The organism is Mangrovihabitans endophyticus (genome assembly GCF_014646155.1).
GTDB lineage: Bacteria > Actinomycetota > Actinomycetes > Mycobacteriales > Micromonosporaceae > Actinoplanes > Actinoplanes endophyticus.
The window spans coordinates 810,706-1,041,391 of sequence record NZ_BMMX01000001.1 but is presented as its reverse complement, the minus strand read 5'-3'; the positions used below and the strand labels follow the sequence as shown (position 1 = coordinate 1,041,391).

Annotated in this window: 189 protein-coding genes (2 of these 189 running past the window's edge); 72 read left to right on the top strand and 117 right to left on the bottom strand. The window is 71.8% G+C overall.

Annotated elements, in window-relative coordinates:
- Positions 1–1,601, top strand: the 3' portion of a protein-coding gene (locus tag IEY73_RS04130) for an AfsR/SARP family transcriptional regulator (RefSeq protein ID WP_189077610.1). It extends 244 nt beyond the left edge of the window; only the last 1,601 of its 1,845 coding nucleotides appear in the window; its start codon lies beyond the left edge, outside the window; the stop codon is at positions 1,599–1,601.
- Positions 1,602–1,620: 19 nt separating this feature from the next.
- On the opposite strand, the gene IEY73_RS04125 is transcribed toward IEY73_RS04130, so the two are convergent.
- The 6 genes from IEY73_RS04125 to IEY73_RS04100 are packed head-to-tail and all read right to left on the bottom strand — an operon-like array spanning position 1,621 to position 12,123.
- Positions 1,621–2,256 (bottom strand): NADPH-dependent F420 reductase, encoded by a 636-nt coding sequence (locus tag IEY73_RS04125; RefSeq protein WP_189077609.1) that lies wholly within the window; start codon positions 2,254–2,256, stop codon positions 1,621–1,623.
- Positions 2,253–2,702 carry an acyl-CoA thioesterase gene (locus IEY73_RS04120; RefSeq protein WP_189077608.1) on the bottom strand — a complete coding sequence of 150 codons (450 nt, stop codon included), beginning with the start codon at positions 2,700–2,702 and terminating at the stop codon, positions 2,253–2,255. Before IEY73_RS04120 ends, IEY73_RS04125 begins: the two co-directional genes overlap by 4 nt.
- Positions 2,703–2,708: 6 nt before the next feature.
- Complete coding sequence (locus IEY73_RS04115) at positions 2,709–8,249, bottom strand: type I polyketide synthase (RefSeq protein WP_189077607.1); 5,541 nt, start codon at positions 8,247–8,249, stop codon at positions 2,709–2,711.
- Between the two features lie 27 nt (positions 8,250–8,276).
- Complete coding sequence (locus IEY73_RS04110; RefSeq protein WP_189077606.1) at positions 8,277–9,230, bottom strand: enediyne biosynthesis protein UnbU; 954 nt, start codon at positions 9,228–9,230, stop codon at positions 8,277–8,279.
- A gap of 27 nt (positions 9,231–9,257) precedes the next feature.
- Complete coding sequence (locus IEY73_RS04105) at positions 9,258–11,153, bottom strand: CRTAC1 family protein (RefSeq protein WP_229715470.1); 1,896 nt, start codon at positions 11,151–11,153, stop codon at positions 9,258–9,260.
- Position 11,154: 1 nt separating this feature from the next.
- Positions 11,155–12,123: a DUF1702 family protein gene (locus tag IEY73_RS04100; RefSeq protein ID WP_189077605.1), complete on the bottom strand. Its 969-nt coding sequence runs from the start codon at positions 12,121–12,123 to the stop codon at positions 11,155–11,157.
- A 197-nt stretch (positions 12,124–12,320) separates the two neighbouring features.
- Between IEY73_RS04100 and IEY73_RS04095 the strand changes: the two genes are divergently transcribed.
- Complete coding sequence (locus tag IEY73_RS04095) at positions 12,321–12,992, top strand: MerR family transcriptional regulator (protein ID WP_189077604.1); 672 nt, start codon at positions 12,321–12,323, stop codon at positions 12,990–12,992.
- Between the two features lie 26 nt (positions 12,993–13,018).
- On the opposite strand, the gene IEY73_RS04090 is transcribed toward IEY73_RS04095, so the two are convergent.
- From IEY73_RS04090 to IEY73_RS04040, 11 genes are all read right to left on the bottom strand, one after another.
- Positions 13,019–13,495, bottom strand: a complete 477-nt coding sequence (locus IEY73_RS04090) for an SRPBCC family protein (protein ID WP_189077603.1) — start codon at positions 13,493–13,495, stop codon at positions 13,019–13,021.
- Positions 13,496–13,624: 129 nt separating this feature from the next.
- A complete protein-coding gene (locus IEY73_RS04085) occupies positions 13,625–15,307 on the bottom strand; it encodes a beta-1,3-glucanase family protein (protein ID WP_189077602.1) in 1,683 nt (560 codons plus the stop codon).
- Positions 15,308–15,511: 204 nt separating this feature from the next.
- Positions 15,512–15,835, bottom strand: a complete 324-nt coding sequence (locus IEY73_RS04080; RefSeq protein WP_189077601.1) for a barstar family protein — start codon at positions 15,833–15,835, stop codon at positions 15,512–15,514.
- Positions 15,836–15,902: 67 nt separating this feature from the next.
- Positions 15,903–16,160 (bottom strand): ABC transporter permease, encoded by a 258-nt coding sequence (locus IEY73_RS04075; protein WP_229715468.1) that lies wholly within the window; start codon positions 16,158–16,160, stop codon positions 15,903–15,905.
- Positions 16,161–16,194: 34 nt separating this feature from the next.
- A complete protein-coding gene (locus IEY73_RS04070) occupies positions 16,195–17,613 on the bottom strand; it encodes a hypothetical protein (RefSeq protein WP_189077600.1) in 1,419 nt (472 codons plus the stop codon).
- Positions 17,613–18,359, bottom strand: a complete 747-nt coding sequence (locus tag IEY73_RS04065) for a hypothetical protein (protein WP_189077599.1) — start codon at positions 18,357–18,359, stop codon at positions 17,613–17,615. The genes IEY73_RS04070 and IEY73_RS04065 overlap by 1 nt, the downstream gene beginning before the upstream one ends.
- Before the next feature lie 21 nt (positions 18,360–18,380).
- Positions 18,381–18,641, bottom strand: coding sequence for a hypothetical protein (locus tag IEY73_RS04060; protein WP_189077598.1), 261 nt, complete (start codon positions 18,639–18,641; stop codon positions 18,381–18,383).
- A gap of 16 nt (positions 18,642–18,657) precedes the next feature.
- Positions 18,658–19,098 carry an SCP2 sterol-binding domain-containing protein gene (locus IEY73_RS04055; protein WP_189077597.1) on the bottom strand — a complete coding sequence of 147 codons (441 nt, stop codon included), beginning with the start codon at positions 19,096–19,098 and terminating at the stop codon, positions 18,658–18,660.
- Positions 19,099–19,475: 377 nt separating this feature from the next.
- Entirely contained in the window at positions 19,476–20,651 is a 1,176-nt protein-coding gene (locus tag IEY73_RS04050; RefSeq protein ID WP_189077596.1) for a chymotrypsin family serine protease, read from the bottom strand.
- Positions 20,652–20,776: 125 nt separating this feature from the next.
- Positions 20,777–21,001, bottom strand: coding sequence for a hypothetical protein (locus tag IEY73_RS04045; RefSeq protein ID WP_189077595.1), 225 nt, complete (start codon positions 20,999–21,001; stop codon positions 20,777–20,779).
- Between the two features lie 180 nt (positions 21,002–21,181).
- On the bottom strand, positions 21,182–21,373 hold the full coding sequence (locus IEY73_RS04040) for a hypothetical protein (protein ID WP_189077594.1): 192 nt from the start codon (positions 21,371–21,373) through the stop codon (positions 21,182–21,184).
- A gap of 602 nt (positions 21,374–21,975) precedes the next feature.
- Here IEY73_RS04040 and IEY73_RS04035 point away from each other — a divergent pair.
- Positions 21,976–22,653, top strand: a complete 678-nt coding sequence (locus IEY73_RS04035; RefSeq protein ID WP_189077593.1) for a class I SAM-dependent methyltransferase — start codon at positions 21,976–21,978, stop codon at positions 22,651–22,653.
- A 212-nt stretch (positions 22,654–22,865) separates the two neighbouring features.
- Complete coding sequence (locus IEY73_RS04030; protein ID WP_189077592.1) at positions 22,866–24,587, top strand: carbohydrate-binding protein; 1,722 nt, start codon at positions 22,866–22,868, stop codon at positions 24,585–24,587.
- A gap of 49 nt (positions 24,588–24,636) precedes the next feature.
- Here the strand turns inward: IEY73_RS04030 and IEY73_RS04025 are convergent, their stop codons facing one another.
- The 4 genes from IEY73_RS04025 to IEY73_RS04010 all read right to left on the bottom strand — a co-directional run bounded on the left by IEY73_RS04025 (position 24,637) and on the right by IEY73_RS04010 (position 29,426).
- Positions 24,637–25,326 carry a M48 family metalloprotease gene (locus IEY73_RS04025; RefSeq protein WP_189077591.1) on the bottom strand — a complete coding sequence of 230 codons (690 nt, stop codon included), beginning with the start codon at positions 25,324–25,326 and terminating at the stop codon, positions 24,637–24,639.
- 337 nt (positions 25,327–25,663) lie between these two features.
- Positions 25,664–27,007, bottom strand: a complete 1,344-nt coding sequence (locus IEY73_RS04020; RefSeq protein WP_189077590.1) for a ferredoxin reductase family protein — start codon at positions 27,005–27,007, stop codon at positions 25,664–25,666.
- A gap of 95 nt (positions 27,008–27,102) precedes the next feature.
- The gene (locus tag IEY73_RS04015) at positions 27,103–28,380 is read right to left on the bottom strand and encodes a LysM peptidoglycan-binding domain-containing protein (RefSeq protein WP_189077589.1); all 1,278 of its coding nucleotides are present in this window, start codon (positions 28,378–28,380) and stop codon (positions 27,103–27,105) included.
- Complete coding sequence (locus IEY73_RS04010; RefSeq protein ID WP_189077588.1) at positions 28,377–29,426, bottom strand: hypothetical protein; 1,050 nt, start codon at positions 29,424–29,426, stop codon at positions 28,377–28,379. The genes IEY73_RS04015 and IEY73_RS04010 overlap by 4 nt, the downstream gene beginning before the upstream one ends.
- A 79-nt stretch (positions 29,427–29,505) precedes the next feature.
- On the opposite strand from IEY73_RS04010, the gene IEY73_RS04005 reads away from it, so the two are divergent.
- The gene (locus tag IEY73_RS04005; protein WP_189077587.1) at positions 29,506–29,844 is read left to right on the top strand and encodes a hypothetical protein; all 339 of its coding nucleotides are present in this window, start codon (positions 29,506–29,508) and stop codon (positions 29,842–29,844) included.
- 8 nt (positions 29,845–29,852) lie between these two features.
- Positions 29,853–30,440, top strand: a complete 588-nt coding sequence (locus tag IEY73_RS04000) for a hypothetical protein (RefSeq protein ID WP_194505928.1) — start codon at positions 29,853–29,855, stop codon at positions 30,438–30,440.
- A gap of 88 nt (positions 30,441–30,528) precedes the next feature.
- Here the strand turns inward: IEY73_RS04000 and IEY73_RS03995 are convergent, their stop codons facing one another.
- The 5 genes from IEY73_RS03995 to IEY73_RS33320 all read right to left on the bottom strand — a co-directional run bounded on the left by IEY73_RS03995 (position 30,529) and on the right by IEY73_RS33320 (position 38,530).
- Positions 30,529–34,881, bottom strand: coding sequence for an FtsK/SpoIIIE domain-containing protein (locus IEY73_RS03995; RefSeq protein ID WP_229715467.1), 4,353 nt, complete (start codon positions 34,879–34,881; stop codon positions 30,529–30,531).
- Between the two features lie 84 nt (positions 34,882–34,965).
- Positions 34,966–35,259 carry a WXG100 family type VII secretion target gene (locus IEY73_RS03990; protein WP_189077585.1) on the bottom strand — a complete coding sequence of 98 codons (294 nt, stop codon included), beginning with the start codon at positions 35,257–35,259 and terminating at the stop codon, positions 34,966–34,968.
- Between the two features lie 55 nt (positions 35,260–35,314).
- On the bottom strand, positions 35,315–37,264 hold the full coding sequence (locus IEY73_RS03985; protein ID WP_189077584.1) for a hypothetical protein: 1,950 nt from the start codon (positions 37,262–37,264) through the stop codon (positions 35,315–35,317).
- Positions 37,265–37,301: 37 nt separating this feature from the next.
- Positions 37,302–37,976: a sigma-70 family RNA polymerase sigma factor gene (locus IEY73_RS03980; protein ID WP_229715465.1), complete on the bottom strand. Its 675-nt coding sequence runs from the start codon at positions 37,974–37,976 to the stop codon at positions 37,302–37,304.
- A gap of 287 nt (positions 37,977–38,263) precedes the next feature.
- Positions 38,264–38,530 carry a hypothetical protein gene (locus IEY73_RS33320; RefSeq protein ID WP_229715536.1) on the bottom strand — a complete coding sequence of 89 codons (267 nt, stop codon included), beginning with the start codon at positions 38,528–38,530 and terminating at the stop codon, positions 38,264–38,266.
- Between IEY73_RS33320 and IEY73_RS03975 the strand changes: the two genes are divergently transcribed.
- Positions 38,513–39,643 (top strand): alpha/beta hydrolase, encoded by a 1,131-nt coding sequence (locus IEY73_RS03975; RefSeq protein ID WP_229715532.1) that lies wholly within the window; start codon positions 38,513–38,515, stop codon positions 39,641–39,643. The genes IEY73_RS33320 and IEY73_RS03975 overlap by 18 nt on opposite strands.
- Before the next feature lie 160 nt (positions 39,644–39,803).
- The gene (locus tag IEY73_RS03970) at positions 39,804–41,204 is read left to right on the top strand and encodes an FAD-dependent oxidoreductase (RefSeq protein WP_189077581.1); all 1,401 of its coding nucleotides are present in this window, start codon (positions 39,804–39,806) and stop codon (positions 41,202–41,204) included.
- A 2-nt stretch (positions 41,205–41,206) separates the two neighbouring features.
- Here IEY73_RS03970 and IEY73_RS03965 read toward each other — a convergent pair whose 3' ends face one another.
- A complete protein-coding gene (locus IEY73_RS03965) occupies positions 41,207–42,424 on the bottom strand; it encodes an alpha/beta hydrolase (RefSeq protein WP_229715464.1) in 1,218 nt (405 codons plus the stop codon).
- Between the two features lie 234 nt (positions 42,425–42,658).
- Between IEY73_RS03965 and IEY73_RS03960 the strand changes: the two genes are divergently transcribed.
- Positions 42,659–44,239: an AMP-binding protein gene (locus IEY73_RS03960; protein ID WP_189077579.1), complete on the top strand. Its 1,581-nt coding sequence runs from the start codon at positions 42,659–42,661 to the stop codon at positions 44,237–44,239.
- 21 nt (positions 44,240–44,260) lie between these two features.
- On the opposite strand, the gene IEY73_RS03955 is transcribed toward IEY73_RS03960, so the two are convergent.
- The 6 genes from IEY73_RS03955 to IEY73_RS03930 all read right to left on the bottom strand — a co-directional run bounded on the left by IEY73_RS03955 (position 44,261) and on the right by IEY73_RS03930 (position 53,794).
- Positions 44,261–45,631, bottom strand: coding sequence for a S28 family serine protease (locus IEY73_RS03955; protein ID WP_229715462.1), 1,371 nt, complete (start codon positions 45,629–45,631; stop codon positions 44,261–44,263).
- 46 nt (positions 45,632–45,677) lie between these two features.
- Positions 45,678–46,382 (bottom strand): AzlD domain-containing protein, encoded by a 705-nt coding sequence (locus IEY73_RS03950; RefSeq protein ID WP_189077577.1) that lies wholly within the window; start codon positions 46,380–46,382, stop codon positions 45,678–45,680.
- Entirely contained in the window at positions 46,379–48,115 is a 1,737-nt protein-coding gene (locus tag IEY73_RS03945) for a putative bifunctional diguanylate cyclase/phosphodiesterase (protein WP_189077576.1), read from the bottom strand. Before IEY73_RS03945 ends, IEY73_RS03950 begins: the two co-directional genes overlap by 4 nt.
- A 133-nt stretch (positions 48,116–48,248) precedes the next feature.
- The gene (locus IEY73_RS03940) at positions 48,249–49,064 is read right to left on the bottom strand and encodes an SAM-dependent methyltransferase (RefSeq protein ID WP_189077575.1); all 816 of its coding nucleotides are present in this window, start codon (positions 49,062–49,064) and stop codon (positions 48,249–48,251) included.
- A gap of 128 nt (positions 49,065–49,192) precedes the next feature.
- On the bottom strand, positions 49,193–52,246 hold the full coding sequence (locus tag IEY73_RS03935; protein ID WP_189077574.1) for a S8 family peptidase: 3,054 nt from the start codon (positions 52,244–52,246) through the stop codon (positions 49,193–49,195).
- A gap of 357 nt (positions 52,247–52,603) precedes the next feature.
- Positions 52,604–53,794: a YibE/F family protein gene (locus tag IEY73_RS03930; protein ID WP_229715461.1), complete on the bottom strand. Its 1,191-nt coding sequence runs from the start codon at positions 53,792–53,794 to the stop codon at positions 52,604–52,606.
- Positions 53,795–54,243: 449 nt separating this feature from the next.
- On the opposite strand from IEY73_RS03930, the gene IEY73_RS03925 reads away from it, so the two are divergent.
- Genes IEY73_RS03925 through IEY73_RS03915 form a run of 3 tightly spaced genes read left to right on the top strand, consistent with a single transcriptional unit; the run spans position 54,244 to position 57,256 of the window.
- On the top strand, positions 54,244–55,299 hold the full coding sequence (locus IEY73_RS03925) for a permease (RefSeq protein WP_373292725.1): 1,056 nt from the start codon (positions 54,244–54,246) through the stop codon (positions 55,297–55,299).
- The gene (locus tag IEY73_RS03920; RefSeq protein ID WP_189077573.1) at positions 55,296–56,048 is read left to right on the top strand and encodes a TIGR03943 family putative permease subunit; all 753 of its coding nucleotides are present in this window, start codon (positions 55,296–55,298) and stop codon (positions 56,046–56,048) included. The genes IEY73_RS03925 and IEY73_RS03920 overlap by 4 nt, the downstream gene beginning before the upstream one ends.
- A complete protein-coding gene (locus tag IEY73_RS03915) occupies positions 56,045–57,256 on the top strand; it encodes a hypothetical protein (protein ID WP_229715459.1) in 1,212 nt (403 codons plus the stop codon). The genes IEY73_RS03920 and IEY73_RS03915 overlap by 4 nt, the downstream gene beginning before the upstream one ends.
- Positions 57,257–57,290: 34 nt before the next feature.
- On the opposite strand, the gene IEY73_RS03910 is transcribed toward IEY73_RS03915, so the two are convergent.
- From IEY73_RS03910 to IEY73_RS03875, 8 genes are all read right to left on the bottom strand, one after another.
- Positions 57,291–57,602, bottom strand: coding sequence for an ArsR/SmtB family transcription factor (locus IEY73_RS03910; RefSeq protein ID WP_229715458.1), 312 nt, complete (start codon positions 57,600–57,602; stop codon positions 57,291–57,293).
- Positions 57,586–58,404 carry a metal ABC transporter permease gene (locus IEY73_RS03905; RefSeq protein ID WP_189077572.1) on the bottom strand — a complete coding sequence of 273 codons (819 nt, stop codon included), beginning with the start codon at positions 58,402–58,404 and terminating at the stop codon, positions 57,586–57,588. Before IEY73_RS03905 ends, IEY73_RS03910 begins: the two co-directional genes overlap by 17 nt.
- Positions 58,388–59,278 (bottom strand): metal ABC transporter permease, encoded by an 891-nt coding sequence (locus tag IEY73_RS03900; RefSeq protein ID WP_189077571.1) that lies wholly within the window; start codon positions 59,276–59,278, stop codon positions 58,388–58,390. The genes IEY73_RS03905 and IEY73_RS03900 overlap by 17 nt, the downstream gene beginning before the upstream one ends.
- Entirely contained in the window at positions 59,275–60,045 is a 771-nt protein-coding gene (locus tag IEY73_RS03895; RefSeq protein ID WP_189077570.1) for a metal ABC transporter ATP-binding protein, read from the bottom strand. The genes IEY73_RS03900 and IEY73_RS03895 overlap by 4 nt, the downstream gene beginning before the upstream one ends.
- A gap of 1 nt (position 60,046) precedes the next feature.
- Positions 60,047–60,997, bottom strand: coding sequence for a metal ABC transporter substrate-binding protein (locus IEY73_RS03890; RefSeq protein WP_229715456.1), 951 nt, complete (start codon positions 60,995–60,997; stop codon positions 60,047–60,049).
- 89 nt (positions 60,998–61,086) lie between these two features.
- Entirely contained in the window at positions 61,087–62,277 is a 1,191-nt protein-coding gene (locus IEY73_RS03885) for an aminotransferase class V-fold PLP-dependent enzyme (RefSeq protein ID WP_189077568.1), read from the bottom strand.
- 1 nt (position 62,278) lies between these two features.
- On the bottom strand, positions 62,279–63,598 hold the full coding sequence (locus IEY73_RS03880; protein WP_189077567.1) for a pyridoxal-phosphate dependent enzyme: 1,320 nt from the start codon (positions 63,596–63,598) through the stop codon (positions 62,279–62,281).
- On the bottom strand, positions 63,595–65,007 hold the full coding sequence (locus tag IEY73_RS03875; RefSeq protein WP_189077566.1) for an alanine racemase: 1,413 nt from the start codon (positions 65,005–65,007) through the stop codon (positions 63,595–63,597). Before IEY73_RS03875 ends, IEY73_RS03880 begins: the two co-directional genes overlap by 4 nt.
- Positions 65,008–66,116: 1,109 nt before the next feature.
- Here IEY73_RS03875 and IEY73_RS03870 point away from each other — a divergent pair.
- The 5 genes from IEY73_RS03870 to IEY73_RS03850 all read left to right on the top strand — a co-directional run bounded on the left by IEY73_RS03870 (position 66,117) and on the right by IEY73_RS03850 (position 72,731).
- Positions 66,117–67,781 carry an RICIN domain-containing protein gene (locus tag IEY73_RS03870; RefSeq protein WP_189077565.1) on the top strand — a complete coding sequence of 555 codons (1,665 nt, stop codon included), beginning with the start codon at positions 66,117–66,119 and terminating at the stop codon, positions 67,779–67,781.
- 253 nt (positions 67,782–68,034) lie between these two features.
- Positions 68,035–69,006 carry an aldo/keto reductase gene (locus IEY73_RS03865; RefSeq protein ID WP_189077564.1) on the top strand — a complete coding sequence of 324 codons (972 nt, stop codon included), beginning with the start codon at positions 68,035–68,037 and terminating at the stop codon, positions 69,004–69,006.
- Positions 69,003–69,590, top strand: a complete 588-nt coding sequence (locus IEY73_RS03860) for a TetR/AcrR family transcriptional regulator (RefSeq protein WP_229715454.1) — start codon at positions 69,003–69,005, stop codon at positions 69,588–69,590. Before IEY73_RS03865 ends, IEY73_RS03860 begins: the two co-directional genes overlap by 4 nt.
- Positions 69,591–69,852: 262 nt before the next feature.
- Positions 69,853–72,318: a helix-turn-helix transcriptional regulator gene (locus tag IEY73_RS03855; protein WP_189077563.1), complete on the top strand. Its 2,466-nt coding sequence runs from the start codon at positions 69,853–69,855 to the stop codon at positions 72,316–72,318.
- Positions 72,315–72,731 (top strand): acyl-CoA thioesterase, encoded by a 417-nt coding sequence (locus IEY73_RS03850; RefSeq protein WP_189077562.1) that lies wholly within the window; start codon positions 72,315–72,317, stop codon positions 72,729–72,731. The genes IEY73_RS03855 and IEY73_RS03850 overlap by 4 nt, the downstream gene beginning before the upstream one ends.
- Before the next feature lie 11 nt (positions 72,732–72,742).
- Here IEY73_RS03850 and IEY73_RS03845 read toward each other — a convergent pair whose 3' ends face one another.
- The 12 genes from IEY73_RS03845 to IEY73_RS03790 are packed head-to-tail and all read right to left on the bottom strand — an operon-like array spanning position 72,743 to position 84,780.
- Complete coding sequence (locus IEY73_RS03845; RefSeq protein WP_189077561.1) at positions 72,743–73,918, bottom strand: NAD(P)/FAD-dependent oxidoreductase; 1,176 nt, start codon at positions 73,916–73,918, stop codon at positions 72,743–72,745.
- Positions 73,918–74,955 carry an LLM class flavin-dependent oxidoreductase gene (locus tag IEY73_RS03840; RefSeq protein WP_189077560.1) on the bottom strand — a complete coding sequence of 346 codons (1,038 nt, stop codon included), beginning with the start codon at positions 74,953–74,955 and terminating at the stop codon, positions 73,918–73,920. Before IEY73_RS03840 ends, IEY73_RS03845 begins: the two co-directional genes overlap by 1 nt.
- The gene (locus IEY73_RS03835) at positions 74,952–75,836 is read right to left on the bottom strand and encodes an alpha/beta hydrolase (protein WP_189077559.1); all 885 of its coding nucleotides are present in this window, start codon (positions 75,834–75,836) and stop codon (positions 74,952–74,954) included. Before IEY73_RS03835 ends, IEY73_RS03840 begins: the two co-directional genes overlap by 4 nt.
- Positions 75,837–76,583 carry a 3-oxoacyl-ACP reductase FabG gene (gene fabG / locus IEY73_RS03830; RefSeq protein WP_189077558.1) on the bottom strand — a complete coding sequence of 249 codons (747 nt, stop codon included), beginning with the start codon at positions 76,581–76,583 and terminating at the stop codon, positions 75,837–75,839.
- Between the two features lie 52 nt (positions 76,584–76,635).
- Complete coding sequence (locus IEY73_RS03825) at positions 76,636–76,896, bottom strand: acyl carrier protein (RefSeq protein WP_189077557.1); 261 nt, start codon at positions 76,894–76,896, stop codon at positions 76,636–76,638.
- A 40-nt stretch (positions 76,897–76,936) separates the two neighbouring features.
- Positions 76,937–77,725: an SDR family oxidoreductase gene (locus IEY73_RS03820; protein WP_189077556.1), complete on the bottom strand. Its 789-nt coding sequence runs from the start codon at positions 77,723–77,725 to the stop codon at positions 76,937–76,939.
- Positions 77,719–78,594, bottom strand: a complete 876-nt coding sequence (locus IEY73_RS03815; protein WP_189077555.1) for a beta-ketoacyl synthase N-terminal-like domain-containing protein — start codon at positions 78,592–78,594, stop codon at positions 77,719–77,721. Before IEY73_RS03815 ends, IEY73_RS03820 begins: the two co-directional genes overlap by 7 nt.
- Positions 78,591–79,790, bottom strand: coding sequence for a beta-ketoacyl-[acyl-carrier-protein] synthase family protein (locus tag IEY73_RS03810; protein WP_189077554.1), 1,200 nt, complete (start codon positions 79,788–79,790; stop codon positions 78,591–78,593). Before IEY73_RS03810 ends, IEY73_RS03815 begins: the two co-directional genes overlap by 4 nt.
- Complete coding sequence (locus tag IEY73_RS03805) at positions 79,787–80,662, bottom strand: beta-ketoacyl synthase N-terminal-like domain-containing protein (RefSeq protein ID WP_229715453.1); 876 nt, start codon at positions 80,660–80,662, stop codon at positions 79,787–79,789. Before IEY73_RS03805 ends, IEY73_RS03810 begins: the two co-directional genes overlap by 4 nt.
- Positions 80,659–81,786: a beta-ketoacyl synthase N-terminal-like domain-containing protein gene (locus IEY73_RS03800; RefSeq protein ID WP_189077553.1), complete on the bottom strand. Its 1,128-nt coding sequence runs from the start codon at positions 81,784–81,786 to the stop codon at positions 80,659–80,661. Before IEY73_RS03800 ends, IEY73_RS03805 begins: the two co-directional genes overlap by 4 nt.
- The gene (locus tag IEY73_RS03795; protein ID WP_229715451.1) at positions 81,783–83,564 is read right to left on the bottom strand and encodes an AMP-binding protein; all 1,782 of its coding nucleotides are present in this window, start codon (positions 83,562–83,564) and stop codon (positions 81,783–81,785) included. The genes IEY73_RS03800 and IEY73_RS03795 overlap by 4 nt, the downstream gene beginning before the upstream one ends.
- A 28-nt stretch (positions 83,565–83,592) precedes the next feature.
- On the bottom strand, positions 83,593–84,780 hold the full coding sequence (locus IEY73_RS03790; protein ID WP_189077552.1) for a 3-deoxy-7-phosphoheptulonate synthase: 1,188 nt from the start codon (positions 84,778–84,780) through the stop codon (positions 83,593–83,595).
- A 130-nt stretch (positions 84,781–84,910) separates the two neighbouring features.
- On the opposite strand from IEY73_RS03790, the gene IEY73_RS03785 reads away from it, so the two are divergent.
- Positions 84,911–86,833: an anthranilate synthase family protein gene (locus IEY73_RS03785; protein WP_189077551.1), complete on the top strand. Its 1,923-nt coding sequence runs from the start codon at positions 84,911–84,913 to the stop codon at positions 86,831–86,833.
- Positions 86,834–86,848: 15 nt separating this feature from the next.
- Here the strand turns inward: IEY73_RS03785 and IEY73_RS03780 are convergent, their stop codons facing one another.
- From IEY73_RS03780 to IEY73_RS03735, 10 genes are all read right to left on the bottom strand, one after another.
- Positions 86,849–87,217 (bottom strand): DUF2255 family protein, encoded by a 369-nt coding sequence (locus tag IEY73_RS03780; protein ID WP_189077550.1) that lies wholly within the window; start codon positions 87,215–87,217, stop codon positions 86,849–86,851.
- A gap of 26 nt (positions 87,218–87,243) precedes the next feature.
- Positions 87,244–88,419, bottom strand: a complete 1,176-nt coding sequence (locus IEY73_RS03775) for a DUF3500 domain-containing protein (RefSeq protein ID WP_189077549.1) — start codon at positions 88,417–88,419, stop codon at positions 87,244–87,246.
- A 13-nt stretch (positions 88,420–88,432) separates the two neighbouring features.
- Positions 88,433–89,092: a GntR family transcriptional regulator gene (locus tag IEY73_RS03770; RefSeq protein ID WP_189077548.1), complete on the bottom strand. Its 660-nt coding sequence runs from the start codon at positions 89,090–89,092 to the stop codon at positions 88,433–88,435.
- Between the two features lie 68 nt (positions 89,093–89,160).
- On the bottom strand, positions 89,161–89,856 hold the full coding sequence (locus IEY73_RS03765) for an RraA family protein (RefSeq protein ID WP_189077547.1): 696 nt from the start codon (positions 89,854–89,856) through the stop codon (positions 89,161–89,163).
- Positions 89,853–90,665 (bottom strand): HpcH/HpaI aldolase family protein, encoded by an 813-nt coding sequence (locus tag IEY73_RS03760; RefSeq protein WP_229715449.1) that lies wholly within the window; start codon positions 90,663–90,665, stop codon positions 89,853–89,855. Before IEY73_RS03760 ends, IEY73_RS03765 begins: the two co-directional genes overlap by 4 nt.
- Positions 90,650–91,435 carry a fumarylacetoacetate hydrolase family protein gene (locus tag IEY73_RS03755; RefSeq protein ID WP_229715447.1) on the bottom strand — a complete coding sequence of 262 codons (786 nt, stop codon included), beginning with the start codon at positions 91,433–91,435 and terminating at the stop codon, positions 90,650–90,652. The genes IEY73_RS03760 and IEY73_RS03755 overlap by 16 nt, the downstream gene beginning before the upstream one ends.
- A gap of 32 nt (positions 91,436–91,467) precedes the next feature.
- Entirely contained in the window at positions 91,468–92,544 is a 1,077-nt protein-coding gene (locus IEY73_RS03750) for an amidohydrolase family protein (protein WP_189077546.1), read from the bottom strand.
- On the bottom strand, positions 92,541–94,118 hold the full coding sequence (locus IEY73_RS03745; RefSeq protein ID WP_189077545.1) for an ATP-binding cassette domain-containing protein: 1,578 nt from the start codon (positions 94,116–94,118) through the stop codon (positions 92,541–92,543). The genes IEY73_RS03750 and IEY73_RS03745 overlap by 4 nt, the downstream gene beginning before the upstream one ends.
- Positions 94,115–95,278: a sugar ABC transporter substrate-binding protein gene (locus IEY73_RS03740; protein WP_189077544.1), complete on the bottom strand. Its 1,164-nt coding sequence runs from the start codon at positions 95,276–95,278 to the stop codon at positions 94,115–94,117. Before IEY73_RS03740 ends, IEY73_RS03745 begins: the two co-directional genes overlap by 4 nt.
- A 48-nt stretch (positions 95,279–95,326) precedes the next feature.
- Complete coding sequence (locus tag IEY73_RS03735; protein WP_189077543.1) at positions 95,327–96,373, bottom strand: ABC transporter permease; 1,047 nt, start codon at positions 96,371–96,373, stop codon at positions 95,327–95,329.
- Positions 96,374–96,599: 226 nt separating this feature from the next.
- Here IEY73_RS03735 and IEY73_RS03730 point away from each other — a divergent pair, with 226 nt between their 5' ends.
- The 6 genes from IEY73_RS03730 to IEY73_RS03705 all read left to right on the top strand — a co-directional run bounded on the left by IEY73_RS03730 (position 96,600) and on the right by IEY73_RS03705 (position 102,353).
- Positions 96,600–97,871 carry an FAD-dependent monooxygenase gene (locus IEY73_RS03730; RefSeq protein WP_189077542.1) on the top strand — a complete coding sequence of 424 codons (1,272 nt, stop codon included), beginning with the start codon at positions 96,600–96,602 and terminating at the stop codon, positions 97,869–97,871.
- A 10-nt stretch (positions 97,872–97,881) separates the two neighbouring features.
- Positions 97,882–99,123, top strand: coding sequence for a DUF3500 domain-containing protein (locus tag IEY73_RS03725; protein WP_189077541.1), 1,242 nt, complete (start codon positions 97,882–97,884; stop codon positions 99,121–99,123).
- 16 nt (positions 99,124–99,139) lie between these two features.
- Positions 99,140–99,589: a YybH family protein gene (locus IEY73_RS03720; protein ID WP_189077540.1), complete on the top strand. Its 450-nt coding sequence runs from the start codon at positions 99,140–99,142 to the stop codon at positions 99,587–99,589.
- Entirely contained in the window at positions 99,586–100,443 is an 858-nt protein-coding gene (locus IEY73_RS03715) for a fumarylacetoacetate hydrolase family protein (RefSeq protein ID WP_189077539.1), read from the top strand. Before IEY73_RS03720 ends, IEY73_RS03715 begins: the two co-directional genes overlap by 4 nt.
- Entirely contained in the window at positions 100,440–100,832 is a 393-nt protein-coding gene (locus IEY73_RS03710; RefSeq protein WP_189077538.1) for a RidA family protein, read from the top strand. Before IEY73_RS03715 ends, IEY73_RS03710 begins: the two co-directional genes overlap by 4 nt.
- A gap of 66 nt (positions 100,833–100,898) precedes the next feature.
- A complete protein-coding gene (locus IEY73_RS03705) occupies positions 100,899–102,353 on the top strand; it encodes an NAD-dependent succinate-semialdehyde dehydrogenase (protein WP_189077537.1) in 1,455 nt (484 codons plus the stop codon).
- 74 nt (positions 102,354–102,427) lie between these two features.
- Here IEY73_RS03705 and IEY73_RS03700 read toward each other — a convergent pair whose 3' ends face one another.
- A complete protein-coding gene (locus IEY73_RS03700; RefSeq protein ID WP_229715446.1) occupies positions 102,428–102,982 on the bottom strand; it encodes a C40 family peptidase in 555 nt (184 codons plus the stop codon).
- A gap of 294 nt (positions 102,983–103,276) precedes the next feature.
- Here IEY73_RS03700 and IEY73_RS03695 point away from each other — a divergent pair, with 294 nt between their 5' ends.
- From IEY73_RS03695 to IEY73_RS03685, 3 genes are all read left to right on the top strand, one after another.
- Entirely contained in the window at positions 103,277–107,188 is a 3,912-nt protein-coding gene (locus tag IEY73_RS03695; protein ID WP_189077536.1) for a glycoside hydrolase family 2 TIM barrel-domain containing protein, read from the top strand.
- A 112-nt stretch (positions 107,189–107,300) separates the two neighbouring features.
- Positions 107,301–107,891 (top strand): rhodanese-like domain-containing protein, encoded by a 591-nt coding sequence (locus IEY73_RS03690; protein ID WP_189077535.1) that lies wholly within the window; start codon positions 107,301–107,303, stop codon positions 107,889–107,891.
- Between the two features lie 5 nt (positions 107,892–107,896).
- A complete protein-coding gene (locus IEY73_RS03685) occupies positions 107,897–108,571 on the top strand; it encodes a PIG-L deacetylase family protein (protein ID WP_229715444.1) in 675 nt (224 codons plus the stop codon).
- A 40-nt stretch (positions 108,572–108,611) separates the two neighbouring features.
- On the opposite strand, the gene IEY73_RS03680 is transcribed toward IEY73_RS03685, so the two are convergent.
- Positions 108,612–108,995, bottom strand: coding sequence for a thioredoxin family protein (locus IEY73_RS03680; protein WP_189077534.1), 384 nt, complete (start codon positions 108,993–108,995; stop codon positions 108,612–108,614).
- A 194-nt stretch (positions 108,996–109,189) separates the two neighbouring features.
- On the opposite strand from IEY73_RS03680, the gene IEY73_RS03675 reads away from it, so the two are divergent.
- The 3 genes from IEY73_RS03675 to IEY73_RS03665 all read left to right on the top strand — a co-directional run bounded on the left by IEY73_RS03675 (position 109,190) and on the right by IEY73_RS03665 (position 113,970).
- Positions 109,190–110,572: an MBL fold metallo-hydrolase gene (locus IEY73_RS03675; protein ID WP_373292738.1), complete on the top strand. Its 1,383-nt coding sequence runs from the start codon at positions 109,190–109,192 to the stop codon at positions 110,570–110,572.
- 49 nt (positions 110,573–110,621) lie between these two features.
- A complete protein-coding gene (locus IEY73_RS03670; RefSeq protein WP_189077532.1) occupies positions 110,622–111,035 on the top strand; it encodes a YkvA family protein in 414 nt (137 codons plus the stop codon).
- A gap of 322 nt (positions 111,036–111,357) precedes the next feature.
- Positions 111,358–113,970: a tetratricopeptide repeat protein gene (locus tag IEY73_RS03665; RefSeq protein WP_189077531.1), complete on the top strand. Its 2,613-nt coding sequence runs from the start codon at positions 111,358–111,360 to the stop codon at positions 113,968–113,970.
- Between the two features lie 2 nt (positions 113,971–113,972).
- On the opposite strand, the gene IEY73_RS03660 is transcribed toward IEY73_RS03665, so the two are convergent.
- Entirely contained in the window at positions 113,973–114,821 is an 849-nt protein-coding gene (locus tag IEY73_RS03660; RefSeq protein ID WP_189077530.1) for a LysR family transcriptional regulator, read from the bottom strand.
- Between the two features lie 100 nt (positions 114,822–114,921).
- Here IEY73_RS03660 and IEY73_RS03655 point away from each other — a divergent pair, with 100 nt between their 5' ends.
- On the top strand, positions 114,922–115,647 hold the full coding sequence (locus IEY73_RS03655; protein WP_189077529.1) for an SDR family oxidoreductase: 726 nt from the start codon (positions 114,922–114,924) through the stop codon (positions 115,645–115,647).
- Positions 115,648–115,660: 13 nt separating this feature from the next.
- Here the strand turns inward: IEY73_RS03655 and IEY73_RS03650 are convergent, their stop codons facing one another.
- Both IEY73_RS03650 and IEY73_RS03645 read right to left on the bottom strand, forming a co-directional pair.
- Positions 115,661–116,422 (bottom strand): class I SAM-dependent methyltransferase, encoded by a 762-nt coding sequence (locus IEY73_RS03650; RefSeq protein ID WP_189077528.1) that lies wholly within the window; start codon positions 116,420–116,422, stop codon positions 115,661–115,663.
- Between the two features lie 24 nt (positions 116,423–116,446).
- Entirely contained in the window at positions 116,447–117,550 is a 1,104-nt protein-coding gene (locus IEY73_RS03645; protein WP_189077527.1) for an XdhC family protein, read from the bottom strand.
- 113 nt (positions 117,551–117,663) lie between these two features.
- On the opposite strand from IEY73_RS03645, the gene IEY73_RS03640 reads away from it, so the two are divergent.
- Positions 117,664–118,257 (top strand): nucleotidyltransferase family protein, encoded by a 594-nt coding sequence (locus IEY73_RS03640; protein WP_229715443.1) that lies wholly within the window; start codon positions 117,664–117,666, stop codon positions 118,255–118,257.
- 39 nt (positions 118,258–118,296) lie between these two features.
- The gene (locus tag IEY73_RS03635; protein WP_189077526.1) at positions 118,297–119,112 is read left to right on the top strand and encodes a nucleotidyltransferase domain-containing protein; all 816 of its coding nucleotides are present in this window, start codon (positions 118,297–118,299) and stop codon (positions 119,110–119,112) included.
- Between the two features lie 5 nt (positions 119,113–119,117).
- Here the strand turns inward: IEY73_RS03635 and IEY73_RS03630 are convergent, their stop codons facing one another.
- Together IEY73_RS03630 and IEY73_RS03625 are read right to left on the bottom strand one after the other, a co-directional pair.
- Positions 119,118–119,507 carry a DUF5615 family PIN-like protein gene (locus IEY73_RS03630; protein WP_189077525.1) on the bottom strand — a complete coding sequence of 130 codons (390 nt, stop codon included), beginning with the start codon at positions 119,505–119,507 and terminating at the stop codon, positions 119,118–119,120.
- Complete coding sequence (locus tag IEY73_RS03625) at positions 119,465–119,914, bottom strand: hypothetical protein (protein ID WP_189077524.1); 450 nt, start codon at positions 119,912–119,914, stop codon at positions 119,465–119,467. The genes IEY73_RS03630 and IEY73_RS03625 overlap by 43 nt, the downstream gene beginning before the upstream one ends.
- On the opposite strand from IEY73_RS03625, the gene IEY73_RS03620 reads away from it, so the two are divergent.
- Entirely contained in the window at positions 119,913–120,056 is a 144-nt protein-coding gene (locus IEY73_RS03620) for a hypothetical protein (RefSeq protein ID WP_189077523.1), read from the top strand. The genes IEY73_RS03625 and IEY73_RS03620 overlap by 2 nt on opposite strands.
- On the top strand, positions 120,053–121,060 hold the full coding sequence (locus tag IEY73_RS03615) for an isocitrate lyase/PEP mutase family protein (RefSeq protein ID WP_189077522.1): 1,008 nt from the start codon (positions 120,053–120,055) through the stop codon (positions 121,058–121,060). Before IEY73_RS03620 ends, IEY73_RS03615 begins: the two co-directional genes overlap by 4 nt.
- Positions 121,061–121,097: 37 nt before the next feature.
- On the opposite strand, the gene IEY73_RS03610 is transcribed toward IEY73_RS03615, so the two are convergent.
- The gene (locus IEY73_RS03610) at positions 121,098–123,887 is read right to left on the bottom strand and encodes an AfsR/SARP family transcriptional regulator (RefSeq protein ID WP_189077521.1); all 2,790 of its coding nucleotides are present in this window, start codon (positions 123,885–123,887) and stop codon (positions 121,098–121,100) included.
- Positions 123,888–124,031: 144 nt separating this feature from the next.
- Here IEY73_RS03610 and IEY73_RS03605 point away from each other — a divergent pair, with 144 nt between their 5' ends.
- Positions 124,032–133,280, top strand: coding sequence for a SpvB/TcaC N-terminal domain-containing protein (locus IEY73_RS03605; protein WP_189077520.1), 9,249 nt, complete (start codon positions 124,032–124,034; stop codon positions 133,278–133,280).
- 25 nt (positions 133,281–133,305) lie between these two features.
- Positions 133,306–134,028 carry a HEAT repeat domain-containing protein gene (locus IEY73_RS03600; RefSeq protein WP_189077519.1) on the top strand — a complete coding sequence of 241 codons (723 nt, stop codon included), beginning with the start codon at positions 133,306–133,308 and terminating at the stop codon, positions 134,026–134,028.
- Between the two features lie 28 nt (positions 134,029–134,056).
- On the opposite strand, the gene IEY73_RS03595 is transcribed toward IEY73_RS03600, so the two are convergent.
- Together IEY73_RS03595 and IEY73_RS03590 are read right to left on the bottom strand one after the other, a co-directional pair.
- Positions 134,057–134,719: a response regulator gene (locus IEY73_RS03595; RefSeq protein ID WP_189077518.1), complete on the bottom strand. Its 663-nt coding sequence runs from the start codon at positions 134,717–134,719 to the stop codon at positions 134,057–134,059.
- Positions 134,716–136,305, bottom strand: coding sequence for a sensor histidine kinase (locus IEY73_RS03590; protein ID WP_189077517.1), 1,590 nt, complete (start codon positions 136,303–136,305; stop codon positions 134,716–134,718). Before IEY73_RS03590 ends, IEY73_RS03595 begins: the two co-directional genes overlap by 4 nt.
- A gap of 168 nt (positions 136,306–136,473) precedes the next feature.
- Here IEY73_RS03590 and IEY73_RS03585 point away from each other — a divergent pair, with 168 nt between their 5' ends.
- The 3 genes from IEY73_RS03585 to IEY73_RS03575 are packed head-to-tail and all read left to right on the top strand — an operon-like array spanning position 136,474 to position 139,147.
- Entirely contained in the window at positions 136,474–137,271 is a 798-nt protein-coding gene (locus IEY73_RS03585) for an ABC transporter ATP-binding protein (protein WP_189077516.1), read from the top strand.
- The gene (locus IEY73_RS03580) at positions 137,261–138,106 is read left to right on the top strand and encodes an ABC transporter permease (RefSeq protein WP_189077515.1); all 846 of its coding nucleotides are present in this window, start codon (positions 137,261–137,263) and stop codon (positions 138,104–138,106) included. Before IEY73_RS03585 ends, IEY73_RS03580 begins: the two co-directional genes overlap by 11 nt.
- Positions 138,107–138,115: 9 nt before the next feature.
- Entirely contained in the window at positions 138,116–139,147 is a 1,032-nt protein-coding gene (locus tag IEY73_RS03575; protein ID WP_189077514.1) for an ABC transporter substrate-binding protein, read from the top strand.
- Between the two features lie 66 nt (positions 139,148–139,213).
- Here the strand turns inward: IEY73_RS03575 and IEY73_RS03570 are convergent, their stop codons facing one another.
- From IEY73_RS03570 to IEY73_RS03555, 4 genes are all read right to left on the bottom strand, one after another.
- Positions 139,214–139,897 (bottom strand): DUF4386 domain-containing protein, encoded by a 684-nt coding sequence (locus IEY73_RS03570; RefSeq protein ID WP_189077513.1) that lies wholly within the window; start codon positions 139,895–139,897, stop codon positions 139,214–139,216.
- 48 nt (positions 139,898–139,945) lie between these two features.
- Positions 139,946–140,167 (bottom strand): helix-turn-helix transcriptional regulator, encoded by a 222-nt coding sequence (locus tag IEY73_RS03565; protein WP_189077512.1) that lies wholly within the window; start codon positions 140,165–140,167, stop codon positions 139,946–139,948.
- Positions 140,167–140,676: a hypothetical protein gene (locus IEY73_RS03560; RefSeq protein WP_189077511.1), complete on the bottom strand. Its 510-nt coding sequence runs from the start codon at positions 140,674–140,676 to the stop codon at positions 140,167–140,169. The genes IEY73_RS03565 and IEY73_RS03560 overlap by 1 nt, the downstream gene beginning before the upstream one ends.
- Before the next feature lie 95 nt (positions 140,677–140,771).
- Positions 140,772–141,779, bottom strand: coding sequence for a serine hydrolase domain-containing protein (locus IEY73_RS03555; protein ID WP_189077510.1), 1,008 nt, complete (start codon positions 141,777–141,779; stop codon positions 140,772–140,774).
- 99 nt (positions 141,780–141,878) lie between these two features.
- On the opposite strand from IEY73_RS03555, the gene IEY73_RS03550 reads away from it, so the two are divergent.
- Both IEY73_RS03550 and IEY73_RS03545 read left to right on the top strand, forming a co-directional pair.
- Positions 141,879–142,064: a tautomerase family protein gene (locus IEY73_RS03550; RefSeq protein WP_189077509.1), complete on the top strand. Its 186-nt coding sequence runs from the start codon at positions 141,879–141,881 to the stop codon at positions 142,062–142,064.
- 31 nt (positions 142,065–142,095) lie between these two features.
- Positions 142,096–142,521 carry a cupin domain-containing protein gene (locus IEY73_RS03545; RefSeq protein ID WP_189077508.1) on the top strand — a complete coding sequence of 142 codons (426 nt, stop codon included), beginning with the start codon at positions 142,096–142,098 and terminating at the stop codon, positions 142,519–142,521.
- A 66-nt stretch (positions 142,522–142,587) separates the two neighbouring features.
- On the opposite strand, the gene IEY73_RS03540 is transcribed toward IEY73_RS03545, so the two are convergent.
- Positions 142,588–143,418 carry an aldo/keto reductase gene (locus IEY73_RS03540; RefSeq protein ID WP_189077507.1) on the bottom strand — a complete coding sequence of 277 codons (831 nt, stop codon included), beginning with the start codon at positions 143,416–143,418 and terminating at the stop codon, positions 142,588–142,590.
- A 209-nt stretch (positions 143,419–143,627) separates the two neighbouring features.
- Between IEY73_RS03540 and IEY73_RS03535 the strand changes: the two genes are divergently transcribed.
- Positions 143,628–143,870, top strand: a complete 243-nt coding sequence (locus tag IEY73_RS03535) for a DUF5988 family protein (RefSeq protein WP_229715441.1) — start codon at positions 143,628–143,630, stop codon at positions 143,868–143,870.
- 6 nt (positions 143,871–143,876) lie between these two features.
- On the opposite strand, the gene IEY73_RS03530 is transcribed toward IEY73_RS03535, so the two are convergent.
- Together IEY73_RS03530 and IEY73_RS03525 are read right to left on the bottom strand one after the other, a co-directional pair.
- Positions 143,877–144,653, bottom strand: a complete 777-nt coding sequence (locus IEY73_RS03530; RefSeq protein WP_189077506.1) for an AfsR/SARP family transcriptional regulator — start codon at positions 144,651–144,653, stop codon at positions 143,877–143,879.
- Between the two features lie 248 nt (positions 144,654–144,901).
- Complete coding sequence (locus IEY73_RS03525) at positions 144,902–146,470, bottom strand: MFS transporter (RefSeq protein WP_189077505.1); 1,569 nt, start codon at positions 146,468–146,470, stop codon at positions 144,902–144,904.
- A gap of 123 nt (positions 146,471–146,593) precedes the next feature.
- Between IEY73_RS03525 and IEY73_RS03520 the strand changes: the two genes are divergently transcribed.
- Positions 146,594–147,193 carry a TetR/AcrR family transcriptional regulator gene (locus IEY73_RS03520; protein ID WP_189077504.1) on the top strand — a complete coding sequence of 200 codons (600 nt, stop codon included), beginning with the start codon at positions 146,594–146,596 and terminating at the stop codon, positions 147,191–147,193.
- Here the strand turns inward: IEY73_RS03520 and IEY73_RS03515 are convergent.
- The 9 genes from IEY73_RS03515 to IEY73_RS03475 are packed head-to-tail and all read right to left on the bottom strand — an operon-like array spanning position 147,178 to position 162,277.
- Positions 147,178–148,143 carry a hydroxymethylglutaryl-CoA lyase-like TIM-barrel protein gene (locus tag IEY73_RS03515; RefSeq protein WP_189077503.1) on the bottom strand — a complete coding sequence of 322 codons (966 nt, stop codon included), beginning with the start codon at positions 148,141–148,143 and terminating at the stop codon, positions 147,178–147,180. The genes IEY73_RS03520 and IEY73_RS03515 overlap by 16 nt on opposite strands.
- 1 nt (position 148,144) lies before the next feature.
- On the bottom strand, positions 148,145–149,440 hold the full coding sequence (locus tag IEY73_RS03510; protein ID WP_229715526.1) for a UDP-glucose dehydrogenase family protein: 1,296 nt from the start codon (positions 149,438–149,440) through the stop codon (positions 148,145–148,147).
- A gap of 8 nt (positions 149,441–149,448) precedes the next feature.
- A complete protein-coding gene (locus IEY73_RS03505) occupies positions 149,449–150,750 on the bottom strand; it encodes a glycosyltransferase (RefSeq protein WP_189077501.1) in 1,302 nt (433 codons plus the stop codon).
- Positions 150,751–150,789: 39 nt separating this feature from the next.
- The gene (locus IEY73_RS03500; RefSeq protein ID WP_189077500.1) at positions 150,790–151,470 is read right to left on the bottom strand and encodes a hypothetical protein; all 681 of its coding nucleotides are present in this window, start codon (positions 151,468–151,470) and stop codon (positions 150,790–150,792) included.
- Positions 151,467–153,167: a DegT/DnrJ/EryC1/StrS family aminotransferase gene (locus tag IEY73_RS03495; RefSeq protein WP_189077499.1), complete on the bottom strand. Its 1,701-nt coding sequence runs from the start codon at positions 153,165–153,167 to the stop codon at positions 151,467–151,469. The genes IEY73_RS03500 and IEY73_RS03495 overlap by 4 nt, the downstream gene beginning before the upstream one ends.
- A gap of 5 nt (positions 153,168–153,172) precedes the next feature.
- The gene (locus tag IEY73_RS03490; protein WP_189077498.1) at positions 153,173–154,162 is read right to left on the bottom strand and encodes an NAD-dependent epimerase/dehydratase family protein; all 990 of its coding nucleotides are present in this window, start codon (positions 154,160–154,162) and stop codon (positions 153,173–153,175) included.
- The gene (locus tag IEY73_RS03485) at positions 154,159–160,713 is read right to left on the bottom strand and encodes a type I polyketide synthase (protein WP_189077497.1); all 6,555 of its coding nucleotides are present in this window, start codon (positions 160,711–160,713) and stop codon (positions 154,159–154,161) included. The genes IEY73_RS03490 and IEY73_RS03485 overlap by 4 nt, the downstream gene beginning before the upstream one ends.
- Positions 160,710–161,549 carry an SDR family oxidoreductase gene (locus IEY73_RS03480; RefSeq protein WP_189077496.1) on the bottom strand — a complete coding sequence of 280 codons (840 nt, stop codon included), beginning with the start codon at positions 161,547–161,549 and terminating at the stop codon, positions 160,710–160,712. Before IEY73_RS03480 ends, IEY73_RS03485 begins: the two co-directional genes overlap by 4 nt.
- Positions 161,546–162,277, bottom strand: coding sequence for an acyl carrier protein (locus IEY73_RS03475; protein ID WP_189077495.1), 732 nt, complete (start codon positions 162,275–162,277; stop codon positions 161,546–161,548). The genes IEY73_RS03480 and IEY73_RS03475 overlap by 4 nt, the downstream gene beginning before the upstream one ends.
- Before the next feature lie 240 nt (positions 162,278–162,517).
- Between IEY73_RS03475 and IEY73_RS03470 the strand changes: the two genes are divergently transcribed.
- From IEY73_RS03470 to IEY73_RS03460, 3 genes are read left to right on the top strand one after another with little or no spacing between them, the layout of a single operon-like run.
- A complete protein-coding gene (locus tag IEY73_RS03470) occupies positions 162,518–163,351 on the top strand; it encodes a CPBP family intramembrane glutamic endopeptidase (RefSeq protein WP_189077494.1) in 834 nt (277 codons plus the stop codon).
- A complete protein-coding gene (locus IEY73_RS03465) occupies positions 163,348–164,484 on the top strand; it encodes a sensor histidine kinase (RefSeq protein ID WP_189077493.1) in 1,137 nt (378 codons plus the stop codon). The genes IEY73_RS03470 and IEY73_RS03465 overlap by 4 nt, the downstream gene beginning before the upstream one ends.
- On the top strand, positions 164,481–165,140 hold the full coding sequence (locus IEY73_RS03460) for a response regulator (protein WP_189077492.1): 660 nt from the start codon (positions 164,481–164,483) through the stop codon (positions 165,138–165,140). Before IEY73_RS03465 ends, IEY73_RS03460 begins: the two co-directional genes overlap by 4 nt.
- On the opposite strand, the gene IEY73_RS03455 is transcribed toward IEY73_RS03460, so the two are convergent.
- Both IEY73_RS03455 and IEY73_RS03450 read right to left on the bottom strand, forming a co-directional pair.
- Positions 165,116–166,156 carry a zinc-dependent alcohol dehydrogenase gene (locus IEY73_RS03455; RefSeq protein WP_229715439.1) on the bottom strand — a complete coding sequence of 347 codons (1,041 nt, stop codon included), beginning with the start codon at positions 166,154–166,156 and terminating at the stop codon, positions 165,116–165,118. The two genes, IEY73_RS03460 and IEY73_RS03455, sit on opposite strands and share 25 nt — an antisense overlap.
- A 129-nt stretch (positions 166,157–166,285) precedes the next feature.
- Positions 166,286–166,747, bottom strand: coding sequence for a nitroreductase/quinone reductase family protein (locus tag IEY73_RS03450; protein WP_189077491.1), 462 nt, complete (start codon positions 166,745–166,747; stop codon positions 166,286–166,288).
- 85 nt (positions 166,748–166,832) lie between these two features.
- Here IEY73_RS03450 and IEY73_RS03445 point away from each other — a divergent pair, with 85 nt between their 5' ends.
- Positions 166,833–167,528 carry a TetR/AcrR family transcriptional regulator gene (locus IEY73_RS03445; RefSeq protein WP_189077490.1) on the top strand — a complete coding sequence of 232 codons (696 nt, stop codon included), beginning with the start codon at positions 166,833–166,835 and terminating at the stop codon, positions 167,526–167,528.
- Positions 167,529–167,898: 370 nt separating this feature from the next.
- A complete protein-coding gene (locus IEY73_RS03440; RefSeq protein ID WP_189077489.1) occupies positions 167,899–168,555 on the top strand; it encodes a response regulator in 657 nt (218 codons plus the stop codon).
- A gap of 97 nt (positions 168,556–168,652) precedes the next feature.
- Here the strand turns inward: IEY73_RS03440 and IEY73_RS03435 are convergent, their stop codons facing one another.
- Positions 168,653–168,964 carry an antibiotic biosynthesis monooxygenase family protein gene (locus tag IEY73_RS03435; RefSeq protein ID WP_189077488.1) on the bottom strand — a complete coding sequence of 104 codons (312 nt, stop codon included), beginning with the start codon at positions 168,962–168,964 and terminating at the stop codon, positions 168,653–168,655.
- Between the two features lie 90 nt (positions 168,965–169,054).
- Between IEY73_RS03435 and IEY73_RS03430 the strand changes: the two genes are divergently transcribed.
- Positions 169,055–169,477: a GNAT family N-acetyltransferase gene (locus tag IEY73_RS03430; protein WP_189077487.1), complete on the top strand. Its 423-nt coding sequence runs from the start codon at positions 169,055–169,057 to the stop codon at positions 169,475–169,477.
- On the opposite strand, the gene IEY73_RS03425 is transcribed toward IEY73_RS03430, so the two are convergent.
- Positions 169,478–170,419, bottom strand: a complete 942-nt coding sequence (locus IEY73_RS03425) for a DUF1731 domain-containing protein (RefSeq protein WP_189077486.1) — start codon at positions 170,417–170,419, stop codon at positions 169,478–169,480.
- Between the two features lie 172 nt (positions 170,420–170,591).
- Here IEY73_RS03425 and IEY73_RS03420 point away from each other — a divergent pair, with 172 nt between their 5' ends.
- Both IEY73_RS03420 and IEY73_RS03415 read left to right on the top strand, forming a co-directional pair.
- Positions 170,592–171,008 carry a hypothetical protein gene (locus IEY73_RS03420; RefSeq protein ID WP_189077485.1) on the top strand — a complete coding sequence of 139 codons (417 nt, stop codon included), beginning with the start codon at positions 170,592–170,594 and terminating at the stop codon, positions 171,006–171,008.
- Between the two features lie 183 nt (positions 171,009–171,191).
- Positions 171,192–171,920 (top strand): dienelactone hydrolase family protein, encoded by a 729-nt coding sequence (locus IEY73_RS03415; RefSeq protein WP_189077484.1) that lies wholly within the window; start codon positions 171,192–171,194, stop codon positions 171,918–171,920.
- A 37-nt stretch (positions 171,921–171,957) separates the two neighbouring features.
- Here the strand turns inward: IEY73_RS03415 and IEY73_RS03410 are convergent, their stop codons facing one another.
- A complete protein-coding gene (locus IEY73_RS03410) occupies positions 171,958–172,392 on the bottom strand; it encodes a VOC family protein (RefSeq protein WP_189077483.1) in 435 nt (144 codons plus the stop codon).
- 172 nt (positions 172,393–172,564) lie between these two features.
- Here IEY73_RS03410 and IEY73_RS03405 point away from each other — a divergent pair, with 172 nt between their 5' ends.
- From IEY73_RS03405 to IEY73_RS03355, 11 genes are all read left to right on the top strand, one after another.
- On the top strand, positions 172,565–173,020 hold the full coding sequence (locus IEY73_RS03405; RefSeq protein WP_229715438.1) for a DUF6917 domain-containing protein: 456 nt from the start codon (positions 172,565–172,567) through the stop codon (positions 173,018–173,020).
- 34 nt (positions 173,021–173,054) lie between these two features.
- A complete protein-coding gene (locus tag IEY73_RS03400) occupies positions 173,055–174,302 on the top strand; it encodes a threonine synthase (RefSeq protein WP_189077482.1) in 1,248 nt (415 codons plus the stop codon).
- Complete coding sequence (locus IEY73_RS03395) at positions 174,299–175,939, top strand: thiamine pyrophosphate-binding protein (protein WP_189077481.1); 1,641 nt, start codon at positions 174,299–174,301, stop codon at positions 175,937–175,939. The genes IEY73_RS03400 and IEY73_RS03395 overlap by 4 nt, the downstream gene beginning before the upstream one ends.
- Entirely contained in the window at positions 175,936–177,195 is a 1,260-nt protein-coding gene (locus tag IEY73_RS03390; RefSeq protein WP_189077480.1) for an ATP-grasp domain-containing protein, read from the top strand. Before IEY73_RS03395 ends, IEY73_RS03390 begins: the two co-directional genes overlap by 4 nt.
- A complete protein-coding gene (locus tag IEY73_RS03385) occupies positions 177,185–177,973 on the top strand; it encodes a fumarylacetoacetate hydrolase family protein (protein WP_189077479.1) in 789 nt (262 codons plus the stop codon). Before IEY73_RS03390 ends, IEY73_RS03385 begins: the two co-directional genes overlap by 11 nt.
- Before the next feature lie 24 nt (positions 177,974–177,997).
- A complete protein-coding gene (locus IEY73_RS03380; RefSeq protein WP_189077478.1) occupies positions 177,998–179,167 on the top strand; it encodes an ATP-grasp domain-containing protein in 1,170 nt (389 codons plus the stop codon).
- A gap of 2 nt (positions 179,168–179,169) precedes the next feature.
- Positions 179,170–180,432 (top strand): ATP-grasp domain-containing protein, encoded by a 1,263-nt coding sequence (locus IEY73_RS03375; protein ID WP_189077477.1) that lies wholly within the window; start codon positions 179,170–179,172, stop codon positions 180,430–180,432.
- On the top strand, positions 180,429–181,700 hold the full coding sequence (locus IEY73_RS03370) for an MFS transporter (protein ID WP_189077476.1): 1,272 nt from the start codon (positions 180,429–180,431) through the stop codon (positions 181,698–181,700). The genes IEY73_RS03375 and IEY73_RS03370 overlap by 4 nt, the downstream gene beginning before the upstream one ends.
- 81 nt (positions 181,701–181,781) lie before the next feature.
- A complete protein-coding gene (locus tag IEY73_RS03365; RefSeq protein WP_189077475.1) occupies positions 181,782–182,081 on the top strand; it encodes a hypothetical protein in 300 nt (99 codons plus the stop codon).
- Positions 182,078–183,955, top strand: a complete 1,878-nt coding sequence (locus tag IEY73_RS03360) for a RiPP maturation radical SAM C-methyltransferase (RefSeq protein ID WP_189077474.1) — start codon at positions 182,078–182,080, stop codon at positions 183,953–183,955. The genes IEY73_RS03365 and IEY73_RS03360 overlap by 4 nt, the downstream gene beginning before the upstream one ends.
- Positions 183,956–183,960: 5 nt before the next feature.
- Positions 183,961–185,028: an aKG-HExxH-type peptide beta-hydroxylase gene (locus IEY73_RS03355; RefSeq protein WP_229715525.1), complete on the top strand. Its 1,068-nt coding sequence runs from the start codon at positions 183,961–183,963 to the stop codon at positions 185,026–185,028.
- A gap of 17 nt (positions 185,029–185,045) precedes the next feature.
- Here the strand turns inward: IEY73_RS03355 and IEY73_RS03350 are convergent, their stop codons facing one another.
- The 3 genes from IEY73_RS03350 to IEY73_RS03340 all read right to left on the bottom strand — a co-directional run bounded on the left by IEY73_RS03350 (position 185,046) and on the right by IEY73_RS03340 (position 190,140).
- Entirely contained in the window at positions 185,046–187,901 is a 2,856-nt protein-coding gene (locus IEY73_RS03350; protein ID WP_189077472.1) for an AfsR/SARP family transcriptional regulator, read from the bottom strand.
- 188 nt (positions 187,902–188,089) lie between these two features.
- Positions 188,090–188,605 (bottom strand): hypothetical protein, encoded by a 516-nt coding sequence (locus IEY73_RS03345; protein ID WP_189077471.1) that lies wholly within the window; start codon positions 188,603–188,605, stop codon positions 188,090–188,092.
- Between the two features lie 2 nt (positions 188,606–188,607).
- Positions 188,608–190,140: a serine/threonine protein kinase gene (locus tag IEY73_RS03340; protein WP_229715436.1), complete on the bottom strand. Its 1,533-nt coding sequence runs from the start codon at positions 190,138–190,140 to the stop codon at positions 188,608–188,610.
- Positions 190,141–190,408: 268 nt separating this feature from the next.
- Here IEY73_RS03340 and IEY73_RS03335 point away from each other — a divergent pair, with 268 nt between their 5' ends.
- Genes IEY73_RS03335 through IEY73_RS03325 form a run of 3 tightly spaced genes read left to right on the top strand, consistent with a single transcriptional unit; the run spans position 190,409 to position 193,169 of the window.
- Positions 190,409–191,491, top strand: coding sequence for an NAD(P) transhydrogenase subunit alpha (locus IEY73_RS03335; RefSeq protein WP_189077469.1), 1,083 nt, complete (start codon positions 190,409–190,411; stop codon positions 191,489–191,491).
- Complete coding sequence (locus tag IEY73_RS03330; RefSeq protein WP_189077468.1) at positions 191,488–191,772, top strand: NAD(P) transhydrogenase subunit alpha part 2; 285 nt, start codon at positions 191,488–191,490, stop codon at positions 191,770–191,772. The genes IEY73_RS03335 and IEY73_RS03330 overlap by 4 nt, the downstream gene beginning before the upstream one ends.
- The gene (locus IEY73_RS03325; RefSeq protein ID WP_189077467.1) at positions 191,769–193,169 is read left to right on the top strand and encodes an NAD(P)(+) transhydrogenase (Re/Si-specific) subunit beta; all 1,401 of its coding nucleotides are present in this window, start codon (positions 191,769–191,771) and stop codon (positions 193,167–193,169) included. The genes IEY73_RS03330 and IEY73_RS03325 overlap by 4 nt, the downstream gene beginning before the upstream one ends.
- A gap of 13 nt (positions 193,170–193,182) precedes the next feature.
- Here IEY73_RS03325 and IEY73_RS03320 read toward each other — a convergent pair whose 3' ends face one another.
- Complete coding sequence (locus IEY73_RS03320) at positions 193,183–194,055, bottom strand: universal stress protein (protein WP_189077466.1); 873 nt, start codon at positions 194,053–194,055, stop codon at positions 193,183–193,185.
- 92 nt (positions 194,056–194,147) lie between these two features.
- A complete protein-coding gene (locus IEY73_RS03315; protein WP_189077465.1) occupies positions 194,148–194,825 on the bottom strand; it encodes a CBS domain-containing protein in 678 nt (225 codons plus the stop codon).
- 149 nt (positions 194,826–194,974) lie between these two features.
- Here IEY73_RS03315 and IEY73_RS03310 point away from each other — a divergent pair, with 149 nt between their 5' ends.
- Positions 194,975–195,937: an Acg family FMN-binding oxidoreductase gene (locus IEY73_RS03310; RefSeq protein WP_229715435.1), complete on the top strand. Its 963-nt coding sequence runs from the start codon at positions 194,975–194,977 to the stop codon at positions 195,935–195,937.
- A 9-nt stretch (positions 195,938–195,946) separates the two neighbouring features.
- Here IEY73_RS03310 and IEY73_RS03305 read toward each other — a convergent pair whose 3' ends face one another.
- Entirely contained in the window at positions 195,947–196,921 is a 975-nt protein-coding gene (locus IEY73_RS03305) for an Acg family FMN-binding oxidoreductase (RefSeq protein ID WP_189077464.1), read from the bottom strand.
- A 206-nt stretch (positions 196,922–197,127) separates the two neighbouring features.
- On the opposite strand from IEY73_RS03305, the gene IEY73_RS03300 reads away from it, so the two are divergent.
- The 3 genes from IEY73_RS03300 to nifJ all read left to right on the top strand — a co-directional run bounded on the left by IEY73_RS03300 (position 197,128) and on the right by nifJ (position 203,313).
- The gene (locus tag IEY73_RS03300; protein ID WP_189077463.1) at positions 197,128–198,000 is read left to right on the top strand and encodes a universal stress protein; all 873 of its coding nucleotides are present in this window, start codon (positions 197,128–197,130) and stop codon (positions 197,998–198,000) included.
- A 64-nt stretch (positions 198,001–198,064) separates the two neighbouring features.
- Entirely contained in the window at positions 198,065–199,702 is a 1,638-nt protein-coding gene (locus IEY73_RS03295) for an NAD(P)-binding protein (protein ID WP_189077462.1), read from the top strand.
- Complete coding sequence (gene nifJ / locus IEY73_RS03290; protein ID WP_189077461.1) at positions 199,699–203,313, top strand: pyruvate:ferredoxin (flavodoxin) oxidoreductase; 3,615 nt, start codon at positions 199,699–199,701, stop codon at positions 203,311–203,313. The genes IEY73_RS03295 and nifJ overlap by 4 nt, the downstream gene beginning before the upstream one ends.
- 86 nt (positions 203,314–203,399) lie before the next feature.
- Here nifJ and IEY73_RS03285 read toward each other — a convergent pair whose 3' ends face one another.
- The 9 genes from IEY73_RS03285 to IEY73_RS03245 all read right to left on the bottom strand — a co-directional run bounded on the left by IEY73_RS03285 (position 203,400) and on the right by IEY73_RS03245 (position 211,840).
- Positions 203,400–203,705, bottom strand: a complete 306-nt coding sequence (locus IEY73_RS03285) for a hypothetical protein (protein ID WP_189077460.1) — start codon at positions 203,703–203,705, stop codon at positions 203,400–203,402.
- A gap of 23 nt (positions 203,706–203,728) precedes the next feature.
- A complete protein-coding gene (locus tag IEY73_RS03280; RefSeq protein ID WP_189077459.1) occupies positions 203,729–204,292 on the bottom strand; it encodes a hydrogenase maturation protease in 564 nt (187 codons plus the stop codon).
- 1 nt (position 204,293) lies between these two features.
- The gene (locus IEY73_RS03275) at positions 204,294–205,592 is read right to left on the bottom strand and encodes a Ni/Fe hydrogenase subunit alpha (RefSeq protein ID WP_189077458.1); all 1,299 of its coding nucleotides are present in this window, start codon (positions 205,590–205,592) and stop codon (positions 204,294–204,296) included.
- Entirely contained in the window at positions 205,592–206,344 is a 753-nt protein-coding gene (locus IEY73_RS03270) for an NADH-quinone oxidoreductase subunit B family protein (RefSeq protein ID WP_189077457.1), read from the bottom strand. The genes IEY73_RS03275 and IEY73_RS03270 overlap by 1 nt, the downstream gene beginning before the upstream one ends.
- A complete protein-coding gene (locus IEY73_RS03265; protein ID WP_189077456.1) occupies positions 206,344–207,186 on the bottom strand; it encodes an FAD/NAD(P)-binding protein in 843 nt (280 codons plus the stop codon). The genes IEY73_RS03270 and IEY73_RS03265 overlap by 1 nt, the downstream gene beginning before the upstream one ends.
- Positions 207,183–208,373 carry a 4Fe-4S dicluster domain-containing protein gene (locus IEY73_RS03260; RefSeq protein WP_229715433.1) on the bottom strand — a complete coding sequence of 397 codons (1,191 nt, stop codon included), beginning with the start codon at positions 208,371–208,373 and terminating at the stop codon, positions 207,183–207,185. The genes IEY73_RS03265 and IEY73_RS03260 overlap by 4 nt, the downstream gene beginning before the upstream one ends.
- An 82-nt stretch (positions 208,374–208,455) precedes the next feature.
- Positions 208,456–209,373, bottom strand: coding sequence for a carbohydrate ABC transporter permease (locus IEY73_RS03255; RefSeq protein ID WP_189077455.1), 918 nt, complete (start codon positions 209,371–209,373; stop codon positions 208,456–208,458).
- Positions 209,373–210,341 carry a carbohydrate ABC transporter permease gene (locus IEY73_RS03250; RefSeq protein ID WP_189077454.1) on the bottom strand — a complete coding sequence of 323 codons (969 nt, stop codon included), beginning with the start codon at positions 210,339–210,341 and terminating at the stop codon, positions 209,373–209,375. The genes IEY73_RS03255 and IEY73_RS03250 overlap by 1 nt, the downstream gene beginning before the upstream one ends.
- Before the next feature lie 125 nt (positions 210,342–210,466).
- Positions 210,467–211,840 carry an ABC transporter substrate-binding protein gene (locus tag IEY73_RS03245; RefSeq protein WP_189077453.1) on the bottom strand — a complete coding sequence of 458 codons (1,374 nt, stop codon included), beginning with the start codon at positions 211,838–211,840 and terminating at the stop codon, positions 210,467–210,469.
- A gap of 380 nt (positions 211,841–212,220) precedes the next feature.
- Here IEY73_RS03245 and IEY73_RS03240 point away from each other — a divergent pair, with 380 nt between their 5' ends.
- The gene (locus tag IEY73_RS03240) at positions 212,221–214,188 is read left to right on the top strand and encodes a YyaL domain-containing protein (protein WP_189077452.1); all 1,968 of its coding nucleotides are present in this window, start codon (positions 212,221–212,223) and stop codon (positions 214,186–214,188) included.
- A gap of 6 nt (positions 214,189–214,194) precedes the next feature.
- On the opposite strand, the gene IEY73_RS03235 is transcribed toward IEY73_RS03240, so the two are convergent.
- The 4 genes from IEY73_RS03235 to IEY73_RS03215 form a co-directional block, all read right to left on the bottom strand.
- Positions 214,195–216,939 carry an alpha-mannosidase gene (locus tag IEY73_RS03235; protein WP_189077451.1) on the bottom strand — a complete coding sequence of 915 codons (2,745 nt, stop codon included), beginning with the start codon at positions 216,937–216,939 and terminating at the stop codon, positions 214,195–214,197.
- On the bottom strand, positions 216,936–218,594 hold the full coding sequence (locus IEY73_RS33315; RefSeq protein WP_229715431.1) for an ROK family protein: 1,659 nt from the start codon (positions 218,592–218,594) through the stop codon (positions 216,936–216,938). Before IEY73_RS33315 ends, IEY73_RS03235 begins: the two co-directional genes overlap by 4 nt.
- A gap of 237 nt (positions 218,595–218,831) precedes the next feature.
- Positions 218,832–219,884 (bottom strand): LacI family DNA-binding transcriptional regulator, encoded by a 1,053-nt coding sequence (locus IEY73_RS03220; protein WP_189077450.1) that lies wholly within the window; start codon positions 219,882–219,884, stop codon positions 218,832–218,834.
- Complete coding sequence (locus IEY73_RS03215; RefSeq protein WP_189077449.1) at positions 219,881–221,788, bottom strand: MBL fold metallo-hydrolase; 1,908 nt, start codon at positions 221,786–221,788, stop codon at positions 219,881–219,883. Before IEY73_RS03215 ends, IEY73_RS03220 begins: the two co-directional genes overlap by 4 nt.
- Before the next feature lie 114 nt (positions 221,789–221,902).
- Between IEY73_RS03215 and IEY73_RS03210 the strand changes: the two genes are divergently transcribed.
- Positions 221,903–223,891, top strand: coding sequence for a protein O-GlcNAcase (locus tag IEY73_RS03210; RefSeq protein WP_189077448.1), 1,989 nt, complete (start codon positions 221,903–221,905; stop codon positions 223,889–223,891).
- 14 nt (positions 223,892–223,905) lie between these two features.
- Here IEY73_RS03210 and IEY73_RS03205 read toward each other — a convergent pair whose 3' ends face one another.
- The 4 genes from IEY73_RS03205 to IEY73_RS03195 form a co-directional block, all read right to left on the bottom strand.
- A complete protein-coding gene (locus IEY73_RS03205; protein WP_229715429.1) occupies positions 223,906–225,441 on the bottom strand; it encodes an FAD-dependent oxidoreductase in 1,536 nt (511 codons plus the stop codon).
- Positions 225,438–227,258 carry an alpha-galactosidase gene (locus IEY73_RS33310; protein ID WP_229715427.1) on the bottom strand — a complete coding sequence of 607 codons (1,821 nt, stop codon included), beginning with the start codon at positions 227,256–227,258 and terminating at the stop codon, positions 225,438–225,440. Before IEY73_RS33310 ends, IEY73_RS03205 begins: the two co-directional genes overlap by 4 nt.
- A gap of 35 nt (positions 227,259–227,293) precedes the next feature.
- Positions 227,294–228,685 (bottom strand): GH1 family beta-glucosidase, encoded by a 1,392-nt coding sequence (locus IEY73_RS03200; RefSeq protein ID WP_229715425.1) that lies wholly within the window; start codon positions 228,683–228,685, stop codon positions 227,294–227,296.
- Positions 228,686–228,910: 225 nt separating this feature from the next.
- Positions 228,911–230,686, bottom strand: the 3' portion of a protein-coding gene (locus IEY73_RS03195) for a tetratricopeptide repeat protein (RefSeq protein WP_189077445.1). It continues 837 nt past the right edge of the window; 1,776 of the gene's 2,613 nt are visible here — the last part of the coding sequence; its start codon lies beyond the right edge, outside the window — the gene reads right to left on this strand; the stop codon is at positions 228,911–228,913.

The following is a 230,686-nucleotide window of genomic DNA, read 5'->3' as shown; positions in this document are numbered from 1 at the left end:
CGCAGATGCCCCCGCGGGAACGGGTGCGCATCATCGGATCGGCATCCGGCGGCTATCGGCTGTCGCTGGCGCCCGACTCGGTGGACGCCACCCGGTTCGGGTTGTTGTGCCGCCACGCCCGGCGCTACCTCACCGCCGACGAGCCGGCGCGCGCTTTCGGCATCTTGGGCGAAGCGATGCGGCTGTGGCGAGATCCGGGGTTGACCGACCTGACGGCGCTGCTGCACGAGGCTGACGTGGTGGAGGCATTGCGGCGGTCCTGGTCCGCGGCGGCGCTCGACTTCGTGGGGACCGGGCTGGAGCTGGGAGAGGCGTCCGCGGTGCTCCCGATCGCCTATCAGCTCGCGACCGCGGAGCCGATGCACGAGCTGGCCCAGGCACGATATCTGTCCGCGCTGGAACAGACCGGCCAGCGCGCCGCCGCGATCGAACACTTCAACGATGTCCGGGTGCTGCTCAGCGACGAGCTGGGCGTGCCGCCCGGACGGCAGCTCGCCGACGTGTACCGCAGCGTCCTGCTCGGCCTGCCGCATCCGCACAGTGCGGCGACCGGTGGTCAGACACCGACCGCGCCCAGCCGGGCGCCCTGGCGAGGCCCCGGACCGGCCGCCGGTCAGCTCATCGGTCGCGAACCGGATCTGGATGCGGTGGTGCGCACCCTGGCCGAGCACCGGTTGCTGACCATCACCGGGCCACCGGGTTGCGGCAAGTCCGCGCTCGCGTTACAGGCCGCGGCTCACCTGCACGACGGAGCACCGGGCGGCGTGGCGGTGCTGGAGTGTTCCGGCATGGCCGACGGGCCGGCGCTGATCGACGGCCTGGTCCGGCTGCTGGACGGCACGCCACGATGCGACACCCCGGCGAGACTGCTCGGCGATCAGGAGGCCCTGCTCGTACTGGACAATGTGGAGCATCTGATCGACGCGTGCGCGCTGATGGTCGACGAGATCGTGCGCGCATGCTGGAACGTGTCCGTGGTCGCCACGTCGCGCGAACCGCTCGGCCTGCCCTACGAGACGCTCTGGCGCCTGCACACCCTCGCCCCGGACGAGACCGCTCGCGCCGTCCCGGTGACCGAGCGCCCCGCCGTACGCCTGTTCGCCGGCCGGGCTCTGCAGGTGTGCCCGGCGTTCCGGCTGGACACCCACGGCGCGGAGGCGGTCGCCGCGCTGTGCGAACGGCTCGACGACCTGCCGCTGGCCATCGAGCTGGCCGCCGCGTGCCTGGCGACCGACACCCTCGACGAACTCGTCGTGCAGCTCGACGACCCGCTGCGGCAGTTGCGCCGGCCGCGACGCGGATCGCCGGCTCATCACCGTTCGCTCTGGTCCACGCTGCGGCGCAGCATGGACTGTCTCAACCAGAGCGAACGCTGGTGCTTCCTGCGTCTGGGCGAGTTGCCGCGCTCGATCCGCGCGGCGGACGCCCAGCAGGCATGGTGCGGTTCCCCCTGGGGACCGGTTGATGTGCACGCCATGCTGACCCGGCTCGCCGACAAGTCGCTGGTGTGCGTGCGGCATGACAGCGACGGCACCTGCTACGGCATGCTGCGCCTGGTGCACGGCTTCGCCGCGACGATGGACGCGGTCGAGTTCGCCTGAGCCGCCGCCGCGCACCCGGTCAGCGCACCGCATCCGGCACGGCCCGATGCGTGCTGAGTCCGATGCCGCCGTGCAGTCCGCTGGTGGCGCTGATCCGCGCCAGCAGCACGGCGAACGATTCGAGTTCCCGACTGGCCTGGATATCACCGGCGTCTACCGGCTCGAACCCGAGCCGCCGGGCCAGCGCGAACGCGTCCAGCTTGGCGTGCGGCGCGCCGGCGACCGGCAGCGAGACCGGTACGCCGAGCGGGCCGTCGGCGGGCACGCCGTCCGCGGCCACGGTGTTGAACGCCTTGGCGACGTGCCACGCGCTCGCCGCCTCGGCGATCAACTCGCCGCCGGATATCCCCGGCGGGAGCGGCCGGTCCCGGCAGAGTCCCGGGTTGGTCGCGTCGATCAGCGTGCGCCCGTCCCCGCACCGGCCCGCCGGTCCGGTCACGAGGGCCATGGCGACCGGGAACGGCACCGCGAGCAGCACCGTGTGGCAGCCCCGCCAGATCTCGTCGAGGGTGGCCGCCACACAGGCCGCGGGCAGTCCCCGCGCCGGGCCGGAGCCCGGCCGCGCGCTGCACACCGCGACCGTCTCGCCGGTCTCCCCCACCGCGCGCGCCACGGCCGACCCCATCCGCCCCGCGCCCAGCACCCCCAGATTCATGGCGTCCCCCCGAACACCGCCGCCGGGGCGAACCGGTGCAGCGCGCGACGCAGTTCCTCGGGGACCGGCTCCGGGGCCAGACCGGCCGCTCCGCGGCGCATGCAGGCGACTGTCTGCCGTCCGCGTGCCAGCAGTTCGGCACCGGCCCCGGTGCGGCGCAGATAGTCGAAGCCCATGCCGATCCGATTGCCGCTCGACTGTTCCAGCGTCATCCGGACCTCCACCTCGTCCAGGCCCGCGCCCTCGGCATAGAACTCGGCGGAACAGCTCACCGTGACCAGGGCGAGCCCGTCGCGCAGCGCGGCCAGCACGCCGGGGGCGTGGTCGGCCAGGAAATGCTCCCGGCAGTGCCCCTGCCAGCGCAGATAGTGGGCGAAATAGACGTTTCCCACCAGATTCGTCTCGTCGAAGGTGACCCGGTGCCGGTAGACGTATTGCTCGGACATGCCCGCTCACCGCCATCCCACGGTCGCCGCCACGGGCCCGGCGTCGCTGGGTACCACGACGCTGATGATCGTGCATCCGTCCGCGGCGACCTCGGTCCAGCCGCCGGGCTCCGGAACGCGCACCGTCGGGGTTGCCTGCGGCGACGCGCCGAGCCCGCGCAGCGTCGCATGCAGGCCGGCGGCGCGGGCGGCGGCCCGCTCCGGTGGGTCACCCGCCGAGGCGAAGGCCGCGGCGGCGGGCGGCGGGGACGGCGCGGCCCGTGCCACGATCCGCCAGTCGGCGGCGGACGTCCGCGGACCCACCGCCGACAGCCGGTGCCCGCCGATCGACGGCGACCCGTCGCCGCCGGTCACCACGAGGTCCACCGGGCAGCCGGGCCGGCGTCGGCGCACCAGCCGGGTCAGGTAGGCGCCCAGCACGGGCAGCGGCCATCGCGGCACGGTCACCGGGCCCACCGCCCGCAGGGTCAGCGCGTCCCACCGTTCGACCGGCGCACCTGCCTCATCGGTCACGACGAGGTCGAAGACGAAATCGTCGCCGTCCTCGGTGCGCTGCCACGCGTCGACACGGAGCCGGCCGGCGAGCCGGCCCCGGGTCCGGATGCGTTCCACCGCCACCGGAAGAACCCGCCGGTCCGGCACGCAACCCTGCAACAGGTGCAGGAACGCGTCCCGGGCGCCCGGATCACCGAGCAGCAGCCGGGACCCGGACAACGGGCCGAACCAGCGGGCCTGCGGATCGGCGTGCACCTGCGCCGCGCATCGGTAGGCGCCCAGCGCGTGATAGCCGGTCACGCGGCGAAACCGCGGTCCGTGGAAGAACAGCGGGCCGTACAGCCGGCCGGCCGGGACCGGGATCGCGTCCGCCGGCGGCGGCGCGGGATCGTCGTCCGGGCCGGCGTCGCCCGACCGGAAGACGGCACGGAAATGATCCGCCCGCATGCCTGTCGCGTCGCTGCGCACGGCGGTCTCCACCGCACCGTCCTCGGCGGCCAGCGCGGTGACGCGCAGGGTGCGGCTCGCCCGCTCGGGCACGGTGACGGCGCGGGCGAACGACACGCCGGTCACCGTCACCGGGCCGGGGCCCGCGCCGAGCGTGCCGGCCGCCTGAGCCATGGCTTCCAGCCCGAACACGGCCGGCAGCACGGCGGACCCGTCGATGCGGTGATCGGCGAGATAGGGGTCGGCGCCGAGCGACAGCGCGGCCTGCGCCCGCGTCTCCACGCCCGGCGTGCGGGACAGCACCGACTCCAGGAACCGGTCGCCGCCCGGCTCGCGGTCGTCGTGCCAGCGCAGCGTCGCCATGGCGGGCAACCGCCCGGCGACCAGCACGCTGGGCGGCAGTCCGGGCGTGGCGAGCAGCCGCAGCAACATGTCCACCCCGGCGGGCGCCGGGATCGGCGTCAGCCCGCGGCGGACCAGGCCGTCGAGCACCCCCAGGCGCTCGCCCATGCCGGTGCCCGACCACGCGGACCATTCCACGTTGAGCCAGCGCACGCCGGGCAGCCGTGCCGCCAGCTCGGCGCAGCGCCGGGCCAGCCACTCGTTCGCGATCGCGTAGTGCGCCTCGCCGGGCAGGCCGGTGCGACCGATCACCGAGCCGAAGGTCACCAGGAACCGCAGCTCCGCCGGGTCCACCGCGGCCAACACGTTCTCCAGCCCGTCGGCCTTGGGCGCCAGCGCGGCCCGTACCGCGTCCACGCTCAGCCGTGTCAGCGGTGCGGGCTCGTTGTGGCCGGCCGCGTGCAGCACCGCCCGCACGGGTCCGTGCCGGTCACGCACGCCGCGCAGCACCGCCGCCAGGCCCGCGGCGTCGGTGACGTCGGTGCGGTGGTATTCCGCCGGCGCGCCGGTGGAGGTCACCCGGTCCAGCGTCGCGCACACCTCCTCGTGGCCGGGATCGGCCCGGCCGAGCAGGATCATGCGCGCGCCGGTGGCGGCGGCCAGGCCGGCCGCGCATTCGGCGCCGATGCCCCGGGCTCCGCCGGTCACCACGCACGGATCACCGTGCCGCAGCCCGATACGCGCGTCGTCGCGTGCCGCAGGCGTCGCCGGGTGCAGCGCCGCGGCGGTGCGTGTCCCGCCCACGAGACTGATCTCCGCGTACGGGCCCAGCGGCCGATGGGCCTCGATCGCCGCCGCCGCGACACCGTCGTCGTCCGGCGCCGCCTCCACGACCAGCACCGGCACGTCGGACGCTTCGGCGGCGAGACTGCGCCCGACCGCCGCGCCGAAACCGGCGTGGTGCAGCACCACCAGGGGAATCCGGTCGGCATGGCAGTCGCGCAGGGCGCGCACCGCGTCGGGCAGGCCGGCGGCGTCCAGGCCGGGCGGCAACGCGAGCAGCCGGGCCGCGGGGCCGTCGCCGCCGGTGGGAAAGGCCGCCCGCAGCGCGCCGCGCAGCGGGTGCGCGGCGAGGTCGCCGACCAGGTGCCAGCGGCGGGTGACGCGGTGCGGCGGCGGGTCGGACTCGGGCACCGTCCGGGTGGTGAAGGCCCGGACCCAGCCGGTCGCGCCGTCGGAGTCGTCCGGTCGGGCGGGTGGCAGGGCGGCGATGGCTTCCGCGAACTCACGCACGGTGGCCGAGGCGACCGGCGTGGCGGCGTCCGGCAGGGCGCGCCCCAGGTCGGTGGCCACCCGCACCGCGAGCTGGGCCACGCGTAACGAGCTCAAATGCAGGTCTGCCAGCAGGTGCGCCCGCGCGCCGATGGTGGCCGGGTCGAGCTCGACGGCCTCCGCGACGCGGGCCACGGCGACCGCCACCGGGTCGGCGGCGACGGCGTCGTCGAACGGGGCGGCATCCCCGGACGGCACCGGCGGGGCCGGGCGGGACACGCGCCGCGGCGGCGCATCGCGCGGCGACGCGGGCGCGGCGGCCTCGCACGGGTTCGTCAGCAGGACGCGAGACCGGTCCGGGTCGAACCGGCGGCTGAACCGGTGCGCGGTGTAGGCCGCCACGCTCGGGCAGGCGCCCGCCGCGAACAGGGCGGCGGTGGCCGTGGCCACGCCGTCGGCCGACGGCGAGCCGGCGTCCAGCGCCACCGCGCCCGGCCCGGCCATGCCGGTCAGCACCCGGCCCGGACCGACCTCCACCAGCAGGTCCGCGTCCAGCGCGGACAGCGCCTCCCGGAACCGCACCGGACCGGTGAGCTGGCGCACCAGCAACTCCACCGGATCTTCGTCGTGCAGCCACGTCCCGGTGATCGTCGAGGCCACCGGCCGGTCGAGGGGACGCCACGGCACCTCGGCGGCGGCCGACTTCACGCGGCTGGCCGCGGGTGTCATCAGCGGCGAGTGGAAGGCGTGCGACACCGGCAGCCGGGTGGCCGGCACCCCGCGCCGCGCCGCCTCGGCCAGCACCGATTCCAGGTCGCCGCGGGGACCGGAGACGACCGTACCGGCCGGGCCGTTGTCCGCCGCGACCACCACCGCGCGCCCGCGGATCAGCTCGGCGGCGACCGCCGGGGTGGTGGACAGCGACGCCATGCCTCCGGCGGTGTCGATCGCGCTCATCGCCGCGCCGCGGGCCCGGGCCAGGTCGTAGGCCTGCGCCTCGTCGATCGCCCCGGCCCAGGCGAGGGCCACGATCTCACCCAGGCTGTGCCCGAGGGCGCCGTGCGGGCGTACGCCCAGCCGGGCCAGCCAGCGCAGCCCGGCCAGCGCGGCGCGGACGATGGCCGGCTGCGCCACGGCGGTGTCGACCGTCGTCACGGGCGACGGCAAGGGCAGCGGATCGTGGTATCCGGGCGGCAGCTCGTCCAGCAGCCCGGCCAGCGCGCCGGCGTCCGGATAACACGGCGCGGCTTGTCCGGAGCACAGCAGCCCGACGCGCAGCGGGCCGCGGGTGGCGAGGAACACCCGCCGGGTGCGGTCCAGCAGGTGCGGCGTCCCGGCGGCGAGCGCCGTCCGCGCGTGCTCGACGGCGGCGACCAGTTCACCGGCGTCCGCGACCGCGGCGGCGAACCGTGCCGGCCCCTCCCCGCGCTCCGTGGCGAGGGTGGCCGCGAGGTCGGTCAGTTCGGCCCGCGACATGAATCGCGCCGCGTCGCGCAGCACGGCCAGCCGGGCGTCGAGGTGCTCCGCGCCGGGCGCCGCACAGGCGATCACCTCGCGTCCGGGATGCCGGGCGGCCAGGTGCCGTTCATGGACGTTCAGCCGCTGGCGGCGGGTCGGTGCGACGCCGCCGAGCACGGCGTGCACGTTGATGCCGCCGAAGCCCATCGCGCTCACCCCGGCGTACCGCTCCCCCGGCGGCCAGCAGCGCGCCTCGTCGAGGGCCTGCAGGGTGGCCCGGCGGTCGGCGAGCAGCGGATGCGGGTCCGCGCAACCGGTGGCCGGCGGCAGCACCTCGTGGTCCACCGCGAGGGTCGCCTTGATCAGGCCGGCCACCCCGGCGGCGGCCTTGGTGTGCCCGATGTTCGCCTTGACGCTGCCCAGCGCGGCGACCGGCGCGGTGGCCGTGCGCAGCTCCAGCAGCGCGCTCAGCTCGGTGCGGTCGCCCACCTCCGTGCCGGTGCCATGCCCCTCGATCAGCGCGACCCGGTCGGGCGCAATCCGCGCGCGTTCGTACGCGCGGCGCAACGCCAGCCGCTGGCCGCGCAGCTCGGGCCGGGTCAGTCCGCCGCTGCCGTCGGACGAGGCCCCCCAGCCGAGCAGACGCGCGTACGGGCGCAGGCCGCGGCGCCGCGCGTAGGACTCCCGGCAGAGCACCACCACGCCGCATCCCTCACCGGGCAGGAAACCGGTCGGGTTCCGGTCATACACCCGCATGTCGCCGCCGGTGGCCAACGCCCCGACCCGGGCGAAACCGATCAGCTCGAACGGGTCGACGCTCAGGTCCACGCCGCCGGCCAGGGCGACTTCCAGGTGCCCGTCGGCCACCGCGCTCGCCGCGTTCGCCACCGCGAGCAGCGACGACGCGCAGGCACCGTCCACCGTGTAGCCGACACCCTGCAGGTCGAAGTGGTTGCAGACGCGCCCGGCGATGGTGTTGGCCAGGGCACCGGCCAGCGTCTCGTCGGAGGGTTCCGGGAAGGGTTCCTTGAACCGCTGTTCCAGCTCGTCCAGCAGGCCGTCCCACGCCTGCGGCGGCACCGCCGACGAGGCGAGCGCGGCAAGCGTCGCCCGGCGGACGTACGGCCAGCGGGTGCGCAACGTGGTGGCGCGGGAGAACTCCCCGGTCAGCGAGTTGCCGAGGATCACGCCGGCCCGTTGCCGGTCCAGTCCGGCGCCGTCGCGCAGGCCCGCGTCGGCCAGCGCCGCCGAGCTCACCTCCAGAGCCAGCCAGTGCGCCATGTCCACGGCGCGGAAGGTGCTGCCCGGCACCCGGAACCGGGTCCGGTCGAACTGCCAGCCGTCGAGCAGCGCGGCGTGCGTGACGTACGTCTGGTCGGGGCCGGTGCCGCCGTACTCGGCCAGCGGCAACCGGCCGGGCGGAATGCGGCGGAAACCCACCCGGCGGCTCAGCACGGTCTCCCAGAGCTGTCCGGTGTCCGCCGCGCCGGCGTAGCGGCACGCCATGCCGACGATGACGACCGACTCGGCCATGCCGTCCTCCTGCTCGTGAGACATGGCCTATCGGGCCGCCCGGACCGGGACCGCTGCCACCGGCGCGGGGCTGCGTGGGGACGCGGCGTCCACCGCCGCCGCGCGGGCCGGACGACGGCCGCGGTACACCAGGAACAGGGCGCGCACCGCGCAGACCGCGGTCAGCGCGTAGAACAGCCCGAACGTGACGTGCGCCGCCACCAGGACCCCGTACGCCATCGCGGTGCCCACGCCGAACGCCACCTGGTCGCGAGGGCGCGCCGGCGTGGTGCCCGGGTCGGTGATCATGTAGTTGGTGAACAACACGAACGCCACCCCGGTCATGGCCAGCAGCGCGGGCCCGAGCAGATCCGGCAGCACCGCGGCACGGATCAGCGCCTGCAGCACGAACCCGCCCACCCACCCGGCGATCAGTGGCATCCGCCCGGTGAGCTTCGCATTGATCATGGTGCCGGCGACCAGGATGGCGGCCGGCACGACGAGGTCGCTGACCCGTCCGCCGTACTCGGTGAACTGGTAGGGCGGGGCGATCGCGACCCAGCCGAAACACAGCAGGGTGGCGCTGATGCCGAGGTTGCTCGGGTTGAACACGTGACGTGCGGCGCCGTTGATCCGCACCCGGACCAGGTATTTGCCGCACACCGCGACGGTGACCGCGAAGACGGTGGGCAGCAGCCGCGCGTTGCCGTACAGCAGCATCGCGCAGGCCAGCGCCGCGATGTGGGTAGGCAGCAGGAAGTCGACCAGGTTCCGGGCGGAGCCGCGATAGCGTGCGGGACGACGCCGCGCCCAGGCGTCCAGCGTCTCCAGGATCAGGCTGAGCGTGTATCCGACGGCGAGCGCGGCCAACGGGGTCAGGTAGGCCTGCTCGAACCCGAGATACAGGTGGCCGATCACGGTGAAGGCGGTGATCGACAGGGCGAAGCGGCGCAGCGCGACCAGCCCGGGTGCGGGACGGCCGGAGTCGGTTGCCGGGGGCATGGATCCCTCCTGCTTGAACAGGGCCGGTCAGCGGCCGTCGTCGAGCACGATGTCGTGCCAGCCGGGGCGCAACGTGGCGGTGGTGGTGTGCCGGCCGGCGGCGTCGCGCCAGGTGACGCGCACCGACGCCGGGGAGGGGGACGGCGCACCGAGACCGAACAGCAGTTCGGGGGCGTTCACCCCGGTGTGCCCGTTCGCCGGGTAGAGCTGGGCGCTGCGCACCATGCCGCCGGCCGAGGTGACGGTCACCGTGGCGCCCACCGCCGGGCGGGGCGCGTCGCCCGGCGCTTGCGGCGGCAGCAGCGGACGCAGGCCGAGGTACGACCGGGCCGGGCCGGTGTTGTGCCACATCTGGGAACGCGCCCACTGGTTGGCCACCAGCGCGTCGAGGCGTCCATCGTGGTCGACGTCGCCGATCGCGATGCCCCGGCTCGGCCCGTGGTTACGCAGCCCGAGATCGCTCGCCAGGTCGAGATAGCGGCCGTCGGCGCCGCGGACGTAGAACGGGTCCTGCTGGTGTCCGGACAGGTCGGCGTCCGGCCCGAAATCCGGCCACGCCCAGGGGTATTGCAGCGCGGCGTCGTTCGACATCGCCAATTCCTGCAGTTGCGCCCAGCGGTTGGTGCGCCCGGCGAGGAATCCCACCGCCTGGGTGATCTCGTCGGTGCCGTCGCCGTCGAAGTCGGCGGCCTTGATGTCCCAGCCCCATCCGCTGCGGGACAGGCCCAGCGGTTCGCTCTCGTCGCGGTACGGCGCGGCGCCGCCGGTCAACGGTCCGGTGCCGGTGCTGACGAACGCGAAATTGCTCTCCTGCAGCCCGTACGGGCTGGTGATGTTGCTGACCACGATGTCCGGCCGGCCGTCGCGGTTGAGGTCGGTGTAGGTGACACCCATACCCTTGAACGAGTCGTCGCCCACCACCTTCGACTTCGGCATGCCGAGATCGCGCCGGCCGTGCAACTCGGTGAACCGGATGCGCCCGGGCGCGGACCTGTTCTGCAGCAGCCGGTCCGGGCCGAAGTCGTTGGCCAGGTAGATCTCCGGCCGGGCGTCGCCGTCCAGGTCCTGCGCGCCCACGGCCAGCGTCCAGCCACGGGCCTGATCGGTGGTGAACGCCGCGGAAGCATCGGCGTACCGCGGCACCGCGACCGCACCGCCGCGGACGATCCGGTCCAGGCGCAGGATCCGGTTCCGGCCCGCGTTGAGCGCGTCGGACATCGAGTCCTGCATCCGCATCAGGGGGTCGTGCGCGGCCCGGGAGTCCAGCACCCGGGCGCCGTCCGGGAAGTAGTTGGCCACGATCACATCCAGGTGGCCGTCGCCGTCCACGTCCAGCACGTTCGCGGTGGTGCTGTTCCAGATCCCCGGCCGCGGGGCGATGTCGGTCGCGACGAAGGCCGCCGGGGTGAGCGGCGCGGCGGGACGGCGCAGGTAGGCCAGCGGGGCCCGGCCCCAGAAGTAGACCAGGACGTCGGTGTGGCCGTCCTCGTTGAGATCCGCCGGTACGCACCCCATCGGCGCCGTGGTCGCGGCGTCGTACGGCACGCCGGCAGGCCGCAACGCAACCGGCGTGAACCGGGCCGCGGGGCGTACCGCGCGCACGGTCACCGAGTCGTCGCGCGGGTCCACCAGGCATGCCTCGCCGGGCACCCGGTCGCCGTCGAAGTCGGCCAGGCCGACGCTGGCGCCCACCGCCGAGATCCACGACCGGATGTGCCTGAGCGCCGGCGCCACCGGGCGGACCGTACGGGTGTCTGCCGGGTCCCCGTTGACGTCGCTGGACTCGAACGCGAACCGCGCGGTCAGCGCGGCACCGGGCGCCGGTTTCGCCATCGCCCGCCGGGTCGCCGCGCCGGCCGTGACGATCAGGGCCGCGGCGAGCAGCACCACCACGGCGGACCGCATGCTCTTGCGGATCTGCACGTCAGCTCCTCGTCACGCGGGCACCGGCCCGGGCGGCGAGCCGCTGCACGCCCAGACGCCACCGCTGGTAGTCCGCAGCGTCCGCACCCGGCCGATCCAGGTCCCGCCGCACCTGCCACGTCCATGCGGCCGCGCGGCCGGTCGGCACGCCGGTCAGCACCGGCACCGCGACACCGGCGTGCCGGGGCACATGGCCGGACCGCAGCCACGCCTCCGCCGCGAAGGCGGCACCCTGCGCCAGCTCCGCCCGGTGCGCCCCGGCCACCTCCCGCAACCGCTCGTACGCGGAGTCCGGCACCCCCGCGGCGTACGCCGCGGCCAGGCCGATCCCGCTCCACAGGTCGCCGTAATGCGCGACGGGCGCGGCGGCGACGTGACCGGCCAGCCGATCCGGATCACCGCAGGCCCGGAACCACAGGCTGCGGCCGAGGCCCTGGTGCCGGATCGCGCATCCGGCCGCGCACCGCCGCGGATGCCGGGCGGCCCACCGGCGCAGCCGTGCCTCCGCGGCGAAGAACGCACGGCAAAAGCCCATCCCGTCGTAGGCGAGCCAGCGCAGCAGTGGCGCACCGGGGTCCCGGGACGCCGGACCGCGGCGATGCAGTTTCGCCAGGGCCCAGCCCACGCCGACGTGGATGAGATAGTCGTAGCGGTCGCCGTGCGCCGCGAACAGCGTCGGCAGGCGACGGACACCGGCCGGGCGCAGCCCGTCGAGCAGCGCCGCGGCCATGCCGGCGCCTTCGGCGGCGAAGCCGCGCCGGTGCGGCGGGATCCCGGACAGGTCGGGCGCGCCGTCGGTGCCGAGCTGGGCGTGGTAGCCGTCCAGGAACGCCCCGGCGGCGGCCTCCAACGTGCGCCGGGTGGCGGCCGGCTCGGTGCCGAATCCGCGGCGGCCGAAGTCCACCGTGGCCGGGGAGAGCACGAGGAGCCGCCGCCAGCCCGGGGGCCGTACGGCCGTCGTCCGCGCCATGACGATCACCCCTCCCCTTCCCCGGCGGCATCACAACGAGCAGCAGCGTGCCACGGCGCGGTTGACGGGTTCTTGACGCGCCTATAGCCACGGTCCAGGGCGCCGGACGCCGATTGCTGAGAAGCACGGCACGCTGGGCGCTCCTAGGCTGAACCGGTACGCCCCAGCGCAGACCTGCGGAAAAGGAGGCGGAACCGATGCGGATCGGAGAACTCGCGAGGCGCAGCGGTGTTCCGTTACCGACGGTCAAGTTCTACCTCCGGATCGGTCTGCTGCCGACCGGCGACTCGACGGCGGCCAATCAGGCCGAATACGGCGACTGGCACTTGCGCCGCCTGCGTCTGCTGCTCGCCTTCCTGGACGTCGGCGGCATGTCGGTGGCCGGCGCGCGAGCCGTGCTGGCCGCCGTGGACGACACCGATGTGCCGCTGCGCGAACTGCTGAGGCTTGTCCGGAACGCGAGCCCGTCGAGCCGGCTGCGCGGCCTCGCCGGGGCGGAGGACCGGATGCTCCGCGATCGGCTGCTTGCCGCCACCGCCGCGGGTGGGCGGGACGCCTCCGCCGACCGGTCCTGGGACCGGGTGACCGACGCCTGCGCTGCGGCGCGCCAGCTCGACGTCGCCGAGCTGGAGGCGACGCTCGGCGAGTACGCGGAGGCGGCGAACCGGTCCGCGGACGGTGATGTGGCCGCCATCCGGGCGTTCGCCGCCCGCGTCGGCGACCGCGTGCGGCCGACCGAGATGCGCGAGGCCGTGGTGCTGGTGGCCGTGCTCGGCGCGGCGTTGCAGGAGGCGCTCGGCGACCTGGCCCGGCAGGATCGCCTGCCGGGCGCGGTCGCGGGCGTGTGGCCGGAGCCGGCCGGGGGCTGAACGGCACGCGGCCACCGGCCGGCCGGTCAGGCCCCGGGCGGCTCCTCGCTGACGGTCTTCAGCCGGGTGAGTCCCTTCTCCAGGTCCGGCCCGAGCATCTTGTCCATGGAGCGGAAGACTCCCATCACCTTGGTGACGAAGGTCTTCGGCCCGGTGATGGTCCATGTGACGAGCGAGCCCGCCGCGCTGGGTTCGATCACGAACCGGACTTCGTTGCGCGTCTTGAACGGCTTGTCGAAGGCGAGATCGATCCGGACCGCCGACGGCTCGTCGACCTCGACGATCGTCATTCGTCCCGCCCCGGCCCGGCTGTTGCCGGACCATTCGTAGACGGCTCCGACGCCCGCATCGGGCCCGGAGTAGCTGCGCGCCATGGCCGGATCGAGGTCCTCCCATGGCGACCACCGGCGCCAACGGTGAAAGTCGGCGACGTTCCCGTAAACCGCGTCGGGCGGCGACTTGATCGTCACCGACCGGGTCACGGTGTAGGTGTCTTCTGCCATGCCGAGATGGTAAACGAGGGCGGCGCGGTTCCCGGCGTGCCCGTGGCTGCCGAGCGAGCCGCTGACCGGTCCCACGCAGCGGGGCCCGCACCGTCGCCGGTGCGGGCCCCGCCATCTTCAGTCGGACGGTCAGCCCTTGTGCCACTTCTGGTTGGCTGAACCCGCGCAGTCCCACAATTGCAGCTTCGCGTGGTCCGCCGAGTTCCAGTCCTTGATGTCGACACACTTGTTCGCCTGGGGGTTGACCAGGTCACCGGCCCCGGACAGGACGAATTTCTGCGCGGCGTTGCCGGAACAGTTCGCGATCTGGATCGCGGCGCCGTTCTCGGTGGAACCCCACGCCACGTCCATGCACTTGTTGTTCTGGGTCTTCAGCGCACCGCCGGAGAACGTCCACTTCTGCGGCGCCTGGTTGTTGCACGGCCACATCTGCAGTTGCACACCGTCGGAGAAGTTGCCCGCCGGGACGTCGATGCACTTGCCGTTCCAGTCGCTGACCAGCGAGACACCACCGGCCGAACCGCCGCCGTTGTCACCGCCGCCGTTGTCACCGCCGCCGTTGTCACCGCCGCCGCCGTTGTCACCGCCGCCGCCGTTGTCACCGCCGCCGCCGTTGCCTCCGCCGGTGAACGGGTTCAGCGTGATGCTCGCCGAGGTCGGCGCGCCGTCGTGCACCAGCGACTCGAAGTTGCCGACGTCGTCGAACGCGAACGCGTACGCCTTACCGTCGGCCATGTTCTGGTGCACCAGCTTGGCGTACTGGTTGGTGGGGTCGCTCTTGTAGAAGTCGGCCGCGTTGGTGCTCGGCTGGGTGTCGACGGTGCCCAGCGTGCCACGGTTCAGCGCGGCGCACAGCGTCCGCGCGATCGGGCCGACCACCTGGTCGTTGGGCGCGCCCAGGGCGCCGTCGCAACCCCAGACGTTGGCCGAGCTGGGCTTGTTGAACGAGGCGACCTTCTGGCCGGCGGCGTTCGTGAAGTTCATGACGTTGCCGGAGGTGCGCCCGAAGTATTTCACGTTGGGCTGGTCGCCGAACGGCACCACGGTCAAGGTCTTGCTGGTGTACGCGTTCCACGCGCGGTTGATGTAGGGGTCCAGGTACGTCGTGCTGAGGCCGCCGGTGTCGGCCGCCTTGCCCGGGGCGAGCACGCGCAGCACCGTACCGTCCGAACGGGCGTAGACGGAGCCGGACAGACCCGCCGCCTTCATCCCGTTGATGACGTTGTCCCGGCCGTTGGCCACCAGCGTGCCGGTGGAGTGGTTTCCGTCCGCGCCGCTGGTGCTCACCGTGTGCGGCACCGCGAACATGTCGACCTGCGAGCTGTTCAGCCAGATGCCGGCATCGTTGTAGGTGAACTCGCTCCAGTCGAACAGGATGTTGCGGTTCGCGTCGCCACCGGCCCACGGCGCGGGCTGGACCAGGCCGTCCGGGGTGAGGAAGAACTTGAGCTTCTCCCCGAAGGAGAAGTACAGCCGGCCGGAGATGCCCTTGGGCACCTGCAGGGTGGTGCGGCCGCCGTTGCCCGGGCCGCCGATGGACACGTCCGGAGCCGGTGACGGCGGGTTGGCGCCGGCCGGCCAGTTGTTGAAGGCGCCGGAGGCGTTGACATAGCCGAGCCGGCCGGTGTTCAGGTTGGTGCCGATCACATAAAGGTGGACCGATTCGCCGCGGCCGGTCTGGTTGGCGACGGTCACGGGCAGCATCGCGGGCCCGGAGGCCGCCGACGCCTGCCCGATCGCGGCATAGGTGCTGCCGCCGGCCACCAGTGCGAAGGCGGCGGCCAGGCCGAGAATCTTCTTTCGCGTACGCACGGAGGAGGTACCTCAGTTCTCACGAGTCGGGGACTACTCGCCTCAAGCGAGGGGGATTGCTCGCTACGCAAGGACGGTTAACAACCCTTGCAGCTCCCCCACCTTCGGTAATGGCGCCATGCGCGTCAAGATCGCCTGGCGAACACTGCCCGATCGCGCGCCCGCGGCGGGCCACGAACGCGATCCGCTTGACGCGGCGTAGCCTTAGTCGCGGCGGTCGGTGACCTCGTCGCGGTATTCCACCGTCATCGGCCGGCCCGCCGCGTTTTCGCCCCGGGCGAAGTCGTCGAGGATCTCGCGGAGGATGCGCGCGTCGCGCGGCAGCGCCTCGGCCACCCGCGTCCAGCCGAGCAGCGTGAGGCGGCGCGGCATCTCGACGATGCCGGTGATCGTGTCGTGCACCGCGTCCCAGTTGCGGCCGGTCCAGGACGGGAACTCCAGCCCCGCCCGCAGCGCATCCATCAGCCGGTCGCGGGTGGTCACCGCGCGGAGATCGATGGTCCGCCCGGCCGGTTCCTGCTGATTCATGCGCGCGCTCCCTCGACTCCCGGCGCCGGGGGCTGCGGCGGCGGGCACCGCCCACGGTAACGGGTTGTCAGCCGCCGACGGTCGGCGCTGTGGTCGCCGCCCGCAGCCACTGGGCGCGGGCGAGCAGGCCGAGCGCGGCGGCGCACAGGCCCAGAGCGAGGACCACGAGCCACTCCAGCGCGCCACTGCCCCGGTCGGGATCCCAGCCGGTGAGGATCTCGACCCATTCCCGGGAGAGCACCGTGGTCACGGTCAGGATCGTGGTCAGCGCGGCGAGGGACGCTTGCGCCCAGAAACGAACGGGCAGGTGTGCGGGACGGGTCATGACCGCTCTCTTTCGTCGGGGATGTGCCGGCACGTCACAGCAGCGACGGCGCCCACGGCAGGTTGTCCGGCTCGGCGTAGTGCACGAAGAAGGGATCGATCGACACCGCCACCGGCGTGATGCCGTCGACCGCCAGCAGCCGCTGGCTGGTGAAGTCCGCGTTGCGCTGATAACGGACGCCGCTCGGAAAGTTCGCCGGAGCGGGCAGGTTGGATCCGGAGAAGACGCCGTAGAAGTCGTTGCCGACGCTGAGCAGACGCACGTAGTCGCCGAGGTATGGCAGGAACGCCCGCGGCGGTGCGGCGGCGAGCGCGGTGTGCAGGACGGCGTTCAGGTCGGTGGTCGCCCAGCCGTTGCGGGTGACTTCCAGCCGGGTGGTCCAGCGCGCCGCCGCGCCGGTGCCGGTCAACTGTTGCAGGAGCAACCCGGCGTGGCCCCGGGCGTTGACCGCCAGGGCCGGGTTCTTGGCGTTGGTGACCGTCCGCAGGTCCGCCGACCAGGTGTGACCGCGGTCGAGGGAACGCCGCACGTGCATCGTCCAGTCGGTCCCGGCGGCCCCGCCGACCCGGTCGCACCAGGCGACATAGACGACGTCGGAATCCGTGGCGTCCACCGCAATCGACAGGTCGGCACCGATGCGCTCCTGGCCGAGCGGGCCGGTCGACGAGGTGAAGCGCACGAAACGCCCGGCGGCCACGGCGGTGCCGGCGAGCCCGTCCGCAGCGGTCAGATCGGCGTAGCTGCCGATCACCGCCGCGGCCGGGTCGCCGCGGACGACCACGATGTCCATCGTCACGTCGGTGCCCGCGGAGGAACTGGACGCGCTCGTCCATCGCTGGAACGCGGCGTAGGCCGTACCGTCGGGATGGACCGCGGTGCGCACCGGCGGACCGTTCTGGCCCGCGGTGGTGCGTCGTTCCACCTGCCGGGTGACCAACCCGGCCGGCGCGGCGGCGGTACGCGCGTCCAGCGACGACACCACCGAAGCGCTGCGCGGCCCCACGTTGAAGTCGTTGTGCCCGATGAAGACGCGGTCCCGGCCGCCCACGGTGCCACCGGTCACCCACGGCTGGTCCTCCGAGGCGCGGTCGAGCAGCACGGTCATCGTGGTGGTGGTGAACGGATTCGCCGCCCGCAGCACGTTCAGGTGCACGTTGTCGCGGCGCAGGATGCCGGCGAACAGCGTGCCTCCGGTGTCGCCGAAGCCGACGCTGATGTCCGCGGTGCTCGATCCACCGGGGACGATCGAGCGCACCTGCCAGGTCCGGCCGCCGTCGCTGGACAGGAACACCGGCGCCTGCGGGCCACCCAGCGGATCGCGGGTGAACGCGGTGGCCACCATGCGCTGCGGGTTCTGCGGATCGACCGCCAGGTTGGGTTCGCTGTCCTGCCCGGACTCGCCGCTGAGCGACGCCGGGATCAGATTGACCACGCGAAGCGCCCTGACCGCCATCAGATACCCCGTTCGCGCAGGAGGTCGAGCTGGATGCTGGGTTGCAGGTCCATGGCGTGCAGCACGGAGAAGGCGGCGGTGCCCGGCCAGCCGGTCTGCGGGCCGTGCAGCAGCCACAGGCCGGCCTGGCCGGCCTTCGGCTTCAGCGCGCTGCGCCACTGCACGTCCTGGCTGTTGGCGTACGCGACGGCCACCTCCGACCGGCCGCCGATGTCACCCTTGACGGCCAGGTCGACGGCGAGCGTGGCGATCCAGACGAGGGGGTCGTGCTCCCGCGGCTCCGCCTGCGGCGCGGCGTCCGTCAGGGCCACCACGCGAGCGCGCACCACGGCATCCGCCTCCCGGGCGTGGGTGACCACCTCGTCCTGGGACAGGGCATGCATCGCGTCGGTGGCCGGCGCGTCCGGCCCGCCGGTGGCCATCAGCGCCGCGGCCGCGCCCTCCACCGGCAGCCGGCCGACCTCGATCAACGCGATCGTCTCGGCATAGATCCAGCCGTCGGCGAAGAACAGGAACCGGTCGCCCACCGACAGCGGCGGACTCGGCGAGCCCAGCCGCAGCGTCACCGCGACACCGGCCGCGAGTCCCACCTCGGCGGGAGCCTTGACCACCCGCTCGACACGGACGATCGCGGTGGGATCGTCCGTGGCCAGCCCGGGAACGTTCGCGGCGTCCCGCTGCTGCACCTCGCCGACGAAGGCGACCCCGGCCGCGGCCAGCATCTCCGGCGCCGACGGTTCGGTCATCGTTGCGCTCCCGCCGTCTCGTCAGGCCGGCTCAAGGGCGAGCGAACCGACGAAGGCCGAATCGTCGGGATGAAATGCGGTGACCCGCAGCCCGTTGCCCATCGCCTCGCGCAACAGGGAGACCCACATGCTCTGCATCACCCTGGTGAATTCGGTGACGGTGACCGGCGCGAACCAGAGGATCAGCGTTTCGGCGGTTCCCGTCGTGGTATCCCGAATTCGGGTGAAACCGGAGTCGTCGGCGATCTGCACGCATTCCACCGTGCCGGTGATGACTGCCATTGTCGTCCCCTTGTCCTCACCGATTCCGCGCCACGGCATCGATCAGCCACCGCGCGAGCATGATGTCGCCGCGGACGCGCATCCGCCCGCGCCCGAAAGCCTCCAGTGGCAGGATTTTTCCGCCGGCGATCTCCCACCACGTGTCCTCGGCGAGTATCACCTGCAGGCCGGCGGAGTCCGCGGGCCCGGCGGCCACATCGCAGCGGCCTTCGGTGATCGTCAGGGTCCACGCCCGCGTGGAATCCACTGCTCCGATGCGGAAGCACAGCGACGCCGGGGCGGCGCCCGGCGGTGCGGCCGGCGCCCCGGCGACGAGCTCACCCAGCCGTTCGAAGGTCTTCCCGATCTCGCCGCCCGCGGTGGCGGTCAGGTCCGGGAAAGCGCCGGCGTAGAGCCGCAGGAATGGCGACGCGCGCGCCACGTCCCGGAAGTCCGCTGACGTCGGCTCGTCGCTCATGGCCACCCCTGATGATTTCCGGTGCTCACCCCAGGGTGCTCATGCTCCTCATCGAAAGGGCCGGGCGCACTCGATGTGTCCTTGATCGGACGCAAGCATTGAACCTTTTTCAACGTGGCGAGGCCGGCAGGTGCCGCCACTGGCCGACGGCGCGCTCGATGCCAGGTTGAAAAGGGTTCATCAAGGGAATTCGATATCACTGAACTTACATTCGTCAATCTTGGAGATTGTGCGCCGAATAGCGCCGTTTTCGCTGCATTGAACCTTTTTCAACCTGGCATCGAGCGCGCCGTTGACCAGCGGTGGCATCCGCCGGCCTCGCCACGTTGAAAGGTTCGTTTCAGCGCACAACTCCAAGATCGATGCGCGGGCTCGCCCTACTGCGCGATCCAGATGCCGTAGTCGCGCGTTGCGGTGCCGAAGTCCTGGAAGCCCAGGATCGTGTTGTCGTTGACGTAGGTGTAGTTGTTGATGCCCTTGGCGATCACCCCGCCGCTGGCCGACGCGCTGTAGACCGGGCCGCCACTGTCTCCCGGCCGGACCGCCACCGCGCCGTCGACCTGTCGCGCCTCGACGGCATCGCCCGGGTCGGTGTTGTATTTCTCCACTCGCAGGCCGCACACCGGTCCGCCGATGTCCCGGGCCGAGGATCCGCCGGACTGGCAGAGCAGCTCGCCGGGGAAGGTCCAGTCCCAGCCGTCCACCCGGAGCACGTTGTTGCTGTCCACCCCGCCGACGTACATGGTCGGGTCGACGCCACCCGGCGTGCTCACCATGCCGAGGTCGTGCTGGTCGTTGTCGTTGGCGAAGGTGCCCATGAACTCGCCGGACCCGTCCCGGATCTGATCGCCGTTGCTGCCGCAGTGCCCGGCGGTCAGCAGGAAGCGCTGATTCGCCGCGTTGCGCACCGGGAACCCGGTGGTGCACCGGGCGTTGCCGTTGATCAGATCGGCTCCGCCGCTCCACGGCGCCCAGTCGTCCCGCCGGGTGGTCAGTTCCCTCGGACCCGGGTCGACGACTTCAACCGGCACGGAGACCGCCGGCAGCGCCTGCCGGGCGAGGCCGCCCCGGGTGTCCACGCTCACCACCACACGGCTGCCGTCGACGGCATATTTGATCCGGGTCTGCTGCCCGGCCAGGGAGGTGCGGATGACCGCGCCGGCGCTGCGCAGCTCGTCCAGTGAGTGCTCGGCCGTGTCGACCCGGACCGGGGCGGTGCCGCGCGCCGCGTCCACCGCGCGACGCACGGTGGCCGGCGGCTCTCCCTTCCACCACAGCGTGACCTGGTCGTCGTCCAGCGCGATGCCGGCGTATCCGGCGTGGTCGCCACGCTGCACCGCGGAACGGATCGCGCCGGCCGCCCGGACCAGCGGAATCTGCTTGCGGGCCGACGCCGGAACCTCGACCTCGCCGACGACGCGGTCCGATGTGGATTCTCGCGGTGCGGCCGGAGCCGGTGACGCGGCGCCGGCGGGCGACGCGGTCACCACGGTCGCCGCCGCCACCGCGACGGCGAGAGCAGCCGAGGCGCGGGAGAACCTGCTGTGTGTCATCCGGTTGCCTTTCGCTGGGGATGCGCAAGGCCGCGTTTCGCAGTCCCGGTCGAACCGGGGCCGGCCGGGGGCCGCGGAACACGGCCGAGGACGGGCGCGCCGGGGAGCGCGCCGTCCGGGGACGATCACAGCAAATCATGGATATCGATGGGAACGCCAGGGATCCGCTCCACCGGGCGGCCGTTCAGCGCGTCCAGGAACGTCCGCTCGAACCGCGCGGCGTTGGCGTCGAAAGCGGCCCGGATTCGCCTGCCGTTCGGGTCGATCCGAGTCCGGCCGGACTGTGCTCCACACAGGACGACGGCGATCCGGACATCGCGGAACCGCACGATGGTCCCGGCCGGATGCACGGCCGAGACCGCGGCCAGCGCATCCCAACCAATACATGATGCCCAGGTCGATCAGGGCGAGCAGGTCCGGCTGACGGAGGATACGGTAGGCAAGCCGGGCTCCGGCGGTGTCCCGGTCGTCCGCGAGCCGCGCGATGAAGTCCCGGGTGATCGGCACGGCGGCGGTGGCGTCCAGCGGGATCAGGTGACCTGGATCCGCGCCACCCGGCGCGCGATCGCCGCCGATTGCAGTGCCGCCGCCAGATTGGTCAGCGGACCGGTGGCGATGATCGTGACCGCGATCGTGGCGCTCAGCATCACGGCCGCAAACCGCATCCCCGTCATGGCGCTCCCGCCGACGCCCGAAGGCGCGAATCGCGCGCCCGGCGCCATTAATCGAAGTATCTCTATAGGAAAGGAACATGCCCCATCGCAGGTTTTTCCGCGAGGGCGGCGTCATGCCCCTCGGAACGGTCCTGACCTGCCCGTACGTCCTCGCGGAAGAGCACCGTCGATCGCCCCACAGACCCGTGCATCGGCCCGCCAGTCTTGGATTGCTCTCGCGGTGCCGGTAAGCTGCTCTGCGGCGGGATAATTTATGACAATAACTACCTCCCCCACGTAATATCACAGTCCGCGCGTCCTGCCAAGCGGTGATCACCGACCATCCGTCCATGTTCGACCCGTCGACCTCGCCGGCCACGACGGCCGGCCACCGTGATCGCGCCCGAGGTCGCCACCGCGACCCTCCGCTCTCCCAGGCACGACTCGTCGCGATTCATCGTGACGAGCGCCGCGACGATGCGGCTTTCCCACCTGCCTGCGCCGAGGGCCCAGCGGCGATCGCCCTGATTCCTCATGACCGGCGCCCCGGCCATCACACCGGGTCGCGCCGTCAGGGCGGCATGCTTCCGCGGCGCCGCACGGACTGCCCCCGCCAACCCGCGCCGCACCCCTGCGTGGGTTGGCCCGCAACCCGATCGGAGATCGAAATCATGACTGCACGCACCGAGCAGACATCGCCGACCATCAGCCCGCCGAGCTGGCGATCGCCCCGGTTTCTCACCGAGGCGCTGAGGTCACCGCACCAGATCGGCGCCATCGCCCGCAGTGGACGCCGCCTGGCCGCTCACGCGGCCGGGCTGATCGCTGCCCGCAGCGGACCGCAGACCGTCGTCGAGCTCGGCCCCGGCGACGGCGCGCTCACCGTGGAGTTGCAGCGCCGGCTCCCTGCCGACAGCAATCTGATCGCCGTCGAGGTCAACACCGCGATGGCCGAGCACCTCAGCCACACGTTGCCGTGGCTCAAGCTGATCCACGGCGACGCCGCCGACCTGCCGAAGCACCTCGCCGAGGCCGGGCTGGGCCGGGCCGACCTGATCGTCAGCGCCCTGCCGTGGTCGGTCTTCAACGTCGAACTCCAGCAACGTCTGATGGGCGCCATCGTGGACGGCCTGGAGCCCGGCGGAACCTTCGCCACGGTGCAGACGGTTCCGGTGAAGCCGCTGCCGCGGGCCCGACACTTCCGCCGGCTTCTCAACAAGAAGTTCGACGCGGTGCTGCACACCAGCACGGTGTGGCGCAACATGCCGCCGGCTCACCTGTACGTGTGCCGGAACCCCTCGGGATCCGCAGCGCCGGCCGCCGGCGTTGCCGGAGAGTCGCTGAACTGACCGACGAACTCCCGTGATGTCCTCCCGGGAGTCGCACTCCCGGGAGGCGGCGGGACCGTGGCGCCAGCGGCACCGCGGGATTGCAGGCGTGTGAACGAAACATTGCGAAAGTTGTATGGCGTCCGTGCCGGGGTTCGTACCGTACCGGCATGTCGCGTACCTCACGCGTCGTCCGCACCCCTTGACAGTCCCGCAGAAAGGCGCCGTCCCCCATGTTCCGCAAAGTCCTCACGGGCTTGGGTGTGCTCGCCGCATCCGCGGTCGCCGTACCGCTGATCGTCGCCGCCCTGCCCGCCGATGCCGCCACCGTCGCGCCCGGCCGGATCACCTTCCTCGCCGGGCAGACCACGCCCGATCTGAGCGCCTTCAAGCAGCAGGTGCTCGACCGTGACGCGTCCTTCCCCCGCCCCGGCGGCGTCACGCTCTACACCAACATCTCGCCGAACGCCTGCAACGGGCTGACCGCCACGTGCAACCTCAACGGCAACGTCGTCAACTTCAACCAGACGCTCGCCGAATATCCCGGTGCGGCGCTGGCCGTGGGGCTCTACCTGTCCGACAGTCCGGGATGCAACAACCAGCCGCTGCGGGCGATCATCGGCCGTCAGGACGCCGACATCGCCGGCGCCCTCGGGCAGCAGTACCGGCAGAACCTGGACAATCTGATCACCTACCTGAAGAACACCGGCCGCCAGGTCTATCTGCGCGTCGGCTACGAGTTCGACGGCCCGTGGAACTGCTACAACACGGACTTCTACCGGGACGCGTTCCGGGTGGTGAAGCAGCGCATCAACACCCTCGGTGCCGGCAACGTGAAGACCGTGTGGCAGAGCGCCAGCTACGTCAAGGACGGCGCCGCCGAATACAAGTTCGACTTCAGCAACCCGAACCACCTGGCCGACTGGTACCCCGGCGACGACGTCGTGGACTACGTGGGGATGAGCACGTTCTACTGGGATGCGACGTACCGGCAGTACCAGTGGGCCTGTGACACCCCGACCAGCACGCCGTCGGTGCTCTACGACCGGGTGCTCACCTTCGCGCGTACGCACGGCAAGCCGGCGATGATCGCCGAGTCGGCCCCGCAGGCGTACCGGACGGCGAACCTCGACGCCTCCTGCGTCAACGTCAACAACCGCGTCTCGCTCGGCGGCGACTGGACGAAGATCGGCAGTTGGTACGACCAGTTCTTCGCCTACGTCAACCGCAACGCCGACGTGCTGCGGGTGGTCTCCTACATCAACAGCAACTGGGAAGCCATCAGCCAGTTCAACTGCCCGCCCGGCGCCTCGTCCGGCGCGCCGAACTGCACCGACGGGTACTGGGGTGACAGCCAGATCCAGGACAACCCCAACATCCTGGCCGGCTTCAAGCGGGAGCTGCAGAACTCGGTCTTCGTGAACGGCACCCTGTCCGGGCGGGGAGCGAACTGGGGCGGCGGCGTCCCGACCAGCCCGCCGACCAACCCCACCACCCCGCCGACGACACCGCCCACCACGAGCCCGACGACCGCGCCGCCGACCACCGCGCCGCCCGGAGCCGGCCGGAACGCCTTCGCCACCATCGAGGCCGAGTCCCGGGACAGCCAGAGCGGCACCCGGATCGCCGGCAACCGGCTCACCTCGCTCACCAGCGGGGACTGGGCGCGGTACGACCGTGTCGACTTCGGCGGGCGCACCCCGAACCAGGTGGTGTTCCGCTACTCCTCCGCCCGGCCCACCAACCAGGCGTTCACCCTGGAGTTCCACGCCGGTTCGGCGACCGGACCGGTCATCGCCGCGCCCGGCCTGCTCGGCACCGGATCGGTGAACACCTTCACGGAGATCCCCTTCAACGTCAGCAATCTGCCGCCCGGCACCACGTCCATCACGGTCGTGCCGCGCGCCAACGACTCCGCCGACGTGCTGGATCTGGACTGGTTCCGCTTCCTCTGATACCGCATCCGACGGGCCCGGTACGCCGATGCGTGCCGGGCCCGTCGGGTCACGCCTGGCCGACGGCGGCCCGCTCGCCGACCTGTTTCAGCACCGCCTCGACGGTGTCCCGGCCCCGAGCACCTCGGCGCCGGCCGCGGTCGCCCGCGTCTCGACCACCCGCGCGGAGTCCACCCGCACGCCGAGCGCGTCGAGCCGGGCGCGGGCGTCGTCCAGGGTCTCCGGCCACCGCACGGAACACCCGGTCGGCGCGGTTCTGCAGCATCGTGGTCATCGCCGCAGCGGTGAAGTCCGGCCAGGACAACACCTCCCGCGATCCGACGTCGACCACCTCCCGCTGCAACGCGAGGCTCGCCTCGGCCAGGCCCGGCAGCAGGTCTCCGGCGGGCCGGTCGTCGGCGGGATGCTCGCCCGGCGACGCGGCACGCATCGCCGCGATCCGTTCGGCCGTGGACGGGTGGGTGTCCCACCGTGAGGTGGCGCGGTCCGGCTGCCCCTCGCGCATCTCGTCGAGCTCCGCGCTGCGGGCGGCGTAGAGCCGGGCGAACCCGCCGAAGACGTCATCCGGCGCGTAGCCCAGCTCCCAGCCGTACGACACGTACCGTCCGAAGTAGAAGTTCCAGGCCGCCGCCACCACCGGGATCTCCCGCATCGCGGAGGTCGCCGCCGGCACGCCGGCCGCGCGCACCGACGCCCGGTCGGCCTCGAACTCCTGGCGCCGCGTGACGGCGTTGCTCACCAACAGATAGAGCCGCCCGTACCCCTTGAAGACCCAGCCCGCGACGTTCCATTTGCCGACCCGGCTGACCGGCCGCGACGGCGCCGAAGGCGGCGATCACCAGCCAGCTCAACTTGGCCGCGCCGACACCGTGCAGGTGCGTCCAGATCTCGAACAGCAGCACACCGACGACGGCGAGCTGGATCAGACCGAGAACGTAGAAGCCGATCAGCATGATGACCGACAGAGCAGCGCGCAGCGCCGTTGTCACGATGGTTCCTCCCCCGACGGCCGCCGGCAGGCCCGGCGGCCGTCGGAAGATACCGGCCGCATGATCGGCCGGGCAACCCGCGAACCCTCAGACCGCCAGCCGGAACGCCTCGATGTGCCGCTGCCGGGCGGGCACGCCCAGCGCGCGCAGGCTCCGCAGTACGGCATCGGCCATCGGCGACGGGCCGCACATGTAGACGTCGCGATCCGCGATGTCCGGCACCAGACCGCGCAGGTTCTCCGTGCTGAACGGCTGGTTCTCCTTGCTAGTGCGGCCGGTCAGCAGATGCAGCCGGGCCCCGCGTAGCTGGGCCAGGCCGCGCAACTCGTCGAGCAGCACCGCGTCGGCCGCGGTACGCGCCCGGTACAGCACCACGATGTCGCCGGTCAGCTTCTCGTCCTCAAGCAGCGCGCGGATCGGGGTGATGCCGATGCCGCCGGCGATCAGCACGGTGCCCTCGCGGGTGCGGCCGTGCGCGGTGAGCGCGCCGTACGGGCCCTCGGCGAAGACCCGCGTGCCGACCGGCAGGCCGCGCAGTCCGGCGCTGGTGGTGCCGATCGCCTTGGCCGTCAGCCGCAGCGAACGGCCGTCCGGTGCCGCCGACAGCGACCACGGATTGACCTGCCACCACCGGTTGTGCCCCGGGAAGCGCCACCAGAAGAACTGACCCGCGCGGGCCCGCAGCTTGTCCAGATGACGGCCGGTGACGTGCACCGACACGACATTGTCGGACTCGGGCACCACGGCGGCGACCCGCAGCCGGTGCCGCGCGTTGCGCACCAACGGCACGAACAGGCGGCCGGTGAGCAACGCGCCGATCGCGAACGCCCACAAGGCCCACCAGTACGCCTGCGTGTAGGCGTTGCTCTTGAAGGCGCTGCCCTCATAGACCTGGTGGATCACGGCGAGCACGACCATCGCGTACACCACCAGATGGATGGCGTGCCATGCCTCGTACGACAGGCGCCGGCGAGCCACGCGCACCGACGTCGCCGCCATGACGGCGACCAGTCCGGCGGCGATCATGCCGAGCAGCACCGGCATCTGCCCGGCCAGGTTGGGGATCTCCGCGACGAACGAGAGGTCGTCGAGCTGCGCATAACCGAGCATCACGAACGTCGGATGCAGCACCACCAGCCAGAAGATGGTGAATCCGGTCCAGCGGTGCCAGGAGGTGAGCTTGTCCATGCCGATCCGGCGCTCCAGGAACGGCAGGCGCGCGATCAGCAGCAGTTGTAGCGCCATCACGAAACCCAGGTGCAGGCCGAAGAACCGGCCGACGGAGCTCAACGTGTTGTGTGCCGGGGTGTTGGGATGGGCGAACATCAGCTCGACGATCACCAGATTGACCAGCAGGAAGGCCCAGAGCGTCAGGTACGCCACGCTGGCCCGGCCGGTGCGGCGCACGCGCGCCGGAGTTGCGGTGGACATCGGGAACCCTTTCGGGAGGAGCCGGCTCGGGTGTGGCCGGTGCGAATTCTCTGTAGCGGGTGCGCGGCGCGCCGCGCAACCTCGGCGGTGTTCGCCTAGCGGGCCGGCGCGGTCACGGTCACGTCGATCGACGGCACGCGCACCGAGCCGTCCACGTCGGTGACCCACCGCCAGTGGGCACCCGGCACGTCGCCGAGCACCACGGCGACCTGCCCGCTGTCCGGGCCGCACGCGGCGAGCAGGTGCTCGGCCTCCTCAGTGGACGGAGCGTCGGCGATCACGATCAGCGCGGTCAGCGAGCGGCGGCGGGCCGCCAAGCGCACCATGCCGTCGTCCGCACCGGCGCCCGGCCCGGCGGTCCGCAGGTCGCCGATCGACCGTACGCGCGTCGCGCCGGAGGGCACCCCGGTCGGTTCCCCGCCCAGTCCCGGCACCGACAGCACCGGCAGATCCGGCCGGAACCGGGCCAGATCGGCGAGCAGGGCGGACATCACATCGCCGGCGACCCCGGGCGACCCGGTGATCGCGAGGACACCGTCCAGCCACGTGAGATCCACGAACAGCGATCCCTCACCGTCGCCACCGACCCGGACCAGGCACGGCACGACCGAGCCGCCGGACAGGTCGGAGCCGGACGCGCCGGCCGGACGCGTCCACACCCCGTCCGATTCGGCGCGCCAGGGCGCGCGGGCGTCGTGATCGGCGGTCACCCAGGCGGTGACGTCACGCTCACTGGTGCGCAGCGCGTACGCCTCCACCCGGTCGGCGTCCAGGTCGGTCGCGGCGCGCCAGGCGAGTTCGGGACCCGCCTGGTCGGCGGCGAAATCGGCGTTCAGCCGGGCGCGCAACCGCCCCTGCTGCTGGATCTGCCGGCGCAGCCGCTTGTTCTCCGCGGACGTGCGGTACCGGTCGAGCGCCCATCGCACGATCCGGCGGCGGAACACCACCAGGACCGTGACCAGCGCCAGGATCACCGCGCCGACCAGCGCGAGCACGAGCTTCCAGGTGAAGTACGGCTTGTCGGCGGCCGGCGCCGAGCCCGAGGTGACCCGGCCGAGGCGGACGTCCGGTCCGGCGGCGTCGTCGGGCAGCTTCAGGATCCAGCCGGGATGCACCTCGCCGGAATCGGTGAGCGCGCCGCCGTCGCTCTGCGGACGGTCACGGTTCAGGTCGAGGATCTCGCCGGCCCGGCCCGGATCACCCAGGGTCCGCTGGGCGATCTGGTCCAGCGTGTCGGGGCGCCCGCCGTTCTGTTCGGGGGTACGCACCACCGCGACCTTGACGACGTCGTCCGGCGCCGCGGCGGCGGCCGTGGGGACGGACAGGGCGGCCAGCAGTGTCGTGGCCAGCAGCAGCAACAGGCGGCGGATCATCGGGCCGGGGTCCATCCTTGTTCGGCGGCACTGGCGATGACCGTGCCGGTGCTCTTGTCGGCGACGTTGCGATACAGCGGTGAACCGTCCAGGGTGACCTGCTTGGTGCCGTCGTCGCGGCTCATCCACCACACCCGGTCCCGGTCGATGCCCTTGAGTTTCACCTTGCCGCCGGTCTTGGCGACCACCGGCTGCCAGAGCGTGGCGCACACGTCGTCGCACTTGCTGGCCGGCGGGTCCGTGCTGTCGTTGTCGTTGCGATAGACCGTCGCACCGTCGTCGTCCACGATGATCGCGCCGTCGTCGGTCTTCTTCGCGGTGAGCGTCTCGGTGCGGTCCGGTGAGGCCGGCTCGGCGACCACGGCGGCGATGAGGTCCTTGTTCGCCTCGCCGCTGGGCTTGAACGCGAACCAGGCGTTGTCCACGCCCTGTCCGTTGAACTCGCCGGGCACGGTGTCGCCGCTGAACTGGTACGCGGGCCAGCCCGCCACGGTGACCTGCACGCCGCCGTCGGGCCGTCGGATGGCACCGACCTTGGCCGACTTGATGCCGTCGACGAAGACCCGCCCGCCGGGCTGGATCAGCACCGGCGGCCAGCGCAGCGCGCAGTCGCCGGTGCACTTGCTGGCCGACGGGTCGGCGGAGTCCCCGGTGAAGCGGTACAGCGTGAAGCCGCGCACTTCGGTGATCGTGTCGCCGATGGCCGCCTCGTTGGTGGAGAGCTGGACCCATTTCGCCGGCGGTTCGAGCGCCACCGCGGCCGGCGCGGCAGCCGCCGACGGGGCAGCACCGGGCTGCGCAGCACCGGACGCGGTGGCCTCGGACGCTGCGGCCTCGGACGCGGCGGCAGCCGGTTCACCGCGACCGTCACCGGTCAGGCCGGCGCTCGCCGCCGGCGCATCCACGAGTTGAATCTCGCCGTCTGCGGGGGCAGCGGCGGCGGACGCGGGCGCCTCGGCGGGCTCCTTGCCGGCGCAGGCGGCGCTCGTGAGCAACGCTGCGACGGTGAGCGGGGCGACCAGGGCACGGGCCGAGGTCCGGACCACGATGACACCTCCGGGTGCGGTCGGGATCGAACAGGTACCGTCTGCACGATCGACATCCCGATCCGGTTCGAGTGCTGTGATGCAGGTCACATCCGTCGAACCGTTCGCCGGGTTCGCCCGTGCTGCGCTCATGGCGAGATCTGACATCGTGGTCCCGGGCGAGGACCTGCAACAGGCGGCCGACTCGATGCGCCGGGTGCTGCAGCACATCAACGTGAAGCGCAGCTCCGCGGACTTCAACCGGGTGGTCGGCAGCCCGGTCCGGGGCGCGGCGGAATCCTTCGAGGACCGCTGGGACTCCGGTCGCAAGCAGTTGCGCGAGGAGTGCGACGACATCCTGAAGGCGATCGACATGGTGCTGGAGACCTTCACCTCCGTCGACGATCAGGCCGGCGACAGCATCGGCGGCGGACGGTGAGCGCGCCGGTGCACACCCCCGGATCGTTCACCCTCCAGGTGCCCGAGGGCTGGACCGACTACGACCTGGACCACCAGGACTTCTCCCGGCAGCAGGCGGAACTGCGCGCCGCCGTGACGACCCCCGAGGAACGCCGGGCGGTCGACGACGCCATCCGTCAGGCGCGCCGCCTGCTGCGGTCCGCCCGGCAGCAGGGCGCCACGTCCGCGGCCGGCATGATCGCCCGCGACGACGACGGTCTGCTGATGGCGTTCGTGGCGGTGTTCAGCGTGTCCGTGCCCGACGGCGCGGACCTGTCCGTATCGGATATCGCCCAGCAGGTGTCCCGTCCCGCGGGCGTGCACGGATACGGCGACCGCACGGTCGGCGCGGTCACGCTGCCCGGCATCGGGTCCGTCGCCCGGATCACCGGCACCGAGGTCGTCGAACTGACCGAAGGCACCTCCGCGGTGGTGGCCGCCATGCACACCATCATCCCGATTCCGGCGCAACCGGGGTCGTTCCTGGTGGTCACCGGAATGAGCCCGAACCTGCCGCTCACCGACGTGCTGCTCGACCTGTTCGACGCGATCACCGGCACGTTCCGCTTCGCCTGAGCAGCCGTCGGCGGGTCCCGCGTTCTCCGCCGGATCGGGGGACGGCGAGGCCCGGTGGTGCCACTCGGCGCCACCGGGCCTCGTCGTATCAGTCCGCTCGCGGCACCTGCACGGCGGTCAGCATGCCGTCACCCAGGTGCAGGTACGCCCGGCCGGGCTGGGCCGCCTGCCCGACGATGCCGCGGGGGATCCGCATGCCGATCAGTTCGCCGTCGGTGATGCTCTGCGGCGCGATCAGCAACCCGGACCGGTTGCGCTTCAACTGGGTCAGCCAGCCGGCCAAGCCGAGGCTCATCGCCTCCGCGTTGCCCGCCACCGCCAAGCCCCAGCCGTTGCCGGCCGCGCCCCGGGCGAGGGTGTTCAGATCGCCGTCGATGTCCGACTGGGCGAGCAGTTCGGCGTCGTCGATCACCACCGCCCCAGTCTCCTCCGGAATGCTCTGCAGCATCTTCCGGAAGTCGATCGCGGCGACGCCGGCATCCTCCACCACCGCGCTCACACCCGGCTGCCCGGCCAGGTCCCGCAGCGGCGACCGCCGCGGCGCCACCACGAGCAGCCCGGTGCCGCGTTCCAGCAGTGACCGGGCCACGGTCAGCAGCGCGGTGCTGCGGCCGGACCGCGGCGGCCCGCCGATGGCGAACGTCGGGATGTCGGCGAAGTCCGGTCCGAGGGGAACCACCTCGTCGCCGCCCACCCCGACGAACGCGGTGAGCGGACGACCGTCGGCCGGCACCATCCGGCGGGCCTCGGTGTAGCTGATCAGGTCGGGCAGCGCGGCGAAACGACGCGGCCGGGCATGGTCGGGCACGCCCGCGTCGCGAGCGGTGATCTGCCGGGCCCCTTCGGTGAGCGCGGCCGCCTGTCCCTGACCTGAGATGTCCGGTCCGAGCACCGCGATCTGCGCCTCCGCGTGGTCGGCGAGCCGGATCGCCCGGCCCGGCGCCTGATCCGGCGGCACGTCCTTGATGTTCAGCCCGAGCAGCGAGTAGTCGCTGCGATCGTTGAGGCGCAGCACCAGCTTCTCCTCGGTGGCACCGGCGAACCGGCCCGAGCCGAGCACCTTGTCCCCGGCCAGCACCACGTGCAGGCCCACGCCCGCGCCGTCGCGCAGCAACCGGACCAGACGTTCCAGGTAGCTGCCGTTGTCATAGGTGGCGAAGTCCCGCTCGAACACCTCGAAGCGGTCCACCAGCAGCATGAGGTGCGGCAGCCGCCCGTGCGCCGGGGCACCCCGGCGCTGCTCGGCGAGGTCCGCGACGCCCTGCTCGCCGAACATCGACTGCCGCCGGGTCAGCTCGGCGTTGAACCAGGTCAGCATCCGGTCCAGGCGTTCGGTCTGCAGCCGGTCCACCACCGCGCCGCAGTGCGGCAGACCGGCCAGCGGCAGCAGTGCGCCGTTGCCGCAGTCGATGGCGTACAGGTGCAGGTCGGCGCTGGAATGCCGGGCGGCCAGCGCGGCCACCAGGGTGCGCAGCGCCTGCGATCGGCCGCTGCGGCCGGAACCGACGAAGAAGGCGTGCCCGGTATGGTCGACGTCGAACAGCAGCGGTTCGCGGCTCTGCGTGGCCGGCAGGTCGACGACGCCGTACGCGACCGGGCCGAGATCACCCGGAACCGTCCCGCCCGGGGGCTGCCGCAGCTCCCCGAACTGCGTCACCTCCGCCAGCGGCGCCAGCCACGGGCTCGGCTGCCGGGGCACCCCGAGCCGGTCGGTCGCCGCGACGATCGCGGTGACCAGTTCCCGCAGATCGGTGTCGGCGGGCCCGTCCGTCGCGCTGCGGGACGGACGGCGCGCCGGGATCGGTTCGCCGAGCCGCCTCCAGTCCACCTCGGTGACCTCGATGCGGATCTCGTCGGCTCGCTCCCCCACCACCGGTCGCTTGCCCCCGATGCGACCGGCCTGGAAGGGCAGCAGCGCCGCGTAGCCGAGGCGGGCGTACGCCCGGCCGGGTGTGCGCGGGGACAGCTCACCGGCGTCCGGGGCGTCGATGATGTCCCGGCTCTCCGCCTGGTCGGTGGTGCGCAGCGCGATGCGCAGGTTGGTGTTCGCCCGGATGTCGGCGGTCACCGCGCCCGACGGCCGCTGCGTCGCCAGCACCAGGTGGATGCCGAGCGAACGACCTCGCTGCGCGATGTTGACCAGGCCGGTGACGAAGTCCGGCAGCTCCCGGACCATGGAGGCGAACTCGTCGATCACCAGGACCAGCCGCGGCATCGGGGGCATGCTCGCGTCCCGCGCACGGCGTTCCTGGTATCGGACGATGTCGGACGCCCCGGCCTGCGCCAGCACGTGCTCACGGCGACGCAGTTCCGCGCCGAGCGAGGTCAGCGCCCGCTCCACCAGGTGGGTGTCCAGGTCGGTCACCATGCCGACGGTGTGCGGAAGGTCGGCGCACTCCGCGAACGCGCTGCCGCCCTTGTAGTCGACAAGCACGAACGTCATCTCGTCCGGCCGGTTCGCCACCGCGAGGGTGGCCACCAGGGTCTGCAGCAGCTCCGACTTGCCCGCTCCGGTGGTGCCCGCGATCAGCGCGTGCGGCCCGTCGCGAACGAGGTCGATCGCGAACTGGCCGTCCAGCCCGGCGCCGAGCACCGCCTCGGTGCTGCGCGGCCGGATCGCCCATCCGGCCTCGATCCGATCGGGCGTCGGCGGCTCCAGATCGAGCACGTCGAGCAACCGGGCCGACTGCGGCAGCACCGTTTCGTCGCCGTCGCCGGCCGCGCCCAGCGGAGCCAGCCCGCGGGCGACACGCTCGTACCAGCCGGGGTCCGGCTCGTCCGCGCGGATGCCCGCGATCCGTGACGTCGTCGCGGTCAGCACCGACACGCCGCTTCCGTCGGACACCACCACCGCGCGGCACTCCTCGGGCAGCAGTCGTTCCTCATGCTCCAGGCAGAGCACGTGGACACCGACCGCGGGCCCGTCGCGCAACAGGGTCACCGCGCCGGGAAGCGAGCGCAGCCGCCGGGCGCCGTCGAACACCACCAGGATGTCCGGCTCCCCGGCGGGCGCGCCGCGCCGCCCCTCGTCCTGTCCATCGCCGCCGGAGCGGGCCGCGATCACCCGGTTCAGCTCGGCGATGCGCCGCGACACCGACTCCGCGCTGGTGCCGATCAGGGCGTACGCGTCGGTGGTGTCCGCCCGCACGTGCGGCAGCCAGCGCAACCACGACCACCGGCTCTCACTGCCGGACTGGGTGAGCACGCACAGGCGCAGATCGTCGGGGCTGTGCAGGACCGCCGCCTGAGCCACCAGCCAGGGCGCGAGCAGGTCGAGCCGCTCCCCGGCGACGCCCACCACGCCGCTGTCGCGCACGTTCACGGCCACCGGAACCTGACCCAGCTCCGGCACGATGATCCGGCGATGCTCATCGCGCGACGGGTCCTCCACCCGCACCGCCGACGGCACCGAACTGGTGCCGACGCGCAGGGCCAGGAAATCGTCGTCGCGACGGCGGCGCTCCCACAGACGTTCCCCGGGGAGCGCGGCGATCCGCCCGGTCAGGGCCGGGTCCGGGTACGCGTACCGCCGGGCGCGCTGCTCGTCGAGGACGGCCTCGTCGATGTCCGCGCGGACACGGGCGAGCTTCTCCTCGTACGCCTGCTTCTGCTCACCGAAGCTCTGCTGGCGCCGACGTTTGCTGCCGAACTGGGTGAACAGTGCGGCCGCGGGCGAGGCCAGCGCCAGGAAGACGAACTTCCAGCTTCCGGTGGCCAGGATGCCGACCAGCGCACCGATCGCCGGGGTGAGCAGCAGGGTGGCCAGCGGAATGCTGCTCTTCTCCGGCTTGGTCGGCTCGGTCGGCAGCCGGAACTGGCCGCCGGGGATCTGCGGAAAGAACCGCGGAGGCCGGTTGAACTCCCAGGTGAAGCCGTCCGGTGCACGGGTCAGCGGCGCCCGCGTGGGCACGCCGGTGGCCAGCTCCAGCAGGGTGCCGCCGATCGCCAACTGACGGCCGGCCGGCCAGTCGGCGACCCCGTCCAGCGGGGTGCCGTCGATCTCCACTGTGGACACCGAAGTCACTTCGACCGTCCGGTCCGCGGTGACCAGCAATCGCACCGCCACCGGGGGGACGTCGCCGTTCAGCCGCACCCGGCAGGTGGGAGCGCTGCCCACCTCGTACTCTCCCGGCGGCAGCAGGACGATGCGCCCCGCCCCGGTGCCGCCGACCACCCGCACCTCCACCGCGCCGGCGCGGCCCGCCGGCTGGCGGCCCGGACGGTTCAGACCGAGCTCGGCACCGGCGCCGATGCGCGCCTCCGCCAGCGACAACTGCGGGTCCAACGGCGTCACGCCGTGAAAAAGCGTGCCCGGATTCCGGCCCACGGCGGCGGCCAGTTCCGCGGTGAAAGCGCCCACCGAAGCACCCGGTTCCGCTTCCACGACCAGCAGGTCCTCCGCCGGTGAGGCGTCGGACATCAGGCTGACGTTGAGACGCACCTCTATCCTCTCCGTTCCGTCCCTAGGGGACACGCCCGGCGACGTCCGCGCCGGGCGTGTCCGGTGTGCTGCCGCAACGGCCGGTCAGCCGAGACGGGAGCCGAGGTCCTGGTCGGTGGAGGAGAACGCCTCACCGACCGAGCGCACGTAGTTGCCAATGCCCTGAAGGCCCTGGTTCACCTGGTCGAACCCGCGGGCGAACTCGTCGAAGAACGGCTGGAACTTCTGCTGCGCGGCCGGGGTGCGATATCCCTGCGCGAGCAGGTTCTGCACCTTGCCGCGGACCTCCACCAGCTTGTCCTGCAACTGGGAGAAGTCGTTGAGCAGGGCGGCCGAGGTCTGCGCCGTCTCGTCGCTGTTGACTGCGAAATCGGGCATGGTGCGAACTCCTTGATCTGTGTCGGGTGGCTCCGCCGGACGGGCCGGAGGAGGTCTATCTGCGGAACTTCTTGGTGAATCCGGAGTGGCCGCCGTCGGCGGTGTCTCCGGTGACGGCGTCGCCCGCGGAGAGCACGACACCGGCCTTCAAGGCCGCCTCGTGCAGGGCTTCCACCGGGTCGTCGCCGTCCTCGCCCTGAGCCTGCTCGATGGCGGCGGAGGTGGCATCGCCCGCACCGCCGGAGACGGCGTCGGCCGCCGCGTCGACGGCGCGCTCCCGGACCCCCTCCTCGAACGACTTCTCCGGCTCGGCGTCGCCGCCGGGCACGTCGCCGCCGGTCGTCGGCTCACCGGTGGTTTCCGGCGTGCCGTCGGCACGCTCGGTGGGCCGGCTCCGGGGCGCGGCACTGTCCGGTGTGGACGTGGTCGGTCCGGACGACGCCGCGGGAGGCGCCGCGTTCGCCGGCGGCGGCGCGCTCGCGGGTGCTTCCGGGCTCGCGGGTGCTTCCGGGCTCGCGGCCGTCGCCGAGCCGGCGGACGGGGATGCGGGACGGTCTGGCCCGGCCGGAGCCGTGCCTGGCTGTCCGAGGTCGTTCGCTGGGCCGGTGCCACCGCCCGGCGTTCCGCCGGGGGCCGATCCGCCGCCCGGCGCGTCGACACTGGGCGTACCGCCGCCGCCCGGCGCGTCAACACTGGGCGTACCGCCGCCGCCCGGCACGTCGACACTCGGCGTACCGCCGCTGGTGCCGGGCGTGTCCAAGCCTGGCTTGCCGGCGTCGAAGCCGGGCGCGTCGCCGCCGGCCGGCGCGTCGAAGCTCAAGCCGCCGACGTCCGTGCCGCCGCTAGGGCGGTCGAAGCTCGGCGCGTCGAAGTCCGGCGTGATGTTCGCGTCCGGCAGGCTCTTGCGGAAGCTGTCGAGGCCGCTGCCCACCACCGCACCCGCGGCCGCGCCGCCGAGGGCCGAGCCGACGTTGAAGCCGTCCGCGTTCTTGTTGCCGAGCTTGTTCAGCCCGACCGTGGCGGCCTCCTCGGCGACGCCCTTGCCGAATTCCGTCACGGTCTGCTTGACGAACCCGTTGCCCTTGTTGCCGACCCGGACGACGCCCCGGATCAGCGTGTTGTTGCTGCCGAGCTCGCCGAACGACTTCGCGGTCGTGCGGGCCACCCCGGTCAGCCCCGGCGCCAAGCGGTCCGCGCCGCGCACCAGCGGTCCGAGGAGTTTGCCGCCGGGCACCAGCGCCACCAGCCCGACGACCAGGGCGCCCAACTCGAAGTTCCCGTTCGCGGCCTGCACCGCCGCCGTGGTGATCACGGAGATCGCCCCGAGCACCGCGCCGACCACCGGGAACACCACCGCCGTCACCGCAATCGCGATGTCCACGATCAGCCGCACGATCGGGTTGTTGCGGAAGAAGTCGCCGATGCGCTGGAAGAAACTGCGCCGCGGCGGCGGCTTGATGGCCTTCGCGGCCGCCGCGTCGAGAGCGTTGTTGCACCGGCTGGACGCCGCCTGGCGCAGCCGCCGGGCGTCCTCGGCGAGCCGCCGGGCGGCGGACAGCTCCGCCTTCGCCTCGGTGACCTCCTGCTCCGCCGTACGCGCCGCGGCCACCTCCTCGTCGGAGGCGGTGGCCAGCAGGCGGATCGGGGGGCGGCGCGTGGTGAAGACCACCGCGAGCGCCTGGTCCATCGCCGTGTCGATGCGGGTCTGCTGCTCGCGCAGCGCCCGCGCGTACGTGCGATAAGCCTCCGCTGCCGCGTCGAACGAGTCGACCGTGCGCTGCAGTTTGCTCGGCAGGCTGTCGATCATGTCGCGCAGCTTGTCCATCGATTCGCCGCGGGCCCGCGACAGCGAGCCGCCGCGGCCCAGGACCCGGATGCCGGTCTGCGCGTCGTCGCGGATGTCCTCGTAGAAGCGGGCCAGCGCGTCGATCTGATCCGGGTCGCCGGGGGTCGGGTCCCGGTCCATGTCGAGGATGCCGAAGCCTGAGGTGTGCCGCCTGGTCACGGGTGCCCTTCCGAGCGGGTCGAGAGTGGGGACAAGGTCAGGCCGCGACCGTGGGCGCCAGTTCGGCGCGCAGGGCCCGGACCGCGTAGTGGGCGCGCGACTTCACCGTCCCCGGGGGGACTCCGATGGTCTTGGCCGCCTCGGTGACGGTGCTGCGCCGGTAGTAGAGCTCGAAGAGCACGTCACGATGCTCGGCGGTGAGCCGGCGCAGCGCGGGCATCAGCGCCGCGCTGGCGACCACCGCGTCGGCGTGGTCGCGCACCTGGCCCTGCAGGCCGTCCCAGGTCTCCTCGGCCACCGGGTACGCCCGGCGCCCGCGCATCAGGTCCACGGCGACGTTGTGCGCGACGGTGAACAGCCAGCTCCGCACCGAGCCCTCCCGGCCGACCAGCGCGTGCCGATGGCGCCAGGCCCGCAGCAGGGTCTCCTGGAGCACGTCGTCGGCGATGTTGCGATTGCCCGTCAGCCGGGCCGCGTACTTGCGGATCGGGCCGCCGTACGACGCGACCAGGTCGTCGTAGTTCCGCTCCGCGGCGGAGTCTTCCTTCGGCGTACCGGCAGACGCCCGGTTCCGGGCCCGGGTGCAGGTCCCGGTCGTCGCCGCCGATCCGTTCCGTCCACTGGGGACGGTCTTGCGGATGCCGTGCTGGACCTGCCGGATGCCGCACACCGAGCCGGTGACATCGGCTGCCGGTTCATGGCGCGTGCTCACCTGCGGCGACCTTTCCCTCGATACCCGGGTCCGCTCCTGCGGCCCAGCACCATGGTGGTGGACGCGGACCGGCCGAGACTTGTGGAAGATCTGAGGGAGTCCTGAGGGTTGGCAACGGCCTTCGCACCCATTCCGGCGTGGCATATCCGCCGCCGTTGCGCTGTCGGGTCCGCGACATTACCGGGTCCGCGATGAGACCGTCTCTCCGGCCGCCGCCGAGAAATGGCGGAAAGCGCGACGACAAAAGTACGCCGAGCCGATGCGGCAACCACCGCAATATCGGCCGGTCACCATCCGTGATCGACGTCGGCGCGCCTCAACGCTGGTTCAGGATGACCCGGCACCATCGCCAGATCACCGTGCGTTGCCAAGGTGCGGCCTTTCCCCTCCGTCTCCGGCACTTCCCTATAATGCCGGGCGTGGGAGACGTGGCATTCCGATTCGGTCGCTACGAACTCAATCTGGACAATCGGCAACTCCGATGCGACGGACGACCGGTCCACACCGAGCCCCGCGTTTTCGACCTGCTTTGCCATTTGCTCGAACACCGGCATCGAGTGGTGCCCAAACGGGAGCTTCTTGAGGTGATTTGGCCGGGACGATTCGTCGGCGAAGCCGCCCTCAGCTCCGCGCTGAGCCTCGCCCGGCGCGCGATCGGCGACACCGGCGGCCGGCAGCGGATCATCCGCACCGTGCACCGGCTCGGCTATCAGTTCGTCGCGCCGGTCGCCGCGGTCGCCGACCCGGGCGAGGTCACCGGCGCGCCCCCGGTAGCACCGCCACGGCCGGAAGCCGCGGCCCGGCGCGAGGCGGCGGGTCCGAGACCGGAGACCATCCGATATTGCCGGACTCCGGACGGCAAGCGCCTGGCCTACGCCGACACCGGCGCGCAACCCGGACGGCCGTTGGTCAAGACCGCCAACTGGCTGACACGCATCGACCTCGACCGGACCGAGCCGCTGTGGGCGCACTGGCACGAGGGGCTGGCCCGCAACCGGCGGCTGGTCCGGTATGACGAGCGGGGCTGCGGCCTGTCGCAATGGTGTGAACCCAGCTTCGCGGTGCAGGACTGGGTCGGCGACATCGACACCGTGGTGGACGCCGCGGGCGTGGACCGGTTCGCGCTGCTGGGCGTGTCACAGGGCGGCGCCACCGCGGTGGCGTACGCCGCGGGCCGGCCGGAACGAGTCGATCGGTTGGTGCTGGCCTCCGCGTACGTCAGCGGTCGGCAAGTCCGCGCGGACACCGACATCGACCGCCAGGCGGCGAAGGTCGACCTCGACCTCGCCCGGGTGGGCTGGCTGCTGCAGAACCCCGCCCTGCGCCGGATCTTCGCCGCCCAGTTCCTGGCCGGCGCCACCTCCCAGGAATGGGACATGTTCACCGTCTTCCAGCAGCAGACGACCTCGCCGGTCAACGGCGCCCGTTTCCTGGAGGAGTTCGGCCGCATCGACGTCGCCGGGCTCGCCCCGCGGGTGCGGTGCCCGACGCTGATCATCCATGCCCGCGACGATCCCCGGGTTCCGGTCGAGCACGCCGCCGAATTGGCGGCTCGCATCCCCGGCAGCCGGCTCGTCGTCCTCGACGGACGCAATCACCTCTTCACCGGCGCGGAGCCGGCCTGGGCGGAGTTCCTCCGGCTGCTCGACGAGTTCCTCACCGCCTGATTTGCGGTACGCGTGAGCGGTGCCGCGCGTGCCGGAACGCCTTCCTCAGAGAAGCCTCACAGTTTCCCCAAGTGTCGCCGCCGCATCTTGCCGAAGCTCAGATCAACCGACGCTCCACGGTCGGTGTCGAGCGGGGAGGTTCTGGGCACGGATGAGCCCCATGAACGGCAGCAGCGCGATCGTCATCGGCGCCAGCATCGCCGGGCTGGTGACGGCCCGTGTGCTGAGTGACCACGTCGACCGGGTGATGATCCTGGAACGGGACCATCTGCCCGACGAGGCGGTGCCGCGCCGCGGCGTGCCCCAGGGACGGCACGCCCATGTGCTGCTCGCCGCGGGTCAGACGTTGCTCACCGGCTGGTTCCCCGGGCTCACCGATGACCTCGTGGCGCAGGGCGCGGTCCCGTTCGACGCCGGTGACGTGCTGGTTTACCAGGGCGGCGGCTACCTGGCCCGGCACCGGCTGGGCCACCTCGCCATCTCGATGAGCAGGCCGCTGCTGGAGAACGCCCTCCGGCGGCGGCTGCTGCAGCAGCGGAGCAACGTGACGCTGCGCGACCAGTTAGCGGTGGACACCCTGCTCGTCGAAGACGACCGGGTGGTCGGCGTGCTCTCCGACGGGGTGCAGCACCGGGCCGACCTCGTCGTGGCGTGCACCGGCCGGAACACCCGGATGCTCGACCACCTCGCCAAGTCCGGCTTCGCCGTCCCGGAGGTGTCGGCGATCCGCATCGACATGGCCTACGGGACGCGCGTGGTCACCCGCCGGCCCGACGACCTCGATCGCGCCCTCGCCCTGGTCATCGACGACCCCACGCGCGGGCACCGGATGGGGAACATGGTGCCGGTGGAGGGTGGCCGCTGGATCGTCACCCTCGGCTCGTTCCACGGCGAGAACCCGCCCACCGAACCCGACGAGTTCCTGCAGTTCGCGCGCAGCCTACCGGCGCCGGCGCTGGCCGACGTCCTGGGGCGGGCCGAGCCGCTGTCCCCCGTGCTCACCCATCGCATGCCCACCAGCCAGCGCCGCCATGTGGAACGGCTGCGCCGCGTCCCCGCCGGTTTCCTGGTGCTCGGCGACGCCGTCTGCAGCTTCAACCCGGTCTACGGGCAGGGCATGTCGTCGGCGGCCCTGCAGGCGCGAGAACTGGACCGCACGCTCCGGCGGCACGGCTTCGCATCGCCGTCGCTGCCGCGGGCGTTCTATCGCCGGGCCGCGAAGGTGGTGGCGATGCCCTGGCGGATGGCGGCCGTGGCCGACTTCGCCGATCCGGGAACCACCGGACCGAAGCCCGTCGGGGCCGACCTCAGCCTGCGAGGCCTCGACTGGGCGGTGCGGGCGGGCCACGCCTCGGCGGTGGTCGCCCGGCAGATGGTGCGGGTCTACAACCTGCTGGCCCGGCCGCGTTCGCTACTGCACCCGGCGATGGCCGCGCGGGTGCTGCTGGCCGCTCGCCGGTCGCCCGCGCGGAACCGGAACCACCCGCCGGACCCGTCACCGCGGCGCACCGGGCCACCCGGCACACAGTCGGAACGGCCGTCCGGGGCACGTCCCGGATGAGATCACTCGGCCAGGAAGTCGTCGATGTGCGAGAGGAACTCCTCCCACGCCGGCTCCGACGCGGTCAGCAGGTGATTGCGGCTCTCCAGCAGCACCAAGCGGCTGTCCGGGATGAGCGCGGCCAGCTCGCTGGCCTGCGATGCCGGCACGCGGGCATCGTCGCGGGCGTGGATGATCAGTGTCGGGCACTGCACCCGGTGCGCGATGTCCGAGACGTCGATCTCGGCGAACTCCTCCAGGAAGCGGACGCCGTTGGCCGGCGAGGTGGTGCGCCGCTGGAAGTTGATGAAGTCGGCCCATTCCTCCCCGGTGCCGTCCGGCAGGAACTGCGAGGCGAAGACCTGCAAGAAGCTCGGGTCCTGGTGCATCCAGCCGACCCGGGCAAGGTTGAGGTCGAGTTCCGCCGCGTCCCGTTCGTTGTCGTCGGCGGCGCGGATGCGCCGCCCGCGGGCGTAGGCACCCGCCAGAATGAGCCGGCTGACCCGCTCCGGCCGCCGCACCGCGTACGCCACCGCGACCGCTCCGCCCTGGGACACGCCGAGCAACGGGAACTGGTCGAGCCCGACCGCGTCGACCACGGTCTCCAGATCGTCGACCCAGTCGTCGAAGCTGAAGCTGGGCACGGTCCAGTCCGACATGCCGCAGCCGCGCTCGTCGTACCGGATCAGTCGCCGGTTGCGGGCCAGGCCGCTGAGCCAGTGCGACCACACCGGTGTCGTCCACTCCAGGTCCAGGTGCGTCATCCAGTTGGCCGCCTTCAGCAGCGGCGGGCCGGAACCGACGGTGGCGTAGGCGATCCGGGTCGCGTCGTCGGAGCGGCAGAACCGGATGACCTGACGGTCCGCGCCGGTGACCGGCGCGGACGGGCGCAGCACCGGCACGGCGCCGGCGCCCGAGGTGGCCGCCAGCACCGTGGTCGGGCCGACGAACTGGTAGCCCCGGCGGTGCACCGTGCGGATCATCTGCTGCTGGCTGCCGGTATCGCCGACGGCGAGCCGCGCCGTCCGCAGCCCGGTGGTCAGCGCGGCCTCGCTGACGAAGCGGTCCCCCCACACCTCGTCGAGGAGTTCGTTTTTCGGCACCACCCGGTCGCGATGCTCGACCAGATGGCACAACAAATCCAGAGCACGCGGCTCGACGTGCACCGGTTCACCAGCACGACGTAGCTGGTGACGGTGCGTGTCGAGCTCGTACTCGTTGAAGCGATAGATGTTCCCCACCACCGCGCAGCCTACTAGGCGCGGCCGGGGTGACCCAGAGGCTCCCGGGACGACTTGACGGTCCACAGTAGATTCCGATCACCGGAATGCTCAGGTTTTCGTCAGACAAGCCTCAGGGCGCCGCCAAGCGGACAAGGTGGCCATCGCCCGACGATGGGGACAGACGGTGGCCCGGAGCGTTCGCGACTCCCGGCCATGCCGGGCAGTGGGCACATCCGCAGGAGAGAAGAGGCCATGATTCATACGAGCATGCATCCCGAGGTGACGGTCGTCGACCAGCCCATCCACGAGCGGGTGCTCGGCGACGCCGCAAGCCGCGCGGCCTCGCCCGCGCTGGTGGACGCGTCCAGCGGACGGACCATCACGTACGGCGAACTGGTGACCCTGGTCCGCGGGCTGGCGGTGGGCCTGAACGCCGAAGGCATCGGCAAGGGCGACGTGGTCGCGCTGCACTCGCCGAACACGATCCTCTACCCGGTGGCCCTCTACGGCGCCACCACCACCGGCGCCACCGTGACCACCCTGTCGCCGCTGGCCACGCCCGCGGAGATGGCGAAGCAACTGACCGACTCCGAGGCCCGGCTCATGGTGAGCGTGTCGGCCCTGATCGAGCCGGCGCGGGCGGCGGTCGACCTGGTGCGCCGGCAGACCGGGCGCGTCATCGAGATCCTGGTCTGCGACGAGGCCGAGGGGCACCGCTCGCTGATGAGCGTGTTCGACGACTGCGACGCGCCCCGGCCCGACCTCGACCCGGCGACGGACGTCGCCCTGCTGCCCTATTCCAGCGGCACCACGGGCACGCCGAAGGGCGTGATGCTGACGCACCGCAACCTGTGCACCAACTTCGCGCAACTGGCCGCGCTGCACCGCGTCGCCGAGGGTGACCGGGTCATCGCCATCCTGCCGTTCTTCCACATCTTCGGCATGATGGCGCTGCTGATCAGCGCGCTCGCCCAGGGCGCGACCGTCGTCGTGCACTCCCGGTTCGACCTGGACGCCTTCCTGACCAGCCTGGAACGCGACAAGATCACACACGCGTACGTCGTACCGCCGGTGATGCTGGCGCTGGCCAAGCACCCGGCCGTCGCCGGGCTCGACCTGTCCGCCCTCCGGCGCATCATCTGCGCCGCGGCGCCGCTCGACGCCGGGCTGCAGACGGCCGTCGCGCAGCGCCTGGGGGTGGAGACCGGTCAGGCGTACGGGATGACCGAGCTGTCCCCGGCCACCCACATCCACGGCGACGGCAACCACGAGGAGCCGGTGGCGTGCATCGGTCACCTCATCCCGTCCACGCAGGCACGGCTGGTGGACCCGCTGACCGGCACCGACGCCGCCGCGGGTGAGGCGGGCGAACTGTGGGTGCGCGGCCCGCAGGTGATGAAGGGATACTTCGGCCGCCAGGAGGAGACCGACGCGACCATCGACGCCGACGGCTGGTTGCACACCGGCGACATCGCCCGCGTCGACGAGGACGGGAACTGGTTCATCGTCGACCGGGTCAAGGAGCTCATCAAGTACAAGGGCTATCAGGTGCCGCCGGCCGAACTCGAAGCGGTGCTGGTGAACCACCCGGGCATCGCGGACGCGGCCGTGATCGGCGTGCTCGACGCGGACAACGAGGAGGTGCCGAAGGCGTTCGTGGTGACGGCGCCGGGCACGTCGCTGACCGCGGACGACGTGATGTCCTACGTACGGGACCGGGTGGCCCCGTACAAGAAGGTGCGCGTGGTCGAGTTCATCGCGGCGGTGCCGAAGGCGGCATCGGGCAAGATCCTGCGGCGCGAACTGCGCGAACGCGAGTCGGCACATTCCTGACCGCTGCGCGGCGGCCACGCGTCAGCGGTGTCGCGGCTCCAGCATGTCGTCCAGCGGCAGACCCGCGAACCGCTGCGGGGCGGCTGCTGCCGGCACCCCGGCCCACCGGCGCACCGTGGCCGTGGCCGCAGCCGCGTCGGCCGGTGCGAGGCGGGAGATGTTCGCGCCGTGGTTGGAGCCCGGTGCCACGTACAGGAAGGAGTCGCGCCGGCTGGGCGTGAATCGCTCGGCCCCCCACGGGTCGTTCTCGCCGTAGATGAACAGCATCCGCTGCGACACGGTCCGCACCCACAGGTCGACATCCAGCATGGGCAGCGGATTGTGCACGCCCCGCAGCTCCGCCGGGAGCGACGAGTTCGGAACGTACAGTCCGGGGTATCTGCGCAGCCCGCGCAGGTGCTCGAAGCGCGGGCTGGGCCAGCCGAGCTGGGTCGCCGCCTGACGGTAGTACGGCCAGTACCGCTCCAGACCCTGATCGGTGTAGAAGCTCCAGCCGGCGACGGCGTCGATCCAGTCGTACAGTTCCCGGTCGGTGGCCGTGGTGGCGGGCACCTGTGGGCAGTTGGCGACCGACTGGTATTGCCAGAAGGCCCACACGGTGTCCAGCACGGTCATCTCGAAGGAACGGTCCGCCGTGCCCAGCGTCCGGGTGAACGTCCACCCCTGCGCGGCGGCGTCCGCGGTCAGCAACGGCACGAGACGGTCGCGCCGGCGCAGCGCTTCCCGCTGCACGTCGTCGAGCGTGGCGCGGCAGTCCGCCGGGCCGACGGTGGCGAAGAAGCGGTCGTACGCGCCGTCCAGCGGGTTGACCGCGTCGTCGGGCGCCACGTACGCCACCACGCCGTCCACGTCCGACGGGTAGAACCGCCGGTGGTAGACGGACGTCATCCCGCCCTTGCTGGCGCCCGTCTGGATCCACCGTCCGGTGTAGATGCCCCGCAGCGCCTGCACGATCCGGTGCTCGTCGGAGGCCTCCTGCCAGATGGTGAGGTCCGACCAGTCGGCCGGATCGGGCCGTGACGGGGTGAAGAATCGGTGCTCGACCGAGACCTGGTTGGCGCCCAGCAGCGCGGTCGGCTCGGTCTGCGACGGCCGGGGGTCGGCGGGCAGCGCGTACCCGCCGGTGGCCAGCACCACCGGGGCGTCCACCGACCGGTGCAGCAGCGTCAGGCGCTGGGTGTAGGACTGCCCGTGCGGGTGACGGTGGTCGGCGGGCTGGCGATAGGCCAGCACGAAGAACCGGTAGGCGTCGGTGGCGCTCTGCGACACGACGGTCAGGCCGGGAACGGCCGTCAGCCGGTCCAGCAGCGGATCGTCGTCGGCTCGCGCGGCGCTTGCGGGCGAGATGGCCATCAGGACGGCCGTCAGCAGCGCGGCCCACCGTGTTCTCACGGCGCACAGCATATCGACAATCGCCCATGCCGTGGGGGCGTAGGGATCAGGCGGGTATGCACTCGCCGAGGCCGGCCGCGCGTACCAGCGCGACGGCGTCCACCGTGCGGCCCGGAAGCTTGCGCAGCAGCCACTGGGCGTCGGGGCGCTCCGGATAGATCGCGATGTTGTCCCGGTCGCGCAGCACCCGTGCGGTCTCCTCGGTGACCATCTGGGCGTACAGGGTGATCCGCGCGCCCTCGTCGAGATCCGGGTCGGCGGCCGTCGGGGCCAGGCCGATCCCGACCCGGCGCGCCACCCAGCCCTGGTTGGCCCGTTCGGCCTGGCTGTGGAAGTAGTACGGGCCGGTGGCGCCCCGGTCGAATATGAGCAGCTGGTAGCCGTCCGGCACGGTTCCGGTGCCCGGGTAGGAGCGGCAGTACGGCACCGGGTCCAGCACCGGACTGAAGCGCAGGTCGGCGTCTAAGGGCCGCGCGGGTGCCGCGCGGGCGAGCGCCGCACCCGCACCGCCGGCGCCGAGCATGATGAGCATGGCGGCCACCACGGCCGGCAACCTCCGACGGCGCCGCCAGCACAGGGCGAGGCCGACGGCGCCCGCGACGAGCACGGCACAGCTGAGGCCGAGAAGCCAGCCGCCGCGCACGACCAGGAACGACACGACGGTGATGGCGGCCAGCACCAGTCCGACGGTGTCGGCAACCGCGCCCAGTGACGGCCGCGGCCAGCGGCTCTTGTCCCCGGCGGCGCTCACGGGTCCGCGCCTGGAGCCTGCCGCGCCAAGAGCTGGGTGACGGTGTGCGCAGGCGCTGGCCGGGCGAGGCGGAATCCCTGCCCTCGGGTGTACCCGAGATCGGTGAGCAGACGCTCGTCACCGGCGCTCTCGATGCCTTCGGCGATGACCTCGATGTCCAGATCCTGGCAGAGCAGGCGGGTGTGGCGCAGCACGGTGACGGCTTGCGCCGTGGGTGCCTGCCGGATGAACTGCTGGTCCAGTTTGAGGCAGCGCACCGGCAGACGGCTGAGCGCGGCGAGGTTGGAGTATCCGGTGCCGAAGTCGTCGATGGCGATCTGCACCCCGATGCCGGCGAGGTCGTTGATCACCTGGTGATGGTGCTCGACGGCGGCGCTTTCGGTGATCTCGAGTTGCAGAGCGGCGGCGGGCAGGCCGGTGTCGTGCAGCAGCCCGGCGACGGTGGCCGGGAGGTCGGGCTCGGCGAGCTGATGCGGGGAGAGGTTGACGCTGAGCGTCAGCCGGTGCCCCTGCTCGCGCCAGATGACGGCCTGCCGGCATGCCTGGTCGAGCATGCTGCGGCCGAGGCGGCAGATCTGCCCGCTCTGTTCCGCGAGGTCGATGAAGTCGTGCGGGCTGAGCACCTGGCCGCCGTGCCGCCAGCGGGCGAGCGCCTCCACACCGGTGATGCGCCGGCTGCGCAGGTCGTAGATCGGCTGGAAGTGCGGCATGAAGTCGCCCCGGTCCAGGGCCGTCGGCATGGCCCCGGTGAGGCGGTGGCGGCGCAGGTCGGCGGCGGCCCGCGCGGGGTCGTAGCAGGCGCGGTCGCGGCGGTCGTGGCGGGCCCAGCCGAGCGCGCAGCGGGCGTCGCGGATCCAGGCCTGTGCGGTGGTGCCCTGGAGGGGACCTTCCACCAGCCCCTCGACGGTTCTGATCCGTGGCTGACAGGCGCCCGGCGCCGATGCGGCGAGGGCGTGGCAGGCGTGGTCCACCGCCTTGGCCAGGTCGTCCAGGCAGCCGGTCGCGACCACCAGGGCGAAGAGGTCGTCGCCGAGGTGGGCGACGAAGCATCCGTGCGCGGCGGCCAACTGCTGCAGCCTCGCCCCGATGGCGGCGAGCAGCAGGTCGAGGTCGTCATGGCCGTAGGTGTCGGAGAGCTCGGCGAAGTCGCCGATGCTCAGCAGCCCGACGCCCAGCCGGGCGTCCGGCGACGCGGTCGCGATCCGGTCGGTGAGATGGGTGAGCAGGTGGGCGCGGTTCGGCAACTGTGACTGCGGGTCGTGCAACTGTGTGTGGCGCAACTGTTCCTGGTAGCCCGCTTGCACGCGCCGCCAGTGCAGTTTCTCGGAACGGTTCATGTCCTCCGCGGCGCCGACCGCGGCGGAGCGCTGGGCCGCGCTGAAGCCGGCCGCGATGCCGGCCATCAGGTGCGGGATCCGCCTGCGGCCGGGCGGGTCGCCGGCCAGCTCGGGCAGCCGCTCCGCCAGCAGCGCGATGGTCGACCCGATCACCGCCGGGGAAGACATCCGCAGCTCGACCAGGCGCCGCCCGATCTGGTAGCCCGGCGCCGGGTTGAACGGCTCCGCGTGCACCGCGTCGAGCAGTTGCCGCAGCAGGTCCTCCAGCGCCGCGCGGGCTCGTCCACGGCCGGCCGGGAGGAAGCCGGCGGCGGCGACGTCCGCGGTCCACCGCCGGGCCACGGCCTGGGCCTCGGGGGACAGCGGCCGGGCAGCGTCGGCCGCACGATCGGACATGGCTGTCCTCTCAGTCGGCCCCGGCAAGGGCGTGGTTGAGTCCGGGCCACGGACATATGACCATGTTTGGCCACTCATCGGCCACTCTTTCCACTCAGGAGGGAAACAGTCATATGGCGCGAATAAGCACCCATCACCGTTTCCGGGCGAGGACCACCAGTGCGGCCGGCTGCGGCGGATCCTCGGCCTCCTCGGGGTCGGGATGCCAGTCGGTGGCACTGACCACGCCCGGGTCGACGAGTTCGAAGGCCGGTCCGAGCAGCGCCGCGACCTCCTCGGCGTCACGCAGGATCACCGGCGTCGGCGTGTTCTCGTAGAGCTTCACCGCCTGCTGCTGCGCCTGCCGACCGGCCGGCGTCGAATCGGGGCCGACATGCGACACGACCAGATAGCTGCCGGACACCAGCGCATCACCGATCTTGCTGAGGATCGATGCGGGGCCGGCCGAGTCCGGGATGAAGTGCAGCACCGCGACCGTCAGCACGGCGACCGGTTCGGAGAAGTCCAGCAGTTCCAGCACCTCGGGGTGGTAGAGGATCTGCGCCGGCCGGCGCAGGTCGCCCTCGATCACCGCGGCCCCCGGGTTGCCGCTCAGCAGGCTCCGGCTCTGCTGCACCGCGATCGGATCGATGTCGACATACATCACCCGGGCGGCCGGATCGGCGTCCTGCGCCACCTCGTGCACGTTCCCCAGGGTGGGAATGCCCGAGCCGATGTCCAGGAATTGCGTGATGCCGGCGTCCACCAGCCAGCGCACCGCCCGGCCGAGGAACGCACGGTTCGCCCGCGCGATCAGTCCGGCGCTCGGCATCACCCGCTCGGCGCGATCCCAGAACTCCCGGTCCACCTTGAAGTTGTGCACGCCGCCGAGCGCGTAGTCGTAGACCCGCGAGGCATCCGGCACCGTGACGTCCACGCCCTCGGGGACCCACCCGAACGACTGCGTCATCGCGCACCCCATTCCTGCCCTCGCCGACTCCGCTGTCGACGAGCACTCCCCTACCACAGTAGACGGAGATCTCCCGGCAGCCCGATGGTGGCCCGGGACGGCATCGCCGTCCCGGGCCACCATCGGTCTCATCGCAGGCTGACCGGTATCAACTGTGTCTCGTCGCGGCTGCGGTTGTCGTGGCTGACCACCATCCAGCCGCGAGCCGGGGTGCGGACAAACTCGGCCCTGTTCACGGTCACCGTCTCGGTCGCGACACGGTTCGGCGCGACCTCGTCGGCGATGCCGGTGGTCAACGCCGGCGTGAACGCGTTGAAGGTCGCGGTGCCCGCAACGGTGTCGTCGCTGCCACCGGCGAGGCCATAGCTGGCAGCGTGGTAGGTCAGCCGCGGATTGTCCGCGGACAGGCACGGCGACCCGGGCTGGCAGAGCTGAGAGATCAGCACCGGCATGACGAGCGAGCTTCCGTCGTACGGCGCGTCGGCGAAGAACTCCAGGGTGCCGTCCCCGGTGCGCATGTCGAAGACGGCCGTGACGAGTTCGCCGCTGAACTCACCGGCGGTGAGCAGGCCGTAGTCGACGCCGACCACATCGTAGTCGTCTGTGCCGTCGCCGTTGACGTCGACGAACACGTCGAACTCGTCGGCGGCGGCGTTGGACAGCCGGTTGTGGGTGCTGATCGCGAACGCGACGGCGTCGGCGGCGGGCAGGCTCTGCACACCGACGGCCCGCACGTCGGCCCCGCCGACGGCGTCGCGCCGGTCGTACAGGCCCCAGGCGTACCAGTCGGCGGCGCCGGAGATCACGCCGCGCCGGTTGGTGATCATCGCGGTGGCCGACCCGGTGCGACGCAGCGCCGCGGTGTTCACCCGGGTGGCCACGTTCGACACCGACTGCGGCACCAGGTAATACGGCACCTGGAGACGGACGCCCCCGGTGCGCCCGGCCACCGGGGTGAAGGTCACCAGACCGGACACGTCGTGGAAGTCGCTCGCGTCGCCCGCGGTCGCGGCCGGAACCGTCAGGGTGAGCGCCACCGTGGTCTCGCCCCGGCCGGGGACCGTCACCCGAGTCCGCTGCGGCGTGGCCGCGTGCGGGCTCCCGGCCGGGCGGCCGACCGACACGGTGAACGTCTGCGCCGTGCGCCCGAGGTTCTTCAGCGTGATGATCTTGCGCTGGTGATAGTCGCGGCCCAGCTCGGCGAAGCCGTAGTTGAGCGTCGCCGTGCCCGCGTCCCCAAGCGCGACGACCTGCGTCTCGACCGCGCCGGGGGCCTGGATCAGCCCCGCGCCGTCCCCGCGCGTGGAGTAGTCCGCGATGCCGGCCGGGTCGGCGGTGTTGACGATCGCGGCCTTCCAGTACGCCACCCTGCGCCAGTCCGGGTGGGCCTGCTTGACCAGCGCGGCTTCGCCGGCGGTGTGCGGGGCGGCCATGGAGGTCCCGGACATCGCGACCGCGCCGGTGCCGGCTCCGGAAGCGGCCGAGAAGATGCTCACGCCGGGCGCGGTCACGTCCGGTTTGAGCCAACTGTCGCCGCCGCGCGGCCCGCCGGACGAGAAGCTCGCGGTCGCCGTGTATGCCGGGTTCTGCAGGGTGGCGTTGGTCAAGGTGGTGGTCGAACCGTCCGCGGCCAGCAGTTTCGCCGCCGCCGACGACGGCACGCCGAGGAACGGGATGGTGACCTCGGCCGGTTCGCCGGTGTCCGGGTTGCTGGTGATCGGCCCTTCGTACGGCGGGTACGAGTCGACGTTGTTCACCTGCAGCACGGCGGCGGCGCCGGCCTCCTGGCCGTAGATCGCCTTGGCCACCCGCGCACACGTGCCGCGGGCCACCACCACCAGTGCCCCGGTCACCCCGGGCTGGTCGAACTCCTCGGTGCTGCAGCCGAGTGCGATGCCGCCGGCGCCGTTGCTCAGCACCTTGACCGGCAGCGACAGCCCGTCGGCGAACGAGGCGCCGTTGGCGTTGATCGCGTCCAGCCCCAGGGACAGGTGAGCGCCCGGGAAGGATGCGGTCGGGTCGTTGGCCGCCACGCTGATCGTGCTGGTCGCGACGGAGGGGTTGCCCACGATGTACGGGGCCGGGCCGGAGTTGCCCGCCGAGGCGACCACGATCACGCCGTCCTTGGCGGCGTTGTTCGCGGCGACCGCATCCGGCGCGTCGGCGGAGCCGAACGACGAGCCCAGCGACATGTTGATGACGTCCATGTCGTTGGCCACGGCCCACTCGATGGCGTCCACCACCATGTCAGTGGAGCCTTCGCAGCCGAAGACCCGCACCGCATAGAGATCGGCCTTCGGAGCCACGCCCGGGCCGACGAGCCAGTCGTGCGCCCCCACGGTGGCGTTGTCGTACGGGCCCCGGTAGGTCTTGCCGTTGGCCAGCACGCCGTAGCCGCCGATGGTGCCGGACACGTGCGAGCCGTGGCCGCCGCAGTCCAGCGGGTTCGGGTCCGGGTGCGGCACCGGCTGGTAGGAGGCGCTGGTCGGGTCGGCGTCGTAGCTGTCGCCGACCAGGTCGATGCCACCCTTGACCTTGGACGCTGCGGGACCGAACAGGGCCGGGTCGGCCGGCGCGGTCTCCTCGGCGTGCGCGGCGGCGTACGCCGCGGTGGTTCCGGGACCGCCGAAGTCGGCATGGGTGTAGTCGATGCCGGTGTCGATGACGGCGACCTTGATGCCCTCGCCGCGCACCTTGTCCGGCGCCTTCCACACCGCTGGGGCGCCGATCATCGGCACGCTGTTGGTGTTGTCCGGCTGCACCGTCGCCAGGGCGTGCACGCCGACCACGCCGGGCGTGGCCGCGAGCGTGTCCAGCTCGCCGGCGTTGACGCGCACCTTGATGCCGTTGTAGGCGTGCTGATAGGTGCCGAGCACGGTGCCACCGAGCCGGCGCGCCTTCTGTTCCACCGGTGTCTGCGCCTGCCGTATCCGGTCCCGCCGCTGCCGCTTCGCGGTGTCGCTCAGCGGCTGCGCGGCCTCGGCGTCGGCCACCGCGACCGGGTCGTCACCGAGCTGCACCATCGCGGTGACCGGCCGGTTGCGCATGCCGGCCGGCACGCCGGTGATCTTCGAGCCGGCCGGGACCGGCGTGAACTCCCGCCGCAGGCCGGGCGCGGCAGCCGCGCTCGACGACGCGGTCATCACGCCCATCGCGGTCACCAGAATGCCTGCTCCGGCCATCGCCGTGAGACGCCTGCCAAAACTCTTTCCGCCCACGCGGGCTGCCTCCTCCGTACCCCGCGCAATGCCCGCAGCATCCCGAGGAGGCATGCGGACGTCACGTCGCGCGCATTTCCCGAACAGACCGGCCACGGCGATGACATCGCCGCAAGTCAATCTCGAACGGGAGTCTGCACGTCATTTGTTTCCAGCACCATCCCTCGATCGGAATCAATTCCCGCAGTCAATACATGCAAAATCCCGCATCTCATCAGGCGTTCCCTAGGCCGCTCCCGCCCCGGACACCCCTCCCCCGCCGATCTTGAGACTTGCGGTCCGTCATGTCAGATATGACGGCCCAAGACGGGCACACAAAGTTCAAGATCGACGGGGCGGGGGCGGGGGTGCGGGCGGGGGTGCGGGTGCGGGTGGGGGTGGGGGTGGGGGTGGGGGTGGGGGTGGGGGTGGGGGTGCGCTGACTAGCACGGCGAGGGCGGTGGTGATCGGCACGGAGGCGACCAAGCCGATCGTGCCGACCGCGCCGCGGAGAATCTCCTGCGCAAGGAACCCGCTGGTCAGCACCTGTGACACCGGTTGGTCACCGACGGCGATCACCAGCAGCAGCGGCAGCGCGCCACCGGCGTACGCCAGGACGATGGTGTTGACGGCGGAGGCGACGTGCGCGCGGCCGACCCGGTTCGCCGCCCGGTAGAGCCGCGCGCGGCCGACGGTTCCGGCGCCGGCCAGCTCGGACACGGTCGCCGCCTGGGTGACGGTGACGTCATCGAGAACTCCGAGCGCCCCGATGATGATGCCGGCGAGCAGCAGGCCCCGCATGTCGAGGTCGCCCCGCGTGGCGGACAAATAGGAATCGTCGTCACTGGCGATGCCGGTGAGGTGCATCGTCGCGGTGAAGACGGCGCCGAGGAGGCCGGTGAGGACCAGGCTGGCCAGAGTGCCGGCGACCGCGACCGAGGTGTGCACGTTGACCCCATGGGTCAGATAGAGGGCGGCGAACATGATCGCCGCGGACCCGACGATCGCGACCAGCAGCGGCGATGCGCCGCCGGCGATGGCCGGGATGATGAACAGCAACAGCACGGCGAAGCTGACCGCCAGGCCCACGAGCGAGGTCAGGCCGCGCCAGCGGCCGAAGAGGAGAATCAAGCCGAGCGCGAGCACGAGCATCCAGAGCATCGGCGTGGCGCGCTGGTGGTCGACGACCACATAGGTGCGACCGCCGGGCACGGCGTTCGCGGAGTACAGAAGCACCACGTCGTCGCCGACCTGCAACCGCGGCGCCCCCGGTCCCTGCGGCAGGTCCACCGTCGCGGTCGTTCCGGTGCCGGGACCGTCGGTGACCCGCACGCTCGCCGACCCGCAGCGCTGCGCCTGGCCGGAAGGCCGGCCGTCACCAGCCGCCGGGCATTGCTGCTCGGTCAGGGCCACGACCGTCCCGAGCGCACGGACGTCGGCCCCATCGGAAGGTTGCCCGGCGGACGGTGCAAGCCGGCCCGGCCACAGCAGAATCATCGCGATCAGCGTGGCGAGCGCGGCCGGGACGAGCACGGCAGCGATGATCCGGCGAGCACGTCGCGACGACCGCCCCACGGGTCCGTGCGGATGCGCGTGTCCGTGGGAGTGGTCGTACGACGCCGGGCCTGCCGTCTGCTGGTCGGCGGTCCGGCCGTGGCGTGGCGTGCGAGCTTGGCGGTGCCGGTTCAACGACGTGTTCTCCCCCTTTCGCTTCGGGAACTCGCCGGGCGCGGCGTGGCGCAGGCAGGCTATCCCCGGGCGGGCCGACGACGGAAATGACACACCCTACGGCGTCGGCACCGGCTTTCCCACCGAAACAAATGCACAAAAATGCATATGAGCATTCGTGCTCGGCACGCGGCGAATGGCCCGGGAGGGTCATTGGCGAAGGCGGCGGAACCAGTAAATTGGAGCGCGGCCCGCGACAAGAGGATTGTCGCTTTCGCGCCGGACCGGCCGAGGCGGACGAGGGGAAGCAGCAGGTGAACGCACCGGAACGACTCGACGCCACGTCCGGCGTCCGGGCCGACGAGATCGACTGGTCGGCGTTGCCGCCGGAGCCCGCCTCGCCCGCACCGGCCCGCAAACCTGCCCGGATCGGATCGTTGGAGATCCTGGCCGGCCTCCTGGTGCTGCTGGTCCTGTTTCGCCAGCCGCTGAGCGGGCTGATCTCCGGCGCCCGGCTGCAGACCTGGACCACGGTCTTCGTCTCCGTGATGGTGCAGGCCACCCCGTTCCTGGTGTTCGGGGTGGTGCTGTCGGCCGTGATCGCCGTGTTCGTGCCCCGGTCCTTCTGGGCGAAGGCGCTGCCCGGCCATCCCGCCCTCGCGGTGCCGGCGGCCGGTCTCGCCGGTGTCGTCCTGCCGGGCTGCGAATGCGGCAGCGTACCGATCGCCGGCTCGTTGATCCGCCGGGGTGTCACTCCGGCCGCCGCGCTGGCCTTCCTGCTCGCCGCGCCGGCGATCAACCCGATCGTGCTCACCGCCACCGTTGTCGCGTTTCCGGGACGGCCCGAGATGGCCGTCGCGCGGGGTGCGGCGAGCCTGATCGTCGCAGTCGCGATGGGATGGTTGTGGCTGCGCCTGGGCAAGACCGAGTGGATACGCCTGCCGCATCGGCCGGACCTCGATGACCTCTCCCGGGCGCGGGCGTTCTGGGCGGCATGCCGGCACGACGTCATGCACGCCGGCGGATTCCTGGTGATCGGCGCGGCCGCCGCCGCCACGATCAACGTGGTGGTTCCCGAGTCCTGGTTGCAGAGCCTCGCCGGCAACGCGGTGGTGTCCGTCATCGCCTTGGCCGCCCTGGCGGTGCTGCTGTCGATCTGCAGCGAGGCGGACGCCTTCGTGGCCGCGTCGCTGTCCCAGTTCTCGTTCACCTCGCGCTTGGTCTTCCTGGTGGTCGGCCCGATGGTCGACCTCAAACTGATCTCCATGCAGGCCGGGGTGTTCGGGCGGCGCTTCGCGTTCCGGTTCGCGCCGGCCACCTTCGCCGCGGCCATCCTGGTGGGCTCCGGCGTCGGGATGGTGCTGCTGTGAGTCGGCTCAGCCAGGCGGTGATCATGCTGCTGTTCGGCGGCGCGATCGTGAAGGCCACCCTCACCGATGTGTTCCTGCGCTATGTGAAGGAGGGCATGCGGCCGTTCCTGCTCGGCGCCGGGCTACTGCTGGTGGCTGCGGCAGCGATGACCATCTGGTACGACCTGCGCGCGGGCGCGGCAGCGCCGGCGGCGGAGCACGACGAGCGGGAGAACGACGAACTGGAGCACGACGAGCACGGGCATGGGCATCACGAGCCGACGGTGGGCTGGTTGCTCGTCCTGCCGGTGCTCGGGCTGCTGCTGGTGGCGCCGCCGGCGCTCGGGTCGTACACCGCGGGCCAGGCGGGCACGGTCACCGCCGCCGCGTCGGACTCCGACTACCCGTCCCTGCCACCCGGCGACCCGGCACCGATCAGCTTGCTCGACTACGCCTCCCGAGCGATCTTCGACGACGGCCGGAGCATCACCGGGCGGACGCTGCGGCTCACCGGTTTCGTCACCCCCGGTCCCGACGGCCGGCCCATGCTGGCGCGCATCGTGCTGACCTGCTGCGCCGCCGACGGGCGCCCGATCAAGGTGGGACTCACCGGTGACACCGTGGTGGACGCGGCCCCGGATAGCTGGATCGAAGTCGTCGGCGTCTACAGCTCTCTCCGCGGCAAGGACCCGGTCAACCAGGCCGACGTGGCCTTCGTCGAGGTGCGAAGCTGGCAGCAGATCAGCGAACCCAAGCAGCCGTACGCATGAGCGACTGCACCGAGCGCAGCGAGGGCCAGGAGCGCATGCAAAGACAGCCCCGCATGAGCGACTGCACCGAGCGCAGCGAGGGCCAGGAGCGCATGCAAAGACAGCCCCGCATGAGCGACTGCACCGAGCGCAGCGAGGGCCAGGAGCGCAGGCGCGGTTTCACCGTGCTGAGCCTGGTCGTCGCGTTGCTGGCCGGCGGCACCCTGATGTCCGGCGGCACGCAGCGCAAACCGCCCCCGCCACCGGGCCGGGTGGCCGCCCAGCGAGCGTGGCCGGGTGCGCAACGCGGCACCATGCCCGCCGGGCTCGCCGACGGGCCGCTGTTCCAGCCGTTGCTCTTTCTCGACGCGAACACCGCGCTCGGCACCGCACCGAGCCCGGATGCGACGTCGGTGCGCCTGCTGCTGCGCCGCGCCGACGGCAGCGTGCGGTTGCTGCGGCGTGTGCCGTACGACGACGAGGTGACCTTCGACAACGCGACCGCCGCCGGCGACGGCATCGTCTGGACCGAGTCGGCGAGCGGGCAGCCCTGCGAACTGTGGACGGCGAACCTGCGCACCGGCGGCCCGGTCCGCCGGTTGGTCGCCGACGCCGGCAACCTCATCGCCTTCGGCACACAGGAAGACCTTGTCGTCGCCGGGGGCAGGGTTCACTGGGCGGCCGATCCGGGCGACTCCCACACGACGGAGATCCGCAGCGTCGCGCTGTCGGGCGGCGCGGTGCGCGTGCGTGCGGAGGACGGCGCCTGGGCGTTGTCGCGCTGGCCGTGGCTCACCAGCGGCGCCGAGACCACGGTTTTGCGTTCCATGGGCACCGGGCGGGAGGTGGTCGTCCGGGCTTCCGGCTCCGAACTGGTCACGTGCAGCCCGGTCTGGTGCCGGGCGATGGTGATGAACGAGACCGGGCTGGCCCGCATCGACCTCATGCATCCCGACGGGTCCGCGCGCCGCACCGTCGCCGGCGGCGGCGCTCAAGCGCCGCTGAACGACGTGGCGGTGCTCGACCGGCTCGAGGTGTTGTCCGAGCCCGGCCCGGACTCCGACCTCACCGGGACCGCGAAGCTACTGGTCTACGACATCAGCACCCGGCGCACGGTGGTCGTGTCGCCGTCCGCCGCGGGGGTGTCTTTCCGCAACGGCGTGCTGTGGTGGTCCACCGGCGACCAGGAGACGACCACCTGGTACAGCCTGGATCTGCGGACCGTGTGACATCGCGCGGTGACCGCGTCCGCCCGGGACGCGGTCATCCTCCGCCGGTCGCGTAGCGCAGCACCTCGGCAACGAGGCGGCCGGTCGCTTCGCCGCGCAACGTGTAGAACGTCTGCCGGCCCTGCCGGCGACGGGTGATCAGCCGGGCGGCTCGGAGGAAACGCAGATGGTGCGCGATGGCGGTGGGGTCGGCCGGGATGGCGGCGGCGAGGGTCGCGGGTGTCCGCTCCCCCTCCAGCAACAGCAGCAGGATGTGCAGCCGATGCTCGTACGCCATCGCGCGCAGCACGACCACCGCGCGTTCCAGCGCGGCCGTGGTGTCCAGCGGCTCAGCCTTGTCGCCCACGCTGAGCTTCCTTCGTCTTGGCCAGCAGCAACGACATCGCCAGCAGCAGCGTCGCGGTCAGCGTGATGCTCGCCCCGGCGGCGATGTCCCACCGTGTCGAGAGGGACAAACCGGCGAGTCCGCTGACCGCGCCGAACACCACCGCCAGTACGGTGAGGGTGCTCAGCCTGGTGGCCCACGGGCGGGCCGCCGCGGCCGGCGCCACGATCAGCGCGAGGGCGAGGATCGTGCCCACCGCCGGGACGATCGTCACCACCACCGTCTCGATGGTCAGAAGCAGCACCACGTCCCACACCCCGGTGGCGAAGCCGGCCGCCTGCGCCCCGGTACGGTCGAAGCCGGTGTACGCCAGCGGGCGGGCGCAGGCGACCAGGACCGCACCGACGAGCAGCAGCACCATTGCGGTGATCACCAGATCCGCCGCGCTGACCGTGAGGATCGATCCGACCAGGAACGAGGACAGGTCCCGGCTGAATCCGCTCTGGGTGGCCACCAGGCCGGTGCCGACCGCGAACCCGGCGGCCAGCAGCACACCGGTCGCCGACGCCGCGTTCTGCCCGCGACGGCGGCTCAGCGCCGCGACGCCCAGCGCCACGGCACCGCCCGCGACCACGCCGCCGAGCAGGATGTTCACGCCGATGATCGAGGCGGCGACCACCCCGGGGAAGGTGGCGTGGCTCAGCGCCATGGTGAAGAAGGACAGTCGGCGCAGCACCACCTGGACGCCGACCAGTCCGGCGAGCGCACCGCAGAGCAGCACTTCGACCGTCGCCCGGTGCAGGGCGTCATCCCACCAGTTCATGCGGGGAGCTCCGTTCGGCGTGGGTGCCGTGCCCCGGCGCGCGCCGCCGCCGTCGCACCGCGCCCAGCGGCACAAGCAGCAGGTAGGCGAGCACCAGCACGAGGACGACGGCGGAGGCGGAGGTGAGTGAGAAGCCGTACTCCACCGAGGCGGTCCAGCTTGCGAGCAGCCCGGCGTATGCGGACAGCAGGATCAGGCCGGTGCCCAGCGCGGCCATCACGGGCAGTCGTGCGGTCACCATCCGGGACGCCGCCGCCGGCACGATGAGCAGCGCGACCACCAGGATGATGCCCACCGCGCGCACCGCCGCCACCACGACCAGGGCGACCACCACGTTGAGCCACAGGTCCAGCCAGCCGATCCGGAAACCGGCCGCCGCCGCACCCACCGGATCGAAGCTGCGGAAGATCATGGCGCGGGCGCCCACCAGGAGCAGGCCGAGGATGATCACCGCGAGCACCGCGGTCTCCGCGAGCTGCCGCGGCGTGACTGTCAGGACCCGTCCGAACAGGAAGGTGGTCAGGTCCGCGGTGTAGGAGGAACGCCGCGACACCAGGGCGACCCCGAGCGAGAACATGGCGGTCAGCACCACCGCGGTGGACGCGTCGTCGGAGAGCGCACCGCCGCGGGTCAGCAGGGTCAGCGCGATCGCGGTGACGATCCCGGCCACCAGCGCCCCGGCGAACACGCCGTCGATGCCGCCGGCCAGATAGCCGACGACCACCCCGGGGAACACCGTGTGGGTGAGCGCGTCGGAGACGAACGACAGGCGGCGTGCGAACACGAAGACGCTGACCGGGCCGGCGATCACCGCCAGCAGGGCGAGCTCTGCCAGGGCACGGGCCATGAACGGCACGGTGAAGGGTTCGATCACGGCTCCACCAGCACCGTACGGCCGTCGCTGACATCCACCGCGTGCCGCCCGTACGCGCGCCGCAGGGTTTCCGCGGTCAGCACCTCGCCCGGCGGGCCGACCGCCCACTGCCGGCCGTTGAGCAGGCAGACCTGGTCGGCGAGTTCCCGGGCGAGCGCCAGGTCATGGGTGCTGAGAACCAGAGACGTGCCGGTCGCGGAAAGCTCGCGAAGCACCGTCAGGATGGCGTCCTGGCTGACCGCGTCGACCCCGTTGAACGGTTCGTCGAGCAGCAGCAGGCGCGCCTCGGCGGCAACCGCCCGGGCCACCAGCGCCCGCTGACGCTGGCCCCCGGACAGTGTCCCGAACTGTGTGCCGGCCCGGTCGGCCAGGCCGACCCGGTCCAGCGCCTGCGTCACGGCGCGACGGTCGACCGCACGGGTGGGCCGCCACCAGCCGATCCGCCGGTATCGGCCCATCATGACCACCTGCGCGGTGGTGACCGGGAAGTCCGCGTCGAGCGAGTCGGTCTGCGGGACGTAGCCGGTGACCGCGCGGGCCTGGGCGGGCGGCTGACCGAACACGGTGGCCGTGCCGTCCAGGACCGGCACCAGGCCGAGCACGGACTTGATCAGCGTGGACTTGCCCGCCCCGTTGGGCCCGATCAGCACGAGACGACGCCCGGCGGCCAGGTTCAGATCGACATGGGTGAGCACGGGTGTGCCGTGGTACCCGATGCTGGCCCCGGTGTAGCGCAGGGCGGCCCCGGCCGCCGCGAGGTCGCCCATCTCAGCCACCCAGCGCCGAGACGATCACCTGGGTGTTGTGCCGCTCGGCGCCGAGGTAGGTGCCCTGCGGGGTGCCGAGCCGGCCCAGGCTGTCGCCGTAGAGGGCGTCGTCCCCGCCGACGACCTTGACCCCGGCCTGCTGGGCGATCGCTTCGGCGGTCTTCGGCGGCAGTGAGCTCTCGGTGAAGATGGCCTTCGTGCCGGTTGCCTTGATCTTGGCGACCAGATCGGTGAGCTGCTTGGCGGACAGTTCGGCCGAGGTGTCCATGCTGGGGATCACCGAGCCGACGAACTGGAGGTGGTACCGGTCGACGTAGTAGCCGAACGCGTCGTGGTTGGTCACCAGCTTGCGCTGATCCACCGGCAGCGTGGCGAAGGCGGCCTCGTTGTCGGCGTCGAGCTTGTCCAGCTTCGCCGCGTAGCCGGCGAGGTTGGCCCGGTAGGTCGAGGCGTGCGACGGATCGGCTGCGGCCAGCCCCTTCTCGATGTTGCCGACCATGATCTTGGCGTTCTGCGGGTTGTGCCAGATGTGCGGATCGCCGTCCTTCATCTCCTCGTCGCCGGGGTCGCCCTGCCGGATCCGCACGCCCCGGCTGGAGTCCACGACGGTGCCGGAGAAGCCGGCGGACTCGATCGTCGGGTTCAGCCATTCCTCCAGGCCGACCCCGTTCTTCACGACGAGCGAGGCCGCAGCGATGGCCTGGATGTCGGCCGGTGTGGGCTCGTACTCGTGCGGGTCGACGTTCGGCTTGATGATCTGTGTGACGGTGACGTCGCTGCCCGCGATGGTGCGGACGAAGTCGGCGACCTCGGGCGTGGTGGCGACCACGGCGAGCCGGGCGCCGGCGGACGAGCCGGACGCGACGTCGCCGTCGCCGGATCCGCATCCGCCGAGGAGGACCAGCGCCGCGGCGGTTGCCGCAGCAACGAGGGTGCGTTGCCCATGCTTCACGAAAACCACTCCGTTCCTGAGAGGCGAAACGGTAATCGTTTTCATTAACTATTGCCTAATCACGAAATGACGATGTGTTCATGGGTGCCTCAGGTGTGGTCGATATCCGCCAGCACCGCGAGGAGTCGGTCCACCTCGTCGACCGAGTTGTAGACGTGCAGGCTCACCCGTACCGAAGCGGTCTTCTCCCCCGCATCGCCCTGACAGTGACCGTCCGCACGGACCATGAGCCCTTCGGCGGCCAAGACGAATCCGAGATCGTTCGAGCTGATCGACCGATGACGGAAGGTGACGATGCCTACCCGCTGCTGCACCGGCGTGCCGGCAGCCAGGCTGCCCTGGCAGCCCAGGATCTCGAAGCTCGGCAGCCACCGAAGCCCTTCGGTGAGCCGGGCGGCGAGCGCGGTGTTCCAGCGCGCGATGCGCTCCGTCCCGGCGGCGTCGAGCCAGTCCAGCGCGGCGGTCATGCTGATGATGCCCGCGGTGTTGGGCGATCCGTGCCAGCCGGCCGGCGCGAACCGGGGACCGCGCCGGTTGCCGGCCCACACCGCTCCGGTCCCCGGCAGGGCCATCGTCTTGTGCCCGGAGAACACCAGGAAGTCCACGTCGGCGCCGGCGAGCGACACGGGCACGTGCCCCACCGCTTGGGCCGCGTCCACACAGATCGGGATGTGCGGCCCGGCGACCGCGCGCAAACGGTGCACGTTCATGTCATTGCCGTAGACGTGGTGCACCTGTGTCGCGACGATGAGACGCGTCCGCTCGTCGAGCATGTCCGCGAGGCGGTCGATCTCATAGTCGAAGGCGGCATCGTAGGGCATCGGCCGCGCCTGCACCCGGACACCGAGCCGGCGCAGCGAGCCGACGACCTCCAGCCAGGGCTCGATGTTGGCGGCGTGGTCGGCGAACGGAACGATGATCTGATCGCCGTCGCGAAGCTGCGGCGCGAGCCAATCGGTGGCGATCGCGCGCAGGCCCTCAGTGGCACCACTGACGAAATGCACGCCCGACCGCCGCGGCTCCGGATCGTCGAGAAACCGGCACAGCCGCTCGCGGGCATGCTCGATGCGGGCGGTCGTGCGGTTCGCCCACGGATAGGTGCCCCGGGCGGCGTTGGCGTTGCCGGTGCTCAGATAGGCCAATACCGCGTCCAGCACCGCCTGCGGCTTCTGCGAGGTGGCGGCACTGTCCAGATAGGCGACGTCCGGGTTCCCGGTGATGATCGGGAACTGCTCGCGCAACCGCTTGTGCCAGCCGATCAGATCGCTGGGAACGGCCATGTCAATCCCGGACCAGTTCGCCGCCGGCATCGCGCCAGGCGATGATGCCACCGTCGAGCGAGGAGACGTCCCGGTGCCCCATCCGGCGCAGCAGGGCGGCGTAACGGGCGGATTTCTCCCCCACCGGACACACCAGCAGCACCGGCTGGCGACGGCCGAACGGCAGGCCGCCGTGCAGCAGCTCGGCGAACAACTCGTCGACGATGTTGATCGAACCGTCGATGTGTAGGGCCCGATAGGCGACGGGGCTACGGAGGTCGATCACGATGCCCCGCCTCTGCGTGACCCATCGCTGCGCGCCGGCGACACCGATGGTGGACGCCTCGGCCACATCGGCGTCGGTCAGGGTGCGGACGGAGTTGCGCCGCGGTGGCTGCCCGAACAGCTCGGGACGGCGCTCCCGCAGGTAACTCAGGTAGCTCTCGACGCGGTCGCAGACGATGAACACGGCCGTTCGGCGTTCGGTCAGCTCCGCGTCCACGGCGCGCAGATGCCGTACTGCTCCCTGATAGGCGCCGCCGCCGGTGGGTCCGGCGAGTGTGCCGCATCGGCGCACCAGGGTGAGCAGGCCGTCGATGGCGTCGTCGGCGGTGATGGTCTCGATGACGTCATAGACCGCCGGGTCGAACAGGCCGACGTGGTGCACTTCGTCGATGGTGCGGATGCCCGGGATGAAGTCGGACTTGTCCGCCACCAGGCCCAGCACCCGGACGTCCGGGTTGTGCCGGCGCAGCGCGGTCGCCACACCGGTCGACGACCCCGCGGTGCCGACACAAGCGACGAAGTAGTCCGGCGCTCGGCCGCCGAGGTCCTTGACGATCTCCGGCCCGGTGCCCTGCAGATGCGCGTCGACGTTGAGACCGTTGAAGTACTGGTCGGTGTGCACATACCCGCCGCCGGAGGCGGACAGCCGCTGGTGCATGCGGGTGAGCGGATCCTCGGCGTCGGTCGGGTCGAGGCATTCGGACTGGCCGGGCAGCTCATCGATCTCCGCGCCCAGCAGGAGAAGGAGGTCTTTGATCTCCGGAATTCTCATCCGGTTGGTGACCGACTTGAACGACAGCCCGTGCATTCCGGCGATGACCGCAAGCGCCTTGGCGGTGTTGCCGCTGGACAGCTCGACCACCGTGTCACCACGCTGCACGGCACCGTCCAGCAGCGGCCGGGCCATGGTCCAGGCGGCGCGGTCCTTCACCGAGCCGAACGGGTTCAGCAGCTCCATCTTGGCGAACAGGTCGACGTGGCGCAGACCGTGCACCGCGGGATCGATGCGCACCAACGGCGTGTTGCCGACGGCCTCGGTGAGGGAATCGATTCTCATGATGCCTCCGTCCGCACCCGAATCGGCCAGTACTGCTCGTCCAGGCACCACCGCCAGCCGCCATCGTCGCGGAACATCGCGACCTTGCGACCGATCGGCTGCCGCAGCGCCCGGGTGGCGCTGAAGTCCATGAAGTAGCCGGCGGTGTTGACGAAGGCCAGCAGGTCTCCGGCGCGCGGCCGGGACGGCAGGAAGACCTTGCGGCGGCTGATCAGGTCGGCTTCCAGGCACAGGTTGCCGAACAGGTAGACGCCGACCGGTCCGGCCCCGCCCGGCGCGCCCCGGTGCACGACCACCGGGTCCATGAGCACGCCGTGCTCTTCCAGGCTGACGTCCCGCGCATTGCAGTCCAGCCGGACCACCGTGTCTCCGTTGTCCTCGTCGCGCACCTCCAGGACCGCGGCCAGCACCAGGCCGCACTGGTCGAGCAGCGCCCGCCCCGGCTCGATGTGCAGGTCGCACATGTTGTCCAGCAGGAGCGCGCCGAGCGGCCGACGTTGTGCCGGGGCGTCCATGCCGAGTAACCGATCGAGGTAGGCCGCGCCGGAGACCGGCCGGTGTGCGGGGTACAGGTTCAGCGAGCCGCGGACGGTGCCGCCCTCGGCACGCAGGCCGTACCCGTGTCCGTCCCAGGTCAGCGGCGTGCGTTTGCCAAGTACCGCTGCGGTGAGCGCGGACGTGTACGCGTCCCACTGGGCGGCGTCGGCGAGATAGTCCACGCCGAAACCGCCGCCGATGTCGACCGACCACGGCCGCAGCCCTCGTCGGCGGCATTCGTCCAGCGCGGTCAGGCAGCCCTCCAGCGCCAGCGCTTTCTCCGCCATTCCGATCGTGTCCAGATGGAACGCGACACCGACGAGGTCAAGCGCCGCGGCGTGCTCCTCGATCAGGTTCACCGCGCGGGCGAACGCGGTGGCGGATACCCCGAATCGGCTGCGGCGGCTGTCGAGATGCACTCCGGCCGAGGCGAATCCGGACAGGCGCACCATCACCCGGGTGCGGGGCAGGCCATGCTCGTCCACCAGCGAGGCCAGTTCGGCCAATTCCGCGGTCGAGTCGGCCCCGACGATGACTCCGGCGCGAGCGGCCAGCCACAGGAATTCGCGGTTCTTCGGCCCGGTTGCCACGATTCGTCCGGGGTCGACGCCCGCGCCGAGCGCATGCTGCAGCTCGGCCAGCGAAGCCACGTCGACGCCGGCATCGGTGGCCGCGAGTTCGCGCACCAGGGCATTCGAGCGATTGGCCTTGTGCGCATAGAAGATCTGACCGGTGAGGTGATGACGAGAATAGACGGCGCGGAAGGCGGCCACGTTGTCCGCCAGGCGCTGCGGAAGAACGACTCCTAGCGGCGATCCGAGCGCGTCGACAACCGTGGTCAGCAGCGCTTTCTCGGTGAGCAGGGCCGTCATGAACGGCTCGATTCGAGGGGAAAGACAGAGCGACAAAGCGGCCCCCTCAATCCCCTACCGGGGAATAGGCGATTTGTCCTCCGCGCCGAGAACCCTGCGTACCGACAACTATTCACAACGTAACGGACGCCCCGGCTCACGCCAAGTGCCGACGACCAACCGGCCCATTTCCGATCCACGGAGACCGCCCGGCAGCGCGGTGCTCACCTCCCGTCGATCTTGGACTTTCCGGGCACCCAGATCCCAATATTTCAGGGCGATACGGGCACCGAAACTCCAAGATCGACGCGAGTGGTGGACAGGCGTCCTTCACCCGAGATCGCGGCTAATATGGCTTAGTGTGCATGTCTTAAATGTGCGCGACAATGCATTGGTTGACGCCATCGCCCCCGAGTCATTGATCATTCAATCCATTTACTCCCTCCTCACGCGATGCGGGTGCCGCGCGAACTGCGGCGCATCCAAGTCCCCGGCAGCCGACTCGTCGGCGAATGAACGATGCGAGGAGGATCGATGATTGAACCTTTCAACATGGCGAGGCCGGCAGATGCCGCCGCTGGCCGACGGCGCGCAACCGACGGGCTCGATGCCAGGTTGAAAAAGGTTTCATGGACGACGGACGCCGCTCCCTGCCATTGGCCGGCCACAGCGGCGCCGCGCGGGATGTGACGACCCGTCTCCAAGCCTGCGACCACCCGATGCCTGACCGGTCCTCCGGGATGAGCCGCCGCGGGGCGCTGCGTGCGGGTACCGCCCGCGCCGGGCTGTGACGCGACCGACACGCGACGCCGCGCCGACCGTCGGCCGCCGCGAGGCCCCCTTGATCAGGTACGCCACGGTCTGCGGACGCGTGCGCCAAACGCTCGGGGGGCACCGCCCAGCCCGTTCGCTCGCCGACCCCTTGTCCGCCGACGCCGTGCTGTCGTACGTTTCCCTGCATCCGCGGTGCGACGCGCGTCGATGCGCCGCGGATCTCAACGGGGGTGAGTAATGCTGCACGGGGGCACTTCCGCATGTCTGCACGGCGGCCCGCACGCGGGCTGCCGGGTCGTCCCTGTCCGCGCGCCCTCGGTCGTTCCAGCACGATTGTGACTGAAGCAGGAGGGTTCGTGCCAAATATCCGCTGGTTCAGGTGGCACCGCGCCGCCGTGGGCGCCGCCGCGCTCGCCGGCGCGGCCGTGGGCGTCGCGCCCCCGGCCGCCCAGGCGGCCATCACGCCGGATGCGGGCATCACCATCAAGGCGGCGCACAGCGACATGTGCCTCAACATCAAGGGCGGCACGACGGACAACAATGTCCCGCTGGTGCAGTACACCTGCAACCCGTCGTTCACCAACGACGACTTCCGGATCGTGCCGAAGGGCACCGGGACCTTCCAGATCGTCGCCCACTTCTCCGGCAAGTGCTTGAACGTCTATCAGGGCACCGACGACAACAACACTCCGGTGAACCAGTACACCTGCTCGGACACCGCCACCAACAACCTGTGGCGTTTCGCGCCGGTGGCCACCAAGACCACCTTCCGCATCGTCTCCGTCAAGAGCGGCAAGTGCCTGAACGTCTACCGCGGCGAGACGACCATCAACACCCCCGTGAACATCTACCCGTGTTCGGCGTCGGCGTCGACGCTGAACGACCAGTTCTACTTCCCGCCGGCCACCGCGGCCGCGGTCGGCGCGACGCTGCCGGTGACGCCGAACAGCCCGGTGTACGCCGTGCAGGCCGGTAACACGTCGGCGGCGATCGGGCCGCTGGTCTACGGCTACGTCAACGGCAACGGCCAGATGCGCCGCGGCTACCAGGTCAACCCGGAGGTCTACTCGGTCGTCTGGGAGACCACGTCCAGCCTGGACCAGTTCTCCGGCCACCCGGACATGGGCGTGCAGGCCGACGGCAAGGTGCAGGTGGCCGCGCATCACGCGGACGACGGTGACCTGTGGACGTCCGTGCAGAACGCCCCGGACGACAACATCTTCGGCGACTGGCAGGACGTGGGCGGCTCCGGCATCGCTCAGCCGGTGACCGGCAAGCTCCCGAACGGGCGGCTGGTCACCTTCGCCGTGGTCGGCGGGAAACTGTGGCACCTGCCGCAGGACGGCACCAACGCCCCGATCGGAGCGTGGCGCTACATCGGCGGCACCGATCTGACCGGGGAACCCGCCGTCGCGCTGACCGCGACCGGCCTGCGCGTGTTCGCGCGCAACGGTGCCGGCGCCGTGGTGGCCGCCGACTACAACAACGGCCTCCTGGGTGACTTCGTCAACCTCGGCGGCACCGACCTGGCCGGCGACCCGGCGGTGATGGTCCGGCCCGGATACGCCGACCGGATCGTCATGCGCACCACCGGCGGCACCGTGGTCACCAAGGCGCAGAACGCCGACGGGACCTGGGAGTCGGCCTGGTCCTCGATCCCGGGCGTCACCGCGGCCGGCAACCCCGACGTGCTGCTCGACCCGCAGTCCGGCCGCACCTCGATCGTGGTGCGGGCAACCGACAGCACGGTCTGGTTCGTCAACGAGACCGGGCAGAACACCGGCCAGTGGAACAGTTGGATCCCGGCGGCCCGCGACTTCGCGGTGGCCACCGATCCCAAGATCGTCGAGTACACCAAGACCGGCGGTCAGACCTGGGGTTACGTCACCCGGGACGAGAACTTCCAGGTCTACCTGGTGACCACGGACCGCACCGGAACGCCGGACACCCTGGCCGCCGGGCAGAAGAAGCAAGCGCCCCAGTTCACCGCGCACAAACTGCCGAAACCGCCGGGCGACTGAGCCTGTTGCGGAGAGTCGAGGGGTGGCGGGCGTCGCCCCTCGACTCGTTCTACCGGGTCGTCGCCGGTTCCGGGTCCGCAGCGGCCGGCCAGGCGCACAGCTCGCGGCGCGGGACTGCAGCGCGGCCCGCCGACAGGCGGTGGGCGCCGTACACGCCGGCCTCCAGCGCGGGGATGGACAGGCAGCGATGCTCGCTTCGACCTCACAGATTACAGATCTTGAAATCTGTAATCTGCGGGGTTACCGTTGCCGCATGCAGACCAGACGGCTCGGCACCCACGGCCCCCTCGCCCCGGCCATCGGGCTCGGCTGCGGCCCGATGTCCGCCGGCGATCCGGACGACGCCACGAGCGTGGCCACCCTCCGCGCGGCGATCGACGCCGGCATCACGCTGATCGACACCGCCGACTTCTACGGCAACGGCCACAACGAATCGCTGATCCGCGCGGCCCTGCGCACCGGCGACCGGGAACGCATCGTGATCAGCGACAAGTTCGGCGGACTGCGGGACCCGTCGGGCCGGTTCGTCGGCATCGACACCCGCCCGTCCTCGATGAAGAGCGCCCTCGCCTACTCGTTGCAGCGCCTGGGCACCGACCACATCGACATCTACCGGCCGGCCCGGCTCGACCCGGACGTCCCGATCGAGGACACCGTCGGTGCGATGGCGGAGATGGTCCAGGCCGGCTGGGTGCGCCACATCGGCCTGTCCGAGGTCGGCGCCGAGACCCTCCGCCGGGCCCACGCCGTGCACCCGATCGCCGACCTGCAGATCGAATACTCCCTGTTCAGCCGCGGCGTCGAAAGGTCGATCCTGGCCACCTGCCGGGAGCTCGGCGTCGGCCTCACCGCGTACGGAGTGCTCGCGCACGGCCTGCTCACCGGCGCGTACGCGGGCGGTGGCGAGGTGGGCCACCTGCCGCGCCTGCACGGCGACAACCTCGCGACGAACCTGGCCCTGGTGGAGCGCCTGCGCGAGGTCGCCGACGCCCGCGGCGTGACGGTCGCCCACCTCGCCGTCGCGTGGGTGCTGGCCCAGGGCGAGGAGATCGTCGCGCTGGTCGGCGCCAGCCGGCCCAGCCGGATCGCCGACGCGCTGACCGCGGCCGGGCTCGCCCTGAGTGACGCGGATCTGGCCGCCATCGACGCGGCCGTGCCGGTCGGCGCCGTGGCCGGCGAACGGTACGCCGCGCCGCTGATGGCCATGCTGGACAGTGAGCGGTGAGGGCCGCGCTGACCGCCGAGACGATCATGCTGGCCACCGAGGACGTGCTGCGCCGGTACGGCCCCGGCAAGGCGACCGTGGTGGATGTGGCCCGGGCGTTGGGCGTCAGCCACGCCGCCGTGTACCGCCACTTCCCCTCCAAGTCGGCCCTGCGCGAGGCGGTGACCCGCCGGTGGCTGGGGCGCGCGCACGAGGAACTGGCGGCGCTCGCGACCGACGCCGACCGCCCGCCGCCCGGGCGGCTGCGCGCCTGGCTCATCGCGCTGTACGCGGCGAAGCGCCACGCGGCCACCACCGACCCGGAACTGTTCGCGACGTACCGCGTCCTGGCGCAGGAGAACAGCGCGGCGACCGCCGAGCACGTCACGGCCCTGCTGCATCAGTTGGCCGGGATCATCGCGGCCGGGCTCGCCTCCGGCGACTTCGCCGGCGACGACCCGGCAGCCCTCGCCCGTACGGTGTTCGAGGCGACCGCGGCCTTTCACCACCCCGCGCATGTGGCCGAGTGGGGCGGCCCCGACCGTGACGACGCGCTCGCCGACGTCTGCGCCCTGGTGCTGCGCGGCCTACGCACGGCAGGATGAGATTTCGGGCACGCCATTTGAATGGTTCCAGATTCGAATGCCAAACCGTCCTATCAGGATCATGTGATCCCGCCATCAGGAACGACACTTCGTGGCGAATAGCGCCTTAACACTGACAATAGGCAGTCGACGATCCGACCGTACGACCATTTTTGAGCCGGTCCCCGACTAATCTTTCACTCCGGACTCGAGCGACAGCCTCGGGGTGCCACATTCGCGTGCGAGATGCGCATCTCATGTCGCCGCATTTCTGGGGGCCGACTTGCGAGCAGGAGAGTTACTGGGCCGGGAACGGGAACGGGCCCGGCTGCGCGCCGCGCTGACATGGGCGGTCGACCACCGTCAGGGCGGGGTGTTGCTCATCGAGGCACCTCCGGGCGGTGGACGCACGGCGATGCTGCGGGACACCGTGGACGTGGCGCGCCAGCACGGTTTCGCCGTCCTGGACCGCTCCGACGGCAGCGCCGGGCTGGTCATCGAGGATGCGGAGGCGCACCGGCTACCTCCGGGACGGCTGCTCGTCACGGTCGACGACCTTCACCTGGCCGGCGCCGTCGGGCAGGAACTCCCGCGTCTTCGCCAGCACACCGCCGCCGGGCCGGTGGTCTGGGTGCTGACCGTGCCCACCGGAGAGATCCGGCCCCCCGTGCGCCGTCTGCTGGCCCGCACGGCCGTGCTGGGTCGTGTCTCCCTCGATCCGATGCCGCCGGAGGCGGTGGTCCGCCTGGTGCGCGACCGGCTCGGCGCCGAGCCGATGGCCGACCTGCTCAGCCTGACCGCCACCGCCGCCGGCAATCCGCTGCTGCTCACCGAACTGGTCGACGGACTCCACGAGGAACGGCTGCTGGCGACGCGCGACGGTCGTGTGCACCTGGTGGCCGACAGGCTGCCGAGCCGGGTGCATGACGTGGTGCGCTACTGGTTCGGTGTGCTCACTCCCCAGGCGCAGCATCTGCTGCAGATCGCGGCGACGACGGTCGGCGACACCTTCAACGTCGAGACCGTCGCTCATCTGCAGGGCGAGACGGCGGCGCGGTTGCTGCCCGCGGTCACCGAGGTCACCGCGGCCGGCCTGTTGCGCTCCGCGGGCGATCAGACCACGTTCGCCCACCCGGTGGTCCGCCGGGCGCTCGCGGAGCACGTCCCCTCGTCGGTGCGGCACGCGCTGCGGGGGCAGACCACCGGCATGTCGCCTCCGGCGCCTGCGGCATCCCCGGCCGGAGCCGCGGCGGTGATGCCCGCATTGCTTCTGGACACCGCGACCGTGCCGGGGCTGTTGCCCAGCACCGTGGCCGAGGAGTTGCGGCACCGGCTCGCCGTCGCGGCGGTGGCGTGTTCGCTGTCCGGGACGCCCGCCGGAGCAACACCGGGCCTGAGCGCGACCGACCCGGCGGGCGTGAGCGTGCAGCAGATCGTCGGGCTGTTCGGTGAGGACGAGGCCGCGGTGCGGGCAGCCGCCCGTGCCGTGGTCGCCGCACATCCGAGCGGACATGCCGACGCCGACGTGCTCGCCGCGCTGTGCGTGCTGTCCAATCTCAGCTGGGCCGCCGGGGAGCTTGCCGAGGGGTTGCGCTGGGGCCGGGCCGCGGTGCGCGCGTGCGCCGGCCCGGTGCCCGCCGACTGGCGGCCCTACCCCCGGCTGGCGCTGGCCGCCAAGCTCGCCGAGATCGGCCGTTTCGCCGACGCCAACCGGCTCGTCGACGAGGTCCGCACCGATGTCGCCCGGAACGCGCTGGCCGGGCATCAGGCGCCGCCGCTGGTGGTCCACGCCCGGATCCTGCTGCAGGCGGGCCGCACCGGCGAGGCGTACGAGAAGGCGCAAGCCGGGCTCGCCCTCGCGGCGAGTTCGCCCGGCGGCTGGATCACGCCGCATGCGCAGGCGGTGCTGGCCCTGGTCGCGCTGCGGCTCGGTGAGGTGACCGCGGCGGCGGACTACGTCTGGCGATGCCGGGCCGGTGGTAGCGGCCTGATCGCCTTCCCGTCGGCGCGGGTGGCCTGGTGTGAATTCGGGGTGGCGGTCGCGCGTGTCGGCGAGCATCGGGCGCTGGACCTGCTTCTGTCCCGCCTCGCCGACCTGCTCTCACGCCGGTCGCTGTTCCTGGAGGAGCCCGCCGCGGCGGCGTGGCTGGTGCGCTTGGCGCTGGCGGACAACAATGTCGCCCTGGCCACCAGTGTGGCGGCCGGCGCGGAGAAGCTCTCCGCACAGAACCCCCAGTTCGACGCCGTGCGGGTGTCCGCGGTGCATGCGCGGGGGCTGCTCGATCGGGACCCGTCGGCGCTGCGCTCCGCGGCCGGGAGCCACCACGATCCGTGGGCGATCGCCCTGGCGTACGAGGACCTGGGCCGGCTCGCGATGACGGACCACGGCCCGAGCGACCGCGAGGTCACCGAGCCCCTGCGGGAGGCCGCCTCCCGCTTCGAGCATGTGGGCGCCCGCACCGACGCCGCCCGGGTCCGGGCGATGACGCAGTCCGCCGCGCCCGCGCCGGACCGGGTCGCCGAGCCGGCCGCCCAGATGTGGCTCCGGCTGAGCGACACCGAGCGCCTGATCATGCGGCTGGTGAGCGAGGGACTCACCAACGGGCAGGTGGCCCGCCAGGTCTCGCTCTCACCGCACACCGTGAACTATCACCTGCGGGCGTTGTTCCGGAAGTTCCGGGTCAGCTCCCGCGTCGAACTCGCCCGCCACGTGACCCGCCATTCATCTCGGGGAGCAGATCGCCGATGACCTTCACCGTCGACTTCACCGTCCGCGCCTATGAGACGGACCGGATGGGACACCTGAACACCATCGTCTACATGCAGTACGCCGAGCACGCGCGATGGGAGCTGCTGCGCGCGGCGGGCTTGCGCCAGTCCGAGTTGCTGGCCGGTGGCGTGGGGCCGGTGAACCTGGAGACCACCGTCCGATTCCACAAGGAGTTGCTGGCGGGCGACCACGTGCGCGTGAGCTGCCGGTTCGTCTGGGGCTCGGGCAAGTCCTTCCGGACCGAACAGTCCTTCCGCACCCCCGCCGACGAGTTGGTGGCCGAGGTGATCGGCGTGGGCGGTCTGCTCGACCTCAGCCGGCGGCGCCTGATCGCGGACCCCGCGCAGCGGTTCCGCAGCCTGGCCGACAAGCCCGAACTGATGGACCTCTGACCGCTCGGCGCTCAGCCGGCGGCCGACGCGATCCTCGGCCGCACAGCGGCCTGCGGTTCCGGGTCGCCGGCCACCCCGGCCGCCGCGGCGAAGAACCGTTCGATCCGGGCGGGGTCGGCGGCGATCGCCCGCATCTGCCGGATCCGCGCAAGCGGGCGCAGACCGGCGACGGTCAAGGTGTCCCGATAGGGCTCCAGGACGAGTGCGTCGCGCCGTTTGGCGTACGTGTCGAGCGCGCGCTGCCGGCGCGTCCCGTCCCGCAGGCCGTCGCTCAGCGCGTCAACGAGCGCCTGGGCCTGCAAGAACGCATCGGTGATGCCGCGTGCGGTGATCGAGTCCTTGTGGTGCCCGGCGTCGCCGACCAGCGCCCAGCCCGGACCACTCGCCCGGCGCAGGAAGTTGCGCTGGTCGGCCGAGCCGTAGAGCCGGTCGTCGGCCGGCCGGCCCGCCGAGATCCGCTCATGCAGGTCCGGCGCCACGGTCCGCAGGCAGTCGCGGTACGCCGCCCGGAGATCGGAGCGGATCGCCCGGAACTCGTCTTGCGGGAAGTAGGTCGCGGCCAGTGTCAGGCCGTCGTTGGTGGGCACCGATCCGGCCCAGCGACCGGTGGTGCCGTACGCCTCGAACCCGGCCGGCACCTCGGCGAAGAAGGTGAAATAGACGCAGGTCAGCGGCGCGACCTCGGTCTGCGTCTCGGCACCGACGCAGGCTGCCACCCGCGACCGCATGCCGTCCGCGCCGATGATCAGCGGCGCCGACGCGGTGACCGTCGCGCCGCCCGCCCGGAACCGGACGCCGGTCGCCGATCCCTCGGAGAACAGGACCTCCTGCACCGTGCAGCCGGGCCGGAACTCGACGCCGGCGGCCACGGCCGCATCGGCGAGGATGGCGTCCAGCAGGATGCGGCGCGGCGCGTAGGCCAGCGGCGAGGGACCTTCGATGCGGACATCGCCGAGTTGGTGCACCGCCTGCGTGATCGGCGGGCAGCCGGTGCCCGCGACGCGGTCCAGCACGCCCCAGCGCCGCAGCAGATCGATGCCCGGCCGGTGAATGTATAAAGTGGACAGCGTGTCCCGGGGAAAGGTGGCCCGTTCCAGCATCAGCACCCGGTAACCCGCCGAGGCGAGCAGCATCGCCGTGGGCGCACCCGCGCAGCGGGCCCCGACCACTATGGCGTCGAAGTCCATCACTCCCCCACTCCGGACTTGTCGAGCGCCTCGGCCACCGCGCGCAGCGCGGGTATGGCACGGTCCGCGTCGCCGCGCGGCACCAGCACCGACAGGGTCCGGACACCCACATCGGCGTACGCCCGCAATCGCTCGGCGATCGCCGGCACCGGGCCGAGCAGGCTGGTGTTCTCCAGCAGGGGCATCGGCACCGCGGCCGCGGCCGCCCGCAGATCACCGGCCTGGTAGTCACGGCGGACGGCGCGGACCGCCTCCGCGTATCCGATCCGGGCCGCGTGCCGGCTGTAGTAGTCGCCCATCGCCGCGAGGTAGCGCATGGTGTACAGGCGCACCCGGTCGGCGCAGTCCTCGATCCGGTCGCCCACCGCGACGGCGGCGGTGACCGCCACATCGAATGCGGCCGGATCGCGCCCCGACCGCTGCAGTCCGGAACGCACCGCGGCCATCTGGTCGGCCGCGCCCTCGGGAGCGAGGAAGACCGCCAGCCAGCCGTCGGCGATCTCCCCGGCGAGGTCGATGTTGCGGGGGCCGACCGCGGCCAGATAGATCGGCACGGCGCGGCGCAGCGGACGCATGTCCAGCCGCAGCGTGGCCCCGGGGGTGATCGGGTAGTGCCGGCCGTCATGCGCCAGCGGGCGGCGGTGCAGCGCCTGGCGGACAAGACCGACGTATTCGCGGGTGCGGGCCAGCGGGTGATCGAACGCGACGCCATGCCAGTCCTGCGCGACCTGCCGGCTGGAAACGCCGAGCCCGAGGTGGAACCGGCCACCGGAGAGCAGGTCCAGGGTCGCCGCGGTCATCGCGGTCAGGGCCGGGCTGCGGCCGGGGATCTGCATCGCCGCGGTGCCCAGCGCGATCCGGTCGGTCCGCGCGGCCAGCCAGCCCAGCATCGAGACGGCGTCGGAGCTGAACGCCTCCGCCGTCCAGAGCATGGCGTAGCCGAGCCGTTCGGCCTCCCGCACCACCTCGATCGCGGCCTCGGGTGACGGCCAGCTACCGTGCGGGCCGAGGTATCCGATGTTCAGTCCGAGTCTCATCGGCGCGCCCGTTCGGGGGTGCCGACGATCCGGCCGGCGAACTCCAGGACGGTGCTGACGTACCGCGCCGGATCGCTGGCCATCGGTCGCATGTGGCCGGCGCCGGGGAACACGGCGATTTCCGCCCGCGGGCAGGCGTGTGCGACCCCGTGCACCGCGGACGGCGGGATGAGCCGGTCGCCGTCGCCGGTGAGCAGCAACAGGGGGATGCTTTCGCGCGGCGGCCAGGCCGACGGCCATCCCATGAGCACGCTGCTGCACCGCCGGTAGGAGGCGCCGAGGAGACGACGGCCGATCCCGGTCGCCGGCGTCCGGGGCACCGGCAGGATCCCCGCGGACACCAGGTTGGCGACGGTCTCGGCGGGGTGGTCGCTGGGGCCGCTGTCGCAGATCACCGCGTCGACCTCACCGGGCAGCTCGGGAACGGCGTGCAGCATGGCGAACGTGGCCAGCGAGAACCCGTAGAGCGCGACCCTGGTGCCGGGCACCGCGCGGTGTGCGCGCAGCCAGCGCACCGCGGCCACCACGTCGTGCATGAACCGCTTGTTGAAGCCGGTCAGCGACTTGTCGCGAAAGCTCGCGCCGTGGTTGCGGAAGTCGAACATCAGCACCGAGTAGCCGGCATCGTGCAGGAACCGGGCGTGCCGGACGCTGTGCGACTTGTCCAGGCCCAGGCCGTGCCCGAGGACCACCCACCGCTGCGGGTCCGCAGCGGCGACCCACCCGGCCAGCACCCGGCCGGCGGCCGGGATGCGGACCTTCTCGACGGCGAAGCCGGGCCGGGTGGGCTCCCGCACGGGTCGGCGCGGCGGATGGCAGGAGGCGTACGCCAGCCGGAATCCGGTGACCGGCGCGGTCACCGTGGAAAGCAGGGCGCCCACTCAGACCACCAGTCCGCCGTCGAGGCCCACGACCTGGCCGGTGAGATACCGCGCGTCGTCGGAGATCAGGAACGACACCAGCGCGGCGACCTCCGCCGCGGTGCCGAACCGGGCCAGCGGCACCCGGGACAGGATCTGCTGGCGGGCCTTGTCCGACATGGCCCCGGTCATGTCCGTGTCGATCAGCCCCGGCGCCACCGCGTTCGCGCGCACGCCGTACCGGCCGTACTCCTTGGCGAGCGCCTTGGTGAAGCCGAGGATTCCGGCCTTGGACGCGGAGTAGTTGCTCTGCGTGGCGCTGCCGTGCACCCCGGCGATCGAGGCCATGGTGACCACGCATCCGCCACGCTGCCGGATGAGCGAGAGGATCGCCGCGCGGCACAGGTGGTAGACGCCGGTCAGGTTGGTGTCCAGCACCGCGTGCCAGTCCGCGTCGTCCATCACCGCCAGCGGCTTGTCCCGGGTGATGCCGGCGGAGGTGACCACGGCACGCACCGGCCCCAGGGCGTCCTCCGCCGCGGTGACGAAGTCCCGGACCTGCGCCGCGTCCGCGACGTCGACCTGCCGGGCCAGGGTGCGCCCGCCGAACTCGTCGGCCTCCTTGACCACCCGCGCGGCGGCATCGCGGTCGGCGCGATAGCAGAACGCCACGTCCAGGCCGTCGCGGGCCAGACGGTGCACCACCGCGCGCCCGATCCCGCGGGAGCCGCCGGACACGATGGCGACCGGGCGAACACTCGTTGCCATGACTCACCTTTCCGATCCGCCGGGTCCCGGACCGGGACCCGGCGTGTCCGGTTCAGACCTGGGCCGCGACGCGCGCGTCCACCAGGGCGTGCGCGGCGTCCACCGACGTGAGGCGCTTCAGCTCGTCCTCGGCGAACTTGACGCCGTAGCGCTTCTCGATACGCACCGCCACTTCCAGCGCGGTCAGCGAGTCGACCTCCAGGTCGTCGGGGAAGCTCGCGTCGTCGGCGACCTCCTCGACGGGCAGCTCCAGGGCGTCGGCGACCAGGGCGCGCAGCTCTTCGCGGTCTACCGACGGTGACGTCTGAGACATGGGAGTTCCTCTTTCTTCTCGGATGCGGGAATGCGGAATGTCAGGCACTGATCAGTTCGCCGCCGTCGACGCCGATCACGTTGCCGGTCATCCACGACGAATCGGTGCCGGCGAACAAGCCGATCATCTCGGCCACGTCCTCGGGTTCGGTGAGGCGCCGATGGGGGTTGCGGGCTCGGCAGGCGTCGGCGTAGGCGGCACTGCCGGGGATCTTCTGCAGAGCGGGGGTGAGCGTGGTGCCGGCGCGCAGCGCGTTCACCGCGACGCCCTGCGGCGCGAGTTCCACGGCGAGTTGACGGGTGTGCGCCTCCAGGGCCGCCTTCGCCGCCGACACGGGCCCGTACGAGCCGAGTGCGTGGCTGCTGCCCGCACTCGTCATCGAGAAGACCTTGGCGCCACGGGGCAGCAACCCGGCGGCGTGCAGGTCCTGAACCCAGTAGACGAGGCTGTGCGCCATCACGTCGACGGTCATCGCCATCTGCCGGGCGGTCACCACCTCCGGGGATTGCGGGGTGGCGACGAACGGCAGCAGCGTGCCGAACGCCAGCGAGTGCAGCAGCACCCGGACGCCCCGGTCGCCGGTCAGCTCACCGGTGCGGGCGACCACTTCGACGCGGGTGCTCGCCGAGGCCGCGTTGAGGTTGAAGAAGTGCGCCTGCACGCCGGTGTCGCGGATCTCCTCGGCGAGCTTCTGCGCCTCCTCGGCGCCGTCGGCGGTGTCGAAGTGGACACCGATCACGTTGGCTCCGCGCCGGGCCATCTCGCGGGCGGTGGCCCGGCCGAAGCCGCTGGAGACACCGAGGATGAGGGACCAGGATTGATTCAGCATGGTGACTCCGTACTGGGAGGGGTGATCCGGGTGATGGCGAGGCCGCCTTCGGCGGCGGCGGTGACGACGAGCCGGTCCGGGCTCGCCGCGCAGAGCCCGTGGGCCACGCGCCGCAGGGGCGTGAGGCAGCCAGCCGGGGCGGGGAGCGTGCGCAGGTCACGGCAGCGGGCCGCGAGCAGATGTTCGACGTGCTTGCCGGCGGGCGAGTCGTCGAGCACCGTCTCGACGACCGCGATGTCGTCGTCCGGCACCGCGGCGGCCCACAGCCGGTCGAAGCCGTCGACGGATCCGGTCCGCACGTCCACCACGCCCAGGCCGGTCCGGCCGGCGCCGACCGGCTCGCCGACCAGCACCACGGCACCGGCGTCGCTGTCCGCCGCGCCCGGCTCCCCGGCCGGCAGGGTGTGCTCGGTGGCCCCGATGAGGACCACCTCCGCCCGCCCGCCGGCCAGCGCGCGGGCCGCGTGTCCGAGCGATTCGACGCCGGCGGTGCGGGGCGAGTTGACCGTCAGGGAGAAGGCGTGTGCGTCGTACTCGGCGGCCAGCCGCGAGCCGAACAGGCTGGCGGCGAAGTAGGGCGTGGTCAGCGGCGGAAGGTCGGCGGCGTGCGCCTCGATGATGGTGCGGTCCTGCGCCTCCATCAGGGCCGCGGCGGCGTTGTTCTCGCCCACCACCACACCACGCCGGTGCGCCGGCGCCGCAACGAAGGACGACCCGTCGGCGACCGCCGACGCGGCCGCCGCCAGCAGGTACTGCGCCGCCGGTGGGAGCCGACGGTATCCGCGCCCGGGTAGCGCCGCGGACACGTCGAACGGACGGCCCTCGCCGGGGGTGATCACGCCGAGACCGGTCACCAGCAGGGCGCTCATCGGTCCACCGCCCCGCCGGTCAGCACCACGCACGCGTTGTTGCCGCCGAACGCGTACGAGTTGACCATCACGGCCGGCCGCTCGATCGGTCGTGTCCCGTCCTGGGGCACCAGGACCGCGCATTCCGGGTCGGGCTCGTCGATCCGTGGGCTGGCGGGCACCACGCCGGCGCGCAACGCCAGCGCGGCGGTGGCGCAGCCGAACGCCCCGGCCACCCCCGCGGTGTGGCCGATCATCGCCTTGAGGTTGATCAGCGGAAGCCGGTCGCAGTGCGCGCCGAAGACGGCCCGCATGGCGTGGCTTTCCACGACGTCGTTGAGCGCCGTCCCGGTGCCGTGCGGCACCACCGCGCCGACATCCGCAGGCCCGAGTCCGGCCGCGTCGAGGGCCTCGCGCATCGCCCGGATGACGTGGGTGGCGCTGGGATCGGGGGCGGTCGGATGGCGCGCGTCGCAGCTCCAGGCCGCGCCGGCAACCTCGGCGTAGGCATGGGCACCCCGAGCCCGTGCGTGGTCGGCCGACTCCAGCACCAGCATGGCCGCACCGTCGCCGAAGACGGTGCCCCGGCGGCCCCGGTCGAACGGCCGGCAGCGCACCGGGTCGGCGGCGCCGAGCCGGTTGAACGCGCCCATGCCGACCCGGGTGGCGCCCTCGGCGCCGCCGGTCAGCACCACGTCGGCTTCGCCGGCGCGGATCATGTCGGCCGCCACGGTCAACGCGTATGCGCTGGCGGCGCACGCGTTGCCGACGCTGGTGTGGGTTTCGCGGCTGCCCAGCGCCGCGGCGACGGCCGCCGCCGTGACGGTCATCGGCGTCCACCGGTCCGGGTCGGACGACGCGGTGCGATGCGTGCCGGTGCGGCGGTCCTCGTGCATCCGGGCGTTACCCATCTCGACGCCGAGCACCACGGGCAGCCCCGCGCGCGCCGGCCCGGCCAGGCCCGCGTCGTCGACCGCCTCGCGGGCGGCGGCGACCGCGAACCGCGGCCCGGCGGAGAGCGGGACGTGGGCCAGCGCGACCGGCGCGGCCGGAACCTCCGGTGTCAGGTACATGAGCGCGGATTCCATGTGGGCGTGCGGATCGATGACGTCCCGGGGTTGCCCCCCGCCGGCCAGCAGACCGTGCCACAGCGCCGCCCGGCCCGAACCCAGGCAGCTCACCGCGCCCACCCCGGTGACCAGCACCCGGCCGGTCACGACGCCCTGCCCGGGAGGGTGAGCAGCATCGAGGTCGCCGGATCGCGGCCCGCCGTGGCCAGGACGTCACCGGCGCCGCCGGCGTCCAGATATCCCACACCGGCCACGCACTGCAGCACGCCGAGCGCGCCGGAGCATTCGCCGAACCGGCCGGCCAGGTCCACCCCGCCGTCCGGGTCCATGCGCAGGCCCACCGGCCGTGCGGTCGCAGACGTCGGCGTGCCCCGGCGGAAGTCCGCGATCACCGCCCGCGGTGCCGCCCCGCGGGCCCGGCGATGCGGCACCGATTCGACGACCACCGCTGCGGCGCCGTCCAGCGAACGAGCGCCGTCCAGCAGGCGGGCCACCGCACCGGTGCCCGGCTCGACGCCGACGACCACCGTCGCGTCGGCCCGTCCCGCCTCGATCATGAGCTGCGCCCAGAACAGCGCGTCCAGGCCGCTGCTCGCCCCGTTGCACACCGTCAGGTTGGGGCCGCGCAGGTGATGTTCGATGGCCACCCAGCCGGCCACCGAGTTGGACGACGTGTGCGGCAGCCCCAGCGGGCTGAGCCCGACCACGCCTTCCCCGGCGATGGTGTCGGCGAACGAGCAGACGCTGTCGAGGTTGCCGAAGTTCGTGCTCACCACCACCGCGGTGCGGTCACCGCATCCGGCGTACGTGCCGTCGGTGAGCAGGCCGGCGTCGGTCAGCGCGTCCGCCGCGGCGACCAGGGCGAGCCGGGAGGCCCGGTCCTTGTGCCGCATGCCGCGGCCGGTGAGCGCCACCTTGGGGTCGAATCCGGAATCGTCGCCGGTGAGCGGATGCAGCAGGTCGTCCGGGTCGGCCAGCCCCTCGACCGCCATGCCGACGCCGGTCACCACCGCGCTCACCGGGCACTCTCCAGCACCGCGACGGCGTTGATGCCGCCGAACCCGAAGGCGTTCACCTGGGCGGTCCGCAACGGCGCCGGCGCGGCCCGGTCCCGGACCGGACGCATGTCGCGCAGCTCGTCGATCGGATCGCTCAGCCCGGCGATCGGCGGCACCACCCCCCGGCGCAGCGCGTGCACCGCCGTCACCAGGCTCAGCAGGCCGGAGCCGCCCAGGGTGTGCCCGGTCGCCGACTTGACCGCGGTCAGCAGCGGCCGGGACTGATGCGGACCGAACACGGCGCCGAGGGCGGCGGCCTCGGCGGCGTCGTTGAGCTCGGTACCGCTGCCGTGCAGCATCACCACATCGACGTCGCCGGGTCCCAGGCCGGCGCGTTCGTGCGCCTCCCGCATGGCCGCGGCGATGCTGTGCCGGTCCGGTGCGGTCGGGTGGTGCGCGTCGCAGTTCATGCTCACCGCCCGGAGCCGGGCCAGGGCGGGCCGCTCGCCGGACGGGCGCAGCACCACCGCCGCGGCGCCTTCCCCCATCAGCATCCCGGCTCGTGCCCGGTCGAACGGGCGCAGCGCCTCGGGAACCCGGTTCTGCACCCGGTCGAGGGTGCCGAAGGCGCTCTCGGTGACCGAGTCGGTGCCGGCGACCACCACGGCGTCGGCCAGGCCGCCGTCGAGCAGATCCGCCGCCATGCCGAGCGCGTAGAGACCCGCCGCGCACGCGTTGGCGAAGGTGTACGTGTGCTCGAAGCCGAACCGCTGTGCCAGGGCCGGACCGAAGTGCAGGCGGTCCTGGTCGATGTCGCTGTCGCCGCGCCACCACAACTCCACCGAGCGCTGCTCGCGCAGGGTGGTGCCGACCAGCACCGCGATCCGCGGGCCGGGGACCGGTTCCGCCTCGGCCAGCGCCTGCTCCACGGCGGTGAGCAGCCACCGGGTGGCCCGCAGCGGTTCGTCGTGGCCGGGACCCGGCCGGTCGTCGATCTCATAGGCGTAGTGCGCCCGGTACCGGCTCAGGTCGAAGGCGCGCAGCTTGGCCAGGCCGGTCCGGCCGGCGCAGAGCGCGTCGAAGATCTCGCCCGGGTCGGTGCCGACGCTGGCCACCGCGCCGAGTCCGGTGATGTCCCAGCTCATCTGCGCCTCGCCAGGTTGCGAAGCCGGAAACGGGCCAGCTTGCCGGTCGAGGTGATCGGCAGCGCGTCGAGGACCTCGATGCGGCCGGGCCGTTTGAACGGGGCGAGCTCGGCCCTGATCGACCGCAGGATCGACCGGCGCACCTGCACCGGATCGGCGCCCTCCGCCGGTACGGCGTAGGCGACGGCGCCGTCCAGCCCGTCCGCGTCGGCGACCGCGATGACCGCGCAGTCGGCGACCCCCTCCGTCTTGCGCACCACGGCTTCGATCTCGCCCGGCGCGACCTTGTAGCCGCCGATGTTGAGGACGTCGTCGGCGCGGCAGAGATAGCGGAGTTCGCCGTCGGGACCGATCCGTACGATGTCCGATGTGTACGCACCGCCCTGCGCGAACGTGCGCCGCTGGGCATCCGGCCGGTTAAGATAGCCGAGTGCCACGCACCGGCCGGCGATGTGCAGCCGACCGTCCTCGCCGGGCGGCAGCTCCGCGCCGTCCTCGCCGCGCACGGTCATGGTCACCGCCGGGACCGCGACGCCGGTCGAGCCGGCCACCGCTCGCCGTGCGGGCGTGGCCACGGCGATGTGCAGAACCTCCGTCGCCCCCAGGCCGTTGATCAGGGGCACGGCGAGGGTTTCCCGGATCCGGTCGGCCAGGTGGGTCGGCAGGTGCTCGCCGGCGGAGACGGCCAGGCGCAGCCGGTCGGCGCCCTCCGCGCCCACCGCGAGCACACCGGCGTACATGCGGGGCACCGAGAACAGCACGGTGGGCCGGTGCCGGCGCATGGCGGCCACCACCACCTGAGCGTCGACCGGGCCGCGCAGCAGGACCGCGCTCGCCCCGGCCGCCAGCGGGAACAGCACGGAGTCACCGAACCCGTAGCCGAAGGACATCTTCGCGGTGCACATCGTCACGTCGTCCGGCCGGAGATCGAGGACCGCGCCGAACCCGTCCAGCACCGCTTCGATGCCCGCGGCCGAATGCAGCACCCCCTTGGGCTCACCGGTGCTGCCGGAGGTGTATTGCACCAGGGCCGGCCGGTCCACCGCCCACGCGACGGGGTGGGACTGTCCGGGCTGCTCCGGTTCGCCGACGGTCGCGCGGATCTGCGCGCCGTAGGTGCGCGGCAGGCCGGGAAGGAGCGTCTCGAACAACGACTGCCGGGCCGGCGGGGCGTCCAGATGGACGAGCACGGCCGCGCAGTCGGCGACGATGAAACGCACTTCGGCCTCGGTCAGCGCCGGGCTGATCGGCACCGGCACGCAGCCGTGCCACCACATGCCCAGGAACGCCGCCACGGTCGCCGCCGAATCGTCGGCGATCAGCACGGCATGACCGGCGGCGGGCACCGACAGCTCGCGCAGCCGGCCCGCGTACGCACGGGCGGCCGACCAGAGCTGCCGGTAGCTCACCTCGCCCAGGTCGGGATCGTGGTACGCGGTCCGGTCCGCGCGTCCGGCCGCCAGGTGCCGGCCCACCAGCCGGTTCACCAGGTCCACGGCCGGGGCTCCGGCGCTCGGGGCGGCGCCGATCGCGCCCTTGGCCGCCAGCAGGGTCATGGCATCGCCGACCCGGCCGAGCGCGGCGCCCTCCTCGGGGTCGATCCGCACACCGAACTCACGCTCGATGCGGGTGGCGATCTCGACCTTCTCCAGCGAACCGGCCTGCAGATCGTCGTACAGGTGATCCTCGGTGCCGACCTCACTGGGGTCGAGCGCGAGGACCGCAGCCACAAGGGAACGCAGCCGTTCGGCGGCCGTGTCCCGGTCCATGGTGTTCATCAGATGTCTCAGCCTCCGTGCCGGACGGTCATCGATACCAGCGCTCGGTGAGCGTCAGGGCTTGTTCGGTGTTGAGCCGGGGGTCGCACAGCGAGGTGCGCGGGCCGGGCCGTTCGTGCGCGGCCGACACGCACTCGACGACCGGTTCCGGGGTGGTCTCCAGGTGCAGCCCGGCGGCTGTGTCCACAATGTTCTGAAAAGCGTCGACCTCGGCGAGCACCGTGGACAGCAACCGGGTCTTCGAACCGTCGGGCGCGGCAACGGTGTTGCCGTGCATCGGGTCGCACAACCAGATCACCGGATGCCCGGCCCTCCGGACGGCGCGCACCAGAGCCGGGAGCCGGGAGCCGATCCGGTCGGCGCCCATGCGCGCCACGAGGGTCAGCCGGCCGGGGTCACGGTCCGGGTCCAGGACGGCGCACAGCCGCAGCAGTTGGTCCGGCGTGACGGTCGGACCGACCTTGCAGGCGACCGGGTTGCCGATCGCGGCCAGCAGCCGCACGTGCGCATGGTCGGGGTCACGGGTGCGCTCCCCGATCCACGGCCAGTGCGTCGAGGTGAGGATCAACCGGCCTTCCGGGTCCCGGCGCACCAGCGGCACCTCGTAGTCCAGGAGCAGCGCCTCATGGCTGGTCCAGACCGACGGCTCCGCGCCGGGCACCCGGGCCAGCCAGGCCATCGCGCGCCGGGCCGCGTCGTATCCCGCCAGCAGCCGCAGCGGATCGGGCCGCCGCTGCGCCGCGTCCGCCGCCGGGCCGTTCACCAGATGCCCCCGGTACGCGGGCAGATCGATGCCGCCGACACGTTCGGTCGGCGCGCTGCGCGGCTTGGCGAACTGACCGGCGATCCGGCCCACCCGCAGCACCGGACGGCCCGACGTGATCTCCATGACCTCGGCCATCGCGCCGATCTGGGCCACCTTGCGCGCCAGCGGCGCCGGACGGCAGTGGTCCGGGTCCTCGGCGCAGTCGCCCGCCTGCACCACCCGGACCCGCCCCTGCGCCACGTCGCGCAGCCGCTCGCGCAGCCGGTGCACATCGTGCCAGCCCACCAGGCCGGGCAGCCGGGCGAGGTCACCGACGACTTGCTCCAGCAGCCAGCCGTCGCCCCATTCGGGCTGCTGCCCGGCGGGCAGGCCCCGCCAGTGCCGCAGTTCCTGCGGCGCCAGCGCGGTCACCGACGTGGCCGGGCCGGCCCAGGTCATCCCCGTAGTCATGGCGGCTAACGTAAGTGCGGCGCGCCGGGCCGGGGAACTACTCGTCCAGGTAGCCGCGTGGCGATACACCACACTCACGGCTCGTTCGGGTAGCTGCCCGCGCACGCCGGGACCGGCATGCTCTGCGGGCATGGATGACTCGTCAGGGGACCTGACCCGCCCGGCCGGCCCGGTCCTGCTGCTGCACCGGCCAGCCCGGTCCGCAACCACGGTCGAGGTCCGCACCGGCGTCATGCACACCGTGCGGAGCCTCGGCGAACTGCCGCTTCCCGGCCCCGGTGAGGAGACCGTCGCGCTGGTCCCCTTCCGCCAGCTAGCCGAACGCGGCTATCACTGCCACGACGACGGGGAGCCGCTGGCGGCCATGACGGTGCGCGAGTGCCGGATCATCGACCGCGCCGCGCTGATCGCCCGCCTGCCCGACGAGCCGATCACCGTGACCGGTGGCGGCTTCGACGTCGACGACGACAGCTACGCCGCGACGGTGCGCCGGATCATCGACCACGAGATCGGGCTGGGCGAAGGGGCGAACTTCGTGATCCGCCGGACCTACCGGGCGGAGTTCGAGCAGGACGCCTGGCATGCCGCGCTGACGCTCTTCCGCCGGCTGCTGGAGCGGGAAACGGGCGCGTACTGGACGTTCGCCCTGCACACCGGGACGCGGATCCTGGTCGGCGCGACACCCGAACGGCATGCCAGCCTGGTCGACGGCAGACTGTCCATGACCCCGATCAGCGGCACCTACCGCGCGCCCGCGGACCGCCGGACCGTGGCCGGGCTGCTCGATTTCCTGGCCGACCGCAAGGAGATCGACGAGCTGCACATGGTGGTCGACGAGGAGCTGAAGATGATGGCCCGCGTCTGCGGGCCGGGAATCCGCCTGCACGGCCCCTATCTGCGGGAGATGGCCCAGCTCGTGCACACCGAGTACGTGCTGTCCGGCCCCACCGAATGCGACGTGCGCGAAATCCTCCGCGAGACGATGTTCGTGCCGACCGTCACCGGCAGCCCGCTGGAGAACGCCTGCCGGGTGATCAACCGCCATGAGCCCACGGGACGCGGGTACTACAGCGGTGTACTGGCGGTCGTGGGCGGTCACCGCGCCGGGTGCACCCTGGATTCCGCGGTGCTGATCCGCACCGCGGACATCGGGCTGGACCGGACGCTGACCCTCGGCGTGGGCGCCACCCTGGTCCGGCATTCCGATCCGCACGCGGAGACCGCGGAGACCCACGCCAAGGCCGCCGGTTTGCTCAACGCGTTGCGCTCGGACCGGCACCCGGCCGCCGCCTCCCGGCGGAACACTGTGGAGGGTCGGCCCCTGGCCGGGCATCCGACGGTGCGCGGGATGCTGGCCGGGCGCACCCACACGCTGGCCAGGTACTGGTGTGGCACGCCGCGCCGGGACACCGCTTCCGCCCGGCCGCTCGCCGGCCGGCGCATCCTGGTGGTGGACGGCGAGGACGCCTTCACAGGCATGCTGGGGCATCAGTTGACCGCGCTCGGCGCGGGCGCCTCGATCCGGCCGTTCGACGCGCCGGGCCCCGTCGGGCCGGCCGACGTCGTGATCATCGGCCCCGGTCCGGGCGATCCCTGCGATCCGGCCGACCGCAAGGCCGCCGCCCTGCGCGCGACCGTCGACGACCTCCTCGACCGTGGCCAGCCGATGCTCGCCATCTGCCTCGGCCACCAGGTGCTCTGCACGGTCCTGGGCATCCCGGTGGTCCGCAAGGCGCGCCCGAACCAGGGCCTGCAGCGTGAGATCGACCTCTACGGCACGCCGGTGCGGGTCGGCTTCTACAACACCTTCACCGCGCTGGCCGCCGCGGACGAGCTGGCCAGCGACCGCCTTCCGGGCCGCACGCTGCGGGTCAGCCGGGACCGGGACACCGGCGAGGTGCACGCGCTGAGCGCACCCGGCCTGCGCTCGGTGCAGTTCCATCCCGAGTCGCTGCTCACCGAGGACGGGCCGGCGATCCTCACCACGCTGCTCAGCACGCTGATCGACGATGGTCGCGGCGTCGCCGCGCATCCTCCGGCGAGCACGTTCTGACGTGCCGGGCGCCGGTCACCGTGCCGGGTCGACGCGCATCGTGGTGGTCGTCGCCGGCGGCTGGGTCATCGCCTGCGCGTAGCGGGAGTCGCCGTACTTCTCCCGGTAGGCCCGGTCGATTCCGGCGTCCAGCGCGGGCTCGGCGACGGCCGTGAATCGCACCCGATGCTCCCGCCCGTCCAGGCCGAGCGCGCCCGTGCCGTACCGCAGCGCCCGCCGGTACCAGAGGCCCGCCTCGCCCTTCCACGAGCGCAGGTAGAGCTCGCCGCCGACCGCCACGAGCCAGACCGGTACGCGCACCGGGGCGCGGCCCGGCGCCGGCACGATCACGTCGACCTCGCGGGCCTCCGACAGCCGCGCCGCGATTCCGGTGTCCCACGTCATGACTTCTCCCCTCGTTGCGGCCCGGCTCACCGCCCGGACATGCGCGCGATGAAGTCGGCGTCCGAGTCCGTGCTCGATGTGATCCGCCGGTGCAGATGCGCGCTGCCCCGGCGGTGGTCGTTGCGGGCATAGTGTGCCAGGAGCAGGTCATGGCCGAGATCGTTGTCCAGGTCACGCCAGACGGCGTGCACGTGCTGACCGGCCGCCACCGCGTTGTCGGACTCGACGAGCAGGCCGCCGGTGGAGACCCGGAAGTAGTACGCGGTGTCCGCCCGCGTCCCGCCCGCCCAGGCGAAGGTGAGCCGCTCCGCGGGCTCCGACTCGACCACCCTGCGATACTGCGCGGCCAGCTCGTCGGGAGCGGTCTCCACGAAGTGCAGCAGCAGTTCCCGTGCCAGCGCCAGGTCGTCGGCGCTCATCCGGCTGCCGTTCAGCCCGCTGGGCGCCCGTCGTTCGAAGCGCAGCGCCCACCGGTCCTCGTCGGTGATCGCGTACGTCTCGATGCCCAGGTCCACGTGGTCGGGCAGTTCGACGGCGCCGACGCGGGGAACCTGGCGGGTGGCGAAGTCGGCCGGCGCCACCGGATGGATGTGGGCGTCCCGGCGCTGGTCCGCGCTCAGCCGGTGGAGGAGTTCGAACGCCATCGCCTGGCTCTCGCCCAGCGGGTTCAGCACGCCCGCCGGGAACGGCTGGGCGCCCATCGCCAGCGGGGTGACGGTCAGCCGTTCCTGACCGATGACGGTGACGTTGAACCCGAGATGGTGCCCCATGATCCGCCAGCCCCAGGTGTCTTCGAAGGCCGGGCGGCCGAACCAGCTCAACAGGTACGCCTCGGGGTCGCGGAAGTCGGCGGCGTACACGCCGAAGCCGCGCTGCACGACCTCAAGCTCGCGCAGGATGTTCTCGGTCGCCATGATGGCCACCGCCTGGCTGTATCCGCGCAAGCTCAGGCCGGCCCGCAGCAGCGTGTGCGCGAGCGCCTTCTGGTGCCGGTCGAGTTCGAACAGCGGGATGCCGGTGCGGTCCGGCTTGGGGATGAAGTCCCAGTCGACGCGCCGCGGATCGTCCAGTGGGAACAGCGCCCGGCCGCGCTGATCCGCGGTGAAGCTGTTCATCAGGCTCCAGGTCGCGAACAGCATGTCGCGGATCGCGCCCGGCGCACGGTAGGTCATGGCCGGCGGGTCGCCGGCGGAGTCGCCCATGGTGTCCTCCGGCTCAGGCGAGAGCGGTGCCGCGGGCTTCCGCATGCCGGGTGACCGCCTCCAGGGTGTTGAGTTTGTGCTGCCGCGCCGCGGTCTCGATGGTGTCCGCGTCGGCGTGCGCCTCCAGCAGGTCCAGCAGCGCCTCGTGCTCGGCCACCGACTCGACCGCGCGGCCGGGCGCGTGCGTGAAGGCGGACCGGCGGATGAAGTCGAGCCGTGCCCATTCGGTGTCCAGCAGCGCGATCAGGTGCTTGTCCGGCGCGCGGTGGAAGATCACGGTGTGGAACTGCCGGTTGAGCTGCGTGAACCGCATCGGGTCGAAATCGGCGAGCGCCTCGCGCATCTCCCGGTTCATGCGCCGGGCGTCGGCCAGGTCGGCCTCGGTCAGTTCGTCGCTGGCCAGCGCGGTGGCGAGCCCCTCAAGCCGGGCGAGCAGGCGCATGGTGCGCGCCCACTCCCCCTCGTCGAAGGTGGCGACCCGGGCGCCCACATTGGGGATGATCTCGACCCAGCCCTCGGCCTCCAGCCGACGCAGGGACTCCCGCCAGGGAATGGTGCTGATGTTGTGTTCCCGCCCGAGCTGGTCGATCACCAGCCGATGCCCGGGACCGTACGTGCCGTCAAGGATGCGTCCCTTGAGGAGCTCGTAGCAGACGTCGGTTCGCGTCGCCACGTGTCACCATCCTTTTCATAGATATCACAGGTTATCGTATGCGATCCGTGTGACGGCTGGTCGCGGCCCTAGGTGCGCTGGGGTTCTGCTTCATAGCACGCGCGCCAGGCCTCGTTCATCGGGAAGAGCCCGTCGAGCGCCTCCCCCTCGGCCACCCGGGCCGCGATCCACGCGTCCCGGCCCTCGTCGCGCTCCGCCTCCGCCAGCACCTCCGTCACGATCGCGGCCGGCACGACGAGCACGCCGTCGGCGTCGGCCACCACGAAGTCGCCCGGCGCCACCGCGACGCCACCACACGCGATCACCACGCCGGTCTCCCACGGGACGTGGCGGCGTCCCAGCACAGACGGATGCGACCCGTTCGCGAACACCGGCAGCCCGGTGGCCACCACCGCTTCGGTGTCGCGGACCCCGCCGTCGCTGACCACGCCCGCCGCGCCGCGGTGCCGGGCCCGCAGTGCGAGGATGTCGCCGAGCGTGCCGGTCTCCGGCAGGCCACGCGCCTCGATCACCAGCACCTCACCGGCGCCGACGGTGTCGAACGCCTGCTTCTGCGGGTTGAAGCCGCCGCCACGCTCGGCGAACAGGTCCGGACGGAACGGCACGAAACGCAGCGTGCGCGCGGGCCCCGCGAACCGCTGGCCCGGTGTCAACGGCCGGACGCCCTCGACGACCACGTCGTGGTAGCCGCGCCGGCGCAGGGCCGTGGACAGCCCCGGGGTGCCGACCGCGCACAGCCGGCCGGCCAGGGTCTCGTCGGTCATCTCCGGGTCCTCTCGTCGTGGGCGGCCGGCTCAGGGCCGCGGAAGCGGTCCGCGAGGGCTTCGGAACCGCGGGCGAGCACCGTGACGTCGGCGCCCACCAGCATGAAGGAGGCTCCCGCGTCCAGGTACCGCCGTGCGGTCGCGGGGTCGAACGCGTTCACCCCGACCGGCACCCCGGCCCGGCGGCCCACCGCGATGCAGTGTTCCACCGCGGCGACGACGTCGGGATGGTGCTGGTCGCCGAGCACCCCCATCGACGCGGCCAGGTCGCTCGGCCCGGCCAGGATGCCGTGCACCCCGCTCGCTGCGATCTCCGCGGCGCGTTCCACGGCCGAAACCGACTCGATCTGCACGCACACCGACACCAGCGATCCGGCGTCGGCGAGGTAACCGCCGACCCGGTTCCAGCGCGCGGCGCGCCCGAGGGCGCTGCCGACGCCGCGCACGCCGCTCGGCGGGTAGGTCACCGCCCGCACCGCGGCCTCCGCCTCGGCCCGCGACGACACCATCGGCACCAGCACGTTCTGCGCGCCCAGGTCGAGCACCTGCTTGATCACCACCGGATCGTTGACCGGCACCCGCACCAGGGGCGTGACCGGGTACGCGGCGACCGCCTGGAGCTGGGCGACGATCGATTCCAGCCCGTTCGGCGCGTGTTCCATGTCGATGAGCAACCAGTCGAGACCGCTGCCGGCGCAGATCTCGGCGACCAGGGCGCTGCCGGAGCAGACCCACATCCCGATGTGCGGGCGGTCGGCGTCGGCCAGCACGGCGGCGAACGAGCGCGGCAGGGTCAGACGAACCGGCACGACACGGCTCCCAGGTCGCGATAGTCGCCGTGCACGATGTCGCCCCGCTGCACCCAGATCGGACGGGTGAAGCTGCCGGCCAGCACGATCTCGCCGCTGTCCAGCTTGTCGCCGTGGCGGGCCAGCTTGTTCGCCAGCCAGGCGACGCCCATCGCGGGGTGGCCGAGAACGGCGGCGGCGACGCCGGACTCCTCGATCGTCTCGTTGCGGTAGAGCACGGCGCTCACCCACCGCAGGTCGACGGCGGACGGCGCGACCGGCGAACCACCCAGGACCACCCCGCCGAGCGCGGCGTTGTCACTGATGGTGTCCACGATGGTGCGGCCGGCGAGTTCGATCCGCGACGACAGGATCTCCAGCGCCGGCACCACGTAACGGACCGCGTCCAGCACGTCGAACATGGTCACGCCGGGCCCGGTCAGCGCCTCACCGAGGACGAAGGCGAGTTCCACCTCGATCCGCACATTGCAGAACCGGTCGTACTCGATGGCGGACCCGGACTCGTAGATCTGGTCGGCGAACACCGCCCCGTAGTCCGGCTCGGTGATCCCGGTCGCCGCCTGCATCACCTTGGACGTGAGACCGATCTTGCGCCCGGCGTGCCGGCGTCCGGACGCGATGCCCTGCTCATGCCAGATCCGCTGGACCGCGTACGAATCGTCCACGGTCATGTCCGCATACCGGGCCGTCAGCAGCGGCAGGACGCCGCGGTCGAGTTCGGCACGCAGGAGTTCCTCGGCGATCTGCCTGTGCACGCTCGGGTCGAGCACCGTACCTCCGCCTCGATGATCGGACACCGGCGTCAGGCCCGTGCGGCCGCGTCCGCGGCGGGAACCGGCAGCCGGAACAGCCGGACCGCGTTGCCGGACAGGACCATGTCCCGGTCCGCCGCGCTGATGTCCAATGTGGATTTGACGAACTCCACGCCCTGGCTCATCCAGCCGTAGACGACCGGAAACGACGATCCGAACAGGAAGTGGTCCGCGCCGTTGACCTTCAGGGCACACTCCACCTGGTCCTTGCCCCACGAGTGCGGGTGCGTGAGATCGAAGAAGATGTTGCGCTCCAGGTAGCCCTTGATCTTCTCGCCGCCGGTCGGGTCGAGGCGCACCATGGCCTCCTTCTTGTTCGACGCGTGCGGCGTCAGCAGCGCGGTGTTCGCGAACCAGTTGCCACCCAGCATGGTGTGAATGAACCGCAGGTTCGGGAACCTGTCGAACATGCCGCTGAACAGCTCCCGGCCGACCGCGGTGGCCTGGTCGACGATGCGGCCGAACTCGCGCCGGAAGTTCGTGTACTCCACCAGCGACCGCCATTCCACCGGCAGCGGCGTGTGGTGGACGATCACCGGCACGCCGAGGCCGTCGAGCACCTTCCAGTACGGCTCGAACACCTCGTCGTCCAGGTAGAGCTGGCCGTAGTGGCACGCCACCTGCACGCCGACCGCGCCGAGTTCCTTCACACACCGCTCCACCTCGTAGATGTTCTCCTTGCCGCCCCAGGGCGGCACGCATGCGGTCGCGAATAGCCGGCCGTGGGAGCGCTGGACGATGTCGAAGGCGTTGTCATTGACCTGCCTGCAGGTCTCCAGGTCCAGCCATTCCTGCCAGACGGGCACCCGCATGATGCCGTAGTCCACGCCCGCATCGTCCATCGCGGCCAGCTTCGACTCGGCCGAATAGTCGCCCTCGACGTAGTTGAGGTTCTGGTACCCCTTCGGCTTCTCCAGAATGAGCTGCCGCTTGCCGTTGTCCATGGTGACCACGCGGGCGATCTCGCCGAAGCCGCGCGGCGCCGAGTTGAGAAAGCCGTTGAGGATCCTCGGGTTGGAGAACAGGTCCTCCGGCAGGTGATGGATGTTGATGTCGACGACGGTCACGGGCATACCCTCTCTTCTCGGTTGGCGCGCAGCGGGCGGCGTTGCGAGGATGCGAAGACGGCGGCGACGATGACCTCCGGCCGGCACGGCCCGGCCAGTTCCCGGTGGACCCGGCCGTCGCGGAAGACGAGGACCCGGTCGCACAGCATGGACAGCTCGTTCTCGTCGCTGCCGGCCACCAGCACCCCGCACCCGGAGGCGGCGGCGTCCTTGACGGCGTCGACGATGACGGCCCGGGCACCCACGTCGACGGCCTGGGTCGGCTCGTGCAGTACCAGCAGCCGCAGGCCGCGCGACAACCACTTGGCCAGGACCACCTTCTGCTGGTTGCCGCCGGACAGCCGTCCGACCACGGCGTGCGGATCCGGCGGGTGCAGCCGCAGCCGGTCCAGCCAGGGGATCAGCTCGGCGAGTTCGGCGCGGCGGCGGATCGGCGACAGACGCGGGCCTGCCGTTCCGGTGCGCGGCAGCGCCGCGTTCTCCGCCACGGTCTGCCCCGACGCCAGCCCGGCCCGTTCCCGGTCACCGGGCACCAGCGCGACTCCGGCGCCGAGTGCGGCGGCCGGGGTGAACCGGTCCAGGTCGATGTGGTCGCCGTTCACCAGGAGCTTGCCCGAGGCGGCGCGCTCGACGCCGGCGAGCACGTACGGCACCTGGTCGTACCCGGAGTCGGCCAGGCCGGTCAGCCCGACGATCTCGCCCGGCGCGACCCGTACGGCGGCGCCGTCGAGCCGGGTGGCGATCACATCGGCCAGCTCGACGGCCGGTTCGGCGTGCGGTCGCGCGTGACCGCCACCGGAGCTGATCGCCTGCAGGGCGCGGCCGAGCATCAGCCGGGCGAGTTCCCCCTCGCTGCCACGCCGCGCCGCGCGGCCCGCCTCGACCAGCTTCCCGTCACGCAGCACCGTGACCCGGTCGGCGACCTCGGCCACCTCCTCCAGCCGGTGCGAGATCAGCAGCGCGGAGGTGCCGGCACGCACCACATCGTCGAGCACCTCGTAGAAGTGCTCCAGCGATCGGCGCGACAGGGCCCGGGTGGACTCGTCGAAGACGATCAGGCCGCCGCCGTGCGGGGTGTCCTGCAAGGCTCGCGCGATGGCGACGGTGGCCCGGTCCTCCTCGCTCAGCCGGTGCACCGCCACGTCGAGCGGCACGTGCCGGCCGAGCCGGTCGAACATCCGCCCGGCGGCGGCACGCTCGCGATCCCATCGGATGCGGCGCGAGAACCGCCGGGCGCGCAGCCGGCCGATCCGCATGTTCTCCAGCACGCTCATCTGCGGCACCAGCCCCAGGGACTGGTGCACGACCGCCACGCCGGCGGCGCGTACGTCGGCGAGCCGAGCCGGAAGCCGCAGCGGCACGCCGTCGATCTCCACGCACGCTCCCGGTTCCGCGGTGCACAGCCCGGTCAGCACCTTCACCAGCGTCGACTTGCCTGAGCCGTTCTGGCCGATCAGCGCGTGGATCTCCGCGGGGCCGACCGCGAATCCGACGTCGTGCAGCACCCGGTTGCGCCGGTACGCGACCGACACGCCGGACAGGCTCAGCCGCGGTGCCGACGCGCCGGGGTTCACCCGACGCCCCAGAGGGTCAGGAACGCGGTGGTGTAGTCGCTCGGCCCGAACCACTCGCCGGAGGCCTCCGCGCCCGCGGTGAGCTCGACCGTGCCGATGTTGTCGCGAGTGAAGAGGCGGATCGGGATGGTGTACTCGGCAAGCGCGTCGCCGCCGGTGCCGGTGAGCATGCGCAGCACCGCGTCGGCGTCGGCCCAGCCCTGATATGCCGAGGCCTGGCCGACCGAGGCGTACAGGAAGTTCTTCTTCGACAGCATCTGCAGGCCGGCCAACTGGGCCGCGCCGGAGACGCCCTTGACCGCGGCGATCCTGCCGGCCTGTTGCACGCCGCCCAGGGTGGGCTGGAGGTACTGATCGAACTCGGAGACCACGTATCCGGCATTCGGGTTCTTCAACAGGGCCGAGCTGGTCGACGACGGGATCAGTGAGAAGTTCGCCGACGAGATCTCGTTGATCGTCACGGTGCAGCCGGGACACTCCCTGGCGAATTCCGCCTTGGCCGCGGCGACGTAGGCGACCGGGGAGGGGCCGTCGGTGCTCTGGTTGATGATCACGTCGGCCTTGCCGCCGGAATCGTTGATGATCCAGTCCGCGGCGGCGACCATCATCTCCGCGCCGGCCGCATAGATGTATCCGAGCTTGCCGGCTGCCGGGTGCGCGTCGTCGGGAGACTGGTTGGTGTTCAGCACCGGGATGCCGGCCGCGATCGCCGCGTCGAAGGCGTTGGCGGCCAGCACGTACGGCACCGCGTCGGTGATGATGGCGCCGGCGCGGGCCTTGGTCGCCTGGGTGAGGCAGGCCGCGATGCCGGTCGGGGTGGCGTTGCCGTTGCAGGTCTGCAGTTTCACGCCGACCTTGCCGAAGGCGTCCGCCAGCGCAGCCTCGGTCACCGCGAACTGCGGCGCCTGCTGGGTGATCGGGACGTAGTAGACCGTCGTGCCCGCGACGCCGTCGAGGCCGGGAAGCTGTCCGGTCGGCACGGGATAGCTGTCACCGGACTGTTCGAGCTGGGCGACCTTCGCCGCCAGCGGACCGGATGAGGTTGTCCCGGAGGTTGCGGTGTCCTCGCCGGAGCCGTCGGAGCAGGCGGCGAGGAGCAGGGCGGACGCGGCGAGGACCGAGAGGCGGCGCGCCCGCGGATCGGTGCGGAACAGGGACATGGAACGCCCTTCCTGTCGCGGTCGGGTGATCGGGGAGCGGGAGAGGTGTCAGGCCGCCCTGCGATGCAGCAGGGTGGCCAGCGTGACGGCGATGATCAGCACGCCGCCGTAGAAGACGGAGGAGACCCAGCCGGCCGCGCCGAGCAGTTGCAGCCCGAGGATGCCGGTGGCGAGGAAGTAGACGGCGAGCAGCGTGCCGAGGGGGTTGAAGGCGCCCGGTTCGAGGATCGCCGTGCCGAGGAAGGTGGCCGCGAAGATCGGGAGCAGGTAGGACTGCGAGACCGTCGCGTCGAATCCCCCGGTCGCCGCCGAGGCGATCACCCCGCCGGCGCCAGCGATCAGCCCGGCGACGGTGAACGCCCCGAGGCGCAGCCGGTTCACCCGGATGCCGGCGAGCCGGCTGACCTCGCGGTTGGCCCCGACGAAACGCATGTTGCGTCCCAGCGGCGTGAACCTCATGACGTACGCGAAGGCCAGCATGAGAACCAGGCCCTCGTAGAACCCGGCCGGGAGGCCGGCGATGGGGTGGAGCGCGATCTGGGCGAAGCCGGACGGCATGCCGGACACCGGGGTCAGGTCGGTGATCCACAGTCCCAGGCCGAGCAGGAATGTGCCCATGCCCAGAGTCACCACGATGGTGTTCACTCCGAGGTGGACGGCGAGCCAGCCGTTCACCAGCCCGACGAGGGTGGACACCGCGATCGCGGCGACCGCGGCGATCCACACGTTCCAGTGGTGATGGACGTTGAGCACCGCCACGAGCACCGCGGCGAAGCCGAAGTTCGAGGCCACCGACATGTCGACGAACTCGCCGACGATGATCGTGCAGAGCAGCGCGGCGGTCAGGAACACCAGGGCCTGCTGCGAGCCGAAGATGGTCTGGAAGGTCCCCCGCGTGAGGAACGTCTCCGGCCGCAGCGCCGCGTAGAGGACCGCCAGCACCAGCCAGACGACCAGTGCCGCGAACCGGGACCCGAGCCGGCCGACCGAGAGAGCCGCGCCCGGCCGGCGGCCCCGGGCCGCCGCGGAGGCGGCCGTCTCCGGTTCCGCGGGACCCGGATCGGCGGAAAGCGTCTGGTTGCTGTGCGTCGTCATCTCGCCCCCTAGAGGGTCGGTGCATGTGACCTCGGCCACTGGCTGCCGCAGATCGTATATGACTTCATGCGTAACGCTCAACGCAATCTTGCAACATTCTCGTATACGAAATTGAGGCTGCTCGTAACGTAGCAGTTGATACCGTGCACGAGTTCGCATACGATCCGCGTCAGACTTGCTCTTGGCCCGGCCGGATGCGCCGGGCCGCGACCACCGAGGAGCGCCGATGCCCGACATCGCCATCGTCGGAGCCGGACCGGGCGGTCTGATGACCGCGTTGCGGCTTCACCAGCAGGGCCTGCGGCCCGTCGTCTACGAGGCGGTCGGTGAGCTCAAACCGCTCGGCGTCGGCATCGACGTCAAGGTCTACGCCACCAAGGAACTCGACGAGCTCGGCCTGCTCGACGAGTTCCGGGAGATCTCCATCGACGCCCAGGAGTCGTTGTTCTTCACCAACCACGGCCAGGAGATCTACGCCGAGCTCTGCGGCGTGCACATGGGCTACCTCTACGAGCAGCGGTTCGTCCATCGTGGACACTTTCAGATGTTCCTCTACCGCAAGGTGTGCGAGCGCCTGGGCGCGGCGACCGTGGTGACCGGCCGTCGCATGCTCGGCTACGCCCACGACGACACCGGTGTCACGGTGACGCTGCGACATCCCGACGGCACGACCGGCCAGGTGCGGCACGAGGTGCTGATCGCCGCGGACGGCATCAAGTCCGTCGCCCGCCGGCAGATGCACCCGGACAGCGCCGACCCGACCTACTCCGGCATCACGATGTGGCGCGGCACGACCCTGATGAAGCCGTTCAAGACCGGCGGCACCATCCTGCACATCGGCGACCCGCGGAAATCCAGCATGATCGTCTACCCGCTCCGGGACGACTTCGAGGGCACCGGCCTGACGCTTGTCAACTGGGTCGTCGAGGCGACCCGCGAGGAGTCCGTCGAGGACTGGAACCAGCGCGGCACGGTCGACGAGGTCCTGCACTACTACGACGAGTGCCGGATCCCCTTCCTGGACGTGCAGGAGATGCTGCGCGCCGCCCGCGAGGTCTACCTGTTCCCGCTCATCCGCCACGAGCCGCTGGACTCCTGGTGCGACGGCCGGGTCGCGCTGCTGGGCGACGCGGCGCACGCCATGTATCCGCGCGGCGGCAACGGAGCCTGCCAGGCGCTCGTGGACGGCACGGTGATCGCGCGGAAGCTGGCGACCATCGACGACCCGGTCGCCGCGCTGCAGGCATACGAGGACGAGCGGCGCGAGGCGGTGAACCGGATCGTGATGGCGCACCGCGGCGAGGGATACGAGGTGATCCGCCGGATGGTCGCCGAGCGCACCGACGGCGAGCGCTTCGACGACATCGAGAAGGTGCTGCCGCTCGCCGAGGCCGACGAGATCTTCAGCCGTTATCACAAGCTGGTCGGTCAGCCACGACCCGGCTGGGCGCACGGCCAGGCGACCGGGTTCCGCTCCGCGGCGCCGCAGGCGCGTTGACAGGCCGGCCATGACCAGCGCCGACTACCGGGACTATCTGATTCCCGCCGACTCCCCCCGGCTCGCCGAAGCCCGCGGGCTCGACCCTTGGACGTACGCGAAACCGATCCGGGCCACCGAGCGCGCCCGGGGCCTGATCGCGCTCTGGCAGGACCTCTACCGGCAACCGTTCCGCGGCATCACCACCGACGGCACGGTGCTGGAGGGCCGGTACGCGCTCGCCGACGAGGGCTTCGACGTGCGCGCCGCCACCGCCGCGGCGCGGGGGCTGCTCGACACGATGACCGAGGGCGAGACGGCGCGGGCGCGATACCCGATCGACGCCGGGCAGTGGCGCGACTGGTACAACCCGGAATGGCCGATGAACGACCACGGCATCCGGCTCGACCAGGTCGATGCGCGGGTGCGGGACGCGGTCGCCGCGCTCATGCGCGCCTGCCTCAGCGACGACGGGTACGTCAAGACCGAACGGGTGCGCTCGGCGAATCTCTTCCTCGGCGAGCTGTACGACCTGCGCACCATCATGAACGACTGGAGCTATCACTTCCTGCTGTTCGGCGAGCCCGGCGAGACCGAACCGTGGGGCTGGAACCTGTACGGGCACCACCTGGCCGTCAACTGCTTCGTGCGCGGAGGGCAGATCGTCCTCTCCCCCACGTTCCTGGGCGCCGAGCCGACCACCATCGACCGCGGCGACGGCGAGGAGTTCGAACTGTTCCGGCGCGAAGCGCTGACCGGCATCGAACTCATGCTCTCGTTGCCGCGGGACCAGCGGGAGCGGGCGCAGACGTACCGGAGGATGCGGGATCCGGCGATGCCCGCCGACCGCTGGCATTTCGCCGACGAACGCCAGCTCGCCGGCGCCTACCGCGACAACCGCATCATCCCGTACGAGGGGGTCAACGCCCGCACGCTGACCGGCGCCCAGCAGGAACGACTGCGCGAGGTGGTGGCCAGCTTCCTCGACCTGCTGCCCCGGCGTTCCTTCCAGGCCCGCATCCGCCAGGTCGAGGCCGCCATGGACGACACCTGGTTCGGCTGGATCGGGCCCACCGACGGCGTCTCACCGTTCTATTACCGGGTGCAGAGCCCGGTCATTCTGGTCGAGTTCGACAACCACACCGGCGTCTGGCTGACCAACTCCGAGCCGGCCCGCTTCCACGTGCACACCATCGTGCGCACCCCCAACGGCAACGACTACGGCAAGGACCTGCTGCGCCAGCATTACGCCGCGGCCGGCCATCCACACTAGATCGGGGATGACCCGCATGAATCTCGGCTCCGCCACCGTCCGCTGGCCCGATCCGCGGACCGCAGCGCAGGTGCACGCCGTGGAACGACGCCGCCAGCGGGCACTGATCGACGTCGATCTGAATGTCCTCGACGAGCTCTTCGACGACACGTTGGTGCACATCCACGCCCCCGGCCTGATCCACGGCAAGCGACAACTGCTGGAACACACCGCGACGCGCCGTGCCTACCTCGACATCACCCGTGGCGACCTGGTCATCCGACTGATCGGCGAGGTGGCCGTGGTCACCGGGCCGATCACCAACCGGCTACGCACCGCGGACGGCGGCGAGCGGACCCTCGCCGGGGTGGCCACTCAAGTGCTGCGGCATGCCGAGCCCGGCGGCTGGCGGTTCGTCAGCTTCCAGATGACCCCGTACGGCGAGCAGGCGTGGCCCGCCCTGCCGTCGGAGGGAGGGCAGCCGTGAAACTCGCCCGTTTCCACACCCGCGAGGACGGCCGCAGCCGACTGGGCCGCGTCGACGACGGCCGGGTGACCGACCTGTCCGGCGTGCCCGGCGTCGGCACCTCGATGCGTGCGCTGCTGCCCCGGCTCCCCAGGATGCGCGCGGTGATCGAAGCGTCCGGCGGGCCGCGCCACGACCTGCCGGACGTGATCCTCGACGCCCCGATCGACGACCCGCAGAAATACCTGGCGATCGGCATGAACTACAAGGCGCACGCCGAGGAGGCCCGGGCCGCCGGCATTGCGGTGCCGGTCAACCAGTTGTGGTTCAACAAACAGGTGTCGTGCATCGTCGGCCCGCACGCCGACATCGTCAAACCGGTGGTGTCCGACCAGCTCGACTACGAGATCGAGCTGGGCGTGGTCATCGGCGCCCGCTGCCGCGACGTCGCCCCGCCGGACGCCCGGTCGGTCATCGCCGGATACCTGGTCACCAACGACGTGTCGGTGCGTGACTGGCTGGTCCAGCGATCGCCGACGTTCACCCTCGGCAAGTCGTTCGACACGCACGGACCGATGGGCCCCTGGCTGACCACCGCGGACGAGGTCAGCGATCCGCACGGCCTGCGGATGCGGCTCACGGTGAACGGCGAGGAACGGCAGAACTGGACCACCGACGACATGATCCACCGCATCGAGGACCAGATCGCGGAGCTCACCACGGTCATGACGCTGATGCCGGGCGATGTCATCGCCACCGGCACCCCGGCGGGCATCGGCGCACCCACCAGGAACTGGCTCCGGCCCGGTGACGTGGTGCGCGCCGAGATCGACGGCCTGGGCGCGATCGAGAATCGGGTGGTGGCCGCGGCATGAGCAGTCGGCGCAGTGTCCATGTCGCAGGGTTCAGCCATGTCAACCCGGTGCCGGCGGCCAGCCGCATCGGGCCGTTCGTCTTCTCCGGCGCGATCACCGGCCGGGACCCGCACACCGGCGAGATGCCCGCCGACGTGGAAACCCAGTGCGCGAACATGTTCCGGCACGTCCGGGACATCGTCGAGGCGGCCGGCGGCGGCACGGCAGACATCGCGAAGATGACGGTCTGGCTGCGCGACCGCGGCGACCGGGCGGCGCTCAACCGGGAGTGGGAGGCGATGTTCCCGGACCCGGACGACCGCCCGGCTCGGCACGCCCTCGCGGCTGACTTCGACGGCCGCACGCTCGTGCAGTGCGACTTCGTCGCGGTGCTCGGTGACGCCGGATGATCGGCTTCGTGGCCGCGCCCGGCGGCGCGCGATGATCGGCTTCGTGGCCGCGCCAGGCGGCAACCGATGATCGATGAGGGCGAGCTGCTCACACGGGTGCCGTCCCGGCTGCTCATCGACGGCGCCTGGACCGACGCCGCGACCGGCGGCACCGTGCCCGTCACCGACCCGGCGACCGGGCGGGAGCTGGCCCGCATCGCGGACGCCTCGCCCGGCGACGGCCTTGCCGCCCTGGACGCGGCGGTGGCCGCACAGGACTCGTGGGCGGCCGAGGCGCCCCGGCGGCGCGCCGAGATCCTGCATCAGGCGTGGCGGCTGCTGATGGCGCGGGACGACGAGTTCGCCCTGCTCATGACGCTGGAGATGGGCAAGCCGCTGGCCGAGTCCGGTGCCGAGGTCCGCTATGGTGGCGAGTTCCTCCGCTGGTTCGCCGAGGAGGCGACGCGGGTGGCCGGCCGGCACCAGCGCAACCCGGCCGGCACCGGCACGATCGTGGTCTCCCGGCGACCGGTCGGCCCCTGTTACCTCATCACCCCGTGGAACTTCCCGCTCGCCATGGCGACCCGCAAGGTGGCGCCCGCGCTCGCCGCCGGATGCGCGGTGGTGATCAAGCCCGCCGAACTCACACCCCTCACCACGTTGCACTTCGCCGCCCTGCTCCAGGAGGCGGGACTGCCGGCGGGGGTGCTCAACGTCATCACCACCTCGGCCGCCGCGGCGGTGAGCGCGCCGATCCTCGCCGACCCGCGACTGCGCAAGCTCTCGTTCACCGGGTCGACACCGGTCGGGCGGCGGCTGCTGCGCCAGGCCGCGGACACGGTGCTGACATGCTCCATGGAACTCGGTGGCAACGCGCCGTTCCTGGTGTTCGCCGACGCGGATCTGGACCGGGCGGTCGAGGGGGCGGTCGCGGCGAAGTTCCGCAACGGCGGCCAGGCGTGCACCGCCGCGAACCGCTTCCTGGTACACGAATCCGTGGCCGAGACGTTCACCGAACGTCTCGCCACGCGGGTGCGGGCGATGCGCGTCGGCCGCGGCACCGACGACGGCGTGACGATCGGGCCGCTCATCGACGCGACGGCGGTGCGCAAAGTGGACGGTCTGGTCGCCGACGCCGTGCGCCGGGGCGCCACCACCAGGTGCGGCGGCGCGCCGCTCGCCGGGCCGGGCACGTTCTACGCCCCCACCGTGCTGACTGGAGTGCCCGACGGCGCCGCGATCCTGACCGAAGAGATCTTCGGGCCGGTGCTGGCCGTCACCACGTTCGCCGACGAGGACGAAGCCGTCGCGCGCGCGAATGCGACCGAGTACGGCCTGGCGGCGTACGTCTACACCACCGACCTCGCCCGCGGACAACGCATGATCGACCGCATCGAGTCCGGAATGATGGGCTTGAACGCCGGGGTGATCTCGGACCCGGCGGCGCCGTTCGGCGGCATCAAGCAGTCCGGCCTGGGCCGCGAGGGCGGCGCCGAGGGCATCGGCGAATACCTGGAGACCAAGTACACGCTGATCGTGTGAAGCGCGGTGGCGGCGCGGCACCGGATCCTGTCGACCACGACAACGCTGAACAAGCCGGGTCGCGCGCACGGCGTTCAGCCGAACAGGCGCCGGTACACCGGGCGGCCGTAGATGCGGCGTTCCACCACCTGCTGGCCGCGACCAGGTGCGTCCACCATCCGGCCCCGGCCCACCGCGATCCCGACGTGCCCGCGGTAGACCACCAGGTCGGCCGCGCGGGGCCGGCTCACCCGCCGTCCGCGGCGTGCCTGGGCGGATGACGAGTGCGGCAGCCGCACCCCGACGCGGCGGAACGCCGCCAGGGTCAGGCCGGAGCAGTCGTAGCGTGCCGGGCCCATCTGCCCGTACGCGTACCACTTGCCGCGCTGCGCCCGCGCGTACGCGACGACCCGGGCGCGGGCCCGCGCGTGCCGGGCCGCTATCGCGGCGCGCGAGTACCGGGTGACCTGGTAGTGGCTTCGGGCCGCCAGCAGTTCGCTCGTCGGCATCGGTGCGAGCTGCTGGGGCTGGGCGAGCTGCCGGGGCTGGGCGTGCGCGGGCGCCGGGGCGAGGAGGATGAGCAGCGCCGTCGCGGCCGCGGTCAGGCTTGCAGTCAGTGTGGTCTCCGGGATCCGGCCCGGAGCACTCACGCGATCACCCACGCCAGCCGCCGGGCTGGTGCCACCGAACGTGGCGGGTTCCGGGCGCTGTCGAGTTGGGATTCGAGCGCGGCAGCCGGTCCGGCGGCGCCGCGTGAGCTTCACAGACACGCTAACGGATCACGGCGGCACGCCGTTTGCATTCGCGAAATTCGCCGGACACATCGGCAGGTCAGCGACCATGATCCGGGCCGATCGACGGCCCCGCACCGCGCCCAGACAGCGTTGACCTTCGATGGATTGAGTGCGATTCTGTGGGTCGCCAGGAAACGAGGTGGTGCCACCATGTCGCCCTCGTCGGACCGGCCCGGGTCGGTCAGTCGCCGCGGATTTCTTGAGGGCGGCGCGGCCGCTCTGCTGAGTGGGCTGGCCCTGCCCGCGGCGTCGGTGGCCGCACCGGCGGCGAGCACGGCCGCCGCCGCGGCGGCCGGGGCCTCCCCCGCGGCGGACCTGCCGTCCGGGCTGCCGGAGTGGAACGGCACGATGCGGCTGTTCGCGGTCAACGCGGAAGAGCCGCACGCCACGCTGATGCCCTACGCCGGGCTGGCCGGCGCGCTGGCCGGCGACCGCACGCGTTCGCCGTACCGCCTGGACCTGGACGGCCCGTGGCGGTTCCGGCACGTGAGCCGTCCGGACCAGCGCGACCCCGACTTCTATCGCGACGATGTGGACGACCGCTCGTGGGACACCATCCCGGTGCCGTCGAACTGGCAACTGCACGGGTACGACTTCCCCATCTACACCAACATCACGTACCCGTGGTGGGGCGCCAACGGCGAGAACGAGAACGCGCAACCGCCGTTCGCGCCGACCCGGTTCAACCCGGTGGGCCACTACCGCCGCACCTTCCGGCTGCCCGCGGGCTGGTCCGGTCGCCGGACCTTCCTGCATTTCGAGGGCGTCAAGTCGGCGTTCTACGTGTGGGTCAACGCCCGTCTCGTCGGCTATCGCGAGGACTCCTACGACGCCAGCGAATTCGACGTCACCGGCTACCTGAAGCCGGGGATCAACCGGGTCGCCGTGGAGGTGTACCGCTTCTGCGACGGCGACTGGCTGGAGGACCAGGACATGATCCGGTTGTCCGGCATCTTCCGGTCGGTCTACCTGTTCTCCACGCCGACCGTGCACCTGCGGGACTTCCGGCTCGACACCCCGCTGCGTGACGACTACACCCATGCCGACCTGGCAGTCACCGCCGCCGTACGCGCGTACGGCGAGCCGGCCCACGGCACGTACACGGTGGAGACTCAGCTCTACGACGACGCCCACCACCCGGTGTGGCGCGAACCGTTGCGCCAACGGATCGACGTCGGCTCGGCGCCCGCGGGCCAGGACGTCACCACCGAGGCCGCCAAGGCGGTGCGTGCGCCGCGGCTGTGGTCGGCGGAACAACCGAACCTCTACACCGCCGTCCTGGTGCTGCGCGACCCGTCCGGCCACGCGATCGAGACCCTGTCCGCGCGGGTGGGCTTCCGCGAGTTCGCGATCGTCGACGGCCTCATGCGGATCAACGGTCAGCCGGTGAAACTGCACGGCACGAACCGGCACGAGATCCATCCGGCGCGCGGCGCCGCGCTCACCCGCGACGACATGGTCGCCGACATCCGGCTCATGAAGCGGATGAACATCAACGCGCACCGCACCTCGCACTACCCCAACAACCCGTCCTGGTACGAACTCGCCGACGCCTACGGCCTGTATGTGCTGGACGAGACCAACCTGGAGACGCACGGCATCCGGGACCGCTACCCGGACTCGAATCCGGAGTGGACCGATGCCGTGGTCGACCGCGCCCGGCGGATGGTGCACCGGGACAAGAACCACCCGTGCGTGGTCATCTGGTCGCTGGGCAACGAGGCCGGGGGCGGCAGCAACTTCGTCGCCATGCACGACTGGATCCGCGGGTACGACACCACGCGGGTGATCCACTACGAGGGCGACAACCGGCCCGAGGTGAGCGACATCCGCTCCCGCATGTACGAACGTCCGTCAACCGTGGAGCAACGCGCGCACGACACGACGGACACCCGGCCCTACATCATGATCGAATACGCGCACTCGATGGGGAACTCCACCGGGAACCTCAAGGAGTATTGGGACATCGTCCGCGCGTACCCGATCCTGCAGGGCGGGTTCATCTGGGACTTCGTCGACCAGGCGCTACGCTGGCCCACCCCGCCGCGCAAACTGCTGACCGAGACCGGCCCGGAGGCGCTCACCGCCGAGCTCACTCCGGCGGCGGAATTCGACCGCGGCACCGGGTTGACCGGCGGTGCGGTGTTCGAGGCGGACGACGCTCTGGACCTCACCGGTTCGCTGACCTTGGAGGCGTGGGTCACGCCGAGTTCGGTCGGCGGGCATCAGCCCATCGTCGCCCGTGGCGACCACCAGTACTCGCTGAAGCAGACCGACGCGAATCTCGAATTCTTCATCTACTCGGGTGGCTGGATCTCGGTCACCGCGGCCCTGCCGGACGACTGGACCGCCCGGGAGCACCACGTTGCGGGCGTCTTCGACGACGCGGCGAACACGCTCACGCTCTATCTCGACGGCCAGGCGACGAGCCGGACCACGGACCGCGCGCCGGACAGCACGACCGCGCAGATCGCGCTCGGCACCGACGCGGAGAACCCGGACCGCGTCTTCAGCGGAACAATCCGCGCGGGCCGGGTGTACGCCCGCGCGCTCAGCGCGGCCGATCTCGGCTCCGACGGCCGCGACGCCGACGACCCCGCGGTCCGGCTGTGGTTCGACACCGCGACGGCCCGGTACGCGCAGCAGCAGCCGGACGAGCGCAGCTTCCTCGCCTACGGCGGCGACTGGGGCGACAACCCCAATGACGGCAACTTCTGCGCCAACGGCATCCTCACCGCCGACCGCCGGCTCGGCGGTAAGGCCGTCGAGGTCAAGCACGTCTACCAGTACGTCACCGCGGCGGGCGGCCCGGACCCCGGTTCCGTCACGATCACCAACGAGCATCTGTTCACCAACGTCAACACGTACGACGGCCGGTGGGAGCTGGTCTCGGACGGCGCGGTCGTGCAGCGCGGACGGTTGACCCGGCGGCAGATGGACGTCCCGCCACGATCCAGCCGGACGATCGCCGTGCCACTGCGCCGGCCCAGCCGGACGGCTCCCGGCCAGGAGTTCTTCCTGCGGCTGTCGTTCACCACCCGGACGCGCACGCCGTGGGCCGCTCCGGGATTCGAGGTCGCCCGCGAGCAACTGCCGGTGGATCTGGGCAGCCCGAGCGTCACCGCGGCACCGGCTCGCGGCGCGCCACCCGTGACCGTGCACGAGACCGCGGAGGCGATCACCGTCACCGGCCGCGACTTCACCGTGGTCGTCTCGCCGACGACGGGGCTGCTCACCTCGTACGTCGTCCGGGGCACCCGGCTGGTGACCTCCGGGCCGGCGCCGAATTTCTGGCGCGCGCCCACCGACAACGATCGCGGCAACGGGCAGCCGAGCCGCAACGGCACCTGGCGCTACGCCGGCGCCGACCGCACGGTCACCGGCATCACCGTCGACGCGGGCTCGGCGACGGCGGCGGTGATCAGGGTCGACGGCACCCTCCCGACGACGGTGCCCTCCTCCTACTCCACCACGTACACGATCTTCGGCAACGCCGAGATCAAGGTGGACACCACGATGCATCCGGGCTCGCCCACGCTGCCGTACATTCCGGAGGTGGGCACCCTGCTGTTTCTGCCGAGGGAGCTGGACGCGATCGAGTTCTACGGCCGTGGACCCGAGGAGAACTACTGGGATCGCCACACCGGTTCCGACGTCGGACGGTACACCTCGACGGTGGCTCGACAATGGACGGAATACATCCGGCCGCAGGAGAACGGCAACCGGACCGACGTCCGCTGGATCGCCCTGACCGACCGGCACGGCACCGGGCTGCTCGCCACCGGGGAACCGCTGATCGAGGTCAACGCCTCCCACTTCACCCCGGAGGACCTCTCGGTCGGCGCGCGGCACAGCTACCAGCTCACCCCGCGCGCGGACGTCGTGCTGCGGCTGAATCACCGGCAGATGGGTGTCGGGGGCGACGATAGCTGGGGCGCGCAGACCCACGACGAGTACAAGCTGTTCGCCGACCGGGACTACCAGTACACCTACCGTCTGCGCCCGCTCACCCGGCGGGACGATCCCGCCGCCCTGGCCCGCCGGCGCACCGCGCTGGGCTGACCGAACCGCCGGACTTGGCGACGCTCCCTTCCCGGACTAGAGTCTGCATATACCCCCAGGGGTATTAGACGCGTATCCCGTCACCGACTCCGCGAAGGGAAGCCCGTTCGTCATGAGCGACTCGACACCCCGCCCCCATCCGACCCGGCTCGACGTCACCGCGCTGCGCGGCTGGCTCGCCGGCGACGACGGCCCCCGTCTGCTGGACGTTCGCGAGCCCGCCGAGTTCGAAGCGATGCACATCCCCGGCGCCTACAACGTGCCGTTGCGAATGATGCGCGAGCACCGCACCGAGCTGCGCACCCACCTCGATCAGGTGGTGCTGGTCTGCCGGTCCGGGATGCGCGCCACGCAGGCGGAGCAGTTGCTGACCGGCATCGGCATGTCCAACGTGCACGTGCTCGACGGCGGCGTGCTGGCCTGGGAGCAGGCCGGCGGACCGGTCAAGCGTGGCCGCAACCGCTGGGACATCGAGCGCCAGGTCCGGCTGGTCGCCGGCGCGCTGGTGCTGCTCGCCGTCCTGGCCGCGCTGGTCGTTCCCGGGGCGCAATGGTTCGCCGCGGCGATCGGCGCCGGCCTGGTCACGGCGGCACTGACCAATAGCTGCCTGATGGGCGCGATGCTGTCCCGGCTGCCGTTCAACCGGGGCGCCACCTGCGACATCGACCGCGTCGTGAGCGAGCTGGCCGGCGCCCGGAGCTGAGTGCCGTGGCCCGCCGTGATCTGCCGCCGATGACCGGGGTGCTCGTGGTCGCCGCGCATCCGGACGACGAGTCGTTCGGTCTGGGTGCGGTCATCGGGGCACTCGGCGAGCGTGGCATCCCGGTCACCGTGCTCTGTTTCACTCACGGCGAGGCGTCCACCCTGCACGGCGTGCGCGGCGACCTCGGCGCGATCCGTTCCCGGGAACTGACCGCCGCCGGCGCCGCGCTCGGCGTGCGCGGCCTCGACCTGCGGGCGTACCCCGACGGCAAGCTCTCCGAGGCGCCCCTGGCCGAGCTCACCGCGCACGTGCGGCGTCTCGTCGACGCGGTGCACCCCAGTCACCTGCTGGCCTTCGATCCCAACGGCGTCACCGGGCATCCGGACCATCGACGCGCCAGCGAGGCCGCCCTGGCCGCGGCGGACGCCGTCGGCCTGCCGCTCCTGGCGTGGGCGATCCCGCAGCGCGTGGCCGCGCGGCTCAACGCCGAGTTCGGAACGGCGTTCGCCGGCCGCTCCGACCGCGACCTGCCCATCGTGCTCGCGGTGTCACGACACCTCCAGCGGCGCGCGATCGCCTGTCATCGCAGCCAGTCGACCGAGAATCCGGTCCTGCGCAGGCGCCTGCGGCTGCTCGGCGGACAGGAGTATCTGATGCTCATCGCACCGCCCGGGCGGTGAGACTGCGTCACCCGGCCGGTGCGATCGCGACGTCCGGGGTTCACCCGGACGACGGAGAACCCTCCTCGGCGTGCTGCTCCGCGATCTGCCGGCGGACCTGATCCATGTCCAGCCCTCGCACCGCGCCGATGAGTTCCTCCAACGCCGCCGGGGGCAATGCGCCCGGCTGCGAGAAGACCAGGATCCCCTCGCGGAACGCCATCAGCGTCGGAATGGAGGAGATGCGCGCGGCAGCCGCGAGGCCCTGCTCGGCCTCGGTGTCGACCTTGGCGAACACGACATCGGCGTGACGGTCGCTGGCCTGCTCGAAGACCGGGGCGAACCGGAGACACGGGCCGCACCAGGAAGCCCACCAGTCGACCAGCACGATGCCGTCCTGGGTGACGCCCGCAAAGGCGTCCAGTGTCAGATTCACCGTGGCCATGACGATCTTTCCCCTCTCGTCGCCTCCAAGCCCACTATACCCCCGGGGGTATATGATCCGAGCGCCGTCCAGTGTGAACACCACCACCGGCCGCCATTGACGGCGAGGGGTGCCCACGCGCTATGGTCGGATCACATACCCCCAGGGGTATCAATTCATCAGGCCCGGACAGAGGAGTTTCCGCCGTGTTCCGCATCCTGCCCATCGACACACCCACGCTGGGCGACCGCAGCTATCTCGCCCACGACGGCAGGTACGCCTTCGTCGTGGATCCGCAGCGTGACATCGACCGCGTGCTCGACCTCGCCGCCGCGGAGAACGTGACCATCACGCATGTCTTCGAGACGCACATCCACAACGACTACGTCACCGGCGGGTACGCGCTCGCCCGCGCCACCGGGTCGGCGTACCACGTCAACGCCGACGACCCGGTGAGCTTCGACCGCGTCCCGGTGGGCGACGGTGACGTCATCCCCGTCGCCGACGCCATGCAGGTCCGGGCGATCGCCACTCCCGGCCACACGTTCACCCATCTGTCGTACGTCCTGGAGGTCGAGGACGCGCCGGTGGCCGTGTTCTCCGGGGGTTCGCTGCTGTACGGATCGGTGGGCCGGCCCGACCTGCTCGGTCCCGCACACACCGATGACCTGGTGCACCGGCAATACCACTCGGCGCACCGGCTCGCCGGTCGCCTGCCGGACAGCGTCGAGCTCTATCCGACGCACGGTTTCGGAAGCTTCTGCTCGGCGACGCAGTCGGAGGCCACGGCCGCCACGATCGGCTCGGAGAAACGAGCCAACCCGGTGCTGACCCGCGCCGAGCAACAGTTCGTCACGGAGTTGCTCGCGGGTCTGGACGCCTGGCCCGCGTACTACGCGCACATGGCCCCGGCCAACAGCGCCGGCCCGGAGAGCCCCGACCTGAGCGAGCCCGAACGGGCCGATGCCGGACAGCTACGCAAGCGACTCGCCGACGGCGAGTGGGTCGTCGACCTGCGCAACCGGGTCGCGTTCGCGGCCGGGCACGTCGCCGGCACGCTCAACTTCGGCCTCGACGGCAGCTTCGCCACCTACCTGGGTTGGCTCATCCCCTGGGGCACCCCGCTCACGCTGCTCGCCGAGACACCGGAGCAGGTGGCGCAGGCACAGCGCGAACTGGTCCGCATCGGCATCGACCGGCCGGCCGCGAACGCCACCGGCGACCCCGTGGACTGGGCCGGAGAAGGCGACCTGGAGACCTTCCCGCGAGCCACCTTCGCCGACCTCGCACAGGTCCGCCATCACCGGCCGGTGGTCGTCCTCGACGTGCGCCGCGACGGCGAAGCGGCGCAGGCGCACCTCGACGAGGCCGTGCGCATCCCGCTGCACGACCTGCTCCGGCGTGTCGACGACGTCCCGGACGGCGAGGTCTGGGTGCACTGCGCCAGCGGATACCGCGCCTCCATCGCGGCTTCGCTGCTCGCCGCCGCGGGCCGGCGTGCGGTGGTGGTCCTCGACGACGACTTCACCACCGCAGCCTCCACCGGTCTGCCGGTACGATCGCCGGCCGGCCCGGAGAGCACAACGACCGGCACCTGACCGGACGGCACGGCTACGCTGCTCGAAACGGGTCCGGAGCCAAAGGACGATGACCATGCAGTGGTGGTGGCAAGCCCTGATCGGCGTTGCCACCGCGCTGCTGCTGGCGTGGCTCGCGCTGCTGATCGCCCTGCTGATGGCCAAGCCGGGCACGGCCCAGCTCCGGGACGCCGTCCGGTTGCTGCCCGACCTGCTGCGGCTTCTGCGCCGCCTCGGCGCCGATCCCCGGTTGCCCCGCGGTGTCCGGATCCGTCTCGCGCTGCTGCTGGCCTACCTCGCCGTGCCGTTCGATCTGATCCCCGACTTCATCCCGGTCCTCGGGTACGCCGACGACGCGATAATCGTGGCGGCCGTGCTGCGCTCCACGATCCGCCGGGCCGGCCTGGACGCCGTGCGCGAACACTGGCCCGGAACCGATGACGGCTTCGCGGCGCTCGTCCGGCTGACCGGACTCCCCCGCTGACACGCGGAGTCACCCACCGCCACGCGGAGTCACCCACCGGCACGCGGACTCACCTGCGCGGGAGCGGCCCCGGCCGACGGGGCACGGGGCCGACTGCCGCAGCCGGCCAGCCAAGGATTCGTGGCTCCCTGGCCCCCGTTCGACCGGCGTCGCATGCGATGATCAATTCCGCGTGCGCGTCGAGTCTGCGGGGGCGGGCGGGCCGGCGTGGTCGACTCTGGACGAATTTGGACGCGGGACGGCGCACAAATCGGAGCAATCCGGGAGGCGAAGCACTAGCCTCAGGGTCTCCCGATGTCGAGCGTCGTCCATGGAGTGAGCAATGCCCTCGCCGCACGAGCCGGTCTCGCCGACCGCCTTCGCCAGGCTGCCCGACCCGGCCCAGGCCGTTTCTCCCGACGAGCTCGTCGAGCGATTGCGGCTGTTGAAGGTGTGGGCCGGCGACCCCTCCTACGAGACGATCAAGGACCGGATCAACGCGACCTGGGCGACGGCCGGCCGGCCGGCGAGTGAGCTGGCACGCCGGTCCACCGTGGCGAACTGCTTCCAGCCGGGCCGGCGGCGCTTCAACACCGACCTGGTTGTCGCGGTGGTCCAGGCACTGCACCCGGACCTGGGATATGTGGCCCAATGGCGCCAGGCGCTGCGCGTGGTCGGCGGAGAGACCGAGGCCACGGCCCAGGTCCGGGTGCACGACACGCTGCCTGCGGACCTGGCCACGTTCACCGGGCGCGGGACCGAGCTGGACCGGCTCCGCCGCGCGCTGCGGGAGGCCGACGCGGTGATGATCTCCGCGATCGAGGGGATGGCCGGGGTCGGCAAGACCCGGCTCGCCGTCCACGCCGGGCATCTGTTGGTCCGGGACAACGCGGTGGATCGGGTGCTGTTCGTCAACCTGCGCGGCTTTCACCCCGATCCGGCCCAGCCGCCGGCCGACCCCTCCGCCGTTCTGGACGGCTTCCTCCGGCTGCTCGGCGTGCCCGGCCACCGGATCCCGCACGGCCGGCAGGCCCTGACTACCGCCTACCGGGACCGGCTCGCCGGCACCCGGACGCTGGTGGTGCTGGACAACGCGGCCACCACGGAACAGGTCCGCCCCCTGCTGCCGGACGTCGCGGGTTGCCTCACCCTGATCACCAGCAGGCGAAGCCTCGCCGGCCTGCCAACGGCGACCCCGCTCACCGTGGACGCCTTCACCCCCGAGGAGGCCCTGACATATCTCGCCGACGCGCTGCCCGGCGACGCCGACCCGGACGCCGCGGCGCGCATCGCCCGGTGCTGCGGCTACCTACCGCTGGCACTGAGCCTGATCGTGGGGCACATCCGCGGAACCACCGGCTGGCGGCTCACCGACCACGCCGACCGGATCGAGGAACGCCTGCGCGAGCGACGCCTGGACACCGGTGTCGAGCTGGCCCTCGATCTGTCCTATCGCAACCTCCCCGGTGAACAGCAGCGGTTGTTGCGCTTGACCGCGCTGCACCCCGCGCAGGAATTCGACGCCTACGCAGCGGCCGCGCTCACCGATGCCGATCTGCCCTCCGCCCGGACATGGCTTGACCAGCTTCGCCGCGACCATCTGCTGCAGACCACGGGCCCCGACCGGTACGCCTTTCACGACCTCGTCCGCGCCTACGCCACCACACGCGCCCACGACGAGGACCCGCCGCCCCAGCGGCGCGCCGCGCTGACCCGGCTGTTCGACCATTATCTCGGCACGGCCGCGGCGGCCATGAACACGCTGCATCCCACGGAAGCCCATCGCCGGCCGCCGGTGTCCCCCGCGGCGACGCCCACCCCGGACCTGACCGCGTCCGATGCCGCCTCTCGCTGGCTGGACACCGAACGGCACACCCTGGTCATCGTCGCTCAGCACACCGCAGCGCACGGATGGCCCGGCCACACCAGCCGGCTGGCGCACACCCTCTACCGCTACCTCCAGGGCGGCTACAACACCGAAGCGCTGGCGATGCATGGCGTCGCCCTGCAAGCCGCCCGCGACACCGACAATCCGACCGCGCAGGCCCATGCCCTGGCCGGGCTCGCCGTCGCCCACCTGCTGATGGGTCAGGTCGAGGCGGGTGTCGCATGCTTTCAGCAGTCCCTGGACCTGTTCCGGCAGGTGGACGATCCGATCGGCCAGGCTTTCGCGTTGCGCAACCTGGGTGGAGCGGCGGACCGGTCGGGTCACCTCAAGCACGCCGTCGACTGCTGGCAGCAGGCCCTGACGCTGTACCGGCAGGCCGGCGACCGGGCCGGCGAAGCCACCACGCTGTCGGTCCTCGGCGACGCCATGGAGCGGACCGGGCGCTTCGCCGAAGCCATCGACCACTGCCGGCAGGCACTGGCGCTGGCCCGGGAGATCGGCAACCCGTACGGCGAAGCCTCCGCTCTGAACAGCCTCGGCATGGCCGAGACGCGATCCGGTCGCCACGAACCGGCCGGCGTCCACCTGAAACAGGCTCTCGCCCTGTTCCGGGAGTTCGGATCCCGGTACGGCGAGGCCATGGTGCTGGACACCCTCGGTCTGCTGCACACGCGCCTCGGCCGGGCCGATGAGGCGGTGGAGTATCACCGGCAGGCGCTGGCCGTCATGCATGAGATCGGCGGACAGGACGGCGAGACGCACGTGCTCAACGGTCTGGGCGCGGCCGTTCTCGCCGCGGGGCGACCGGCCGAGGCGCAGGCCCACCACACCCGTGCCTACCGCATCGCCACCGCCATCGGCATCCGCAGCCAGCAGGCGTCCGCACTGACCGGCCTCGGCGACACCCACCGCGCCCTCGGCGACCGCGCTCAGGCACTCGATCATTACCAGCAGGCGCTGGACATCTACACCAGCCTGGGGGTGCCGGAAGCCGACCAGATCCGCGAGCGCCTCGCCGAGCTCGGCGCCGCCGACGCGTCCCGGGCCGGGCCGCCCCGGCTGGGCTAGCCTCAGAGCCGGGTCGCCGCCCGGACCAGCCCGGCCAGGGCCGGCGACCGGCTGTGCGGCGGCCACGCGATCACCGTCGTCACCCTCGGCGCGTCCGGCACCGGGACGATGGCGACGTCGTCGCGCAGACGGGTGCGGGCCGATTCCGGCACGATCGCCAAGGTCCGGCCCAGCACGATCAGTTGCAGCAACTGGGTGTGGTCGTGCACTTCCGGGCCGGGCCCGGCCGGATAGGTGCCGTCGCGGTGCGGCCAGCGAGGCATCGGCAGGCCGGGCACCGCCGTGACGTCGGCCATGCGCAGGTGCGCCCGGCGGCCGAGCGGATGTCCGGCCGGGAGGATCGCCACCTGCCCCTCGGTGCTCAGTTCCTCGGTGTCGAACCCGGCGGTCGCATCGAACGGCCGGTGCAGCAGCGCCACGTCGGCCCGCCCATCGCGCAGCAGCCGTTCCTGTTCGCCGATCCCGCACAGGTGGATGTCCACCGAGGCGGCCCCCGGCTCGGCCGCGTACGCGTCGAGCAGCTTCGCGAGCAATTCATCGGACGCCCCGGCCTTGGCCACCAGGACCAGGCGGGGTTGTCCAGCCGCGGCGTGCGCGGCGCGGCGCGCACGCCGCGCCGCCGCGTCGACCGCGTCCAGCGCGGCGCGACCCTCGACCAGCAGCACCGACCCGGCCTCGGTCAACGTGACGGTACGGCTGGTGCGCTCCAGCAACGCCACGCCGAGCCGCCGTTCGAGCTGCCGGATCGCCCGCGACAGCGGCGGCCGCGCCATCCCGAGCCGCCGCGCGGCCCGTCCGAAGTGCAGCTCCTCCGCCACGGCGACGAAGTACCGCAGCTCCCGCGTCTCCATGCCACCACGGTACCGACCTTCGGTATTGATACCCGCCGGGTATCGCTGCCTACCCAGACGGTGTTGGTGGGACACCGGCGAGCGGGTCAGGATCGCAGACATGAGCGAACAGACGATCGCGCTGGTCACCGGCGCGAACAAGGGCATCGGATACGAGATCGCGGCGGCGCTCGGCGGCCTCGGCTGGCGCGTCGGCATCGGCGCCCGCGACGACCAGCGCCGGGAGGCGGCGGTGGCGAAGCTGCGCGCCGGCGGCGCGGACGCGTTCGGGGTGCCGCTCGACGTGACCGACGACGCCGGCGTCACCGCCGCCGCGGCGTTGATCGATCAGCAGGCCGGGCGCCTGGACGTTCTGGTCAACAACGCCGGCGTGACCGGAGGCATGCCGCAGGAACCCACCGCGGTGGCCCCGGCGACCGTGCGGGTCGCGGTGGAGACCAACGTCATCGGCGTCATCCGGGTGACCAACGCGATGCTGCCGCTGCTGCGCCGCTCGGCGGCGCCGCGCATCGTCAACATGTCCAGCAGCGTCGGCTCGCTGACGCGGCAGACCGACCCGCACGGCGAGACCGGCCCGATCTCCGCCGCCTACGCGGCCTCGAAGACCTTCCTGAACGCCGTCACCGTCCAGTACGCCAAGGAGCTACACGACACCCCGATTCTGATCAACGCGGCCTGCCCCGGATACACCGCGACCGACCTGAACGGTTTCCGCGGCGTGCGGACCCCCGAACAGGGCGCGGCGATCGCGGTGCGGCTCGCGACGCTGCCCGATGACGGCCCGACCGGCGGCTTCTTCGAGGATGCCGGCGTCGTCCCGTGGTGAACCGGGCCGCCGCCTAACGCACCGCCAGGAGCACCCGGTCCGACAGCACCTGCCAGATGGTGCCCGACTCGCGGAAACCGGCCTCGTCGAGCAGCGCACGATGGGTGTCGAAGCCGGGCTGTGCCTCCGGCCGCTGCTTGCCGGCGTACAGCTCGGCGCGCTCGGCGAACAGCGGCGCGAGTTCGGGCTCCGCGGCCAGCGCCGTCCACCACTGTTCCGAGGTCTCGGCGCCGCGCGCGGCGAACGCGGCATCCGTCCACTGTCCGTCGCGGGCCTGCCCGTCGAGCCGCGCGAACGTCGGATGCCTGGACCCGAAGGTCATGTGGTCGGCGTTCAGGAAGAGACCGCCCGGCCGCAGCAGCCCGCCGAGGTCCCGGTAGAGGCGGGCCAGCGACTCCAGCGGCAGCCAGTGCATCGCGGTGCTGCTGAGCACCACGTCGACCGGTGTCTCGCCCACCGCCTCCCGCCACGTGGGCGAGGCCAGGTCGGCCCGCGCCCATTGCAGCCGGCCGTCCACCGTGCCGAGCGCGCCCCGGCCGACGGCCAGCATCACCGGGTCCATGTCCATCGCGATCACCCGAGCCTGCGGGAAACGGCTCAGCAGGCGTTGACTGAGTGACCCCGGGCCGCAGGCCAGGTCCACGGCCACGAACGAGGCCGGCAGCAACTGCGCCACCACGTCGAACATGGCCGTGAAGCGGGCTTCACGCTCGGGCACGTACCCCTGCTGCTGCGCGTCCCAGCGCCGCAGCCACTGCGTCCAGTCGATCCCCATGAGCCTGTCCCCCGCTCGCGTCGTTCAGTGCGCCGGACCGTGGATGCGGCCCCGTGTCCCGGTCAACGGCCGCCCGGAGCCGCCCCAGCGTTCCTGGATCAGCTCGGCGGCGATGGAGACCGCCGTCTCTTCCGGCGTACGGGCGTGCAGGTCGAGCCCGATGGGCGAATGCAGGCGCGCCAGTTGCTCCTCGGTGACGCCCGCCGCGCGCAGTTTCGCGGCGCGGTCCTCGTGCGTACGGCGGCTGCCCATCGCGCCGACGTACCCGGCCGGCGTGCGCAGGGCGACCTCAAGCAGCGGCACGTCAAACTTCGGGTCGTGGGTGAGCACGCAGATCGCGGTCCGCTCGTCGACGGTGATCTCGTCGAGGTATTGGTGCGGCCAGCGGACCACCACCTCGTCCGCGTCGGGGAAGCGCTTGGCGGTGGCGAACACGCCGCGGGCGTCGCACACCGTGACGAAGTAGCCGAGGAACTTGCCGACCCGGGCGACCGCGGCGGCGAAGTCGATCGCGCCGAACACGATCATCCGCGGCGGCGGTGCGAAGGACTGCACGAAGACCGCGACCTCATCCCTGCGGCGCTGGCCGTGGGCGCCGTAGTGCCGCTGCCCGGTGCGGCCCTGAGCGAGCATCCCGCGCGCGTCGTCGTCGATCGCGTAGTCCAGCCCGGACGAGCCGAGCGAGCCGGAGGTGTGATCACCCCAGATCACCCGGCGCGCGCCCCGGGTCGGACCGTCGCTGGTGACGGTGGCGACGGCGACCGGCTCATGGCGCTTGACCGAGTCGGCGATCTCCGGCAATTCGGGAAATGTCCGCCGGTTCACCGCTTCCACGAAGACGTGCACGATGCCGCCACACGTGAGTCCGACCGCGAACGCATCATCGTCGCTGTAGCCGTACTCCTCGAAAAACGCCTTTCCGGTGTCGATCGCCTGGCGGGCGACCTCGAAGACGGCGCCCTCGACACATCCTCCGGAGACGCTGCCGACCACTTCGCCCCGGGCCGAGACGGCCATCGCCGCGCCCGGCTGCCGCGGCGCGCTGCGAAAGGTGTTGACCACCGTCGCCAACCCGAAGGTCTCACCGCCGTCGTACCAGTCGAGAATCGATTCGAGGACGTCACGCATCGCTGCTTTCCTCATGATGTCGGCACCAGAACGCGGATAGGTCAACAGTACGCGGCCACCGGGCCCGGCGCCGCCGCCGCGCGTACCGGACCGGCCGCGCGTACGCTCCGGGCATGGACGCGGACGGCCCCGGCATGGATGTAGTCGCGGTGGTGCTCGCGGCCGGCGGTGGACGGCGGTTCGGCATGGCCAAGGCGCTCGCGCCCTACCGTGGCCGGCCGCTCGTGCGGCACGCGGCGCAGGTCGCCCACGCCGGGGGATGCGCCCGCACCGTCGTGGTGGTCGGCGCGGAGGCCGCACGGGTGCGTGCCGCCGCGCCCGAGCTGACGTTCGTCGACAACCCGGACTGGGCCACCGGGGTCGCCTCGTCGCTGCGGGCCGGTCTGGCCGCGCTGGCCGGCACGTCGGCCGGCGCGGCACTGATGCTGCTGGTCGACATGCCCGGGGTGACGCCGGAAGCAGTCCGCCGCGTCGCCGCGCACGCCGGCCCCGGCGCGCTCGCGATGGGTGGCTACGGGCCCCGGCGCGGCCATCCGGTGCTGCTCGGCCGCGACCACTGGGCTGCGGTGGCCGCGTCCGCATCCGGTGACCACGGCGCCCGCGACTACCTGCGGCGGCATGCCGGCGAGCTGACCGTGGTCGACGTGGCGGACGTGGCGGACGACTTCGACGTCGACACCCCGGAAGCGCTGGCCCGCCACGCATGACCGGCGCGGCTGGCCGCTGTCGCGCACGGATACGGTGACGTGGTGCTGGCCCAGGAACGACTGATTCGCCGCGTCGGGCAGATGTGCCGTGCCGACCAGCGGCTTGTCGCGGCACTCACCTACGGGTCGTTCGCCCAGGGCGAGGCGGACGCCCACAGCGACATCGAGTTCTGGCTCTTCATCGAATCCCGCTGCGCCGCGACGCTGGACCGGCGCGCGTGGCTGGACGACGTGGGCGCGATACGGTTCGCTGTCGTCAACGAATTCGGCGCCCACGTGGCGTTCTTCCCGGCACTGATCCGCGGCGAATTCCACTTCGCCACCGCCGGCGACATCGCGTCGGTGGGCGCGTGGCCGGCCCGCGGCGCCCCGGCGGAGCGGATGATCATTCTGGATCGCACCGGGGAACTGCGGCGCGCCCTGGAATCCCTGCCCGCACGGCCGAAGCTTCCGGCCGCTCCCGACGAGGTCGAGGAGCTCTGCGGGAGATTCGCCAACTGGCTCGTCCTGGCGCACCATGTAGCCCGCCGCGGCGAACTCCTGCGTGCCGTCGATGCCCTAACCCACGCGCAGCGGCACCTGCTCTGGATGGCGCGGCTGGCCGAGGGCCGTACGCAGCATTGGCTCACGCCGTCGCGAAGCGCGGAGACGGACCTGCCGGGCGATGTCGCCGAAGCCCTTCACGAAACCACAACGGCCGCCGATCCGGAGACCCTGACCAGGGCCATCGGCGCTGCTTGGCGTCACGGACGGCGCCATTGGCAGCAGCTAGCCGCCCGCGGTGGACGTCCGGTCCCGGAAGCGTTTTTCCAGGATCTCGACGCGGCGATCGAGTCCCGCCACCCTGAGCCGTGAAAGATTCACTGCAACCAGGTCACTGCGTCACGGCCGGGCATGTGACCGCCCGACAGGAACGCGTCCAGCGCTTTCGCAAGCCGCTGCAGCCCGGAGGCCGTACGGGGAAAGCGTCGTCCGGATACGAGGACGATGCCGGCGTGGCTGAGTCCGTGCTGCGCCATCCGAGCGAAATCGCCGGCATTTTCAGTGACGACACAACGGTTGTTGCGCGTTGCCCAAGCCAGCACGTCGCTGTCCGATTTCGAGGCCAGGCCCACCTCGACATCAAGGACGGCCACCACATCATGACCGGAATCGCGCAGAAGCCGGGCGAGTCTGGGAGGGTACATCTCGTCCAGCAGAATGCCCGTCAGGTCATCGGCTTCTGCAGAAGCTTCTGTTGCGCTGCCCATAGCTGCTCCTCCCGCTCCGCGACTTCCTCGTTGAGGGCGATGCGCTCCTCAACCTCGCCGGGGTAAGCCGCGTAGTACCGCAGCGCAGCGCTGACCTGAGCGGCACTCAGACCCGTGACGTCGCCAAGCTCGCCGAGCAGTGCGGTCTGGCTGGCTTGCGGGCTTTCCTCACGGATGGCGTTCAACGCCGTGATGACCTCCCAGACGTCTGGTCCGCCGGACAACGCCGCCCTCCGGCCCGTGGGTCCGGAACGGAAGATGACACCTGGATGCTCATGGGACCGCAAGGCCTCGTCGACAAACATGTTGGCGACCGATGACGATGACGATCCAGGGTGTTCCCGGACGTAACGGTCGAGCCGGGACAGCACTCCTTCGTCAAACCGGACCGAACGTGGAGCAGTCATGAGCACACTTTACTACGCAGTAGTCGCGGCGACGCCGCAAATCAACGTCCCGGTCGTAGACAACGGCGTGGCCGCGGGCGTCGACGACCCGATGCACCCGGCGTCGCCAGGCCCCGGCGGACCCGGCATGATCTGCGGATGACTTCTGCTCCGGCGTCCGCGGTGCGCGCGCTGCTCGGCGCCGGCCGGCTCACCCATGTGCCGGGCGTCTGGGACCCGGCCAGTGCCCGGCTCGCGGTGCAGGCCGGGCATCAGGCCGTGTTGCTGTCCGGCGCCGCCGTCGCGGCCACCATGCTCGGCCGGCCCGACCTCGGTGTCGCCCCGGCCACCCAGATCGCCGACCGCGCCGCCACCCTCGGCCCGGCCCTGGACGGGGTACCGCTGCTGGCCGATGCCGACATCGGCTACGAGGGGCCGAGCAGCGCGGTGTGGACCGCCCTGGCCTATCAGCGGGCCGGCATCGGCGCGCTGGTGCTCGGCGACCGGCAGGGCGCGCCGACACCCGGCGACCGGCGGGGCGTGGCCGGGGCGCCTCTCGTGGAACCCCGCCCGGCCGCCGAGCGGATCTCCGCGCTCACCGGCCAGGCGCCGGACATCGCCGTCATCGCGCGCACCGACGCCTATCCGGCGGACGGGCTGGCCGAGACGGTGCTGCGCTGCCGCGCGTACGCGGCGGCGGGCGCCGACGCGATCCTGCCCGCCGGGGTCGACGATCCCGAGCATCTGGGCAGGCTGCAGGCGGCGCTGCCGGGCGTGCCTCTGGTGCTGCTCCGCTCGGAGAGCGCCGGACCCGCGCGACGCTGGGCCGACGAGGAGCTGGCCGCGCTCGGCGTGCGGCTCGTGCTGCATCCGCTCACCGCCGTGCTTGCCGCGATGCGGGCGGCCTCGCTGGCCTACCACTGCATCGCCGAGACCGGCGACACCGACCGGGTGGACCGGATGCCATGGGCCGCCTTCACCGCGCTGCTGCCGGCTGAGGGCGCGCATCCACCGGCGCCGATGCCGGTGGCCACGGTCGGCCCGGCACGGTCGCCGGGGCGTCCCGGTCCGGGCGGCGCGCACCTGCCGGGGCCGCCGGACGGCCCGCCGCGCCCGCAGGCGACAGGCACCGGGATGCCGGCCGGAGTCGAGCGCCTGGACACCTAGGTCGTGCCGGCCCGGTCGTGGCATTGCGGAGTCCGGCTCAGGGTGCGGTGTCGTCCAGGCGGGCCCGCACCTGATGCCGGTCCGGGTGCCGCAGGTCGCCGAGGATGACCAGGGCCTGCCGCCACGTCTCGCGGGCGCCCGCCGGGTCGCCCGCCGTCCGCTGCGCGTCGCCCAGCCGGGTCAGCGTGTCCGCTTCGTGGTAGCGGTTGCCGAGCTGCCGGAACAGGGCCAGCGCCCGGCGGTAGTCGCCGACGGCCGCCGCGTCGTCGCCGAGGCCGCGGTGCGCGAAACCGATGGCGCCCCACGCTCCGGCCTCGCCCGGGCGGTCGTCCAGCTCCCGGAACAGCTCCAGCGCTTCCCGGCCGGCCGCCAGTGCCGGCCGATGGTCGCCGATTCGCGCGGTGAACCAGCCGATCGCGGTGAGCGCCCGCGCCTCACCGCCGCGGTCGCCCGCCTTGCGATAGAGGTCGAGCGCCTGCTGGGCATGGTCGAGGGCGTGGTCGAGCCGGTCACGCCGTTGGAAGAGGTGACTCAGGTGGTGATGGGCGTGTGCCTGCCCGGCCAGGTCGCCGAGTGTCCCGTACTGGTCCAGGCCGTGTGTTAGCTCGCGCTCGGCGTCGTCGAACCGGCCCAGCCGGGTCCAGGTGCGGCCCAGTTGCCGGCGGGCGCGTGCCTGCATCGCGGGGTCGCCCAGCCGGACCGCCGCGGCCAGGCCGGCGCCGGTGACCGCGGCGAGATCGGCCCACTGCCGGTGGCTGCCCAGGTAGGTCTGCAGTGTCCCGGCGAGCTGCCAGGCCAGGCGGTCGAGCCCGGCCGCCGAGGCCCGCTCGACGGCGGCCAGCAGGGTGGCGCGCTCGGCGGCGAACCAGTCGTCGGCCTCGCTGACGTCGGTGAAGAAGCCCGGCGTGGTACCCGGGCGAGGGGGATCCAAGGGCATCGGATCGCGGCGCGGCGACAGCCGGCGACCGGCCGCATGCGCGGTGTGCAGGTAGTGATCGAGGACGCGCAGGAGCGCCTCATGGTGGTCCGGGTCCATGGTGACCGCGAGTTCGGAGGCGTACGCGCGGAGCAGGTCGTGGCAGGCGAAGCGCCCGGCGGGGTGTTCGCGCAGCAGCGAGGCCGCGGCCAGTTCGGCCAGCAGGGCGGACGCCTGGGGCAGCGGCAGGGCGGCGAGGCTGGCCGCTGCGGGGGCCGTGATGTCGGCGCCGGGGTGCAGGCCGAGGAGCCGGAACATGCGCCGTCCGGGCGCCGACAGGGCCAGATAGGAGTTGGCCAGCACGGCCCGTAGATCGGTGTGCGGATCGTTGCCGGCCAGCACATCCAGCAGGTTGCGTGCCCGCCCCAGTTCGTCCGCGAGATCGGACAGCGGCGATTGCGGACGCGCGGCGGCGCGGGCCGCCGCGACGGCCAGGGCGAGCGGCAGCCCCGCACAGCTTTCGATGATCTCGGAGGCGGCCCGCCATTCGCCGATCAGCCGCTCCGGCCCCAGCCTGCCGCCGAGCATCTGCGCCCCGTCGTCGGTGCTGAGCACGTCCAGGCCGAGCGTGTCCGCACCCTCGGCGGCGACCAGGCCGGTCAGCGCCTCCCTGCTGGTCACCACCACGACGCAGCCGGACGGGCCGGGCAGCAGCGGTCGCACCTGACTTTCGTCGCGGGCGTTGTCGAGCAGAATCACCATCCGGCGGCGGGCGAGTTCGGCGCGATACAGCGCCGCGCTGGCGTCCGGATCGGCCGGGATCCGGTGAGCCGGCACGTTCAGCGCGAGGAGGAGCCGGCGGATCGCGTCGTCCGGCTCCACCCTCGGCACGACCGGGTCGAAGCCGCGCAGGTTGACGTAGAGTTGACCGTCCGGGAAGCGGTCGGCGACCTGGTGCGCCCAGTGCACCGCGAGGGCCGTCTTGCCGATGCCCGCGGTGCCGCGGACGATCATCACCGCGGTGGTGCCGGCCCGGCCGTCGAGCATCGTGTCCATCCTGGTGAGTTGGGCTCGGCGGCCGACGAAGCCCCGCACGGCGAGCGGAAGCTGCGCCGGTACGCCGTCGACCCCGCCCGGCCGCGCCGCGGCGACGGATCCGGTGGAGGCGGTCTCACGCACCACGATGCGGTGGGCCCGCAACAGGTCGTCGCCGGGGCTCACACCGAGTTCGTCGGCCAGCCGCGCGCGAATACGCATGTAGCGGTCGATCGCCTCGGCCGTGCGACCGACCGCATGCAGGGCCCGGACGTGGGCGGCGGCGATCGACTCGACGAGCGGGTAGTCCTCGGTGAGCTCGGTCAGCACGGACAGCACCGAGGCGGCGTTGCCCAGTTCCAGCTCGGCCCACGCCCAGTCGGCGAAGACGCCCAGACGCTCGTGCTGCCAAGCCGAGCGCACCCGGCTGGTCCATTCGCCGGTCAGGCCGGCCAGCGGCTCACCCCGCCACAATCCGACCGCCTCGCGCAGCAACCGGGCCCGGGCCGCCGCGTCGGTCGTGAGCCGGCGCGCTCGTTCCGCCAGCCGGCGCAGCCGGTGCAGGTCGACCTGCTCGGGGTCGGCCCGCAACTCGTACCCACCGCCGCGGTGGGTCAGCGTCTCGTGGTGCTCGGTCGCCTGGCCGGCGAAGCGTAACGCGTGACGGATTCGCGACACGTGCGCACGCATCGCGGTCCGCGCGCCGTCCGGCGGGTGCGCACCCCACACCCGGTCGACCAGGGTCGCCCACGGGACCGGGCGGTTGACGTCGACCAGCAGCGCCGCCAGCACATGACTCTGGCGTGGTTGCAGCAGGTCGATCGGTTGCCGGCCGGCCCGGATCTCCACCGGGCCGAGAAGCACGAATTCGATCATGTTGGACGCCCCCCAATAAAGCGCCCCCAGAACGCTTCGCAACGTCGTGCCACAACGTTTTCACAACGTTGCGCACTATCACAATCGTCAATGCTTCGACGATTCATCCGTCGATGATGCGGGGCGATGGCCATGGCGAGCGTTATGTCCAATTTGGACCGACAAGGGCGGGCGCGCCGCTGGGTGGCCGGTGTCGCCGTCCTGGCGCTGGTCGCCGGCGGCATGCCGGCGAGTTCCAGCCCGATGTCCGCGGCGTCCGGCGGTGCGGGGGCCGACTCGGTGTCCGACGCGCCCCGGGCAACGCCGGCCAGCGCACCACCGGCCGGCTGCGTCGGGACGCCGTCGCCGCGGCAGAACGTGGTACCCCGCGACCCCGCCGCGGCGCCGTACCAGCGCGCGTTGGCCCCGGATGAGTCAGCCGTCGCAAGCTATGACGGCGCGCGCCTGATCGCCGCACCGGACGCCGTCGACGAACCCGTGACCATCGGGATCACCCCGCTGGCCGCGGGCGGGCTGCCCGAAATGGGCGACGAGCTGACCAACGTGACCGCCGGCCCGCGCAAGGGCTGGCGGTTCTCCCCGCACCCGTTCCAGTTCGCCGAGCCGGTGGAGATCCGGCTGGCGTACGACCCGAAGGCCGTCGCGCCGACCTTCAACCCGCAGGACGTCTACACGTTCTTCTACGACGAGCAGGCCGGTTGCTGGAAGGCGCTGGACCGGGTGTCGGTGGATGAGAAGACGCACGAGATCGTCTCGCGCACCGACCACTTCACCGTCATGGCCAACGCGGTGCTCAGCCTGCCGGAGAGCCCGGACATCGCATCGTTCAACCCGACCCAGATCAAGGGACTGCAGGTTGCCAGCCCGGACGACGGCATGGACCAGATCAACCCACCGGTGGCGGCCAGCGGCGGCCAGGCGGTCGTGACCTACCCGATCGAGGTGCCGCAGGGCCGTGCCGGGCTGCAACCCACGCTGGCGATCTCCTACGACTCCACCGGCGCCGACAGTTGGCTCGGGCAGGGATGGGATCTGCCGGTGCCGTCGATCTCCGTGGACACCCGGTGGGGCGTGCCCCGCTATGACGCCACCCGGGAGACCGAGACGTATCAGCTTGGCAGCGAGCAACTCGCTCCGGTGGCGCACCGCAGCACGCCCGTCGCCCGGGTCGCGGAACGGGTCTTCCACCAACGCATGGAAGGCGCTTTCACGAGGATCGTCCGGCACGGGACCAACCCGTCGACGTACTCCTGGGAGACCACCGACAAGAGCGGCCAGCACTCGTTCTACGGCGGCACCCCGGAGTCGACGCTGCGCGACGACGCCGGCCGCGTCTTCCAGTGGGCGCTGCGCGAGGTCCGCGACACCCACGGCAACATCATGCGCTTCCACACGGTGATCCAGGACGACACCGGGGTCACCGACGGCACGGTGCCCGGCCGCAACCTGTACCTCCAGAAGATCACCTACACCGGGAGCGCCGCTGCGGCCGACGGCCCGTACGCGGTGACCTTCATCCGCGACCGGGAGCTGGCGGAGCCGCGCCGCGGCGATGTGGGCATCGACGCCCGCGGCGGTTTCAAGCGGGTCACCGCGGACCTGCTGCGACGCATCGAGATCACGATGAACGACCTGCCGGTGCGCGCCTACGAGATGAACTACACCACCGGCGCATTCGACAAGACGCTGCTGGAGTCGATCACCGAGTTCGGCGAGGACAACCGTCCGTTCAACACCCACACGTTCGCCTACTACGACGACATCCGCGATTCCTCGGGGGCCTATCAGGCGTTCTCCCCCACCGGTTGGACCTCGCCGGACGACAACCTGCGCAACGCGGCCGTCGCCGCGGTCAACTCGGCCGGCGGCCAGGCCGGCGCGATCAACGCGAACACCAGCACCAGCGCCGGCGGGCACCTGTACGTCGGGGTCGGCCCGGTCGCGGCCAAGACGAATTCGGTCGGGGTGAAGACCGGCTTCAACGCCACCCGGGACACCGGCCTGCTGGCGCTGACCGACGTGGACGGGGACAACCTGCCGGACAAGGTGTTCACCTCCGGCGGCGGCGTGGTCTACCGCAAGAACCTGGCCAAGCCGGGCGGCCAGGCCCGGTTCGCGGACCAGGTGACCCCGCTGCACAACCTGCCCGGCATCATGAGCCAGCGCAGCAGTTCCTCCACCGTCGGCGTCGAGGCGTACCCGGGCGGGGTCGCCGCGCAGCTCGACCACGTGGACACCTTCACCACCAACGAACGCTACCTGTCCGACGTCAACGGCGACGGCATCACCGACCTGGTGGACGGCGGCAGCGTGCTGTTCGGCCGCATCGGGCCGGACGGCGCCCCGGTCTACGGCCTGTCCGCGCAGACGCCGGTGCCGATCGGCTCGGCCCCGGTCGACACCGACGGCCTGCTCGGCGACCTGAGCGCCGACCGGGCCCGGGAAATCGAGTCGCATCCGCTGATCGACACCCTGCGCCGCTGGGTGGCGCCCTACGACGGCACGGTCGCGGTCAGCGGCGCGGTGCGGCTGGTGGCGGACGACAGCCCGGACCGGGCCGCCTACGCCAAGGCGGACGGCGTGCGGGTCGCCGTCCAGCAGGAGGACGCCGAACTGTGGTCGGAGCTGATCGGGCCGGCCGACTACGCCGACCACACACCGACCGGTGTGGACGCGGTCACCGTGCACCGCGGCGACCGGCTCTACTTCCGCGTCCAGTCCCGCTTCGACGGCGCGTACGACCAGGTGGCCTGGGATCCGCAGGTGCGGTACACCGGCGTGCCCGCCACCACCGACGTGAACGGCCTCGACCCGTACGCCTACCGCGCCTCGGCGGACTTCACGCTCGGCGGCCGGACCGGCACGGTGACCGTCCCGGTGACCGGCACCGTCCACCTCTCCGGTGATCTGACGAAGAAGGCGGCCACCACCGACGACGTCACCGCCGTGATCACCCGTGACGGCACCACCGTGTTCACCCGCACGCTGGCCGCCGCGGACACCGGCGACCTGCCCGTCGACCTCGATCTGCCGGTGCAACAGGGGCAGAAGCTGGCCTGGCGGATCAAGGTCGACTCGCCGATCGATCTGAGCCAGGTCGACTGGACACCGCAGGCCGCATACGCCGATCCGGCAGCGGTGATCACCGCGCCGTACGACGTGGACATGTACCCGGCCGACGATCTGACCGGGCCGCAGCAGTCCTACACCGCACCGGCCGACGGCGACCTGACCGTCGCACCGTCGCTCGACTTCGACGACAGCAACCCCACCGCCCGGGTGGTGTTCACGGTCAAGAGCCGCGACCGGCTGCTGGCCAAGACGGCCATGCCTGTCGACCAGCCGCTGACCGTGCCGGTCACCGCCGGCGACGAACTGTTCTTCGACTTCAGCACCCTCGACCCCGGCCTGGCCGCGCACGTCACCGGGCATTCGGTGCAGGTCGGTTTCGATCCCGCGGAGCTCACCCCCGCTCCGGACGCGTTGCACAGCGCCGCCGCCGAGGGCGCCTTCCCGGAGCCGTACCGGGGCTGGGGCGCGATCGGATACAACGGCAACGGCGACCGGGCCGGCCAGCCGGTCAAGCAGACCGATCTGGTGATCGACGAGTCGTACAAGGACCAGCTCCCCGACCACGTCGACCCGCAGGCGCAGAAGGACGACTTCGCGGCCGATCCGAAGGTCACGCCGCCGAACGCCGTGCCGTACATGCCGGACCCCGCCGACGACCGCTGGGGCAGCGACAACAACACCTGGGTGGGGCGCACCACGGTCAGCAGCTCCCGGCTCGGCACCACTGCCATCGTGGTGCCCACCGCATCCGACTTCGCCACGGTGACCGCCGTGCCGCGGATGTCCCGGTCCACCCAGATCTCGCTCACCGGCGGGGTCAGCCTGCCGGTCGGGTCGCTGGGCGGCAGCATCGCCACCGGTGACAGCACGGCCGACACGGACTACCTCGACCTCAACGGCGACGGTTTCCCGGACGTCATCGGCGCCTCCGGCGTGCAGTACACCGTGCCGACCGGCGAACTCGGCACCGACCGTGCGGCACTGCCCGGCAGGACCGTGCGCCGCACCGGCACGGTGGCCGGCAACGCCAACGCCGGCAGCGCGGCCCGCACCATCACCACCGGCCACGGCGATGCCGCCCCGCCGGCTGACATCACCGCCAACACCGCCGTCTCGGGCAACGACATGCCCCCGCTCGGGGTGGGCGGCAATCTGGGCAGCGGCACCTCGGACACCGCGTTCGACCTGCTGGACATCAACGGCGACGCGCTGCCCGACCGGGTGTACGCGGACGGCCGCGCCGCGCTCAACCTGGGCTACCGGTTCGCCGCGCCGGAACCGTGGCCGGGCGGCAAGCTCAACGACGGCCAGACCACCAACGCCGGGGCCAACATCGGCTTCAACACCGACTTCTACGGCTTCGCCGGCGGCGCCTCGTTCAGCGTGGGACACAGCTCCACCAAGGCCAGCCTGGTCGACGTCAACGGCGACGGCCTGGCCGACCGGGTGTTCGAGGGCAACCCGGTCCGGGTCGCCATCAACACCGGCAGCGGGTTCGCCGCACCGCAGCCGTTCCTGGGCGGCGCGGCGGGCGTCAACGACGATGCCAACGCCGAACTCGGCGGCGGGGCGTACGTCGAGTTCAGCGCCTGCTTCCTGATCTTCTTCGGCGGCTGCATCATCACCAACCCGGGCGCCAACTTCTCCACCGGGATCGGTCGCACCGAGCAGGCCCTGCGCGACATCAACGGTGACGGCTTCGCCGACCAGCTCCGCTCGACGAGCGACGACCACCTGTCGGTGGCCGAGAACCAGACCGGCCGGACCAACCTGCTCAAGGCCGTGAGCCGTCCCCTCGGCGCACGGATCGACCTGGACTACACGCGCGACGGCAACACGTACGACCAGCCGCAGTCGCGCTTCGTGCTCTCGAAGGCCGCACTGTCCGACGGGCACAGCGGAGACGGCGTCGACGCGCAGGTCACCACCTTCCGCTACGGCGGCGGCGTCTACGACCGGCTGGAACGCGAATTCCGCGGTTACCACAGCGTGGTCAGCGAGCAGCGCGATCAGGCCGGCCAGGTCTACCGCAGCACCACCACCGAGTACGACACCACCAGCCACTACACGCGCGGTCTGGTCACCCGCACCAGGATCGCCGACGGCGACGGCAAGGCGTTCACCGAGTCGGTCAACAGCTACCAGCTCATCGACGTGAACACCTCCGCCGTGGCGGACCCGGCGAGCACCACCGCGGTGATCTTCCCGCAGTTGGTGCGCACCGACCAGCGCTACTTCGAGGGTCAGGACACTCCCGGCAAGACGACGTCGGTGCAGATGAGCTACGACGACGTCGGCAATCTGATCCGCTCCTACGACTCGGCGGACACCGGCACCGCCGACGACGTCGAGACGAAGATCCGTTACACCGCGGAGGACACCGCCTGCCGCACCAGCGGCGTCGTCGGCAAGGCCAAGGCGATGGACGTCCGCGGCGGAGGCACCCTGCTGCGACACAGCGAGTCGACGATCGACTGCGCCACCGGCGACGTGAAGCAGCAGCGCGAGTCGCTTGCCAACGGCACCGTGGCGACCACCGACGTGACGTACTTCGCCAACGGCAACGTGCAGTCGGTCACCGAGCCGCCGAACGCCGGACGCCAGCGCTACAAGGTGACCTACGAGTACGACCCGGCACTGGCCACCCACGTCACCGCGGTCACCGACAGCTTCGGCCTGCGGTCCACCACCAGTTACAACCTCAAGTACGGGCTGCCGGAGACCATCACCGACACCAACGGGCAGCAGACCCGCACCCTGTACGACCAGCAGGGCCGCGTCGACACCGTCACCGGGCCGTACGAGATGGCGGCCAACCACCCGACCGTCGACATCGAGTACCACCCCGAGGCGGTCGTCCCGTACGCGATCACCCGCAACGTCGACCGCAACGCCGACGGCAGCTTCCGCACCAACTCCATCGACACCATCACGTTCACCGACGGACTGGGCCGGGTGATTCAGTCCAAGAAGGACGCCACCCTGGACGGCGTCGAGGCGATGACCGTCTCCGGCCATGTCGAGTACGACTTCGCCGGACGCGTGGTCGCGAGCTCGTACCCGGTGACCGAGGCCAAGGGTCCGCTCAGTACCCGGTTCACCACCAAGATCGACCCGGTGACACCGACCCGGACCAGCTACGACGTGCTGGACCGGGCCACCCGCACGGTGCTTCCGGACGGCGCCGCGACCTCGGCCGCGTACGGCTTCGGGCTTGACCGCGACGGGATCACCCAGTTCACCACCGCGGTCACCGACGCCAACGGCGCGACCACGCGCACCTACACCGACGTCGACTTCCGCTCGACGGCTGTCAAACAGCCCAACGACGCGTGGACCAGCTACGCCTACGACCCGCTGGGGCAGATCACCACGGTCGTCGACGACCACCGCAACATCACCCGGGCGACGTACGACAATCTCGGCCGTCGCACCTCGGTGGCCACGCCGGACACCGGCACCACGCAGAGCGAGTATGACCTGGCCGGCAACCTCACCAAGCGGGTCACCGCCAACCTGGCGGCGAAGCGTAAGGCCATCAAGTACGACTACGACTTCGACCGCCTGACCGCGGTCAGCTACCCGACGACCCCGGACGCCAACGTCACGTACACCTACGGCGCGCCGGGCGCGGCGGGTAACGCGGCGGGCCGCATCACGTCGGTGCGTGACGCGGCGGGCACGGTGACGCGCGCGTACGGCCCGCTGGGCGAGACGACCGCCGAGACACGGACTGTGGCGAACGGCATCGCCAAGGCCACATCGTTCACCACCCGGTACCAGTACGACACCTGGAACCGGATGCAGACCATGACCTACCCCGACGGGGAGGTCCTGACCTACCACTACGACAACGGCGGACAGGTCGACGCGGCAAGCGGCGTCAAGGGCAGCACCACCTATCCGTACGTGACCGCGCTGAACTACGACAAGTTCGGCCAGCGGATCCAACTGCGCACCGGCAACGGCGTCACCACGAACTACACCTACGACGCCACCGACCGGCGGCTGGCGACGCTGCAGGCGGCGCAGGCCAACGGCACCACGTTCCAGCAGATGACGTACGCCTACGACGACGTCGGCAACGTCACCGGCATCACCGAGGGCGCTGCCGCGGTCGGCGGGCAGGGCGGCCCGAGCAGCCAGTCCTTCGGATACGACACGCTGAACCGGCTGACCTCGTCGGCCGGCGAATACCACCCCGCGTCCGGGCTGAGAGATCAGTACACGCTGGACCTCACTTACGACAGCCTCGGCGATGTCACCGCCAAGAACCAGACCCACGACCTGGTCACGGCGGACGGCACGGCGACACCCGATCGGGACACCAGCTACCAGTACGCGTACGCCTACGGCGGCACGCAGCCGCACGCGCCCACCTCGGTCGGCCCCTTCACGTTCCGCTACGACGCGGACGGCAACTTGGTGACCCGCACCGGGCCGGACAAGGAGAAGCTGCAACTCACCTACGACGACGCCGACCAACTCGTCTGCAGTGACAGCGGCTCGGGCCACCACGTCGCCGACACCACCGAGCTGGTCTCGCTGGACCTGACCGGCGGCTCGTCCTGCGACACGTCGTACGTCTACGGCGAGGACGGCCAGCGGGTCGTGAAGGACGGCGGCTCGAACGACGTCACGGTGTATCCCAGCGAGAGCTACACGCTGCGCAACAAGACCGCCTACAAGCACGTCTTCCTCGGCGACACGCGGCTGGTGTCCCAGCTCGTGCAGACGAACGGCTCGGTGGAGAACAACCAGTTCTACTTCTCGACCGATCATCTGGGTTCCACCGCCTACGGCACCGACGGCGCCGGGAAGGTGGTCGAGCACGACAAGTACCTCCCGTCCGGTGAGGCATGGGCGAACGAGAAGACCACCGCGGCGCCCAGCCCGTACGGCTTCAACGGCAAGGAACTGGACACCGAGACCGGGTTGTACTACTACGGATCCCGCTACTACGACCCGCGCACCACCTTGTGGCAGTCCGCCGACCCGTCCCTGCCGGACTATCTGGACGGCGAACCCGCGGGTGGTGTCGGCAACCCGGGCAACCTGTCGGCCTACACCTACACCGCCGACAACCCCGTCCGATACACCGATCCCGACGGCCGCTGGTTCAACATCGCCATCGGTGCGGCCATCGGCGCCGCCATCAGCGCGGGCGTCGAAGGGTACAGCCAATATCGGGCCGGCGAGTTCAGCGCCCGGCGGCTGATCGGCGCCGCCGCGGGCGGCGCGGTCTCCGGCGCCGTCACCGGCGCGACGCTCGGCACCGGCCTGCTCGCGGAGGCCGCCGTGGCCGCCGGCGGCAGCGCCGCCGAGGGCGTCGTCACCCGGGCGATCGATGGCGATCCGCAGTCGATCGGTGCCATCGCCTCGGACGCCGGCAAGGGACTCCTGGGACTCGGCGGGGCAAAGGTCGGCGCCAAGATCGTCAAGGCGGCGCGCGGCGCGCTCGGCAAGGCCGAGTCGTCGGCTGCGGCGGCGGCCAAGGCGGAGACGACCGCCGCCAAGGCGGAGGCGTCTGCGGCCGAGGATGCGGCGGCCAAGCAGCCGAAGGACTCTCTGTCGCCCTGCAACTCGTTCGCCGGGGACACCCTGGTGCTGCGCGGCGACGGCAGCACGGTGCGAATCTCCGAGTTGCAGCCCGGGGACACCGTCGTGGCCACCGACCCGATCACCGGCAAGACCTCGGTGCGGGAGGTCACGCTCCGGCACGTCAACCGCGACATCGACCTGACCGACGTGACGGTGGCCGACAAGGACGGGCACGCCACGGTCATCCACACCACCCAGCATCACCCCTTCTGGGACGCCTCCCGCCGGGCCTGGGTGGACGCCTACGACCTGCGCGCGGGCGAGCGCCTGCGCACGACGGGCGTACCGGCCGTGACGATCACGACGGTGCGGAACTTCACCGCCCCGCGGACCATGTTCAACCTGACCGTGGACACCGTCCACACGTACTATGTGCTCGCCGGCGCGGTGGCGGTGCTGGTCCACAACGCGGGCGGCGCCGGGCCGTGCAAGGTCGGGCAGCAGGGCGAAGCCAGTGCCGGCATCGTGAAGAACAACGCCAAGATCAAGGTCAATGGCCGGGTCCGGAAGCCGGATGAGCTGACGAGCACGACCATCGGCGAGGTGAAGAACGTCAAATACCAGTACCTCTCCCGGCAGCTCAAGGACTACCTGGCCTACGCGCAGAAGAACAAGCTGAAGATGGTTCTGTACGTCCGCAAAGGCGACGGAACCGCGTTCTCCCCCCAGCTCAAGGCCCTGGAGGATGCCGGCAAGATCATCGTGAAGAGAGTGCTCTGAACCAGCACGGGAGGACCGGCAGCACATGAACCGGAAGCAGATGGTCGAGGCCGCAATCAACGATCCGGACACCCGGGCGGAGATCGCCGCCGACCCGTTGGTCGCCGACCGCACCAGGCTGTACGCGACCGCGGCCTCGCCCCTGCTCACCGAACTCGCCGCGGCGGGCTTCCCCGGCCTGACGGAAGTCGGCCAGTTGCGGGGCCACGGTGACTATCGTTCGGCGGTGCCCGTCCTCGTCCGATGGCTGCCCCGGGTCCGATACCTCCTGCTCGCCGAGGACATCGTCCGCACCCTGTCGGTGCCGTTCGCGAGGAAGGCGGCGTACCCCACGCTGCTGGCGATGTTTCGGGATCCGCCAGAGCTGACCGACCCGATGCGTCCGGAGACATCCGAACCGCCGCAGGATCATCTCCGGACCGTCATCGGCGACGCGCTTGCGACGTTCGCCGGACCGGCCACCGCCGACGATCTCCTCGGGCTCGTCGAGACCGAGGCGTACGGCGACACCCGCGCGTTCGTCGTGCTGGCGCTTCCCAAAACCAAGGATTCGCGCGTGCCCGGCGTCCTGATGGGGCTGCTCGGTCAGCCGTCCGTCGCGGCGTTCGCCGTGCAGGCGCTGGGCAGACTTCGCTGCACGCAGGCCCGCGACGACATCGCGGGCCTGCTCGACAACCCCGACGAGAACGTCCGCGAACAGGCCCGTAAGGCCCTCAAGCGCATCGACCAGGCGGACCGGGCCCGTTGACGTCCGCGGGCCCGGGGACGTCCGCGCATCATCTGGCCGCGGTCCAGCGGTAGCGGTGCTCGGGGCGGCCGGTGGCGCCGTACCGCAGGCGCATCTCGGCCGCCCCGTCCCGCGCCAGCGCGGCCAGATAGCGCTGCGCGGTGGCGCGGGACAGGCCGAGTTCGTCGGCGATCTCGGCCGCGGTGCGCGGCCCGGGTGCGCGTTGCAGGGCCTGCCGGACGAGGTGCACGGTCACCGCCGACTGCCCCTTCGGCGCGGGCGGCCGGTCGTTCTCGTGCAGCAGCCGCCACACCCGGTCGATCTCCTGCTGATCCAGGGCGCGCTCGCCGGCCAGCGCGGCCCGGTATTTCCGGTACGCGGTCAGCCGCTCCCCCAACTGATCCGCGGTGAACGGCTTCACCAGGTAGTTCAGCGCCCCGCGGGCCAGCGCGAGGCGGACCGAGGCGGTGTCCGACGCGGCGGTCAGCATGATGGTGTCCACGGTCAGCCCGGCCAGCAGGTCGAGTCCCGGCTCGTCGGGCAGGTAGCTGTCCAGCAGCACCAGGTCGACCGGCCGCGCGGCGAGCAGCGACCGGCATTCGGCGGCGGTCCGCGCGGTGCCGGCGACGGTGAAACCGTCCACCCGTGCGGTGAAGTCCGTGTGGACCTGCGCGACGCGGAAGTCATCCTCGACGACGAGCACCCTGATCATGTCGCAACCGGAACCAGCGCGTGCGGCAACCGGGCCTCCAGCACCGCGCCGTGCGAGCGGCCCGCCGGGGCGGTCAGGCGGACGTCACCGTCGAGTTGCCGGGCGGCCTGCCGGGCCAGCGCCAGCCCGAGGCCGCGGCCATGCTCGTCGCGGGTGCTCACGCCGGGCGCGAAGATCCGCTCGCCGAGTGACGGGTGCACGCCATCGCCGGAGTCGACCACCGAGATGTGCAGCACGTCGCCGTCGGAGAGCAGGGCCAGGTCGACCCAGGCCGGTCGGCGCGCGCCGGTGCGGGCCGCCTCCACGGCGTTGTCCACCAGGATGCCGAGCACGGTGGTCACCTCCACCGGCGCGGTGACCCGTGTGCCCACCCAGGTGGTGTCGGACAGCGTCAGCCGTACGTCCCGCTCGGCGGCCTCGGCGGTCTTCGCCGCGACGAACGCCTGCAGGTAGGGGTCGTCGACCGCGGCCACCGGACCGGCGGTGGCGACCGCCGGTCCGGCTACCGCGTGCAGGTATTCCAGGGCCTCGCCGTGATGGCCGTTCTGGAGCAGCCCGGACAGCACGTGCAACCGGTTCGCGAACTCGTGGCGGGACGCGCGCAGCGCGCTGCTGAGGGTGCGCACCGACTCCAGCTCGCGGGTCACGGCTTCCAGGTCGGTGCGGTCCCGCAGGGTCAGCACGCCGCCCAGGTCCCGCCCGTCCCGGCGCACCGTGCGGTAGTTGACCACCAGCACCCGGTCACCGGCCAGGACCGTCACGTTGTCGGCGGTGCGGCGCTGCGCGATGGCCGTCAGTCCGGGCGGCAGGCCGGCCTCGGCGAGCACCGTGCCGGGTGCCGGGTCGACGCCGAGCAGCCGCGCCGCCTCGGTGGTGCAGACCGACACCCGGCCGGCCGCGTCCACCGCCAGCACGCCCTCGCCGATGCCACGCAGCACCGCTTCCCGCTCGCGCACCAGCTCGGCCAGTTCGGCCGGTTCCAGGCCCAGCGTCAGCCGCTTGAGCCGGCGGCTGAGCAGCGCCGACCCGGCCACGCCGAGCAGCAGCGCGCAGCCGGCGACCGCTCCGGCCAGGCCGAGCTGCTGCCACACGTACCCGCGGATGTCGGCCACCCGGAAGCCGACACTGACCTCGCCCACGACGGTGCCGTCCGGTGCCCGCAGCGGCGTCTTGCCACGGGCCGAGAGGCCCAGCGTGCCGCGCTCCACGTTGATCGTGTCCCGGCCGGCCAGGACGGCCGACGGGTCGGTGCTGACCGGTTCGTGCAGGCGCCGCGGGTTGGGGTGCGCGAGGCGGATGCCGTGCCGGTCGGTGACCACGACGAACAGCGCACCGCTGGCCGCGCGGGCGGCTTCGGCGCGGGCTTGCAGCGTGCCGTGCGGATCCTCGGCTGCGGCAGCCGACACGATCGCCGGATCGGCGGCCAGGGTGTGGGCGACCGCGAGCGCGCGGCTGCCGTACTGCTCGGTGAGCTCGCGATCGAAGATCCAGCCGATCAGCGCGCAGCCCAGCCCGAAGACCACCACGAGCAGGCCGACCTGCAGGCCCATGACCTGCCAGGCGAACGGGACGGGCCGGCGCGGCATGACCGCACTGTAACGCCCGCACCGCCGCCCGGCGGCGGTGAGCAAAACGCGCAATACGCGGTCAACGCGGCTTAGCGCCGCAACGCGAACAAGGATTCCGGGCGCCTCGTCGTCTTCCTACGGTCGCGGAAACGACATCAGCCGGTAACACGACAGGAGGCACCCGCGGTGAGGGTAATCGCGTTGCGGAACGCGACCAAACGTTTCCCGGGCGCCGGTGGCCGAGCGCACACCGCCGTCCGGGATCTGACGTTCGACGTGGCGGCCGGGGAGTTCGTGGCGGTGGTCGGCCCGACCGGGTGCGGCAAGTCGACGACACTGTCCCTGGTCTCCGGGCTGGAACCGCCGTCCGCCGGAGAGGTCGAGGTGGACGGCAAGCCGGTGCGGGGCATACCCGACGGGGTCGGGTACATGTTCCAGACCGATGCCGTGCTGCCCTGGCGTTCGGTGGTCGACAACGTCGCCGCCGGGCCGCGCTACCGCGGCCTGGCCAAGGCCGACGCGCGGGCGAAGGCGATGGTGTGGGTGGAGCGGGTGGGCCTGGCGAGGTTCGCCGGCTACTACCCGCATCAGTTGTCCGGCGGCATGCGCAAGCGGGTCGCGCTGGCGCAGACCCTGGTCAACGAGCCTCGGATCATGCTGATGGACGAGCCGTTCAGCGCGCTGGACGTGCAGACCCGGCAACTCATGCAGGACGAGTTGCTGCGGTTGTGGCAGGGCACCGGCGCGGCCGTCGTCTTCGTCACGCACGACCTGGAGGAAGCGATCGCGCTCGCCGACCGGGTGGTGGTGATGACCGCCGGTCCGGCCACCGTCAAGGCGATCTTCGACGTGCCGTTGGCGCGGCCGCGTGACGTCGAGGAGATCCGGATGACCTCCGAGTTCATCGCGACCTACCGGGAGATCTGGCACAGCCTGCGCGCCGAGGTGGCGCGGGCGCGGAGGGAGGCCGTCGATGCAGGCTGAGCTGACCGTCGCGCCCGACGTCGCGCGGGAGCCGGCGACGCGGCCGGCGCGACGGCGTACGCGATTGTGGTCCGTCCGATGTGTCCTGATCGTGGTCTGGCTGGGCAGTTGGGAGCTGGCCGCCACCCACTGGATCGACCCGTTCTTCTACTCCAAGCCGTCGGCCATCGCGGGCCGGCTGGCCGACTGGTTCACCACGGGCACCGCGTTCGGTTCGGTCTGGACGCAGTTGCTGGTCACCCTGGAGGAGGCGGTGCTCGGCTTCGCGGCCGGCGCGGTGGCCGGGGTGGTGCTCGGCATCCTGCTCGGCCGGGCCCGGTTCGCCGCCGAGGTGGCCGCGCCGTTCATCAAGGCGGCCAACGCCGTACCCCGGATCGTGCTGGCCTCGCTGTTCATCATCTGGTTCGGCCTCGGGCTGACCTCCAAGGTGGCCACCGCCGTGGTGCTGGTCTTCTTCGCGGTGTTCTTCAACGCCTTCCAGGGCGCCCGGGAGGTCGACCGGAACCTGGTGGACAACGCCCGCATCCTCGGCGCCTCGCGCGCCCAGGTGCTCACCTCGATCGTGGTGCCCAGCGCGACCAGTTGGATCTTCGCGTCCCTGCACGCGGCGTTCGGGTTCGCGCTCATCGGCGCGGTCGTCGGCGAGTACGCCGGCGCCGACAAGGGCCTCGGTCTGCTGATCTCCAATGCCCAGGGCACCTTCGACGCGGCCGGGATCTACGCCGGGATGATCATCATCACGGTCGTCGCGCTGCTCGCCGAGTGGCTGCTCACGCTGCTGGAGAACCGGCTTCTCCGGTGGCGCCCACCCGTACAGGCCGAGACTCAGATTTAAGGAGTACCGATGCGCAAGCTCCTGGCCGTGGCCGGCATCCTCGCGATCGCGCTGACCGGGTGCCGCGGCACCAGCCCCGACGACGCCGGATCCGGCGCCGCGCCCGCCACCGTCAAGATCATGGTGGGCGGCATCGACAAGGTGATATACCTGCCCGCGAAGCTGACCGAACAGCTCGGCGGCTTCCGCGCCGAGGGGCTGGACGTGCAACTGCTGACCGAGCCGTCCGGCGCGACCGCGGAGAACGTGCTGATCGCCGGCGACGTGCAGGGTGTGGTCGGCTTCTACGATCACACCGTCGACCTGCAGTCCAAGGGCAAGTGCATCACCAGCGTGGTGCAGATGGCCGACGTGCCGGGAGAGGTGGAGATCGTCGCCGCCGCGCAGGCCGCGTCGCTGCGCGGCCCGGCCGATTTTCGGGGCCGCAAGCTCGGGGTCACCAGCCCCGGATCCTCCACCGACTTCCTCACCCAATACCTCGCCACCAAGGCCGGGCTGACCGGTGCCGACTACACCACGGTCAAGGCCGGTGCGGGGCAGACCTTCATCGCCGCCCTCGACAACGGCGGGATCGACGCCGGGATGACCACCGATCCGACCGCGGCCAAGCTGGTCAGCACGGGCAAGGGCAAGGTGCTGCTGGACATGCGCACCGAGGCCGGCACCGAGGCGGCGCTCGGCGGGCTGTACCCGGCCAGTTCGCTCTACATGGACTGCGCCTGGGTGCAGGACCATCGGGATCAGGTGCAGAAGCTCGCGAACGCACTGGTGAAGACGCTGCGCTGGATCAAGGGACACAGCGCCGCGGAGATCGCCGCGAAGATGCCCCGGGAGTACGCGGCGGGCGACCCGCAGTTGTACGCCCAGGCGGTGCACGACAGCATCGGGATGTTCAACGGCGACGGCCTGATGAAGCCGGACGGCGCACGCAACGTGCTCGACGTGCTCAGCCAGTTCTCGCCCAACGTCAAGGGCAAGAAGGACCAGATCGATCTCGCCAAGACCTACACCACGGCCTTCGTCGCGAAGGTACCCGCCTGAGGTCAGCCCGTGGCGACGATCCGCCATTGCTGGTTGAGGCTGCCGCTGTCGGCGTACTGCCCGGGGCTAGGCCGCCGGAACCGGCTCCGCCCCGGCGCGGCGCAGGCCCGCCACGATCAGGTAGGCGATCATCCACACCTCGCCGACGGTGGCCAGCAGCGGCGGCACGGTCACCGCCGCGCCGGTGCGCGCGGACAGCAGGGTCACATAACAGGCGAGGACGTAGCCGGCACCCCCGGCCAGCAGCAGCCAGCCGAGCACCCGCGGCAGCCCGCCGCGCAGTGTCAGATAGCCCATCGGCAGCAACCAGAGCCCGAAGAAGAGCATGGCGGCGTTCCAGCCCGCGACGTTCAGGTCGTACATCATCTGCACCCGCTCGGTCGCCGCGGCAGGCACCGCCGCGCCGTCGAGCAGGTGCAGGGCGGTGCCGGAGAACACGGTGGCCGCCAGCACCAGCACCGCATTGATCAGCCCCAGCGCGGCGACCGAGACCGCCGCCAGCACATGCACACGACGGAACAGGGCGAAGAAGGCCAGCGCGGCGGCGACCTGGGCGATCACGATGGTGAGGTCGGCGGCCACGGTGAGCCGGGCCGCGGTGGTGTGCAGGGCCAGGTTGGCAGCGGTGGCCGCCGCGTCGCCGGGCACGTGAATCTGCTGCGCCTGCGCGACGGTCCGGACGACACCGGCGACGCCGAGGCCGAAGTACGCCAGCCCGGTGGCCAGCGCGGTGCGGGGTGCGAGGGTCATCGGTGTCTCCACTCTTCGACGGTGATGGGGCGGGGGCGACATGGCGGGTCAGCCCTCCGGCCGGTATTGGAAGACCTCGTCCAGGCGGCGGCCGAGGATGTGGGCGATCTGGAAGGCCACCTCCAGCGACGGCGAGTACCGCCCCTGCTCGATGGCGATGACGGTCTGGCGGGTGACGCCGATGCGCCGGGCCAGCTCCGCCTGGGTCATCTCCACGTCCGAACGCAAGGCGCGGATGTTGTTCACGACCCGGGTCGGCTTGGGGGTCATCAGAACCCGCGGCGGTAGAGCCGGATCTTGGTGGTCGTCTCCCACACCGCACCGAGCGCGCAGGCCACGAAGAGGGCGTTGCCAATCCAGAACCGATCGGCGTCGATCATCGTGAGGATCAGCCCGATGCCCGCCCCGGTGCCGAAGACCACCGCCGCGCCACGCCCGCTGCGGCGGTCGATCTCCTTGTCGCGGACGTCCGTGACGTCCGCGACCGCGGCGGCGTCCCGCAGTCCGGCGCCGCCGCGGGCGCCGGCGATGATGGCCGCGACGGTCAGCACGATCGTCAGGGCGATGGTGCCGGTGACCGAGGCGACAAGCGTCCAGACCAGCGGCCAGACCCAGGAGATCTCGGCGACCGGCTCGTGCAGCAGGCGGCCGATCATCAAAGCCAGGTAGCCGGCGGTGGTGAGCACAACCGACGTGAGGTACGCCCAGGCGGCGCGCTCGTTGGTGGTCATCGGAACGTGGTCGTCGTCGGTGGACAGGTGAATCTCCCGGTCGGTCATGGCGCCGCTTTCAATGTAAAGAATTTCTGACATCCACGAGAGTAGGCCGCCCCCGGCGCGAGGTCAAGTTTCTTTTACATCCGACGCCCCGGCGGTCAGGCGCACGCCTCCCGGACGGCATCGCTCACCGCACACAGGTGGGGCGAACCCTCCAGGCCGCCCTGCAACCGGTTGGTCAGGTACGCCACCACCAGCCGACGGTCCGGGTCGGCCCAGCCGAGGCAGGTGTTCGAACCGTTGTGGCCGAACGTGCGCGTGCTGCTGCGTCGCCCCATCGGGCGCGGCCGGGCCGGGTCGCCGCCCGCGCCGCCGAGCTGGAATCCCTGCGACCAGCGCACGGGCAGGCCCAGCACCCGGTCGAGCTCGCCGTCGCTGGAGGGGCGGCATGCCATGGCAAGCCCCGGCCGGCTCAGCAGCCGCCCGTCCAGCAACGCCTGGTAGAACCGGGCGAGGTCGCGAGCCGTGCCGGACATGGTCGCCGCCGGGATCACCGCCGTGCGGAACCGGCGGCTGTTGAACACCGCCTGGCGCACGGCGGCGGAGCCGAATCCCGCGCCCCGCAACGGAATGCGGCGCGGCGCGCCCAACGCCGTGTGGCGCAACCCGGCCGGCTCGACGATCTCCTCCCGGAGCACCTCTCGCAACTCGCGACCGGTGACGCGTTGCACGACCTCGCCGAGCAGGAAACCGAAGCTGAGCACGTGGTAGGCGGGCACGCTGCCCGGCGGAAAGTGCGGCGCCGCCGCGGCGAGGGCGCGCGTGGAGCGGCGCCAGTCGGGGGCCAGCAGCGCGTCACGGGCCAGGCTGTGGGCGTACGGGAGACCGGACCGGTGCTGCAGCACCTGCCGGACGGTGATGTGGTGCTTTCCCCGCCGGCCGAAGTCCGGCCAGTGTCGCGCGATCGGGTCGTCGAGCGCCAGCCTCCCCTGCTCCGCCAGACGGTGAACGAGGACGGCCAGGAACGGCTTGCCCGCCGAGAAGAGCAGGAACGGCACGTCCGGAGTAGTCCCGAACGCCTCGTCGCAGACGGTTTCACCATCGCTCAGCACACATAGCTGGGCCGTCGCGCCGCGCTCGGCGATCAGCCGCTCCACCACATCCATGACATCTTCCCTTTTGGACTTTTCCTGGTTTTCCTACGGCCGTCCCTGCCGATAGTGGACACCACAGGCCGGCCAGAACGAGCAACCGTTGGAGGAACGATGCCCAACATCACCATCGAGATGCTCGCGGGCCGCGGCATCGAGCAGCGCCGGAAGTTCGCCGAGGCGGTGACCAGCGCCGCGGTGGACATCCTCAAGGTACGTGCCGAATCCGTCCGCATCCGTTACGACGAGCACGGCAAGGAGGACTACGCCAAGGGCGGCGTCCTCGGCACCGACCTGTAGCCGGCCACGTCCGCGAGGAGAGGAGATTCCCATGGCGGTCAAGGACCGGGTCTCGGTGAGCCGGGTCAGCACGGACCGGGACCCCGCGGCGCTGGAGAAATCCGGCGTCGGATACCTGGCCTGGAAGAACGACGCGCTCGCCGCGCTGTTCCACAACGGCGAACCGATGGTGTTCATCGCCTATCTCGAATTTCGCAACGGCGTCACCCGGGGCAACCACTGGCATCGCCGGCAGACGCAGCGGATGCTTGTCGTGTCCGGCGCGCTGAGCTGCAAGCTCCTCCTTCCGGATGCTCCGGATGACGTGCTGGAGCTGACCCTGACGCAGGGCGAGGTGCTGTACTGCGACGCCGGCGTAGTGCACAGCTATCACGCGGCCCAGTCCGCCACGGCGATCGAATATTCCGCGGAGCCGTACGAGGTGGACGACATGGTTCCCTACGACGTGCAGTGGTGATGAGGCGCGGTGCGGAACGCCCCGGAAGCGTGGTGCACGCTTCCGGGGCGTTCCTTGGGCCGGGCCTCACCACGGTGCCCGGACCGGCCCAACCAGTTGCCCGGTGTCAAGCCGGGCGATCTCGGCCAGGTCCCCGGCGTCCAGTTCGAAGTCGAAGACGTCGAGGTTCTCGGCCATCCGCCGGGGATCGGCCGATTTCGGAATGGGCACCAAGCCGAGTTGGACCTGCCAGCGCAAGGCGATCTGGGCCGCGGTCCGGCCGTGCTTCGCACCGATCGCGGACAGCACGCCGGCGGAGGCCAACAGGCCGCGCCCGCGACCCAACGGACCCCACGCCTGGGTGACGATCCCGAGCCGGTCATGGGCGACACGCTGTTCCTCCCGGGCACACCAGGGGTGAACCTCGATCTGGTTGACGGCGGGCGGCACCGTCGCATGCCGCAGCAGGCGTTCCAGATCGGCGATGCCGTGATTCGCCACGCCGATCGCCCGCACCCGGTTCTCGGCGAGCAGTTCCTCCATCGCTCGCCAGGCCCCCCGGGTCTCGTCCGGGTCCTCGCGAGGCCAGTGCAGCATGTAGAGGTCCACCCGATCCACACCGAGTCGTTGCGCACTGGCGTCGAACGCCCGCCGCACGGCGTCGTACCCGGCCGGGCCGTAACACTTGGTGGCGACGACGAACTCCTCCAGCGGGATACCGCTGCCGCGCACCGCGCGCCCGACCTCCGGCTCGTTGCCGTAGCGGTCCCCCGTGTCGAAGAGCCGGTAGCCCGCGTCTATGGCCGCCGCGAGGACAGCCGTCGCCGCCGCATCGTTCAACTTGAAGGTTCCGAACCCCAGCCGCGGCATGGTGACTCGCGGCGCAATGGTGACCTCCCGCACCGTTGCTCGTTCCATCGCCCTCCCTTTCCGCCGTGGGCGCCGGTGGCCCCATCGTGCCCCGCCCGATATCAGCAAAAGCCAAAGAGACGGCGGCCTTTGGTTTCGCATTAGGGTCTTGCGACACGGGAATCGCGAGAATGGTGACAGCGGACTCGCAAGGTCGCAGAACGCCAGGCTCAAGCTCGCAGAACGCCAGGCTCACAAGCTCGCAGAAGGGCAGAAACGTGGCATCCATCGAAGCGTCGACCGTCCCGCCCCCGCCGCCCAACGCGATCCTGCGCGGCGGCCCCGCCGAGATCTTGGAGGCGACCGAGAAAATTCGTTACGTCAGCGACCCGCAGGCCACCGTCAAGCTGTTCCGCGGCAATTGCTACGAACATTATCTTCCGTCCGGGGAGATGCACATGCACGACGGGCTGGCGTTGCAGGTCTTCGCCTACGCCTATCGCACGTACGTCGCCGAGTGAACTCTGTCAGCCCCGCGCCGGCGCGGCACACCACCGGGCCAGTGCGCTCGCATACTCGTCGCGCAACAGGTCGCGGTACACGTACCGGAGGGAGACGCCCGGATCCACGCCGAGTTCGTCGATCAAGGCGCTGCGCACGACGTGGTAGTGCCGCAGCGCCGCGGCCCGCTGGCCGGAGAGATGCAGCGCCACCATGAGGTGCTCGGCGAGTGACTCGTCCAGGGGCTCCGCGGCGACCGCCTCGGCGAGTTCGGGCAGCACCTCGGTGGGCCGTCCGCACCGCATGAGGATTTCGCTGCGCTGGATCGTCATCCACCGGCGTTCCGCGTCGATGGTCGCCCGCAAGGCGTCCACCCAGGGACTGTGCAGGCCCTCGAACGGGGTGCCGTGGTGCAGGCCGGCCGCCGCCGTCAGCAGGTCCAGCGCCCCGTCTTCCGACGTGGCATGCCGGGCCCCGTCCAGCAGCGAGTGGAACCGATGCAGATCGACGCGGTCCGGATCCACCACGATCCGGTAGCCGCTGCTCTGCCGGACCAGGGTCAGTTCCCGCCCGGACAGGGCCAGGCGCAGTTGCGCGATGTAGGTGTACAGGGCGCTGCGCGCCGTGGGCGGGGGCTCCTGCCCCCAGATGCGATGGATCAGTTCCGACGTGCCCACCGGCCGACCCGGGTCGGCGAGCAGGGCGGAGAGCAGCAGTTGCTGCTTCGGCGAACCAGGATTGACGAACCTGCCGTCCATGCGGACGACCACCGGGCCAAGGAGCCGGACCTCCGTACGAGACATGTGATCCCCCGTTCCCCGCAACATTGCAAAGACGCGCTCTGCCCCTGATTCCTATGATCTCGGCCAACGTATACTCGGCACGCCGCGCATGACATAATCGGTTCGTTAAATATTGATGACACACATTTATTGGCAGCATCGAGCGGGCAGCTCAAGGCGCCCCGGACAGCGATCAAGAATTGCACGCACAGGGAGTGAAAATATCTATTGATATTGCCGGATGCATCGCCGTGGCGCCGCCGACCTGATCATTTTTCGTCGGCTGGTGCGGTCTCCTTCGGTGATTCGGAACGGTCCGTGCCGGCTTTTCCGGCCCATGCCAGCGATGCCGCCACGATCGTCGCGGCGGCGACCACGAGCGCGGCTCCGATCAGGGCCAGGTTGAGCCCGCTGAGGAAGGCGCTCCGGGCGGCCGCGGCCAGCGGCGAGCCGGCCGCGCCGAGCCGGGATGCGACGGAGAGCGCGCCGCCGACCGATCCGAGGGCCGCCTCGCGCACGGCGGCGGGCAGGCCCGCGACGGCCGCGGCGTCCGCCAGCCTGTCCTGATATCGCTCGGCCAGCAAACTGCCGATCACGGCCACCCCCAATGCGGTGCCGACCTGCATGAACGTGCTGTTCGTCGCGGATCCCACGCCGGAGCGCCCGGAGGGCAACGCGTTCATGATGGACGATGTAGCGGTGGGCAGCACCAGCCCCATCCCGGCACCCAGCATGATCAGATAGGGCAGTTCGTCGGTGTAGTCGCTGCTCGCGGAGAGGTGGGCGAACTGCCAGAGACCGGCCGACATCACGAGCAGGCCGCCGACCAGCGAGACGCCGGCGCCCGCCCAGCGGTTGAGCAGGCCCGCGAAGGGCGCCACGACCACGATGCCGGAGGCCGCCGGGAGCAGCGCCAACCCCGCCCGCAGCGGCGAGTACCCCAGGTAGAACTGCAGGTACTGGGTGACGACGAAGAGGCCGCCGCCACCGCCGGCCATCACGAGCGCCAGCGTGCTGATGCCGGAGGAGAATCGCGGCGAGCGGAAGAACCGGAGATCGAGCATCGGCTGCCGCGACCGGGCCTCCACCGCGACGAAGGCCGCCAGAACCACCACACCGGCCCCGCCGATCAGCCAGACGATCGGCGCGGTCCACCCTCGGCCGGGCGCCTCGATGATCGCCCACAACAGCAGGCTCAGGCCGACGATCGACAGCACCACGCCGGGGATGTCGGTCCGCCGCGGATCCGGGTCCCTGGAGTCCGGCACCAGGGGCAGCCCGATCGCGAGGCTGATCAGCACGATCGGGACGTTGACCAGGAACACCGAGCCCCACCAGAAGTGAGCGAGCAGCACCCCGCTGACGATCGGCCCCAGCGCGATGCCCAGCCCGGCGGTGGCCGCCCAGATGCCGAAGGCCATCTGTCGTGCCCGCCGGTCCGGGAACATCGCCGTGGTCAGGGAGAGCGTCGACGGGTTGATGAAGGCGGCGCCCGCACCCATCAGCGCTCGCGCCGCGATCAGCACGCCGACCGACCCGGCATATGCCGCCCACCCCGAGCCGACGAGGAAGACGAGCATCCCCGCCGCATAGGTCCGCTTGCGCCCGACGCGGTCGGCCAGGCCCCCGGCCGTCAGCAGCAAGCCGGCGAACACCAGGACGTAGGCGTCGACGATCCACTGCAGCTCGCTGGACGTGGCGCCCAGGCGACGCACCAGCGTCGGGAGAACGACGTTGAGCACCGTGTTGTCCAGGGTGACCACGAACAGCGCCAGGCACAGAGACCCGAAGGCCACCCAGCGCCGCACGGCTCCCGTCTCTGTCGCCAGCACCACCATCGAGCCCCCCCCCCCCCAGCTCGCGAGCCCCCCAGCTCGCTAACGCAAGTTCTCTTGCGAATACTGTAACGACGCGAGCGCACGCCATCAACGGCCGCACCCGGCTACCGAGGAGTACAGAGGATGAACGGGAAGAGCCGGCGTACCGGCGGGCGCAGCGCCCTGGTCCGGGCCGCGGTCCTGGAGGCAACCGTCGCGGTGCTGCTGGACCGGGGCCTCGACGAGATGTCCGTCGGTGAGGTGGCACGCCGCTCGGGTGTGCACGAGACGTCGATCTACCGCCGGTGGGGCACCCGGGCGAACCTCGCCGTCGATGCCGTGCTGGCCGGCACGAACGCGCAATTCGCCACCCCGGACACCGGCAGCCTGCGCACCGACCTGGTCGCGCTGCTCATCGAGGTGACCGCCTTCGTCACGACGCCACTCGGCAAGCTGCTGGTGGACCTGGCGCTGCGGCAGGGATTGCCGGAGTACGACGTGGCCCGGCAGAAGTTCCGCGCCGAGCGGTTCCTGCCCGCGGCGCAGGTGCTGACGCGCGCCCAGGAACGCGGCGAACTGCGCACCGGCACGGACCACGGACTGTTGATGCAGACCCTGATCGGTCCGCTGTACGTTCGGCTCCTGCTCACCTACGAGGAACTCACCCCGGCCGTCGTCGAGCAGGTCGTGGCGATGGTGCTAGACGGCGTGACACCGCCGCCGTCGGATCAGGCGGCCGGCTGACGCCGCGTGAGCGGTGCCGGCGCATCGGCCAGGGCACACAGCGCCTCCAGGGGGTCCGTTCCGGCGACGTCCGCGCCGCCCGGGTCGAGGTCGAGCAGCCCGAGCAGCAGGTCGGTCAGCACGGCCCGCGGATCGCCGGGCAGCCATCCGGTGACGAGTTCCAGCGCCGCCCGGACCAGCGGCGTCAGCCGCAGTGTCCGGCCGAGACGGTGGCGCAGGTGCCCGACCAGTGCCTCCAGCATCAGGTTGCCGCCGTCGACGCCGAGCCCGCACAGCGAGCCGTCCACCACCGTCACGCCCGCCTCCAGCGCGGACAGGGTGTTGGCCAAGGCGAGCCGTTGACCGTCGTGGGCGTGCAGCCCGAGGGCGGCCGGCGTGACCGAACCGAGCCGCGCGAACAGCGCCGCGACGTCCCGCGGCAGCAGCGCGCCGTAGGAGTCGGCGACGACGTACACCCCCGCCGCGCTCAGCTTCTCGGCGGCCCGCAGCAGATCGTCGATCGGTGTCCGGCGCACGCGCATGACCTTCGGCGTCAGGCGCACCCCGGCGTCCGCCGCGGCCCGCAGGTACGGGAGCAGCTCGGCTGCCTCCCCCGGGCGTACCGGCATGGCCACCGCACCCACACCGTGGCGGGCCAGCGGCGCCAGATCCGCCGGGGTCACGTCCCGGCGCGACGCCATGACGGTGAGAGCGGTCCGTCCGGCCTGCGCGCTCAACGCGTCGAGGTACGGCTCGGGGCAGGAGGCGGCGGGCAAGTACACCCCGTCCGTGCGGTGCCGCGCCGGCCGGTAGTAGCCCACCTCGACGAGGGCCACACCGGCCGCGGCACACGCCTGCACCAGCCGGACCGCCTGCGACGTCGTCCAGCGATGCCCGTGCACCTTGCCGCCGTCGCGCAAGGTCACATCGACCACCGTCACGCCGGTGGCCATGTCCGGGGCGGTGGCCATGTCAGGGCCGCCCGAGAGCACGGTAGGTCCATCCGGCGGCCCGCCAGCGAAGAGGATCGAGCGCGTTCCGGCCGTCCACGATGGCCCGCATGCCCACCACCGGCGACAGCTCCGCCGGGTCGATCTCTTGGAACTCCTTCCATTCGGTCAGGTGCAGCACCAGATCCGCGCCCGCGGCTGCGGCCCGCGCCGAGCCCGCATACCGCAGTCCGGGCGAGTGACGGCGCGCGTTGGCGATGGCCTTCGGGTCGTAGACCGTCACCTGGGCGCCCTCCCCCTGCACCGCCGCGGCGACATAGAGCGCGGGCGAGTCGCGGACATCGTCGGACTCGGGCTTGAAGGACGCCCCGAGAACCGCGACCCGCCGTCCGCCGAGACCGCCGCACTGCTCGGCGGCCAGCCGGACCAGCCGGTGCCGGCGGCGCAGGTTGATGGCGTCGACCTCGCGGAGGAATTCGAGTGTGCGATGCGCGCCCAGCTCCTGAGCCCTGGCGCGGAACGCCCGGATGTCCTTGGGCAGGCAACCACCGCCGAAACCCAGCCCCGGCCGCAGGTAACGATGGCCGATCCGGCCGTCATATCCCAGCGCGCGGGCCAGCTCGACCACGTCCGCGCCGGTGGCTTCGCAGATCTCCGCCATGGCGTTGATGAAGGACACCTTGGTGGCCAGGAACGCGTTTGCCGCCGCCTTGACCAGTTCCGCGGTGGCGAAGTTGGTGCTGATGACGGGCGTACCGGCGGCGATGGGCAGGGAATAGACCGCGTGCAACAGGTCCAGCGCCGCGCGGGATTCGGCGCCGAAGACCAGCCGGTCGGGCTTGAGGGTGTCGTCGACGGCGCGCCCTTCGCGCAGGAACTCCGGGTTCCAGGCCAGATCGGCACCGGGGGCCGAGCGGCGGACGGTGCGCGCCAGCCGGGCCGCGGTGCCCACCGGGACCGTGCACTTGCCCACCACCAGAGCCGGCCCGGTCAGCTCGGCCGCCAGCGCGTGCACGGCCGCCTCGACGAAACTCAGGTCGGCCGAGTCCGAGCCGTCCCGCTGCGGGGTGCCGACGCACAGGAAGTGCACGTCCCCGAACTCCGCCGCGTCCGCGTAGCTGGTCGTGAAGCGCAGCCTGCCTTCCGCCAGGTGGCGCCGCAGCATGCGGGACAGACCCGGCTCGTACAACGGCACCGTGCCCTCCCGCAGTTGCTCGATCTTCGCCTCGTCCACATCCACGCCCAGGACCTCATGGCCGAGCTCGGCCATGCACGCGGCGTGCGTGATGCCGAGGTATCCGACGCCGATCACCACGATCCGCACGGTCACCACACCGCCTTGCCGGTTCCGAGGCAGACCCACAGCTTGTCGAATACCGCCGCCACCGAAGAACTCGCCGCGTGCCGGGCGTTGGCCTCGCCGCACCGGTGACGCAGCTCCGGGTCGGCCAGCCGGCGCACCGCCGCGGCGCCGCGGCGCACCAGGTCGGCCCGGTCGGCGCGGCGGCTCGCGTCCAGCCGGCGCGCGTCGAAGCCGAACGCTTCGACGTTCTCCGGCGCGAGGCTCTCGGTGACGCCGCCCGCCTCGGCGACCGGAACCACCACCGGTTTGCCGTGGAAGGCCGCGGAGGTCACCGACGACGGGCGGGCGTCCACAAAGGTGGCCGACGGCAAGGCGGTCTGCAGGTACGCGTCGCAGCCCTCGTACAGACGATGGATGATGCGCGGCGGGACCTCGGCGATGCACGCCTCGCCCCGCTCGATCAGCCGGCGCAGGCCACCGTCGCCGAGGTCGGCGGCTGCACCGCCGGCACCGGCGAGGACCAGTTGCCAGCCGGGCAGCCCCGCCTCCGCGACGATGTCCGCCGCGAGGTCGAGGTGTTTGTCGGGATGTATGCGCCCGGCCGAGAGCAACCACCGGCGCCCCGGATCGAGCGCACCGGCGCGGACCGCCACGCCCGGGTCGGCGCTGATGTCCCGCTTGTCCCGCGACGGAGCCGGGCCAGGCCCCAGCCACTGCGCCGCGGGCGACTCCACGACGGCGTCCCACCGCGCGCCGAGGCGGTCCACGACCGAGCCCAGCCAGGCCGAGGCCACCCCGACGAAGTCGGCGGCCATCAGGGACTCGCGGTAGAGCGCGCATGCCGTGCGGGCCTGCTCCGCGCCGCCGAAGACCTGGGCGGCGTGGCTCCAGCCGGGATCCAGCCACTGATATCCGTCGCCGCCGCGCAGGAACAGCGCCAGCTTGAACCCGTAGACCGCGCGCAGCGACACCAGCAGCGGGGCGAGTGGGTAGGCGTACGGGAGGAAGACCCAGTCGATGCGGCCGTTGCGCTCGATCGCCCGGCGGATCGACGCCTCCACCGACAGGTATCCGATGTGCAGCGGGGCCTTGGCGGCCTCCACGTCGGTGAACGGGAACTCGGCCACCCCTGCGGGCAACTCGTCGGCGGCGTCGCTCATCAGGCAGCCGGCCGGGTGCAGCGGATAGGCGTAGGACACCGTCATCGCGCGGCTCCGGGCGTAGGTCAGCAACGGCCGCATGAACTGGGCGGTGTGTCCCGCGATGGTGATCGGGACGACGGTTGTGCCGATCACCCTGCTGTAGGCGGACTTTCCAACGACCATCAGGTGCACGATTCCTCCGTGAAGGGCTGGCGGCGCCCGCTAGCGCGGGGCGATGTGACGCCGTTCGTAACGGCTCGCCGCGTCGGTGAAGATGAGGTGCTCGTCCAGCAGTCGGGGATCGATGTGGCCGAGATCGCCGAGGTACCACTCGACCTTGGCGTCGCGTTCGGACTCGCGCCGCGGGACCAGCGTGGCCAGCGCGTCCGGGGTCGCGCCGAGCAGCAGATGGGCCGCCGGCAACTGGATGCGGGTCAGGCCGATGGTCCGCTCGATGTCCGCCCGGAAGCGGTACTCGCCACGGAAGTACTTGGTCTCCCACATGCTGAAGTCCACATGGTGCAGGCCGTACTCGGTCTCCACCTCGATCGCCATGTGGACCAGGGGCGGCCCGGTGCCGTGGACGTGGCGCTCGTGCAGGACGATGCGGTGCCGCACGCCGTACAGCGACAGCGCGGCCGAGGCGACAAGTGTCCGTTCCGGGCACGGGCCGAGGCAGAAGGTCGTCCCCTCGGCGAGTATCTCCAGCACCGACCTGCGCAGATAGCGGGTGCGCAGCCAGGCGGCATCCGCCTCGACCTTGCGGACATGCGTGTGCACCCACTCGATCAGGGACAGCACCGTGTCGCCGACGCTGCCCCACATCGGGGGCAGCACCACACCGGCGGGCTCCAGGCGGCGCCCGGGCCGCAGCCGGCCGGTGACCGGGTCCGGCGCGGTCATGCGAGATCCTCGACCGCTGCGGTGAACTCGTCGAGCACCCGGCGCACCGAGCCGGGCGGCATCGTCGTGTACAGCGGGAGGGTCACCACGCCGGCCGACGCGGCGTCGGTGTTCGGCAGCGCCCCGTCCGCCGCCGGACAACGGTCCCGGTAATACGCGTGCCGGTGCACCGGCGGATCGAAGTGGACGGAGGCTTCGACGCCGCGGGCGCGCAACCGGGCCACCAGCTCGTCGCGGGCCGCGGTGACGGCGAGCCGCACCACGTACATGTGATAGACGTGGCGAAAGCCCGGCAGCTCGCGCTGCGGCCGCACCCGGTCCCCCAGCACGTCCAGTCCCTCGTCGAACTGCTCGGCGATGGCATGCCGCCGCGCGTTCATCGCGTCCAGGCGGCTCAGTTGTTCGCGACCCACCGCGGCGAGGGGTTCGGGCATCCGGAAGTTGAAGCCGGCCGTCACGGCTTCCTTCTTCCACGGATGACGGGCACCGGGCACCGGGCGCATCCCGTGCGCGCGCAGCGTGCGGATCCGGGCCGCGAGGGACGGGTCGTTCGTGGTCACCATCCCGCCCTCGCCACCGGTCGTCATGTTCTTCGTGCCGTAGAAGCTGAAGCAGCCGACCCCCCAGGTGCCGACCGGCCTGCCGTGCTGGCGCGCACCGGCCGCCTCGGCGGCGTCTTCCACCAGCAGCAAGCCGTGCTGCCGGCACAAGCCGGCGAGTTCGGCGATGCGGACGGGATGGCCGGCATAGTGCACAGGCAGCACCGCCTCGGTGCGGGGCCCGATCGCCGCCGCGACGCGCTCGGGTCCGAGCCCGAGGGTGTCCTCGTCGATGTCCACCCACACCGGGGTGGCGCCCGCGGCGCAGACGGCGTTGGCGGTGGCCGCCCAGGTGAAGCTGGGCACGATCACCTCGCCGCGGATGTCGGCGCAGCGCAGGACGGCGAACAGCGCCGCGGCGGCGGAGTTGACCGCGACCGCGTCCGCGACGCCGTGCCACGCGGCGAACTCGCGTTCGAAACCCTCCACATGGGGGCCGGCGCTGAGCTTGGCGGAGGCCAGGGCACGGCTCGCCGCGGTCAGCTCCGCCGCCGTCACGTCGGGCAGGGCCATGCGAACCGTGGGTTGTCGATCGTCCTGGGGAATGGGCCGGTGCTCAAGCACCGCCGCGTAGATCTCGCGCTGCCGCCGAGCCGCCGCCGCGTCGTCCGGGCCGGGCAGCGGATGCACCGGCACCGCCGGCGCGTCGAACCGGTGCGGCGCGGCGGTGAGCAGCACGGCGCCGTACCGGTTGACGGTGCGCAGCCAGCCCGGCTCCACCTTGCCGAACGCCTCGTCGCCGGTGCCGTCGGCGGCGTGGTCCGAGGTCAGGTACGGCACGGCGGTCAGCGCGTGCACGGCCGCCGCGAGCTGCGGACCCAGCAGGGCGTCGTGCACGTGCAGCAGGTCGTGGTCGGCGATCCGGCCGGCCAGCGCCGGCACGCCCACGGCCAGCACGGCCACCGCGTCGTCCGCGGGCGTCCGGAAGGTGGTCGTCGTCACGCGGTCGGTCCAGCTCGCGGACACCGTGCAGCCGTCCGGACAGCCGATCATGATTTCGCTCTCGACCTGCTCGGCAGCGAGGGCGCGGGCCAGCGAGGCGACGGTGCGCAGCGTCTTCTCCTGCGCCACCGGGACCAGATGCAGAACTCGCAGCACGCGACTCACCCCGCTACCGGGGCGTCGGCGTCGTCGAGCATGCGGTAGAAGGCGACGCACTCGGCGACCCCCTGCGCCAGGTCCCACTCGGGCTCGTATCCGAGGACGAAGCGCGCATGGGCGACGTCGAGGGTGCCGCGCCGGGGCCGGTTCGGGTCGGCCGGTGTTTCGCTGACGGTGTGGCCCGGGAAGTGCCGGTGCAAGATCTCGGCGAGGTCTCGCAGCGAACGGCCCTTGCCGGCGGTCATGTTGAAGGTGCGACCCGGGGCCTGCGGGTGGAAGGCGGCCAGCTCGAGGCCGGCCGCGAGATCGTCGACGTAGGTGAAGTCCAGCACGCCGTCGGCGCCACGCAACTCGCTGTGCCGGCCCGCCCGTGCCTCCTCCAGGAGCTTCTGCACGATGCGCCGGTTGGAGTCGTACGGTCCATACGCCGCGGACGGACGGATGATCACCGAGGGCAGTCCGCCCAGCGACCGCGCCTCGCGGACGGCCTGCTCACCGTGGAACTTGGTGACGCCGTACGGACCACGGGGGCGCAGCGGGTGTCGTTCGTCCACCGACGGCGTCTCGAAGTCGCCGTAGACGAAGCTCGACGACACGAACACGAGCCGGGTGTCGCGCCCGCCGAGGGCGTCGAGCACGTTGCGCAGCCCGCCCACGTTCGTCTGGTGCGTCAGCTCCGGATGGCGCGCGGCGTCGTCCGCCACCGACACGGCGGCCAGGTGAACCACCACGGTCGGGTCCACCTCGTCGACGACGGCGCGCACCGCCTGCGCGTCGCGGACGTCCGTCGGCACCACGGTGGCCAGCTCGGCGACGGCGGCGTGGCGCAGCCGGACGATGCGCTCGCAGGTGCCGAACGGGTCGTCCGGCAGGCGCGCCTGGTCCAGGTCGGCGACGACGGTCTGCACCGGCTCCGCTCGCCGGGACAGGCGTCTGGCGAGCGCGTGCCCGATCAGGCCACGGCCACCAAAGATCAGTACACGGTCCTTCACGTCTCACTCCTCGCTGTCGATACGCCGGTGCCGCTGTGATCGGACGGCGTCTGCAACCGGAGCCCGTACAGGCTGGTCAGCGCGTCGCCGTGGGCGTCGGTGAACAGGACGTCGTATCCGCCGCCCGGGCGGGCGCGGACGAAGGCGTACCGCCGCGGGCCGGCGTCCCGCGCCGGGGTGTGCAGCACCAGACGCTCGATCGCGCTGGGCAGCCCGCGGTCCGCCGTCTCGTCGCCGTCCGCGGCAGCCGCCACGGTGCGCAGCGCGGTGTCCACGGCGGCGGGGTCGCTCAGGCAAGCTCCCGCGCGCGGCGGCGCGGGTCCGGGCTGGAACGTGCCGGCCACCGCGAACTCCGGATGCCGCAGCGGCGTGACCGCCGTGGCGAACCGGCCGGAGTAGGCGATGCCGAAGAGGGCGGCTAGCTCCAGCAGATCGATCGGCTGACCGGCGGGCACCGCCGAGCCCACGTCGACGTGCTCGCGCGGCGCGCCGGCGGGCGGTGTCCGGCCGGTCGCGGTGGCGAGCAGCACGGTGCCCGGCCCCGGCAGGTCACCGTCCAGCAACGGCACGGTCGACAGCCGCAGTGCCGCCTCGCCGTCCGGCCCGTCCACGACGTCGACGGTGACCGGACGGCGACCGCGGCGGCCGGTCACCAGGCCCTGCCGGAACGCGACGTCGCACAGTTCCACCGGCCCGGTCGCGATCCCGCGCGCCGCCGCGTACGCCTCGGCGAACTGTTCGACGATCTGCACGGCGGCCACCCGGATGTTGCCGCGCACCCGGTGCCCGGTCAGCTCGGCGTCCCGCGGGTCGGCGGTGTCGTAACACCGACGGATCCGCGTGCCGCCGTCGCGCCGGGTGATGCTGTCCACGAGCCACCACCGGCGGGCCGGCGGCTCGCCGGGCGCCACCCGGTCGGCGAGCAGCGGCGGCGCGTCGCGGGGCAGCACGATCAACCGCGGTGGCAGGGTGGCGGCCTGCCCGGTCAGGCTCAGTGCCCATCGGGCGCCCTCCTGCGGCGTCAGGTAGCGCAGGCCCATGGCGTCCTGCAGCTTGCGTTTGACGCCGGCATCGGCCGCGAGCCCCACTTCGTCCCAGGCCGGCCAACCGAGGTATTGCGCCACCAGCCCCGGCCGTTCGGCACGCAGGCGGGTGATCGCGGCGGCGAGGTACTCGTTGGCGGCGGAGTAGTCCGTCTGACCGGGCAGCCCCAGAGATCCGGACACCGAGCCGTACGCGACGAGCAGCCGCAGATCGTCGCCGGCCGCGGCGACCAGGTGGTGCAGGCCGAGCAGCTTGACGGCGACGGTGTCCTCCCACTCGGCGGCCGGCTTGTCGATGATCCGGCTGGACCGTTCGATGCCGGCGCCGTGCAGAATCGTGCGCATGCGCAGGCCGTCCATGCGCAGTTGCTCGCCCAGGGCGCGCGTCTGGCGTCCGTCGCAGACGTCGGCCACCACATGGCGCGCATCGACGCCGCATTCGCGCAACCGGTGCAGGGTGACCCGGCCCTCCGCCGCGTGCAGCAGCCGCTTCCAGTGCCGCTCGAAGTCGTGCAGCGTGGCACCGGGATGCGCCCGCCGCCAGGTGAGCAGTTCGGCCTTGCGGCGGCTGCGCAACTGCGTCAGCTCAGCCTCCGGATCCACCGCGGCGGCACCGGGGGCGGTGCGGCTGACCAGAACCAGCCGGCCCGGCAGCGGGACCGCGGACCGGCGGGCCGCCGCCAGCAGAACCTGCGCGACGATCCCCGTGGTCCCGCCGGACACGACGATCGCGGCATCCGGTTCGCGTAGCGCCCCGAGCAGGGCGGTGGCCTCGGTCTGCGGCTCGTCCGGGCCGACGGGCAGCGCGGCGAGTCGCGTCGACGACATGCCGGTGGCGCCCAGTCCGGTCTCGTGGCGGCCCGCCGGAGGCCGGCCCAGCCGGACGATCGTGGCGGGGCCGGCGGCGGCACCGACATCCCGGCCCACGTCCACCAGGGTCACCGAGGCCCGGGGATACTCCTGCGCGAGGGCGCGGACGAACCCGGCGTATCCCCCGCCGGCCGGGTTGAGCAGGCTCACCGTGTCGCCCAGGCGTCCGTCGAGGGAGGTCACCACGACCAGGCCGCCGGGCCGACCGGCCTCCCATCCCTCGGCGAGGCCCCGGACCGCCGCGCGCAGACATGCCAGCTCGGCCATGGTCCGTGCCGGGACGACCGTACCGGTCGGCGGGGCGACCCAGAACAGCCAGCGCGGCCCGGCCGTCGCGGCCAGTGCGGCGGCGAGCTCGGGGACCGGCACCCGATCGGCGGCGCCTGCGGCGCCCGTGCTGAGCTCGGCGATGCCGGCCGCGCGCACCGTCGCGCCAGCCTCGGACAGTCGCCGACTGAGCCCGTCGAGCCACTGTCGCGCCGGACCGGTGTCGTCCACCCCGGCGACCGTCACGCTGGTGCCGAGCCAGGGTTCGCCGGGCCAGGGCGGCACCGGCTTCGTCGAGGTCTCCGTCACCGGCGTGTGGACCTGGAAGGCTGACGGCGGGTGGCCGGCATCGGTCACCCCGGCCACCCACAGCGCGGCGTCGATGCGGTCGAACCCCTCCGCCGCGGCGAGGACGCCCGCGACGGCGAGGTGCGGCGCGGTGCCGTGCACGGCGGTGACCGCCTTGCACAGCGACCGGCCGGTGCCGCACTCCACGAAGCGCCGCACGCCGGTCGCGTGGGCGCGCCGCAGGAGGTGGTCGAGCCGCACCGGCCGGGTGTAGAGCGCGGCGACGCAGTCGCGGATCACGTCCGGGTCGGTCCCGTCCGGATAGGTTGCGCCCAGTGCGGCCGCGTAGACCGGCATCCGCGGCGGGCGGACCTCGATGCCGGCCAGCTCCGCGCGCAGCTTCGGCACGGCACCGGCCAGCAGCGGCGTGTGGAACGGCAGCGCGATGTCGAGCTCCGCGGTCCGCAGGCCGGCGGAGGCCGCCCGCGCGAGCACGCGGCGCACCGGATCCGCCCATCCGCCGATGACACACAGGCGAGGTCCGTTCACCGTGCTCACGTACGCGTCCGGCTCGGCCGCGACCAGCTCTTCGGCCTGCTCGCTGGAGGTGAACACGGCGGCCATCAGCCCCGCGCGCCCACCGGTCTCCTCCTCGGCGAGGATGCCGCGGCGCCAGACCAGCCGGACGGCGTCGGACAGGTCGATGCTGCCCGCCGCGACCAGGGCCGCGAACTCACCCGCGCTGTGTCCCAGATGGATCAACGGCGAGCCGTGGCGCGCGCTCAGCCTCCGGACGGTGAGCACGGAGGCCAGCAGGCCGAGCAGTTGCGAGGTGCCGGAGCGGCGGCGCAGGTCGCCGAGCCGGTCCAGCGACCGGGCGCGCAGGGCGGCGGCGATCCGCCGTCCGGGTTCGTCGATCCGGGTTTCCAGCAGATCCAGGGCTTGCGCGCCGTCCGGCGAGGCCGCGCACAGCCAGGCGACCGCGTCGAAGTGTTCGGTGCCGGCCTGTCCCGGGAACATCGCGGCGACGGGCCCGGTGCGGGCGCCCGGAGCCGACCAGCCACCGGAATCGGACATGCCCGAGGCGTCGTCGCTCCCGGCGGCGGTGACCTGCCCGGCGAGGACTCCGCGCACCGCGCGCTGAGCCTTCGATTCGCGGACGAACACGGCGGCGCGCCAGGCAGCGTCCGGCTCCGCCGTCTGCTCGGCGGTGTGCAGCTTCTCGGCCAGTTCCGCGGCGGACGCGGCACCGATGCGCGGCGTCGAGGAGGCGGGGGACGGCTCGTCGGGGCGGTATTCGTCGACGATGAGGTGAAAATTGGTGCCACCGAGGCCGAAGGCGTTGACGGATGCCCGGCGCGGCTGCCCGGCCCGGTTCGGCGGCCAGGGGGCCCCGCGGTCGACGACCCGCACCAAGCGGCCGTCCACATGAGGCAGCTCCGCGCCGCGGACGAATCCCGGGGTGGGCACGAAGGTTCGTGCACGCAACGCGAGGATCACCTTCATCAGGCCCGCCAGCGCGGCCGGTCCCTTGAGATGGCCGTAGTTGCCCTTGATACTGCCCACCCGGACCGGGTTTTCCGGCGTTCCCATGGCGAGGCCGATGGCCTCCAGCTCGGAGGAGTCGCCGAGCACGTTGGCGGCGCCGTGGCCTTCCACGTACTGCACCGACCCGGGCTCTATCCCGGCCCGCTCGAAGGTTTCCCGGATCACGTCGCGGCGACCCTCCCGGCTCGGCGCGAGCAGGCTGCGGCCCCGCCCGTCGCTCGTGCCGGCGCATTCGCGGATCACCGCGAGCACCCGGTCGCCGTCGCGTTCGGCGTCGGTCAGCCGCTTGACGGCCAGCCAGACCGCGCCGCTGCCGATGACGAAACCGTCCGCCCGTTCGTCGTACGGGCGGCCACTCCCGGTGGCGCTCAGCGAGCCGATCGCCGACAGCGCCACCTGGTTCGCCTCGTCGACGGCCAGGCTGGCCCCGCCCACCAGGGCGAAGTCGAGCGCTCCCGCGCGCAGCTCCCGGATGGCCATGTCCATCGCGGCCAGGCCGGAGGCACACGCGGAGTTCACCGCGATCGCCTGGCCGTCGAGGCCGAGACCCGCGGCCACCCGGGTCGCCCCCTGCACTCCCTGGCCGGCCATGGAGTCGTCCGCGCTCACCGCCCGCAACCGCAACACCGGGTCGGCGCGCAACTGCTCGTCGAGCGCCCCGGCGGTGGTTTCGCCGAGCTCCGAGCGCAGCTCGTGCCACCAGCGCTCGAACACGAGCGTCGCCATCACGTCGTTGCGGCTGTCGCCGTCCATCACGTCGGTGATGTAGACGCCGGAACGGGCACGTGACTCGGCGGAGGCGGGCACCACGCCGGCGTCCGCGAGGGCGGTCGCCGCGTTCAGCAGCAGGACGTGGTCGGAGAACAGGACGGCCGCGTGCTTCGGGGTGACACGCCAGCGCACCGGCTGACCGAGCACCGGCCGCTCCACGATGGACGCGGTCGGGCAGACGGTGCGGTCCCGGCGCGAGGCGTCCGGATCCTGGTAGAGGTCGAAGTCGGGGATGTGCCGGCGCAGCGGTCGCCGCACCGCCGCACCGGCCCGCAACTGCTCCCACACCGCCGCGGTGTCCGGCGCTTCCGGCATGATCCCGGAGAGGCCGACGACCGCGATCGGCGTGCTCGGCGCACCCCGGCGCGGCGGCATCGGCCGGTCCGGCCGAGACTCGATGATGGCGTGGTAGTTGACGCCGCCGACGCCGAAACTGCTGACGCCGACGCGCCGCGGTCGGCCGTCGCCGGGAGCGAGCCGCTCGCGGTGCCGGGCCAGGCGCAGCCGGTCCGCGTTCGCCGTGACATAGTCCGCCGGCTCTCGCACGCCGACGCTCGCGGGCACGTGGCCGGTGTCGAACAGGTAGAGGGCGCGCAGCACGCCCGCCAGTCCCGCGCCTTCGACCAGATGGCCGACGACGGACTTCACCGAGCCGAACGGGATCGGGCCCGCGTGCGACGCCTTGCCGTACGTGGCGAGCATCGCCGCATGCTCGATGCGGTCACCGACCTGAGTGGCCGTGCCGTGCGCCTCGATGTAGTCCATCCCGCCGTCCGGGCCGTCCGGGCTGAACTCCGCCTCGTCCCACGCCCGGGTGATGGCCTGGCGCTCGGCGGACTCCGACGGCGACCAGGCCGACGTGCCCCGCCCGTTGAGACCGGCACCGATCGAGCGGATGACCCCGAGCACGGGCAGGTCGTGCGGTTCCGCGTCCTCGGCACGGACCAGGGCGACCATGATCGCCCCCTCGCCCGGGATGAAGCCCGCCGCGTCGCGGTCGAAGGGGAACGACGGATCCACCGCGATCGCCCGCGCCTTCGACTGCACGACGAACTGCTCCTGGCACTGCACCCCGATCGCGGCGACCAGCGCCATGTCCACGGTGCCCGCCTCCAGGGCCATCGCGGCGGCCCGCAGCCCGGCCATCGAGCTCGCGCAGGCGGCGTCCAGGGACATCTGCGGGCCCCGCAGGTCGAAATAGTTCGCCATCCGGCCGGACAGGATGTTGCCGCTGATCGCGCCGTCCTCGCGGGGATGCGGGTTGCGGGCGCGGAAGCCGTCCTGGAAGCCGGCGATCCGCTCGGCCAGTTCGGGACGCAGCGCGGCGGCGTGCCGCGCCCAGCGCTCGGAGGCCAGGTTGGACACCATGCGCAACTGATTCACGATCGCTCCGGACGTGTTGGCGACCCACACGCCGGTCCGCTGCCGCGGCAGCCACCGGCTCTCCAGCCCGCCGATGATGCGCTGGCCGACCTCGATGGCCATCCGATGCGTCGGGTCGAGCATCATCGCCTGCCGCGGCGGCAGTTTCGGCCGGGTCGAGAACTCCCACGGCCCCAGCAGCGCCGCCGTCCGCGCCGGGGAGGTGTTGCGGCGACGCGGATCCGGCGAGTAGTAGATCGACCGGTCGAGACGGTCCGGGGGGATCTCGCCGATGGCCGTGCCCTCGGCGTCGAACAGGCGCCACAGGTCCTCCAGCGTGCGAGCGCCGGGCAGCAGGCATGTCGCCGCGACGACGGCGACGGGCTGAAACGGCCGGCTCATGAGCGGACCACCGTGCGGGCGCCGTTCACCGGTGGACGCTGCTGGATGGTGAGACCGTCGCGGCACATGGTGGTGGAGAAACCGCCGTCTGCCGAGATGACCTGGCCGGTGACGTAGTCCGCGTCCGGGCTGCACATCCACAGCGCCACGTCGACCAGCCGGCTCACGTCCTGGATGCCCAGCGGGGATTCCTCGTCGGTGATCTTCCAGAGCAGGTCTGACCAACTGAACGACCGTAGCGAGACGCTCGAAATGATGTTCGGCCGGATGGTGTTGGCTTGGACCCTCGGGGCCCATTCGAGGGCGAGCGAGCGGATCAGCGCCTCGCTGGCCGCCTTGGCGGCGCCGATCGTGCCGTACCCGGCGAGCGCCCGCTCGGCACCGATGCTGGAGACGTAGAGGAATTTGCCGCGCTCGCCGAACAGCGGCCGGAACCAGCGGGCGAGACCGATCAACGCGTACGTGTTGACGCGCATGGCGACCTCGAACTCGTACCAGGTCGTGGCGTCGACCGGGCGCTCGAAACCGCTCGGCGCGTTGTGCACGATGACGTCGATGCGACCGAACTGGTCCGCGACGAGCCCGGCCAGCCCGCGCAGGTTCTCCTCCTCGCCGACGTCCGTGCAGACGTACACGGCCCGCCCGTCGCCCGCCCGGTTGATCTCGCTCGCCAGGTCGCGTCCGTCGGTGGCGCTGCGGTGCGAGTTCAGCACCAGGTGCGCTCCCTCGGCGGCGAACGCCCGGGCCAGGGCCCGCCCGTACCCGCGGCTGCTGCCGGTGATCAGCACGACCCGCTCGGCGAACCGGCGGCGCCGGGTGGTTCCGGTGCCGGTCATGGCGCCACCGCCCGGCTGGACCGTTCGTTGTTCAACCGGTCGGTCATGTACTTCACCGCCTGGCGAATGGTCCGGTAGTCGCGGATGGTGAAGCTGTCTTCGATGGCCAGCCCGTACCGCTCGCGCAGCCCGGCCAGCGCCTCGACCTGTTTGACCGAGTCGATGGCCAGGTCCGCCTCCAGGTCGGCGTCGTCCTCGAGGACCTCCGCCGGATAGCCGGTGGACTCCTCCAGCAGGGCGACCAGGGTCGCCCGCACCTCCTCGTACGTCCACGGCTCTCGCCGCTCGGGCATGCCGTCGCCGGCCGCGGTGCTGGGGTCGAACACCTCGAATCCCGCCGACGATCCGTTCTCCGCCGCGGTGGCCGGCACCTCCGTGACCGGCGCAGCGACCGGCGGCTCCGCGACGGGCGGCGCAGCGACCGGCGGCGCAGCGACCGGCGGCGCAGCGACCAGGGCCGCAGGTGCCGGGGAGGCCGGCGTGACGGACGCCTGCGTCGCGGCGATGGCCGGGTCCGGGGCGGGTGCCTGCGGGAGGGAGCTCGTCCCCTTCGACAGGGCCCACAGCGACAGCAGGGTGGACCGCCATGCGGCGTTGCTGGTCACGAACGAGTCCACGAAGGACGCTTCCGCGCCGGCCACGAATTCATCGCCGAAGAGCACCCTGAGCGAGAGCTCCACCGCTGCCCGGCCGGCCCGCACATCAGGCCCGGCACCGTTTTGCGCCATTACGTTTCTCCTCGGTCCATACGGCAGTCGGACATCTGAGCGGTCCCATCGTGCGTACCGGCGGGCTAAGGAAAGCCAAAGAGAAGACAAGCGGGCGTGACCGAGCGGGTGGGCACCGTGTCCCCCGCGCGAGCTACCCGCGGGTGTCCACCCGACGGTGACGATTCCGGACCGGAAGGTTCGTAGCGTTCTGCGCAGTCGCGGCGCATCTGAGCCGCAGGACCGGGTCAAGGAGTCGTCATGCGTTTGATCAAGCAACTCGTCGCCGTCGCCGTGGTGGCCTTTCTCGGCGGTCAGGCGGTCGCCGCGGTGTCGGAGAACCCCTGGCTCGCGCTCGCCGCCGGTCTGATCACCGCGGTGCTCACGGCGGTCGTCTACCGCTGGGTGGTGCGGCGCACCGAGCACCGCTCCCCGGTCGAGCTTGCCGGTTCCGCGGCCGTCGGCGGGCTGACCCGCGGCACGACGATCGGCATCCTGATGTTCGGCGTGGTCGTCGGCATCATCGCCGTCCTCGGCGACTACCACGTCGGCGGGATCGGCTCGGTGCCCGGCGCGGTCGGCATTCTCGGCCTCATGGCCGCCGCGGCGACCACCGAGGAGCTGCTGTTCCGCGGCGTGCTCTTCCGCGTCGTGGAGCAGCGCGCCGGAACCGCCATCGCGCTGGTGCTCACCGGTGTGTTGTTCGGCCTGATGCATCTGGCGAACCCGGATGCCAGCCTGTGGGGCGCGCTGTGCATCGCGGTCGAGGCCGGCTTCATGCTGGCCGCCTGTTATGTCGCCACCCGCAGTCTGTGGGTGCCGATCGGGCTGCACTTCGGCTGGAATTTCGCTGCGGGCGGCATCTTCAGCGTGGTGGTCTCCGGCAGCGGGCGGTCCACGGGGCTGCTGGAAGCCGGCATGTCCGGCCCGGCACCGATCACCGGCGGTGATTTCGGGCCGGAGGGCAGCCTCGTCACGGTGGCCGCCGGGGTGCTGCTGACGTGGGCGTTCCTGTGGCTGGCGCACCGTCGCGGCACGATCGTCCCGCGGCGCCGCCGCGCCGCCGAACCGGCTGCCGCTATGGTGGCCCGGTGATCGACCTCCGGCGGTTCCCGGATCGGTGGCGTCGGTGCGACGTCGCGGTCCGGGATTCCCCGCTGGCGCTGGCACTGGCGGCAGCGTCGCTCGTGCCGTCCCTGCACAACCGGGGCACCCAGCTCGGTGACCTGCCGGGTCGGCCGTTTGACGCGCTGACCGCCGTGGTGATCGCGGTCGAGTGCCTTCCGCTGGTGGTGCGCCGCCGATGGCCGGCCCCGAGCCTCACGCTGGTGGCCGCCGGGTTCGCCGTCGACCAGGTCCGCGCCTATCACCTGGTCGCGGGCGCGGCGTTGCCGATCGCCCTGCTCAGCGCCGGAGCGCATCAGCAGCGGCACCGGCTGGTCACGCTGGTCCTGCTGTCCGCCGGGTATGTGCCGCTGGCGATCGCGCTGGACCGGCAGGGTTCCGGCGAGGGCGTCACCGGGTTCGTCACGTTCTTCGTCGCGCTGGCCATCGCGTGGAGCGCGGGGGCGTGGTTGCGGCAGACCCGGGCCGCCGAGGCGGAGCGTCGGCGGCACGTCGCGGACGCCACTCGCGCCGCCGAGCGCACCCGGATCGCCCGGGAACTGCACGACGTGGTGACGCATCACGTGACGGCGATGGTCGTGCAGGTGGAGTCGGCGTGCTATCTGGCCGCCGCGCCGGAGCGGTTGGAGCAGACGCTGAGCGCGGTCGCCGACACCGGCCGGCACGCCCTCACCGATCTGCGCGGGATGCTGAATCTGCTCGATCCCGGTCATCGCGGCACCGCCGCCGATGTGCGGGCGCTTGTCGAGCGGGCTCGCCGGGCCGGACAGCCGGTGCTGTTCACGGACGCGGGCGGCGCCGCGGCCGAGGGCGGCGCGGCCGGGGTCGCGGTCCACCGGGTGGTGCAGGAGGCGCTGACCAACGCCTTGAAGCACGACCACGGTGCCACGACCACCGTCGAGGTGCGCCACGGCGGACGGGAGATCACGGTGGAAGTCAGCACGGACGGCACGGGTACCGGGGCGGCGTCCCCCGGCGGCGGCCGGGGGCTGGACGGCCTGCGTGACCGGGTAGCCGCGCTCGGCGGCGGATTCGACGCCGGTCCGCGCCCGGGCGGCGGGTTCGAGGTCCGGGCGCGCATCCCGGTGGGCGACGCGTCGTGACCGATCCCGTCCGGGTGCTGGTCGCCGACGACCAGGCGTTGATTCGCGCCGGCTTCGCCACCATCATCGACGCCCAGCCCGACATGGCCGTGGTCGGCGAATGCGCGGACGGACGGGCCGCGGTGGACCTGGCCGGCAGGCTGAACCCGGACGTGGTGGTGATGGACGTGCGAATGCCGGTGAGCGACGGCATCGAGGCGACCCGACGGCTGGCGGGCGCCGGTGTGCCGCGTCCCGCGAAGGTGCTCGTGGTGACCACGTTCAACCTCGACGAGTACGTCTACGAGGCATTGCGCGCGGGTGCCAGCGGCTTCCTGCTGAAGGACGCCCCGCCCGCCCAGCTACTGCACGGCATCCGCACGGTCGCGGCCGGCGCGGCGCTGCTGGCTCCCGAGGTGACCCGCCAGTTGGTGGGCCGGTACGCCGCGCGTATCCGGCCCGCCGCGGGCACGCCGGACGACATCCCGTTGACTCCACGCGAGCGGGAGGTGTTGCACCTGATCGCGGACGGCCTGTCCAACGCCGAGATCGCCGCCGCGCTGGTGATCAGTCAGGAGACGGTCAAGACGTACGTGTCGCGCATCCTGACCAAACTCGACCTGCGCGACCGCGTGCAGGCGGTGGTCTACGCCTACCGCCGAGGTCTGGTGTCCTGATCCCTCCGCGGATCCACGTGGATTTTGGGACCGGGTCCGGCCCGCGGAGGGCGTCGCCCGGCCAGCACGCCGGAGATCTCCTCCAGGGTCACGGTCGCGGCGACCAACGGCCGCGGGTCCACATCCTTCTTCGCGTACGCGGTGACGGCGCCCTCCAGCCCGGCCGAGGCGCCCAGAATGCCGACCGCGGTGACGTCCTTGAGAACCATGTCGCGCGTGTCGATGGTGCTGGGCGTGCTCGACAGTCCGATGTGCACGATCCGGCGGCCGGGCTCGACGAGGGCGAGCGCGAGGGCCGGCATGCCCGCCCCGGTGGTGGCGTCGATGACACCGTCCCAGGCGAGCGCCGGCAGCGTGTCCCGCGTCCAGCCGTGGTCGAAGCCGAGGTCACCGATCAGCGCCTCGGGGTGCAGACCCAGCAGGTGGACCTCGGCGCCGCGGGCGCGGGCGAACATCGCCGCGAGCAGGCCGATAGTCCCGGTGCCGAGCACCAGCAGGCGTTCGCCGGGCGCGACCGCGGCCGCTTCGACGGCGCGCAGCGCATTGCCGCCCGGCTCCACCATCGCACCGGCCGTGGCATCCATGTCGTCCGGCAACGGCTTCAGGTAGGCGACCGGGAAGGCGATGCGCTCGGCCAGCGCACCGGGCAGCCCGTCCGCGATGCCGATCTCGCGCATCCGCGCGCACACGTGATGGCGCCCACCCCGGCAGCGGCGGCACTGTCCACAGGCGACCATGGTGTCACCGGTGACCCGGCGGCCGATCCAGGCCGGGTCGGCGCCGGGTCCGGCGGCCACGACCGTGCCGGCCCATTCATGACCCGGCCGCAGCGGGTATGACGAGCGCCCCGTGCGCAGATAGCTCATCGCGCCGGTGAACAGCTCGACGTCGGTTCCGCAGATGCCGACCCGCTCCACCTCGATGACGACCTGCCCGGCGGCGGCCTCGGGCTCGGGCACGCGCCACACCTCGGCCTTGCCCGGACCGGTGAACACCAGGGCGCGCATGTCAGACATCAGCCGTGACGGTCGCACGGAACGAGGCCCGCGGCAAGCACGAGATCGGCGCGGCGCGGCGTGCCGCCGGACTCGACTGCGTGGGGTGTCACCACCATCGGTGTGCCGGTGGTGGCCGCCCCCGGACGGTCAGCTCGGCGGGCTCGGCACCAGCACGACCACTGCCGTCTCCCGGCCGCGCCGGGCCGCGAGCGCATCCAGTTCGCCGTACCCCGAGTGGCGGCGCAGCTCGGCCCACAGCCGCGCCCGCTCGTCGCCGACCGCCTCCCGGGCGTGGACGGCGCGCCGGCCGCTGACCATGTCCACCGTCGCCTCCGGCCGGGCCTTGAGGTTGAGCCACCAGCCGGGGTCCGGCGGCGCCCAGCCGTTCATCGCCAGGGTGACCAGGTTGTCGCCGTCCTCGATGTATCCGAGCACCACCGCCCTGGGCTTGCCCGACTTGCGCCCGACGGTGTGCAGCCGGAGCATGCCGAACTTGCCGTCGCGGGCCGGGGCGGACAGCCCCACCCGGTCCCTGGTGACGCCGAGCAGCGCCTTGTGCGCGACCCAGGCGGTGCGGACGAACCATCGCGGCGGAAGTGTCTTGACCATGGCGGAGCCTCCCCTGCCCTACGCTGTAGTCCTACATCGTAGGGTAGCGGCCGTCCGCCAATCTGGGAAGAAGTAAGCTCGCTGGGTGCCACGACGATCCACCACCGGCTCCGCCACCCGCGCAGGCGCCCGACTGAGCCGGGAGAGCATCGTCTCCGCGGCCGTCGACCTGGCCGACCGAGAGGGCCTGGCGGCGCTGAGCATGCGACGCCTGGCCCAGCAACTGGGCGTCGACGCGATGTCGATCTACTACCACCTGCCGGACAAGAAGGCCCTGCTCATCGCCATGGCCGACGCGGTGGTCGCGGAGATCGAACCGGAGCCGCCGGACGGTGACGCATGGACCGGGCAGCTCCGTGAACTGATCATGGTGGCGCGCGCGACGATGGCCCGGCACCCGTGGGCGGCCCGCATCCTGGAACAGCGCAACGATCCGAGCCCCGCGGTCATGCGGCACATCGAGCGGGTGCTTGCGGTGATGCGCCGGGGCGGCTGTTCGGTCGGCCTCGGCCACCACGCCCTGCACCTGCTGGGCAGCCGGATCCTCGGGTTCAGCCAGGACCTCTTCGACGACTCGCCGGCCAGCCAGCCGTCGCCGGAGGTGCTGGCCGCGCAGGCCGCGCAGTGGGCGGCGACGTTGCCGCACATCGCCGAGCTGGCGACCGCGGTGTCCCACGACGGCCCCCTGGGCGGCTGCGACGACGATGACGAGTTCGCCTTCGCCCTCGACATCCTGCTCGACGGGCTGGAACGCCGCCGCCGCGCGGAGGACCGGGCCTGACCACCGCCCGCAGCGCGAGGGGGCGAACTCACCCCGGCTCGTGCAGCCGGGCGGCGCCCCGTGCCTCGGGGCGCCGCCGAGCGGCCTTGCCGGAGGGGCTCAGCCGTGTTCCGCAGGCCGTGACCGGCCCGCGGGACCGGGCTAGAGCGGCCGGTTCTCGATGCTCACCACCACCCCGCCCCTCGCCGGGCTCACCCCATCGGTGATCAAGGGTCGGGGCGTAGTAAGGGGGAGGCGGACAGGGGCGGCCCCAGATCGACGTCGTCGAGACCGGAATACCGACGATGAAGCTCTTGTGCTGCTGCCACGGCCGGTCCTTGATAGGCTGCCGCGCCGGGGTCGGATGTGATCAGAACATCGGGAGCGCCTGTTGGCCGAAATCTTGAACGCCATCGCATCACTGTTGTGGCCTCTCGTCGTAGCGGCGCTACTCGCGGCTCTCTTTCCGGTGCTCAAGCGATTCCTCAGTCAGAGCGACTCCATCGACATCGAGGTTGCCGGTGCGAAAGTGTCGGTGCAGCGAGCCTCCGAAGAACTCCGCAAACTCATCAGCGACTTGCAGGATCGGGTCAATGAGCTTGAAGAGTCCATGCGTAGCGATTCGCCTGGCGACTCGGGCCCGCACCTCCCGCCAGCCCCCGCGGCGCCGACCAATGCGGTGCTGTGGGTGGACGACCGCCTGGAGGCAAACGTCTACGAGAGGGCCCGCCTCGCTGAAGCCGGGCGGCGGATAGTCCAGGCGGGGTCGACGACATCCGCATTGCAGCGGATAGGCAGTGCCGGACCTTTCAGTGTGATCATCTCCGACATGGGCCGCGTGGAGGAAGGCGGGAAATACAACCCTCGCGCCGGAATGGATCTGCTGCGCGAGATCAGAAGGTCCGGAATGGATACACCAGTCGTCTTCTACAGTTCCAGCGCCCGCCTCGACCCCGTTCAGGCGGAGTTGCAACAGGCCGAGAACGTCGCCTACACCACGTCACCCAGCGAATTGATGCGCCTGCTCAGCGTCTCCAGCGACGCTTGAGAGCCGGTGCCCACCCCGGCGTGAGCGCCGTTCCGGTTGTTCACCGGTCCGCCCCGGCGACATTGCTCACGTGGACGTGAAGTCAAGGCGGCTGTGATCATTTCTGGATGTCGGCGGCGACCTCGTGGTGGGTGACGTGGTCATCCCACCGGCTCAGGACGCGGCGTGCGGCCTCCTCGACCACGGCCCGTTCGAGATCCTCGCCGGCGAAGGCGCGTACGTCGTTCAGGCTGGCGAAGAACGTGAGGGAGGTGAACATCACCTCGTCGCCGTCGTCACGGCGCAGCAGGCGCGCGCCGCGGAAGCCGGGGGCCTGCCGCAGATGCTCGGCCACCTCGGCTTCGTAATGCTGCTGATAGTCGTCAGCGGTGGCCCTCGGGGCCCATCCTTGCCATATCCGGGCGATCATTCGCGGTCCTGACCTTTCCTCGGTGTGCCGGTACCACCGGTGCGGAATTGGATTGCGTCGTGAGCGTAGTCCTCCGGTAGACATAGCCGGATGAGCGACTACTGGCTGAGCGAGGACCCGGCCGACCTCGACATGGACCGCGTCGTGCGCTGGATCAGCACCGACGCGTACTGGGCCAGGGGGCGCACGCGCGAGGTGATCGAACGATCGTTCGCTCACTCGTTTCCGGCTGGTCTGTTCACGGCCGACCGGCAGCAGGTCGCGGTGGCGCGCATCGTGTCCGACTGCGCGACCTTCGTCTGGCTCTGCGATGTTTATGTCGACCCCGACCACCGGGGCCACGGCCTGGGCTCGATGCTCGCCCAGTGGACGGTCGAGTGGACCGGACGCCACGGCATCAAGCGTGCGGTGCTGGCGACGCTGGACGCGCACGGGGTGTACGCCAAGGCCGGGTTCGCGCCGGTCGGTTACCCGGAGCGCTGGATGGAGATCGACACGCGACCGGCGCCCTAGTCAGTCCCGGCGTCGCCGGTGTGTCAGGTCGGCGGCGGCCGCACGCCAGCGCGGATATCGGAAGGCGAGTCCCGCGTCGAGCAGCCGTCGCGGGACGACGCGCCGGCTCTTCAGCAACAGCTCGGTGTCCGACGCCAGCGCGAACGCGCCGAGTTCGGCCATGCCCTTGGTGGCGGGCAGGGCCACCGGCACCCGCCACGCCGAACGCAGCTCTCGCATGAACTCTCGCTGGGGCAACGGTTCGGGGGCGGCGAGGTTCACGGCACCGGCGATGTCGTCGCGCTCGATGAGATAGGCGATCGCTCGCACGAAGTCGTGGTCGTGGATCCACGAGACGTACTGTCCGCCGCCGGCGACCGGCCCGCCGAGTCCGAGCCGTGCCAGCCAGCTCAGCACGTCGAACACACCACCACGGTCGGGGCTCATCACCATGGCCGAGCGCAGCGCGACCTTGCGCGTGGCGGGCGTCGCCGCGCGCTCCAGCGCGGTTTCCCAGTTCCGTGCGATCGCGACGCTGTACGCCCAGTAGGAGGGCACACCGGGTTCGCCGCCGCCGATCACACCGTGATACTCGTCGTTGTCCCCGTCGAAGCTATGCGCATAGATCGTGGCGGTGCTCATCTGCAGCCAGACCGCGGGCGGCCGCGCGGCTCCCGCGATGGCTTCGCCCACGATCCGCGCCGAGTTCACCCGCGAGGACATCATGGCGGCGAGGTTCTCGTCGGTGTAGCGACAGCTCACGCTGCGTCCCGCCAGATTGATGACCACGTCACTGCCGTCGACCTGCCGGGCCCATTCGCCCAGCGTCGAACCGTCCCAGCGGACCTGGCGCTCGCCCCTCGGCGATCGCGTCAGCAGCACGACCTCGTGGCCCGCCGCGGTCAACGCCCGATCCAGAATCCCGCCGACCTGCCCGGTCCCACCGGGAATGACCACCTTCACGACGACTCCTCGCCCAGCGGCAACTTGAACGTGTTCAACTTACCGCCGGCCCGAGGGCGGCGCGACCGGGGCCACCATGAAACCCGGCGGACGACGGACGACGGACGACGCGTCCCGCCGGCATGGGAATGCGGCGCCCGGGGTAAGCACCGCGTCCAGGGAGGTGACCGTGGTGAGTTCCGTCTTGACCTGGACCGGCGCCGCCCTGATGCTGTGCGGACTGGTCATCGTGGGAGTGTCGTGGGTCCGCGGCGGCAGCCCGGTGCGGTTGCACGGCGAAGATCCGCAGACCCGGCGAGCCGTTCAGCAAGCGATCCGGGACGGCGGCACCGACGACCCCCGGATCGACCGGCTCGCCCGCCGGTCTCTCCGGTCTCCGGCCGGAACCCGATGGGTGCTGTACCTCTTGGGGGCGATGATGCTGCTCTCCGTCGTGCTCACGGCCGTCGGCCCGTACACCGCGGAGAAGATCGTCTTGCACCTGTCGCAGATTGCTCTGTGGGCGACCTTCATCGCGATGAACCTGCTCATCCGACGCCGCAGGAACGAATATCGGGGTCTGAGCGACGAACTCCCGCAACGCCAGTGATGGTCGACGGGCGCGGAAATGCTCTTGGCGGATCGCGACGCCGCTGCTAATTTGCAAAGGCCGTGCGAGAGACCGAGGAGGTGGTACCCGTGAACGTTACGACATGGGTGCTCCCCCGCGGGGTCACGGCCGGGCGCTAGGTCGTCCGGGAGCGCCGTTCACGCACTCCCGAAAGGCACGACCGTGCAGTTCACCACGCAGCAACGTCTCGACGACGTCCTCGAACGCGAATTCACCCTCGGCGAGATCCCCGGGATCCTGTGGATGCCCGCAAGCATCTCCGCACCGACCCCGCTGATCCTGCTCGGCCACCCGGGCGGGCTGCGGACGATGTATCCCCGGTTGGCCGACCGCGCGCGACACGCCGTGGCGGAGGGCTTCGCCGCGGCCACCGTCGAACTCCCCGGCAGCGGTGACCGGCCCCGATTGGCCCCCGTCGAGCAGGCCCGCGCCGACCTGCGCCGGGCGATCAACGCCGGGAGGCCGGTCGACGCCGAGATCGTCGACCGGCTCGTCCTCCCGCTGGTCGACAGGGCCGTCCCGGAATGGCGCGCCCTCCTGGACGCCGTCCTGTCGCTGCCCGATGTCGGCGGCCCGGTCGGGTACGCGGGCGGGGTGATCGCCATCGGCATCCGGTTGGCGCTGATGGAGCCGCGCATCCGCGCCGCCCTGCTGTTCGCCGGGAGTTTCGTGCCCCGCAGCATGGTCGAGGAGGCCCGGCGGGTCACCATTCCGCTGCACGTCCTGCTGCAGTGGGACGACGAACACAACGATCGGCGGGCGGCCCTGGACCTCTTCGATGCCTTCGGCTCCGCGGAGAAGGCGTTGCACGCCAACATGGGCGGGCACACCGGAGTCCCGCCGCATGCGGGAGAGGCAGGGAACCGGTTCCTCGCCCGGCACCTGAGGTGAGGCCACCGGTCGGAGGCCCGTTGGCGATGCTCAGGGTTCAGTCGAGGCAGAACTCGTTGCCCTCGACGTCCTGCATCACCTGACACGACTCGTTGACGCCGTCGGCCAGCAAGAGCTGCCCGCGGGTCGCGCCGAGCGCGACCAGTCGTGCGCATTCGGCCTCCAGCGCGGCCACCCGCTCCTCCCCCACGAGCCCGGTGCCCACCCGTACGTCGAGGTGCACGCGGTTCTTGACCGCCTTGCCCTCGGGAACGCGCTGGAAGAACAGCCGCGGGCCGGCACCCGTGGGGTCGACGCAGGCGAACGCGGAACCCTGCCGCTCGGGCGGCAACGCGCGGTCGAAGTCGTCCCAACTGGCGAATCCCCGCGGGGGCGGCGGCACCACATAACCCAGCACCGCGCACCAGAAACGCGCGACCCGCTCGGGTTCCTTGCAGTCGAAGGTGACCTGGAACTGTTTGACCGACGGCATCGGGTCACCGTACACGCCGTCGCCCTCGCCGTCCGGCGATTTCCGGCCCCGCGGGTCGGGCCGGCATCCGGTGCAGCGCCCGGTGCAGCGGCCGGTGCAATCCCGTGCCGCACGATGCTCCCACCGCTCGCGGCGATCAGAACAGTCTCGCGGCGGTGGGAGGAGTACGGACATGTCGACATCGTCGATCGCGTCACGCCGGGCGGACCCGGCGCGGATGTTCCGCCGTCGCCGGGAGGTGTGCGGCACGTGGGTCGCGGTGATGACCCACCGGCGCCGTGATCGCGGCGTGCGGCCCGCCGAATGGCGTACAAGATGCCTGCGGTCCGGTGAGATCCACGAATTCATCGTCTGCCAGCCACCGGACGATCCCGATGCGGTGATCGACGAGGTCTGTTACCTCGGCTTCGCGGAGATCTCCCGCGGTGGGGTGGTCGTGCTCGGCGACGAGTTGTGGTGCGGGGACCGGTTGATCGGTGTGGTGCACGGCTTCGACGAGACACACATGCCCAATCACTACAACATCCTGGTGCGATCGCCCGATCCTCAGACCGGCGCCGATCTCGCACTTCAGATCGCGGGGCCGATCGTCTTCCGTGCCTCGCCCGCGGCCGACGGCCGCGCATGACTCATCTCCAGCAGAGGCGAGGACGGAGTCTTCCATGCCGCCGTTGAAAATCCACTACGAATCGTTGATACGCAAGGCCATCGGCACGACCGAGGGGCGGGAGAAGCTGATCCGGCTCGCCTGCATCGTCTGCGAGCAGGAGTCCGACGATGCGCGCCGGAACCGGTGCGCCGCCTGCGGTGGCGCCCTCGACGCGATCTACGACATGGAACGGGCGGATCTGCCCGCGCGGCCCAGCAGCCCGAACATCCTGCACCACTATCTTCCACTGCTGCCGTTGAGCGAGCGGCGGCACGCCCACTGGCTCGGTGAGGGGAACACCCCGTGTTTCGAGGTTCCCGACCTGGCCGCGCACCTCGGCATCGGCCGGTTGTTCCTCAAGGACGAGTCGGTGAACCCGACACTGTCCACCAAGGACCGCATCGCATCGGTGGGTCTGTCCCGCATGGCCGAACTCGGCATCCGCGAGGTAGTGCTCTCCTCGACCGGAAACAGCTCCACCGCGTACGCGCGGGGCGCGCAACTGCTGCCCGGCTTCCGCCTGCACGTCTTCGTCGGCCGCGACTTCCTCCATCGCCTCAACTACCCGGACAGCGATTCGGTGATCACCCACGTGGTCGAGGGGGACTTCGGCAAGGCCGGCACGATGGCACAGCGGTTCGCGGCGGACAACGGATATTTCTGGGAAGGCGGGTTCTTCAACTTCGCCCGGCGTGAAGGTCTGAAGACCGCCTATCTCGAAGCCTTCGACGCCATGCCGCTGCAGCCGGACTTCGTCTTCCAAGCGGTGAGCAGCGGGATGGGCCTGCTCGGCGCCTACAAGGGCGCCATCGAATACCGCGAAATCGGACGCCTGAGCAGGCTGCCCGCGCTCATGGCCGTGCAGCAGCAGAGCTGCGCCCCGATGGCCCACGCGTTCGCCCAGGGCGCCGAGACCATCGTCGACGAGCACATCGTACGCAACCCGTCCGGTCTGGCGTACGCGATCCTGCGCGGGAACCCGACCGGCACCTACCCCTACATCCGGGACCTCTGTCTGAGCAGCGGCGGGCGCATCCTGGCGGCGTCCGAGCCACTCATCCACCGGGCGCACGGCCTGCTCCGCGACTCGGCCGGGCTGCGCTCCTGCTTCGCCAGCGCCACCGCCTTCGCCGGTGTCATCCAGGCAGCGCAGGACGGCGTGCTGCGCGACGACTCGGTGGTGCTGGTGAACCTGACCGGTGGTGACCGGCCCACCTTGCAGACCCCGGTGAACCTCACCCGGTGGGAGGTGGCGGCGTGAACGCCACGGCGGGTTCGGCGACGAACGCCGACGAGGTGGTCCGGGCCCTCGGCACCGCGGGCGTGGACGTCCTGTTCGGCTTCCCCGGAGAAACGTCGTTGCCGCTGTATCTGGCCGCTCAGCGGCAGTCGGTGGTGCGGCACGTGCTCGCCCGGTGCCCGCGCTGCGCGGGGTACATGGCCGAGGCGTACGCCCGGATCACCCACCGGCCGGCAGCCTGCGACGCACCGGGCGGGGTCGGGTCTCCACACACCGCTCCGGCACTGCTCGAAGCGCACAACAGCGCGACGCCACTGGTCTTTCTCGCCTCGGGCGCGGCGCGGCGGACCCGCGGACGCTGGACCACCGGTGAATGCGACCAGCAGCAGATGTTCGCCCCGGTCACCAAGCAGCGGATGCGGCTGGAGGTCGCGGACGGTCTGTGCGACCGGGTACGCGCCGCGACGCAGCATGCGCGGGCGCCGCGCAGCGGTCCGGTCTTCGTGGAGATCCCCGCCGACCTGTTGAGCGCGCCGGCGCCGGGCACGCCGGGGAAGCCGTACCTGCCCGAGCCGCCGCTGCGGGCGTGCCCGCGCAGGGACGCCGTCGACGACGTGGCCCGGCGCGTGCGCGGGGCGCGGCAGGCGGTCGTCGTCGCCGGCGGTGGAGTTCATCTCGGCGACGCGACCGGCCCGCTGCGCCGGCTCATCGCGGCCACCGGGCTCCCGGTCGCGACCACGCTGAACGGCAAAGGCGCGGTCGACGAGCGGCTGCCGCACGCGTTGGGCGTGACCGGAGCCAAGGGGTCGGCGGCGGCCAACGCCTTCGTGGCCACCGCGGACTGCATCATCGCCATCGGCACCAAGCTGGGTGACAAGTCCACCGACGGCTTCCGCTGGCCGCATCCCGGACAGACACTGATCCACGTCGACGCCGACGCCACCGAGCTCACGCGCTTCGGGCACGCCGGCGTCCCGGTTCTCGGCGATGCCGGAGATTTCTGCCGGGCGCTGACGGCGGCGTTGCGCGACTTCCGCTATGCCGGCGCCGATTTCGAACCGGAACAACCGGCCTGGGACGGGGGCCTGACGCAGCTTCTGTGCGAGCGGCTCACCGACCATCTCGCCGACCGGGACGTGGTGGTCGCCGACGCCAGCGTAGCCAGCGGGTGGGCCGGCGCCGCCCTCCGCATGCGCGGCGCCGACCAGCGGCTCATCACTCCGCGCGGCAGCGGAAGCCTCGGGTACGCGTTGCCCGCCGCCATCGGCGCCCAGTTCGCGCGGCCGGACGGCCGGATCTTCGCCATCGGGGGCGACGGCGGCTTCGCCATGGCGATGCACGAGATGGAGACGGCGGCACGCCTGAACCTCCCCATCACCTACTTCCTGCTCAACAACCAGCGTCTCGGCCTCATCGAACGGCACGCCGTCGGGTTGCTCGGTGGCCGAGGGGTCAGCGACGGCTTCACCGCGATCGACTGGCCTGCCATCGCGACGGCGTTCGGTTGGCGCAGCTTCCGGGTGCGTGACCGCGACGACCTGGCGACGCGATGGAAAGAGATCTGTGACGGCTGGGCGCCGACCCTCGTCGAGTGCGTCGTCCCCGCCGACGAGGTCGCGCCCGACCACACCGTGACTCCGAAGGGAGAGGTCCCGTGAGCATCCTCATCCTGCACACCTCCAACGCCAGCCGGCGCAAGCACCTCGCCACCGCGCGCCGGTACGCCCACCGCCACGGCGAGCGGCTTCTGCTGGTGGTGCAGAACCCGACCTGGGAACGGGAGTACGCCGACCGGGTGGTGGCCGCCGACACGTCCGACATCGGGCAGACCGTGCGTGCGGTCCGGGACCTGGCGACCATCGAGACGGAGCCGATCCGCGCCGTGGCGGCGTTCGTGGAACACAGCGTTCCCGCGGCGGCAGCGGTGGCGGCCGAGCTCGGCCTGCCGTTCGTCAGCGAGAAGACCGCGTATGCGGCCCGCGACAAGCACGCGATGCGATCCGCGTTCGCCCGGCGCGGGATTCCGCAGCCCCGATTCGGTCTTGCGCGCACCCTCGCGGAGGCGCGCGGGGTGGCCCGCAGGGTCGGTTATCCGCTCGTCCTCAAACCGGTGATCGGTGGCGGAAGCATGTATGTGCGCCGGGTCGACGACGACGCCGAACTCGCCGAGCATTTCGAGACCATCCGGCGCAAGTCGTGGGCCAGCTTCGACTACGACCCGCTGTGCCGCCGGGCGATGCGCCGGCACGACGAGAGCCTCATGCTGGAGGCGTACGTCGCCGGTGGCGAGGTGAGCGTCGAATCGATCGTGATCGGCGGCGAGACGCACGTGCTGGCCGTACACGACAAGCCGTTGCCGATGCACGGCCCGTATTTCGAAGAGGTCTTCTACGCCACCCCGAGCGCGCTGCCACCGGCCGCGGTGGCCCGCATCGCAGAGATCACCGCGCAGGCGCACCGAGCCCTGGACATCACGATGGGCGCCACCCACACCGAGTTCCGGATCGCGCCCGGCGAGGAGCCGATGATCCTGGAGACCGCGGCCCGGCTCGGCGGCGGCCCGGTGTACCGGTCTGTGCTCCTGAGCACCGGGGTCGACATGGTCGAGGCGGTGCTCGATCTGGCCCTGAGCCGTCCGCCGCGGCTGCGGCCCACGCAACGGACCGCCGTCGGGTTCTATCTCTTCTTCGCCGAACGGGCCGGCACCGTGACCGCGGTGCACGGAGTCGAGGAGGCCGCGGCCGACGCCCGGGTCCACGAGGTCGACGTGTACCGGCGGGTCGGGGATCAGGTCGACGTTCCCCCACACGTCTGGCAGGCGCACGGGCACGTCATCTTCTCGGCGCCGGATCGCGACGGACTCGACGAGGTGTACGCCCGTCTCGTGAAGACGGTACGGATCGATGTCGACTGACCATCAACGGCTGGCTCGGGTGCGTCACCCGGGGGGCTGCGCCTATGCGCGGCTGGAGGTGGGTCCGGACGGCGACACGCGAGCCGTCGAACTGTCCGGACCGCCGTTCGCCGGCGGGATCGCGACGGGCCGGCAGTGGCCGCTGTCCGGCGTGTCGCTGCTCGCCCCGGTCGTTCCGACGAAGGTCATCGGCGTCGGCCGCAACTACGCCGGCCCCGCAGATCCCGGCGCCGTCCGGCCGGCCGATCCGCTCGTCTTCCTGAAGCCGCCGTCCAGCGTGGTGGGACCGGACACGCCGATCGTCCTTCCGTCCGCGTCGGCGAAGGTCGACTTCGAAGGTGAGGTGGCCGTGGTGATCGGGCGGCGCTGCCGCCGGGTCGACCGGACCCGGGCCGCACAGGTGGTCTTCGGTTACACCCTGGCGAACGATGTGACCGCGCGGGACTTGCAACACGCGGACGGGCAGTGGACGCGGGCCAAGGGGTTCGACACGTTCTGCCCGGTGGGTCCGTGGGTTCGCGCGGGTCTTCCCCCGGCGGCCCTGTGCCTGCGCACCGTCGTCGACGGTGACGTGCGGCAGGAGGGCGCGCCGTCGGCAATGATCTTCGACATCCCCGCTCTGGTCCAGTGGCTGTCGGCCGTCATGACCCTCGAACCCGGCGACCTCATCCTCACCGGAACGCCGGCCGGCAGCGCGGCCCTGCGGCCCGGACAGACCGTCGTGGTCGAGTCGCCGCACATCGGCCGGCTCCGCAACCCCGTGCGAGCCGAGAGCTGACTTCACCCATCGAAAGGGACTGCCATGCATCTGCTCCTCGTCGGGGCGTGGCCGGAACTGGCCAACCAGCTCGTCGGGCTGCCGGCCCGAGTCTCCCTGGTGCAACTGCCCGGCGCGGCCGACCCGCGCGAGACGGCGTGGGCGCACCGGCACGCCTGCGTCGACTACGTCGGCGACATCGCCGCGACGGTGAGCCTCGCGGTGGACATCGACCGCCGGGACCCCGTCGACGTGGTCGCCGGCTTCCGCGAGTTCTCCCTGCCCGCGGTACGGGCCGTCGCTGAGAAACTGAACGTCGCGTGCGTACCGGGCCCGGCAGCGACGCTCGGCCATGACAAGGCCGCCGTCCGCGACATGCTGAACCGCTCGGATTGCCGTTCGGTCCCCTTTCGCCGCTGCGCCACGGCCGCCGACGTGGCCGCGTTCGCCGCCGCCGAGGGGTTTCCGTTCGTGCTCAAACCGGCCGGCGGCGCGGGAAGTGCCGGTGTGCACGCCGTCTGCCGGGCGGCGGACATCGTGCCGGCGTGGCAGCACTCGTCGGCCGTCGCCACGAACGGGAGGGTCGTGGCGGAACGGCTGCTCGACGGGCCCGAGTTCAGTGTCGAGGTGCGCTCCGCCGCGGGCAGCCACGAGGTGGTCGCGGTGACCGAGAAGACGACCACCGGACCCCCGCATTTCGTCGAGGCCGGTCATCTGGTCCCGGCACGCCTCGCCCCGGACGTCGCGGGGGCGCTGGCCGCGGAGGCGGTGCGTGCGCTGCGGGCCATCGGGCACGAGACCGGGCCGTCGCATGTGGAACTCATCCGCACCACCCGGGGTCCGACGATCGTGGAGATCAACCGGAGGCTCGGCGGGGATCGCATCTGGGAGCTGGTCCTCCTGGCGACCGGGCGTGACCTGATGCGGGAGTCGCTGCTGGATGCGGTTCACGCCACACCGGCGCTCGCCCCCGAACGGCGGCGGGCGGCCGCGATCCGTTTCGTCCTCGACGAGCAGGGCGACGAGGGAGCGGATGCGGCGTCACCGCCGGAGCTGCTGCGCCGCACGGTGATGACCACCCACCACCGGGGCCCCGTCCGGTCGTCCCACGACCGGCTCGGATATGTCCTGACCACGGCCGCCGACGGGGACCGGGCGGCCCAGGCCGCCGAACAGGCGGCACGGCGCCCCCACGCACCGAACGAAGGGCGATAGCGATGTTGACCAGGCTGGGATGCGAGCAGCTCGTGCTCGTGGGGTTCAGCCGAACCCTGTTGACCGCACTCACGGATGTCCTGCCGCCCGGCAGCGTGCTGGTCGTCGAGGAACCGGACGTGGCCGCCAAACGCGACATACCGGCGCTGGCCCGTCGCTTCCCTGCGGTCTCCCGGGTGCTGCTGTGGGAGTACCAGAGGGACGGCGCGGTTGCGGCCCTGCTGCGGGCGGCACCGGCCCTGACGGCGGCCCGGGCGGTGGTCCCGGGCATCGAATACGCCGTGCAGCCGGCCGCCGGACTGGCTGCGGCGCTGGGTTTACCGGGCGCCGGAGAGCGGGCCGCGGGCATCTTCCGCGACAAGGTCCGCCAGCGCCGGGCCGCCGCCCGCAGCGGCCTGCGCAATCCGGCCTACGCGGCGGTCACCACGGCCGAGGAGGCCGTCGGGTTCTTCCGGCGCGCCGGAGGGCGGTGCATCGTCAAGCCCACGACCCGTCAGGCGAGCCTCGGCGTACGGTTCGTGGCCGGCGAGGCCGAGGTGGTCGAGGCCGTCCGGGCCGCGGAAGCTGCCACCGAGCCGCTGCTGGTGCCGGCTCGGGGAATTCCCTCGGAGTTGCTCATCGAACGCGCCCTGGACGGGCCGGAGTACAGCGTCGAGGCGCTGGTCCGGGATTCCCGCGTCTGCTTCACCAATGTCACCGCCAAACGCGTTCTCCCCGGCCCGTACCCGGTCGAGCTGGGCCACCTCGTGCCCGGTGCGCCGTCGCCGCAGCTCGCCACGCGGTTGGCCGAGCACACGTCCCGGCTCGCCGCGGAAAGCGGTTTCGCATACGGGGTCCTGCACTGCGAGTGGATCGTCGACGAGGAAGGGCCGGCGCTGGTGGAGTGCGCGGCGCGCCTGCCGGGCGACGAGATCGCAACGCTCATCTCGCTCGCCTACGGCTTCTCCTTCGTGGGCGCTTACGTGTCCATCATGGCCGGTCTGCGTCCGTCGGTGTGCGTCGAACCGCGTGGTGCGGCGGCGATCCGCTTCCTGAGCGCACCGCCCGGGTCCGTGCGCGAAGTGCTCGGCCTCGCCGACGCCGCCCGGGCCGCGGAGGTGCACGCCGCAACCGTGTCGGTCGCGCCGGGCGATGTGGTTCGCCCGCTCACCTCGTCGTGGCAGCGCGTCGGCCATGTCATCACGCGGTCGGTGTCCGCTCCGGCCGCCGAGCGGCTCTCCCGGCGCAGCGCCGAGCAGATCGCCGTACGGACCGAGCCGGCGTGACCGTCCGGACGCCGCCCGACCCGTCGCCGGCCGCGAGCCGCCCGTGGGTGATCGAGGTGCTGCGGGCGCAACTGGTGCCGGTGACCAGGATCGGCCGGCAACTGGCCGCCGTCTCCTTCCTGGACGCCTTCGGCTCCGGCATGTACTACGCCTGCTTCGCGCTGTATTTCACGCAGGTCGTCGGCCTGTCCGCGGCGCAGGTGGGGACGGCGCTGTCCGTCGGCGGCCTGGCCGGGCTTCTGGGAGCGGTGCCGGTCGGGCTGCTGGCCGACCGGTTCCGCGTGGGCCGGATCTACATCGGGCTGCAACTGCTGCGTGGAGTCTGCTACGCGGCGCTGTGCCTGGTGGGCAGCTTCCCCTGGTTCGTCGCGGTGGCCGCGGTCATCGGGCTCACCGACAGCGCGATCCCGCCGGTCCATCAGGCGGTGGTCGGTGTCGCCGTGCCGGGCAAGGACCGGGTCGACACCATGGCACGCATCCGAGCCGTGCGGAACATGGGGTTCGGCCTCGGCGCCCTCATCGCGGTTCTCGCCCTCGGGCAGGGATCCCGAGCGGGCTTCCTCATGCTGATCGCCGGAAACGCGGTCTCGTATTTCGTGATGGCCGCCGTGCTGGCGGTGATGGGCATCGCAGCGGTGGCGGTCGCGGCCGACGCGGCCCGGCGACCGACGTTCCGCCTCGTCCGCGACGTGCGCTACCTGCTGGCCGCCGCCGTGTACGGCGTTCTCGCCGTGCATGCGACCCTGCTGTCGGTTGCCGTGCCCCTGTGGTTCGCCCGGCACACCCTGGTCCCGCCGGTGTTCATCGGCTTCCTCGTGGCGTTGAACACGGTGCTGGCGGTTCTGCTGCAGGCCCGCTTCGCGCGGCCGTGTGTGACGCTGTCCGGCGCCCGCACCGCCGCAATCCTGGCAGGGCTGTCGCTGGCGGGCTTCGGCGTCGCCAGTCAGATGGCGCACGCGGTCACGGTGGAGATCCTCGCCGTCTGTCTCGCCTTCCTAGCGGTCATCCTGCTCACCTTCGGCGAGCTGTGGCATTCGGCGAGCAGTTGGACGGTCTCCTACGAGCTGGCCGAGCCGGACCGCCGGACCGCCTATCTGTCGACCTTCCAGCTAGGCGTATCCCTGCAGGCGGTGCTGGCGCCGTGGGCGATCACCGAAATCGTGTTCGGCACGCCGGGCGGATGGTTGATGTTCGGCGCGGTCACCATCGCCGCGGGGCTCGTCCCACGCCTGGCGCTAAGACGCGCCCTGTTTTCAGATAGTGCCTGATCGATGCATTCATCCTCGTCATCACGGTAGCGTTATCTGGCTTGTCCGAAGATCTGTGGTGCTGTCGAAGGGAAAGATGCGATGGCAGGGGAAATCCGGATCACCCAGGATGACATCGATAGCCTGGCAACGAAACTCGACAACTTCTCCGAGGCACTGACCAACAAGGAACGCGACGTCATGTCCGCCATCATGCGGCTGGCCGCCGGTGCCCTCGAATCACCATCGAATCAGTCCCGGACGAGTGAGATGGGCACGCCGGAGAAATCCCCGGGTGGACGCTTGTCGGACGGCTTCCGGCAGGCATTCGAGCACGGCCTCGGCACCACGTTCCGGATCCGCCCGGGCGGGGCGATCAGCCATAGCATCGACGGGGGATGAAATCCGCCAGGCCCAAGACCCGGTCCGGGCCGTGCCGGGTCGGCCTGATCTCAATGCCGTTCGTCTCGTGCTTTCGTCCCTCGATCCAGCTCGGATTGCTCAAGTCGGTCGCGGCAGCGCGCCGATTCTCCGTCCACACGTTCCATCTCAATCTCGATTTCGCGCGGCAGATCGGGCCGGGCGCATATGAGGAAATCTGCGCGGTGCGTCGCGCATTCATCGGTGACTGGTTGTTCGCGGGGGCCGCGTTCGGCGACGCACTGCCGGACCGGGCGCCCGATTTTCTCACCGAATATGATTCGGACATTCACGCCGCCATCACCTCGGTGGACAAGCCCGCCGAATATCTGCGCACGGTCCGCGAGGCCGAGGTCCCGCAATTCCTTGACGCCATGATGGCCGAGCTGCCATGGCCGGATCTGGAGGTCATCGGATTCACGTCGACGTTCCAGCAGAATGCCGCGTCCCTGGCGCTCGCCAAACGCGTCAAGCGCGCCCACCCCTCGATCGTCACCGTCTTCGGTGGTGCGAACGTCGAGGGCGACATGGGCGTCGAGCTGGTGCGCGCCTTCCCGGACATCGACTACGCGGTCACCGGAGAGGGTGACCGGGCATTCCCCGAGTTCCTCGACGCGCTGGCGTCCGGCCGGGATCCGGCGACGGTCGCCGGTGTGCTGTGCCGTCGTGACGGGGCGGTGCACGGCGCCGGGTGCCGACCGGCCCCGGTTGACCTGGACACGCTTCCGCCGCCCGACTACGACGAGTACTTCGACCGGGCGGAACGGCTCGGGTTGCTCAGCATGGCCCCCCGGCGACACGTCGGCATCCCGTTCGAAAGCTCCCGCGGATGCTGGTGGGGGCAGAAACACCATTGCACCTTCTGCGGGCTCAACGGGACCGGGATGGCCTTCCGGGCGAAGTCGCCGCAACGCCTCCGGCAGGAGCTCGCGTCCGCGGCACGCCGCTACCGCAGCTTCACCTTCGAGGCGGTCGACAACATTCTCGACATGGCCTACCTGCGCACGGTCCTGCCGCAGTTGATCGAGGCGGGCACGGATTACGAGCTGTTCTACGAGCTCAAGGCCAACCTGACTCGCGAACAGCTTCGCCTGCTCCGGACCGCCGGTGTCCGGCAGGTGCAACCGGGCATCGAATCGCTCAGCACCCGCATCCTGCGGCTGATGCGCAAGGGCGCAACCGCCGCCCAGAACGTGAACACCCTGCGGTGGGCTCTTTACCACGGCATCACCGTGTGGTGGAACCTGCTCTACGGCTTCCCCGGCGAGCACCGGGAGGATTACCTCGCCCAGGAACGCCTGATGCCGTTGCTGGCTCACCTCCCGCCACCGAACGGCGCGTACCGGATCCGGATGGAGCGGTTCAGCCCGATCTTCACCGACCGCGCGGCCTTCCCCGCGCGACAGGTGCGCCCGCAGGCGAGTTACCGGCACATCTATCCCGGCCATGTGGCGCTCGACCGGATCGCGTACTTCTTCGACTACACCTTCGTGGACGCCCTCCCGGAGGCGGACCTCGCCGGGATTCGGCGCCGAGCCGACGCCTGGCGTGAGTCCTGGGCGGAGCCCGTCGCACCCTCGCTGACATTCCACGCCGCGGAGGATTTCCTGCAGATCGAGGACGCCCGCGACCCGGCCCAGCCGGGCACCTACACGTTCACCGGCCCCTTGGCACGGATCTACCGCTTCTGCAGCGACCGCCCGGTGACGCCGTCCGCCGTCCGCGCCCGGCTGAACCCGGACCGGCCGCTCGACGAGGTCACCGAGGCGCTCAGCGGCTTCTGCACCCGCGGCCTGATGATGCGCGACGGTGAGCGATACCTGAGCCTGGCGCTGCCGGCCACCCCGGGCCGGTGACCACGATGCTCGCCGAGCTGCCGGAGATGCTGTCCTGGACCGGCGCGCCCACCCCGTACCGCGAACTGACAACCCGCCTCGGGGCCACCATGGACGACCGATTCGGTGCCCTGCTCACGCATTTTGCGAAGGCGGGGGTGGGCACCCGGCTGTGCACGCTCGCCGACGAGCTCTCCGAACGGGGCCGCACGCGCCTGCTCTCGGCCCCGGAAACGGTGCGCCGGCTGCTGCACCGGCCGCCGACCGACCTGCGGTTCTTCCTGGACTCGGTGCTGGCCGAGCACCGCCGCGAAGGACGCCATGCCGGTCCGGTGGAGCCGGTGTGGTCCGCCCTCGGCGACGGCCGGTTCCCCGGCACCGACGACGGAGGCGCGGGATACCGGGCACCGCTACTGACCGGCGGGCTGCCGGTGGATCACCTGAGCCCGCATGCCGCGTACGCCGGGGCATCCGCCAGCGGCCCCACCCTGCCGTGCCGTCCGGCGGAGCTGACCCGCGTGGTCGGCAAGCTGGACTCGGCCCTGGCGGTGGCACGACAGGTGAGCCCGCAGGCGCACGCGCTGGTCACGGCCATGACCCGCGTGGTCGTGGTGCGCAAGAGCCGGGCCGACGGTGGATGGTATTTCTCCTACTCCGACGAGCAGGCCATCGGCCGGCTCGCCTTCACGAACATCCACGACGACCGCGTGGACGTGCCGGACACCACCGGCCGGCTGGTGCACGAGTCCCTCCATTCCCTGTTGTATCTCGTCGAGCGAGACGAGCCGATCTTCGACCGGCGCGACGCCGGCACGGTGCGGGTCGCGTCCCCGTGGACCGGGCGTGCGCTGGTGCTGCGGTCGTTCACCCACGCGTGCTACGTCTGGTTCGCGTTGTGGATGTTCTGGCGCCGGGCACAACCGGCGGATCTGCTGCCATCGCGGCGGATCGCGACGCTGTGCGATCAGGCCCGGCGGGGATTCGACCGGCCGGAGATGGCGGCTGCCCGGAAGGTCGTGGCCGCTCACCTCACCCCGCACGGGCGAGCGCTGCTCGATCTGCTCGACGACATGCGCCACGGCCGCTACGGCTGAGCTCCTCGCGCACCGGCTCACGCGAGGGCGAGCCGGGCCCGGATGAGGTCCGCGTCACCGTGGTTCAGCTCGTCGAGGATCGCCAGCGCCCGCTGCCAGGTGGCACGCGCCGCGTCGACGTCGCCCGCGGCGAGCTGGGCCTCGCCGAGACGGTTGAGCGTGTCGGTCTCGTTGTAGCGGTCGCCGAGTTCCCGGAAGCGTTCGATCGCGCTGTTGTAGCAGGCGATCGCGGTCGCCTGGTCGCCGAGCTGGTGATGGGCATAGCCCAGGCTGTCCCACGTGTTGGCCTGACCCTGCGGATCCTCCAGGTGGCGTTGCATGGCGAGCGCCTGTTCACAGACATTGAGGCCGTACGCCGGATCGCCCAGCCGCGCGTGATACCAGCCGACGGCGTTCAACGCCCGCGCCTGCCACGCCGCATGGCCAGCCGACCGATACAGCTTCAGGGCCTGTTCGGCGTGTTCCAGCGCCTCGGCATGACGTTCCCGCCGGTCGAGCGTCACCGACATGCTGCGATGGACGTGTGCCAGGGCGAAATGGTCGTCCAGCTCGGCGAACAGGCTCAGGGCACCCTCGTGGTGGTCGTCCGCGTCGGCGAAGCCACCCAGGCGGGTGCAGGCCCGCGCGAGGCTCAGGTGGGCGTGCCCCTGGCCCCGGATGTCACCGGCCTGTTCCGCGGCGTGCAACGCGGTCCGCTGCGCCATGATCTGGTCGCGCCAATGGCCCTGAAAGTAGAGGTACGGCGTGGCCGTCCACGCCAGTCGCCAGGTGATCGGGCCGGGCACCGTGGACGCCGCCTGCGCGATGGCTGCCAGCAGCACCGGATGCTCGGCCGTGAACCAGGCCAGGGCGGGCCCGGACCCGTCGAACTCCTGCACCACGGCCCCGGCGCGCGGCGCCGCGAGGGTGAGCGGGAATTCCGGTGCGCGCAGCGCCGACGCCGCCGCCTGCGAGGTGTGCAGATAGTGGTCCAGCACCCGATGGATGCTCTCCCGCCGGTCGGATTCGCCGTCGACGATTTCGGCCAGCTCCACGGCGTAGGCGCGGAGCAGATCGTGAAAGGTGAACCGGCCCGGCACGTGCTCGGTCACCAGATGAGCCCGGGTCAGCTCGGTGAGCAGCCGGCGCGCCACGGGGGTGGGGACGGCGGCCAGGCTGGCCGTCGCCGCGATAGAAATGTCCGGCCCGCGGTGCAGCCCGAGCAGCCGCAACAACCGGGCGGCCTCGGGGCGTAACGTCCGGTACGACCAGGAGAACACGGCACGTACGTCGGTCAGCGTGTCGTCCATGTCGAAGGCGTCCAGGCCGGCCTGCGCGTCGCGGAGCTGGTCGGCGAGGACGGCGAGGCTGAACGTGGGGTTCACGGCGGCGCGCGCGGCGACGATCGTGAGCGCCAGCGGCAGCCGGGCGCAGGATTCGATGATGTCCTCGACCGCGGCATCCTCGGCCGCCACCCGCGTCCTTCCCAGCCGGCTGATCAGGATCGACCGGGACTCGTCGGTGGACATCAGGTCGACGGTGACCGAGCGGGCGTTCTGGGTGGCCACCAGCCCGGAGAGCTGATCACGGCTGGTGACCAGCACCAGGCAACCCGGCGCGCCGGGCAGCAGCGGGCGGACCTGGCTCGCGTCGCGGGCGTTGTCCAGCACCACCAGCACCCGCTTGCCCGCGACCAGGCTGCGATACAGTGCGGCCCGCGCGTCGAGGCTGACCGGCACGCGTTGCGGCGGCACCGCGAACGCGTCGAGGAATCCCCGGATGGCCTCGTCCGGTTGCATCACCAGGCCCGTGGGATCGAAGCCCCGCAGGTTCACGTAGAGCTGGCCGTCCGGGAAGGCGTCGCGGACCTGATGCGCCCAGTGCACGGCCAAAGCCGTCTTGCCGACTCCGGCCGTGCCGGCGATCGCGATGATGGTCATGGCGTCCGGCTGTCCGCCGTCGTGGCGCATCAGCTCGTCCAGCCGCTCGATCGAACCTTGCCGGCCGACGAAACCGGAGATGCTGTGCGGCAGTTGCGACGGGGCCGCCGGCCCGGCGCCGCCGGCGACAGCGGTGTGCCGGGACGCCGACGCTGGTGCGGAGACCGGCGCCGCCAGGCTCTCGTCGGCGGCCAGGATCTGCTGGTGCAGCCGGCGCAAGGGCGCGGCCGGATCGATGCCGAGATCCTCCCGCAGGCGGCTCCGGGCCGCCTGATAGACGGTCAGCGCCTCGGCCTGCCGGTCGCATCGGTAGAGCGCGAGCATCAGCAGGCCCGGCAACCGCTCCCGCAGCGGGTTGTCGGCGACCAGTTGGCGCAGTTCGCCGACGAGCTCACGATGGTTGCCGAGGGCCAGCTCGACCTCGATGCGGTCCTCGACGGCCAGCAGCCGCCGTTCCATCAGGGCGTCTCGCTGCCCGTCCAGGTAGGCGCTGGTCAGGCCGTCGAACGGGACGCCACGCCAGAGCCGCGACGCCCGGCGCAACGCTTCGGCCGCGGCCGGCAGATCGCCGACCTCCCGCGCGTGACGCGCCCTGCTCACCTCGGCGTCGAACACGGCCAGATCCAGGGAGGACTCCGCCATCGACAGCACATATCCCGCGTCCGTCCACACCAGCCGGCCGGACGCCGATCGCGGTGTGTGACCGGGTTCGAGGACGCGTCGCAATGCCGACACATACCGCTGGATGAGGTTCACCGCGCAGGTGGGCGTCTCGTCGCCCCACACCGCGTCGATGAGCAACGGACGGCTGACCGGGCGCTCCGGATGCAGCAGCAGGACCCCCAGCACGACGCGGTGCTGAGAAGGCCCCAGGGACAGCGGAGTCGCGTCGCGGGCCGCACGCAGCGGCCCGAGCATCTCGAACCGCAGTGCCGAAACCTCCTGGCTGCCCATCACCGCCTCCCCCGCGGTCGACGAACCACCGGGCGCAAGCATCGCACCCGGGGCGTTCCAGGGCTACGCAATTCACAGCACCACCGAGGCTAGCCCATGCGTTCACGGGCGCCGGTGCGCGCAGCGGACGGAACCCCGGGTCCACGTGACCGTCCGTGACGGGCCGCCGCCCGCGTGACGGGCCCGCGTCAGGGCAGGTGGAGCTCGGCCAGCCGGACGGCCACGCCGTTGCGGGTCTGCAGCCGGATCAGCTCCTCCCCGTTGCCCAGCCAGTCGTCGAAGGCGCCGCCGGAGACCTGGCACGTGCCGGCGCCCGAGTCGTCCACGCATTTCGCCGGATCGTCCTTGACCAGCATCAACACGGCGTCGTCGGCACGCGGCAGGGTGATTTTCGCGCCGCTTTCGGCCGCGCCCCACGCGTAGCTGCAGCGCTTGTCGTCGCGCGGAATCCGGTACGTCGCGCAGAACTGCGGATTCGGCAGGTAGATGACCGGTTTGACGATGACCGCCCGGTGCTTGCCGGGCGCGAAGGACAGCAGCTTCACGATCGAGTCGGTGTCGCCGCGGCTGACATCGGTGTAGGCGGGGGTGGCACCCGGCGCGGCGCTTGTCGCGTCCCCGGTGACCGGATCGCCGCTGCGCGCACCGGCGCCCGCGTCGCAGGCCGCGAGCAGCAGCACCAGCGCAAGAGTCAGCAGCCGCATCTTCACAGGGTCGCAACCTTCACATCGCTGTAGGCCACGCTGCCGTCCGTGTCATCGCTCGGCTTGTAGGCGGCCAGCACCACCATGCCGGTGATCAGCCGCCGATCGTCCACGACCGCCTCGCCCGCCGGCTCGCCGTCGACCGCCGCCTTCGCCGTGTCGTCCCGGATCACCAGCTCGATCCGGTGGTCCCGGTGATCGGCGAACACCGACGAGGCGACGGTACTGATCGGCCCCGCGGTGTCGTACTTGTCCTTCCAGAAGATGATCTTGTCGGTGCAGAGCTGGAGCGCGTAGCCGTATCCCTCGTCGACCCGGCGGAATCCGACGAAGGCGCACTTGTGTGGCGTACGAAGGGCCACAGTTACCGCGATCGACTGATCACCGCCGAACTTGTCCTGCGGGCCGGGGCAGACGTTGTAGTTGGAGTCGTGGGTGCTCAGGACCATCCGTCCCTGGACGAACGCGCAGGCGCCGAACTCGGTCCGCGACTCGTGCCACTGGCCCTCGCGATCCAGCGGATCGATGATCATCGGGTCGTCGCCGATCGGCGACGGCTCCCGCACGGATGCGCGGGCGTCCAGGCCCGCCGCGCCGGCCCATGCGCCGGCCGCGCCGAGCGCCGCGACCGCCGCACCCAGGGCGACCGCTGCCACGATCCGTCGACGCCGGCGGCGGCTGCGGGCACCGCCGGCCTGGGCGGCCTCCGCCGCCTGCCGCAGCTCCGGATGTCCGCCCAGGTCCACCGCGCTGGACGAACCGATGTCCAGGAGAAGATCGAGCAGTTCCGGCGCGGTCGGCCGGTCCGCCGGGTCCTTCTCCAACGTGCGGGCGACGATCTCGCGCAGCGGCGACGGCAGGTCGCCGAGGTCGGGCGGCTGGGTGAGAATCTTGGCCGCGGTGGCGACCGGCGAGTCCGCCGCGAACGGTGTCTGCCCGGTACCCGCGTACGCCACCACCACGCCCCAGGCGAAGACGTCCGCGGCCGGTCCGGCGCCGGGTCCGTCCGTGTCGAACCGCTCGGGCGCCATGTACGCGACAGTGCCGACCATCTGGTCCGTACGCGTATGGTTGCTGGTCGCCTCGACGGCACGCGCGATGCCGAAGTCGATCACCTTCGGCGTGCCGAGGGAGAACAGCACGTTGCGCGGTTTCAGATCCCGGTGGATGACGCCGGCGCCGTGGATCGCGGTCAATGCCGTGGCCACGCCGATCGCCACGCTGTAGAGGTCCCCGCCGACCAGCGGACCCCGGTCGTCGACCACCTCGGCCAGGCTCGGCCCGTCCACGTACTCGACCACCAGGTACGGCGTGGCGTGCTCGGGGTCGGCGTCCAGCACCGGCGCGGTGCAGAACGCGGGCACCGTGCTCGCCCGGGTGACCTCGCTGCGGAACCGGCCACGGAACTCGGGCTCGTACGCCAGGTCCGGGCGCACCGCCTTGACCGCGACCAGTTGTCCGTCCGGGCCGCGCCCCAGGTAGACCGCGCCCATGCCACCCTGACCGAGCCTGCCTAGCAGACGGTATGCACCCAACTGCGAAGGGTCGCCAGGGCGAAGTGGGCCGGTGGTCATGTGTCGGGAGGCTACTCGGTGGATGCCAGGGGATGAAGTGGTGTGTACCGATGCATCTCGGCCAGCCTGCGCCTGCACCGGAGAAATCTTGCGGACCGAGGTCCCGCGTGGAGGGGGCATTCCGGCCCGAGCGGGATGTGGGGGTGACGTGCAGTGTCAAAGGGAGCAACATCGATGGAGGGATCACCGCCGAAAGGCGTGTCACGTCCGGCGCAGTGAAGGAGTATCGATGGTCTCGATCGGCGTGCTGACGGAGACCGAGCCCGGCGAGCGCCGGGTGGCGCTCAGCCCGGATGCGGCACGACGGCTGTCCGAACGCGGGCAGCGTGTGCTGGTGCAGGCCGGCGCGGGTCGCCTGTCCTTCTTCGACGACGACGCCTACGCCGGTGCGGAGGTGGTGGACCGCGCCCGCGTGTACGCGGACAGCGACGTCCTCCTGTGCGTGCATCCGCCCGGTGACCTGGCCCTGGCCCGTCCGGAGCAACTGCTGATCGGCATGCTCGGCACCGACCCGGGCGCTTCCGGCGGGCGCACCGAGATCAGCCTGGACCTGCTCCCCCGCACGTTGAGTCGGGCACAGGCGATGGACGCGCTCACCTCCCAGGCGAACGTGGCCGGTTACAAGGCCGCGTTGCTGGCCGCCGAGGCGTTTCCGGGCTTCTTCCCGCTGCTGATGACCGCGGCCGGCACCACACGACCGGCTCAGGTCCTGGTGCTCGGCGCCGGCGTGGCCGGGTTGCAGGCCATCGCCACGGCACGCCGGCTGGGCGCACGGGTCACCGGGTACGACGTGCGCGAGGCGGCCCGCGCCGACATCGCCTCCACCGGCGCCGCCGTGCTCGACATCGGCACGCCGGCCACCACCTCGGCGGACGGCTACGCGCGCGGCCTCGGCGCGGACGAGGCCGCGGCGCAACTGCGCGGGCTGACCGAGGCGATCCCCCGCTACGACGTGGTCATCACCACCGCGCAGGTGCCCGGCCGCCCGGCGCCACGGCTGGTGACGGCCGACGCCCTCGCCCGGATGCGACCGGGCTCGGTGGTGCTCGACCTGGCCGCCGCGGCGGACGGCGGCAACGTGGCCGGGTCGGTGCCGGACACCCGCTCGGTCACCGGCAACGACGTCACGGTCATCGGGGCGGGGAATCTGGCCGCGACCGTGCCCTCGGCGGCGTCCACCGCGTACGCCCGCAACATGCTCGCCGTGCTCACCCACCTGATACCCGACGGGGAGATCGTCCTCGACACCGACGACGAGATCACCCGGGCTGTCCTGTTGAACCGGGCGGACCGGGCGGAGGCACGCTCATGAGCCCGCTGCTGATGGCCGACCTCACGGTGTTCGTGCTGGCCCTGCTTGTCGGTTTCGAGGTGATCAGCAAGGTTCCCGCGACCCTGCACACGCCGTTGATGTCCGGTGCGAACGCGATCCACGGCGTGGTGGTCGTCGGGGTCATGCTGCTGGCCGCCGACGTCGTCACCACAGGTGGATATGCGCTGCTGTTCGTGGCCGCGTTCGGCGCCGCGATGAACGTGGCCGGCGGGTACGCGGTCACCGACCGGATGCTGGCGATGTTCCGGAGCCGGCCATGAGCGCCGTCGACACGGTGGTCCACCTGGTCTATCTCGCCTGCGCCACGTCCTTCGTGCTGGGCCTGCATCTGATGAACGCGCCCGCCACCGCCCGGCGCGGCAACCGGATCTCGGCGGCGGGCATGGCGGTGGCGATCGCGACGACCGCGGTGGTGCTGGCCCGCGACGGATCCGCGCGCTCCGATGCCGTTGCCGCCCTCGTCGCGGGCGCCGGGGCCGGGGCGGTGGCCGGGCTGATCGCGGCGCGGCGGGTGCGGATGACCGCGATGCCGCAACTGGTCAGCCTCTTCAACGCGGTCGGCGGCGGCGCGGCCGCGTTGATCGCGCTCGGCGAACCGGCGGGCGGCACCCGTGCGGCCGTCACCGGCGTCCTCGACGTGCTCATCGGCGCGGTGACGTTCAGCGGGTCCCTGGTGGCCTCGGGCAAGCTCGCGGGCCGGATCCCGGGCGGTCCGATCGTGGTACCGGTGGGCCGGGCGATCACCGCGCTGACCGGTGTCGCCGCCGTCGCGCTGGCCGTGCTCGTCGTCGGCTTCGACGCGCCGAGCGCGGCGCTCTACGGCATCGCCGGTTGCGCGCTGGCGGCCGGGGTGCTCCTCACCCTGCCGATCGGCGGCGCCGACATGCCGGTGGTGATCTCCTTGCTCAACGCCTGCACCGGCACCGCGGTGGCGATGGCCGGATTCGTCCTGGAGAGCACCCCGCTGATCATCGCGGGCGGGCTCGTCGGCGCGGCGGGCGCCATCCTCACCAAGCTCATGGCCGACGCCATGAACCGGTCGATCGGCTCCATCATCGCCGGGGGTTACGGCACGTCGGACGCGGTCGCGGTGACGACCGGGGCCGGTTCGGCTCCGGTACGCGAGATCACCGCCGACGATGCGGCCATCCAGCTCGCGTACGCGTCCAGGGTGGTCATCGTGCCCGGGTACGGGCTGGCGGCCGCCCAGGCGCAGCACGAGGCCGTCGCGCTGGCCGAAGCGCTCACCGAGCGGGGCGTCGACGTGTCCTACGCGATCCACCCCGTCGCCGGCCGCATGCCGGGACACATGAACGTGCTGCTCGCCGAGGCCAACGCCCCCTATGAGCAGTTGCGCGACCTGGACGAGAGCAATCCGGAGTTCGCGCGCACCGACGTTGCCCTCGTGGTGGGCGCCAACGACGTCACCAACCCGGCGGCACGCCGGCCCGGAAACCCGGTCTCCGGCATGCCGATCCTGGATGTGGACAAGGCCCACTCGGTCATCGTGCTGAAGCGGTCGCTGGGACACGGGTACGCGGGCATCGACAACGAGCTGTACACCACGCCCCAGACGGCCATGCTGTTCGGCGACGCCAAGGCGAGTCTGACGGCGCTGCTCGACGCGGTGCATGTGTACGCCGAAGGCCGGTCCTGACGGGCCGGGCTGCTCAGCTCCTGGTCCGGACGATGTGGACCGGGCAGTCCGCGTGGTGCAACAACTGCAGACCGGCGGATCCCAGCAGGGTTCCGGCGATCACGCCGTGCCCGCGGCTGCCCACGATCACCAACCGGGCCCGCCGGGACGCCGCAACCAGCACGGAGGCGATGCTCTGATGGGTGAGCACCACCGTCACCGGCACGTCGGGGAACTTCGTCCGCCACGGCGCCAGCCGGTCCTCCAGGGCCACCCGTTCCTCCGCGTCGGCTTCCGGCGTGGGCAGGTGCAGGACGGCCGGGGCCTTGCTCATCGTCACCGGGGGCGGCGGCAGGAACGCCCGCACGATCTCCAGCGCGCAGTTCTGGCTCGCCGCGGCGTCGAACGCGGTCTCCAACACGCCGTAGGCGGCCGGTGAATCGTCGACGCCGGCGACCACCGGCCCGTGCGTGACGTCGCCGCGGCCGCGGACCACCACCACCGGGCATGCGGCGTGCGTGGCCACCCGCTGACCCACCGAACCGAGCAGGAGGCTGCCGAAGCCGCCACGGCCGCGGCTGCCCAGCACCATCATCCGGCCGGTGCCGGAGTCACCGATCAACCGCGCGGCGGGATGGCCGAGCACCGGATCCGTGGTGACCTCCAGCCGCGGCGCGACGCGCCGGGCTTCGTTCACGGCGTCGGCAGTGACCTGTTCAGCCTGCCCGCGGGCGAGGTCGAGCACGTGATGGCTCATGTCGTACCGTGCCTCGCCCCATTCCCAGTCGAAGACGTGCGTGATCCGCAGCGGCAACGCACGACGCTGCGCTTCGCGCGCCGCCCATCGGATCGCGGCGCTGCTGGATTCACTGCCGTCGGTGGCGACGACGATGGGCTTGACGTTCATGGCGATACCTCCCCAGGCGACCCTTTCTCCCCGGCGACGCTGTCTTCTCGGCGACCTTCTCGGCGACCCTTTCTCCTCGGCGACGCTGTCTTCTAGGCGACGCCGAAGGGCGTGCCGACCGCGAGCCCGTCGTCGATGTCGTAGTCGACCAGGTCGGCGACGTCCACCACACCGGGCACCGCTGCGGCGAGGCGCGCCGCGGCCTTCGCCGACGAGTGCAGCCGCACGCGGCCGGTGAGCTTCACGACGCCATCGGTCACCGTGACGCGCACGGTGCCCCGTTCGCCGGTGAGCACCCGGCGCATCACCTCCTCGGCGATGTCGTGGCGGATCGCCTCGTCGGTGCGCACATGCACCTTGAGCAGATCGCTGCGCGTGACGATGCCGCGTATCCGGCCGAGGGTGTCCTCGACGACCAGGCGTTTGACGTTCTCCTGCTGCATGCGGCGAGCCGCGGCGGCCAGCGACAGCGACGGCATCGCCGTCACCACCGGGGAACTCATCACGTCGCGCGCGAGACGGCCGTGCGCCTTGCGCAGCGCGCGCCTGCGGCGCGGCGTGACCGCCGGGGCCGCGCCCGAACCGTCGGCCATCTTCATCAGCAGATCGGACTCGGAGACGATGCCGACGGCTCGCTCGAACCGGTCCATCACCGGGACCGCGCTGATGCGGTTGTCGATCAGGACGGCGACGACCGCGTGATACGGCAGGTCCTCGGGCACCGACACGACGTCTTTGGTCATCACGTCGTCCACACGCCACAGTTTCATGACTGCCCTCCTCATCTCGATTCCGACGTTACGAGCAATAGGGACTCCGGGTCAGAGTCGTTCGGCCTCCAGCGGCGAGCGGGCGAGCTGCCGTGCAAGGGGTCGTTCGGCTCTGGCCGAACCGCGACATGGGTGTGGAGTGTTGGTCCATGACGGACGACGTCGGCATCAAGGCTCTGCTGACCGCCGCCGCGTTCGGCGGCGAGGCCCCTTCCCTGCACAACAGCCAGCCGTGGCGGTGGCGCCTCGGCGACCATCGGCTGGAACTGATGCTGGAACGCCGCCGGATGCTCACCGCCACGGATCCGGACGGGCGTCTCGCGGTGCTCAGTTGCGGCGCGGCGCTGCACCACGCGCGCATCGATCTCGCCGCCGCGGGCTGGCACGCCACCGTCGTCCGGGTCGCGGCGCGGGAACTGCTCGCCACGGTGACGTTGCGCGGACCGGCGACGCCGGACCACCATGCCCGGCGTCTCGTCCGGGCCGCCGAACTCCGCCGCACCGACCGGCGCGACGGCCCCGGCGCGCCCTTGGACCACGACAAGCTGCGGACCATCGGCGCGGCCATCGCGGCCGAAGGCGGCACGCTGACGCTGCTGCGTCCCCGCCAGGTCTTCGTGCTGGCCGACGCCGCCGAGCGCGCGCAGCGGATCCAGCGTGCGGACGCCGCGTCACAAGCCGAGCTGGAACAGTGGATCGGCGACCTGCGGCCGCCCGGCGCCGGCATCCCGGCGTCCGCCCTGCCCGCCGACCCGTTCCAGCTCACCGCGCCGAAACTGGCGTTGCGCCGGGCCGGCACCGCGCTTGTCGCCGACACCCACCATCGGGCCGGCACGTTCGGCGTCCTCAGCACCCCCGGCGACGGCCGGATCGACTGGCTGCGTGCCGGTGAGGCGCTGTCCGCGGGCTGGCTGACCGCGACCGTCGTCAAGGTCTCCGTGCTTCCGCTCAGCGCGGTGGTGGAGGTGCCGACCAGCCGGGCGATGGCGCGCCACCTCATCGGCTGGGACGGCCACCCGTTGCTGGTGCTGCGGTTCGCGGACGGCCCGGACGACCCGGCCGGCCCGCGAACTCCGCGGCTGCCGGTGGACCGGATCGTCGAGTACGGGTGACGGGCGGCGTCAGGACAGCAGCACCTCGGAGAGGGGCCGCCGCGGGGTGGCCGCCGCGGGCCGGCCGTAGCCGAGCCGCAGCACCATCTGCGCCCACCGGTCGGTGGCGGTGTCGGTCAGCAGCACCCGCAAGCCGGGGATCTCCACCGGCTGGCTGATCGGTGTGGTCGCCAGGTTCAGCCAGGTGGCGGTCAGCAGCACCCGCTGCAACGCCTGGCCGGCCGCGACCCACTGTTCCCGGTGGTCGCCGCCGGTGGACAGCACGGTGATCGTCGGGTGCGGTTCGAACGGCACGGCCGCCCTGTCCTGTTGCGGCTGCAACAGGCCGAAGTCTCGGATCGGCATGGTCTCCAACGCGTCCCACGGCCCGATCGCGGCGGGCGGGATGCCGTCGTGGCGATGCCGGGCGGGCACCGTCCAGTGGGCGAGTTCGGCGCGGTAGCCACCCTGCGCGCGCAGCCGCCGGTCGGCCGCACCGGCCAGCCCGAGGATGGCGTTGCGGCTGACCGCGCTCGCCACGGTGAGAGTCGCGCCCTCGCGGCGGGCCGCCTCGGCGAGGTGCGCCAGATCGTCCGCGGGCACGACCGACCGCGCGAACGGCCACCGGTTGGTGTGCCGATGCTCGACGGCCGAGGACAGCGCCTCGACCACCGGTGTCGGTGCGAGGCGTCCGGGCACCGTCACCCGGGCCACCAGGTCCGGCTCCGACGGCTCGGGAAACAGCAGCGCCACGGGTCGCCAGCCCGCCGCGCGCAGCGCCAGCCGCAGCGTGAACACCGCCGCGCCGACGCTGATCAGCAGCTCGCGGCTGGCCGGGTCGAGGACGTCGAGCTGACGACGGCGGTCGGCGTGCACGTCAACCGTCCGGTCGCCGATCCGGAACAGCCACGGCTGGCTGTTGTGCAGCGACGGCGCCTTCGTCGCCCGTCGGACGCTGTCGGCCAGCACCCGTCGTGAGACGGCGGTGGCGGTCTGTTCGGCCATGGCCGGCTCCCTTCCCGCGGTCGTTGCGAACCCTGTCGCCATCGCATCCCGCGGGGGCCGGGTTCTCCCAGGGCCGATGGTCCCGCCCCGGGCGGGAACCGCCCGCCCGGCCCGGCCCGCCGTGACCATCGGCCCTGTCCCCACCGGAACGCCGGACGCACGCTGAGGGGGACCGACCGCCGTCCATCCGAAAGGACGGGAAAGCCATGACTGCCAAGACGATCGTCGTCGGAACCGACGGCGCCGCACCCAGCAAGGCTGCGGTGCGGTGGGCGGCCCGTGAGGCCGAACGGCAAGGTGCCACGCTGCGCATCGTGCACGCCTTCGACTGGGACTGGCGTGAAGCGTGGTACGACTACGGCGACCAGTACGCCGAGATGGCGGAGAAGATCGCCGCAACGGTCACCGCGAACGCGACCGACCTGGCGGTGGCGGCGGCGCCCGGCATCGAGGTGCGGGCCGACACCATGATGGGTCACGCCGCTCCCCGTCTGCTCGACGTCGCCGAGACCGCGGAGCTGATGGTGCTGGGCAGCCGCGGGCGCGGCGGGTTCGCGAGCCTGATGCTGGGCTCGGTCAGCCAGCAGGTGGCGACGCACGCCCGGTGCCCGGTCGTGGTGGTGCGCGGCAACGCCGAGGCGTCCGACAGCCCGGTGACCGCGGGCGTCGATCACTCGCACGCCAAGGATCGGGTCCTGGAGACCGCGTTCGAGGCCGCGGCTCGTCGCGGAGCGCCCCTCACCGTGGTCCGCTCCTATCTGCCGCTGCTGCCGGTGTGGCTCACCGCCAACGTGCCGGAGGCCGCCTTGGGCACGCCCGCGGCAAAGGATGCGGACGCGGCTGCACGGGCGGACCTGGACGCGCTGGTGTCGCCGTGGGCGGCGAAGTATCCCGGCGTCCGCGTGGAGACGGTGTTGTCGCACGACGGCGCGGCCGCCGTGCTGGCCCGGATGTCGGCCGTGTCGCAACTGGTGGTGGTCGGCAGCCGCGGGCACGGCGGCGTCGCCGGAACCGTGCTCGGGTCGACCGGCCTGCAACTGCTCCATCATGCGGAATGTCCGGTCTGGATCGCCCGCTGACGCTTCGAACCGCGCGCCGGCCGGCGCGGAGGCCGAGGCCACGACGACGAAAGGAAGGTCCGGCATGGGTGCGCTGCCGCGGGACATGACACCGGTGCCGGACCTGTTGCACGATCGCGCGCGCAGCGGCCCGGTGCGCGACCGCCGACCCGTCTACCTCGACCTGCTGCCGCCGTGCAATCAGGCATGCCCGGCCGGCGAGGAGGTGCAGTCCTGGCTCGCCCTGGCCCGCACCGGAGACCATGAGCGGGCGTGGCGCGCGCTGGTGGCGCAGAACCCGTTCCCGGCGGTGCACGGCCGTGTCTGTTATCACCCGTGCGAGACCGCCTGCAATCGCGGGCGTCTGGACAGCGAGGTGTCCATTCACGCGGTGGAACGCTTCCTCGGCGACCTGGCGATCGAACGAGGATGGGCGCTCGACCCGCCGGCCGCCGCCAGCGGGCGCCGGGTGCTGGTGGTCGGCGCCGGTCCGAGCGGCCTGTCTGCGGCCTACCATCTGGCCCGCCGCGGGCATCGGGTGGAGATCCGCGACTCCGGGCCGGAGCCGGGCGGGATGATGCGGTACGGGATCCCCGCCTACCGGCTGCCCCGCGAGGTGTTGTCCGCCGAGATCGGGCGCATCGCCACGCTGGGGGTGCGGATCGTCACCGGTCACACGGTGCGCGACCTGGCGGCGGAGCGCCGCGACGGCGGATTCGACGCCGTGTTCGTCGCGGTCGGCGCGCACCTGTCCAAGCGGGTGGACATCCCGGCCGGTGAGGCCGGGCGCGTCGTGGACGCGGTCAGCTTCCTGCACCACGTCGCAGCCGGCGACCGGCCGGTGATCGGCCGGCGGGTGGCGGTCTACGGGGGCGGCAACACCGCGATGGACGCCGCTCGCACGGCGCGACGGCTCGGCGCCGAGGAGACGCTGATCGTATACCGGCGAACCCGCGGGCAGATGCCTGCGCACGAGGAGGAGGCGGGTGAGGCGGAACGGGAAGGCATCCGGATCAACTGGCTGCGTACCGTCCAGACCTTCGACTCGCCGACGCTGACCGTCGAGGTGATGGAACTCGACGACGCCGGTGCGCCGGTGCCCACCGGCCGCACCGAGACGCTCGCCGCGGACACCCTGATCCTGGCGCTCGGCCAGCGCGCCGACACCGCGTTCCTGCACGAGGTTCCCGGGGTCGAGGTGGCTCCGGACGGCACGGTGGTCGTCACGCCGTCCTTCATGACCGGCTGCCCCGGAGTGTTCGCGGGCGGGGACATGGTGCCGGCCGAACGCACGGTCACGGTCGGCGTCGGGCACGGGCGTCAGGCCGCCGCGCACATCGACGCGTACCTGCGATCGAGTCAGGTGCCGGACGATCCGGGACCGCCGGTGGCCACCCTCGACGTGATGCACCCGTGGTTCTTCGGCGATGCCGCGCAACGCGCGCAGCCGGAGCGCGACCCGGTCCGCCGGGTGACCGATTTCGGCGAGGTCGTCGGCGGTCTGACCGGCGAGCAGGCGACCTTTGAGGCGGACCGATGCCTGTCCTGCGGCACCTGTTTCGAATGCGACGGCTGTCTCGCCTCATGCCCGGAAGACGCGATCGTCAAGCTGGGGCCGGGCCGGCGATACCGGTTCGACTACGACCGGTGCACCGGGTGCGGGACGTGCTTCGACCAGTGCCCGGTGCATGCCATCGAGCTGGTGCCGGAGGTGGGACGATGACCCGCGTCACGGTGGACGGCAACGGGGCGGCGGCGTCCGTCGCGTACCGGGCCAATGAGATCTGTTGCATCTATCCGATCACACCGTCCTCACCGATGGCCGAACTGGCCGACGAGTGGGCGACGGCCGGCAGGCCGAACGTGTGGGGGTCGGTGCCGACGGTGGTGGAGATGCAGAGCGAGGGCGGAGCGGTCGGCGCCCTGCACGGCGCGCTCCAAAGTGGGGCTTTGACCACCACTTTCACGGCGTCGCAGGGTCTGCTGCTGATGATCCCGAACATGTACAAGATCGCCGGGGAGCTGACCCCGGCGACGTTCCATGTGGCGGCGCGGTCACTCGCCACCCAGGGGCTGTCCATCTTCGGCGACCATTCGGACGTGATGGCCGTGCGGTCCACCGGCTTCGCCCTGCTCGCTTCGGCAAGTGTCCAGGAGGCGCACGACTTGGCGCTTGTCGCGCAGGCGGCGACGCTGCGCACGCGGGTGCCGTTCGTGCACTTCTTCGACGGCTTCCGCACCTCCCACGAACTCACCACCGTGGAACGGCTGGACGACGACGATCTGCGGGCCTTGCTGCCCGCCGCGCTGGTCCGGGCGCATCGGGCCCGCTCGTTGTCCCCCGAGCGGCAGTTCGTGCGCGGGACCGCGCAGAACCCGGATGTGTACTTCCAGGCGCGGGAGACGGTGAACCCGTTCTACGCCCGAGTGCCGGCCGCCGTGCAGGGCGCCATGGACGAACTCGCCGAGCGCACCGGCCGGCGGTACGCCGTCGCGGAATACTCCGGCGATCCGGACGCCGACCGCGTCGTCGTTCTCATGGGTTCCGGGGCGCAGACCGTCCGGGAGACGGTGGCGCGCCTGGTGGCCGACGGTGAACGCGTCGGCGTGCTGCAGGTGCGCCTGTTCCGCCCGTTCCCGGATGCGGCCGTGGCGGCGGCGATCCCGGACAGCGTCCGGCGCATCGCGGTGCTGGACCGCACGAAAGAGCCGGGTTCGCTGGGCGAGCCGTTGTTCCTCGATGTGGTCGCGGCGCTGGCCGCGCGGTCCCGCGGCGAGGGTCCGCTGGTCATCGGTGGCCGGTACGGCTTGGGCTCGAAGGAATTCACCCCCGCGATGGTCGCCGGGGTCTTCGCCGAGCTGGCACGCCCGCGGCCACGGTCCCGGTTCACCGTCGGCATCCACGACGACGTCACCGGGTCCAGCCTGCCCTATGACGAAGGCTTTTCGATCGAGTCGCCGTCGACGACGCGCGCGGTGTTCTTCGGGCTGGGTTCGGACGGCACGGTGGGTGCGAACAAGAACACCATCAAGATCCTCGGTGCCGTCCCGGGCATGCATGCGCAGGGCTACTTCGTCTACGACTCCCGCAAGTCGGGTTCGATGACGGTGTCACATCTGCGGTTCGGGCCGGAGCCGATCCGGGCGCCCTATCTGATCGAGCGAGCCGGCTTCCTCGGCTGCCACCACCTGTCGCTGCTGGACCGGGTGGAGGTGCTGGAGCGCGCCGCGGACGGTGGCACGGTGCTGCTCAACTGTCCCCGGCCGGACGCCGTCTGGGACGACCTGCCGCGCGAGGTCCAGCGCCAGATCCTGGCCAAGGACCTGCGCGTGTACGCGATCGACGCGGACCGCATCGCCGCCGACGTCGGCCTGCCCGGACGGACGAACACCATCCTGCAGACCTGCTTCTTCGCGATCTCCGGGGTGCTGCCGACCGGCGAGGCGATCGACCGGATCAAACAGAGCATCGCCACCACGTACGCGCGGCGCGGCGCCGCGGTGGTGGCACGCAACCAGGCCGCGGTGGACCGCGCGCTGGACGGGCTGCGCCGCGTCACGGTCCCGGACCACGTCACCGCCACCCGGGACCGCCCACCACCGGTGCCGGCCGGGGCGCCGCCGTTCGTCCGCGCGGTCACCGGCGAGATGCTGGCCGGGCGCGGGGACCGGCTCCCGGTCAGCGCGCTGCCGGTGGACGGCAGCTATCCGGGTGGCACCACCGCGTACGAGAAGCGCAGCATCTCGGACCTGGTCGCGGTCTGGGATCCGCAGACCTGCGTGCAGTGCGGCAACTGCGGCTTCGTGTGCCCGCACAGCGTGCTGCGTGCCAAGCTGTTCGACGTGCGCGACCTGGCGGAGGCGCCGGAGGAGTTCGCGTCCGCGCCGCTGAACGCCCGCGGGTTGCCGGACAAGCGCTACACGTTGCAGGTCTATGCCGAGGACTGCACCGGCTGCGCGCTGTGTGTCGAGGCGTGCCCGGTCGGCACACCGGAGCACCGGGCGATCAACTTGGAACCGCATGCGCCGATCGCCGAGTCCGGACGGGCCAACGTGGCTTTCTTCGAACGGCTTCCGGAGACCAACCGGTCCATGGTGGACTTCGCCACCGTCCGGGGCACGCAGTTCCTGCGGCCGCTGTTCGAGTTCTCCCTGGCGTGCGCCGGCTGCGGCGAGACCCCGTACCTAAAACTGCTGTCCCAGCTTTTCGGCGACCGGCTGATGGTGGCGAACGCTACCGGCTGTTCGTCCATCTACGGCGGCAATCTGCCCACCACGCCGTGGACACACGACGCAGCCGGCCGCGGGCCGGCCTGGTCCAATTCGCTGTTCGAGGACAACGCGGAGTTCGGTTTCGGCTTCCGGCTGACCGCCGATCTGCACCGGGGCCTGGCCGAGACCCGTCTGCGCGATCTGCGGGACCGCATCGGCGCCGACTTGGCCGACGACCTCGTGCGGGCGCCGCAACGTCGTGAATCGGAATTCGCCGCGCAGCGCGCACGGCTGGACGAACTGGCCCGGCGGCTCGATGCCCTGCCCGCGGACGACCCGTTGGTGGCGGATCTGCGCAGCGTCATGGAGCACCTGGTCCGGCGCAGCGTGTGGATCGTGGGTGGCGACGGCTGGGCCTACGACATCGGATCCGGCGGTCTCGACCACGTTCTGGCCAGTGGCCGGGATGTCAACGTTCTCGTGCTGGACACGGAGGTCTACTCGAACACCGGCGGTCAGATGTCGAAGGCCACACCTCTGTCGGCGGTCGCCCGGTTCGCCGCGGGCGGCAAGACGACACCGAAGAAGGATCTGGCCATGCAGGCCATCGCCTACGGCAACGTCTATGTGGCCCGGGTGGCCATGGGCGCGGACCCGCAGCAGACCTTGCGGGCGATGCGGGAGGCGGAAACGTACGACGGCCCGTCGCTGATCATCGCCTATGCCCATTGCATCGCGCACGGCATCGACATGCGTGACGGACTGCGGCAGCAGTACCGTGCGGTGGCCGGTGGATACTGGCCGCTGATGCGGTTCGACCCGGTGTTGCGCGCTGCCGGACGCAACCCGTTCCTGCTCGACTCCCCGCGCCCGCGGACGCCGCTGTCCGACTACACCGGCCGGGAGCTGCGGTTCCGGCAGTTGCGCGACACCGACCCGGAGGAGGCGGACCGGCTGGCCCGGCTGGCGCAGGAGGCGGTCGACCAGCGGTGGCAGGTGTACGAGGAGATGGCCACCCGCGGGGCGGAGCACTTCCCGGCCGACGCCCGGCGCGGCGGCACCGGCGGCGCCGGGCGCGCAAGCAACGACGCCGAGAGCCGGGACGACGCCGAGAGCCGGTGAGCCACGCCGGCCGGTGGGCCGTACCGTCAGCCGTGCCGGGGTCGCATCGTCAGCCGTGCGGGCGCGGCAGGGCCGGTCGGCCGCCCTCAGATCGCTTCCGGCGGAACGCCGTCCGGTGGCACCTGCAGTGGGTGCCGCTCGTCGTCGCGTGCTGCGAGGGAAGCGACCGACGTGCGATATTGCGCCGCGGTGATCTCGCCGCTCATCAGTTGGGCGGTGAGGACGCCCTCCAGAGTCTGCGGATGGTGGGTCTTCCCGGCCGCATTGTGGGTCTCCCCGGCCGCCTTGCGTGCCGTCTCCGGCGGGGTCGGCGGCTTGCCCTGACGCCGCCGCGCGTCGCGGATCTCCGGCCACATCATGGCGACGCACGATGCGATCACGATCGCGAGCATGAGGTAGAGAACAAGCATCGTGTTCACCTCCCTTTCCGATGCTCGTCGACGCTGGAGTCCCGGGGCAGAGTCGAAAGGCCCACCCGGCGACTCGGGGACGGCGGCCCGGCTCCGCCGGGTCCGGGCTCGGTCACCAGCACGCACACACGGTCCACGACCGGGCGCACCGCGGTCGCGACCGCGGTGCTCAGACCGACCCCGAAGCCGAACTCGTGGCCGTACGCGACCAGCGCGACCAGCCGCTGCGGCAACCGTCCCAGCTCCCGCGCCAGGGCCACCGTGGCGCCCAGCCCGATGGCGTGCCCGGATGCCGCGGAACGCGGGTCGTCCTCCGGCGGCAGCGCGAGTTCGCGCCAGCCGGCGGCGGGGGCGGTACCCACGGCGACGTCGGCCACCACCGCGAGGTCCGCGCCGGTCCACGCCTGCAGCATCCGGCTCGGCTCACCGTCGCTGACGAACAGGTCCACCGCGGCCAGCCGGTGGTCGCGGGCGCGCCGCTCGGCCAGTTCGGCGATCACCCGCGGACCGAAGCCGTCGTCGCGGCGGTACTCGTTGCCCACCCCGATCACCACGCACCGGCCGGTCATCTCAGCCCCGGTCCACGCGCAGGTCGAGGAAGTGGGTGGCGCACGAGATGCACGGATCGTAGTTGCGGATCGCCTGCTCGCATGCCGCGGTCAACGGTCCGTCGTCCAGGTCGAGCCGGGTGGCGACGAAACGCGCCAGGTCGTCCTCGACGGCGGACTGGTTCTGCGAGGTGGGCGGGACGATCCGGGCGGAGGTGACCAGGCCGTCGGCGTCCAGCTCGTAGCGGTGGAAGAGGGTGCCGCGGGGCGCCTCGGTCGCGCCCCGGCCGACACCGGCCCGGGCGGGCACCGGCACCGCGGCGGACCGCGGAGGCTCGTACGCGTCGATGAGCCGGATCGCCTCCTCCACCGCGTACACCGTCTCCACCGCGCGCACGATGATGCTCCGGTACGGGTTGACGCACCGCGCGCCGAGCCCGGCCGACTCGGCGGCCTGCCGAGCCAACGGGGTGAGCCACCGGTGGTTGAGGGCGTAGCGTGCGGCCGGCCCGGTGAGATAGCGGCCCCGCCCGGCGAGCGTGGCATGCAGCGCGGTCGAGTGCGGCACCTGTTGCTCGATGATGTGGTCCTCGAAGCGGTCCACGTCGAACGTCAAGCCGCCGGTGGTGGCGAGGGTCCCGGACTCGATGGCATACCGGCCGGGTTCGACAAGCGCCAGCATCTCGTGGTCGTGCTCGAACTCCGGAAACTCGAACCCGGCCACCCAGGCGACCGTTTCCAGCGCCAGGTCGAGGGCGATGCGCAGCCGGGGGCGCAGCGCGGCGAGCTCGGCGACCGCCGGCACCCGGTAGAAGCCGCCGACCCGGACGTTGACCGGGTGGATGGCGCGCCCGCCGATCACGTCGATCAGGTCGTTGCCGGTCTTTTTCAGGGCCAGGCCACGCTCGACGAGGTCGCGGCGTTCCCGGGCGAGCGCCAACGCGCTGCCCAGGCCGAGGAAGTCCGGGGCGTGCAGCAGGTAGATGTGCAGCACGTGACTCTCGATCCATTCGCCGCAGTAGAGCAGCCTGCGCAGCTCGGCGATGCCCGGCGGCAGGATCACCCCGCACGCGTCCTCGATCGCCGCGCAGGCGCTCATCTGGTACGCCACCGGGCAGATCCCGCAGATGCGGGCGGTGATGTCGGGCGGTTCGGTGTGCCGGCGTCCGCGCAGGAACGCCTCGAAGAAGCGTGGCGGCTCATAGATCTCCAAGCGCACGTCCGCGACGGCACCGTCGCGGACGCGGACGTGCATCGCGCCCTCGCCTTCCACCCGGGCCAGCGCCGGAACGTCGATCTGCCGGTGGTAGCGATGGCTCATCACTCGTCTCCTGCCAGGCCGGCGAAGGCCTCGACGTTGAAGGACCGATAGAACCGGGCGATGTCCTGCTCGGACATGCCGGTGATCTGCAGCAGCGACGCCTGTGCGGGGCCGTTGGGGGTCTCCGACGGCCCGAAACAGCCGAAACAGCCGCGCCCCACGGCCGGGCAGATCGCCCTGCAGCCGGCCCGGGTGACCGGGCCGAGGCAGGGTTCGCCGTGCGCGACGACCACGCAGACGTTGTGCCGTCGTTTGCAGTCGAAGCACACGCTGTGCGCCGGCAGCGCCGGTTTGCGGCCCACCAGCACCGCGGCGATCGTGTCCAGCAACTGCCCCTTGTCGATCGGGCAACCGTGCAGCTCGTAGTCGACATCCACGTGGGCGGCGATGGGCGTCGAGGTGGCGAGCGTGTCGAGGTACTCGGGTCGCGCGTAGACCACGGAGGCGTACTCCGCGACGTCGGCGTTGTTGCGCAACGCCTGAATGCCGCCGGCGGTCGCGCACGCACCGATGGTCACCAGCACCCGGGAGATGTCCCGGATCCGGTGGATCCGCGCGATGTCGGCGGACGTGGTGACCGAGCCCTCCACCAGCGAGAGGTCGTAGGGTCCGGGCAGCACATCGCCGGAAGCCTCCAGGAAGTGCGCGATGGTGACCTGGTCGGCGACCGTGAGCAGCTCGTCCTCGCAGTCGAGCAGGCTTAGCTGGCAGCCGTCGCAGGAGGCGAATTTCCAGACGGCGAGACTGGCCATCACAGCTCCCGGACATCCCACAGTGGTGCGGCCACCGGATGGTTGACGACCGGTCCGTCACGGCAGATCAGAAGCGGGCCGAGCTGGCAGTGGCCGCACCAGCCCACCCCGCATCGCATGTCGCGTTCCAGGGAGACCCGCACCGCGGCGGCCGGCACGCCCCGGTCGATGAGGGCGCGTGCGGCGGACCGCATCATCACCTCGGGGCCGCAGACGAACGCCACCGCCGCGGCCGGATCGACGTCGGCGCCCGCAACGAGCGCGGTGACCAGCCCGACCGGTCCGGTCCAGCCGTCGGCGGCCCGGTCCACGATCACCTCCACCTGGGCGCGCGCGGCCCATCGGCGCAGCTCGTCGCGGTACAGCATCTCGGCCGGCTCGCGCGCGCCGACCAGCACGCTCACCCGACCGAACGCGGTGGGCTCGGCCAGCACACGCCGGATGACCGGGCGCAGCGGGGCCAAGCCGATGCCGCCGGCCACCACGATCACATCGTGACCGGCCGCCGACGACACGTCCCAGGTGGTGCCGAACGGCCCGCGCATGCCGATCACCGCGCCGGGCGCGGCCTGGCACAGCGCGCGGGTGACCGCGCCCACGGCGCGGATGGTGTGCACCGGCCGGTTGCCGTGCCACCCGCTCAGCGAGATCGGCACGTCCCCGATGCCGTACGCGGTGATCATCGCGAACCGCCCCGGCTCGAAGACCGGCAGTGCCTGCGCCACCGGGGCGAGCTCGACGGTGACCGTGTCGGCGGTCTCCGCGACGCGGGAGACGATCCGATAGGGCACCGGCACCGCGGCGTTGCCGAACTGGGGCGGGGCGGTCGCCGCGGCCGTCATGCCGGCTCGTTTCCGGCGCGCGGCGCGGCCAGCTCGGCGGCCTCGCGGGTGATGTCGATGCCGGCCGGGCACCACGCGATGCACCGGCCGCAGCCGACGCATCCGGAGGTGCCGAACTGCTCGTGCCAGGTGCCGAGCTTGTGGCTGATCCACTGCCGGTACCTCGACTGCGTGCTGACGCGTACCGGTCCGCCGTGCATGTAGGAGAAGTCCAGGCTGAAGCAGGAGTCCCAGACCCGCCACCGCTCGGCGTGTTCCCCGGTGAGGTCGGTGACGTCCTCGGTGGTGGTGCAGAAGCACGTCGGGCAGACCAGGGTGCAGTTGCCGCATGCCAGGCACCGGGATGCCACGTCGTCCCAGTGCGGCGACTCCCGGCCGGCCCGGATGAGGTCGGGCAACGACTCGGCGGGCATGCGCCGGGTGATGGCGGCGTCCGCCGCGGCCACCGCGGTGGCAGCGGCGGACGCGTCCGCGGGGCGCGCCGGGCGGGACGGCAACTCGGCGAGCACCTCGGCTCCCGCGGGCGAGCCGCCGCGCGCGAGGAACCGGTGGCCGCCGTCGAGAACTTCGGTGAGCGCCAGGTCGAAGCCTCGGGTGGCGGCCGGCCCGGTCCCCATTGACGTGCAGAAGCAGGTGGCCGACGGCTCGGTGCATTCGGCGGTGATCAGGAAGGTGCCGTCGCGGCGTGCGGTGTAGACCGGGTCCGGGTGTTCCGGCCCGGCGAGCACCCGGTCCAGGACCGCGAGCGCTGCCACGTCGCAAGGATGCACGCCGAGGAACGCGAGGCGTTTCGCCGGCCGGTCCGGTCCGGTGGTGGTCACCGCGCCGTCGCCGGTGCGGTCGGCCGACCACAGCCGGGCCCGGGACGGATGCAGGAAGTCCTTGACCGACTGAGGGCCGGCGCAGTGGGCGAACACCGCGTCGTCGTGGCCGTGCCGCAGCCGGTAGGTGCCCGCCTCGGTCTCGGCGCGCACGCCGTGCGGCAGTGCGTCCGCGGCGTCGATCTCGGCCAGCATGACGGCGCCGTCGCGGACGGTGGGGGCGATGATCGTGTAACCTCGGTCGCGCAGCACATCCACGAGACGGCGCAGACCGTCCATGTCGATCAGTCGCGCGGGGCCGTCCGTGAACGGCGTGAGTCCGGCGTCGGGCATCGTCATCCCCTTGTCCCCCACGGCATCGACCATCGTCATCACCATGCCGTACGGGGCGGTACGGGCAGAAGGGCACAACGGCCCGGACGATGTGCCTACCGCGGCGGACGACCGCTCAGCCCTTGCGCCCCTGGGTGGCGACCCCCTCGATGAAGTACCGCTGGCCGAGGCTGAACAGCAGCAGCATCGGTATCGTCACCAGCAACGACGCGACCATCACGTACTGGTAATCGCCTTGGCCGCCGTTGGTCGGGCTGTACTTCGTCATGGCGTACGCGATCCCCAGCGGGGCGGTGAAGTTGTTCAGCGAACCGCCGTTGAGGTAGATCAAGGCGCCCTGGAAGTTGTTCCACGACGCCTGGAACTCGAAGAGGAAGACGATCACGAATGACGGAATCGACAGTGGCATGGCGATCCGCCAGAACATCCCCCAGTAGCTGGCGCCGTCGATCCGGGCCGCTTCGAAGAGCTCCCGGGGCAGGCCCAGATAGAACTGGCGCTGGAGGAAGATGTAGAAGGCCGAACCGAACAGATTCGCGCCGAACATGGGCACCCAGCTTCCGAGCAGGCCGGTCTGCTTCCAGATCAAGTATGTCGGGATCATGGTGACCGAACCGGGCAGCATCATGGTTCCCAGCACCAGTCCGAACAACAGATTGCGGGCGGGAAACCGGAAATAGGCGAAGCCGAAGGCGACCACCGAGCTGGAAACGGCGACCAGGCCGGCGGCGAGGATCGCGATCACCACGCTGTTGAAAATCCAGTGCAGCAGCGGTAGCTGATCCCAGACATCGGCGTAGTTCGACCACTGCCATGTCTTCGGGATGAGCGAGTTGTCGAAGACCTGGCTGCCCGGCTTGAGACTGGCCGAGACAAGCCACACCAGCGGATAGAGAAACAGCGCGGTGAAGCCGATCAGCAGCGCGGTGAGCAGGATCTGGCCGATGCCCCACCGCCGGCGACGGCGGCTCGGGCGACCGGCGTCGGCCGGCTGCAGCGTGCCGGGCTTGGTGCTCGCGCCGATCGTCGCCATCACCGGTCTCCCTCGTAGTAGACGAAACGGTTGCCGACCTTGACCTGGATGGCGGTCAGGATCATCAGGATCACGAACAGCAGCCAGGCCATCGCCGCCGCGAAGCCGAAGTTGAACTGCTGGAATGCCTGCTGGAACAGGTAGACGGCGTAGAACAGCGACGCTTCCGGCGAGGCGTTGCTGGTGTCTCGCCAGAAGAGCAGATAGGCCTGGTCGAAGACCTGGAACGCGGCGATGGTCAGGATGATCACGTTGAAGAAGATGGCGCCGGAGATCATCGGAACGGTGATCGAGAAGAACTGCCGGACCGGGCCGGCACCGTCCAGCGAGGCGACCTCGTACAGCTCGCGCGGGACGTTCTTGAGCGCGGCCAGGAAGATGACCATCGTGCCGCTGACCCCCCAGAGGGTCATCATCACGATCGACGGTTTGACCCAGGCCGGATCCACGAGCCATTGCGGGCCCGCGATCCCGAAGAAGCGGAGGAACTGATTGATGGCGCCGGTGTTGCCGTTGAGCAGCAGCAGGAAGATCGCGGCGGTCGCCACCGCCGGGGTCATCTTCGGCAGGTAGTAGACCGTGCGGAAGAACCCGGCACCGCGACGTACCCGGTTGAGCAACGAGGCGAGGAACAGCGCGAAGCAGATCTCCAGCGGCACCGCGAGCACCGCGTAGAACAGGGTGTTCCCCAGCGACGCGGCGATCTTCGGATCCTCCAGCAGCCGCTGATAGTTGCTCGTCCCGGCCGGGCGCATCAGATTCGTCGCCAGGTTGAGGTGGCTGAACGAGATCGCCAGGCTGTAGATCATCGTGCCGAGGGTGAAGATCAGGAATCCGATGATCCACGGGCTGATGAAGAGGTAGCCGGCGATCGCCTCCCGCCGGTCGTACCGCTTCGGGGTGAGCGGACCTGCCGACTCCTCGCGGCGTTTGCCGCCGGCCGACGATCTGACCGTGGTGAGCGCCATCGGACGTCTCCCTCCTCGACGGTGCTGTTCTCCGGGACCTCCAGGGGTGAGCGGATTCCGGGGCAGTGCTGCGGCCGGACTCCGCGGCCGGGCGAGCGGTGCGACCCGCCCGGCCGATGCGGACGTCAGCCGCCGGTGACGGTCTGGTACGCCGAGAGCGAAGCATTCTGCGCGTCGGCGAGGGCGTCCTGCGCCGACTTCTGGCCGAGCAGGGTTGCCGTGATGGCATTGGTCAGCTCCTGCTTGAGCTGCTGCCCGGCAGGCGAGGCGCCGACGCTGCGCCCGCTCGCCGCGACCTCGTAGTAGGTGTTGATCACCTCGTCGAAGCCGGCGTTGCCGCTCGGCTTGACGTACTTCTCGCGAAGCTCCTGGTCGGCCTTCGGCGAACCGGTGAACAGGCCGGTGTTGATCGAGTCGTCCTTCGCGAGGGTCTTGGCGCGCGCCTCACCGGCCGCGTCCCAGGCGCCCTGCTCGGTCAGCGCGAGTGCCCACTTGCAGGCGGCGGCGGGGTTCTTGGCCTTCACCGGGATCGCGAAGGACGTACCGCCGGCGACGGTGACCGGCTTGCCGTCCCGGTCCTTGAAGGGCACCGCACCGAGTTGCAGCTTGCCCGCGTAGGGCGAGAGGACGTTCGGGTACCACTGGGCGTCCAGTTGCGCACCAACCTGGTCCTTGACGAACTGGTTCTGCTCGCCGAAGAAGTCGAAGGAGTCGGTGAAGCTCTTGTATTTGGCGTACCCTCCCTGGGCGTCGGTGATCCGCTTCAACAGCTCCAGACCGTAGACGTTGGACGGATCGTCGAGGGTGGGCTTGCCGTCCGCGTCGGTGAGCTTGCCGCCCAGGCCCAGGGTCCACATGTAGATCTGCCCGGTGGCCTGCGGGTCGAAGCCGAGAGTGACCGGCACACCACCATTCGCCTGGTACATCTTGCCGATCGCGGCGATCAGCTTGTCCGGGTTGGAGGTGTCGATGTCCGCCTCGGTGACCCCAGCGGCCTTCATCACCTTCTGGTTCAGGATGATCGCCGGCGGCTGGTAGAACTGCGGCACCGCCCAGATCTGGTTCTTGTACGTCACGTCGTCGACGACCGAGGAGTACCACCGCGTCTGCGGGTCGACGTCGTTGGCCGAGAAGCACTTGTCCAGCGGCATCAGCAGGCCCTGGGCGGCGTAGGTGCCGACGAAGGCCCGGTCCATCTGCACGATGTCGGGGACGTCGCCGCTGGCCAGCCGCGTGGTGAACTTCTGCGCGTCGAAGCCGGTGGCGTCCAGTTTGATGTCGACGCCGGAGAGCTTTCCGGCCGCGTAGTCCAGCCGGGCCTGGCCGACGTCGTCGGCGTTGTCGAACGCCCAGGCGTTCAGCGTGCCGGACGCCGCGGCGTTGAACGCGGAGGTGTCGGCTCCGGTCTCCGTGTCGCTCCCGGAGGGGGTCTCACAGGCGGTGGTGGCCAGCGCGACAACGACGCTCGCGGCCACCAGCGCCGCGCGCTTCTTCTTCATCTTGGGGTCCCTTCGAGGGCGTACGGGGGGCGGTGCGCCGGCCCTGACCACGACCAGGGATGACATGGAATCCGTACCATGCCGGACGGTATATTAAGGCTGAGTGAGGCACAAGGGTTCGTGGTTTCCATCGCGTTTCGACGCAGTTCACAGCGTAGACCGCGGGGAACATGGCGCGCGATAGTTGAGCCAAATCAACCTGGTATCGTTACCACATATTTTGCTCGACACACCCAATCGCACGCTCAAGGTAATTATTCAATTGCTCTCAGTAGCTGTATGCGGGGGCGAAGGGCGAGCCACACCCGATCCACGCCGGTGTTTCCGAGCATCCAGGGCCACCTTCTGGTATCGATACCACCATGGAGAGCGATCCTTCAGTGAGTGACCAGCGACCGTCCGCGCCCCTCCCCGAGGTTCCCGCCGGCCCGGACCGGACCGCGGTCGTCACGGTGGTCCTCGGCGACGGCCGCGAGCTCACCCCGGAGGCCGCCGGCTTCGCGGCCGGCGTGTCCTGGATGCCGCCCTCCGGCGCGGGGCGGCACACCGTCCGGCTGACCGTCACCTACCGGGGAGACCGGCCCCGCGATGCGGCGGTCCGGTTCACCGCGGCGCTGCCGGGTGAGCCGCACAGCCCGCCGTGGTGGATGGTGCCGGGCGTCTTCTACGGCGAGAACCGGCCCGCCGACTGCCAACGGGTCTTTCCGCGCTTTGCGATGGCCGGCGCCGATCACGGCGCCATGGTCAGCGACCACTGGGAGTTCCGCGCCGACCGCGCCGCCACCCCGGCCGTCCTCGGCTGGTCCGGCCCCGGCGGCGTGGCGCTGCTCGCCGACGAAACCACCGAACTGGGCATGACCGGTCTCGGGTTCGGCCACGATCCGCCCACCGGACGCAGCCACGTGCAGCTAACCTTCCCGTTTCGCGAAGCTCCGGTCAGCTACGACGGCTCGGAAACGGCCCAGCCGGCGGAGTCCGCCCGGTACACCTGGCAGCCGGGCCGTCAGGTCACCCTGGAGTTCGCCGTACAGCGGCTGGACGCGGACCGGCACGGGTACGCCGCCGTGCTGCGCGCCGAGCACGAACGGCTCGCCCGCACCGCGGAACTGCGCCCCTGGGTGGACATCCCGCACGCCGCCGAGCTCGCCGCCGCCGGGCTGCACCGATGGCACTACGCCGAGCCGGGCGTGCTGCTGGAGACGGTGGCCTTCGATCGGGGCATCAGCGGCCAGGACGGGCTCCCGGTGGACCGCCAGGCGATGCACGTCGGCTGGATCAGCGGCATCCCCTGGGCGTACGCCCTGCTGACTCATGCCCGCCGGGTGGGCGCGGCGGATCAGTCCGCCGCGGCCCGCCGGGTCATCGACTTCGTCTGCGCCGAGCTGGCGCCGTGCGGCACTTTCTGGGGCACCTGGTATCGCGGCCGGGGATGGTCGGGCAGTTGGTCTCCGGTGCCGCACACGCTGCACTCACGAACCCTGGCCGAGGCGACCCAGTTCCTGCTCCGTGCCCTGGAACTCGGTGCCGATCTGCGCGAAGCGCACCCGTCCTGGGCGGCGGCGGTCCGCTCGAATCTGGATGCGGTGGTCGCGCGGCAGCGCTCCGACGGCGCGCTCGGGGCGAGCCATCACGCGCTCACCGGGGAGGTGCTCTCCTGGTCCGGCTGCGCCGGGCTGGCCTGGGTGGGAGCGCTCGCCGAGGCCGGGCGTCTGGACGGACCGGACGGCGCCGACGGCGCGTACCTGGCCGCTGCGGTGCGGGCCGGTGACCACTACGCCGGCGCCGTGCGGGACGAGTTGCTGCACGGGGCGCCCGAGGACGTCGACCTGGCACCCAGCTCCGAGGACGGGTACGTGGCCGTGATGGCGTACCTGGCTCTGTACCGGCGCACCGGCGAGACACGCTGGTGCGACCTGGCGCGTCGCGCGGCGGACTGGACGCTGACCTTCCGGTACGCGTACAACACCGCGTTCCCGCCGGGCACGGTGCTGGAGACCTACCGGTTCGCCACCCGCGGCGCGGACAACGCCTCCCCCGCCAACCAGCATCTGCACGCCTACGGGTTGATCTGCACCGCCGAGTTCGGACAGCTCTCATCGGCCTGCGGGGATCCGTACTACGCCGCGCGTGCCCGTGAGGCGCTGGCCTGCTTCCGGCAGTTCGTGGCCCGTTTCGACGGGGACTTCAACGCGTACCGGGGAATGGTCAGCGAACGATACTACCAGACGGCCTGCTTCCAGCCGAAGGGGATGCTGCTGACGCTGTCCCATGCGTGGAGCGCCGGGGTTCTGCTGCTCGCCTGCGAACAGGCACTCGCCGACCCGGCGCTGTGCCTGCCCGCCGCATGAGCGCCGTCAGTCGCCCCTGCGGCTCTGTCCCGGGGACAGGCGTTCGGCCGGCGATGTCGCATCCGAGGCGTCCGGATCGGTGACGCCGCGAGCCGGTCCGCGCGGCGCCGCGGCGATCGGCTCGGACACCACCGGGCCGGACGACGGCAGGTCCCACTCGATCAGGTCGACCTCGCGGACCGGACCGCCGTCGGCCGGCACCACGAATGTCCGCAGTTGGTGCGCGCCGAAGTCGGCGGTGAATACGCGCCCCAGCAACGGCACCGCGATCCGGGCCCGCACCGGGCGACCGGTCGTCTCCGCGGCCCGCACCACCAGGTCCGGGGAATCGCCGCCGTCCTCGTGGCCCTTCACCGCGGTCACCGTCACCGGCCCGCCGCCGTCGTCGAGGTAGCTCTGCCGCGCCGGCAGCGCACCGGGATGGAAGCTCTCCAGCATGGCTCGGACCGGCGCGCCCAACTCGGCGGCGCGACGATGCGGATCGGCCTGCCGCCAGTCACCGGCGTGCGGGACCATGAGGTACCGGAACGACTGTATGCCCTGATCCTGATAGGAATAGAAGCCGTCCGGGTCGAGCCGCCGGGGATCGTGCCAGGAGTAGACCGGGCTGCGCACCGCCGTGATCCCGATGCTGGGCCCCTCCGCGCCGGGCGTGCCGGGCGACGTGTCGTAGCCGTGCTTGGCGTTGTTGACCACCGTCAGCCCGGCCGGCCGACCGGCCACCGTCCCGGTCAGGTCCACCCAGGACTGTCCCGGGTTCTCCCTGCCGTCGACCGGGCGTTCGATGCTGCCGAACGGCACCTCGTAGCGGGCCACCGGGTCGGCCAGCGCGGTCGGAAAGCACAACTTCAGCAGGTGGGCTTCCTCCCGCCAGTCGATGGTGACCCGAACCTCCACGGCGTCCGCGCGGTGCCCGAGGAGGAACTCCTCCACCACGCGCGAGCGACCCCAGGCGCGCTCCACCCGCAACCGGGCTCGCAACGGTCCGGACTCGCGCAACACGATCCGGGTGGTCCGCATCGGTGTGCCCGGCCACCGGTACGACTGCACCCGGTGCCCCCACGTGTCGGTCGGGTCCTGACAGATCTGGGTATGCTCACCGCCCGCGCCGGCGACCAGGTCCACACCCGTCCGCTTGTCGCGCAACGACCGCAGCCAACCGGTCTCCGCATCGATCTCGACCCGGAGCAGGTCGTTCTCCAACACCGTCCGGCTCGCCCGCAGCGGGGCGGCGGGGCGGTCCGCCGGCGGCGCGCCGTCCGGCTCGGCACCGGATCGCAGCCGGTACAACCGGTATCCCAGGGCCGGCACCACCGCTTCGAAGACTGTCGCGCCGCGAGACCGGTCATCGGTGGTCGCCACCGACTGGGTCGGCTGTGACGGCGTGGGACGCCCGTCCGCGTCGACCACATGCACCCCGGTGGGTTGCGCTCCATATTGGAGCTCCACCGGCATGGTGACCTGCCACGGATGCGGATTGAACACCAGCACCGGCTGAGTTCCCGCGGCCAACGGCACATCGACGTGGCGGGCGATCACGTTCTGCACCCGCACCACGATCCGCTTGGCCGTGGCTACCGCCTCGCCGAGCTGGTCGCGGGCGTCGTCGTAGGCGCTCTCGATGGCCGAACCGGGTAGCACGTCGTGGAACTGGTTGAACAGGATCTGCCGCCAGGCCCGGTCCAGGTCCGCGGCCGGGTAGGGCAGATCGAACAGGCTCGCACCGACCGCCGCCCATCGCTCGGCGGACAGCACCGCCGCCTGCGCCCGGCGCTGCCAGAGTTTGATCCCGGAGTGAGCCGAATAACAGCCCGGGGCGTGCAACTGCAAGTCACCACGCCAGACCGGAAGCTGCGCCATGCCCTGGTCGCCCAGCCGCTCGGCGAGCGCGTCCAGGTACCGGTTCGGGGAGGAGATCTCCATCCGGCCGTAGGTGCCCATCCGGTCGTACCGGTGGATGGATTCGATGTTCGCCCGGGTCGGCCCGCCGCCGTGATTGCCCACCCCGAAGAAGACCATCAGGTCGCCGAGGTCGCGGTCCACGATGCCGAGCGACTTGTCGGCCTGACCGCCGACGTCCCCGGGCGGACTGCAGTACTCGTGCGGGATCCGGTAGGCCAGCACTCGCGAGCCGTCCGGGGACTCCCACCAGAACGCCGTACCGGAAAGGCTCGTCTCGTGCGGACCGGGCCGCATGAAGCAGTACGCGCGTAGGCCCTGGCCCCGCAGAATCTGCGGCAGCATCCCCTGATGGCCGAAGGGGTCGACGTTCATCCCGACGGTGGCGGTGACGCCGAACCGGCTATGCAGCCAGCGCTGGCCGAGCAGCCCCTGCCGGACGAAGGACTCTCCGGAGGGCATGTTGCAGTCCGGCTCGACCCACCAGCCACCGACCAGTTGCCAGCGCCCGTCGGCGACCCGTTCGCGGATCCGCGCGAACAGCTCCGGATCGGACTCCTCCACCCAGGCGAGCAGGACCACCTGATCGCAGGTGAAGACGAAGTCCGGGTACTCGTCCATCCGGTGGATCGCCGACCAGAACGTGGCCCGGGCTTCCTGATAGCCCTCCTGCCATGGCCAGAGCCAGACCGGGTCGAGGTGGGCGTTGCCGACCATGTGCAGTGTCCGGTCGGGGGTGGCCGCGGGGCGCACTCCGGCGGGCAGCCCGGCCGGCTGGTCGCCGTTGGGCGCGTTGGCGATCGGGGCCGGCGGGACCGCGTCGGGGCACGAATCCGGGTGGTGGCCGGTCATGCGGTCGGCTCCTCTCCGGCCGCCCACGCGTCGACCATCTCGCTGATCACGTGCAGCATCAGGGTATGCATCTCCTGGATGCGCTGGGTGCTCTTGGCGGGAACCAGCAACGCCCGGTCCGCGTGCATCCCGGCCGGACCGCCGTCACCGGCGCCGAACAGCAGCGTGGTGGCGCCACGGCGCTGGGCGGCGGCGAGCGCCGTGACGATGTTCGGTGACCGGCCGGAGGTGCTGAAGGCCACCACCACGTCGCCCGGCCGGGCCAGCGCCTCGACTTGGCGGCGGAACACCTCCTCGTACGTGTAGTCGTTGGCGATGCACGTCATGGCGCTCGGGTCGGTGCTGAGGGTGACCGCGGCCAACGGACGCCGGTCACGCCGATAGTGTCCGACCAGTTCGCCGGTGAGGTGCTGGGCGTCGGCGGCGCTGCCGCCGTTGCCGAAACTCCACACGGTGCCGCCGGCGGCGAGCCGGGTGCAGATCAGCTCACCGGCCGCACGGATCTCCTCGGCCAGGTCGCCGGTCGCCTCGGCGACGCTGCGGTGTTCGCCGAGTTGGGTGGCCAGCCAGTCGGACATGGTGTCGCTCCCGATCGTCGCGAGGGTGATCCCGCGCGGCGGCGGGGTGGTCGGTGTGGCGTGGTGATGGGCGCGCCGTGGCGGTCCGGTCGGGTCGACGCCGCCCAGCAGGGCGTGTCCGATCAGCCCGGCGCCGACCACGCAGACCTCGTCGCCGAGAGCGGCGAGGGCCACGCGGGCGGCACCCGCCGCCGGCGTCATCGCTTCGGCGCCGACCTGCGCGCGCACCGGGTCGAGCAGCATCGCACCGGACCGGGTCACCCCGCCGCCGAGGACCACGGCGTCGGGTTCGAAGACGTTGACGAGGTCGGTGACGGCGACCCCGAGGAGTTCCACCGCCTCGGCCCAGATCGCGGTGGCCAACGGATCGCCGTCGGCAGCCGCGGCGGCGACGTCGGCCGCGGTCGGCGCGGTCAGTACGCCCAGGGCCGACTCGGCCCCGGCGGCCAGAGCCTCCCGGGCCCGGGCGGCGATCGAGGTGCCGGAGGCGTACGCCTCGACGCAGCCGCGCCGCCCGCAACTGCATCTGCGGCCGCCGCGATGGACGGTGATGTGCCCGAACTCGCCGCCGTTGCCGGCCGCGCCGCGGTGCAGGGCGCCGCCGACCACCGCGCCGCCGCCGATGCCGGTCGACACGGTCAGGTACAGCATGGTGTGGGTGCCCCGGCCGGCGCCGAGCCGGTATTCGGCCACGGCCGCCGAGGTCGCGTCGTTCTCCAGTGCGAACGGGGCGCCGAATGCCTCGGCCGCCAGCGGCCCGATCGGCACGTCGATCCAACCCGGCAGGTGAGGCGGGCAGAGCAGCACGCCCGCCTCCGCGTCCAGCGGGCCGCCGCAGGAGATGCCCACCGCGGCGGCCTCGCCGAGCCCGGCCCGTGCGAGCGCCCGGCGGCCCAGGTCGAACAGGAGGTCCACGGCAACTCGCCAGTCGCCGGTGTGCGGGGTGGGCGCGACGAGGGATCCGTGGGTCGTCCCGTCCGCGGTGACCACCGCCACGGCCAGCTTGGTCCCGCCGATGTCGAGGGCGAGGACCGGGCTGGAGTCGTCGCCGGGGTCCACCGGGGCAGGGTCGGTCATCTGGATCACTCCGTGGCGTCGGCGGGGCGCCGCCCCTGTCGGAAGGCGAGGGGTGGTCGCGCCGGCAAGAGGAACCGATATGGGATCGATTCCAGGCAGAGCCTAAGGAGCGTCGCCCGTGATCGTCAAGTGAGGCGATCGCCACGAAACCCGGTTTCAGGCTCGCGACGCCGTGGGCAGAACCCCATAAGTACGCAGCTCAGCCACCCACATGGCGGCTGAGCTGCGTACCGGGGTTCAGCGGGAGGTGCTGGGCGGCGGCGCTGTGGACGTCCGAGGCACGATGGTGGCGGAGAGCAGCACGGTCCGAACCGGAGCGGTCGGCGACTGGATACGTTCACACAATTGTGAGACCGACGCTTCGCCCAAGGCCACCGCGTCCTGCGACACCGCGGTCACCCCGGGCCGGACCATGCTCATCCACGACACGTCGTCGAAGGTGACCAGGCTCAACCGGTCGGGGATGGTGAAGCCGCGCTCGTCCGCGGCCCGCCAGACCGCCTCGGCCAGCACGTTGTTCGCCGCGAAGACCGCGGTCGGCGGCTCCGGCCGATCCAACAGCCGCGCCACCTCGACCCGGGCCGCGTCGACGTCCCAGCCCGCGGTGACAACAAGCGAGTCGTCGACCGGGACACCGGCCACGGCGAACGCATCCCGGTAGCCGGCGAGACGATCCCGGCCCGTGGTCCAGTGGCGCTCGTCGGTCACCAGCGCGATCCGCCGGTGGCCGAGCTGCAGCAACTGACCGGTGAGCGTCCGCGCGGCGCTGGCGTTGTCGACCAGCACCGCATCGCAAGCGCCCGCCGAGAACTGCCGGTCCACCTCGACCACCGGGATCCGGTGCCGGGTCAGATATTCACTGACCTGTGCGGAGACCGGCGTCACGATCACCCCGGCGACCCGCAGCGCGACGAACGCCTCGGCCACCTCCGCCTCCACGTCGGGGGAACCGCCGTCGTCGGCCAGCATCATCGTGTACTCCCGGCGCCGGGCCTGCTGGCTGATCCCGGCGGCCAGCCCGGCGTAGAACGGGTTGCTCAGGTCCGACACCAGCACCCCGAGCGACTGGCTGGCCTGCCGACGCAGGTGACGTGCGGTGGCGTCGGGAACATACCCGAGCTCGCGGGCGATCGCCCGGACCCGGTCGCGCACCTGGGGCGCGGCGTACCCGTGGCCGGTCAGCGCGCGGGATGCCGTCGACCGGGACACTCCCGCCGCCTCGGCGACCTCCTTGATGGTGGCCCGGCGATCCGACTCCGGCCCCGGTTCCCCAGCCCGACCACTGCTCATCCGGCACCCGTTCCCGTCATGCCCGCATGGGGCTTCGTCACGTCCACCACTGCCTCCGCGTGCTGGCCCAGGTGGAGTTCCCCGATGCGCACGTCGACGGCGAGCCGGGCCCGCAGGCGCGGCGCACCGGCGGTCGTCGCGAAATGGACCACCTCGTGCCCCAGCGGCGGCAGGGTGACGACGACGGTCTCCGGCGTGGCGACCCAGCCCACCGGAACCACCGGACGGATCACGGCTCTCTGCGCAGAGCGTAGGGGATTGCTCAAGCTCACGCGAAACCGGAGAACCTCCCCCGGGGCGGCCCGCGAGTGGTACGGCGCGATCCTGGCCAGCACCCCGTCCACGCCGATGGCCAACTCCTCCAGCGGCAGCAGGTCGCGGTGCACCCGCTCCTGCTCGGCCGCGACCTGGTCCAGCAAGTCCAGGTACGCCTCGTCCACCCAGCGCGGCGCCCAGTGGCCGGAGATCATCAGCCGCGGGGCCACCTGCCGGTACAGCCGGGCGCTGGCGGTGTAGTCGCCGAGGCGGAACTGGTTGCGGTACTGGTAGTTCAGGATCTCCCGCGGACCGCCGGGCTCCCCGGTGCCGGTCTGCTGGTCGCCGGAGACGAGCACCTTGACCCCGTCCACGGTGAACACGTAGGCCGCCGCGTAGCGGGTGTGGCCGGGCTGGTCGTAGACGGTGATGTCGTACTCGCGCCAGCGGACCGTGCCGTTCAGGGCCAGCCGGCGGTCCACCGGGACCGGGTCGTACCAGGTGCACGGCAGATCCTCCCAGAGCGGATTCTCCAGCACGTCGGCGACGTGGCCAGGAGCCCAGATCTCGGTGCCCTCCACGTCGCGGAGCAGGTTCATGCCGGCCACGTGGTCATCGTGATAGTGGGTCGGGACGGCCACCTCGACCGCGGTCACCCCGTACCGCTGCCGCAGCGCCGGCAGTGACGCCAGCCATGGCCGCCGGGACGCCCGGTCCGCGCCCGGCGGCAACCCGGTCATCATGTCGTAGCCGAAGTCGAAGAGCAGCGCCGCGCCGCCGGCCGAGAGCAACACATAGCTGTACGACTGGCTGCCGCGATTCATCAGCAGGTGCTCGGTGACCCGGGTGAACGGGTCCTCCAACAGCTTCGGCAGGTCCCAGGGCCGCGCGCGGCGCGTGTCGACGTACGTGTTCATCCGCCGCGCCAGCAGTCTCAGCGCGGCGGCGGGCTCGGTGATCGGCGCGCCGTGCGAGGGCAGCAGCAGGTCGAGGTCGCGGGCGGCGAGCTGAAGGCTGCTGAGCACGGTCATCGCCGGGCCCTCGTTCTCGGTGAATGACCACTGGGTGGCGGCCAGCGACCACACCCTGCCGGGCGAGTGGATCAGGTCTCCGGTGAAGGCGATCCGGCGGCCGTCGCGTTCCATCAGGTAGCTGACCGACCCGGTGGTGTGCCCCGGCGTCGGCACCACTTCCACGGTGGTGCCAGCGTAGTCGCACCGGCGGTACTCCGGCACCACCTCGGCCACCGGCACCGACTCCAACAGCGAGAACCTCTCCTGCCGCAGGTTGTAGTCGTTGTAGACGGCGTGCCCGGCCCAGACCTCGTCCAACTCCGCGAAGTGGTCACGCTCCACCGGCGGCACGTGCACCCGGATGCCCGCGGCGACCGCACGTGGCAGGCCCTGTCCCTGGTCGCGGTGGTGGTGCGTCATCAGGACGTCGGTGATGCGGTCGACGCCCATCTCGGCGAGATGATCCAGGACGCGCCCGGAACCGAAGTCGATGGCGACCGCGGTGCCGGCGTGGGCCGGTCCGGCCTCGTCCGGGGCACGGACGACGTAGACGTGGCAGGTGTCGGCGATCCGGAAGACGCCGGGAGCGACCTCGGTGACCGGCTTCTCGGCATCGGGCGCGGCATGGTCGGGCATGTCACGATGGTATCGATTCCATTTCAAGCCCGGGGACTCCCAGGAAATCTCGGCACGCAAGCCATATCAAGCAGGTACGTGATGGGGACGAGACTGCCTGATAACGTTCCCACAATGTCGAGCTCCCCCCCGCAGACCCCTCCGGCATCCCCCGCGCTGGCGCTGCGCGGCGTGGTGGAGGGCTTCTACGGGCCGCCCTGGTCCCCCGCCGAACGCCGGGCCCACCTGGAATTCTCCGCCCGGGTCGGGCTGAACACCTTCGTGTACGCGCCGAAGGACGACCCGTACCACCGGGAACGCTGGCGCGAGGCGTACCCCGCGGACGAGCTGGCCCGCATCGCGGACCTCGCCGCGCACGCCCACCGGTCGGGCGTCCGGTTCGTCTACGCGATCAGCCCGGGGCTGGACATGCGCTTCGACGACGACGCCGAGCACCGCGCTCTCGCCGCGAAGGCCGCCCAGCTCGCCGATGCCGGGGTGACGGCGTTCGCGTTGTTCTTCGATGACGTGCCGGCCGAGCTGACCCACCCCGCCGACCGGGAACGCTGGCACGGTCCGGGCGGTGCCGGCGCGGCGCACGGCGAGGCCTGCACCCGTTTCGTCAACGGATTCTGCGCTCCCCGGGCGATCGCCGGCCCGCTGCTGATCTGCCCCACCGACTACGCGGGTTGCGCGGTGTCCGACTATCGCCGGCGGATGGCCGAGACCGCGCCGCCGGATGCGCTGATCGCCTGGACCGGCCGGGACATCGTGGTCGGCACCGTCACCCGCGACGAGATCGACCGGGCCGCCGCCAGCTACCGGCGACGGCTCGTGCTCTGGGACAATTTCCCGGTCAACGACTTCGACCCCAGCCGGCTGTTTCTCGGCCCGTTGACCGGTCGCGCCGCCGACCTCGCAGGTTCCGCCCTGGTGGGGGTGCTGGCCAACCCGATGGAGCTGGCCGCGCCGTCGCGCCTGCCGCTCGCCACGGTCGCCGAGTGGGCCGCCGACCCGCCCCGGTATCAGCCCGGCGCAGCGGCTCGCCGCGCGCTGGACCGGGTCGCCGGTGACCGGGCTGCTGCCCTGGCCCCGCTGGTGGCGGCCTGCTCCGCGTGGCCACCCGGCGCGCCGCAGGACGCCGAGCTCGCAACCGCTGCCGCCGACGCCCTCGCCGGCTCCCCGGCGGCCCTGGAGACGCTGACCCGGCGGCTCACCGCGCTCGGCGACGGCTGTCGCAGCGCGGACGGTCCGGAGGAGCTGACCACGCCGCTGCGGCCGTGGCTCGCGGCCGGGGCCGCCATGGCCGATGCCGGGCTCGCCGCCGTCCGGCTGCTGCACGCCACCACCCGCGCGACGGCCGGTGGCCGGGGCCCGACGGCCGCCGGCCCGGTGGACCTGTGGGACACCGCGCGGCGGGCGCTGGACACGGCCGAGGAACACTACGCCGACGTGCTGCGCGCCATCGTGCCACCGTTCGCGCGGCAGGTGCTGGACCGCGCCTGCGAGCCGGCACCGGACGACGACCCGCGGGCGCCGCGGGCGCTGCTACTCACGGCACAGACGCGCAGCGCCGGCGACGAGGCGATCACCGCGCTGCTGCGCCGGCACGGTTATGCGGTGCGGCGGTGCGCCACGCCGGCCCCCGCGGAGATCGCCGCAGCCGCCCTAGTCGTCGTCGCGCGCGGAGCCGCCCCGGGCGCCGTCCAGGCCGCCGACGCGGCCGGGGTACCGGTGCTGGCCTGGCACGGGCTGGTCACCTTGGGCCTGGCACGCCGGGAACGGGTGCTGATGACCCGCGATCCGCTACGGATCGTCGCACCGCGCAGCCCCGGCGCGGGCGGACTCACCGGCGTGGTGCGAGTCTACTCAGGACCGGGGAAGGTGACCGTGGCCGAGCCCGGACCGCAGGCGGAGGTCGTGGCCCACCTGGTGGACGGCGACCAGCCGGCGCTCGTCCACTACCCGGCCGGTGCCGGCCTGGCCGACGGGCGCAGCGCGTGCGCGGCGCGGACCGCGCTCTTCCTGGCCACCGACGGCATGGCGCCGTGGCTGCTCACCGCCGACGGCGTGCGGCTGTTGGAAGCCGCCGTGGCACGGGTGCCCGCTGCCGCCCGCACCTGATCCGCGCCGGCCGGTCAGGCCAGCACCTGGCCCGCATCGCGCAGCCGTCCCTGCAAATCACTCACGTCCACCGACTGCACCGCACGGTCGCCGGCCAGCGCCAGCACCGCGGCGACGCCGGCGGCGTGCCCCAGCATCTGGTACTGCACCTCCATCCGGATCGACGAGAACGCCACGTGGGAGGCGGACAGGCACACCGGGACGAGAAGGTTCGCGCATTCGGCGTACCGGGGCGTCAGCGCCCGGTACGGGATCGGGTAGACCGGCACGGGGACCGACAGATATCCCTCGGTCACCACCATCGCGGTCGGCCGCGGGTGCTCCGGCACCCAGCGCCAGGTCCGCTGCACCTCACGGATGTCGAGATGGTACGAGCCGAGTGCGACCACGTCGTGCTGCCGCCGGGCACCGAGCAGGTCGTGCTCGGTCAGCACGTACTCGCCGTGCATGCGCCGCGCCTCCCGGACGTAGAGCTGATGCGGCAGGTGCCCGGTGTCCGCGAACTCGTCCGCCGGGAGCCCCCAGCGCCCCATCTCACGACGCACGTCGGCGGGGACCGCCGGATCGTGGGCGAGGAAGTACAGGAAGTCGCGGGTGTGGTCGCGGTGGCGACGGCGCAGCCGCTCCCGCCCGGCCGGATCCGCCTCCGGATACCGCCAGGCCGCGCCGTCCAGCACGTTCAGCGAGAACGGGCCGAGGGAGTTCCCGTCGCACTTGCCGTTCGGCAGGTTCGGTTCCAGCCCGATCAGGCGCCCGGCGCTCGGGGTGCCGCCGGTGCGCCGCCAGTGGTCGAATAGCCGGCGGCCGAGCTCCCAATGCGCCTCGTCGTAACCGTCGCGCCGGGTGAACGGCACCCGGTCGGCCGCGGTGGTGAGGCAGACCCGGTAGCCGTACGCCATCACCCCGCCGTCGCCGGAGCCGACCGGGGCCATGGGCGTGTCACGCACCTGCGGCAGCACGCTCCCCTGGCGCAGCCCCTCCGGATCGTCGACGAACGGCGAGACGTACGGCGGCATGTTGTGCATCCCCGGCAACGGCTCCTGCCGGCCCGCCCAGCGCTCGCCGTACCGGTTCCGGTCCTCGCGGCCCACCGAGTAGGTCACACCGGCCGCGGCCATCAGGTCACCCTCGTAGCTCGCATCGACGAAGACGCCGCCGCGGTGCGTGCGCCCGTCTCCGGTGCGGACCGCGGCGATCCGGCCGTCGCGCACCTCGACCTCATCCAGGTCGGCACCGGTGACCACGGTGATCCGGGGATGATCGAGCCAGCCGTGGAAGATCGTTTCGGCGACCCGCGGTTCCGGACCCGCGTAACGGCCGACCGGTACGCCGTAGTGTCCGGCGACCGCGACGCGGAACCGGGCGGCCATCCCGCCCAGCACCCGCACATCACCGACGTCGGTGTAGCCCAGGCCGCCCGAGGTCATCCCGCCGACGTGCCGTCCCGGTTCCAGCAGAGTGACGGTGGCCCCGGCCTGCGCGGCGGCCACCGCCGCGCAGACCCCCGCCGACGTGGCCGCGTAGACCACCACTTCCGCGCCGCCGCTCACCGGGCCGCCGCGTTCCGCTCGCGGTACCGCTGCCAGCAGCGGGCCACCAGGGCCAGGTCCGCGGTGGTGAGCTCCTCTCCGGAGCCGTCGATGCGGTCCACGTAATACAGCGCGGGGACGCCGAGCCGGCCCTGAGCGGTGACGTAGTCGCGCCAGCCGGCCCGGTCGGCGATCGGCCACTGGTCGGTGTCGACCGGGTGGCCGGGGAGCACGGCGGAGACCACGGCGTGCCGGAAGGCGAGCTGGTCGGCGGCGGCCACCGGCTGCCCGGCCGGATCCCGGTCCAGTACGTCGTTGAGCCTCAGCACGTCGGCGACATCGCCGAAGCCGGGGTGTGGCGTGTGGGTAACGAGCATCGCGTCCGGCTTGACCGCCTTCGCCGCCCGGTGGATGGTGTCCAGCAGCACATGCAGGGCCGCGATGCCCCACGGCGCGCCGGCCGGAGCGCCGGGGCGGCGCAGGCTCCGCCCGGCCGGGGCACGCTGAGTGAAGTCGATTTTGAAGCCGTCGGCGTCCAACCCGTCCGGGCCGAGCAGCCGCGTCACCACCCGCGTGAGCCGCGACCGGTACGCCGGGCTGCCCGGATCGGCGGCGACCGGCCGGCCGGCCGGGTCGACCATGCACTCGTCGGTGGGTAACCCCTCCGGATCCCAGGCTCGCCACCACAGCAACACCCGCTGCCCGGCAGCGTGCCGGCCGGCGATCCATCCCCGCAGGTCGGGCCAGCGGTCGAGGTCCGGTTCGCCGGTCCCGTACGCGCGCTGCCAGCGGTCGTCGATCACCACCGTGCCGGGCACCACGTCGTGCTCCGCCAGCCGCGCCAGCCACCCGTCGTAGCGGTCCTGCCGAGAGAGGTCCGGCGCGCCGATGCCGGCGGGGCGTTCGGCCGCGCACTGGGCACCCCAGCCGCAGAAGATCGGTTCCCGCCACCAGTCGGCGCCCGGTGCGGCCGGAGCCTCCGGCGCGAGCCCGCGCGTCACCAGGTCCCGGCGGTAGGCGGCGAGCCCGGCCCAGGGATCGGCGACCGGCCGCAGCACCAGCGCCGGGCTCTGCCAGGTCCCGTCCACCGCGGTCCGGCCGTCGTACTCCAGCACCAGCAGGAATCCGCCGTCCAGCGGGTCGTAGCGCAGCGTGGTGAAGCCCGACTCGGCGACGGCGGCGAGCAGTCCGACGGCGAGCCAGTCACCTCCGGGCACCCGCGTCGGATGGGTCGCCGCGTGGCGGCCGAAGGCCAGGCAGAGCGGCGGCGGCGAGAAGACGGCGTGCAGCCGTCCCGGGGAGGCGTCGCCGACCACGCCGAGCGCCACCGCCGCCGATGCCGGGCGGACCACCTGCACCGGCTCGGTCGGCGTGGGGTCGAAGACCGAGAGGTGCCCGGTCGAGGAGCGGAAGGTGCCGCAGGCGCCGTCCGGCAGGATCGCCCGGCCGCCGAGCAGGCGCACCTCGTCCAGGTCGCCCGCGCCGTCCACCTCGATCCGGACCTCGACCCGGTCGGCGAGACAGCGCAGCCGCACCCGGCGCTGGGACCAGGCGGTGCTGGCCGCGGTGAGGACCATCTCGATCGCGTCGTCGTCGGCGCCGTGTCCGGGAGCGCCCGGCGAGTCCGCGATTCGGATCTCCGCAAGCCCGTACGTCTCGTCCGGCACGCCCGGCCGGTCCACGGAGGCGAGCAGGCTCAGCCGGGACCAGACCTGGCCGGCCGGGTCGGCAAGGGTGGCGGACCACTGCGCGTGGTCCACGGTCAGTCGATAGCGGGCGGTGGTCACCGTGTGGGCGCCGGCGCCGCGGACGAGTTCGATGGCTGCTTCTCCTCGCATGTGGACGGTGGGACGGGTCGCTGTGCCGGGACCGGTCAGCCGAACGGCGGCACCGCCGGGGGCGCGCCGGGAAGTTCGCCGGTGGCGGCGATCCGGGCATAGAGGCGGCCGGAGTCCTTCACGGTGCGCTCCCCCGTCGGATAGTCCACGTGCACCAGGCCGAATCGAGGGCGGTAGCCCAGCGCCCACTCGAAGTTGTCCAGCAGCGACCAGTGCAGGTACCCGACGACGTCGGCGCCGCCGTCGATCGCCTCGGCCACCGCCGACAGATGCGACAGCAGGAACGCGCCGCGCCGCGAGTCGTGCACCCGCCCGTCGTGTGTCGGACCGTCGCCGAAGACTCCGCCGTTCTCGGTGATCATCAGCGGCGTGCCGGGGTAGTCGCGGTGCAACCGCAGCAGCAGATCACGCAGGCTGCCGGGGACCACCTCCCAGCCCTCGTCGGAGCGGGTCACGTCGCCGGACGGGCCGACGACCTGCCACGGGAACGGCCGGCCGGGACCGGGCTCGGCCGCCGCGACCACCCGCCGCGTGTAGTAGTTGATCCCCAGGAAGTCGCTGCGCCCGCCGATCAGCGCGCTGTCCCCGGGGCGGACGATGTCGTCGAGTCCGGTGCCGAGCGCCCGCTCGAAGTGCTCGCGCATGTCGTCCGGATAGCCCGCGCCCAGCAACGGATCCAGGTACCAGCGGTTGACGTACCCGTCGGAGCCCCAGGCCGCGGCCCGGTCCGCGGCCGACTCGCTGGCCGCGTCGCACGGGAAGAGGCTCAGCGCGCAACCGACCCGGGCTCCCGGCGCCCGCTCGTGAATCACGTCGGCCGCGGCGCCGTGGCCGAGCAGCACGTGATGCCCGGCGGCCACCGAGGCGCGCAGATCGCGTACGCCCGGCGCGTGCAGCCCGAGGTGATAGCCGAGCAGCGAAATGATCCACGGCTCGTTCTGGGTGATCCACCACGGAACCCGGTCGCCGAGCCGGTCGGCCACGGCCGCGGCGAAGCCGGTGAACGCCTCGACGGTGGCGCGTCCGGCCCAGCCGCCGTCGGTCATCAGCGCCGCGGGCATGTCCCAGTGGTTCAGGGTCAGCACCGGTGTCACCCCGCGGGCCAGCAACGCGTCCACCAACCGCTCGTAGTGGTCCAGGCCGCGCGGTTCGACCCGGCCCCGCCCCTCGGGCACGATCCGGGCCCAGGACACCGAGAATCGGTACGCGCCGAGCCCCAGCTCCGCGACCAGATCCGCGTCGTGTTCCCAGCGCCGGTAGGAGTCGCAGGCCCGGGAGCCGTCGCCGCCGCCCTCGACGGCGCCGGGCCGTTCGGTGAACTCCTGCCACACGCACCGCCCGCGACCGTCGGCGTCGAGGCTGCCCTCGGTCTGGTAGGCGGAGGTGGCTGCCCCGAAGAGGAAACCGGACGGGAAGGACGTGGTCACGCGGGGGCCTCCGGATCCGACGATGAGCTCTGCACGTACGCCGGGGCGAGGCGCCACGCCTCCGGACGCACCGGCGTCTGCCCGGGTAGCACCCCGACCCAAGAGTGGTGCCGAAGTGGGGCGCCCGTGCATGTGGTCACGATCCCAGTCTGTTTGTTTCCGAACAATCAAGCAAGTTCTTGTTCACTGATTGACAATCTTGGAATCGACGACTCGCGACGCGAGTCAGGTCGCCTCGGCGAAATCCGGGTGATAGCCGGGTTTGCCGATGTACTCCAAAGCCTCGGTGGAGTTCCGGGTGTAGGGATGCGCCGGCCCGAGCCGGCGGCGCCGGACCTCCAGCGTCTCCTCCAGCAGCGGCCCGGCCTCGCCGATGCGGCCTTCGCCCGCCCGCACCAGGGCGAGATTGTGACTCGAGTTGAGGGTGCACGGGTGCTCGTCGCCGAGCGTCTCCCGCCGGGTCTGACGCGTACGTACGTGCAGTTCGGCCGCGGCGTCCATGCGGCCGCAAGCAGCCAGCGCGACCGCCAGATTGTTCTGCGAATGCAGGGTGTACGGGTGCCGGTGACCCAGAGTCCATTCCCGCAGCCGCAGCACCTCCTGGTGCTCAGCCACCGCGCGATCGATCTGGCCGGAGGCGACGAGCACGACGGCCAGGTTGTTGCGCGACATCAGTGTGTGCGGGTGCCCGCTGCCGAAGATCCGCGCCCGTAGCTGCGCGTTCGGCTCCAGCAGGTCGCGGGCCTCCTGGAGCCGACCGAGCCGGAACAGCAGATAGCCCCTGTTGTTGATCGACATCAGCGTCTCGGGGTGTTCCGGGCCATACAGCTTCAGCCAGCCGGCGTAGACCGCCTCGTGCGTGCGCAATGCCTGCTGCAGGTCCCCCAGCTCGCTGACCACGATCGCCAGGTTGTTCTGCGCGACGAGCGTTCGCGGATGCTCGGGACCGAGGACCGCGCAGCGCGCGGCATAACTCTGTGCGTGCAATTCCCTCGCCTGCCGCAGTTCCCCCTGCCCGGCCAGCACCAGAGCGAGGTTCCCCTTCGAGATCAGGGTGTTCGGATGGTTCTCGCCGAGAGTCCGGCGGCGTATCCGCAGGACCTCCTCGTGCAGGCGGCGCGCTTCGTCGCTGCGGCCGAGCCGGTCCAGGACGAAGGCGCGGTTGTTCATGGAGATCAGCGTGTCCGAGTGCACCGGTCCCAGGATCCGGTGGCGAGCGCGCAGGGCGGCCTCGTGCAGCCGCAGTCCCTCGTCGAGCCTGCCGGTGTCCACCAGCAGGCGGGCATGGTCGTTCATCGCCGCGAGCGTTTCCGGATGGTCGGCACCCGCGACGGCCTGATGTTCGATCACGGCAGACTCCAGCAACGGCCCGGCGTGCGCGTAGTCACCGCGGCTGAGCAGATATTTTCCAAGGCGGTGCCGGAGACGAGCGATGACCGTCCCGCGCACGTGCCACGCGGTGGCGTGTTCGGCGACACGGGTGCAGTGCGGCACGGCCAGCACCCACCGATCCCAGGTGGAGGGGGCGTTGACATCACTGGGCAAGGCGGCGACGAGGATACCCGCCGCCATGCGTATCCATCGCTGCGGAGGATACCGGCCCGGAGCCGGCCACGGTGTCCGGCGTTGCGCCAGCCGGTCCCGGATGACGTCCTGCACCACCGGATGAACCCGAAGGAGATCTCGGTCGGCTTGCACGAGCGACAGCCGCACCAAAACGGCGACGGCCGTGTCCAGCGCAAAAACGTCCGACGCGGTCCGGGCCAGCCGGGGTGACAGCAGCGCCGGGTCCGATTCGATCAACCACCGGGGGATTCCCGCCACCGGCGCGAAGAAGGCACAGAGGCTGAGCAGTTCCACGGCAGCTCGTTCGCGTCGCCTCGCCTGGGCAACGGCGAGAAACAGCGTGGCCTGCACCGGAAGCCGGTCGGCGGGATTGCCCTGCCGCAGCAGGCGGGTGCAGTTCTGCCGATACCGTGGCAGGTAACCGGACACCTCGAT

Coding starts and splice junctions, on each gene's coding strand:
- IEY73_RS04125 (WP_189077609.1), bottom strand. CDS start 2,256: ATGAATCTGGGGGTGCTGGGCGCGGGGCGGATGGGGTCGGCCGTGGCG.
- IEY73_RS04120 (WP_189077608.1), bottom strand. CDS start 2,702: ATGTCCGAGCAATACGTCTACCGGCACCGGGTCACCTTCGACGAGACG.
- IEY73_RS04115 (WP_189077607.1), bottom strand. CDS start 8,249: ATGGCCGAGTCGGTCGTCATCGTCGGCATGGCGTGCCGCTACGCCGGC.
- IEY73_RS04110 (WP_189077606.1), bottom strand. CDS start 9,230: ATGCCCCCGGCAACCGACTCCGGCCGTCCCGCACCCGGGCTGGTCGCG.
- IEY73_RS04100 (WP_189077605.1), bottom strand. CDS start 12,123: ATGGCGCGGACGACGGCCGTACGGCCCCCGGGCTGGCGGCGGCTCCTC.
- IEY73_RS04095 (WP_189077604.1), top strand. CDS start 12,321: ATGCGGATCGGAGAACTCGCGAGGCGCAGCGGTGTTCCGTTACCGACG.
- IEY73_RS04090 (WP_189077603.1), bottom strand. CDS start 13,495: ATGGCAGAAGACACCTACACCGTGACCCGGTCGGTGACGATCAAGTCG.
- IEY73_RS04080 (WP_189077601.1), bottom strand. CDS start 15,835: ATGAATCAGCAGGAACCGGCCGGGCGGACCATCGATCTCCGCGCGGTG.
- IEY73_RS04075 (WP_229715468.1), bottom strand. CDS start 16,160: ATGACCCGTCCCGCACACCTGCCCGTTCGTTTCTGGGCGCAAGCGTCC.
- IEY73_RS04070 (WP_189077600.1), bottom strand. CDS start 17,613: ATGGCGGTCAGGGCGCTTCGCGTGGTCAATCTGATCCCGGCGTCGCTC.
- IEY73_RS04065 (WP_189077599.1), bottom strand. CDS start 18,359: ATGACCGAACCGTCGGCGCCGGAGATGCTGGCCGCGGCCGGGGTCGCC.
- IEY73_RS04060 (WP_189077598.1), bottom strand. CDS start 18,641: ATGGCAGTCATCACCGGCACGGTGGAATGCGTGCAGATCGCCGACGAC.
- IEY73_RS04055 (WP_189077597.1), bottom strand. CDS start 19,098: ATGAGCGACGAGCCGACGTCAGCGGACTTCCGGGACGTGGCGCGCGCG.
- IEY73_RS04050 (WP_189077596.1), bottom strand. CDS start 20,651: ATGACACACAGCAGGTTCTCCCGCGCCTCGGCTGCTCTCGCCGTCGCG.
- IEY73_RS04040 (WP_189077594.1), bottom strand. CDS start 21,373: ATGGCGCCGGGCGCGCGATTCGCGCCTTCGGGCGTCGGCGGGAGCGCC.
- IEY73_RS04035 (WP_189077593.1), top strand. CDS start 21,976: ATGACTGCACGCACCGAGCAGACATCGCCGACCATCAGCCCGCCGAGC.
- IEY73_RS04030 (WP_189077592.1), top strand. CDS start 22,866: ATGTTCCGCAAAGTCCTCACGGGCTTGGGTGTGCTCGCCGCATCCGCG.
- IEY73_RS04020 (WP_189077590.1), bottom strand. CDS start 27,007: ATGTCCACCGCAACTCCGGCGCGCGTGCGCCGCACCGGCCGGGCCAGC.
- IEY73_RS04015 (WP_189077589.1), bottom strand. CDS start 28,380: ATGATCCGCCGCCTGTTGCTGCTGCTGGCCACGACACTGCTGGCCGCC.
- IEY73_RS04005 (WP_189077587.1), top strand. CDS start 29,506: ATGCAGGTCACATCCGTCGAACCGTTCGCCGGGTTCGCCCGTGCTGCG.
- IEY73_RS03990 (WP_189077585.1), bottom strand. CDS start 35,259: ATGCCCGATTTCGCAGTCAACAGCGACGAGACGGCGCAGACCTCGGCC.
- IEY73_RS33320 (WP_229715536.1), bottom strand. CDS start 38,530: ATGCCGGTGTTCGAGCAAATGGCAAAGCAGGTCGAAAACGCGGGGCTC.
- IEY73_RS03970 (WP_189077581.1), top strand. CDS start 39,804: ATGAACGGCAGCAGCGCGATCGTCATCGGCGCCAGCATCGCCGGGCTG.
- IEY73_RS03960 (WP_189077579.1), top strand. CDS start 42,659: ATGATTCATACGAGCATGCATCCCGAGGTGACGGTCGTCGACCAGCCC.
- IEY73_RS03945 (WP_189077576.1), bottom strand. CDS start 48,115: ATGTCCGATCGTGCGGCCGACGCTGCCCGGCCGCTGTCCCCCGAGGCC.
- IEY73_RS03940 (WP_189077575.1), bottom strand. CDS start 49,064: ATGACGCAGTCGTTCGGGTGGGTCCCCGAGGGCGTGGACGTCACGGTG.
- IEY73_RS03935 (WP_189077574.1), bottom strand. CDS start 52,246: ATGGCCGGAGCAGGCATTCTGGTGACCGCGATGGGCGTGATGACCGCG.
- IEY73_RS03915 (WP_229715459.1), top strand. CDS start 56,045: ATGAGCGACTGCACCGAGCGCAGCGAGGGCCAGGAGCGCATGCAAAGA.
- IEY73_RS03905 (WP_189077572.1), bottom strand. CDS start 58,404: ATGAACTGGTGGGATGACGCCCTGCACCGGGCGACGGTCGAAGTGCTG.
- IEY73_RS03895 (WP_189077570.1), bottom strand. CDS start 60,045: ATGGGCGACCTCGCGGCGGCCGGGGCCGCCCTGCGCTACACCGGGGCC.
- IEY73_RS03885 (WP_189077568.1), bottom strand. CDS start 62,277: ATGGCCGTTCCCAGCGATCTGATCGGCTGGCACAAGCGGTTGCGCGAG.
- IEY73_RS03880 (WP_189077567.1), bottom strand. CDS start 63,598: ATGAGAATCGATTCCCTCACCGAGGCCGTCGGCAACACGCCGTTGGTG.
- IEY73_RS03875 (WP_189077566.1), bottom strand. CDS start 65,007: ATGACGGCCCTGCTCACCGAGAAAGCGCTGCTGACCACGGTTGTCGAC.
- IEY73_RS03865 (WP_189077564.1), top strand. CDS start 68,035: ATGCAGACCAGACGGCTCGGCACCCACGGCCCCCTCGCCCCGGCCATC.
- IEY73_RS03850 (WP_189077562.1), top strand. CDS start 72,315: ATGACCTTCACCGTCGACTTCACCGTCCGCGCCTATGAGACGGACCGG.
- IEY73_RS03845 (WP_189077561.1), bottom strand. CDS start 73,918: ATGGACTTCGACGCCATAGTGGTCGGGGCCCGCTGCGCGGGTGCGCCC.
- IEY73_RS03840 (WP_189077560.1), bottom strand. CDS start 74,955: ATGAGACTCGGACTGAACATCGGATACCTCGGCCCGCACGGTAGCTGG.
- fabG (WP_189077558.1), bottom strand. CDS start 76,583: ATGGCAACGAGTGTTCGCCCGGTCGCCATCGTGTCCGGCGGCTCCCGC.
- IEY73_RS03825 (WP_189077557.1), bottom strand. CDS start 76,896: ATGTCTCAGACGTCACCGTCGGTAGACCGCGAAGAGCTGCGCGCCCTG.
- IEY73_RS03820 (WP_189077556.1), bottom strand. CDS start 77,725: ATGCTGAATCAATCCTGGTCCCTCATCCTCGGTGTCTCCAGCGGCTTC.
- IEY73_RS03815 (WP_189077555.1), bottom strand. CDS start 78,594: ATGAGCGCCCTGCTGGTGACCGGTCTCGGCGTGATCACCCCCGGCGAG.
- IEY73_RS03800 (WP_189077553.1), bottom strand. CDS start 81,786: ATGAGCTGGGACATCACCGGACTCGGCGCGGTGGCCAGCGTCGGCACC.
- IEY73_RS03795 (WP_229715451.1), bottom strand. CDS start 83,564: ATGAACACCATGGACCGGGACACGGCCGCCGAACGGCTGCGTTCCCTT.
- IEY73_RS03790 (WP_189077552.1), bottom strand. CDS start 84,780: ATGACTACGGGGATGACCTGGGCCGGCCCGGCCACGTCGGTGACCGCG.
- IEY73_RS03785 (WP_189077551.1), top strand. CDS start 84,911: ATGGATGACTCGTCAGGGGACCTGACCCGCCCGGCCGGCCCGGTCCTG.
- IEY73_RS03780 (WP_189077550.1), bottom strand. CDS start 87,217: ATGACGTGGGACACCGGAATCGCGGCGCGGCTGTCGGAGGCCCGCGAG.
- IEY73_RS03775 (WP_189077549.1), bottom strand. CDS start 88,419: ATGGGCGACTCCGCCGGCGACCCGCCGGCCATGACCTACCGTGCGCCG.
- IEY73_RS03765 (WP_189077547.1), bottom strand. CDS start 89,856: ATGACCGACGAGACCCTGGCCGGCCGGCTGTGCGCGGTCGGCACCCCG.
- IEY73_RS03740 (WP_189077544.1), bottom strand. CDS start 95,278: ATGTCCCTGTTCCGCACCGATCCGCGGGCGCGCCGCCTCTCGGTCCTC.
- IEY73_RS03735 (WP_189077543.1), bottom strand. CDS start 96,373: ATGACGACGCACAGCAACCAGACGCTTTCCGCCGATCCGGGTCCCGCG.
- IEY73_RS03730 (WP_189077542.1), top strand. CDS start 96,600: ATGCCCGACATCGCCATCGTCGGAGCCGGACCGGGCGGTCTGATGACC.
- IEY73_RS03725 (WP_189077541.1), top strand. CDS start 97,882: ATGACCAGCGCCGACTACCGGGACTATCTGATTCCCGCCGACTCCCCC.
- IEY73_RS03720 (WP_189077540.1), top strand. CDS start 99,140: ATGAATCTCGGCTCCGCCACCGTCCGCTGGCCCGATCCGCGGACCGCA.
- IEY73_RS03710 (WP_189077538.1), top strand. CDS start 100,440: ATGAGCAGTCGGCGCAGTGTCCATGTCGCAGGGTTCAGCCATGTCAAC.
- IEY73_RS03705 (WP_189077537.1), top strand. CDS start 100,899: ATGATCGATGAGGGCGAGCTGCTCACACGGGTGCCGTCCCGGCTGCTC.
- IEY73_RS03695 (WP_189077536.1), top strand. CDS start 103,277: ATGTCGCCCTCGTCGGACCGGCCCGGGTCGGTCAGTCGCCGCGGATTT.
- IEY73_RS03690 (WP_189077535.1), top strand. CDS start 107,301: ATGAGCGACTCGACACCCCGCCCCCATCCGACCCGGCTCGACGTCACC.
- IEY73_RS03680 (WP_189077534.1), bottom strand. CDS start 108,995: ATGGCCACGGTGAATCTGACACTGGACGCCTTTGCGGGCGTCACCCAG.
- IEY73_RS03670 (WP_189077532.1), top strand. CDS start 110,622: ATGACCATGCAGTGGTGGTGGCAAGCCCTGATCGGCGTTGCCACCGCG.
- IEY73_RS03665 (WP_189077531.1), top strand. CDS start 111,358: ATGCCCTCGCCGCACGAGCCGGTCTCGCCGACCGCCTTCGCCAGGCTG.
- IEY73_RS03660 (WP_189077530.1), bottom strand. CDS start 114,821: ATGGAGACGCGGGAGCTGCGGTACTTCGTCGCCGTGGCGGAGGAGCTG.
- IEY73_RS03655 (WP_189077529.1), top strand. CDS start 114,922: ATGAGCGAACAGACGATCGCGCTGGTCACCGGCGCGAACAAGGGCATC.
- IEY73_RS03650 (WP_189077528.1), bottom strand. CDS start 116,422: ATGGGGATCGACTGGACGCAGTGGCTGCGGCGCTGGGACGCGCAGCAG.
- IEY73_RS03645 (WP_189077527.1), bottom strand. CDS start 117,550: ATGCGTGACGTCCTCGAATCGATTCTCGACTGGTACGACGGCGGTGAG.
- IEY73_RS03640 (WP_229715443.1), top strand. CDS start 117,664: ATGGACGCGGACGGCCCCGGCATGGATGTAGTCGCGGTGGTGCTCGCG.
- IEY73_RS03630 (WP_189077525.1), bottom strand. CDS start 119,507: ATGGGCAGCGCAACAGAAGCTTCTGCAGAAGCCGATGACCTGACGGGC.
- IEY73_RS03620 (WP_189077523.1), top strand. CDS start 119,913: ATGAGCACACTTTACTACGCAGTAGTCGCGGCGACGCCGCAAATCAAC.
- IEY73_RS03625 (WP_189077524.1), bottom strand. CDS start 119,914: ATGACTGCTCCACGTTCGGTCCGGTTTGACGAAGGAGTGCTGTCCCGG.
- IEY73_RS03615 (WP_189077522.1), top strand. CDS start 120,053: ATGACTTCTGCTCCGGCGTCCGCGGTGCGCGCGCTGCTCGGCGCCGGC.
- IEY73_RS03610 (WP_189077521.1), bottom strand. CDS start 123,887: ATGATCGAATTCGTGCTTCTCGGCCCGGTGGAGATCCGGGCCGGCCGG.
- IEY73_RS03605 (WP_189077520.1), top strand. CDS start 124,032: ATGTCCAATTTGGACCGACAAGGGCGGGCGCGCCGCTGGGTGGCCGGT.
- IEY73_RS03600 (WP_189077519.1), top strand. CDS start 133,306: ATGAACCGGAAGCAGATGGTCGAGGCCGCAATCAACGATCCGGACACC.
- IEY73_RS03595 (WP_189077518.1), bottom strand. CDS start 134,719: ATGATCAGGGTGCTCGTCGTCGAGGATGACTTCCGCGTCGCGCAGGTC.
- IEY73_RS03590 (WP_189077517.1), bottom strand. CDS start 136,305: ATGCCGCGCCGGCCCGTCCCGTTCGCCTGGCAGGTCATGGGCCTGCAG.
- IEY73_RS03580 (WP_189077515.1), top strand. CDS start 137,261: ATGCAGGCTGAGCTGACCGTCGCGCCCGACGTCGCGCGGGAGCCGGCG.
- IEY73_RS03575 (WP_189077514.1), top strand. CDS start 138,116: ATGCGCAAGCTCCTGGCCGTGGCCGGCATCCTCGCGATCGCGCTGACC.
- IEY73_RS03570 (WP_189077513.1), bottom strand. CDS start 139,897: ATGACCCTCGCACCCCGCACCGCGCTGGCCACCGGGCTGGCGTACTTC.
- IEY73_RS03565 (WP_189077512.1), bottom strand. CDS start 140,167: ATGACCCCCAAGCCGACCCGGGTCGTGAACAACATCCGCGCCTTGCGT.
- IEY73_RS03560 (WP_189077511.1), bottom strand. CDS start 140,676: ATGACCGACCGGGAGATTCACCTGTCCACCGACGACGACCACGTTCCG.
- IEY73_RS03555 (WP_189077510.1), bottom strand. CDS start 141,779: ATGGATGTGGTGGAGCGGCTGATCGCCGAGCGCGGCGCGACGGCCCAG.
- IEY73_RS03550 (WP_189077509.1), top strand. CDS start 141,879: ATGCCCAACATCACCATCGAGATGCTCGCGGGCCGCGGCATCGAGCAG.
- IEY73_RS03545 (WP_189077508.1), top strand. CDS start 142,096: ATGGCGGTCAAGGACCGGGTCTCGGTGAGCCGGGTCAGCACGGACCGG.
- IEY73_RS03540 (WP_189077507.1), bottom strand. CDS start 143,418: ATGGAACGAGCAACGGTGCGGGAGGTCACCATTGCGCCGCGAGTCACC.
- IEY73_RS03530 (WP_189077506.1), bottom strand. CDS start 144,653: ATGTCTCGTACGGAGGTCCGGCTCCTTGGCCCGGTGGTCGTCCGCATG.
- IEY73_RS03525 (WP_189077505.1), bottom strand. CDS start 146,470: ATGGTGGTGCTGGCGACAGAGACGGGAGCCGTGCGGCGCTGGGTGGCC.
- IEY73_RS03520 (WP_189077504.1), top strand. CDS start 146,594: ATGAACGGGAAGAGCCGGCGTACCGGCGGGCGCAGCGCCCTGGTCCGG.
- IEY73_RS03515 (WP_189077503.1), bottom strand. CDS start 148,143: ATGGCCACCGCCCCGGACATGGCCACCGGCGTGACGGTGGTCGATGTG.
- IEY73_RS03505 (WP_189077501.1), bottom strand. CDS start 150,750: ATGGTCGTTGGAAAGTCCGCCTACAGCAGGGTGATCGGCACAACCGTC.
- IEY73_RS03500 (WP_189077500.1), bottom strand. CDS start 151,470: ATGACCGCGCCGGACCCGGTCACCGGCCGGCTGCGGCCCGGGCGCCGC.
- IEY73_RS03485 (WP_189077497.1), bottom strand. CDS start 160,713: ATGAGCCGGCCGTTTCAGCCCGTCGCCGTCGTCGCGGCGACATGCCTG.
- IEY73_RS03480 (WP_189077496.1), bottom strand. CDS start 161,549: ATGACCGGCACCGGAACCACCCGGCGCCGCCGGTTCGCCGAGCGGGTC.
- IEY73_RS03475 (WP_189077495.1), bottom strand. CDS start 162,277: ATGGCGCAAAACGGTGCCGGGCCTGATGTGCGGGCCGGCCGGGCAGCG.
- IEY73_RS03470 (WP_189077494.1), top strand. CDS start 162,518: ATGCGTTTGATCAAGCAACTCGTCGCCGTCGCCGTGGTGGCCTTTCTC.
- IEY73_RS03455 (WP_229715439.1), bottom strand. CDS start 166,156: ATGTCTGACATGCGCGCCCTGGTGTTCACCGGTCCGGGCAAGGCCGAG.
- IEY73_RS03450 (WP_189077491.1), bottom strand. CDS start 166,747: ATGGTCAAGACACTTCCGCCGCGATGGTTCGTCCGCACCGCCTGGGTC.
- IEY73_RS03435 (WP_189077488.1), bottom strand. CDS start 168,964: ATGATCGCCCGGATATGGCAAGGATGGGCCCCGAGGGCCACCGCTGAC.
- IEY73_RS03430 (WP_189077487.1), top strand. CDS start 169,055: ATGAGCGACTACTGGCTGAGCGAGGACCCGGCCGACCTCGACATGGAC.
- IEY73_RS03410 (WP_189077483.1), bottom strand. CDS start 172,392: ATGCCGTCGGTCAAACAGTTCCAGGTCACCTTCGACTGCAAGGAACCC.
- IEY73_RS03405 (WP_229715438.1), top strand. CDS start 172,565: ATGTCGACATCGTCGATCGCGTCACGCCGGGCGGACCCGGCGCGGATG.
- IEY73_RS03400 (WP_189077482.1), top strand. CDS start 173,055: ATGCCGCCGTTGAAAATCCACTACGAATCGTTGATACGCAAGGCCATC.
- IEY73_RS03385 (WP_189077479.1), top strand. CDS start 177,185: ATGTCGACTGACCATCAACGGCTGGCTCGGGTGCGTCACCCGGGGGGC.
- IEY73_RS03380 (WP_189077478.1), top strand. CDS start 177,998: ATGCATCTGCTCCTCGTCGGGGCGTGGCCGGAACTGGCCAACCAGCTC.
- IEY73_RS03375 (WP_189077477.1), top strand. CDS start 179,170: ATGTTGACCAGGCTGGGATGCGAGCAGCTCGTGCTCGTGGGGTTCAGC.
- IEY73_RS03365 (WP_189077475.1), top strand. CDS start 181,782: ATGGCAGGGGAAATCCGGATCACCCAGGATGACATCGATAGCCTGGCA.
- IEY73_RS03360 (WP_189077474.1), top strand. CDS start 182,078: ATGAAATCCGCCAGGCCCAAGACCCGGTCCGGGCCGTGCCGGGTCGGC.
- IEY73_RS03355 (WP_229715525.1), top strand. CDS start 183,961: ATGCTCGCCGAGCTGCCGGAGATGCTGTCCTGGACCGGCGCGCCCACC.
- IEY73_RS03350 (WP_189077472.1), bottom strand. CDS start 187,901: ATGGGCAGCCAGGAGGTTTCGGCACTGCGGTTCGAGATGCTCGGGCCG.
- IEY73_RS03345 (WP_189077471.1), bottom strand. CDS start 188,605: ATGCGGCTGCTGACTCTTGCGCTGGTGCTGCTGCTCGCGGCCTGCGAC.
- IEY73_RS03335 (WP_189077469.1), top strand. CDS start 190,409: ATGGTCTCGATCGGCGTGCTGACGGAGACCGAGCCCGGCGAGCGCCGG.
- IEY73_RS03330 (WP_189077468.1), top strand. CDS start 191,488: ATGAGCCCGCTGCTGATGGCCGACCTCACGGTGTTCGTGCTGGCCCTG.
- IEY73_RS03325 (WP_189077467.1), top strand. CDS start 191,769: ATGAGCGCCGTCGACACGGTGGTCCACCTGGTCTATCTCGCCTGCGCC.
- IEY73_RS03320 (WP_189077466.1), bottom strand. CDS start 194,055: ATGAACGTCAAGCCCATCGTCGTCGCCACCGACGGCAGTGAATCCAGC.
- IEY73_RS03315 (WP_189077465.1), bottom strand. CDS start 194,825: ATGAAACTGTGGCGTGTGGACGACGTGATGACCAAAGACGTCGTGTCG.
- IEY73_RS03310 (WP_229715435.1), top strand. CDS start 194,975: ATGACGGACGACGTCGGCATCAAGGCTCTGCTGACCGCCGCCGCGTTC.
- IEY73_RS03305 (WP_189077464.1), bottom strand. CDS start 196,921: ATGGCCGAACAGACCGCCACCGCCGTCTCACGACGGGTGCTGGCCGAC.
- IEY73_RS03300 (WP_189077463.1), top strand. CDS start 197,128: ATGACTGCCAAGACGATCGTCGTCGGAACCGACGGCGCCGCACCCAGC.
- IEY73_RS03295 (WP_189077462.1), top strand. CDS start 198,065: ATGGGTGCGCTGCCGCGGGACATGACACCGGTGCCGGACCTGTTGCAC.
- nifJ (WP_189077461.1), top strand. CDS start 199,699: ATGACCCGCGTCACGGTGGACGGCAACGGGGCGGCGGCGTCCGTCGCG.
- IEY73_RS03285 (WP_189077460.1), bottom strand. CDS start 203,705: ATGCTCGCGATCGTGATCGCATCGTGCGTCGCCATGATGTGGCCGGAG.
- IEY73_RS03280 (WP_189077459.1), bottom strand. CDS start 204,292: ATGACCGGCCGGTGCGTGGTGATCGGGGTGGGCAACGAGTACCGCCGC.
- IEY73_RS03275 (WP_189077458.1), bottom strand. CDS start 205,592: ATGAGCCATCGCTACCACCGGCAGATCGACGTTCCGGCGCTGGCCCGG.
- IEY73_RS03270 (WP_189077457.1), bottom strand. CDS start 206,344: ATGGCCAGTCTCGCCGTCTGGAAATTCGCCTCCTGCGACGGCTGCCAG.
- IEY73_RS03265 (WP_189077456.1), bottom strand. CDS start 207,186: ATGACGGCCGCGGCGACCGCCCCGCCCCAGTTCGGCAACGCCGCGGTG.
- IEY73_RS03260 (WP_229715433.1), bottom strand. CDS start 208,373: ATGGTCGATGCCGTGGGGGACAAGGGGATGACGATGCCCGACGCCGGA.
- IEY73_RS03255 (WP_189077455.1), bottom strand. CDS start 209,373: ATGGCGACGATCGGCGCGAGCACCAAGCCCGGCACGCTGCAGCCGGCC.
- IEY73_RS03250 (WP_189077454.1), bottom strand. CDS start 210,341: ATGGCGCTCACCACGGTCAGATCGTCGGCCGGCGGCAAACGCCGCGAG.
- IEY73_RS03245 (WP_189077453.1), bottom strand. CDS start 211,840: ATGAAGAAGAAGCGCGCGGCGCTGGTGGCCGCGAGCGTCGTTGTCGCG.
- IEY73_RS03235 (WP_189077451.1), bottom strand. CDS start 216,939: ATGACCGGCCACCACCCGGATTCGTGCCCCGACGCGGTCCCGCCGGCC.
- IEY73_RS33315 (WP_229715431.1), bottom strand. CDS start 218,594: ATGACCGACCCTGCCCCGGTGGACCCCGGCGACGACTCCAGCCCGGTC.
- IEY73_RS03220 (WP_189077450.1), bottom strand. CDS start 219,884: ATGAGCAGTGGTCGGGCTGGGGAACCGGGGCCGGAGTCGGATCGCCGG.
- IEY73_RS03215 (WP_189077449.1), bottom strand. CDS start 221,788: ATGCCCGACCATGCCGCGCCCGATGCCGAGAAGCCGGTCACCGAGGTC.
- IEY73_RS03210 (WP_189077448.1), top strand. CDS start 221,903: ATGTCGAGCTCCCCCCCGCAGACCCCTCCGGCATCCCCCGCGCTGGCG.
- IEY73_RS33310 (WP_229715427.1), bottom strand. CDS start 227,258: ATGCGAGGAGAAGCAGCCATCGAACTCGTCCGCGGCGCCGGCGCCCAC.